The sequence below is a fragment of the Streptomyces sp. IMTB 2501 genome (assembly GCF_001953885.1).
Taxonomy (GTDB): Bacteria; Actinomycetota; Actinomycetes; order Streptomycetales; family Streptomycetaceae; genus Streptomyces.
In genome coordinates, this window is the sequence record NZ_MQUS01000015.1 from 1 (window position 1) to 228799 (window position 228799).

Annotated in this window: 209 protein-coding genes, 2 tRNA genes, 8 pseudogenes and 1 riboswitch (1 of these 220 cut by a window edge); of the genes and pseudogenes, 86 read left to right on the forward strand and 133 right to left on the reverse strand. The window is 70.7% G+C overall.

Annotated elements, in window-relative coordinates; all coding sequences use genetic code 11:
* Positions 1–64 precede the first annotated feature (64 nt).
* The gene (locus AV521_RS24805) at positions 65–1288 is read right to left on the reverse strand and encodes an NADP-dependent malic enzyme (RefSeq protein WP_076090839.1); all 1224 of its coding nucleotides are present in this window, start codon (positions 1286–1288) and stop codon (positions 65–67) included.
* Between the two features lie 568 nt (positions 1289–1856).
* Here AV521_RS24805 and AV521_RS24810 point away from each other — a divergent pair.
* Genes AV521_RS24810 through AV521_RS24820 form a run of 3 tightly spaced genes read left to right on the forward strand, consistent with a single transcriptional unit; the run spans position 1857 to position 4635 of the window.
* Positions 1857–2810 carry an ABC transporter substrate-binding protein gene (locus AV521_RS24810; protein ID WP_076090840.1) on the forward strand — a complete coding sequence of 318 codons (954 nt, stop codon included), beginning with the start codon at positions 1857–1859 and terminating at the stop codon, positions 2808–2810.
* A 47-nt stretch (positions 2811–2857) separates the two neighbouring features.
* Entirely contained in the window at positions 2858–3832 is a 975-nt protein-coding gene (locus tag AV521_RS24815; protein ID WP_076090841.1) for an amino acid ABC transporter permease, read from the forward strand.
* Positions 3833–3882: 50 nt separating this feature from the next.
* Positions 3883–4635: an amino acid ABC transporter ATP-binding protein gene (locus tag AV521_RS24820; protein ID WP_076091153.1), complete on the forward strand. Its 753-nt coding sequence runs from the start codon at positions 3883–3885 to the stop codon at positions 4633–4635.
* Positions 4636–4685: 50 nt separating this feature from the next.
* On the opposite strand, the gene AV521_RS24825 is transcribed toward AV521_RS24820, so the two are convergent.
* Entirely contained in the window at positions 4686–5444 is a 759-nt protein-coding gene (locus AV521_RS24825) for a trans-aconitate 2-methyltransferase (protein WP_076090842.1), read from the reverse strand.
* A 100-nt stretch (positions 5445–5544) separates the two neighbouring features.
* Here AV521_RS24825 and AV521_RS24830 point away from each other — a divergent pair, with 100 nt between their 5' ends.
* Positions 5545–6174 carry an ABATE domain-containing protein gene (locus tag AV521_RS24830; RefSeq protein WP_076090843.1) on the forward strand — a complete coding sequence of 210 codons (630 nt, stop codon included), beginning with the start codon at positions 5545–5547 and terminating at the stop codon, positions 6172–6174.
* On the opposite strand, the gene sodX is transcribed toward AV521_RS24830, so the two are convergent.
* Positions 6078–6512: a nickel-type superoxide dismutase maturation protease gene (gene sodX, locus AV521_RS24835; RefSeq protein ID WP_076091155.1), complete on the reverse strand. Its 435-nt coding sequence runs from the start codon at positions 6510–6512 to the stop codon at positions 6078–6080. The genes AV521_RS24830 and sodX overlap by 97 nt on opposite strands.
* A 145-nt stretch (positions 6513–6657) precedes the next feature.
* Here sodX and sodN point away from each other — a divergent pair, with 145 nt between their 5' ends.
* On the forward strand, positions 6658–7053 hold the full coding sequence (gene sodN, locus AV521_RS51065) for a superoxide dismutase, Ni (protein WP_004983535.1): 396 nt from the start codon (positions 6658–6660) through the stop codon (positions 7051–7053).
* 10 nt (positions 7054–7063) lie between these two features.
* On the opposite strand, the pseudogene AV521_RS52310 reads toward sodN, so the two are convergent.
* Positions 7064–7423, reverse strand: a pseudogene (locus tag AV521_RS52310) (tyrosine-type recombinase/integrase); the annotation flags it as partial.
* A gap of 130 nt (positions 7424–7553) precedes the next feature.
* On the opposite strand from AV521_RS52310, the pseudogene AV521_RS24850 reads away from it, so the two are divergent.
* Positions 7554–8150, forward strand: a pseudogene (locus AV521_RS24850) (mobilization protein); the annotation flags it as partial.
* 28 nt (positions 8151–8178) lie between these two features.
* Here the strand turns inward: AV521_RS24850 and AV521_RS24855 are convergent.
* The 4 genes from AV521_RS24855 to AV521_RS24870 form a co-directional block, all read right to left on the reverse strand.
* Positions 8179–9027 carry a hypothetical protein gene (locus AV521_RS24855; protein WP_076090844.1) on the reverse strand — a complete coding sequence of 283 codons (849 nt, stop codon included), beginning with the start codon at positions 9025–9027 and terminating at the stop codon, positions 8179–8181.
* On the reverse strand, positions 9024–9344 hold the full coding sequence (locus AV521_RS24860; RefSeq protein WP_076090845.1) for a PadR family transcriptional regulator: 321 nt from the start codon (positions 9342–9344) through the stop codon (positions 9024–9026). The genes AV521_RS24855 and AV521_RS24860 overlap by 4 nt, the downstream gene beginning before the upstream one ends.
* Before the next feature lie 706 nt (positions 9345–10050).
* Positions 10051–10275 (reverse strand): hypothetical protein, encoded by a 225-nt coding sequence (locus tag AV521_RS24865; RefSeq protein ID WP_076090846.1) that lies wholly within the window; start codon positions 10273–10275, stop codon positions 10051–10053.
* A 17-nt stretch (positions 10276–10292) separates the two neighbouring features.
* Positions 10293–11447, reverse strand: a complete 1155-nt coding sequence (locus tag AV521_RS24870) for an inorganic phosphate transporter (protein WP_076090847.1) — start codon at positions 11445–11447, stop codon at positions 10293–10295.
* A 139-nt stretch (positions 11448–11586) separates the two neighbouring features.
* Between AV521_RS24870 and AV521_RS24875 the strand changes: the two genes are divergently transcribed.
* The 3 genes from AV521_RS24875 (at position 11587) to AV521_RS24885 (ending at position 13294) form a co-directional block, all read left to right on the forward strand.
* The gene (locus tag AV521_RS24875) at positions 11587–11985 is read left to right on the forward strand and encodes a helix-turn-helix transcriptional regulator (RefSeq protein ID WP_076091157.1); all 399 of its coding nucleotides are present in this window, start codon (positions 11587–11589) and stop codon (positions 11983–11985) included.
* Between the two features lie 74 nt (positions 11986–12059).
* The gene (locus AV521_RS24880; protein WP_031163324.1) at positions 12060–12476 is read left to right on the forward strand and encodes a VOC family protein; all 417 of its coding nucleotides are present in this window, start codon (positions 12060–12062) and stop codon (positions 12474–12476) included.
* 71 nt (positions 12477–12547) lie between these two features.
* Entirely contained in the window at positions 12548–13294 is a 747-nt protein-coding gene (locus AV521_RS24885; protein WP_076090848.1) for a VOC family protein, read from the forward strand.
* A gap of 48 nt (positions 13295–13342) precedes the next feature.
* On the opposite strand, the gene AV521_RS24890 is transcribed toward AV521_RS24885, so the two are convergent.
* The 4 genes from AV521_RS24890 to AV521_RS24905 all read right to left on the reverse strand — a co-directional run bounded on the left by AV521_RS24890 (position 13343) and on the right by AV521_RS24905 (position 17198).
* A complete protein-coding gene (locus tag AV521_RS24890; RefSeq protein WP_076090849.1) occupies positions 13343–13675 on the reverse strand; it encodes a DUF952 domain-containing protein in 333 nt (110 codons plus the stop codon).
* Between the two features lie 41 nt (positions 13676–13716).
* Positions 13717–14301 carry a dihydrofolate reductase family protein gene (locus tag AV521_RS24895; RefSeq protein ID WP_076090850.1) on the reverse strand — a complete coding sequence of 195 codons (585 nt, stop codon included), beginning with the start codon at positions 14299–14301 and terminating at the stop codon, positions 13717–13719.
* A gap of 178 nt (positions 14302–14479) precedes the next feature.
* On the reverse strand, positions 14480–15679 hold the full coding sequence (locus AV521_RS24900; protein WP_076090851.1) for a family 2 encapsulin nanocompartment cargo protein polyprenyl transferase: 1200 nt from the start codon (positions 15677–15679) through the stop codon (positions 14480–14482).
* Positions 15680–15791: 112 nt separating this feature from the next.
* On the reverse strand, positions 15792–17198 hold the full coding sequence (locus AV521_RS24905; RefSeq protein WP_076090852.1) for a family 2B encapsulin nanocompartment shell protein: 1407 nt from the start codon (positions 17196–17198) through the stop codon (positions 15792–15794).
* Positions 17199–17401: 203 nt separating this feature from the next.
* Between AV521_RS24905 and AV521_RS24910 the strand changes: the two genes are divergently transcribed.
* Entirely contained in the window at positions 17402–18301 is a 900-nt protein-coding gene (locus tag AV521_RS24910) for a 1-aminocyclopropane-1-carboxylate deaminase/D-cysteine desulfhydrase (RefSeq protein ID WP_076090853.1), read from the forward strand.
* 203 nt (positions 18302–18504) lie between these two features.
* On the opposite strand, the gene AV521_RS24915 is transcribed toward AV521_RS24910, so the two are convergent.
* On the reverse strand, positions 18505–20100 hold the full coding sequence (locus AV521_RS24915) for a Na+/H+ antiporter (RefSeq protein ID WP_076090854.1): 1596 nt from the start codon (positions 20098–20100) through the stop codon (positions 18505–18507).
* Positions 20101–20161: 61 nt separating this feature from the next.
* Here AV521_RS24915 and AV521_RS24920 point away from each other — a divergent pair, with 61 nt between their 5' ends.
* The 3 genes from AV521_RS24920 to AV521_RS24930 all read left to right on the forward strand — a co-directional run bounded on the left by AV521_RS24920 (position 20162) and on the right by AV521_RS24930 (position 22320).
* A complete protein-coding gene (locus AV521_RS24920) occupies positions 20162–20425 on the forward strand; it encodes a UBP-type zinc finger domain-containing protein (protein ID WP_076090855.1) in 264 nt (87 codons plus the stop codon).
* A 348-nt stretch (positions 20426–20773) separates the two neighbouring features.
* The gene (locus tag AV521_RS24925) at positions 20774–21190 is read left to right on the forward strand and encodes an anti-sigma regulatory factor (protein ID WP_009190566.1); all 417 of its coding nucleotides are present in this window, start codon (positions 20774–20776) and stop codon (positions 21188–21190) included.
* A gap of 17 nt (positions 21191–21207) precedes the next feature.
* Positions 21208–22320 carry an RNA polymerase sigma factor SigF gene (locus tag AV521_RS24930; protein ID WP_179023366.1) on the forward strand — a complete coding sequence of 371 codons (1113 nt, stop codon included), beginning with the start codon at positions 21208–21210 and terminating at the stop codon, positions 22318–22320.
* A gap of 40 nt (positions 22321–22360) precedes the next feature.
* On the opposite strand, the gene AV521_RS24935 is transcribed toward AV521_RS24930, so the two are convergent.
* Entirely contained in the window at positions 22361–22810 is a 450-nt protein-coding gene (locus AV521_RS24935) for a hypothetical protein (RefSeq protein ID WP_076090856.1), read from the reverse strand.
* Positions 22811–22991: 181 nt separating this feature from the next.
* Between AV521_RS24935 and AV521_RS24940 the strand changes: the two genes are divergently transcribed.
* Together AV521_RS24940 and AV521_RS24945 are read left to right on the forward strand one after the other, a co-directional pair.
* On the forward strand, positions 22992–23960 hold the full coding sequence (locus tag AV521_RS24940) for a diacylglycerol kinase family protein (RefSeq protein WP_076090857.1): 969 nt from the start codon (positions 22992–22994) through the stop codon (positions 23958–23960).
* 332 nt (positions 23961–24292) lie between these two features.
* A complete protein-coding gene (locus AV521_RS24945) occupies positions 24293–24550 on the forward strand; it encodes a WhiB family transcriptional regulator (RefSeq protein ID WP_003992873.1) in 258 nt (85 codons plus the stop codon).
* Between the two features lie 245 nt (positions 24551–24795).
* Here AV521_RS24945 and AV521_RS24950 read toward each other — a convergent pair whose 3' ends face one another.
* Together AV521_RS24950 and AV521_RS24955 are read right to left on the reverse strand one after the other, a co-directional pair.
* On the reverse strand, positions 24796–26262 hold the full coding sequence (locus AV521_RS24950; RefSeq protein ID WP_076090858.1) for a sensor histidine kinase: 1467 nt from the start codon (positions 26260–26262) through the stop codon (positions 24796–24798).
* Positions 26263–26587: 325 nt separating this feature from the next.
* Positions 26588–27226: a TetR/AcrR family transcriptional regulator gene (locus tag AV521_RS24955; RefSeq protein ID WP_371917060.1), complete on the reverse strand. Its 639-nt coding sequence runs from the start codon at positions 27224–27226 to the stop codon at positions 26588–26590.
* An 87-nt stretch (positions 27227–27313) separates the two neighbouring features.
* On the opposite strand from AV521_RS24955, the gene AV521_RS24960 reads away from it, so the two are divergent.
* The 8 genes from AV521_RS24960 to AV521_RS24995 all read left to right on the forward strand — a co-directional run bounded on the left by AV521_RS24960 (position 27314) and on the right by AV521_RS24995 (position 36344).
* The gene (locus AV521_RS24960; protein WP_076090861.1) at positions 27314–28066 is read left to right on the forward strand and encodes an SDR family oxidoreductase; all 753 of its coding nucleotides are present in this window, start codon (positions 27314–27316) and stop codon (positions 28064–28066) included.
* A 113-nt stretch (positions 28067–28179) separates the two neighbouring features.
* Positions 28180–28965 carry a glucosamine-6-phosphate deaminase gene (gene nagB / locus AV521_RS24965; RefSeq protein WP_076090863.1) on the forward strand — a complete coding sequence of 262 codons (786 nt, stop codon included), beginning with the start codon at positions 28180–28182 and terminating at the stop codon, positions 28963–28965.
* 259 nt (positions 28966–29224) lie between these two features.
* A complete protein-coding gene (locus AV521_RS24970) occupies positions 29225–29989 on the forward strand; it encodes a GntR family transcriptional regulator (RefSeq protein ID WP_023546868.1) in 765 nt (254 codons plus the stop codon).
* A 151-nt stretch (positions 29990–30140) separates the two neighbouring features.
* Complete coding sequence (locus AV521_RS24975) at positions 30141–30404, forward strand: DUF3311 domain-containing protein (protein ID WP_076090865.1); 264 nt, start codon at positions 30141–30143, stop codon at positions 30402–30404.
* Positions 30401–32020: a monocarboxylate uptake permease MctP gene (gene mctP / locus AV521_RS24980; RefSeq protein WP_076090867.1), complete on the forward strand. Its 1620-nt coding sequence runs from the start codon at positions 30401–30403 to the stop codon at positions 32018–32020. The genes AV521_RS24975 and mctP overlap by 4 nt, the downstream gene beginning before the upstream one ends.
* 91 nt (positions 32021–32111) lie before the next feature.
* Complete coding sequence (locus tag AV521_RS24985) at positions 32112–32615, forward strand: GNAT family N-acetyltransferase (protein WP_076090869.1); 504 nt, start codon at positions 32112–32114, stop codon at positions 32613–32615.
* A gap of 39 nt (positions 32616–32654) precedes the next feature.
* Positions 32655–32812, forward strand: a riboswitch (cobalamin riboswitch).
* Between the two features lie 125 nt (positions 32813–32937).
* On the forward strand, positions 32938–35331 hold the full coding sequence (locus tag AV521_RS24990; protein WP_076090871.1) for a ribonucleoside-diphosphate reductase subunit alpha: 2394 nt from the start codon (positions 32938–32940) through the stop codon (positions 35329–35331).
* Positions 35331–36344, forward strand: coding sequence for a ribonucleotide-diphosphate reductase subunit beta (locus tag AV521_RS24995; RefSeq protein ID WP_076090873.1), 1014 nt, complete (start codon positions 35331–35333; stop codon positions 36342–36344). Before AV521_RS24990 ends, AV521_RS24995 begins: the two co-directional genes overlap by 1 nt.
* A 90-nt stretch (positions 36345–36434) precedes the next feature.
* On the opposite strand, the gene AV521_RS25000 is transcribed toward AV521_RS24995, so the two are convergent.
* The 10 genes from AV521_RS25000 to AV521_RS25045 form a co-directional block, all read right to left on the reverse strand.
* Positions 36435–37805: a cytochrome P450 gene (locus tag AV521_RS25000; protein WP_076090875.1), complete on the reverse strand. Its 1371-nt coding sequence runs from the start codon at positions 37803–37805 to the stop codon at positions 36435–36437.
* Positions 37802–38887 carry an epi-isozizaene synthase gene (gene cyc1 / locus AV521_RS25005; RefSeq protein WP_107481014.1) on the reverse strand — a complete coding sequence of 362 codons (1086 nt, stop codon included), beginning with the start codon at positions 38885–38887 and terminating at the stop codon, positions 37802–37804. The genes AV521_RS25000 and cyc1 overlap by 4 nt, the downstream gene beginning before the upstream one ends.
* A gap of 303 nt (positions 38888–39190) precedes the next feature.
* Positions 39191–39841: a peptide deformylase gene (gene def, locus AV521_RS25010; RefSeq protein WP_076090879.1), complete on the reverse strand. Its 651-nt coding sequence runs from the start codon at positions 39839–39841 to the stop codon at positions 39191–39193.
* A 126-nt stretch (positions 39842–39967) separates the two neighbouring features.
* On the reverse strand, positions 39968–40948 hold the full coding sequence (locus AV521_RS25015; RefSeq protein WP_076091163.1) for a hypothetical protein: 981 nt from the start codon (positions 40946–40948) through the stop codon (positions 39968–39970).
* Positions 40949–41048: 100 nt separating this feature from the next.
* On the reverse strand, positions 41049–42341 hold the full coding sequence (locus AV521_RS25020; RefSeq protein WP_076090881.1) for an HD-GYP domain-containing protein: 1293 nt from the start codon (positions 42339–42341) through the stop codon (positions 41049–41051).
* A complete protein-coding gene (locus tag AV521_RS25025; protein ID WP_076090883.1) occupies positions 42338–43636 on the reverse strand; it encodes an HD-GYP domain-containing protein in 1299 nt (432 codons plus the stop codon). Before AV521_RS25025 ends, AV521_RS25020 begins: the two co-directional genes overlap by 4 nt.
* A 117-nt stretch (positions 43637–43753) precedes the next feature.
* Positions 43754–44056 (reverse strand): mycothiol system anti-sigma-R factor, encoded by a 303-nt coding sequence (gene rsrA, locus AV521_RS25030; protein WP_076090885.1) that lies wholly within the window; start codon positions 44054–44056, stop codon positions 43754–43756.
* Complete coding sequence (sigR, locus tag AV521_RS25035; RefSeq protein WP_218639364.1) at positions 44053–44748, reverse strand: RNA polymerase sigma factor SigR; 696 nt, start codon at positions 44746–44748, stop codon at positions 44053–44055. Before sigR ends, rsrA begins: the two co-directional genes overlap by 4 nt.
* Positions 44749–45005: 257 nt before the next feature.
* Entirely contained in the window at positions 45006–45632 is a 627-nt protein-coding gene (locus AV521_RS25040; protein ID WP_107481002.1) for an alpha/beta family hydrolase, read from the reverse strand.
* 1 nt (position 45633) lies between these two features.
* On the reverse strand, positions 45634–46449 hold the full coding sequence (locus tag AV521_RS25045; RefSeq protein WP_076090891.1) for an SOS response-associated peptidase: 816 nt from the start codon (positions 46447–46449) through the stop codon (positions 45634–45636).
* 49 nt (positions 46450–46498) lie between these two features.
* Between AV521_RS25045 and AV521_RS25050 the strand changes: the two genes are divergently transcribed.
* The 5 genes from AV521_RS25050 to AV521_RS25070 all read left to right on the forward strand — a co-directional run bounded on the left by AV521_RS25050 (position 46499) and on the right by AV521_RS25070 (position 50769).
* Positions 46499–47221, forward strand: a complete 723-nt coding sequence (locus tag AV521_RS25050) for a M50 family metallopeptidase (RefSeq protein WP_076090893.1) — start codon at positions 46499–46501, stop codon at positions 47219–47221.
* A 103-nt stretch (positions 47222–47324) separates the two neighbouring features.
* On the forward strand, positions 47325–48641 hold the full coding sequence (gene aroA, locus AV521_RS25055) for a 3-phosphoshikimate 1-carboxyvinyltransferase (RefSeq protein WP_076090895.1): 1317 nt from the start codon (positions 47325–47327) through the stop codon (positions 48639–48641).
* Between the two features lie 9 nt (positions 48642–48650).
* Positions 48651–49661 (forward strand): ribosome small subunit-dependent GTPase A, encoded by a 1011-nt coding sequence (gene rsgA / locus AV521_RS25060; protein ID WP_076090897.1) that lies wholly within the window; start codon positions 48651–48653, stop codon positions 49659–49661.
* Between the two features lie 87 nt (positions 49662–49748).
* The gene (locus AV521_RS25065) at positions 49749–50072 is read left to right on the forward strand and encodes a multidrug efflux SMR transporter (protein WP_076090899.1); all 324 of its coding nucleotides are present in this window, start codon (positions 49749–49751) and stop codon (positions 50070–50072) included.
* Positions 50073–50151: 79 nt separating this feature from the next.
* On the forward strand, positions 50152–50769 hold the full coding sequence (locus tag AV521_RS25070) for an ABC transporter substrate-binding protein (RefSeq protein WP_079249394.1): 618 nt from the start codon (positions 50152–50154) through the stop codon (positions 50767–50769).
* 25 nt (positions 50770–50794) lie between these two features.
* Here the strand turns inward: AV521_RS25070 and AV521_RS25075 are convergent, their stop codons facing one another.
* Entirely contained in the window at positions 50795–51406 is a 612-nt protein-coding gene (locus tag AV521_RS25075) for a TetR/AcrR family transcriptional regulator (protein WP_179023368.1), read from the reverse strand.
* Positions 51407–51586: 180 nt separating this feature from the next.
* Here AV521_RS25075 and hisN point away from each other — a divergent pair, with 180 nt between their 5' ends.
* Together hisN and AV521_RS25085 are read left to right on the forward strand one after the other, a co-directional pair.
* Positions 51587–52387 (forward strand): histidinol-phosphatase, encoded by an 801-nt coding sequence (gene hisN / locus AV521_RS25080; protein WP_076091167.1) that lies wholly within the window; start codon positions 51587–51589, stop codon positions 52385–52387.
* 161 nt (positions 52388–52548) lie between these two features.
* Positions 52549–52944: a cyclic nucleotide-binding/CBS domain-containing protein gene (locus AV521_RS25085; protein ID WP_076090903.1), complete on the forward strand. Its 396-nt coding sequence runs from the start codon at positions 52549–52551 to the stop codon at positions 52942–52944.
* A 127-nt stretch (positions 52945–53071) separates the two neighbouring features.
* On the opposite strand, the gene AV521_RS25090 is transcribed toward AV521_RS25085, so the two are convergent.
* A complete protein-coding gene (locus AV521_RS25090; protein ID WP_076090905.1) occupies positions 53072–54541 on the reverse strand; it encodes a catalase in 1470 nt (489 codons plus the stop codon).
* A gap of 149 nt (positions 54542–54690) precedes the next feature.
* Here AV521_RS25090 and AV521_RS25095 point away from each other — a divergent pair, with 149 nt between their 5' ends.
* A complete protein-coding gene (locus AV521_RS25095; RefSeq protein WP_031224898.1) occupies positions 54691–55107 on the forward strand; it encodes a Fur family transcriptional regulator in 417 nt (138 codons plus the stop codon).
* A 125-nt stretch (positions 55108–55232) separates the two neighbouring features.
* Here the strand turns inward: AV521_RS25095 and AV521_RS25100 are convergent.
* The 4 genes from AV521_RS25100 to AV521_RS25115 form a co-directional block, all read right to left on the reverse strand.
* A tRNA-Met gene (locus tag AV521_RS25100) sits at positions 55233–55306 on the reverse strand.
* Between the two features lie 137 nt (positions 55307–55443).
* The gene (locus AV521_RS25105; protein ID WP_179023370.1) at positions 55444–57267 is read right to left on the reverse strand and encodes a tetratricopeptide repeat protein; all 1824 of its coding nucleotides are present in this window, start codon (positions 57265–57267) and stop codon (positions 55444–55446) included.
* A 204-nt stretch (positions 57268–57471) separates the two neighbouring features.
* Positions 57472–57545: transfer RNA gene (locus AV521_RS25110), tRNA-Met, on the reverse strand.
* Between the two features lie 41 nt (positions 57546–57586).
* Complete coding sequence (locus AV521_RS25115; protein WP_107481003.1) at positions 57587–60493, reverse strand: UPF0182 family protein; 2907 nt, start codon at positions 60491–60493, stop codon at positions 57587–57589.
* Between the two features lie 164 nt (positions 60494–60657).
* Between AV521_RS25115 and AV521_RS25120 the strand changes: the two genes are divergently transcribed.
* Positions 60658–61200, forward strand: a complete 543-nt coding sequence (locus AV521_RS25120; RefSeq protein ID WP_076090909.1) for a PPA1309 family protein — start codon at positions 60658–60660, stop codon at positions 61198–61200.
* Between the two features lie 306 nt (positions 61201–61506).
* Here AV521_RS25120 and AV521_RS25125 read toward each other — a convergent pair whose 3' ends face one another.
* The 4 genes from AV521_RS25125 to AV521_RS25135 form a co-directional block, all read right to left on the reverse strand.
* A complete protein-coding gene (locus tag AV521_RS25125) occupies positions 61507–62604 on the reverse strand; it encodes a PDZ domain-containing protein (RefSeq protein WP_076090911.1) in 1098 nt (365 codons plus the stop codon).
* A gap of 49 nt (positions 62605–62653) precedes the next feature.
* Positions 62654–62827 carry a hypothetical protein gene (locus AV521_RS49405; protein WP_179023372.1) on the reverse strand — a complete coding sequence of 58 codons (174 nt, stop codon included), beginning with the start codon at positions 62825–62827 and terminating at the stop codon, positions 62654–62656.
* Positions 62828–62955: 128 nt separating this feature from the next.
* A complete protein-coding gene (locus tag AV521_RS25130) occupies positions 62956–63417 on the reverse strand; it encodes a molybdenum cofactor biosynthesis protein MoaE (protein ID WP_076090913.1) in 462 nt (153 codons plus the stop codon).
* Positions 63418–63536: 119 nt separating this feature from the next.
* Complete coding sequence (locus tag AV521_RS25135) at positions 63537–64646, reverse strand: SDR family oxidoreductase (protein ID WP_076090915.1); 1110 nt, start codon at positions 64644–64646, stop codon at positions 63537–63539.
* Positions 64647–64837: 191 nt separating this feature from the next.
* Here AV521_RS25135 and AV521_RS25140 point away from each other — a divergent pair, with 191 nt between their 5' ends.
* Both AV521_RS25140 and AV521_RS25145 read left to right on the forward strand, forming a co-directional pair.
* The gene (locus AV521_RS25140; RefSeq protein ID WP_076090917.1) at positions 64838–66295 is read left to right on the forward strand and encodes a zinc-dependent metalloprotease; all 1458 of its coding nucleotides are present in this window, start codon (positions 64838–64840) and stop codon (positions 66293–66295) included.
* A complete protein-coding gene (locus AV521_RS25145) occupies positions 66292–66807 on the forward strand; it encodes an NUDIX hydrolase (RefSeq protein WP_076090919.1) in 516 nt (171 codons plus the stop codon). Before AV521_RS25140 ends, AV521_RS25145 begins: the two co-directional genes overlap by 4 nt.
* An 85-nt stretch (positions 66808–66892) precedes the next feature.
* Here AV521_RS25145 and AV521_RS25150 read toward each other — a convergent pair whose 3' ends face one another.
* The 4 genes from AV521_RS25150 to AV521_RS25165 form a co-directional block, all read right to left on the reverse strand.
* Positions 66893–67648 carry an AIM24 family protein gene (locus AV521_RS25150; RefSeq protein ID WP_076090921.1) on the reverse strand — a complete coding sequence of 252 codons (756 nt, stop codon included), beginning with the start codon at positions 67646–67648 and terminating at the stop codon, positions 66893–66895.
* Between the two features lie 17 nt (positions 67649–67665).
* Positions 67666–68346: an AIM24 family protein gene (locus AV521_RS25155; protein ID WP_076090923.1), complete on the reverse strand. Its 681-nt coding sequence runs from the start codon at positions 68344–68346 to the stop codon at positions 67666–67668.
* 11 nt (positions 68347–68357) lie between these two features.
* Complete coding sequence (locus AV521_RS25160) at positions 68358–70163, reverse strand: TerD family protein (RefSeq protein ID WP_076090925.1); 1806 nt, start codon at positions 70161–70163, stop codon at positions 68358–68360.
* 129 nt (positions 70164–70292) lie between these two features.
* Positions 70293–70889, reverse strand: a complete 597-nt coding sequence (locus tag AV521_RS25165) for a M48 family metallopeptidase (protein WP_076090927.1) — start codon at positions 70887–70889, stop codon at positions 70293–70295.
* 330 nt (positions 70890–71219) lie between these two features.
* On the opposite strand from AV521_RS25165, the gene AV521_RS25170 reads away from it, so the two are divergent.
* Positions 71220–72452: a TOMM precursor leader peptide-binding protein gene (locus tag AV521_RS25170; RefSeq protein WP_076090929.1), complete on the forward strand. Its 1233-nt coding sequence runs from the start codon at positions 71220–71222 to the stop codon at positions 72450–72452.
* On the forward strand, positions 72445–73815 hold the full coding sequence (locus tag AV521_RS25175) for an AarF/ABC1/UbiB kinase family protein (RefSeq protein ID WP_076090931.1): 1371 nt from the start codon (positions 72445–72447) through the stop codon (positions 73813–73815). The genes AV521_RS25170 and AV521_RS25175 overlap by 8 nt, the downstream gene beginning before the upstream one ends.
* A gap of 62 nt (positions 73816–73877) precedes the next feature.
* On the opposite strand, the gene AV521_RS48710 is transcribed toward AV521_RS25175, so the two are convergent.
* The 5 genes from AV521_RS48710 to AV521_RS25195 all read right to left on the reverse strand — a co-directional run bounded on the left by AV521_RS48710 (position 73878) and on the right by AV521_RS25195 (position 77855).
* Positions 73878–74090 carry a hypothetical protein gene (locus AV521_RS48710; RefSeq protein ID WP_143658644.1) on the reverse strand — a complete coding sequence of 71 codons (213 nt, stop codon included), beginning with the start codon at positions 74088–74090 and terminating at the stop codon, positions 73878–73880.
* A 138-nt stretch (positions 74091–74228) separates the two neighbouring features.
* Positions 74229–74552, reverse strand: coding sequence for a hypothetical protein (locus AV521_RS25180; RefSeq protein ID WP_076090933.1), 324 nt, complete (start codon positions 74550–74552; stop codon positions 74229–74231).
* Entirely contained in the window at positions 74549–74917 is a 369-nt protein-coding gene (locus AV521_RS25185) for a WhiB family transcriptional regulator (protein ID WP_023546912.1), read from the reverse strand. The genes AV521_RS25180 and AV521_RS25185 overlap by 4 nt, the downstream gene beginning before the upstream one ends.
* A 170-nt stretch (positions 74918–75087) precedes the next feature.
* Positions 75088–75408 carry a hypothetical protein gene (locus AV521_RS25190; protein ID WP_076090935.1) on the reverse strand — a complete coding sequence of 107 codons (321 nt, stop codon included), beginning with the start codon at positions 75406–75408 and terminating at the stop codon, positions 75088–75090.
* 164 nt (positions 75409–75572) lie between these two features.
* Positions 75573–77855, reverse strand: coding sequence for an ATP-dependent DNA helicase UvrD2 (locus AV521_RS25195; RefSeq protein WP_371917061.1), 2283 nt, complete (start codon positions 77853–77855; stop codon positions 75573–75575).
* A 126-nt stretch (positions 77856–77981) separates the two neighbouring features.
* Here AV521_RS25195 and AV521_RS25200 point away from each other — a divergent pair, with 126 nt between their 5' ends.
* Positions 77982–78224: a mycoredoxin gene (locus AV521_RS25200; RefSeq protein WP_076090937.1), complete on the forward strand. Its 243-nt coding sequence runs from the start codon at positions 77982–77984 to the stop codon at positions 78222–78224.
* A gap of 49 nt (positions 78225–78273) precedes the next feature.
* Here AV521_RS25200 and AV521_RS25205 read toward each other — a convergent pair whose 3' ends face one another.
* The 6 genes from AV521_RS25205 to AV521_RS25230 all read right to left on the reverse strand — a co-directional run bounded on the left by AV521_RS25205 (position 78274) and on the right by AV521_RS25230 (position 89182).
* A complete protein-coding gene (locus AV521_RS25205; protein WP_076090939.1) occupies positions 78274–78888 on the reverse strand; it encodes a bifunctional 2-polyprenyl-6-hydroxyphenol methylase/3-demethylubiquinol 3-O-methyltransferase UbiG in 615 nt (204 codons plus the stop codon).
* A gap of 10 nt (positions 78889–78898) precedes the next feature.
* A complete protein-coding gene (nudC, locus tag AV521_RS25210) occupies positions 78899–79843 on the reverse strand; it encodes an NAD(+) diphosphatase (protein WP_076090941.1) in 945 nt (314 codons plus the stop codon).
* Between the two features lie 72 nt (positions 79844–79915).
* Positions 79916–81319, reverse strand: a complete 1404-nt coding sequence (locus tag AV521_RS25215; RefSeq protein WP_076090943.1) for a dipeptidase — start codon at positions 81317–81319, stop codon at positions 79916–79918.
* Between the two features lie 53 nt (positions 81320–81372).
* Positions 81373–84936, reverse strand: a complete 3564-nt coding sequence (locus AV521_RS25220; protein WP_076090945.1) for an ATP-dependent DNA helicase — start codon at positions 84934–84936, stop codon at positions 81373–81375.
* Positions 84937–85051: 115 nt separating this feature from the next.
* Complete coding sequence (locus AV521_RS25225; RefSeq protein WP_076090947.1) at positions 85052–88429, reverse strand: ATP-dependent DNA helicase; 3378 nt, start codon at positions 88427–88429, stop codon at positions 85052–85054.
* Positions 88430–88795: 366 nt separating this feature from the next.
* Positions 88796–89182 carry an MGMT family protein gene (locus AV521_RS25230; protein ID WP_076090949.1) on the reverse strand — a complete coding sequence of 129 codons (387 nt, stop codon included), beginning with the start codon at positions 89180–89182 and terminating at the stop codon, positions 88796–88798.
* 186 nt (positions 89183–89368) lie between these two features.
* On the opposite strand from AV521_RS25230, the gene AV521_RS25235 reads away from it, so the two are divergent.
* Together AV521_RS25235 and AV521_RS25240 are read left to right on the forward strand one after the other, a co-directional pair.
* Positions 89369–92179, forward strand: a complete 2811-nt coding sequence (locus AV521_RS25235) for a lysylphosphatidylglycerol synthase domain-containing protein (RefSeq protein ID WP_076090951.1) — start codon at positions 89369–89371, stop codon at positions 92177–92179.
* 200 nt (positions 92180–92379) lie between these two features.
* Entirely contained in the window at positions 92380–93924 is a 1545-nt protein-coding gene (locus tag AV521_RS25240; RefSeq protein ID WP_076090953.1) for an alpha/beta hydrolase, read from the forward strand.
* A gap of 25 nt (positions 93925–93949) precedes the next feature.
* Here AV521_RS25240 and AV521_RS25245 read toward each other — a convergent pair whose 3' ends face one another.
* From AV521_RS25245 to AV521_RS25300, 13 genes are all read right to left on the reverse strand, one after another.
* Positions 93950–94609 carry an NADPH-dependent FMN reductase gene (locus AV521_RS25245; protein ID WP_076090955.1) on the reverse strand — a complete coding sequence of 220 codons (660 nt, stop codon included), beginning with the start codon at positions 94607–94609 and terminating at the stop codon, positions 93950–93952.
* Between the two features lie 223 nt (positions 94610–94832).
* Entirely contained in the window at positions 94833–96011 is a 1179-nt protein-coding gene (gene moeZ, locus AV521_RS25250; RefSeq protein ID WP_076090957.1) for an adenylyltransferase/sulfurtransferase MoeZ, read from the reverse strand.
* 63 nt (positions 96012–96074) lie between these two features.
* Positions 96075–96824, reverse strand: a complete 750-nt coding sequence (locus tag AV521_RS25255) for a spherulation-specific family 4 protein (RefSeq protein WP_076090959.1) — start codon at positions 96822–96824, stop codon at positions 96075–96077.
* Positions 96812–97771: an NAD(P)-dependent oxidoreductase gene (locus AV521_RS25260; RefSeq protein ID WP_076090961.1), complete on the reverse strand. Its 960-nt coding sequence runs from the start codon at positions 97769–97771 to the stop codon at positions 96812–96814. Before AV521_RS25260 ends, AV521_RS25255 begins: the two co-directional genes overlap by 13 nt.
* Before the next feature lie 529 nt (positions 97772–98300).
* A complete protein-coding gene (locus AV521_RS25265; protein ID WP_305965187.1) occupies positions 98301–99854 on the reverse strand; it encodes a hypothetical protein in 1554 nt (517 codons plus the stop codon).
* Entirely contained in the window at positions 99854–101560 is a 1707-nt protein-coding gene (locus AV521_RS25270; RefSeq protein ID WP_076090963.1) for a DUF3492 domain-containing protein, read from the reverse strand. The genes AV521_RS25265 and AV521_RS25270 overlap by 1 nt, the downstream gene beginning before the upstream one ends.
* Positions 101561–101761: 201 nt before the next feature.
* The gene (locus AV521_RS25275; RefSeq protein ID WP_076090965.1) at positions 101762–103354 is read right to left on the reverse strand and encodes an ABC transporter ATP-binding protein; all 1593 of its coding nucleotides are present in this window, start codon (positions 103352–103354) and stop codon (positions 101762–101764) included.
* On the reverse strand, positions 103351–104349 hold the full coding sequence (locus AV521_RS25280; protein ID WP_076090967.1) for an ABC transporter permease: 999 nt from the start codon (positions 104347–104349) through the stop codon (positions 103351–103353). Before AV521_RS25280 ends, AV521_RS25275 begins: the two co-directional genes overlap by 4 nt.
* A complete protein-coding gene (locus AV521_RS25285) occupies positions 104346–105356 on the reverse strand; it encodes an ABC transporter permease (RefSeq protein WP_076090969.1) in 1011 nt (336 codons plus the stop codon). Before AV521_RS25285 ends, AV521_RS25280 begins: the two co-directional genes overlap by 4 nt.
* A gap of 4 nt (positions 105357–105360) precedes the next feature.
* Positions 105361–107079, reverse strand: coding sequence for an ABC transporter substrate-binding protein (locus AV521_RS25290; protein WP_076090971.1), 1719 nt, complete (start codon positions 107077–107079; stop codon positions 105361–105363).
* Between the two features lie 193 nt (positions 107080–107272).
* Positions 107273–107368 (reverse strand): Ms4533A family Cys-rich leader peptide, encoded by a 96-nt coding sequence (locus AV521_RS52755; RefSeq protein WP_371917062.1) that lies wholly within the window; start codon positions 107366–107368, stop codon positions 107273–107275.
* Positions 107369–107424: 56 nt separating this feature from the next.
* On the reverse strand, positions 107425–108945 hold the full coding sequence (locus AV521_RS25295) for a DUF3152 domain-containing protein (protein ID WP_076090973.1): 1521 nt from the start codon (positions 108943–108945) through the stop codon (positions 107425–107427).
* 7 nt (positions 108946–108952) lie between these two features.
* A complete protein-coding gene (locus tag AV521_RS25300; protein WP_107481006.1) occupies positions 108953–109957 on the reverse strand; it encodes an alpha/beta fold hydrolase in 1005 nt (334 codons plus the stop codon).
* Between the two features lie 255 nt (positions 109958–110212).
* On the opposite strand from AV521_RS25300, the gene AV521_RS25305 reads away from it, so the two are divergent.
* From AV521_RS25305 to AV521_RS25320, 4 genes are all read left to right on the forward strand, one after another.
* A complete protein-coding gene (locus tag AV521_RS25305; RefSeq protein ID WP_076090975.1) occupies positions 110213–110434 on the forward strand; it encodes a hypothetical protein in 222 nt (73 codons plus the stop codon).
* A gap of 157 nt (positions 110435–110591) precedes the next feature.
* Entirely contained in the window at positions 110592–111233 is a 642-nt protein-coding gene (locus AV521_RS25310) for a TetR/AcrR family transcriptional regulator (RefSeq protein WP_076090977.1), read from the forward strand.
* A gap of 144 nt (positions 111234–111377) precedes the next feature.
* Positions 111378–111605 carry a DUF3107 domain-containing protein gene (locus tag AV521_RS25315; protein ID WP_076090979.1) on the forward strand — a complete coding sequence of 76 codons (228 nt, stop codon included), beginning with the start codon at positions 111378–111380 and terminating at the stop codon, positions 111603–111605.
* 205 nt (positions 111606–111810) lie between these two features.
* Positions 111811–112080: a hypothetical protein gene (locus AV521_RS25320; protein ID WP_076091177.1), complete on the forward strand. Its 270-nt coding sequence runs from the start codon at positions 111811–111813 to the stop codon at positions 112078–112080.
* Between the two features lie 104 nt (positions 112081–112184).
* On the opposite strand, the gene AV521_RS25325 is transcribed toward AV521_RS25320, so the two are convergent.
* Positions 112185–112931 carry a ferritin-like fold-containing protein gene (locus AV521_RS25325; protein WP_076090981.1) on the reverse strand — a complete coding sequence of 249 codons (747 nt, stop codon included), beginning with the start codon at positions 112929–112931 and terminating at the stop codon, positions 112185–112187.
* A gap of 493 nt (positions 112932–113424) precedes the next feature.
* Here AV521_RS25325 and AV521_RS25330 point away from each other — a divergent pair, with 493 nt between their 5' ends.
* Both AV521_RS25330 and AV521_RS25340 read left to right on the forward strand, forming a co-directional pair.
* Complete coding sequence (locus AV521_RS25330; RefSeq protein ID WP_371917064.1) at positions 113425–115902, forward strand: DEAD/DEAH box helicase; 2478 nt, start codon at positions 113425–113427, stop codon at positions 115900–115902.
* A gap of 179 nt (positions 115903–116081) precedes the next feature.
* Positions 116082–116963, forward strand: coding sequence for an alpha/beta fold hydrolase (locus AV521_RS25340; RefSeq protein ID WP_079249395.1), 882 nt, complete (start codon positions 116082–116084; stop codon positions 116961–116963).
* On the opposite strand, the gene AV521_RS25345 is transcribed toward AV521_RS25340, so the two are convergent.
* On the reverse strand, positions 116960–117865 hold the full coding sequence (locus AV521_RS25345) for an NYN domain-containing protein (protein ID WP_107481008.1): 906 nt from the start codon (positions 117863–117865) through the stop codon (positions 116960–116962). The genes AV521_RS25340 and AV521_RS25345 overlap by 4 nt on opposite strands.
* Positions 117866–118073: 208 nt before the next feature.
* Between AV521_RS25345 and AV521_RS49410 the strand changes: the two genes are divergently transcribed.
* Positions 118074–118226: a hypothetical protein gene (locus AV521_RS49410; RefSeq protein WP_179023374.1), complete on the forward strand. Its 153-nt coding sequence runs from the start codon at positions 118074–118076 to the stop codon at positions 118224–118226.
* Positions 118227–118281: 55 nt separating this feature from the next.
* Here AV521_RS49410 and AV521_RS25350 read toward each other — a convergent pair whose 3' ends face one another.
* From AV521_RS25350 to AV521_RS25360, 3 genes are all read right to left on the reverse strand, one after another.
* On the reverse strand, positions 118282–118887 hold the full coding sequence (locus AV521_RS25350) for a MarC family protein (RefSeq protein WP_076090989.1): 606 nt from the start codon (positions 118885–118887) through the stop codon (positions 118282–118284).
* Between the two features lie 59 nt (positions 118888–118946).
* Positions 118947–119804, reverse strand: a complete 858-nt coding sequence (locus tag AV521_RS25355) for a PHP domain-containing protein (protein ID WP_076090991.1) — start codon at positions 119802–119804, stop codon at positions 118947–118949.
* Between the two features lie 213 nt (positions 119805–120017).
* Entirely contained in the window at positions 120018–120659 is a 642-nt protein-coding gene (locus tag AV521_RS25360) for a DUF6758 family protein (protein WP_076090993.1), read from the reverse strand.
* Between the two features lie 129 nt (positions 120660–120788).
* Between AV521_RS25360 and AV521_RS49415 the strand changes: the two genes are divergently transcribed.
* The gene (locus AV521_RS49415; RefSeq protein ID WP_179023376.1) at positions 120789–120959 is read left to right on the forward strand and encodes a hypothetical protein; all 171 of its coding nucleotides are present in this window, start codon (positions 120789–120791) and stop codon (positions 120957–120959) included.
* A 76-nt stretch (positions 120960–121035) separates the two neighbouring features.
* Here the strand turns inward: AV521_RS49415 and AV521_RS25365 are convergent, their stop codons facing one another.
* Positions 121036–121620, reverse strand: coding sequence for a suppressor of fused domain protein (locus AV521_RS25365; protein WP_076090995.1), 585 nt, complete (start codon positions 121618–121620; stop codon positions 121036–121038).
* Positions 121621–122103: 483 nt separating this feature from the next.
* On the opposite strand from AV521_RS25365, the gene AV521_RS25370 reads away from it, so the two are divergent.
* Positions 122104–123228, forward strand: coding sequence for a magnesium and cobalt transport protein CorA (locus AV521_RS25370; protein ID WP_076090997.1), 1125 nt, complete (start codon positions 122104–122106; stop codon positions 123226–123228).
* Positions 123229–123252: 24 nt separating this feature from the next.
* On the forward strand, positions 123253–123768 hold the full coding sequence (locus AV521_RS25375; protein WP_076090999.1) for a hypothetical protein: 516 nt from the start codon (positions 123253–123255) through the stop codon (positions 123766–123768).
* 24 nt (positions 123769–123792) lie between these two features.
* On the opposite strand, the gene AV521_RS25380 is transcribed toward AV521_RS25375, so the two are convergent.
* Positions 123793–124536, reverse strand: coding sequence for a hypothetical protein (locus tag AV521_RS25380; RefSeq protein WP_179023378.1), 744 nt, complete (start codon positions 124534–124536; stop codon positions 123793–123795).
* Positions 124537–124774: 238 nt separating this feature from the next.
* Between AV521_RS25380 and AV521_RS25385 the strand changes: the two genes are divergently transcribed.
* The 3 genes from AV521_RS25385 to AV521_RS25395 are packed head-to-tail and all read left to right on the forward strand — an operon-like array spanning position 124775 to position 127827.
* Positions 124775–126064, forward strand: coding sequence for a magnesium transporter MgtE N-terminal domain-containing protein (locus tag AV521_RS25385; RefSeq protein ID WP_076091001.1), 1290 nt, complete (start codon positions 124775–124777; stop codon positions 126062–126064).
* Positions 126054–126650, forward strand: coding sequence for a DUF1003 domain-containing protein (locus AV521_RS25390; RefSeq protein WP_076091003.1), 597 nt, complete (start codon positions 126054–126056; stop codon positions 126648–126650). The genes AV521_RS25385 and AV521_RS25390 overlap by 11 nt, the downstream gene beginning before the upstream one ends.
* 43 nt (positions 126651–126693) lie before the next feature.
* Positions 126694–127827, forward strand: coding sequence for an Mrp/NBP35 family ATP-binding protein (locus AV521_RS25395; protein ID WP_076091005.1), 1134 nt, complete (start codon positions 126694–126696; stop codon positions 127825–127827).
* Positions 127828–127924: 97 nt separating this feature from the next.
* Here the strand turns inward: AV521_RS25395 and AV521_RS25400 are convergent, their stop codons facing one another.
* The 5 genes from AV521_RS25400 to sigE form a co-directional block, all read right to left on the reverse strand.
* Positions 127925–128590, reverse strand: coding sequence for a hypothetical protein (locus tag AV521_RS25400; protein WP_076091007.1), 666 nt, complete (start codon positions 128588–128590; stop codon positions 127925–127927).
* Between the two features lie 297 nt (positions 128591–128887).
* Positions 128888–129349 carry a sec-independent translocase gene (locus AV521_RS25405; protein WP_076091009.1) on the reverse strand — a complete coding sequence of 154 codons (462 nt, stop codon included), beginning with the start codon at positions 129347–129349 and terminating at the stop codon, positions 128888–128890.
* 86 nt (positions 129350–129435) lie between these two features.
* The gene (locus tag AV521_RS25410) at positions 129436–131265 is read right to left on the reverse strand and encodes a trypsin-like peptidase domain-containing protein (protein ID WP_371917063.1); all 1830 of its coding nucleotides are present in this window, start codon (positions 131263–131265) and stop codon (positions 129436–129438) included.
* A gap of 416 nt (positions 131266–131681) precedes the next feature.
* A complete protein-coding gene (locus AV521_RS25415; protein WP_079249396.1) occupies positions 131682–132737 on the reverse strand; it encodes an anti-sigma factor in 1056 nt (351 codons plus the stop codon).
* Positions 132734–133444, reverse strand: a complete 711-nt coding sequence (gene sigE, locus AV521_RS25420) for an RNA polymerase sigma factor SigE (RefSeq protein ID WP_023546960.1) — start codon at positions 133442–133444, stop codon at positions 132734–132736. The genes AV521_RS25415 and sigE overlap by 4 nt, the downstream gene beginning before the upstream one ends.
* A gap of 225 nt (positions 133445–133669) precedes the next feature.
* On the opposite strand from sigE, the gene AV521_RS25425 reads away from it, so the two are divergent.
* Positions 133670–134368: an O-methyltransferase gene (locus tag AV521_RS25425; RefSeq protein WP_076091011.1), complete on the forward strand. Its 699-nt coding sequence runs from the start codon at positions 133670–133672 to the stop codon at positions 134366–134368.
* A 99-nt stretch (positions 134369–134467) separates the two neighbouring features.
* Here AV521_RS25425 and AV521_RS25430 read toward each other — a convergent pair whose 3' ends face one another.
* Positions 134468–134635 carry a DUF3117 domain-containing protein gene (locus AV521_RS25430; RefSeq protein ID WP_004950282.1) on the reverse strand — a complete coding sequence of 56 codons (168 nt, stop codon included), beginning with the start codon at positions 134633–134635 and terminating at the stop codon, positions 134468–134470.
* 371 nt (positions 134636–135006) lie between these two features.
* Here AV521_RS25430 and AV521_RS25435 point away from each other — a divergent pair, with 371 nt between their 5' ends.
* Entirely contained in the window at positions 135007–135810 is an 804-nt protein-coding gene (locus tag AV521_RS25435) for an enoyl-CoA hydratase/isomerase family protein (protein ID WP_076091015.1), read from the forward strand.
* A gap of 127 nt (positions 135811–135937) precedes the next feature.
* Here AV521_RS25435 and AV521_RS51080 read toward each other — a convergent pair.
* The 3 genes and pseudogenes from AV521_RS51080 to AV521_RS25450 all read right to left on the reverse strand — a co-directional run.
* Positions 135938–136520: pseudogene (locus tag AV521_RS51080) on the reverse strand (GNAT family N-acetyltransferase); the annotation flags it as partial.
* 31 nt (positions 136521–136551) lie between these two features.
* Positions 136552–137142 carry a DNA-3-methyladenine glycosylase I gene (locus tag AV521_RS25445; RefSeq protein WP_076091017.1) on the reverse strand — a complete coding sequence of 197 codons (591 nt, stop codon included), beginning with the start codon at positions 137140–137142 and terminating at the stop codon, positions 136552–136554.
* The gene (locus tag AV521_RS25450; RefSeq protein ID WP_076091019.1) at positions 137139–137495 is read right to left on the reverse strand and encodes a DivIVA domain-containing protein; all 357 of its coding nucleotides are present in this window, start codon (positions 137493–137495) and stop codon (positions 137139–137141) included. The genes AV521_RS25445 and AV521_RS25450 overlap by 4 nt, the downstream gene beginning before the upstream one ends.
* A gap of 160 nt (positions 137496–137655) precedes the next feature.
* Between AV521_RS25450 and folP the strand changes: the two genes are divergently transcribed.
* A complete protein-coding gene (gene folP, locus AV521_RS25455; protein ID WP_076091021.1) occupies positions 137656–138516 on the forward strand; it encodes a dihydropteroate synthase in 861 nt (286 codons plus the stop codon).
* 193 nt (positions 138517–138709) lie between these two features.
* On the opposite strand, the gene AV521_RS25460 is transcribed toward folP, so the two are convergent.
* Together AV521_RS25460 and dapE are read right to left on the reverse strand one after the other, a co-directional pair.
* Positions 138710–139468 carry a TIGR00730 family Rossman fold protein gene (locus AV521_RS25460; RefSeq protein WP_076091023.1) on the reverse strand — a complete coding sequence of 253 codons (759 nt, stop codon included), beginning with the start codon at positions 139466–139468 and terminating at the stop codon, positions 138710–138712.
* A 104-nt stretch (positions 139469–139572) separates the two neighbouring features.
* Positions 139573–140652, reverse strand: a complete 1080-nt coding sequence (gene dapE / locus AV521_RS25465) for a succinyl-diaminopimelate desuccinylase (protein WP_076091025.1) — start codon at positions 140650–140652, stop codon at positions 139573–139575.
* Positions 140653–140749: 97 nt separating this feature from the next.
* On the opposite strand from dapE, the gene AV521_RS25470 reads away from it, so the two are divergent.
* Both AV521_RS25470 and AV521_RS25475 read left to right on the forward strand, forming a co-directional pair.
* Positions 140750–141739 carry a heavy metal transporter gene (locus AV521_RS25470; RefSeq protein WP_179023380.1) on the forward strand — a complete coding sequence of 330 codons (990 nt, stop codon included), beginning with the start codon at positions 140750–140752 and terminating at the stop codon, positions 141737–141739.
* 287 nt (positions 141740–142026) lie between these two features.
* On the forward strand, positions 142027–142443 hold the full coding sequence (locus AV521_RS25475) for an ATP-binding protein (protein WP_076091029.1): 417 nt from the start codon (positions 142027–142029) through the stop codon (positions 142441–142443).
* 98 nt (positions 142444–142541) lie between these two features.
* Here the strand turns inward: AV521_RS25475 and AV521_RS25480 are convergent, their stop codons facing one another.
* Both AV521_RS25480 and fdxA read right to left on the reverse strand, forming a co-directional pair.
* Positions 142542–143633, reverse strand: coding sequence for a bifunctional succinyldiaminopimelate transaminase/glutamate-prephenate aminotransferase (locus tag AV521_RS25480; RefSeq protein ID WP_076091031.1), 1092 nt, complete (start codon positions 143631–143633; stop codon positions 142542–142544).
* 125 nt (positions 143634–143758) lie between these two features.
* Positions 143759–144079: a ferredoxin gene (gene fdxA / locus AV521_RS25485; RefSeq protein WP_053758679.1), complete on the reverse strand. Its 321-nt coding sequence runs from the start codon at positions 144077–144079 to the stop codon at positions 143759–143761.
* A gap of 296 nt (positions 144080–144375) precedes the next feature.
* On the opposite strand from fdxA, the gene AV521_RS25490 reads away from it, so the two are divergent.
* Both AV521_RS25490 and AV521_RS25495 read left to right on the forward strand, forming a co-directional pair.
* Positions 144376–145368: a GNAT family N-acetyltransferase gene (locus AV521_RS25490; protein ID WP_079249397.1), complete on the forward strand. Its 993-nt coding sequence runs from the start codon at positions 144376–144378 to the stop codon at positions 145366–145368.
* A 28-nt stretch (positions 145369–145396) separates the two neighbouring features.
* Complete coding sequence (locus tag AV521_RS25495; RefSeq protein ID WP_076091033.1) at positions 145397–146263, forward strand: transglutaminase-like domain-containing protein; 867 nt, start codon at positions 145397–145399, stop codon at positions 146261–146263.
* A gap of 4 nt (positions 146264–146267) precedes the next feature.
* On the opposite strand, the gene AV521_RS25500 is transcribed toward AV521_RS25495, so the two are convergent.
* The 11 genes and pseudogenes from AV521_RS25500 to AV521_RS25540 all read right to left on the reverse strand — a co-directional run bounded on the left by AV521_RS25500 (position 146268) and on the right by AV521_RS25540 (position 155523).
* Positions 146268–146882 carry a response regulator transcription factor gene (locus tag AV521_RS25500; RefSeq protein WP_076091035.1) on the reverse strand — a complete coding sequence of 205 codons (615 nt, stop codon included), beginning with the start codon at positions 146880–146882 and terminating at the stop codon, positions 146268–146270.
* A complete protein-coding gene (locus tag AV521_RS25505; RefSeq protein WP_076091187.1) occupies positions 146879–148072 on the reverse strand; it encodes a sensor histidine kinase in 1194 nt (397 codons plus the stop codon). Before AV521_RS25505 ends, AV521_RS25500 begins: the two co-directional genes overlap by 4 nt.
* 5 nt (positions 148073–148077) lie before the next feature.
* Positions 148078–148818, reverse strand: a complete 741-nt coding sequence (locus AV521_RS25510; RefSeq protein WP_076091037.1) for an ABC transporter permease — start codon at positions 148816–148818, stop codon at positions 148078–148080.
* Positions 148815–149744, reverse strand: a complete 930-nt coding sequence (locus AV521_RS25515) for an ABC transporter ATP-binding protein (RefSeq protein WP_179023382.1) — start codon at positions 149742–149744, stop codon at positions 148815–148817. The genes AV521_RS25510 and AV521_RS25515 overlap by 4 nt, the downstream gene beginning before the upstream one ends.
* Positions 149745–149898: 154 nt before the next feature.
* Positions 149899–152241, reverse strand: a complete 2343-nt coding sequence (locus AV521_RS25520) for a hypothetical protein (protein WP_076091041.1) — start codon at positions 152239–152241, stop codon at positions 149899–149901.
* A 159-nt stretch (positions 152242–152400) separates the two neighbouring features.
* Positions 152401–152817, reverse strand: a complete 417-nt coding sequence (locus AV521_RS25525) for a DUF6113 family protein (protein WP_076091042.1) — start codon at positions 152815–152817, stop codon at positions 152401–152403.
* A complete protein-coding gene (gene mshB, locus AV521_RS25530; RefSeq protein WP_076091044.1) occupies positions 152814–153734 on the reverse strand; it encodes an N-acetyl-1-D-myo-inositol-2-amino-2-deoxy-alpha-D-glucopyranoside deacetylase in 921 nt (306 codons plus the stop codon). The genes AV521_RS25525 and mshB overlap by 4 nt, the downstream gene beginning before the upstream one ends.
* Positions 153735–153764: 30 nt before the next feature.
* Complete coding sequence (locus AV521_RS51085) at positions 153765–154388, reverse strand: MFS transporter (protein WP_143658645.1); 624 nt, start codon at positions 154386–154388, stop codon at positions 153765–153767.
* 214 nt (positions 154389–154602) lie between these two features.
* Positions 154603–154776 (reverse strand): annotated as a pseudogene (locus AV521_RS52760) (MFS transporter); the annotation flags it as partial.
* A gap of 20 nt (positions 154777–154796) precedes the next feature.
* Positions 154797–154946, reverse strand: a complete 150-nt coding sequence (locus AV521_RS49420) for a hypothetical protein (protein WP_179023384.1) — start codon at positions 154944–154946, stop codon at positions 154797–154799.
* 382 nt (positions 154947–155328) lie between these two features.
* Positions 155329–155523, reverse strand: a complete 195-nt coding sequence (locus AV521_RS25540) for a hypothetical protein (protein ID WP_076091048.1) — start codon at positions 155521–155523, stop codon at positions 155329–155331.
* A 164-nt stretch (positions 155524–155687) separates the two neighbouring features.
* On the opposite strand from AV521_RS25540, the gene AV521_RS25545 reads away from it, so the two are divergent.
* Positions 155688–157814: a prolyl oligopeptidase family serine peptidase gene (locus tag AV521_RS25545; RefSeq protein WP_076091050.1), complete on the forward strand. Its 2127-nt coding sequence runs from the start codon at positions 155688–155690 to the stop codon at positions 157812–157814.
* A gap of 142 nt (positions 157815–157956) precedes the next feature.
* Here the strand turns inward: AV521_RS25545 and AV521_RS25550 are convergent, their stop codons facing one another.
* From AV521_RS25550 to AV521_RS25570, 5 genes are all read right to left on the reverse strand, one after another.
* Positions 157957–159015, reverse strand: a complete 1059-nt coding sequence (locus tag AV521_RS25550) for an ABC transporter ATP-binding protein (protein ID WP_076091052.1) — start codon at positions 159013–159015, stop codon at positions 157957–157959.
* A complete protein-coding gene (locus AV521_RS25555; protein WP_076091054.1) occupies positions 159008–159982 on the reverse strand; it encodes an ABC transporter ATP-binding protein in 975 nt (324 codons plus the stop codon). The genes AV521_RS25550 and AV521_RS25555 overlap by 8 nt, the downstream gene beginning before the upstream one ends.
* 267 nt (positions 159983–160249) lie before the next feature.
* Positions 160250–161230, reverse strand: coding sequence for an ABC transporter permease (locus AV521_RS25560; protein WP_076091056.1), 981 nt, complete (start codon positions 161228–161230; stop codon positions 160250–160252).
* Positions 161223–162143 carry an ABC transporter permease gene (locus AV521_RS25565; protein ID WP_076091058.1) on the reverse strand — a complete coding sequence of 307 codons (921 nt, stop codon included), beginning with the start codon at positions 162141–162143 and terminating at the stop codon, positions 161223–161225. Before AV521_RS25565 ends, AV521_RS25560 begins: the two co-directional genes overlap by 8 nt.
* A gap of 5 nt (positions 162144–162148) precedes the next feature.
* The gene (locus tag AV521_RS25570; RefSeq protein ID WP_076091189.1) at positions 162149–163768 is read right to left on the reverse strand and encodes an ABC transporter substrate-binding protein; all 1620 of its coding nucleotides are present in this window, start codon (positions 163766–163768) and stop codon (positions 162149–162151) included.
* 466 nt (positions 163769–164234) lie between these two features.
* On the opposite strand from AV521_RS25570, the gene AV521_RS25575 reads away from it, so the two are divergent.
* The 5 genes and pseudogenes from AV521_RS25575 (at position 164235) to AV521_RS25595 (ending at position 170125) form a co-directional block, all read left to right on the forward strand.
* Positions 164235–165266, forward strand: coding sequence for an ABC transporter permease (locus AV521_RS25575; RefSeq protein WP_079249399.1), 1032 nt, complete (start codon positions 164235–164237; stop codon positions 165264–165266).
* A 74-nt stretch (positions 165267–165340) separates the two neighbouring features.
* Positions 165341–167125, forward strand: coding sequence for an ABC transporter substrate-binding protein (locus AV521_RS25580; protein ID WP_076091060.1), 1785 nt, complete (start codon positions 165341–165343; stop codon positions 167123–167125).
* Between the two features lie 81 nt (positions 167126–167206).
* Positions 167207–168187 carry an ABC transporter permease gene (locus AV521_RS25585; protein WP_076091062.1) on the forward strand — a complete coding sequence of 327 codons (981 nt, stop codon included), beginning with the start codon at positions 167207–167209 and terminating at the stop codon, positions 168185–168187.
* Between the two features lie 9 nt (positions 168188–168196).
* Positions 168197–169222, forward strand: a complete 1026-nt coding sequence (locus AV521_RS25590) for an ABC transporter ATP-binding protein (protein ID WP_107481011.1) — start codon at positions 168197–168199, stop codon at positions 169220–169222.
* Positions 169223–169248: 26 nt separating this feature from the next.
* Positions 169249–170125: pseudogene (locus tag AV521_RS25595) on the forward strand (ABC transporter ATP-binding protein).
* Between the two features lie 141 nt (positions 170126–170266).
* Here the strand turns inward: AV521_RS25595 and AV521_RS25600 are convergent.
* The 3 genes and pseudogenes from AV521_RS25600 to AV521_RS51095 all read right to left on the reverse strand — a co-directional run bounded on the left by AV521_RS25600 (position 170267) and on the right by AV521_RS51095 (position 171888).
* Positions 170267–170524: a hypothetical protein gene (locus AV521_RS25600; RefSeq protein WP_076091066.1), complete on the reverse strand. Its 258-nt coding sequence runs from the start codon at positions 170522–170524 to the stop codon at positions 170267–170269.
* 2 nt (positions 170525–170526) lie between these two features.
* Positions 170527–171483 carry a hypothetical protein gene (locus AV521_RS25605; protein ID WP_076091068.1) on the reverse strand — a complete coding sequence of 319 codons (957 nt, stop codon included), beginning with the start codon at positions 171481–171483 and terminating at the stop codon, positions 170527–170529.
* Positions 171484–171515: 32 nt separating this feature from the next.
* Positions 171516–171888 (reverse strand): annotated as a pseudogene (locus tag AV521_RS51095) (ATP-binding protein).
* 203 nt (positions 171889–172091) lie between these two features.
* Between AV521_RS51095 and AV521_RS25615 the strand changes: the two are divergent.
* From AV521_RS25615 to AV521_RS25640, 6 genes are all read left to right on the forward strand, one after another.
* On the forward strand, positions 172092–172943 hold the full coding sequence (locus AV521_RS25615; protein WP_076091070.1) for a helix-turn-helix transcriptional regulator: 852 nt from the start codon (positions 172092–172094) through the stop codon (positions 172941–172943).
* A gap of 7 nt (positions 172944–172950) precedes the next feature.
* Positions 172951–173142, forward strand: coding sequence for a DUF397 domain-containing protein (locus AV521_RS25620; RefSeq protein WP_076091072.1), 192 nt, complete (start codon positions 172951–172953; stop codon positions 173140–173142).
* 64 nt (positions 173143–173206) lie between these two features.
* Positions 173207–173971 (forward strand): trans-aconitate 2-methyltransferase, encoded by a 765-nt coding sequence (locus AV521_RS25625; RefSeq protein ID WP_076091074.1) that lies wholly within the window; start codon positions 173207–173209, stop codon positions 173969–173971.
* A 60-nt stretch (positions 173972–174031) separates the two neighbouring features.
* Positions 174032–174406: a hypothetical protein gene (locus tag AV521_RS25630; RefSeq protein ID WP_076091076.1), complete on the forward strand. Its 375-nt coding sequence runs from the start codon at positions 174032–174034 to the stop codon at positions 174404–174406.
* Positions 174407–174495: 89 nt separating this feature from the next.
* Positions 174496–174900 carry a nuclear transport factor 2 family protein gene (locus AV521_RS25635; RefSeq protein WP_076091078.1) on the forward strand — a complete coding sequence of 135 codons (405 nt, stop codon included), beginning with the start codon at positions 174496–174498 and terminating at the stop codon, positions 174898–174900.
* A gap of 55 nt (positions 174901–174955) precedes the next feature.
* Positions 174956–175219 carry a hypothetical protein gene (locus tag AV521_RS25640; RefSeq protein ID WP_143658646.1) on the forward strand — a complete coding sequence of 88 codons (264 nt, stop codon included), beginning with the start codon at positions 174956–174958 and terminating at the stop codon, positions 175217–175219.
* 24 nt (positions 175220–175243) lie between these two features.
* Here the strand turns inward: AV521_RS25640 and AV521_RS25645 are convergent.
* The 7 genes and pseudogenes from AV521_RS25645 to AV521_RS25675 form a co-directional block, all read right to left on the reverse strand.
* Positions 175244–176198 (reverse strand): annotated as a pseudogene (locus AV521_RS25645) (ABC transporter ATP-binding protein).
* Positions 176199–176209: 11 nt separating this feature from the next.
* Positions 176210–177274 carry an ABC transporter ATP-binding protein gene (locus tag AV521_RS25650; RefSeq protein ID WP_076091082.1) on the reverse strand — a complete coding sequence of 355 codons (1065 nt, stop codon included), beginning with the start codon at positions 177272–177274 and terminating at the stop codon, positions 176210–176212.
* Positions 177275–177293: 19 nt separating this feature from the next.
* Positions 177294–178274 carry an ABC transporter permease gene (locus tag AV521_RS25655; RefSeq protein ID WP_076091084.1) on the reverse strand — a complete coding sequence of 327 codons (981 nt, stop codon included), beginning with the start codon at positions 178272–178274 and terminating at the stop codon, positions 177294–177296.
* Positions 178275–178367: 93 nt separating this feature from the next.
* A complete protein-coding gene (locus tag AV521_RS25660; protein ID WP_076091193.1) occupies positions 178368–180176 on the reverse strand; it encodes an ABC transporter substrate-binding protein in 1809 nt (602 codons plus the stop codon).
* 59 nt (positions 180177–180235) lie between these two features.
* Positions 180236–181270, reverse strand: coding sequence for an ABC transporter permease (locus AV521_RS25665; protein WP_076091086.1), 1035 nt, complete (start codon positions 181268–181270; stop codon positions 180236–180238).
* 404 nt (positions 181271–181674) lie between these two features.
* Positions 181675–183582: a translational GTPase TypA gene (typA, locus tag AV521_RS25670; protein WP_076091089.1), complete on the reverse strand. Its 1908-nt coding sequence runs from the start codon at positions 183580–183582 to the stop codon at positions 181675–181677.
* A 153-nt stretch (positions 183583–183735) separates the two neighbouring features.
* Positions 183736–185901 (reverse strand): ABC transporter family substrate-binding protein, encoded by a 2166-nt coding sequence (locus AV521_RS25675; protein WP_076091091.1) that lies wholly within the window; start codon positions 185899–185901, stop codon positions 183736–183738.
* A 288-nt stretch (positions 185902–186189) separates the two neighbouring features.
* Here AV521_RS25675 and AV521_RS25680 point away from each other — a divergent pair, with 288 nt between their 5' ends.
* The 4 genes from AV521_RS25680 to AV521_RS25695 are packed head-to-tail and all read left to right on the forward strand — an operon-like array spanning position 186190 to position 190067.
* Positions 186190–186480, forward strand: a complete 291-nt coding sequence (locus tag AV521_RS25680) for a hypothetical protein (protein WP_076091195.1) — start codon at positions 186190–186192, stop codon at positions 186478–186480.
* 43 nt (positions 186481–186523) lie between these two features.
* Positions 186524–187345: a hypothetical protein gene (locus AV521_RS25685; protein ID WP_076091093.1), complete on the forward strand. Its 822-nt coding sequence runs from the start codon at positions 186524–186526 to the stop codon at positions 187343–187345.
* Positions 187346–187368: 23 nt separating this feature from the next.
* Positions 187369–189300, forward strand: a complete 1932-nt coding sequence (locus AV521_RS25690; protein ID WP_076091095.1) for a fumarate reductase/succinate dehydrogenase flavoprotein subunit — start codon at positions 187369–187371, stop codon at positions 189298–189300.
* Positions 189297–190067 carry a succinate dehydrogenase/fumarate reductase iron-sulfur subunit gene (locus tag AV521_RS25695; protein ID WP_076091097.1) on the forward strand — a complete coding sequence of 257 codons (771 nt, stop codon included), beginning with the start codon at positions 189297–189299 and terminating at the stop codon, positions 190065–190067. Before AV521_RS25690 ends, AV521_RS25695 begins: the two co-directional genes overlap by 4 nt.
* Positions 190068–190154: 87 nt before the next feature.
* Here the strand turns inward: AV521_RS25695 and AV521_RS25700 are convergent, their stop codons facing one another.
* Both AV521_RS25700 and AV521_RS25705 read right to left on the reverse strand, forming a co-directional pair.
* Positions 190155–190535, reverse strand: a complete 381-nt coding sequence (locus tag AV521_RS25700; protein ID WP_076091099.1) for a hypothetical protein — start codon at positions 190533–190535, stop codon at positions 190155–190157.
* Positions 190536–190563: 28 nt separating this feature from the next.
* The gene (locus AV521_RS25705) at positions 190564–191820 is read right to left on the reverse strand and encodes a hypothetical protein (RefSeq protein WP_256725676.1); all 1257 of its coding nucleotides are present in this window, start codon (positions 191818–191820) and stop codon (positions 190564–190566) included.
* A gap of 81 nt (positions 191821–191901) precedes the next feature.
* Between AV521_RS25705 and AV521_RS25710 the strand changes: the two genes are divergently transcribed.
* Entirely contained in the window at positions 191902–193473 is a 1572-nt protein-coding gene (locus tag AV521_RS25710) for a hypothetical protein (RefSeq protein ID WP_076091101.1), read from the forward strand.
* A gap of 259 nt (positions 193474–193732) precedes the next feature.
* Entirely contained in the window at positions 193733–194446 is a 714-nt protein-coding gene (locus AV521_RS25715) for an immunity 49 family protein (RefSeq protein ID WP_079249403.1), read from the forward strand.
* Between the two features lie 82 nt (positions 194447–194528).
* Here the strand turns inward: AV521_RS25715 and AV521_RS25720 are convergent, their stop codons facing one another.
* The 5 genes from AV521_RS25720 to AV521_RS25740 form a co-directional block, all read right to left on the reverse strand.
* Positions 194529–197117: a SpoIIE family protein phosphatase gene (locus AV521_RS25720; protein WP_076091105.1), complete on the reverse strand. Its 2589-nt coding sequence runs from the start codon at positions 197115–197117 to the stop codon at positions 194529–194531.
* A gap of 282 nt (positions 197118–197399) precedes the next feature.
* Complete coding sequence (locus AV521_RS25725; protein WP_107481012.1) at positions 197400–197831, reverse strand: ATP-binding protein; 432 nt, start codon at positions 197829–197831, stop codon at positions 197400–197402.
* A gap of 105 nt (positions 197832–197936) precedes the next feature.
* Positions 197937–198470, reverse strand: coding sequence for a (deoxy)nucleoside triphosphate pyrophosphohydrolase (locus AV521_RS25730; RefSeq protein WP_076091107.1), 534 nt, complete (start codon positions 198468–198470; stop codon positions 197937–197939).
* A gap of 256 nt (positions 198471–198726) precedes the next feature.
* On the reverse strand, positions 198727–198918 hold the full coding sequence (locus AV521_RS25735) for an SPOR domain-containing protein (protein ID WP_076091109.1): 192 nt from the start codon (positions 198916–198918) through the stop codon (positions 198727–198729).
* A gap of 547 nt (positions 198919–199465) precedes the next feature.
* Complete coding sequence (locus AV521_RS25740; protein WP_076091111.1) at positions 199466–200218, reverse strand: GntR family transcriptional regulator; 753 nt, start codon at positions 200216–200218, stop codon at positions 199466–199468.
* 443 nt (positions 200219–200661) lie between these two features.
* Between AV521_RS25740 and AV521_RS52765 the strand changes: the two genes are divergently transcribed.
* Positions 200662–201162, forward strand: coding sequence for a hypothetical protein (locus tag AV521_RS52765; protein ID WP_076091113.1), 501 nt, complete (start codon positions 200662–200664; stop codon positions 201160–201162).
* Positions 201159–202379, forward strand: coding sequence for a serpin family protein (locus AV521_RS25750; RefSeq protein WP_076091115.1), 1221 nt, complete (start codon positions 201159–201161; stop codon positions 202377–202379). The genes AV521_RS52765 and AV521_RS25750 overlap by 4 nt, the downstream gene beginning before the upstream one ends.
* On the opposite strand, the gene AV521_RS25755 is transcribed toward AV521_RS25750, so the two are convergent.
* The gene (locus AV521_RS25755; RefSeq protein WP_031224936.1) at positions 202342–202782 is read right to left on the reverse strand and encodes a MarR family winged helix-turn-helix transcriptional regulator; all 441 of its coding nucleotides are present in this window, start codon (positions 202780–202782) and stop codon (positions 202342–202344) included. The two genes, AV521_RS25750 and AV521_RS25755, sit on opposite strands and share 38 nt — an antisense overlap.
* 172 nt (positions 202783–202954) lie before the next feature.
* Between AV521_RS25755 and AV521_RS25760 the strand changes: the two genes are divergently transcribed.
* Positions 202955–203938, forward strand: a complete 984-nt coding sequence (locus AV521_RS25760; RefSeq protein ID WP_076091117.1) for an SMP-30/gluconolactonase/LRE family protein — start codon at positions 202955–202957, stop codon at positions 203936–203938.
* Between the two features lie 32 nt (positions 203939–203970).
* Here the strand turns inward: AV521_RS25760 and AV521_RS25765 are convergent, their stop codons facing one another.
* Together AV521_RS25765 and AV521_RS25770 are read right to left on the reverse strand one after the other, a co-directional pair.
* Positions 203971–205215, reverse strand: a complete 1245-nt coding sequence (locus AV521_RS25765) for a hypothetical protein (protein ID WP_076091119.1) — start codon at positions 205213–205215, stop codon at positions 203971–203973.
* Positions 205212–206396, reverse strand: a complete 1185-nt coding sequence (locus AV521_RS25770; protein WP_079249400.1) for a ThiF family adenylyltransferase — start codon at positions 206394–206396, stop codon at positions 205212–205214. The genes AV521_RS25765 and AV521_RS25770 overlap by 4 nt, the downstream gene beginning before the upstream one ends.
* A gap of 218 nt (positions 206397–206614) precedes the next feature.
* Between AV521_RS25770 and AV521_RS25775 the strand changes: the two genes are divergently transcribed.
* Positions 206615–207925 carry a M14 family zinc carboxypeptidase gene (locus AV521_RS25775; RefSeq protein WP_076091121.1) on the forward strand — a complete coding sequence of 437 codons (1311 nt, stop codon included), beginning with the start codon at positions 206615–206617 and terminating at the stop codon, positions 207923–207925.
* Between the two features lie 486 nt (positions 207926–208411).
* Here the strand turns inward: AV521_RS25775 and AV521_RS25780 are convergent, their stop codons facing one another.
* Positions 208412–208888, reverse strand: a complete 477-nt coding sequence (locus tag AV521_RS25780; RefSeq protein WP_076091123.1) for a hypothetical protein — start codon at positions 208886–208888, stop codon at positions 208412–208414.
* 1025 nt (positions 208889–209913) lie between these two features.
* Here AV521_RS25780 and AV521_RS52770 point away from each other — a divergent pair.
* The 3 genes and pseudogenes from AV521_RS52770 to AV521_RS25790 all read left to right on the forward strand — a co-directional run.
* A pseudogene (locus AV521_RS52770) lies at positions 209914–210081 on the forward strand (helix-turn-helix domain-containing protein); the annotation flags it as partial.
* Between the two features lie 63 nt (positions 210082–210144).
* A complete protein-coding gene (locus AV521_RS25785) occupies positions 210145–211248 on the forward strand; it encodes an ATPase (RefSeq protein WP_256725677.1) in 1104 nt (367 codons plus the stop codon).
* Between the two features lie 133 nt (positions 211249–211381).
* Entirely contained in the window at positions 211382–212464 is a 1083-nt protein-coding gene (locus AV521_RS25790; RefSeq protein ID WP_143658647.1) for an FkbM family methyltransferase, read from the forward strand.
* Between the two features lie 218 nt (positions 212465–212682).
* Here the strand turns inward: AV521_RS25790 and AV521_RS25795 are convergent, their stop codons facing one another.
* From AV521_RS25795 to AV521_RS25810, 4 genes are read right to left on the reverse strand one after another with little or no spacing between them, the layout of a single operon-like run.
* Positions 212683–213717, reverse strand: a complete 1035-nt coding sequence (locus AV521_RS25795; protein ID WP_256725678.1) for an HAD family hydrolase — start codon at positions 213715–213717, stop codon at positions 212683–212685.
* 36 nt (positions 213718–213753) lie between these two features.
* Positions 213754–214905: an acyl-CoA dehydrogenase family protein gene (locus AV521_RS25800; RefSeq protein ID WP_076091131.1), complete on the reverse strand. Its 1152-nt coding sequence runs from the start codon at positions 214903–214905 to the stop codon at positions 213754–213756.
* 7 nt (positions 214906–214912) lie between these two features.
* On the reverse strand, positions 214913–215173 hold the full coding sequence (locus tag AV521_RS25805; protein ID WP_179023386.1) for an acyl carrier protein: 261 nt from the start codon (positions 215171–215173) through the stop codon (positions 214913–214915).
* 30 nt (positions 215174–215203) lie between these two features.
* Positions 215204–216061 (reverse strand): 3-hydroxyacyl-CoA dehydrogenase family protein, encoded by an 858-nt coding sequence (locus AV521_RS25810; protein WP_076091135.1) that lies wholly within the window; start codon positions 216059–216061, stop codon positions 215204–215206.
* A 323-nt stretch (positions 216062–216384) separates the two neighbouring features.
* On the opposite strand from AV521_RS25810, the gene AV521_RS25815 reads away from it, so the two are divergent.
* Positions 216385–217704, forward strand: coding sequence for an MFS transporter (locus tag AV521_RS25815; protein WP_076091137.1), 1320 nt, complete (start codon positions 216385–216387; stop codon positions 217702–217704).
* Between the two features lie 72 nt (positions 217705–217776).
* Positions 217777–219015, forward strand: a complete 1239-nt coding sequence (locus AV521_RS25820) for a sensor histidine kinase (protein ID WP_076091139.1) — start codon at positions 217777–217779, stop codon at positions 219013–219015.
* 9 nt (positions 219016–219024) lie between these two features.
* On the opposite strand, the gene panD is transcribed toward AV521_RS25820, so the two are convergent.
* The 8 genes from panD to AV521_RS25860 all read right to left on the reverse strand — a co-directional run.
* Complete coding sequence (panD, locus tag AV521_RS25825) at positions 219025–219396, reverse strand: aspartate 1-decarboxylase (protein ID WP_076091141.1); 372 nt, start codon at positions 219394–219396, stop codon at positions 219025–219027.
* A gap of 68 nt (positions 219397–219464) precedes the next feature.
* Complete coding sequence (locus AV521_RS25830) at positions 219465–220724, reverse strand: beta-ketoacyl synthase (protein WP_076091201.1); 1260 nt, start codon at positions 220722–220724, stop codon at positions 219465–219467.
* 237 nt (positions 220725–220961) lie between these two features.
* Positions 220962–221654, reverse strand: a complete 693-nt coding sequence (locus AV521_RS25835; RefSeq protein ID WP_256725679.1) for a 4'-phosphopantetheinyl transferase — start codon at positions 221652–221654, stop codon at positions 220962–220964.
* Complete coding sequence (locus AV521_RS25840; RefSeq protein WP_076091143.1) at positions 221647–222891, reverse strand: cytochrome P450; 1245 nt, start codon at positions 222889–222891, stop codon at positions 221647–221649. Before AV521_RS25840 ends, AV521_RS25835 begins: the two co-directional genes overlap by 8 nt.
* A gap of 2 nt (positions 222892–222893) precedes the next feature.
* Positions 222894–223634, reverse strand: coding sequence for an SDR family NAD(P)-dependent oxidoreductase (locus tag AV521_RS25845; RefSeq protein ID WP_076091145.1), 741 nt, complete (start codon positions 223632–223634; stop codon positions 222894–222896).
* Positions 223635–223649: 15 nt separating this feature from the next.
* Entirely contained in the window at positions 223650–224672 is a 1023-nt protein-coding gene (gene gntD, locus AV521_RS25850) for a guanitoxin biosynthesis L-enduracididine beta-hydroxylase GntD (protein ID WP_076091147.1), read from the reverse strand.
* 43 nt (positions 224673–224715) lie between these two features.
* The gene (locus tag AV521_RS25855) at positions 224716–224952 is read right to left on the reverse strand and encodes an MbtH family protein (protein WP_076091149.1); all 237 of its coding nucleotides are present in this window, start codon (positions 224950–224952) and stop codon (positions 224716–224718) included.
* 95 nt (positions 224953–225047) lie between these two features.
* Positions 225048–228799, reverse strand: the 3' portion of a protein-coding gene (locus AV521_RS25860) for a non-ribosomal peptide synthetase (RefSeq protein WP_256725680.1). Its footprint extends 2455 nt past the window's final position; only the last 3752 of its 6207 coding nucleotides appear in the window; its start codon lies beyond the right edge, outside the window; it ends in the stop codon at positions 225048–225050.

Sequence of the window (228799 nt, forward strand, 5' to 3'; positions counted from 1 at the left end):
CCTGATCAACCGACCACGTGTTGCAACGACCACGCGAATTCGCCGCCGAACGGGGCCACTCGACTTACCGGCGTGCGACTCCCTCGGCCCGCGCGGCAGCCGCAACCGCCGCCGTGACGGCGGGAGCAACCCGCTCGTCGAACGGCGACGGAATCACGTAGTCGGCAGCGAGGTCGTCCCCGACCACGGCCGCCAGCGCCTCCGCCGCAGCGATCTTCATCCCCTCGGTGATCCGAGAGGCCCGCACCTGCAGCGCGCCCGCGAAGATGCCCGGGAACGCCAGCACGTTGTTGATCTGGTTCGGGAAGTCCGACCGCCCGGTGGCGACGACCGCCGCGTACTTGTGCGCGACGTCCGGGTGCACCTCGGGGTTCGGGTTGGCCATCGCGAACACGAAGGCGCCCTCCGCCATGGAGGCCACGGCCTCCTCCGGGACCGTACCGCCGGAGACGCCGATGAAGACGTCGGCGCCCGCGAGCGCGTCCTGCAGCGAGCCGGTGAGGCCAGCCTTGTTGGTGAAGCCCGCGAGCTCCCGCTTGACCGGGGTGAGGTCCTCCCGGTCGGCCGAGACGACGCCCTTGCGGTCCGTCACCGCCACGTCCCCGATGCCGGCTTCGATCAGCATCTTGGCGATGGCGACACCGGCCGCGCCGGCGCCCGAGATGACGGCCCGCAGCTGCCCGATCTCGCGTCCGCTGAGCCGCGCCGCGTTCCGCAGCGCCGCGAGCGACACGACGGCCGTACCGTGCTGGTCGTCATGGAAGACCGGGATGTCGAGGCGCTCCTGCAGCCGGCGCTCGATCTCGAAGCACCGGGGCGCCGAGATGTCCTCCAGGTTCACTCCGCCGAAGGACGGGGCAAGCCGGACGACGGTCTCGACGATCTCGTCCACGTCGGTGCAGTCGAGCGCGATCGGCACCGCGTCGACGCCGCCGAACTGCTTGAACAGGATCGCCTTGCCCTCCATCACGGGGAGGGAGGCCTCGGGACCGATGTCCCCGAGTCCGAGCACGGCCGTACCGTCGGTCACGACGGCGACCACCGACGACTTCCATGTGTAGTCGTTGACCAGCTCCGGCTGTTCCGCGATCGCGGTGCACACGCGCGCGACTCCGGGCGTGTACGCGAGGGAAAGGTCGTCCTTGTCGCGGACCGGCACGGTGGCCTGCACGGCCATCTTGCCGCCGCGGTGCAGCGCGAACACCGGATCGAAGGAATCCAGGGGCTCGGCCCCGCCGTCCTGATCCGTATTGCTGTCGCTGCGAGGATTGACGATCTCCGCTGCCACTTTGTTGTACCCCTTAGGTATGCATGGTTTGAGGGTCGACCACTCCTGGTGAGGGGTGGGCGGGCACCGTGCAAGGCCCGAATGCCGATACGTACGAGCACGTACGAGCACTTGCACGACGGGCGCGCCGCACACGCGCCCTGAGCCCCGGATGAGGGGTGTAAAGAACCTTCTTACCGGACGGACGGTGCCCACGACGAGTCCATTAGGTGCAAGGTCACATCTGAGAACCAGAAAGCCACAGAGAGGTGACGCGCGGCTGACAACCGCGCCGGGTGCCCGAAGACGCTGGTGCGCGGGCGTACGCGTCGCCCACATCGTGAGACGTGCCGTGGATTTTCCGGCCGGAAGGCTTGATTCCCGCAGATGGTTCGGCGGCGAAGGACCAAGGATGTACCGACCTGATGCGGTTCGGGGGTCACCCGTTATGCGATTTTGACACGACGACGCCCCTGAACGGCGTAGTCCGAATGGCAAGATGCCGTAAACCCACGAGGTCGCGACACCCGAAGGTGTGTGTTTCTCGTCGACCCCATCGGCACCTTTCTCATTCGCCGGAGGAACCACGATGACCGCAAGCTCCGCCCGTCGAACGACCGCAGCACGCTCCCGTCTGGCAGCGGCCGGTGCGATCGTGGTCGCGGGCGCCCTGCTGCTCACCGGCTGCGGTGACCAGACGAAGGACAAGAGCAAGGACTCCGGCAGCGTCGGCGGCGCCCCGCTGGCCGGCAAGCTCCCCAAGGACATCAGGGACAAGGGCAAGATCGAGGTCGGTTCGGACATCGCGTACGCCCCGGTGGAGTTCAAGGACTCCTCCGGCGGCGCGGTCGGTCTGGACCCGGACCTCGCCGCGGCACTGGGCAAGCAGCTCGGTGTGACGCTGGAGTTCCAGAACGGCACCTTCGACGCCCTGCTCACCGGTCTGCGCTCCGGCCGCTACGACATCGCGATGTCCGCGATGACGGACAACAAGAACCGCCAGCAGGGCGTCGACCCGGACACGGGCAAGAAGGTCGGCGAGGGCGTCGACTTCGTCGACTACCTGACCGCCGGTGTCTCGATCTACACCCGCAAGGGCGACACCCAGGGCATCAACGGCTGGTCGGACCTGTGCGGCAAGAAGATAGCCGTCGAGCGCGGCACCGTCTCGAACGACCTGGCCAAGGCGGAGGCCAAGAAGTGTCCGAGCGGCAAGAAGCTCATCATCGAGCCGTTCGACGACGACCAGCAGTCCCAGACCCGGCTGCGCTCGGGCGGTGTGGACGCCGCCTCCTCCGACTTCCCGGTCGCGGCGTACGCGGTGAAGACCTCCGGCGGCGGCAAGGACTTCCAGACCGTCGGCCAGCAGGTCGAGGCGGCCCCGTACGGCATCGCCGTGGCCAAGAAGGACACCCAGCTGCGTGACGCGCTGCAGGCGGCGATGAACGCGATCATCAAGAGCGGCGAGTACCAGAAGATCCTCGCGAAGTGGGGCGCCCAGGACGGCGCCGTCAAGGAGTCCGTGATCAACGGCGGCAAGTGACCCGCGGAAGCAGACCAAGCAGAAGCGGCCACCGAGAGGCAACACCCGTGACTGACACAGAGAAGACGCCCGGGGAGAACCCGGGGGAACACGCGGGGGAGAACCCCGGGGAGGGCCCCACTCCCCCGGCCGGCCCGGAGGCCATCAGGGCCATCCCGGTCCGGCACTACGGACGCTACGTCTCCGCCCTCGTCGCCATCGCGATCCTCGTCGCGATCATCTACGCCTTCAGCCAGGGCGACATCAACTGGCACGCCGTACCGGACTACTTCTTCGACCACCGGATCATGACCGGTGTCTACAAGACCCTCCTGCTGACGGTCCTGTCGATGCTGATCGGCATCGCCGGCGGCATCGTCCTCGCCGTCATGCGGCTGTCGAAGAACCCGGTGACCTCGTCGATCGCCTGGTTCTACATCTGGTTCTTCCGCGGCACCCCGGTCCTGGTCCAGCTGTTCCTGTGGTTCAACCTGGGCCTGGTCTTCCACTACATCAACCTGATGCCGATCTACAAGGACTACTGGTCGAACTTCATGACGCCGCTGCTGACGGCGTTGCTGGGCCTGGGTCTGAACGAGGCGGCGTACATGGCCGAGATCTGCCGTGCGGGCCTGCTCGCGGTGGACGAGGGCCAGACCGAGGCGGCCCACGCACTCGGCATGAGCCACGGCAAGACCCTGCGCCGGGTGATCATCCCGCAGGCGATGCGCGTGATCGTGCCGCCTACGGGCAACGAGGTCATCAACATGCTGAAGACGACCTCCCTCGTGGCGGCCGTCCAGTATCCCGAACTGTTCCGTTACGCCCAGGACATCGGCCAGAACTCCGGCGCCCCGGTGGAGATGTACTTCCTCGCCGCGGCCTGGTACCTGATCATGACCTCGGTGCTGAGCGTCGGCCAGTACTACATCGAGCGCTACTACGCCCGCGGTTCCAGCCGCCAACTGCCGCCGACCCCATGGCAGAAGGTGAGGGCCGGCATGTTCTCCCTGGGCCGGCCGAAGGGAGCGGTGAGCGCATGACCGACAAGCTGGGCAAGACGCAGGACACCCCGCCCGAGAGCTCGGTGCCGATGGTCAGGGCGCAGGGAGTCCACAAGTCCTTCGGCCATGTCGAGGTGCTCAAGGGCATCGACCTGGAGGTGAAGCCGGGCGAGGTGTTCTGCCTGATCGGCCCCTCCGGCTCCGGCAAGTCGACCTTCCTGCGGTGCATCAACCACCTGGAGAAGATCAACGCCGGCCGGCTGTACGTCGACGGCGAACTGGTCGGCTACCGGCAGAGGGGCGACAGGCTGTACGAGCTGAAGGACGGCGAGGTCGCGCGAAAGCGCCGGGACATCGGCATGGTCTTCCAGCGCTTCAACCTGTTCCCGCACATGACGGCTCTGGAGAACGTCATGGAGGCGCCGGTTCAGGTCAAGGGCGTGAGCAAGGCGCAGGCCCGTGAGCGGGCTGTGCAGCTGCTGGAGCGCGTGGGCCTGGCCGACCGGGCCGGGTACTACCCCTCGCAGCTCTCCGGCGGCCAGCAGCAGCGGGTGGCCATCGCCCGGGCGCTGGCGATGGACCCGAAGCTGATGCTGTTCGACGAGCCGACCTCGGCCCTGGACCCTGAGCTGGTCGGTGACGTCCTGGACGTCATGCGGGACCTCGCCCGGTCCGGCATGACCATGGTCGTCGTCACCCATGAGATGGGCTTCGCCCGCGAGGTGGGCGACAGCCTGGTGTTCATGGACGAGGGTGTGGTGGTCGAATCGGGCCATCCACGCGACGTCCTGACGAACCCGCGGCACGAGCGGACGCAGTCGTTCCTGTCGAAGGTTCTCTGACCGCGCATCCCCGCAGGGGCGGTACGGGCTTGACGTACCGCCCCTTTCGGCTACTTCACCGCGAGCAGCAGCGTGTCCGACGGCGAGCACCACACCGGCCGGGCCTCCCCGAACCCCTTCTCGCGCAGCACCCGCGCGTGCCACGCGGGCGAAGGCATGTCCCCGTCTGCGTGCTCGCCGTAGATCTCGAACCGCCGGGCGGTGGGCTCGGCGAGGACCGGGTCCTTGGCGGCGACCTGCCACCAGTCCGCCCAGTCCAGGGCACCGTCCCGCTTGGCCTGATCCATACGTGCGTGCCGCTGTGCCCGCTCTGCCGCGTTGATCCGGGGCGTGCTGTCGTCGATCATGTGGTCCGCGTTCATGAAGACACCGCCGTCGCGGACCAGCTCCGCGACCTGACCGTAGAGGGCCGCGAGGGGTTCGCTGTGCAGCCAGTGCAGGGCCGTGGCGGTCAGGACGGCGTCGTAGGAGTCGTACGGCAGCTTCGCTCGCCAGTCGGGGTCCTTGAGGTCGGCGGTGACGAAGGAGACGCGGTCGTCGCCCTCGAAGGTGCCGCGCGCGATGGCCAGCAGGGCCGGGTCGAGGTCGACACCGGTGCTGGTGGCCCGCGGGAAGCGCCTGAACAGCCGGTCGGTGATGCTGCCGGTGCCGCAGGCGAGGTCGAGGACGCGCGGCGCGGTCCCCACGAGCGCCTCGACCATGTCCAGCATGATCTCGAACCGCTGCTCGCGGTCCGGCATGTACCACTCCTGCTGCCGGTCCCAGCTCTCCTGCCAGGCCGCCCAGTCGGTTCCGGTGCTCGTGGTCATGGATCCCCGTCTCCCCTCGTGATGCGTAATACCCTGGAAGCACGACCGGCTGTTACCCGACCGCAGATACGACCATAAAGCGCCCCCGTAAGGACTACAAGTGGAACTGGCCTATTACTCGGATTACGCCGTACGTCTCGTCAACAGCGAGGAACCGGCCCGGGGCAAGGACTCGCTGACCTCAGTCGAGGCCGTCCGCGACCTGTTCGGCGCCAACTCCTCCGCGGCCCGGCGCACCACCGACGCCGATGTCACCCGCTTCCGCTCGGTACGGGCCAGGCTGCGCGCGGTCTTCGAAGCGGCCGACCAGGGCGACGAGACCCTGGCCGTGGACCTGCTGAACTCACTTCTGCTGGAGTTCCCGGTGTCGCCGCAGATCTCCGGCCACGACTACCGCGACGACGACGGCCGCCCGCTGTGGCACATGCACCTGGCCGACCACCCGTCGAACGCGACGGCCGGCTACGCGGCGATCGCGGCCATGGGCCTGGCCTTCCACCTCACCGAGTACGGCGTCGACCGCCTGGGCCTGTGCGAGGCCGCACCCTGCCGCAACGCCTACCTCGACACCTCCACCAACCGCTCCCGGCGCTACTGCTCCGACCGCTGCGCGACCCGCGCCAACGTGGCGGCCTACCGGGCCCGCAAGCGCCTGGAGGCCGACCGGTCCGGCAGCAGCGGCCTCGCCGCCGAGAGCGCCCAGCGCACCAGCGTGAGCGGCGAGCGCTGACGGGCGGGGAACGGCCGGTACCGAAAGCGGGCCTTGCCCAGCACCAGCTCGTCCGGCACGACCCCGTAGTCCGTGCTGTCGCCGCCCGCGTACGGGTTGTCCCCGAGCACCCACCAGCCGCCGTCGCGGCGCTCCACGGCTCGCTTGACGACCAACAGGTCCTGCTGGAACGGATGACGCAGGACCACGATGTCGCCCGGCCGGATCGTGGCACCGTACTGCAGGAGCAGCCGGTCCCCGTGCTGGAGCGTGGGCACCATGGACGGACCGGTCACCTCGGCCAGCCCGAACGGCGCCACGGCCCTCCCCCGCTCGGTCTCCCGCGACAGCTCCGGCATCCCCGGCACCTCCCCGGTCCGTTCCTCCACCAGTCTCAGTCTGACCCTGGACTTTTGTCCTAAGCCCTAGGGGGCGGCCGAGAAATCGCCTTCCTCAGGGAGTAATGTCGCACCTGAGAAGACGATCACGAGGAAGGAATGCTCCATGCTTTCCCGCCTGTTTGCCCCCAAGGTCAAGGTCAGCGCCCACTGCGACCTGCCCTGCGGCGTCTACGACCCGGCCCAGGCCCGCATTGAGGCGGAGTCGGTGAAGGCCGTCCAGGAGAAGATGGCCGGCAACGACGACCCCCACTTCCAGGCACGCGCCACCGTCATCAAGGAGCAGCGCGCGGAGCTCGCCAAGCACCACGTCTCCGTGCTCTGGAGCGACTACTTCAAGCCCCCGCACTTCGAGAAGTACCCGGAGCTGCACCAGCTGGTCAACGACACCCTGAAGGCCCTCTCGGCCGCCAAGGCGTCCACCGACCCGGCGACGGGCCAGAAGGCTCTGGACTACATCGCCCAGATCGACAAGATCTTCTGGGAGACCAAGAAGGCCTGATCTTTATTTGCGCCTTCTGACCTGCGATTTCCTTGATCGCAGGGTCTCCCTGTCCGCACCCGGTCCGCAGGCCGCCTAGCACGGCGTCCATGACGGACCGGGTGCGGTCTTCTTCGCCCGGCCACAGGTGGGCGTAGATCCGCAGCGTGATGACGGCAGGCGCATGGCCGAGAACGAACTGCACCTGCTTGACGCTCGCTCCGCCGACGATGAGGGCGGAGGCGAAGAAGTGGCGCAGGTCGTGGGTCACCCTGTGCGGCAGCTCGACGGGCTTGCGGCCCTCGCGCTCGGCCGCCTCGTTCTCCGCCGTTCGGAGCAGCGTGCGGGCGCAGTTCCACTCCGCCTTCCAGCGGCGGTAGTTGAGGGGCTCGTGGATGGCGCGCGAGCCATCAGGGTGGGCCTCGATGTACTCGGCAGTAGCGACCACCGCCCGATGGAGGCGGTCCTGGGCGTCACACAACGCATAGAACGCCTCGAGACTTGACCCGCGCCGCCCCCGCCCGCACCAGGCTGAACTGCATACGGCAGCCAAGGCGTTCGACCGGGCTCGCCGCTCGGCGATCCGGGCCGACCACCAAGCCTCCACAGAACTACGCCAAGCCGCCAAGGAACTTGCCTACACCCCCACCATTCCCGGCGGCCTCGCCGTCGCCCTCATCTTCACCGCCCTGCACCTGGCCCGCGCCGCCGCCAAGTGGCACGAACAGCGCGGCCACGAGCAGCAGGTGGCAGCGGCCGAAGAAGCCTTCCGCCACCTCCAGGAGAGCTACCGCCACACCGCCGAGCCCGTCCTGGCGGACCTCGCCCGGCGCACACCCCGTCCCGAGACCGTCCAGCGCTTCGAGGCCACCGCGCGCCACCTGCTGCTCGTGGCCGACGCCACCTGGCCGGCCTCGGCCACCACCCTCGCCCGCGCGGAATCCGCCGGCCACAACGCCCAGCGCCTCCTCGCGGAGGTGGCTGCCAGCCGAGAGCTCGACAGGGCCGAGCGCCCCGCCGAGGTCCTCAATTGGCGGGTCCGGGTTCCGGGACGCTGGCCGGAGCTGCCGTCATCTGGCTCCGTAGCCTCAGGCCAGCCACCTGATCAGGACCCGTAGCACGCCCTGGAGCGGGAGCGTCGCAGCGTCACTCACACGTCACATCAAGATCCACCGGATGCTCTCTGTGGAGCGCGGCCTTGGCTCCGCGACCGGAGCTGACCAGGGCCGCTGTAGAGGCGGCAACGGTGACGGCGAGTATCGGCATCGTGACCAGCTGAGCTGCCTCAGCGGTATTCATGACCAACGCCGCGACGCAGGCGATGCCTGTCGTCGTCACGGCGAACGCCACCGCAACCCCGGACAGGGCAAGCAGCCGCAAGACCTTGGCAGATGGCCGGCACCGGGTGACGACGACGGCAGGCGTCACCGCCACGGTGATGAGGAACGCTGCCGGCCCAAGCACACCCAAGGCCCCGACCCAGTAGGAGACCGGGTCGATGGAGGCGAACGCCAGGAGCACCGGCGCGATCAGCCACGTGGGCAGCGTCGGGACAAGAGCCACCAGCGGGCGCCACGCGGCCCAGTCGCCGGTTCTGGAGGTCTCCGCGAGGAGAGCGAGGGCGCCGGCCAGCAGGATGAGCCCAGCGCCGTACATGGCGTACTGCGCAACGTCGAGCAGCCGGCGCACCAGGTCCGGAGTCGGCAAGGGGTCCTCGGACAGGATGAAGTCCAGCATCGGCAGGGCATACAGTGCGGCGCACCAGGTGACCCAGGTGGTGGCGACACTTGCCTGCATGCGGCGGCGGCGCCGTTCGGCGGACTCATCGGGCATCACCGGGCGAAGCCATGCCCGCAGCGCGCCGACAAGGAGGTCTGCGACGATGCTCGGGCCGGCGCCGGTGTCCTCGACCAGTGCTTCAAGTTCGCAGCCGTAGCGCTCCCGAAACGAGGGAGGGTATGCCCGCAAGGCCACCCGGGCTGCCATGTTGATCACGCGTTTGCCACCCCCAGCCGGGTCAACCCGGTGCGTGCGAAACGGGCCATCGCCCGGAGTTTGTCGTCGAGCACGGTCTGGCCTTCCGCGGTGAGGCGGTAGGGCCGCCGACGCTCGTCCTCGTCCAGCGGCGCGACCAGGCCACGTTCCTCCAGCCGCGCGATGGCGGCATACAGCGTGCCCGGTCCCAGCCTGATGGACGTCTGTTCCTCGACGTCCTTGGTGATCGCGTAGCCGTGCTTGGGTCCGTCGGCCAGGCTGGCAAGGATCAACAGCGCGGGTTCGGCCCATCCGACGCGGTCCCGTTGACGCGGCATCAGGCACCTCCTTCATCCCTCCCGACTACTACGTTATACGATACTGCGTCGTACGTAGTACTAGTCCAGTGCGGCACGACCAGCCCACGACGACTCTCACAGCGCCCCGCCCTGCCAGGCACCGTCCTCGGACGATCAACTTCCATTCCCTGTCAGCGAGTTCTGCACGCACCACGATGAGCGCTCTGCCAGCTCCGGCCGGCGTCCCGGAACCCGGACCCCACGCCTTCCCGCTACCAGGAGACCAAGAAGGCCTGAGGCCTTCTCTCCCTTTGAAGGGGGCCGCCACGGCGAGGGCGGGTTGCCGACGGCCAGGTCTCCCGGTGTCGCGAGGGGGCGGAGTGTCTCCCGGGTGAGGGCCCCTTCTGACCGGTCGCGGACAGCGCGGCGGTGTACCGCCAGGCGTCCTGCTCCTTGTGCCGGCGCGCCTGTCCTCGGTCGTGGTGCCCGCGGGTGGCGGGTCCGGGCGGCGCATCATGACCCGGATGAAACCGATGACGGCCACCGCCAGGACCGGGGTCTCGCAGCCGGCGAAGGCCGGTAGACCGGCGCCGGGGCGGTGGGACGGCTCCGGCGAGCGTGGTGTTCCTCCCTCGCGCGTGCTCTACCCGTCATCTCAGGGAAGCTGTACCCACGATACGAAGCGGACCCGGTCGGTTTCCCGGCCGGGCCCCTCGGTGTCGGTGTGCGTCGTGCGTATGTGCCGTCAGTGGAACTGCGGCACGATCAGATGGATCCCGTACGCCACCACCGCCGCGCAGGCGAGGAAGCACAGGGCGGCCTGGGCTCGGCCCGCGGTGGCGGAACCGGAGCGGTCGGCTTCCGCCCGGGACAGGCCGAGGACACCGAAGGTGAAGACGACGACCACGGCGACCGTGGCACCGAGGCTGACCGCGGCGACCTTGCCGAGGGCGGACCAGTCGACATGCATGAGGGACTCCCGGAGGGTCAGGCGGCAGTGCCGACGTGCGGCGGGGCCGGAGTGCGGAGGGTGACCTCGTGGTGGTCGTTGACGTTGTCGGCGCGCACCGGGTTGCGGCGGGACGCGGCGACGATGACGGCGGCGAGGGCCAGGGCGACCAGCGCGATGACCGCCGTACCGACGTTGCCGCCGTGCTTGGCCACGCTCGCCGCGAGGCCGCCGGCCAGCGCGGCGGACGGCAGGGTGATCAGCCAGGCCAGCACCATCCGGCCGGCCACACCCCAGCGGACCTCCGCGAGACGGCGGCCGAGACCGGCGCCGAGGATGCTGCCCGAGGCGACCTGCGTGGTGGACAGCGCGAAGCCGAGGTGGGCGGAGGTGAGGATCACCGTCGTGGAGGCCGTCTCGGCGGCGAAGCCCTGCGGCGACTGGATCTCCGCCAGCCCCTTGCCCATGGTGCGGATGATCCGCCAGCCGCCCAGGTAGGTGCCGAGCCCGATGGCCAGACCGGCCGCGCCGATCACCCACACCGGCGGGCCCGCCTGGTGGTCCAGCGCGCCCGCCGAGATCAGCGTCAGCGTGATGACACCCATGGTCTTCTGGGCGTCATTGGTGCCGTGCGCCAGGGACACGAGGGACGCCGAGGCGATCTGGCCGAGGCGGAAGCCCTTGGTCACCGAGTCCTGACGGGCGCGGACGCTGAGCTTGTAGGCGAGGTAGGTGGCGACCAGGGCGGCGACGCCGGCCACCGCCGGAGAGGCCACGGCCGGGATCAGTACCTTGTCGACAACCTTGTCAAAGTGCACGCCGTGGGAGCCCGCACCGACCCAGACGGCACCGATCAGACCGCCGAAGAGGGCGTGGGAGGAACTGGAGGGCAGCCCGGCGAGCCAGGTCACCAGGTTCCACAGGATCGCCCCGACCAGTCCGGCGAAGATCATCGCCGGACTGACCAGTGTGTCGTCCACGATCCCGCCCGAGATCGTCTTGGCCACCTCGGTGGACAGAAAGGCACCGACGATATTGAGGATTCCGCTGACCAGAACCGCGGTGCGCGGCTTGAGCGCGCCGGTGGCGATGGAGGTCGCCATCGCGTTCGCGGTGTCGTGGAACCCGTTCGTGAAGTCGAACGCCAGTGCCGTGGCGATGACGACCGCCACGAGGAACGTGATGTGGTCCATTCCCCAAGGCAAGCAAGGGCAGGCCAATGTGCGGCGAACTGGATGCGAACGCAGCGTCGAAGACGGGGGACTCTGTTGTGCATTCCTGTGCGGAAACGTGCCATCCCGCGATGTCAGTGGCCTGTGCCACGCTGTGCAGATGAGCCTGGACGACCTCAGACGGCTGCGGCGCGTGCGTGACCGCATGGACCGCGAGTACGCCGAGCCGCTCGACATGACCGAGCTGGCGCGCGGCGCCCATATGTCGCCGGGTCATTTCCAGCGCAGCTTCCGCAAGGCCTTCGGCGAGACGCCGTACAGCTATCTGATGACCCGCAGGATCGAGCGGGCCAAGGCGCTGCTGCGCCGGGGCGACCTCACCGTCACCGAGGTCTGTCTCGCCGTGGGCTGTACGTCACTCGGCTCCTTCAGCTCCCGCTTCACCGAGCTGGTCGGCGAGACGCCGAGCGCCTACCGGGCGCGCGACCACGAGGAGAGCGCCGTGATCCCGTCCTGCGTGGCCCGTACGTTCACCCGCCCGCGCCGCCGGCCGTACTGACCCGGTCCGCCCCCGACCGCACAGGCGTGCCCGAGTCGCGCGCGTCCCGGCCCGGATGGGCCTAGCGTGACTGCATGGACGTGAAACTCAAGCAGTGCTTCATCGCGGTGGACGACCATGACAAGGCCCTCGCCTTCTACCGCGACGTGCTCGGCCTGGAGGTCCGCAATGACGTGGGCTTCGAGGGCATGCGCTGGGTGACCCTGGGCTCACCGCTCCAGCCGGACGTCGAGATCGTGCTGGAGCCGCCCGGCGCGAACCCGGACGCCTCCCCCGCCGACCGGCAGGCGATGGCCGAACTGCTCGCCAAGGGCATGCTCCGGGGTGTCATCTTCACGACCGAGGACTGCGACGCGCTGTACGAGCGGGTGCGGGAGTCCGGCGGCGATGTGCTCCAGGAGCCGACGGACCAGCCGTACGGGGTGCGCGACTGCGCCTTCCGGGATCCGGCGGGCAACCAGCTCCGCTTCCTCCAGCGCCCCGCGGAGTGACCGGCCGGCGGAATGAGCGGCCGGCGTGAATTCCCCGGGCCCGCCAGGGAATTCACGCCTACACTCCCCGCATGATCATTCGCTGGACGTACGCCTTCGTCGACCGGCCCGCCGGCCGGCTGCCCGAGGCCCGCGCCTTCTGGACGGCCGTCACCGGCACCCACGCGTCCGAACCCCGCGGTGAACAGGGCGAGTTCCTGACCCTGCTGCCCGAGGAGGCCGCCGGTGCGGACGCCTGCGTGAAGCTCCAGGGCGTCACCGAAGGCGACGGCGGCGCCCATCTCGACCTCTGCGTCGAGGACGTGAGGGAGATGGCCGAGAGGGCCCGGGAGCTCGGAGCGGAGCTGGTGGCGGACCATGGCGACTGGGTCGTACTGCGTTCTCCGGCGGGGCAGTTGTTCTGTGCCGTGCCCTGGCGCGGGGAGACGGTACGACCGCCGGTGGTGGCGGGCAGCCGGCTGGACCAGGTCTGCCTCGACATCCCGCCGTCCCGGTACGCCGCCGAGTCGGACTTCTGGGCCACCCTCACCGGCTGGGAGCGGCTGAAGGGGTCCCGTCCGGAGTTCGAGGTGCTGAAGCCGCCGGCGGGACTGCCCGTCCGGATCCTGCTCCAGCGGCTCGACGACGAGCGCCCCGCCTCCGCGCATCCGGACCTCGCCTGCGCCGACATCACCGCCGTCGGCGCCCGGCACGAGCGGTACGGGGCCGTCCCGGTACACCACGGCCCGCACTGGACGGTGATGCGCGACCCGGCCGACGGCATCTACTGCCTGACCGGCCGGGACCCGGAGACGGGCGGTCTGCCCGCCGGTCGGTGAACGGCCTGCGCTCAGGCCCACAGGACAGCCGACGCACAGGCGCACCGGTCACCCCCAGGACTCCACCTCCACCACGGCGTCGGCCGGCAGCGGCCCGTACACATGCGGGAACTCCTCCCCGCCCGGCTCCATGGCCTCGTACTTCACCGGCGCGCCGACCAGGGCCGGGTCCACGACCAGGACGACCAGCTCGTCCGGGCCGTCGTAGTCGCCGTAGAGGAACGCGGCGATGCGCGGGAGCTGTTCGCGGGTGGAGAAGTGGATGAAGCCCTCCTCCTGGAGGGTGCGGCCTCGGGTCGACACCTCGTAGGCGCCGCGCTCGCGGGCCGCCTCCCACAGGGAGCGTTCGGTGATGTGGAAGATGCGGGGCAGTTTCGGCATGCGCCCACGGTACGGCGTCCGGTACCGCGTCGGCGGTGGGCTCAGCGCTGCCTCGTGTACGTCCGCACCAGCACGCCGTTGGTGAAGGTGCGCACCCCGTCGAGGGTGAACTCCTTGATGTCGAGGCCGGTGCCGAACATGGGCATGCCCGTGCCGTAGACGAGCGGGTAGGCCTTGATGACGAGTTCGTCTATCTCGTCCAGCAGTTGTCCGGCGAGGCGCGAGCCGCCGCACAGATAGATGTCCAGGCCCCCCTCCTCCGCCTTCAGCGCGCGGACCCGGCCGAGCAGGTCGTCGGCGATGATCTCGACGTGCGGGTCGGGGGACGGAGCCAGGCTGCGGGAGGCGACGTACTCGCGCAGATGGGCGTAGGGGCTGGTGATGCCCTCCTTGAGGGCCAGCTCGTAGCTGGCCCGGCCCTGGATGACGGTGTCGAACCGTTTGTTCTCCAGGTGGTCGAGGCCGAGCTGCCTGCGGCCATGGGTGGACAGGGTCTCCGGGAACTCCGTCTTGAGGAAGTCGAGGTACTCCTCGTTCATGAAGCGGAACATCGCCGAGGCGTCGCCCTGCTCGTCGCCTATGAAGCCGTCGAGCGAGCAGGCGATGAAGTAACTGAGCTTGCGCAAACCGGTCTCTTTTCAGCAGGAGTTGGTACGGTCAGGGCGACCAACCACTCCATTTGTAGTACTCCATCCGTAGTGGTTGCAAGGCGTTTCGGAGATCCGCCAGAAGTGGGAGAAGCGGTTCCGGACAGGCACGAGCGGCCGGTCCCGCACACGGTGGGATGTGCGGGACTCGCTTCGCTCAGCTGCTGCGCCTGGTGACGAACTCGGCGAGCGCCAGCAGACCGCCCGCCGCCTCGGGCACGGGGACCGCGCGGGACAGCTCCTGCACGGCGCGGGCCATCCGGTCGGCCGCCTCGGCCTGCGCCCAGTCCCGCCCGCCGGCCCGCTCCACGGCCACTGCCGTACGCACGATGCTCTCGGCGTCACCGGAGACGTACGGCTCGCCGTACAGCTCGGCGAGTTCGGCCGCCGCCGCCGTGCCGGAGGACAGGGCCGCCACCACGGGCAGCGACTTCTTGCGGGCCGCGAGATCCGCGCCGGCCGGCTTCCCGGTGCGCCGCGGGTCGCCCCATATGCCGATGACGTCGTCGATCAGCTGGAAGGCGAGCCCGGCCTGGCGGCCGAAGCCGTCCAGTGCCGCCACGTCCTCGCCGTCGGCGCCCGCGTACAGCGCGCCGAGGGCGCAGGCGCAGCCCAGCAGCGCGCCGGTCTTCGCCTCCGCCATGGCGAGCACCTCGTCGAGGCCGACCTCGTGCGGGGCGCGCCGCTCCATGGCCGTGTCGGTGTGCTGGCCGGCGCACAGCTCCACGACACAGTCCGCGAGCCGGGCCGCCGCCGGACCGGACGCCGGGTGCGGGTCCTCGGCGAGCAGCCGCAGGGCCAGCGCCTGCAGGGCGTCACCGGCGAGGATCGCGTCGGCGGTGCCGAACACGGTCCAGGCCGTGGGCCGGTGCCGACGGGAGTCGTCCCGGTCCATCACGTCGTCGTGCAACAGCGTGAAGTTGTGGATCAGTTCGACCGCCACCGCCGCCCGGACCGCCGCCGTACGGGCCGCCGGTCCGCCGAGGGCGGTGGCCGCCGCGAGGACGAGCGCGGGCCGGATCGCCTTGCCGGCGTTGCCCCGCGCCGCGGTGCCGTCCGCGTGCTGCCAGCCGAAGTGGTAGAGCGCGATCCTGCGCATGGACCCGGGCAGCGACTCCAGGGCCGCGCGCAGCTCCGGGTCGACCAGGGTCCGGGTGCGCTCCAGCAGCGCCACCGCCTCCTGTCCTTCGAGACGCGCCTCGGGATGGGGTTCCGGATGCGGTTCGGGATGTCGCTCGGGCTGTCCCTCGATCGGGCCGGCATCGGTGTCGCCGGTCCTCCCCCGCCGTTCCCCCGCCGTGCCGGGGTGCGGCACGGCGGGGGAACGCTGTTCGGTCTCCGTCATGAACTCGGCCATGTCTCCCCCTCGCCAGGTCCGCGGACACCGGCGTCGCCGGCCCGGCCGGACGCATATTCCGAGGGTCTACCCTCGCCGACGAGCGGGGACACGGCCGCGAAGTGCGGAAACGTCACCTCCACCGGCCGATCTCGACGTTCTCCAGAACGCCGAGCGCGTCGGGCACCAGCACGGCGGCCGAGTAGTAGGCCGTCACCAGGTACTTGATGATCGCCTGTTCGTTGATGCCCATGAAACGGACGGACAGGCTGGGCTCGATCTCGTCCGGGATGCCGGACTGCCTCAGGCCGATGACCCCCTGGTCCTGCTCGCCGGTACGCATGGCGATGATCGAGGTCGTGCGCTCCGGGGTGACCGGGATCTTGTTACAGGGGTAGATCGGCACTCCGCGCCAGGTCGGGATGCGGTTGCCGCCGATCTCGACGGTCTCCGGGACCAGCCCTCGCTTGTTCAGCTCGCGCCCGAAGGCCGCGATCGCGCGCGGGTGGGCCAGGAACAGCTTGGTGCTGCGCCGGCGGCTGAGCAGCTCGTCCATGTCGTCCGGGCTGGGCACGCCGTCGTGCGGCTGGATCCGCTGGTCGTACTCGCAGTTGTTCAGCAGGCCGAAGTCGCGGTTGTTGATCAGCTCGTGCTCCTGGCGCTCCTTGAGCGCCTCGACCGTGAGCCTGAGCTGCTGCTCGGTCTGGTTCATCGGCTGGTTGTACAGGTCGGCCACGCGCGTGTGGATGCGCAGCACGGTCTGGGCGATGCTGAGCTCGTACTCACGGGGCCGGGGCTCGTAGTCCACGAAGGTGTGCGGGATGTCGGGCTCGCCGGAGTGACCGGCCGCCAGCTCGACCTCTTTCTCGCCGTACTTGTTGGTCGGCTGCTCCGGGGCCGAGCGGAGCTGCTCCAGGTGTTCGCGCAGGGTGTCCGCGCGCTCGGCGACCTGCTCGAAGTCCTGGCGGCTGAGGATCAGCACGGTGGCCGCGGTGGCCGCGCGGGCGGTGAACTCCCAGATGGCGTCAGGGTCCAGCAGTGCCTGTTCGCCGAAGTAGGCGCCGTCGGCGAGGACTCCGAGGACGGCGTCGTCGCCGTAGGGGCCGGTGCCGATCTTCTCGACCCTGCCGTGCGCCAGCAGGTACACCTCGCCCGTCTGGTTGCCGAAGTCGGCGATCACCTCGCCGGGCGCGAAGTCACGCTGCCGGCAGCGGCGGGCCAGCTCCGTCAGCACCGCCTCGTCCTCGTACGAGCGCAGGGCCGGCAGCTCCCCGAGTTCGGCGGGGATGACCTCGACCTGGTCCCCGGTCTTCACGAAGGTGATGCGACCGTCGCCGACGGTGTACGCCAGTCGCCTGTTGACCCGGTATGTACCGCCGTGCACGTCGACCCACGGGAGTGTGCGCAGCAGCCAGCGGGAGCTGATCTCCTGCATCTGTGGAACGGACTTGGTTGTGGTGGCCAGGTTCCGCGCTGCCGCCGTCCCGAGGGACTGCTGCGGCTTGCCCTGATCCGTGCGGACCTCTTCGCCTACCGACATAGAGAATTGCCTCCCAGGTATTCCCGGTGCCGAATCGCAGGGGGCACCGGTCTCGGCACCCGAGCCTTCCATCACGGTTCGTGGTCGCGCCATTACCCAAATGAGCGGGAATAGATCATCGGATTACCGGGCACAAAGAAGGACCCCGGCCAATCCCCGCAGCGCGCTCGGCCGCATGCCCCGCACCGGGTGACAATGAAGCGGTGACCAGCCCCGTTCCTCTCGTTCCCCGACTCCCTTCTCCGCTCCAAGCGGTCAGGGACGACCGGTTCGAGCGGTACGGTCTGCGGCTGCTCCTCAAGCGCGACGACCTGATCCACCCCCACCTCATCGGCAACAAATGGCGCAAGCTCGTGCCGAACATCGAGGCGGCGAAGGGCCGGCCACTGGTCACCTTCGGCGGGGCCTACTCCAATCACCTGCGCGCCACCGCCGCCGCGGGCCGCCTTCTCCGGCTCCCGACGGTCGGCGTGGTCCGCGGCGAGGAGCTGGCCGACCGTCCGCTCAACCCCTCCCTGGCCCGGTGCGCGTCGGACGGCATGAGGCTGCACTTCATCGACAGGTCGACGTACCGACGCAAGACCGAGCCAGAGACCCTGGCCGCCATCCTGCGCGCGGCCGGGGCCGAGGAGGCGTACGTCGTGCCCGAGGGCGGCAGCAACAGCGAGGCCGTACGCGGCTGCCGGGCGCTGGGCGAGGAACTGCGCGGCCGCGCCGGCATCGTCGCGGTCGCCTGCGGCACCGGCGGCACGCTCGCGGGGCTGGCCGCCGGGCTGGCGGCAGGACAGCGGGCGCTCGGCGTACCGGTACTCAGGGGCGGCTTCCTGGAACGTGACATACAGGCACTGCAGGAACGTGCCTTCGGCGGCCGTACCGGCTCCTGGTCCCTGGACGAACGCTTCCACTTCGACGGTTACGCCCGTACGACACCTGAACTGCACGCATTCGCCCAGGACTTCGAGGACCGCCACGGGCTGCCCGTCGAGCGTCTCTATGTCGCCAAGTTGCTCTACGGACTTGTCGCCCTGGCGGACGAGGGCGCCTTCCCGCGCGGGACGACGATCGCCGCCGTCGTCACCGGGCGCCCGTTCCCGGAGAGTTAGGGCCTGTCCGGCGGATCCTGTCCCAGACCCGGGGGCCGGCACGCCCTCCCCCACTGCCTCAAGGGCGTGGGGGCACCCCCAGCCGCGTTGCCGTCGGCCCCCGACTCCCTCCTGCGCCTTGCAACCGGACGCACCGGCCCCACACCGGCATCGGCGGCCAAAACACCAGCCAGCCGCATCACCAACCTGTCCGAACACCACACCTAGCCCGCCTCCCGATAGGCCGCCGCCTCCTCCAGGTCCAGGCGTCTGAGGAGCGCGCGCAGCATCTCGTCGTCGATGTAGCGGTGGTCGCGGAGCCTGACGAAGACCTCGCGTTCGGCGCTGATCATCTCGCGGGAGAGGCGGCGGTAGGTGTCGTCGACGGACTCGCCGGTGACGGGGTTGGTCTGGCCGAGGCGCTCCCAGACGGCGTTGCGGCGGCGCTCCAGGACCGTGCGCAGGCGGTCGGCGAGCGGCGGGGGCAGGGCGTTGCGCTCGTCGGAGAGAAGGTCGTCCAGGCGGCTCTCGGCGGCCCGTGAGGCCTGCGCCTGGGCGTTGGCCTCGGCGAGCGTCTCGGCCTGCGGATCGCGGCCGGGGAAGCGCATCAGGCGGATCAGCGGCGCGAGCGTCAGGCCCTGCAGCACGAGGGTGCCGATCACCGTGGTGAAGGTCAGGAAGAGGATCAGGTTCCGCTGCGGGAAGGGGGCGCCGCCGTGCACCGTGAGCGGGATCGAGAACGCGATGGCCAGGGACACCACCCCGCGCATGGCGGCCCACCCCGTCACGACCGGCGCCCGCCAGGTGACGTCCTCCTCGCGCTCCCTGATCCGGCGGAAGAGCGCGCGGGGCAGGAAGGTCGCCGGGAACACCCACGCGAAGCGGGCCGCCACGACCACGACGAAGACCGCGATCGCGTACCAGGCGGCGTCGCCCCCCTCGTACGCGCCCAACCCCTTGAGGACGGTCGGCAGTTGCAGGCCGATCAGCGCGAACACCGCCGATTCCAGCAGGAAGGCGACCATCCGCCACACCGCGTCCTCCTGGAGCCGGGTGGCGAAGTCGACCTCCCACGCGCGGTGCCCGAGATACACCGCGACCACGACGACCGCGAGGACGCCGGAGCCGTGGAACTGCTCGGCCACGCCGTAGGCGACGAACGGGATCAGCAGCGAGAGGGTGTTCTGCAGCAGCGCCTCCTTCAGACGGGTGCGCAGCCAGTGGATCGGCACCATGAGCACGAGTCCGACGAGCACCCCGCCGACCGCGGCCCGCAGGAACTCCTCGATGCCTCCCGCCCAGGTGGCGCCCTCGCCGACGGCCGCGGCGAGGGCCACCTTGTAGGCGGTGATCGCGGTGGCGTCGTTCAGCAGGGACTCGCCCTGGAGGATGGTGGTGATCCAGGACGGCAGGCCGACCCGGCGCGCGATCGCCGCGGCCGCGACCGCGTCCGTCGGCGCGACCACCGCGCCCAGCACCAGCGCGGCGGGCAGCGGCAGCCCCGGTACGACGAGATAGGCGGCCCAGCCGACGACGAAGGTCGCGAAGAGCACGTACCCGATCGACAGCAGCCCCACGGGCCGCATCTGGGCCCGCAGATCGAGGTACGAGCTCTCGGTGCCCTCCTTGTAGAGCAGCGGGGGCAGCACCAGCGGCAGGACGATGTCCGGGTCCAGCGTGTAGTGCGGGATCCCGGGGACGTATGAGACGGCCAGGCCGACCGCGACCAGCAGCAGGGGTGCCGGCACCGGGGTGCGCCGGGCGATTCCCGCGAACCCCGCGCTGCCCGCCACCAGCAACAGCAGCGGCATCACGTCCATGATCCTCGCCCACCCTCGTTTTCCGCGCGGCCACCCGCACACCCGTCGTAATCTGGCAATCATGAAACAGTGCACGCACGCCGACGCGCTGCCGCACCCGGAACCGGACCCGCTCGACGTGACCTGCCCGGAGTGCCTGCGGAACGGCACGCACCCGGTGCAGCTGCGGCTGTGTCTCAGCTGCGGCCACGTCGGCTGTTGCGACTCCTCTCCGGGGAGGCACGCGACGCAGCACCACGAGACGTCCGGTCATCCGGTGATGCGGTCCTTCGAGCCCGGCGAGGAGTGGCGGTGGTGCTTCGTGGACCACGTTCTCGTTGTCTGAGCCGTCGTCCGGTTTCCCGCCCGAGCGGATCTCGTCGCGCGGATTCCGGCATGGTCACATTCCCGTCCGACCGGGTTCTCGTGTGACACTGCATGCGGCGGCGGCCGCACGACGGTTCGAGCGTCTGACGTCTGGGTACGTCAACCCGGCGCGCGCTCTTCCCATTTGGGCCCGCAAACCCTCTAGACACGGAGCGTATACGCAGCTTTACTGTGAGTGACGCCAGGGGGGTTGGGGTCCCGGGACAGGAACGTTCGGAGCGCGATAGCGTCACCGCCGAACCACGTACGCGTTACCCCGGGGGGCGACCCTCGGCCCCGTAAAGCTTGTACCACCATGGAGGTGAGGGTGTCCCAGATCGCAGGCGAGCCCGCGGCGAATCAGGACTTCGTGGAAGTCCGGCTGCCGGCCGCGGGTGCCTACCTGTCGGTGCTGCGGACGGCCACGGCCGGTCTCGCGGCCCGCTTGGACTTCACCCTGGACGAGATCGAGGACCTGCGCATCGCCGTGGACGAGGCCTGCGCGATCCTGCTCCAACAGGCCGTGCCCGGCTCCGTGCTCAGCTGTGTCTTCCGGCTCGTCGACGACTCGCTGGAGGTCACGGTCTCGGCGCCGACCACGGACGGTCACGCCCCGTCGCGGGACACCTTCGCCTGGACCGTGCTGTCGGCCCTCGCGGGCAAGGTCTCGTCCGCCGTCGACGAGGACAAGACCGTGTCGATCAGCCTCTACAAACAGCGCGGCGCGGGCCCCGGCCCGGCGTGAGGAACGGGGACGGTCCGGTGCGGGACGAAGAGCGCGGCACACGCGAGCTGCCGGCCGGGGACGGGGGTGCCCCCTGGTCGAGCGCGGGCGAGATCTCCGGGGAAGCCCCTCGGGACGGTTCCCGGCGCATGGCGGACGGCATCGACGGCATCCCCGAGCAGGCCAGGCCGCACCCGGTGGACGACTCCGCGGGTGCCGGAGGTGACGGCGCGGTGCAGGTCGTACAGCCGGAGGAACCCGGCGGCGCCGGACCCACCGTCCGCGCGGGGGCCAGGGCTCGGGGAAGGGCTACGGGCGGGACGATGAGCGAGCACGAGCGAAACGCCGAGGACGAGGCGCTGGGCGCGGAGGCCGTGCAGGCCGCACAGCACGCACCCCAGGACCGCAGCGGTGCGCGGGCGCTGTTCGTCGAGCTGCGCAAGCTGAACGCCGGCAGCGCGGAGTACGCGGAGCTGCGCAATCAGCTGGTCCGTATGCACCTGCCGCTCGTGGAGCACCTGGCGCGCCGGTTCCGTAACCGCGGCGAGCCGCTGGACGACCTGACGCAGGTCGCCACGATCGGCCTGATCAAGTCCGTGGACCGGTTCGACCCGGAGCGCGGTGTGGAGTTCTCCACGTACGCCACCCCGACCGTGGTCGGTGAGATCAAGCGGCACTTCCGCGACAAGGGCTGGGCGGTCCGGGTGCCGCGCCGGCTGCAGGAGCTGCGGCTCGCGCTGACCACGGCGACGGCCGAGCTGTCCCAGCTGCACGGCCGCTCCCCCACGGTCCACGAGCTGGCCGAGAAGCTCGCGATCTCCGAGGAGGAGGTCCTGGAGGGCCTGGAGTCCGCCAACGCGTACTCCACGCTGTCCCTGGACGTCCCCGACACCGACGACGAGTCGCCTGCGGTCGCCGACACCCTCGGCGCGGAGGACGAGGCGCTGGAGGGCGTGGAGTACCGGGAGTCGTTGAAGCCGCTGCTGGAGGATCTCCCGCCGCGGGAGAAGCGGATTCTGCTGCTGCGCTTCTTCGGGAACATGACCCAGTCGCAGATCGCGCAGGAGGTCGGCATCTCCCAGATGCACGTCTCCCGGCTGCTGGCCCGCACGCTGGCCCAACTGCGGGAGAAGCTCCTCGTCGAGGAGTAGGCCGAGGAGTGAGCGGAGCGGACGAGTAGAGCGCCTGGGTCTACTCGGCGCGGCCCGGCCCCTTGATACCGAGGGCCCGGGTCGTCTCACCGTTGACGAGCAGCACGAGCGCCGCCACGGCCACGACGGCCAGGGCGATCCCGGCCGGGATGGCCATGCTGTCGGCCTTGAGCAGGCTGTAGGCGATCGGCAGCGCCATGAGCTGGGTGATCACCGCGGGGCCCCGGCTCCAGCTGCGCCGCAGCAGCAGTCCGCGCGCGGCGAGCAGCGGCAGCAGCGCGAGCACGACCAGCGTGATGCCCAGAGTCAGGGCCTGCTGCCGGCCGTCCGGCTCACCGGTGAGCCCGAGGACGAACACCCACAGTCCGCCGGCCACCAGCGCGAGGCCTTCCAGGGCGGCCAGCAGGGCGGCATACGTCAGCCGCCGAGGGCGTGGCCCGTCGGCTGGGGCTGCTTCGGCTTCCGGGGTCGGGGTCTGCTCACTGCTCACCCCAGCAGGGTAGCCGTCGGGCCCCGATGGCCACCGGCGGGTGCGCGCGGTGCCGCGAAACGGGCCCGCGCCCGAAATCCGGCCCGCGGACCAACGCCGTACCGAGGCTCGCGCCCCCGCCTCTTACCGGATCCCTACCTCGGTGTAGGCCGGGTACCGCCGGGTAGGTACGCTGCCATCCATGCGTGCACTTCTCGTGGTCAATCCGGCGGCTACCACCACCAGCGCACGCAGGCGTGACGTCCTGATCCACGCACTCGCCAGCGAGATGAAGCTGGAGGCTGTCACCACCGAGTACCGCGGCCACGCACGCGACCTCGGCCGGCAGGCGGCGGACAGCGACGACATCGACCTCGTGGTGGCCCTCGGCGGCGACGGCACGGTCAACGAGGTCGTCAACGGCCTCCTGCACGCCGGCCCCGACCCGGATCGGCTGCCCGGCTTCGCCGTGGTCCCCGGCGGCTCCACCAACGTCTTCGCCCGCGCCCTCGGCCTGCCCAACGACCCGGTGGAGGCCACCGGCGCCCTGCTGGACGCACTGCGCGAGGGCAGCGAGCGGTTCGTCGGCCTCGGCCTGACCTCGGGCACGCCCGGCACCGAGGACGAGGCGGTCCCGGACCGCTGGTTCACCTTCAACGCCGGACTCGGCTTCGACGCGGGCGTCGTCGGCCGGGTCGAGCAGCAGCGCGAGCGCGGCAAGAGGTCGACACACGGGTTGTACGTACGACAGGTGATCCGGCAGTTCCTCGCCGAGCCGAACCGCCGGCACGGCTCGATCACACTGGAGCAGCCTGGCGAGGACCCGATCACCGATCTTGTGGTCGCCATAATCTCGAACACGTCCCCTTGGACGTATTTCGGCAATCGCCCCATGTACACGTCGCCTAAGGCCTCGTTCGACACAGGCGTCGACATCCTGGGTCTGCGCCGCCTGTCGACGGCCGCGGTTGCCCGGTATGGCACCCAGTTGCTCACTTCGTCCCCCGAGCGCGGACCCCATGGCAGGCATGTGGTCTCGCTGCACGACATGGACCAGTTCACCTTGCATTCGAAGGCGCCCCTCCCCTTGCAGATGGACGGTGACCACCTCGGGCTGCGCAGGAGCGTGACGTTCACAGGCGTACGCCGTGCACTGCGTGTGATTGTGTGAGCGGAAGACCCCAAAGTCCTTTCACTCGAACGTTTAGGCCAGGATCCACCCCATGGAAGTACGGCTGTGACCTAGTCGACACCGAGGAATCAAAAAAAACTTTCCTGAAGGGGTTGTATCCGCCGCTGAGGTTTGCGAGTCTCTACGTGGCGATCGGGACGGCCCGCAACACCGGCCTCCACTGATCACCAGAACCCCTCTTCGAACCAAGGACCACGCCGGGGAAGACTCGGCGGTCGGCCCTTCACTTGTTGAGGGATTCGTGAAAGCGTTCACATTCACAAGCAACCTGTACGTAATACGTTCAGAGAAACCAAGGAGAGGTAGCAGCCATGGACTGGCGTCACAACGCCGTTTGCCGCGAGGAAGACCCCGAGCTCTTCTTCCCCATCGGCAACACCGGTCCTGCGCTGCTGCAGATCGAGGAAGCCAAGGCCGTCTGCCGTCGCTGCCCGGTGATCGAGCAGTGTCTGCAGTGGGCGCTCGAGTCCGGTCAGGACTCCGGCGTCTGGGGTGGTCTCAGCGAGGACGAGCGCCGCGCCATGAAGCGCCGCGCCGCCCGCAACCGGGCCCGTCAGGCCTCCGCCTGACATACCCCACCCCTGCTGACAGCCTGAGCTTGGCGGCGCGTGCAGCACGCACGCATCTCCCGCCCCCGAGCCGCAGCGCGCAGTATCCCCCGATGCCGCTAGCGATTTAGCAGAGCAGCAACGAGCACGAGCCTCGGACCAATGACGGTCCGAGGCTTTTTGCTGTCCGCGCCGGCCCAGCGCGCCACTCGGGCCCCGCTCACCAGCGGGCCGTTGCCAACCCCTGCTCACCAAGGGGCCGTTGACTACTTCTGCGCCCGCACCGGAATGTCGAGGATCACCCGGGTCCCCCGCTCCGGCGCCGGGACCATGTCGAAGGAACCGCCCAACTCGCCCTCCACCAGGGTGCGCACGATCTGCAGGCCGAGGTTGCCCGAGCGGTGCGGGTCGAAGCCCTCGGGCAGGCCGACCCCGTCGTCCTGGACGGTGACGAGGAGGCGCGCCTCCTTGGTGGTGCCGCCACGGACCGCGGAGACCTCGACCGTGCCGGTGTCGCCCTCGCGGAACCCGTGCTCCAGGGCGTTCTGCAAGATCTCGGTGAGGACCATCGACAGCGGGGTGGCGACCTCGGCGTCGAGTATCCCGAAGCGGCCGGTGCGTCGGCCGGTCACCTTGCCGGGCGAGATCTCGGCGACCATCGCCAGCACGCGGTCGGCGATGTCGTCGAACTCCACGCGCTCGTCCAGGTTCTGAGACAGCGTCTCATGGACGATGGCGATCGAGCCGACCCGGCGGACGGCCTCCTCCAGAGCCTCCCGGCCGCGCTCGGACTCGATGCGCCGGGCCTGCAGCCGCAGCAGCGCGGCGACCGTCTGGAGGTTGTTCTTCACCCGGTGGTGGATCTCCCGGATGGTCGCGTCCTTGGTGATCAACTCGCGCTCGCGGCGCCGCAGTTCGGTGACGTCCCGGCACAGCACCAAGGAACCGATCCGGGTGCCCTTGGGCTTGAGCGGGATCGCCCGGAACTGGATCGCCCCGTCATTGCCCTCGATCTCGAACTCGCGCGGCGCCCAGCCACTGGCCAGCTTGACGAGCGCCTCGTCCACCGGGCCGCGGGTCGGGGCCAGCTCGGCGGTGGTCTGGCCGAGGTGCTGGCCGACCAGGTCGGCGGCGAGGCCGAGCCGGTGGTAGGCGGACAGCGCGTTCGGGGAGGCGTACTGGACGATGCCGTCGGCGTCCAGCCGGATCAGGCCGTCGCCGACACGCGGCGAGGCGTCCATGTCGACCTGCTGGTCAGGGAAGGGGAACGATCCTGCAGCGATCATCTGGGCCAGGTCCGAGGCGCTCTGGAGATAGGTCAGCTCCAGCCGGCTCGGGGTGCGGACGGTGAGCAGATTGGTGTTGCGGGCGATGACGCCGAGGACACGGCCCTCGCGTCGTACGGGGATGGACTCGACCCGTACGGGGACCTCTTCGCGCCACTCCGGGTCACCCTCGCGCACGATCCGGCCCTCGTCCAGCGCCGCGTCCAGCATGGGCCGGCGGCCGCGCGGGACGAGGTGGCCGACCATGTCGTCCTGGTAGGAGGTGGGGCCGGTGTTGGGGCGCATCTGGGCGACCGAGACGTACCGCGTGCCGTCGCGGGTGGGGACCCACAGGACCAGGTCGGCGAAGGAGAGGTCGGAGAGCAGCTGCCACTCCGAGACCAGCAGATGGAGCCACTCGAGATCGGAGTCGTCGAGGGCGGTGTGCTGGCGGACCAGCTCGTTCATGGAGGGCACGATGCGAGCGTACCCGCGGGCCTCGGATGGCCGAAAAAACACCCGCGGGCCGCGGCGCCTGGAAGGGACCCTCAACCCTCCCGGCACCGCAGCCCGGAGCATCATCGGCCGTGGGGTGTGCGGTCCCGGTCGGCCGAAGGTCGAGGATCCGGGGCAGTCAGGGCAGAGAGCTCCGGTTCCTCGATCCGCCTTCCTGTGCGGGGAAGACGGAGGTTTCTTCACTTTGATTGTGGACTAGACCACAAGGATGTGTCCATGCTCTTGTCGGCATGCACGACTCGTGGCACCCGATGCCACGCAGCCTAGCCCGCCTCGGTCAGCAGCGGGGCCAGATGGCCATGGCAATTTCCGCGAGTGCCTCCAGTTCCCCCCGGCTCGCTCCGTCGCGCGCCTGCTGGGACATGCCCTGGATCATGGCGCCGGTGTGCCGGGCGAGGACGGCGGCGTCGGTGCCGGCGGGGAGCAGTCCGGCTGCGATGTCCGCCCGGACGCGGGACGCGAGGGCGGCCATGTTCGCGTTGCGCCGCTCGCGGAGCAGCTGCTCCACCTCGGGGCTGGTGCAGTTGGTGGCGGCGTGCACGACCAGGCAGCCGTACGGGTGCTCGGGGTCGGTGTACTCGGCGGCCGCCTCGCGCAGCATGCGCTCGACGGCGGCGCGAGCAGTGGGCTCCTCGGCGATCGCCCGGTCCCCGAAGGCGCCATGGGTGTCGCTGTAGACCCGGACGACCTCCTCGAACAGGGTCCGCTTGTCACCGAAGGCCGCGTAGAGACTCGGAGCCCCGATGCCCATGATCCGGGTGAGGTCGGAGACCGAGGTGGCCTCGTAGCCGTGCTCCCAGAAGGCCATGAGTGCCTTCTCCAGGGCGGTGGCCCGGTCGAAGGAGCGCGGCCGACCGCGGCCCTTCACCGTCCTGACCTGCTCTTCCCTCTGCGCCTGTCCCACCATGGAGTGCATTTTATAGCGGTCCCTAGAGAATTGTCAGCGGGATGCGGTACGGTCTTTTTGTAGCGACTGCTAGACAAATCTGGAGGGGCGGGAGACATGGGCGTGCTCACGGGGAAGACGGCGCTGGTCACGGGGGCGAGCCGGGGCATCGGGCGGGGGATCACCGAGCGGCTCGGGCGGGACGGTGCGCGGATCGCGGTGCACTACGGCAGCGACGAGACGGCCGCGAAGGAGACGGTCGCGGCGATCGAGTCGGCCGGCGGCTCGGCGTTCGCGATCGGGGTGCGGCTGGGCGTGCCGGGGGACGCCGGGCGACTGTGGGAGGAGTTCGACCGGCACGCGGACGGCCTGGACATCCTCGTGCACAACGCGGGCATCGGCACATCACGGCCGTTCACGGAGATCCAAGAAGAGGAGTACGACCGGCTCTTCGCGGTGAATGTGAAGGCGCCCTTCTTCCTCACCCGGCTCGGGGCGGAGCGGCTGCGCGACGGCGGGCGCGTGGTGAACATATCGTCGGGGCTCGCGCGGGCCGCCGCGATGCCCCGGCTGATCGCGTACGCGATGACGAAGGCCGCGCTGGACGTCTTCACCCGGGACCTGTCCAAGGAGCTCGGCCCCCGCGGGATCACGGTCAACTCCGTGGCGCCCGGCATCGTGGACACCGACGTCAACGCCGCGTGGCTGCGCGCGAGCGAGGAGGCATGGCAGGGTGCGGCGGCACTCTCGGCGCTGGGCCGGGTGGGCACACCGGCGGACATCGCCGACGTGGTGGCGTTCCTGGTCTCGGAGGACGGGCACTGGGTGACGGGCCACTGGCTGGACGCGACGGGAGGCTCCCTCACCTGAGGCTTTCCCTGACCTTCCCCGTCCATTTCCTGGGCCGCAGAACACCCCTTCTGTTAGATTGGTCTAAACCACATACAGACGCACAGAGCCCACTTCAGAACGGCAGGCCCAGCGTGGAAGTTGTCATCGTTCCGGACGCCGCGGCGGGCGGCGAGCTGATCGCCGAGGCCATGGCCCAGCTGCTGCGACGCAAGCCCGACGCCGTGCTCGGCGTGGCCACCGGCTCCACCCCGCTGCCCATCTACCAGGCGCTGACCGCGAAGGTGCGCTCCGGCGCCGCCGACACCGCGCGGGCCCGCATAGCCCAGCTCGACGAGTATGTGGGGCTGCCCGCCGACCACCCCGAGTCCTACCGCTCGGTGCTGCGCCGCGAGGTGCTGGAGCCGCTCGGTATCGGCATGGACTCCTTCCTCGGCCCCGACGGCACCGCCGAGGACGTCCAGGCGGCGTGCGAGGCGTACGACCGTGCGCTCGCCGAGGCCGGCGGGGTGGACCTCCAGTTGCTCGGCATCGGCACGGACGGACACATCGGCTTCAACGAGCCCTGCTCGTCCCTCGCCTCGCGCACCCGGATCAAGACGCTGACCGAGCAGACCCGTGTCGACAACGCCCGCTTCTTCGACGGCGACATCGACCAGGTGCCGCACCACGTCATCACCCAGGGCATCGGCACCATCCTGGAGGCCCGGCACCTGGTGCTGCTGGCGACGGGCGAGGGCAAGGCGGACGCGGTCGCCGCGACCGTCGAGGGGCCGGTCGCTGCCGTCTGCCCGGCCTCCGCACTCCAGCTGCACCGCCACGCCACGGTGGTCGTCGACGAGGCAGCCGCATCCAAGCTGAAGCTGGCGGACTACTTCAGGCACACCTACGCCAACAAGCCGGAGTGGCAGGGGATCTAGGCGGGACCGACGGGGCCGACGGGCGGGCCGGCCGGGACCGGCGCGGGGTTCGACAGGGGGCTGGTGGCGGACCCTGTCCGGTCGTCCGGGCGTGCGCCCTGGGCGCCCGATGGACTAGACCAGGAGCGGGTGCGACGGTATATAGAGGGGATCACGGAGCGTGCGGGTGGACTCCTGACCCCCGAACCCGTGCCACGATGTGAGCCGTGGCCGATGCCAGGTCGGTCGATTTCGGCATCCGGAGCCGGGAAGGCAGAGCATGAGCACCGACGTCAGCAGTGCGGAGAACGAGGCCGGGACGACCGTCCGTACGGCGCGCGTGCCCAAGTACTACCGCCTGAAGAAGCACCTGCTCGACATGACGGAGACGCAGGCTCCGGGCACGCCGGTCCCGCCCGAGCGCACGCTGGCCGCAGAGTTCGACACCTCCCGCACCACCGTCCGCCAGGCCCTTCAGGAGCTGGTCGTGGAGGGCCGGCTCGAGCGCATCCAGGGCAAGGGCACGTTCGTCGCCAAGCCCAAGGTCTCCCAGGCGCTCCAGCTCACCTCCTACACCGAGGACATGCGCGCCCAGGGTCTGGAGCCGACCTCGCAGCTGCTGGACATCGGCTACATCACGGCCGACGACCGGCTCGCCGGGCTGCTCGACATCAGCGCCGGCGGACGCGTGCTCCGCATCGAGAGGCTGCGCATGGCCAACGGCGAGCCGATGGCCATCGAGACCACGCATCTGAGCGCCAAGCGCTTCCCGGCGCTGCGCCGCTCCCTGGTGAAGTACACATCCCTCTACACCGCCCTCGCCGAGGTCTACGACGTCCACCTCGCCGAGGCCGAGGAGACCATCGAGACCTCGCTGGCCACCCCGCGCGAGGCGGGCCTGCTCGGCACCGACGTGGGCCTGCCGATGCTGATGCTCTCCCGTCACTCCCTGGACCGCGAGGGCAAGCCGGTGGAGTGGGTGCGGTCCGTGTACCGGGGGGACCGCTACAAGTTCGTGGCGCGCCTCAAGCGGCCCGCGGAGTAGGGCCCCTCAACGCCCTTGCGGAGCACGGCCGGTGGATGTTCGCTGAATCGATATACCGATATGCGGACGAGGGCTTCCACTGTGACGACACCGTCACCTAGATTGCCTGCGCATTACACAGGTGATCAGCGAGGGGACGGAGAGCCGTGGCATGTCCGATACGCCTGAAGTGAGACCACCGGTCGTCACACCGGTCCGGGTGATCATCGCCCTGTGTCTGGTCGCGCCTTTCGCAGCGATGCTCTGGGTCGGCTCCTACGCCAAGAAGGACCCCGCGTTCATCGGGATCCCGTTCTTCTACTGGTACCAGATGCTCTGGGTGCTGATCTCCACCGCGCTCACCATGACCGCGTACAAGCTGTGGCAGCGCGACCAGCGCGCCCGCACGGCCCAGAAGGGCGGTGCGGCGAAGTGAAGAACGGCGTCAACGGCGTCGCGCTCGGCGTCTTCATCTTCTTCTTCCTGGCCGTCACGGTCATGGGCTTCCTCGCCGCACGCTGGCGCAGGGCCGAGAACGAGCACTCCCTGGACGAATGGGGCCTGGGCGGACGGTCGTTCGGCACCTGGATCACCTGGTTCCTGCTCGGCGGCGACCTGTACACGGCGTACACCTTCGTCGCCGTACCGGCGGCGGTGTACGCGGCGGGCGCGTCCGGCTTCTTCGCGGTGCCGTACACGATCCTGGTCTACCCGCTGATCTTCACGTTCCTGCCCCGCCTGTGGTCGGTGTCCCACAAGCACGGCTATGTGACGACCTCGGACTTCGTGCGCGGCCGCTTCGGCTCCAAGGGCCTGTCGCTGGCGGTGGCGCTGACCGGCATCCTGGCGACGATGCCGTACATCGCGCTCCAGCTCGTCGGCATCCAGGCGGTGCTGGACGTGATGGGCGTCGGCGGGGACAGCAGCACCAACTGGTTCGTACGCGACCTGCCGCTGCTCATCGCCTTCGGCGTGCTGGCGGCGTACACCTACTCCTCCGGACTGCGCGCCCCCGCGCTGATCGCGTTCGTCAAGGACGCGCTGATCTACATCGTCATCACGGTGGCGATCATCTACATCCCGATCAAGCTGGGCGGCTTCGACGACATCTTCGCCAAGGCCGGCCATGCGTTCAGCCAGGTCAGTCCGAAGACGGGCAAGCCACGCGGCGCGCTTGCGCCCCCGGCGGCGGGCCAGTGGACCTACGCCACCCTGGCCCTCGGCTCGGCCCTGGCCCTGTTCATGTACCCGCACTCGATCACCGCGACCCTCTCCTCCAAGAGCCGTGAGGTGATCCGCCGCAACACCACCATTCTGCCGCTGTACTCTCTGATGCTCGGCCTGCTGGCCCTGCTGGGCTTCATGGCGATCGCGGCCGGGGTCAAGGTCACCAACGGCCAGCTGGCGATCCCGCAGCTGTTCGAGGACATGTTCCCGTCCTGGTTCGCGGGCGTGGCGTTCGCGGCGATCGGCATCGGCGCGCTCGTACCGGCGGCGATCATGTCGATCGCGGCGGCGAACCTCTTCACCCGCAACATCTACAAGGACTTCATCAAGCCGGACGCCACGCCGAAGCAGGAGGCCCAGGTCTCCAAGCTCGTCTCGCTGCTGGTGAAGGTCGGCGCGCTGGTCTTCGTCCTCACCATGGACAAGACCGTCGCCATCAACTTCCAGCTGCTCGGCGGCATCTGGATCCTGCAGACCTTCCCGGCCCTGGTCGGCGGCCTGTTCACCCGCTGGTTCCACCGCTGGGCCCTGCTCGCCGGCTGGGCGGTCGGCATGATCTACGGCACGGTCGCCGCGTACGGTGTCGCCTCCCCGACTCAGAAGCACTTCGGCGGTTCGGCGAAGGAGATCCCCGGCATCGGCGAGATCGGCTACATCGGCCTCACGGCCTTCGTCCTCAACGTCGCCGTGGCCGTGGTCCTCACCGTCGCCCTCAAGGCCGTGAAGGCCCCTGAGGGCATCGACGAGACCAAGCCGGAGGACTACACGGCGGACGCGGGAGAACCCGGCGTGCAGAAGGAGCTGACGCCCACCGCAACGGCCTGAGTGGCGCGGGGCCGTATCAACCCGCCACAGCCCGCAGCGGGCCGCCGAGAACAGCCACCATCGGCGGCCCGCTGTCGTACACACTCACACCATGGACATGCAGATCCGCCCCGCCGATCCGGCCGAATACGACGCCCTGGGAGAGATCACCGCCCGGGCCTACCTCCAGGACGGCCTCCTGGACTTCGGCGAGAGCGACACGTACCTCGGTGAACTCCGGGACGTGGCCAAGAGAGCCGCCGCCGCGGAGGTCCTGGTGGCCGTACGCAACGGAGTGCTCGGCGGCGTCACCTTCGTCCCCTCCCCCGGCCCCATGGCCGACATCGCGCGCCCCGGGGAGGCGGAGATCCGTATGCTGGCCGTGGCCGGCGCCGCCCGTGGCCGGGGGGCCGGCGAGGCTCTCGTACGGGCGTGCATCGACCGCGCACGGGCCACCGAGGGCTGTCGGGCCGTCGTCCTGTCGACCCAGCACACCATGCACGCGGCCCATCGCATCTACGAACGGCTCGGCTTCGCTCGTACTCCCGAGCGGGACTGGAATCCGCTGCCCGAGCGGCTCGACATCACTCTGCTCACCTATGAGTTGACGCTCTGAGACCGGCGCGACACAACATCTGGGGGTGCCACGACAGCCCGGCACTAGATGTATGCTCGTCCTCGCTGTCGTCGCAGGGGAATCCGGTGCGAATCCGGAACTGTCCCGCAACGGTGTACTTGTGCATGTCTGCCCCCAAAGCAGAGCGCATCGCACAGGAGTCAGTCCGAGGACCTGCCGGCAGCGCACCCGGCCGTCCGGTCCGGGTGCCCCAAGACGTCCGGGCCTCGTGGAATGGGCCGGTGGACGCGACGCCGTGTGCGCTCGTGGCTGCCCCCCTGCCCTCCGCAAGGCCCCCGTGCCGAGCGAGGGAGAGCCCCACGTGACCATCGCGCCAGCAGATCCGGCTTCAGCCCGCGAAGTCAGCGAGCTGGAGACCGACGGTCCCGGTACCGCGCTGCTGCGGACCCTGACCGAGCTGACCGCCGACCTCCCCGACGCCGACCCAGGCCGGGTCGCCGCCGCCGCGCTGCGCGGCCGGTCCGCTCGTGGCGCCTCCGAAATCGCTGCGGAGCTGCGCGAACTGGCCACCGAGGCCGCCGCCGGGCTCATCTCCGAGGACCCCGCCTACTCCAGGCTGGCCGCCCGGCTGCTGACCCTCTCCATCCGCGCCGAGGCCGCCTCGCAGGGCGTGACGTCCTTCACCGAGTCCGTCGCCGTCGGCCACCGCGAGGGCCTGATCGCCGACCGCACCGCGGAGTTCGCGCGGCTGCATGCCGAACGCCTCGACGCCCTGGTCGACCGGGCGGCCGACGACCGCTTCGGCTACTTCGGTCTGCGCACCCTGCACAGCCGCTATCTTCTGCGGCACCCCCTCACCCGCAAGGTCATCGAGACGCCCCAGCACTTCATGCTGCGGGTGGCGAGCGGCCTGGCCGAGGACGACACCCCTCGCTCCGTCGACGAAGTCGCCGCGCTCTACGGGCTCATGAGCCGCCTCGACTACCTCCCGTCCTCCCCCACGCTCTTCAACTCCGGCACCCGGCACCCGCAGATGTCGTCCTGCTATCTCCTCGACTCCCCGCTGGACGAGCTGGACTCCATCTACGACCGCTACCACCAGGTGGCCCGGCTCTCGAAACACGCCGGCGGCATCGGGCTGTCGTACTCCCGGATCCGCAGCCGCGGTTCGCTGATCCGCGGCACCAACGGGCACTCCAACGGCATCGTCCCGTTCCTGAAGACCCTGGACGCCTCGGTGGCCGCGGTGAACCAGGGCGGCCGGCGCAAGGGCGCGGCCGCGGTCTACCTGGAGACCTGGCACTCCGACATCGAGGAGTTCCTGGAGCTGCGGGACAACACCGGTGAGGACGCCCGCCGTACGCACAACCTGAACCTCGCGCACTGGATCCCGGACGAGTTCATGCGCCGGGTGAACGCCGACGCGCAGTGGTCCCTCTTCTCCCCCGCCGACGTGCCGGAGCTGGTGGACCTGTGGGGCGAGGAGTTCGACGCCGCCTACCGCAAGGCCGAGGCGGCAGGCCTGGCGAAGAAGACCATGCCGGCCCGTGAGCTGTACGGCCGGATGATGCGCACCCTCGCGCAGACCGGCAACGGCTGGATGACCTTCAAGGACGCCGCCAACCGCACCGCCAACCAGACGGCCCTGCCGGGTCATGTGGTCCACTCCTCCAACCTCTGCACGGAGATCCTGGAGGTCACGGACGACGGCGAGACGGCGGTCTGCAACCTGGGGTCCGTCAATCTGGGTGCCTTTGTCGACACAGCGACTGGTGACCTCGACTGGGAGCGGCTGGACGAGACCGTCCGCACCGCCGTGACCTTCCTCGACCGCGTGGTCGACATCAACTTCTACCCGACCGAACAGGCGGGTCGGTCGAACGCCAAGTGGCGTCCCGTCGGCCTCGGCGCGATGGGGCTGCAGGACGTCTTCTTCAAGCTGCGCCTGCCCTTCGACTCGCCGGAGGCCAAGGCCCTGTCCACGCGGATCGCCGAGCGGATCATGCTCGCCGCGTACGAGGCCTCCACCGACCTCGCCGAGCGGAGCGGCCCGTTGCCGGCCTGGGAGAAGACCCGTACGGCCCAGGGTGTGCTGCACCCCGACCACTACGGCGTCGAGCTGACCTGGCCCGAGCGCTGGGAGGCGCTGCGCCGGCGGATCGCCGCAACAGGCCTGCGCAACTCGCTGCTGCTCGCCATCGCCCCGACGGCGACCATCGCCTCCATCGCGGGCGTGTACGAGTGCATCGAGCCGCAGGTGTCGAACCTGTTCAAGCGCGAGACGCTGTCCGGTGAGTTCCTGCAGGTCAACTCGTACCTGGTGCAGGACCTGAAGAACCTCGGCGTGTGGGACGCGCGGACCCGGGAGGCGCTGCGCGAGTCCAACGGCTCGGTGCAGGACTTCGTCTGGATCCCCGAGGACGTGCGCGCGCTGTACCGCACGGCGTGGGAGATCCCGCAGCGCGGCCTGATCGACATGGCCGCGGCCCGCACCCCGTTCCTGGACCAGGCGCAGTCCCTGAACCTGTTCCTGGAGACGCCGACCATCGGCAAGCTCTCCTCGATGTACGCGTACGCCTGGAAGTCGGGCCTGAAGACGACGTACTACCTGCGCTCCCGCCCGGCGACCCGGATCGCCCGCGCCGCCCAGGCACAGGCGCGGACCCCCGTCCCCATCCCCGTCCAGCAGGTCGCCGACCCCGAGGCGATCGCCTGCTCCCTGGAAAACCCCGAGTCCTGCGAGGCCTGCCAATAATGACCACCCGTAACACCAACCTGCTCGACCCGGGCTTCGAACTGACCCTGCGCCCCATGCGCTACCCGGACTTCTACGAGCGCTACCGGGACGCGATCAAGAACACCTGGACCGTGGAGGAGGTCGACCTCCACTCGGACGTCGCCGACCTCGCGAAGCTGACCCCGGCCGAGCAGCATCTGATCGGCCGGCTGGTGGCCTTCTTCGCGACGGGCGACTCGATCGTCGCGAACAACCTGGTCCTGACCCTGTACAAGCACATCAACTCCCCCGAGGCGCGGCTGTACCTCAGCCGTCAGCTCTTCGAGGAGGCCGTGCACGTCCAGTTCTATCTGACGCTGCTGGACACCTACCTGCCCGATCCGGAGGACCGGGCGGCGGCCTTCGCGGCCGTCGAGAACATCCCCTCCATCCGCGAGAAGGCCGAGTTCTGCTTCAAGTGGATCGACTCGGTGGAGAAGCTCGACCGGCTGGAGACGAAGGCCGACCGCCGTCGCTTCCTGCTCAACCTGATCTGCTTCGCCGCGTGCATCGAGGGCCTGTTCTTCTACGGTGCGTTCGCGTACGTCTACTGGTTCCGCAGCCGGGGTCTGCTGCACGGTCTCGCCACCGGCACCAACTGGGTGTTCCGTGACGAGACGATGCACATGTCCTTCGCCTTCGACGTGGTCGACACCGTCCGCAAGGAGGAGCCGGACCTCTTCGACGACGAGCTCCAGCAGCAGGTCGTCGACATGCTCAAGGAGGCGGTCGAGGCCGAGCTGCAGTTCGCCCGCGACCTGTGCGGCGACGGCCTGCCGGGCATGAACACCGAGTCGATGCGGCAGTACCTGCAGTGCGTCGCCGACCAGCGGCTCACCCGCCTCGGCTTCGCCCCGGTGTACGGCTCGCAGAACCCGTTCTCCTTCATGGAGCTGCAGGGCGTTCAGGAGCTGACGAACTTCTTCGAGCGCCGCCCGTCGGCGTACCAGGTCGCGGTCGAGGGCACGGTCGACCTGGACGAGGACTTCTGAGTCGGCCTGCCCCTCGGCACCACCCCGCACGCCTACCGGCGCGCGTTCCGGGGCCCGCGGGCCGCCTGAGCGCACGCCGGTAACAGGTGATCACCAGGGCATCGCCCGCAGTCGCAGGTCGTGCGGGCGGAGGGTGATGCCCACCCTGGTCGTGTCGTTCGACCCGCTCACCTGCTCGAAGCGGTACTTCGCCGAGATCGCCGCGGTGATCAGGCTCAGCTGGGTCATCGAGAAGTGGTCGCTGGGGCACTTGCGGTTGCCGACGCTGAAGGGGCTCATGGCGTACTTCGGTACGTCCTTGACCCGCTCCGGCAGCCACCGGTCGGGGTCGAAGTCGAGGTGGCGGTCGTACGAGTGGGCGTCGCGCTGGATCGCGTACGGGCTGTAGACGATGTCCGCCCCGGCCGGAATGCGATACCCGCCGAGTTCGGTGTCGGTGACCGCGCGCCGCGTCAATATCCATACGGCGGGCCTGAGCCGCATGGCCTCGACGACGACATTGTTGGTGTGCGTGAGTGTGCGGACGTGCTCGAATCCGACCGGTCGGCCGCCGGTCACGGATTCGACCTCGGTCCGTACCTTCTCGGCGTGTTCCGGGTGTTCCGCGAGCACCTGCAGCAGCCACATGATCGTGGAGGCGACTGTTTCGCTGCCGGGGGTGAGTATCGCGACGACCTGGTCGTGGATCTCCTGTTCCCCGATGGGGTCGCCATTGTCGTCCTTCGCCTCCAGCAATGCCGTCAGCAAATCGTCCGGCTTTTGACCAGATGCCCTCCGCTCGGCGACGATCTCGTCGACCAGCAGATGCAAATCGGCCAGGGCCCGGTTGAATTCGCGGTTGGCCGGGAACGGCAGCCGGTACAGCGGCCCGAGCGGGACGACCATGCGCCGGTACATGCCCCGGAAGACGGCGGCGAGGTCGATGCTGAGCCGCTCGGCGCGCTCGTCCATGTAGTCGCCGCGCAGCAGGCAGCGGGCGGCGATACGGACGGCGACCCGGAAGGACTCGGAGGTGCAGTCGATGGTCTCGCCGGGCCGCCAGCGCTCGGTCAGCGCATGCGCCTCCTCCTGCATGACCGGTCCGTAGTCGGGGATGGCGTCCAGCCGGAACGCGGGCTGGATGGTGCGGCGCTGGCGTCGGTGGCGGGGCCCGTTGGCGGTGGCCACGCCCTCCTTGCCGAGCAGCCCCTCCAGGGACTCCCACAGGGGTCCGTCGATCTTGAAGTCGGGACTGAGCGCGAGCGCGCCGGTGAGCGCCGGAGTGGTGACGGCGTACACCGTCTTGGGGCCGAGCTTGAGGCGTACCACGTCGCCGTGCTCACGGAGCCGGGACATGAAGGCGAGCGGGTCGCGGACCAGTTTCAGGCCGTGCCCGAGACCCGGCACGGCCCCGCCGGCCAGGGGCGGTTCGCGCAGTTCGGTGGTCTCGGAGGTCCGGGGCTGCGCAGACTCGACGGTCATTTCTCACCTGCCGCTTCGTTCGTGACGTACGGGGGCGTGGACCGGTCGTCCCAGGTGTCGACCATGTACCGGCCGGACTCGTGGTGGAACCAGTACACGGAGCTGAACCAGTTGCGCATATTGCCGACACAGGAGCGCACCGCGGCGCTCAATTCCTTTCCGCGGACCGTGCCGTCGGCGAGTTGGTCGGCGAACCGCAGGGCGATCTGCTCGGCTTCGAGGAATTCGCTGATGCATTCCTCGACGCGCCGCCTTACTTCGTCCACCGCTTCCTCGAGACTCAACCCCTCATGGGTGATGAGACTGATTCCGAGATTGTGGACCTCGTCGCCCGCTATTTCCTTCGGCAGCGAGCAGAGATCGTTGTACCAGGCGGCGAATTCCTGGCTGAGCAGCGCCGGCCGGCGATAGGCCGGGTTTTCCCGTATGGCGTCCGGGAGTTCGCAACCCGCGGTTGGTTCGAGCAGGTCCGTCCATATCCAGTGCGCGAAGGTGTGCCGGCGCAGGGCGAGATATTCCTCGACACCGGGGATGTATCCCGTGGTGCGGTTGCGGAACTCGCGGTCGTACGCCTCGACCACGGTGTGGAAGTGCCGGGCGAACCGCTGGTTCCAGGTGCGCGGCAGGAAGCCGTACAGTCGCAGCACGCTGTCCGCGAAGCCCGCGACCAGCGGATCCGGGTGGTGCAGATGGTGCCGGGGCGCGTCGAGGGCCGCGTGCAGGCGGTACCTCAGGCGCCGCCAGTCTCCGGCCCGGCCGTGGACCCTGTCCCGGTCGTGACGGTCGTCCCAGACGAAGAACCACGCGCTGTAGTCGGCGATGGCCTGGAGGACCTCCTCGGGGGCGCCGAGGTAGTAGCCGGCCATCAGGTCCGTGTAGCAAAGTCCATCGGCATATTCATGCACCTTGTCCGCCGGCATGAACCGTTTTTCCAGCAGCCAGCGTCGTGTCATCTGCTGGAGCCGCGGCCAATACGGATGCAGTTGCCGCGGAAAGGCGGACTCGATCACCGGAAGTGCCAGTGAGGGTGGTACTACGACCGCCGTTGGCGTCGCGGTGGTGCTGTGTGGGAAAGCTTGCACGGACAAACCCCTCTCAGCCGCCTGGAGCGCACACCCCTCCGGTGTGCCGGGCGTGCGCCGTTGCGTATCCCCGCCCTTACCATTCAGCACCACAACTGACCGCCATGGGAACGGATTTGCTTCACTCACTACCCCAAGGTGCCGAGAATCTCCCCCCACATGACCGATTAGGGATCACAACAAGCACAGAAGGGGCCGGTTGTACGGCGCACGGACGCACACACGGACGAGCGGGGCGTGGCCGTACGAAGGGCGCCCGACCGGGAGTGATCCCCGTCGGGCGCCCAGGCAGGCCGGTGCCGGCTAGTCGTTCGCGACCACGGGATAACGTGGCTCGTTCTCGTCCATCTGCCGCAGCGCGTCCTTGCGGTCCCGCTTGGACAGCCGGTCGATGTACAGGTAGCCGTAGAGGTGGTCGGTCTCGTGCTGCAAACACCGTGCGAAGTAACCGGTGCCGCGGACCTTGATCGGGTTGCCCTGTTCGTCCTGGCCGGTGACCTCGGCGTGGTCGGGACGGGCGAGCGGAGCGTAGGCCGTCGGCACGGAGAGGCAGCCCTCGTTGCTGTCGTCCAGGCGGCGCTTGTCGGCCGGCAGGTCGACCAGCTTCGGGTTGCACACCACACCCACGTGCCGGACGCCCTCGTCGTCCATGCAGTCGTAGACGAAGACCTTCAGGTCGACACCGATCTGGTTGGCGGCGAGGCCCACACCCTCGGCGGTGCGCTGGCTGGCGAACATGTCGGCAGCCAGCTGCCGCAGCTCCTCGCCGAACTCGGTGACGTCCTTGCACTCCTTGTGCAGCACCGGGTTGCCGACGACCGTGATGGGCCGCGAGGTCCCGTGCTCCCGCCATGCCTTCTCGCGCTCCTCGCAGTCCTCCGTGTCGACGACATAGCCCTCGTCGTCGACGGGGAGCACGCCCGCGTGCTGCTGATCGGTGTCCTGCTGCGCCATGACCGACGTACGCCTTCCTGCACAAAAACTGGGAGTGAATGCTGATACAGGGTACGTGGGCGCGCCCCCAGGGGGCGCGGGGAACTGCACGACCAGCCACAACGGACTCGCAGTGGGGAGAACGCCTCAGCACACCTCTTCGAGATCCCGCCAGTCACGCGAGTCCGGGCTGTCAGCCACCCAGCCGTCCAGCAACCCACGAACCAGCGAGGCCGGCGCGGCCACCCCGCACTCCCGCTCCGGCACCCACAACTGCCCGTCCGTCCGATGACCGAGCGGCCCCGGATGACCGGGCTCACTGTGGTCGTGCGGGTCCAGGTGAACCCCTTCGCCCTCGTCCGACGGCATCCGCGACTCCGAGCACATCCGGCACAGCAGCCGCACCGAGGAGGACCAGTCCTCCGCGGCGAACCCCGCGTCCGCGGCCAACTGCTCCAGCGCGTCCCGGTCCGCCTCCGTGGCCGCCTCCAGCAGGACCACCCAGGTCGGCACGGGCGAGGGCGCCCACAGCTCGATCTCGTCGAAGACCGGATAGGCATGGCCGGCGGACGTGGTGCGCTCGCCGTGCGGGACACCGTCGTGCAGCACGACCTCGCCCCAGCGCCGCCCGGACGAGGGAAGCGGGATGGACAGTACCTCGATCCGCGCCGGGTCCAGCCTGCGGCCCCAGACGACCTCGGCCTCACCCTCCGGGGAGAGCCGTACGGCCGCACTGCCCAGCTCCATGCCGACCGGTTCCGCGGCCACGGTGGCGCCGCCGGGCACCTTCAGCCCGTACGCCTGCCAGGCGCGGCGGGCCAGCGGCCAGTCCTGCAGGGCGGTGGCGGCGATGCCGACGTTCCACCAGTCGGGCGCCCCGGTCTCCCGGTCGAGCAGCGCGACCGCGCGGAGCCCGGCCGCACGGGCCTGCTCCCAGTCGTGCCGGAACTTGTGCAGCAGGGCGAGGTTGAACCAGGACTCCGACAGCCAGGGCTCCAGGTCGGCGGCCCGTGTCAGCAGCTCGCCCGCGTCCTCGTACCGGCCGTCGCCGATCAGCGTGAACGCGCGGTCGGTGGCCTGCCGCCAGGAGGCGGAGGGCCGGTGCCGTCCCTTGCCGAAGATCCTCACGATTCCCGCCTGCCAGTTCCAGTTCCGCACAATGGGCTGGCTTGTGCCCCCGGACACCCTCTCCCTCGCATCCAACCACGTACGGCGGGAAAGGCGCTCATTACCCATGGGTTACCCAGCGGCGGGCGGGGTCAGACAGTGCCGTACCTCTCCCGTCGTCGTCCACCGGCGCGCGCTGGAGCCAGGCCCGCGGCCGGGCCAGCACCCGGGCGAGGGACTCCACCACCTCGGGAGCGTAGTCACCGGCGGTGCCGAGGCGCAGTTCCTCCAGCGCCCGCAGGGGGCCCTCGGGTCCGGCGTCCCGGCTCTTCTCCTCATAGGCGTTCACGGCCCGGATGATCCGCGCGGCGACCGGCTGTTCGCGGTAGGGGTCCGCCTGCCGTTCCACCATCACGGCGACGGCCGCGGCCACCCCGGTCTGCCGGACGACGGCCCCGCCGAGCAGCGCGATGCGCCGCTGTTCCCCGGCGGGCAGTTCGGCGGTGGCGCCGGCCGGGACCGGGTCGAGCAGGCTGAGCTGGCCGATGTCGTGCATGAGGGCCGCGTACTCCAGAACGGTCAGGTCGCCCTCGGTCAGAGCGAGATCCCGGCCGACGGCGAGGCTGAGCGCGGCGACCCGGCGGGCGTGCCCGGCAGGGGTGCACCCGGCGATCTCGGTGGCGCGGGCCAGGGAGGCGATGGTCTGCCGGTAGGTGGCGCGGACGGCCGCGTACCGGCGCACGGACAACTGGGTGAGCAGCAGGGGCAGACAGAACACGGGCAGCGCCCACAGCCCGACGACGGCGACCGCGAGCGCCATCACCGCGCCGGTCGCGCAGACGGCGGATCCGATGCCCAGCAGCCCGCGCAGTTCCTCGCGCAGCAGCGGGCCGAAGGGCCAGTGGGTGCGGGAGCGGGCGAGGGCGGCGGCCAGGACGGCGTCGCACAGGGCGGTGAGACCGAGCAGGGTGACCAGGAGCAGGGCGTAGGCGGGGCCGTTCCAGGCGGCGAACAGGCCCCTGTTGTAAAGGGGTTGGAAGCAGACGGCGGTGAATCCGACGATGAGCACGCGGCGGGCCAGATGGTCGAGGGTGGGGGTGCGCCCGGACCAGATGTGCGGTACGGCGCCGAGCAGGGCGGCGGCGAGGACGACGGCGACGACCTGCGCAGGGCCGGCTTGCGTGGGCCGCCCGGCGTCCGCTCCGAGCAGGGCGTACGACAGTGAGCCGGCGGTGCCGAGGGGCGCGGCCTGCCGTACCTGGGCGCCGCTCCACCGGGTCAGCTCGCCGACCGCTATGAGCACCCCGAAGGCGAGCGCGACGCCCCGGTCGTCGAGGCCGGTCCACAGGGTGACGGCGAGGGAGCCGGCCGCGGTGAGGGCGGCGGCGCCGTGGACGATCCGCAGGGCGGTCACCGGGGTGCCCCGGAGACCGGCTGCCGGCCCCGCAGCTCGTACGGCGTCTCGTCGGCGGTGACCGTGGGATGCCAGCCGTAGCGGCCCAGCGCGCGGGCGAGCGCGCCGACCATCCGGGGGTCGAACTGCGTGCCCGCGCAGCGCTCCAGCTCGGCGACGGCCGCCTCGACGGGCCGGGCCCTGCGGTAGGAGCGGGTGGAGGTCATGGCGTCGAAGGCGTCGGCGACGGCGACGACCCGGGCGCACTCGGGGATCTGGGTGGCGACGAGGCCGTACGGGTAGCCGGTGCCGTCGAGGCGTTCGTGGTGGTGCAGGATCGCGGCGCGGGCCTCGCCGAGGAAGGAGATCCCGCGGACCATCTCATGGCCGTACTCGGGGTGCAGTTCGATGATCCGGCGTTCCTCGGGGGTGAGCGGGCCGTCCTTGCGCAGCAGCCGGGTGGGGACGCCGAGCTTGCCGACGTCGTGCAGGATGCCGGCGAAGCGCAGCACCTCGACGCGGTCGTCGTCCATGCCGAGTTCGCGGGCGATCATCACGGAGGCCTGTCCGACGCGTTCGCTGTGGCCGCGGGTGTAGCCGTCCTTGATGTCGACGGCCTGCACGAGGGCGCGGATGGTGGCCTGGTGGGCGGCGCGTTCGCGGTGGTACTGGGCGAAGATCCACCAGGACACGCACATCGGCAGCAGCACGAGCAGGGCCGCGACCGGGCCGTACGGGCTGCGCCACAGCACGGCCATCATCAGCCCGGCGAGTCCGTGCACCGCGACCGGCGCGAGCGAGCGGGACAGCAGCCCGCGCCAGGCCCGGTGCAGCGGGACACCCAGGGCGACCGCGCGGATACCGCCGTCGAGGACGGTGAGGATCAGACAGAAGGCGAGGACGGCCGCGCCGACGGGCAGCAGCGCGTACGGGAAGTGACAGTCGACGACGGCGTTCCGGCCGCCGAGCGCCCAGTGCACCTGGGCGGCTCCCCACACGGCGAGCGCGGGCCGCGCGGCCCGCCACACGCGCCGCTGCGGCGCGGGCCGGTTCGCGACCGGGGTGAGCAGGGCCGCGGGCAGCGGGACGAGCGCGGCGGCCGGCGGGGGCAGCAGGAACGCCCCGGCGAGCAGGACGGGGTAGAAGGTCCCGCCGAAGCGGCGGCGTACGACGTGCTCGCAGCCGGCGTAGAGCGCGGAGAGCAGGCCGAGCGCCCACCAAGGGGCGCGGATCGTCGGCAGCGGCAACAGGCAGAGCAGCGCCAGCAGGGCGACGGCGACCACATAGCCGCGCGCCCGCGCCGAAACCGCCTCCATCGCCCGCCCTCCCCGACCATGCCTGTCCGGGCTCGGAGCCTAGGGCGGGAATCGGGGGTGCAGGGCTTATGACCTGAGGATTAGCACGTTCGGGTGACGGGAGCGGTGACCCGGTGCTCAGCCGTCCTGCGGGGTGGCGGTGATGTCGTGCTCCGGCACGGTCTGGCCGGAGCGGATCAGATCGATGCGCCCCATGACCTTGGCGCGCAGGTCCGCGGGCACGTCGTCATGCCCGCAGCACCGCTTGACCAGCTTCTTCACGGCCTGCTCCAGGCCGTACTTCTCCAGGCACGGAGAGCATTCCTCGAAGTGGTGCCGGAACTTGTCCCGGTCGACGTCCGGCATCTCGCTGTCGAGGAACTCGTACAGGTGGTCGAGGACCTCACTGCAGTCCGTCTCGTGCGGCTCTCCGCAGCTCATGAGCCCGAGCCTTTCGCTTCGTTCGACTCTCCGGCGCCCGCCGGGACCAGCCCGCGGTCACGGGCGTAGTCCTCCAGCATGCCGCGCAGCTGACGGCGGCCTCGGTGCAGCCGGGACATCACCGTACCGATGGGAGTCCCCATGATGTCCGCGATCTCCTTGTACGCAAAGCCCTCTACGTCCGCGAGATAGACGGCGATGCGGAACTCCTCGGGGATCGCCTGCAGCGCTGCCTTGACGTCCGAGTCGGGCAGGTGGTCGAGCGCCTGCGACTCGGCGGAGCGCAGACCCGTCGACATGTGCGACTCGGCGCGGGCGAGCTGCCAGTCCTCGATCTCCTCCGCGGCGGAGCGCTGGGGCTCACGCTGCTTCTTGCGGTAGGAGTTGATGAAGGTGTTGGTGAGGATCCGGTACAGCCAAGCCTTGAGGTTGGTGCCCTCGCGGAACTGGTGGAAGGACGCGTACGCCTTCGCGTAGGTCTCCTGCACCAGATCCTCGGCGTCGGCCGGGTTGCGCGTCATGCGCAGCGCGGCCGAGTACATCTGGTCGAGGAATTCGAGCGCGTCCCGCTCGAAGCGCGCACTGCGCTCCGCGGTCGACTCGGCTGACGCCTCCGCGCTCACACCCTGGCCCTCGGGCTGCTCCGCCTGGCCGTTGTCGGTCCCTGCGTCGGTACCGGTGACCGGACCCACCTCCTCAAGATCCCGGGCAGGACCGAGACCGGTCCCACTCGATTCGGAGGATAGAACACGACCCGTGCCTGCCGCCGCTCGAATAGGAGCAGTCTTGGCCGCGTGGAGCACCGTCCAGTCCAGGTCAGTGCTGCTGCTGCGGGCCGGGCAGATGGTCGAACCCATGCGGCGGACTTCCTTCCTCTACGACGTCGGTGCCGAGGCCTCAGCACTTCTGTCCGCCACAACAGTGGTCCGGCGCGGGGCATTCCCGGCCGTCACCCGAGTGACGCGAGCCACTCCGCGACGCTTTCGGTGATGATCTCCAGGGCCCGCTCCTGGGTGATCCCGGCCCGCTTGGGGACCGCGAAGCCATGATCCCCGTACGCCACCTCGACCAGTTCGTACGAGCCCTTGGGGAATTCCCCCGGCTTCCCGAAGGGATCGTTGCCGCCCTGCACGACCAGCGTGGGCACCCCGGCCCCGAGCAGTTCCTCGGCGCGGGACTTCTCCGGCTTGCCCGGCGGGTGCAGCGGGAAGCTCAGCGCGAGCACGGCGTGCGCGCCCAGCTCGGCCGCCGTTCGGCAGGCGACCCGGGCCCCGGCGCTCCGCCCGCCGGAGACCACGGGCAGCTCCATCCCGGCCAGCGCGGGCCAGATACCGCGCCACCCGGCGTCCAGGGTCTTCGGCGCGGGCGCGACCTTCTTGCCCGCGACCCGCCAGGGCTGCTCGACGAGGGCGACGGTGACGCCGTGCGCGGGCAGCGCGTGGGCGAGCGCCTGGAGGTCACGGGCCTCGACGCCCCCGCCGGCGCCGTGGCTCACGGCGAGGACCAGCCCGGCGTCCCGTGCCCGGTGCCAGGTGATGCGTGCGGTTCCCGCGTCGGTCTCGACAATCTCGATCACGCTAGAAGAGTGTGCCCTCTTCCGGAGCCGCAAGCTCCTTCAGCAGCTCCGGACCGTTGTTGCGGACGTTGCTGACGGCGGTGGAGACCGGGTAGGCGCGCATCAGACCGGGCGGGGGCGGGGCCAGCAGCTCGCGCAGGTCGTCGGGGTCGGTGCGGCCCGGGTCGAGCCAGGCGTCCCAGCGGTCCGGGGTGAGCATCAGCGGCATCCGGGGGTGGATGTCGGCCAGGGCGTTCGGCCCCTCGGCGGGGGCCACGGCCAGCGGCGTCCGCTCGGCCTCCGTGGTGATCACCGAGCAGGTGACCCACCAGGCCTGCGGATGGTCGTCGGGCAGGGTCCGGTCTCGCCAGAACTCGTACAGACCGGCCATCGCGAACACCGAGCCGTCGGCCGGCAGCACGAAGTACGGCTGCTTGCGCGGCCGCTTCTTCTTGCCCTCGACCTCCAGCTCGCGCTCGTCCTTGGCGGTGACCCACTCGTAGTAGCCGTCGGCGGGCACGATGCAGCGCCGGGCGGCGAAGGCACGCCGGTAGGAGGGCTTCTCGTGCACCGTCTCGGCGCGCGCGTTGATCATCCGGGCGCCGCCCTCGGGCGTCTTGGCCCAGGACGGCACCAGTCCCCACTTCAGCTTGCGCAGCTGGCGAACCGGACGCGGGGAGTCCGCGTCTTTCACGGGACGGTCGAGGACGGCGTAGACCTCTTTGGTCGGCGCCACGTTGTAGTCCGGCTCCAGGGTCTCCTCGGGCTCCCACTTCTCGACCTCGAAGACTGCTGCGAGATCCTCGGGCCTACGACTCGATGCATACCGTCCGCACATACATGCCACACTGCCAGACTCCGCACGACCACAGGGAGCCACTCGGAACATGGACAGCCTCGCCGCCCTCGCGCTGCCCGACCTCTGGGACCGGCTCACCGGTACCCAGCCCGGCCCCGCCCTGTGGGTGGTGCTCGCCACCCTGGCCGCCGCGCTCGCCGTCGTCGTGCCGCACGGCCTGTGGCGGATATCGCGCAACGCGATCACCATCGCGCACGAGGGCGGCCACGGGCTGATCGCGCTGCTCACCGGCCGGCAGCTCACCGGTATCCGGCTGCACTCCGACACCAGCGGCCTCACGGTCAGCCGGGGCAAGCCGTACGGACTGGGCATGATCCTGACGGCCGCCGCCGGATACACGGCGCCCTCGCTGCTGGGCCTCGGCGGCGCCGCACTGCTGGCCGCGGGCCGCATCACACTGCTGCTGTGGGCGGCGACGGCGCTGCTCGTGGTGATGCTGGTGATGATCCGCAACGCGTACGGCGTGCTGACCGTGGTGCTGGCCGGGGGTGCCTTCCTGCTGGTGTCCTGGCTGACGGGGCCCCAGGTGCAGGCGGCGTTCGCGTACGCGGTGGTGTGGTTCCTGCTGTTCGGCGGGGTACGGCCGCCGTTCGAGCTGCAGCTGAAGCGGTCACGGGGTGGCGCCGGGGACTCGGACGCGGACCAGCTGTCGCGGCTCACCCACGTACCGGCGGGTCTGTGGCTGTTCCTGTTCCACGCGGTGACCCTGTCCTCGCTGATCGGCGGGGGGCGCTGGCTGCTGGCGGTGTGAGGGCCGACGGGCGCCGGGCTCCCTGCCCATGCCGCGTTTTCGTCGGGATTTCGGCGCTTTTGATCGAGATCTCCGGTCGTCCCCAGCCACTAAAGTGGGGCGCATGACCGTTAACCCCGCACACTCCGCCCTCTGGCCCGCCCCGCACGCGAGCGGAGCCGTCGACGCGACGGTCCACGTGCCCGGGTCCAAGTCGGTCACCAACCGCGCGCTGGTGTTGGCCGCCCTCGCCTCCGAGCCCGGCTGGCTGCGCCGCCCGCTGCGCTCCCGCGACACCCTGCTGATGGCCGGTGCCCTCAGGGCCATGGGCGTGGAGATCGAGGAGGGGGTCGGCCCCGACGGCACCGGCGAGGCCTGGCGGGTGCTGCCGACGGGCCTGCACGGGCCGGCCACGGTCGACGTCGGTAACGCCGGCACGGTGATGCGCTTCCTGCCGCCGGTGGCCGCGCTGGCCGACGGCCCCATCCGGTTCGACGGCGACCCGCGGTCGTACGAGCGCCCCCTGCACGGCGTGATCGACGCGCTGCGGCAGCTCGGCGCCCGGATCGACGACGACGGCCGGGGCGCGCTGCCGCTGACCGTGCACGGCGGCGGGGCCCTGGACGGCGGCCCGGTGTCGGTCGACGCGTCCTCGTCCTCCCAGTTCGTGTCGGCGCTGCTGCTGTCCGGCCCGCGCTTCAACCAGGGCGTCGAGGTCCGGCACACGGGCGCGACCCTGCCCTCCCTGCCGCACATCCGGATGACCGTCGACATGCTGCGCGCGGTCGGCGCCCAGGTGGACACCCCGGAGTCGGGCGGCGAGCCGAACGTGTGGCGGGTGACGCCGGGCGCGCTGCTCGGCCGGGACCTGACGATCGAGCCGGACCTGTCCAACGCCCAGCCGTTCCTGGCGGCGGCCCTGGTCACCGGCGGCAAGGTGCTGATCCCGGACTGGCCGGAGCGCACCACCCAGCCGGGCGACCGGCTGCGGGAGATCTTCACGGAGATGGGCGGCTCCTGCGAACTCACCGAGTTCGGGCTGGTGTTCACCGGTTCGGGCGCCGTCCACGGCATCGACGTGGACCTGGGCGACGTCGGCGAGCTGACCCCCGGCATCGCGGCCGTCGCGGCCCTCGCCGGGTCCCCCTCGACCCTGCGGGGCGTGGCGCATCTGCGGCTGCACGAGACGGACCGGCTGGCCGCGCTCACCAAGGAGATCAACGAACTGGGCGGTGACGTCACCGAGACCGCCGACGGCCTGCACATCCGCCCGCGCCGGCTGCACGGCGGCGTCTTCCACACCTACGAGGACCACCGCATGGCGACCGCCGGCGCGATCATCGGCCTGGCGGTCGAGGGCGTGCAGATCGAGAACGTGGCGACGACGGCGAAGACCCTGCCGGACTTCCCCGAGCTGTGGACCGGGATGCTCGGGCAGTAGGGACACGCCATGCGCCGCTACGGCAAGCACACCGACGAGGACGACATCCGCAGCCGTCCCAACCGCAAGGGCAACCGGCCGCGTACGAACATCCGGCCCAAGCACGAGGACGCGGCCGAGGGCATGGTCCTCACGGTCGACCGGGGCCGGCTGACCTGCCTGGTCGAGGACCGGACCGTGATGGCGATGAAGGCCCGCGAGCTGGGCCGCAAGGCGGCGGTGGTCGGGGACCGGGTGGCCCTGGTCGGCGATCTGACCGGCAAGAAGGACACGCTGGCCCGGATCGTCCGGATCGAGGAGCGCGCCTCGCTGCTGCGCCGTACCGCCGACGACGACGATCCGTACGAGCGGGTGGTGGTGGCGAACGCGGACCAGCTGGCGATCGTCACCGCCCTGGCCGATCCGGAACCCCGCCCCCGTCTGATCGACCGCTGTCTGGTCGCCGCCTACGACGGCGGCCTGGAGCCGCTGCTGGTGATGACCAAGTCGGACCTGGCCCCGCCGGACAAGCTGCTGGAGCTGTACGGCGACCTGGACATCCCGTACGTCGTCACCAGCCGCGACGAGCTGGAGAACGGGGACGCGGCGGACCGGGTGCGCCGGCACCTGGACGGCCGGATCACCGCGTTCGTGGGCCACTCGGGCGTCGGCAAGACGACGCTGGTGAACGCGCTGGTCCCGGAGGACCGACGGCGTACGACCGGGCATGTCAACGCGGTGACGGGCCGCGGCCGGCACACCACGACCTCGGCGCTCGCGCTGCCGCTCACGGTGATGGACGGCTGGGTCATCGACACCCCGGGCGTCCGCTCCTTCGGCCTCGCGCACATCGACCCGTCCCGGGTCATCCACGCGTTTCCGGATCTGGAGCCGGGCACGGAGGGCTGCCCGCGCGCGTGCAGTCACGACGAGCCGGACTGCGCGCTGGACGCGTGGGTCGAACAGGGGCATGCGGACCCTGCCCGGCTGTACTCGCTGCGCCGGCTGCTGGCCACGCGGGAACGCAAGGAGGGCGACTGAGCGCCTCCTCGTTGTTTGCCGGGGGTCCGGCCCGGTAAGTGCATAATCGCACCGAGCCGGAGATCCGGATCAACGGGAGGACAGCACATGGCGTGGCTGCTGGTCATCGTGGCCGGGATTCTGGAGACTGGTTTCGCCGTGTGCCTCAAGCTCTCGCACGGGTTCACCCGGCTCTGGCCGACGATCGCCTTCGCGTCGTTCGCCCTCGGCAGCTTCGGCCTGCTGACCCTGTCCCTGAAGAAACTCGACGTCGGCCCCGCGTACGCGGTGTGGACCGGCATCGGTGCCGCCGGCACCGCGATCTACGGCATGGTCTTCCTCGGCGACCTGGTCTCCACCCTGAAGATCATCTCCATCAGCCTGGTCATCGTCGGGGTGATCGGCCTCCAGCTGTCGGGGTCGACGCACTAGGCAGGAGCCGCAGCGCCGGCAAGCGGCCCGTCCCCCGCCCGGCTACAGCACCTCGCGCACCCTCGGAAAGTGCCAGGCGATCCAGCACGCCATCGACCGCAAAGGCATCGACGAGGCCTTCGCCAAGGACCTCTCCTTCGAACTGAAGCCCCTCGGCAACCACTTCTTCATGCCCAACCAGAAGGGCCACCGGGACACCTCCGGCGGATACGCCGACTACGTCCTCGGCTCCGGCGGCAACGCCGCCCGGACCGACCAGGCCGAGCTGGTGCAGCAGCAGCTCGCGCAGGCCGGGGTGAAGGTCGAGCTGAAGAAGGTGCCGGCGAACGACTACTTCAACCAGTGCGTGAACCGCGGCAACTTCGACCTGACCAGCTTCCGCAACGTCGACGCCGTCTCCCCGTCCATGCTCACCCCGGTCTTCGTCCGGCCCAAGGACGGCAACCTCTTCCAGAACTTCGGGTCGGTCGGCTCCCCGGAGACCGACGCGCTGCTGAAGAAGGCGGGCGAGACCACCGACCCGGCCTCGGCGACCGCCCTCTGCAACCAGGCCGACGCCGAGATCTGGCGCCTCGCCCACTCCATCGAGCTCTACCAGCGTCCCCAGATCCTCGCGGTCCGCCACGGCCTGGCCAACTACGGCGCACTGGGCCTGGCGGACATCGACTGCACGAAGGCGGGCTGGCTGAAGAAGTAGGCAGAAGGCGGGGGCGCCGGACGGATCACACCGCCTCGCGGGGGACGACCGCCCGGACCATCTCCGCCATGCCGCCGCCCTCCGCCGGCGGTGCCGCGACGCAGGACAGGGCGAGGCGTACGACCATTTCGCAGGGGCGGGTCAGCTCGGCGGTGTCGGCACAGGTGGCGGTGGGGCCCGTCAGGACGGCGACCGCGCGGTCCCGCACGATCCGTACGAAGTCGCGGGGCGTCGGCAGCGGCCCGTCCGCGCGGCGCTGCGCCGGAACCGAGGAGGCGGACGGCACGGCGGCGAGCGGCGGGGCGGGGAGCCGTTCGCTCCAGCAGCCGGTGAGCATGGCCCGTATCAGCGCGTTCTCCCGGGCGGCGGAGCTGGTCCACTCGACCACGGCCGTGAGCCGTTCCCGTGGCTCGCCCGGACCGGCGAGCGCCCGCTCGACCCCGGCCAGATAGCCGTCGGCCTCCCGCCGCACCAGCGCCCGGGCCAGCCCGTCCTTGCTGCCGAACTCGTTGTACAGAGTCTGCCGGGACACTCCGGCCGCCGCGGCCACGTCGACCATCCGCACCGCGGACCACGGCCGGCGCGCCAGGGCCGTATAGGCGGCGTCCAGCAGGGACTCCCGGGCAGCAGGCATCATCGCCTCCCTGGGCAGAGCGACTCTGCGCCCAGATTTGACGCGCCGGTATGCACTGTCAAGGGTTTCCGTACCCCGATCACACGTATCTTTACGCCGCCAGCAGCAGCGCACGACACCAGTCAGCGCGCCACCCCCGCCCCTAGTGGCTCCGGCACCCGCCCGACAGATACCGTGCCCTACATGCCGGACTACCTCGACGACCTGCGCCTCGCCCACGTCCTCGCGGACGCCGCGGACGCCACCACCATGGCCCGCTTCAAGGCCCTCGACCTGAAGGTCGAGACGAAGCCGGACATGACCCCGGTGAGCGAAGCGGACAAGGCAGCGGAGGAACTCATCCGCGGCCAGCTCCAGCGCGCCCGCCCGAGGGACGCGATCCTCGGCGAGGAGTACGGCGTCGAGGGCACCGGTCCCCGCCGCTGGGTGATCGACCCCATCGACGGCACCAAGAACTACGTCCGCGGCGTTCCCGTCTGGGCGACGCTCATCTCCCTGATGGAGGCGGGCGAGGACGGCTTCCAGCCCGTCGTGGGCCTCGTCTCCGCCCCCGCCCTGGGCCGCCGCTGGTGGGCCGCGAAGGGGTACGGCGCGTTCACCGGCCGCAGCCTGACCTCGGCGAACCGCGTCCATGTCTCCAGCGTCGGCAAGCTCACGGACGCCTCCTTCGCGTACTCCTCCCTCTCCGGCTGGGAGGAACAGGGCCGTCTGGGCGGCTTCCTCGACCTCACCCGCGAGGTGTGGCGCACGCGCGCGTACGGCGACTTCTGGCCGTACATGATGGTCGCCGAGGGATCCGTGGACATCTGCGCGGAGCCGGAGCTGTCGCTCTGGGACATGGCGGCCAACGCGATCATCGTCACGGAGGCGGGCGGCACCTTCACCGGCATCGACGGCCGCCCTGGCCCGCACAGCGGCAACGCGGCGGCGTCCAACGGCCTGCTGCACGACGAGTTGCTGGGGTATCTCAACCCGCGTCACTGAGCGATACACCGAGCAACGCGCGTAACCCTGGCACGCCCTCAACTCACCACGCGCGCCCTCTTGTTGACTCGTCCTTTACCTGGCAATCTGAATCCACCCCCACTTGTGAACTTGTGAATCCAGGAACTTGCTCCGTGGATTCCTAGGAGGTGGCCCCACCCATGCTCGTACGTGACGCCATGAGCACGGTGATCCTCACCGTCGGTCCCGCCCACACCCTCCGCCAGGCAGCCGCCCTGATGTCCGCCCGCCGTATCGGCGCCGCCGTCGTCCTCGACCCGGACGCCGGCGGCATCGGCATCCTCACCGAACGCGACATCCTCAACTCCATCGGCCTGGGCCAGAACCCGGACACCGAACGCACCCACGCCCACACCACCACCGACGTCGTCTTCGCCGCCCCCACCTGGACCCTGGAGCAGGCCGCCCGCGCCATGGCCCACGGCGGCTTCCGGCACCTGGTCGTCCTCGACCGCGGCGAGGTCGCCGGCATCGTCTCGGTCCGCGACATCATCCGCTGCTGGGCCCCGTCCCGCGAACCGGCGCCGGCGCTCTGAGCAGGCGGAACGGGCCGGACCCCGAGCACCGTGGGATCCGGCCCGCCCTGGGGACGCCCCCAGGAACCTGAGGCACTGGAGGAGGCACGGGCAGTGCCGCCGACCGGTGCCGGACAGTGACGCCTGCTCAGCCGCGCAGCGCCTGCACCGCCGCCTCCAGCCGCTTGCCGAAGTCGGCGTCGGCCTTGCGGAAGTTGCCGATCGCCCGCTCGACGATGTCCTCGCGCGAGACCGGCGCGATCGCACCCGCGAGGCCCGCGACCAGCCGCTCCTTCTCCTCCTCCGGCATAAGCCGGTACAGGTTGCCCGCCTGCACGAAGTCGTCGTCCTCGGCGTGCACCGGGGTGGTGTGGCCGCCCGTGCGTCCGTCGACGGAGGTGGACTGCCACAGCGGCCGGCCGGTCTGCTGAGGCCCGCCGAAGCTGTTCGGCTCGTAGTTCTTCGCACCGCCGTGCCGGCCGTCGTAGAGGAAGCCGTCCCGCGAGTTCGTCCGCGCCTCGGTGGCGTGCGGACGGTTCACCGGCAGGTGGTCGGCGTTGATGCCGACGCGGTAGCGGTGCGCGTCGCCGTACGCGAAAAGACGCCCCTGGAGCATCTTGTCGGGCGAAGGGCCGATGCCGGGCACGAAGTGTGCGGGCGAGAAGATCGACTGCTCGACCTCGGCGAAGATGTTCCGCGGGTTGCGGTTGAGCTCCAGCTTGCCGATCTCGATGGGCGGGTAGTCCTCGTGCGGCCACACCTTGGTGAGGTCGAACGGGTTGAAGCGGTAGGTCGCCGCGTCGGCCGCCGGCATGATCTGCACCTGCACCGTCCAGCTCGGAAACTCACCGCGCTCGATGGCCTGCCGCAGATCCCGCTGATGGGAGTCGGGGTCCTCGCCGGCGATCCGGGTGGCCTCGGCCTGGGTGAGGTTCTTGATCCCCTGGTCGGTCTTGAAGTGGTACTTGACCCAGAAGACCTCGCCGGCCTCGTTGCTCCACTGGTAGGTGTGCGAGCCGTAGCCGTTCATGTGCCGGTACGACGCCGGGATGCCGCGGTCGCCGAACAGCCAGGTCACCTGGTGGGTCGACTCGGGACTGAGCCCCCAGAAGTCCCATACGTTGTCGGCCTCCTGGCTGCCGCTGTACGGGTCGCGCTTCTGGGTGTGGATGAAGTCCGGGAACTTGATCGCGTCCCGGATGAAGAACACCGGAGTGTTGTTGCCGACGAGGTCGTAGTTGCCCTCCTCGGTGTAGAACTTCAGCGCGAAGCCCCGTGGGTCACGGACGGCGTCCGCCGCGCCGAGGTTGCCGGCCACCGTCGAGAAGCGCAGAAAGACCTCGGTCTCCTTGCCGGCCTCGGAGAGGAAGGCGGCACGCGTGTACGGCGTGACGTCGGCGGTCACCGTGAAAGTGCCGTAGGCGCCGGCGCCACGGGCGTGCACGACCCGCTCCGGGATGCGTTCCCGGTTGAAGTGGGCGAGCTTCTCCAGCAGCAGCTGGTCCTGGACGAGGACCGGCCCGCCGACGCCCGCCGTCTCGCTGTTCTGGTTGTCGGCGACCGGAGCACCGGCCTCCGTGGTGAGCGGTCCCTGCGTCACGTGCGCCTCCTGCGTCATTACTGACTAGTCCTGTCCCAGTCCTGTCCCAGCCCTGTCCTGCGACTAAAGCCGTTTTCAATCCTACATTGGACTAGATCTAAGTCAAACAAGGATCCAATATCACACCTATTCCCGTCCTGGTCCCCCTTGCTGTTAGGCTGGTGGACATGAGCGACCTTCTGGAACGGCTGCGTGGACGCGGATGGCGGATGACCGCGCAGCGGCGCGTCGTGGCCGAGGTTCTCGACGGCGAACACGTCCATCTGACGGCCGACGAGGTTCACGCGCGGGCTGTCGCGAAGCTGCCCGAGATCTCCCGGGCGACCGTCTACAACACGCTGGGTGAGCTGGTCTCGCTCGGCGAGGTCCTGGAAGTGGCGACGGACAAACGGGCCAAGCGCTACGACCCGAACGCACACCGACCGCACCACCACCTGGTCTGCGCCCGCTGCGGAGCGATCCGCGACGTCCACCCGACGGGCAACCCGCTCGCCGACCTCCCCGACACGGAGCGCTTCGGCTTCACGGTGTCGGACGTCGAGGTCACATACCGGGGGCTGTGCCCGGACTGCGCAGGTGCGTGAGCCGTAACCGGGAGGGGGCGCGAGCCCCCTCTTTTTTAATGCCCTGACACCTGTTCTCATGCCCTGACACCTGGAAACGACCGAGGGCCGGAATCCATGTCTGGACTCCGGCCCTCGGCCTTCAGTAGCGGGGACAGGATTTGAACCTGCGACCTCTGGGTTATGAGCCCAGCGAGCTACCGAGCTGCTCCACCCCGCGTCGGTGAACACGACATTACGCGAGGGAAGTGGGCGGAGGCAAATCAGTTGCCCGGGACGTGGCCGGGGTCACTTGTTCCCAGGTGAGGCGGGTGGGCGGATGGGAAAATCCGCTGAAGCCCGGCGCAGCGTCGTGCGTCACGCCGACAGCTCCTCCCGCAGAGCGTCCCGCAGCCTCCCCGCCCGCTCCGACACCTCCGCCGGTCCCAGCGCGACCGCCCGGTCCGCCCACCGCTGCCCCTCCGCCAGCTCTCCCCGACGCGCGTAGACAAGGGCCAGCCGCAGCGCCGCCCGCCCGTGCCCGGCGTCAGCCGCCCGCGTCCACCACACCGCCGCCTCCGGCTCGCTGCCCTCCCGCGCCAGCAGCAGCCCGAGGTTGAAGGCACCGTTGCGCGACCCCGCCTCCGCTGCCTCCCGGTACCACCGCGCCGCCTCGACCACGTCCCCCCGTGCCGCCGCGAGCATGCCGACCCGCACCTGCGCCCGCCGGTGCCCCTGCGTGGCCGCGCGCTCGTACCACTCCTCGCACTCGGTCTTCTCGTGAACGACCTCGCCCAGCTCATGCGCGGGCTCCGGCGGCCGACGCGCGTCGAGCAGCGCCGCGAGCCGGTACGCCGCCTCCGCACTGCCGCCGCCCGCCGCGCACCGCAGATGCCGCTCTGCCTCCTGCTCCTCACCCTCGCGCAGCCGGGCGATCCCGACCTGGAGCGCGGCCTCGGTGTGCCCGGCCGCGGCCGCCCGCTCGTACCAGCGCAGTGCCGTCTCCGCGCCGTGTTCCGTGCCCCGCCCGGCGTAGAGGATCCCCAGGTTGAACGCGGCGTCCACGCTGCCTGCCTCGGCCGCCTTGGAGAACCACGGCTCGGCGCCGACCGCGTCGCCGGCCTGCAGCAGCAGGATGGCGAGCGCGTTCGCGGCCTCCCGGTGCCCGGCGTAGGCGGCGCGCCGGTACCACTGCTCGGCCTGCGCGGTGCGCCCCTGCTCGGCGCAGAGCAGCCCGAGGTTGTACGCGCCGTTGTCGTCGCCGGCGTCCAGCGCCGCCCGGTACCAGCGCTCGGCGGTCTGTGTCTCACCGCGCTCGGCGTGCAGCGCGCCGAGCGCGTTGGCCGCGTTGCCGTCGCCGTCCTGGGCGGCGCGCAGCCACCACACGGCCGCGCTCTCGGTGTCCCCGGCGTCGCGCAGCAGGAAGCCCAGCGCGCAGGCGGCCCGGGCTTCGCCGTCCTTGGCCGAGGTCAGATACCAGCGCCCGGCCTCCTTCAGCTCGCCCCGCTTCTCCAGGATCGCGCCGAGGTGCAGCGCGGCGCGCCGGTGGCCGCGCGCGGCGGCCTGCCGGTACCACTGCTCGGCCTCGGCGACAGCGTTGTCAGCCCCGGTCTCGTCCTCGGGTCCGGCCGCCGGACGGTCGAGCGCGCGCGCCAGCCGGTAGGCCGCCTCGCGGTGTCCGCGCTCGGCCGCCGCCCGCATCCAGTGCTCGGCGCCGACGTCCCCGCGGTGCTCCAGCAGATCGGCGAGTGCGTAGGCGCCCAGGGCATGGCCCTGCTCGGCGGACTGGCGCAGCCAGTACTCGGCGGCCGGTTCGTCCCCGCGCTCGCGGTGGTAGCGGCCCAGCGCGTGCGCGGCGGCGGCCGAGCCGGCGACGGAGGCGATGCGCCACCAGCCGGCGGCCTCCTCGGGGTAGCCGCGCTGGTGCAGCAGGACACCGAGGTTGTTGGCGGCGGCCCGGTCACCGGCCGCGGTGGCGGCCCGCAGATGGGGTTCGGCTCCGTCGAGGTCGCCACGCCGCAGCAGTATGGCGCCGAGGACACTCGCCGCCTCGGCGTCGCCGCTCTGCGCGGCGAGGGCAAGGCGCACCTCTTCCGCGGCGTCCACCATGTCGGTCAACTCGTCGCGGGTCGGCTCCTCAACGGAAGGCTGCACAAATCGCCCTGACTCGAACAGAGTTGCCTTGTCCCCCATAACGTCCATCGTCGCACCACCTGCAACCTGGGTACACCCGGTATACCGCAGCCTGTGAGGTCACTTCAGCGTTTTGTCGACATGCCCACAGGGAGACAAGTCAAACACACACCCCTCAACTCCCCACGGCGGCGCGGCCGTCCCTCCCCTCAGTACATGAGTTCGCACACCACGAAGGCCCGGATCCCTTGGGATCCGGGCCTTCGTTCGCAGTAGCGGGGACAGGATTTGAACCTGCGACCTCTGGGTTATGAGCCCAGCGAGCTACCGAGCTGCTCCACCCCGCGCCGTTGCCTGGTAACCGTACCACGGCGCGGAGCGGACTTGATCAGCTCTTCTTACCGTTCCCGTTCTTGCCGCTGGTGGACTGGCCGGCCTTGGCCTCCGCGTCCTGCGCCCGCTTCAGCGCGGCCTTCAGATCCTTCTGGGCCTTGTCGTACGCGGTCCAGTCCGGCCCGTTCGGCCCCTGCAGGGCCTTCTGGCCGGTGTCGAACGCCTTCTGGGCGTCGTTCAGGGCCTGTTGGACGGTCGGATTGGTCGACGTGGGCGGATTGGTGGTGCCGGTGTCCGGTGGTGTGGTGGTCGAACCCGCCGTACCGAAGACCTTGTCCAGAGCCTCGCCGAGCGTGTTCTCGAACGCGGTCTTGCCCTCATAGGTGACCAACACCTTGCGCAGCAGCGGGTACTTCAGCCCGCCACCACGCACGTACACCGGCTCCACATAGAGCAGTCCTCCGTCCAGCGGCACGGTCAGCAGGTTGCCGTACTCGATATCGGAGTCGCCGCCCTTGAGGAGCTTGATCGCGGCGGCGATGTCCTGTTCGGAGTTGAACTGGCTCTGTACCTGTTTCGGCCCGTCGACCGTCGTACTGGTCGGCAGCTTCAGGATTCTGATCTTGCCGTAGTCGCTGCTGCCGGCCTCGGCGTCGACCGTCATGAACGCGCTCAGGTTGTCCCGGCCGTTGGGCGTGAACGTCGTCGACAGCGAGAACGCCTGCCGGCTCTGGTCGGGCATCTTCATACTCAGGTAGTACGGCGGCACCGCACTGCCCGACTTGTTCGTCGGGTCGTCCGGCACCTGCCACACCTCGCTGCCGGTGAGGAACGTCTGCGCGTCCGTCACGTGGTACCGGGTGAGCAGCTCGCGCTGGACCTTGAACAGGTCCTGCGGGTAGCGCAGATGGGACATCAGGTCCGGGGAGATGGCGTTCTTCGGCTGCACCGTGCCCGGGAACGCCTTCATCCAGGTCTTCAGCACCGGGTCCTTGGTGTCCCACTGGTACAGCTTGACCTCGCCGGTGTACGCGTCGACGGTCGCCTTCACCGAGTTGCGGATGTAGTTGACCTGGTTCTGCTGGGCCACCACGGTGCGGTTGTTGTTCGTGGCGGTCAGCGAGTCGGCCGTCGTGTCCCCGAGGGTCGTACGGGACGAGTACGGGTAGCCGTTCGACGTCGTGTACGCGTCGACGATCCACTGGATACGGCCGTTCACGACCGCCGGGTAGGCGTCGCCGTCGATGGTCAGCCAGGGGGCGACCGCCTCGACGCGCTCCTTGGGCGTGCGGTTGTACAGGATCCGCGAGCCCTTGCCGACCGCGCCCGAGTAGAGGATCTGCGGCTCGTTGAACACCACCGCGTACGCGGCCCGGTTGATCGGGTTGTCGAGGTTGACCCCGCTCCTGCCGGTGTAGCTGGTGGTCTTCTCGCCGTTGTTGTCGGAGTAGTCGATCTCTTTCTGGGGACCGCCGACGATCGAGTACGTGGTCGTCTTCTCGCCGTAGTAGATCGCCTGCTGGTACGCACCGAGGTCGCCCGTGGAGGGCATGTCGGACTCGGTGAAGACGGGCTGGCCCTGGGGGTCGGCCTCGGTACCCTTGGCGGCGACCGCGCCGTAGCCGTGCGTGTAGCGGAAGTGGTCGTTGATCCAGTTGTTCTTCGGGATGCCGTCCAGGTTCAGCTCGCGCAGCCCGATGACCGTGTCCTGGTCCTTGCCGTCCTTCGTGCGGTACCGGTCGACGTCCAGGTTGGTCGGGAAGCCGTAGTAGTTCTTCATCTGCTGCAGCTGCTGGAACGTCGGCGAGACGATGTTCGGGTCCATGATCCGGATGCTCGCCGCGTCGTTCGCGCCGTCGCGCAGCGTGGTCTTGTCCTTCGTCGTGGACTGACCGGAGTACTCGGAGACCTTGGCGTCGTCGATGCCGTACGCCTCACGGGTCGCCTTGAGGTTCTTCTGGACGTACGGGGCTTCCTTGGCCTGCTCGTTGGGCTGGACCTGGAACTTCTGCACGATCGCCGGGTACAGCCCGCCGATCAGGATCGCCGAGAGGACCATCAGGCCGAAGCCGATGACCGGCAGCTGCCAGGTGCGCCGCCACAGCGTGGCGAAGAAGAGCAGGGCGCAGATGACGGCGATGCAGAACAGGATCGTCTTCGCCGGCAGATAGGCGTTGGCGTCGACGTAGCGCAGGCCGGTCCATTCACCGGTCGCCTTGAAGTCGCTGGACTTGACGGCCAGGCCGTACCGGTCGAGCCAGTAGGCGACCGCCTTCAGGGCGACGAAGACGCCGAGCAGCACCGACAGGTGCCCGGTCGCCGCGGCGGTGGCCCGCGCGCCGGGGCTGGTGACGCGCAGCCCGCCGTACAGATAGTGCGTGAGCGCGGCGGCGATCAGGCACAGGATGGCGGCGGCGAAGCCGAAGCCGAGCAGAAAGCGGTACCAGGGCAGATCGAAGGCGTAGAAGGAGATGTCCAGGTGGAACTGGGGGTCCTTCTGGTGGAAGGGCACGCCGTTGACCCACATCAGCCAGGTCCGCCACTGGCCTGCCGCCGAGGCACCGGCGATCAGACCGACGAGCGCGGTGACGGCGAACAGCAGCCACCTCTTGTACGGCGCGACGCCCATCCGGTAGCGGTCGAGGCTCTGCTGCTCCATGGACATGGCGCTCAGCGGGGGCCGCAGCCGGTGCGCGAGCCAGATGTTGACCCCCACCGCGACCGCCATCAGCAGACCGAAGACGGAGAAGAGGCCGATCTTGGTCCACAGCGTGGTCGTGAACACTGACGAGTAGTGCACCGACCGGTACCACAGCCAGTCCGTCCAGAAGCCCGCGAACATGGTGAACGCCATGCCGAGGACGGCCAGGACGCCCAGTGTCATGAGCAGGGCCCGGGCCCGCCGGGACGGGCGGCCCGCTCTGATCCGCGGCCCCGTCGGGCCTCCGCCGCGGTCCGGCATCTGGAAAGCCAAGGTGCGCACCTCGAAGTTCGCTGTCGATCCGTCAGGCCCTCGTGTTCGCGGACCCTCCGTGGCCCCCCGTGATCGCGGGCCAACACATATGCAACTTACTCACGCTGCACTCGGTTCCCGATTCCGGCGGTGAACGAGGCAGGATTGTGACCATGTCCAACACTCCCATGGCAGCGAGCCCGCTCACCCGGGCCGTACTCGAGATCGACGAGTACGTCTCCGGCCTCGGCTGGGACCAGCCCGCCCGCCTCTTCGCCCTTGTCGACACCGCACGGCTGCGGACCCAGGAACCCGCGCTCGCGGCTCAGCTGGGCCTGGAGGACGCGTCCGAGTCCGCCGGTCTCACCCCTATCGAGCAGGACGAGCTCCCGTCCGGCAAGCCGCTGGACGAGTTCCTCGGCACCATCGCCTGGCCCGACGCGGTGGCCGGCTGCGCGCTGTCGGTGGAACGCCTGATGCTGCCGCCGTCCGCCGAGGCGCAGGTCCCGCAGAACCTGAGCCAGGCCAGGCTGGCCACGTGGGTGGCCGAGCACCCGGAGCGCCAGGAGGTGCGCATGACGGTCGCGGTGCTGCGCGACGGCGGCCGCGAGTCGGCGGTGCGGCTGCGCGAGAAGGACTCCCCGACGGAGGTCCTGACCGGCCCTGACCTGGTACCGGGCCTGGCGGAGGCCCTGGCGGCGACCTTCGCGGACTAGGGGGTTTCGTTTGGATCAGGTCGGATCGGGCCGCGGCGTCCGGGGCGGTGCATCGCAAGGCGGAGGATCACCCGCGTACTGGGCGTACTCGGGTGATCCGACAACGCAGCGAGGTGCTCGTGCCGGGCGCCGGGGACCCGGGCTGATCCAGCGGACCCGGGCTGATCCAAACGAAACCCCCCAGCCCCCGCCGGTCCCGTGACGTCCCCGTCACGCCCCCGGTGACCTCGCTTCCGGCGTCCTTCCCGGTACGACGACGGGGGCGCCCCTGCCTCGCGGGGTGCCCCCGGCCGTGTCAGGGACCGCTCAGCCCTTGGTGGTGCACTGGGGCAGCGCCGAGGTGTTCCCGCTGCGGATGTCCTTCAGCGCGTCCAGCGCGTCCCCCATCGTCTTGACCTTCACCAGCGTGAGCCCGCTCGGGGTGTCCTTGGCGGCGGCCGCGCAGTTGTCGGCGGGCGTCAGGAAGTACTGGGCGCCCTTCTCACGTGCGCCGACGGTCTTCATCTCGATGCCGCCGATCGGCCCGACGGTGCCGTTGTCGTCGATGGTGCCGGTGCCGGCGATGAACTTGCCGCCGGTCAGACTGCCCGGGGTCAGCTTGTCGTAGATACCGAGGGCGAACATCAGACCGGCGCTCGGCCCGCCGACGTCGGCCAGCTTGATGTCGATGTTGAACGGGAAGGTGTGGTCGGTCCCGGCGGAGATCCCGACGATGGCGCGCTTGGCGCCGCTGTCGTCGGAGGTGGTCGTGGTGATGGCGACGTCCTGGGTCTTCGTCGCCGTCCTGTGCGCCTTCTCGGCGGCGGCCTGCTCCTTGGCGGGGACGACCGTGAAGACGACGTTCTGACCGGGCTTGTGCCTGGTGACGAACTTGGCGACGTCCGCGGGCTGCTTCACGGCCGTGCCGTCGACAGCCTTGATCACGTCACCGGCGTGCAGCTTGCCCTCGGCCGGCGAGCCCTTGACCACGGTGGAGACGATCACCCAGGACTTCACCGGGACACCCAGCTGCTTCAGGGCCGCGACCTTGGCGCTCTCCTGGGACTGGCTGAACTCCTCGGCGTTCTGCTGCGAGGACTGCTGCTCCGTCGTGCCGTTCGGGTAGAGCGTGTCGTGCGGGACGACCTTGGTGTCGTGGTCCAGCCAGCCGTAGATCGCTTCCACCAGGTTCATCCGGAAGTCCGCACTGGTCACCCGGACGGTCGTCATGTTCAGGTTGCCGTCGGTCGGGTACGTCTTGTGCCCGGTGATCTGCAGCACCGGCGCGCCGTCGTGGTTCCCCAGCGTGTTCACGGTCGGGCCGGGGGACATCTCCGCGTAGGGCACGGGGATGAGCACTCCGGCGCACAGGAGCGCGATCAGCATCAGGGTGGAGGCGAGCATCGTCGCGGTGCGGCGTGGCATGCAACGACAGTACGGGACGCCTCTGTCAGCGCACCGTCAGGGCACCCCGTCAAGCGCCGTCGGCACCCGTGTGGGACTTCTCCATGGCCTCACGGAACCGGGCATAGCCGTCCAGCTCGGGGCCGTCGCCGCGCACTCTGCGGGTTCTACCGGCCCAACTGCCCCACAGGCCGCCACCGATCGCGGCCACAAGCGGAATCAGCAGCCAGACAAGCGCCCCCATGCCGACCTCCCAACGCTGTGAGCGTCCGCAACTGACTGATCAGCAGATTAACCATCCGCACCGACAACGCTCACGCCGGGGGGCCGGTTACGCAACCGGAGGTTCGGGAGTGCTCCGGGTGACGGACCTCAGCAGGCCCCGACCCACTCCTCCGTGCCGTCGGAGAACTTCTGGTGCTTCCAGATCGGGACCTCGTGCTTGAGGTCGTCGATCAGCTTGCGGCAGGCGTCGAAGGCCTCGGCCCGATGCGGACATGCCACGCCCACGACCACGGCGAGATCCCCGACCCGCAGGTCTCCGACCCGGTGCACGGCGGCCAGCGCCCGCACCGGGTACTCGGCCACGACCTTCTCGGCGATGCGTCGCATCTCGGCCTCGGCACTGGGGTGGCAGGAGTACCCGAGGGCGTCCACGTCCGCTCCCCCGTCGTGGTTCCGCACGGTCCCCACGAAGAGCGCGATGCCGCCGGCCGCGGCGTCCCCGACCGCCTGGAACACCTCGTCCACGGAGAGCGCGGTCTGCCGGACCCCGATCAGCTTGATGGGATCCTGCGCCGCCTGCTCGCCGGGGTGCTCGTTCACCTGTGCCATACCTCCATCGTGCCGCACGCCTGTGACACCGGGGAATACGAGATTCACCAGGCACGCGCGTGGAGCGTTTTGGAGGCTCGTACGACGTCGCCGCGCCGGCGAGCGATCCCACCCCGCCCTCACACGCGCCGCCGGGCCTTCCGGGCCCGCCGTACGACGGCGGCGGCGCCCAGCAGAGCGACCGTCGCCCCGGCGGCACCCGCGGCCGTGGCGTCCTTGCGGCCGAGCCGCCGCCCGGCGACCGTGTGCCGCCCGGAAACCTCCTCCAGCAGCTCCGCGAGCACCTCCTCGTTGGTCCACCGCGGCCGCCACCCGGCGTCGTGCAGCCGGCTCCCGCTGACCACCCAGGGATACATCGTGTACGCCAGATCGCCGGCCGGAGACGGCGTGAGCCCGATCCGGTGCAGCCGTGCCGCCGCGCCCAGCGCGACCGCCGAGGGCAGCTCCATCCGCCGGATCCCGCTGAGCTCCTCGACCTCCTCCTGTTCCAGCCACCCGTCGCAGCCCACGGCCAGTTCCCCGTCGACCTTCTCCAGGACGGCGTACTCCAGCGCACTGCACAGGTCCTCGACGTGGCAGAACTGCCACGCGGGCCGCGATCCGGCGACGACGAGCAGCCGCGGCGACTCGAAATACCGGGTCAGCGCGGTGTCCGTGCCGCCGACCAGCACGGCGGGCCGTACGACGGTGACGTTCAGCCCCGGATGCGCCCGCGGCGCCCGGCGCGCCAGCCGCTCGATCTCCAGCAGGTCCCCGACCCCGGTGGCCTCGGCGGTCGCACGCAGCTCGGCGTCCTCCGAAAGGGGCAGCTCGTTGTCCGGCAGCGCGCCGTAGACCATCGCGGAAGTGCACAGTACGACCCGGTGCACGCCGGCCGCCGCGGCGGCCGTGAGGACGGTCTGGGTCCCCCGGACGTTGTAAGCGGTGCGAGCCGCCGGATCGGTCTCCAGGTCCAGGTCGAGCGCGAGGTGGACGACCACGTCGGCGCCCCGCAGCTTGTCCGCGATGGCGGGGTCGCGCACGTCAAGGATGTGCCACGTGGCGGCCGCGCACTCCCCGCGCCGCTCGTCGATGGCGACGACCTGCTTGATCTCCTCGGAGGCGGCGAGCCGCTCGGTGAGCAGGGCGCCGACCCCGCCGGCGGCGCCGGTGACCGCGACGACGGGTCCGCGCACGGAGGAGGTTGAGGGGTTTCGCGCTGCGCGAACCTGTGGATCTGGGGAACTCACCGGGCGTCTCCAGCGGTTGTCTTCAATACGAGCGCGAGTGACGCGTACGTACCAGGTGCATCCATCCTGCCGCAGGCCTGCTGTGGGCGAAGCACTGAGGCCCGATCGGGTCCGGGTGTCTACGCTGGGTGGTGTTGTCGGGCAGCCGCGCCGCCGGAGAGAACCGGCGGCCTTACCAGCCGAGGAATCCCGTGAGTGACACCCCATTCGGTTTCGGCCTTCCGCCGGAGGAGCCGGAGGACGGCGACGAGGGCAAGAAGAAGGACCAGCAGAGCGGTGGTGGGCAGGGACCGGCCAACCCGTTCGGCTTCGGCGGCCTGCCTGGAGCCGGGGGCTTTGGCGGCCCCGGCGCCGACAATCCGCTCGCAGCCATGTTCGGTTCCCTGAACCCCACCGACCTGGGCGCCGCGTTCCAGCAGCTGGGCCAGATGCTCTCCTACGAGGGCGGTCCGGTGAACTGGGACATGGCCAAGCAGATCGCCCGCCAGACGGTCGCCCAGGGCACTCCGGACGGCACGAAGGACGCCAGCGTCGGCCCGGCCGAGCGCAAGGCGGTCGAGGAGGCCGTCCGCCTGGCCGACCTGTGGCTGGACGACGCGACGTCCCTGCCGTCGGGCTCCGCCTCGGCGGTGGCCTGGTCCCGCGCGGAGTGGGTCGAGGCGACCCTGCCCGCCTGGCAGGAGCTGGTCGACCCGGTCGCCGAGCGGGTCGGCGCGGCCATGGGCGACGTCCTGCCGGAGGAGATGCAGGCCATGGCGGGCCCGCTGATCGGCATGATGCGCTCGATGGGCGGCGCCATGTTCGGCACGCAGATCGGGCAGGCCGTCGGCGTGCTCGCCGGTGAGGTCGTCGGCTCCACGGACATCGGTCTGCCGCTCGGCCCGGCCGGCAAGGCCGCGCTGCTCCCGGCCAACGTGGAGGCCTTCGGCAAGGACCTCGGCGTTCCGCAGGAGGAGGTGCGGCTGTACCTGGCCCTGCGCGAGGCGGCCCACCAGCGCCTGTTCGCGCATGTGCCGTGGCTGCGCTCGCACCTGTTCGGCGCGGTCGACGGGTACGCGCGCGGGATCAAGGTCGACACGGCCAAGCTGGAGGACGTGGTCGGCCAGTTCGACCCGCAGAACCCCGAGCAGCTGCAGGACGCGCTCCAGCAGGGCATGTTCCAGCCGGAGGACACGCCCGAGCAGAAGGCCGCCCTGGCCCGTCTGGAGACCGCTCTGGCGCTCGTCGAGGGCTGGGTGGACGCGGTGGTCCACGCGGCCGCGAAGCCGCGTCTGGCGTCCGCCGACGCGCTGCGCGAGACCCTGCGGCGCCGCCGTGCCACGGGCGGTCCCGCGGAGCAGACGTTCGCCACGCTGATCGGTCTGGAGCTGCGCCCGCGCCGGCTGCGCGACGCCTCCCGTCTGTGGGCCTCGCTCACGGACGCGCGCGGTGTCGACGGCCGGGACGGCCTGTGGGCCCACCCGGACATGCTGCCGACGGCCGGCGACCTGGACGACCCGGACGGCTTCGTCCACCGCGAGCAGCTGGACTTCTCCGAGCTGGACAAGATGCTCGGCGAGGCGGCGGGCGGTGCTGCGGGCAAGCCCGACCCGCACAAGCCGGACCTGCACAAGAAGGACGACGACGCCAAGGACGACGACGCCGAGTGAGCCTGTACGACAACGCGGTCCTCGTACTGAAGGGGTACGAGGACCAGGAAGACCTGCGCCGGACGTACCTGGACCATCTGGCGGCCCACCCGGACGGCATGTGGAAGGCCTGCGAGGACGGTCACATCACGGCGAGCGCTCTGGTGATCGACCCGGCGCACGGGCGGGTGCTGCTGACCCTCCACAAGAAGTTGCGGATGTGGCTGCAGATGGGCGGCCACTGCGAGCCGGCCGACGCCACACTGGCGGAGGCCGCGCTGCGTGAGGCGACGGAGGAGTCGGGCATCGCGGAGCTGAGCCTGCTGCCCGCTGGGCCGGTGCGCCTGGACCGCCATCACACACCCTGCGCCTGGCACCTGGACGTGCAGTACGCCGCTGTCGCGCCGCCCGGCGCCATGGAGGCGATCAGCGACGAATCACTCGACCTGCGCTGGTTCGCCTACGACGAGGTGGCCGACGTGGCGGACGAGTCGGTCGTACGACTGCTGGACGCGACCCGCGCGAGACTGTGAACGTGCGGGGAGCTGTGAACGGGTAAGGGGCGGCCGCCTGGACGGTCGCCCCTTACGTTTGTTCTCCGGACTCAGTATCCGGGACTCAGCTCCAGACGTTCCCCTGGTTCTGCCCCCGTGCTCCGTGCTGCCCCATGCCGAACTGGGCGGCGAGGCCCTGCCCGATCACCGCGTTCTGCGGCGGCAGCAGCTCACTGGGCTGGACGAGCGCGAACCCGGACCCCATGAAGCTCAGCTCCCAGCCCTCACCGGTGTTCCCGCGCCGGCGCCACACCCCGGAGGAGTGCGTCTGGGCCTGCATCTGCACGCGCAGCCCGGTGGACCAGGCGACGATCGCGTCGGCGTCGCAGTTGACGTACCTGTCGGGCGTGACCTGCATCAGCAGCGGCGCGCCGGAGGTCATCAGGGCGACCCGGCCGCGCCCGGTGATGTTCAGCTGGTACTTCCCGGAGCCGGCGATGCCGTAGAGGCTGTCGACGGCGATGACCTCATAGTGCAGCGAGGAGTCCATGGCGAGGACGTAGGAGCTGTCGACGGTCAGCCCGTCCTGCTCGACGTCCATGATGTGCACGTGCTGGGCGAGGTTGGCGAGATACACCGTGCCCTGTCCGTGACAGCGCATCAGGTCCAGGCCCTCACCGGTGTACGCCTGCGCGCGTGCCTGGTTGTTGCTGCGGTACTCGGCGTCGAACTCGACCAGGCCCTGGTAGGCGACCATGCTGCCCTTGCGGGCGAGGATGTCGTCGTGGCCCTCCAGGGTGACGCGGAGCAGCTGCGAGTTCTGCAGGCTCCAACGCTCCTGCGTCTGGAGGTCGTTGTGCGCGAAAAGCGGGCTCTGCATGACTTTCTGGCTCCCCCTCAGCCCCGGATCCGGATGCGGTCGGTGCTGTCCTCGCTGGGCTGGACGACGACGATGCCCTGGCCGGAGAAGGCCATCTGGTAGGCCTCACCGCTGCCCCGGCCGATCAGCGACTGCGCCTTGAAGCTGCGCTTGCCCTTCACCTTCAGGTTCGGCGACCAGGCGACGAGCGCGTCCGGGTCGACATACGTCTCGTCCTCGCCACCGCCGCAGTCCACGACGATCGGCTCGCCCCGGGAGGTCAGGGCCACCCAGCCCTGCCCGGAGATCCTGGTGTTCCACAGGCCCTGCCCGGCGAACTTGGCGAGCCCCTTCACGCGCTCGACGCCCCAGCTGAGGTGGGCGTCGAAGGCGAGCAGGTTGGTGGCGTTGACGGAGATGCCGTCGCCGTTGAGGTTGATCACGACGACGTTCGCGCCGTAGTCGGCGAGGTAGAGCAGACCGTCGCCGCTGCACTTCATCAGCGGGGCGCCCTCGCCGGTGATCCAGTCGCGGGCGATCTGGCGGACGGCCGGCGGATTGGGCTCGTACTGGACGAAGCCTTCGTAGGCGACCATCGAGCCCACGCGCGCGAGGAGGTCGTTTCCGGTCTGCATGGCGACCTTCAGCATGTGCTTGCCGTGGTTCTCCATGCGGGCGGTGACAGGTGCGGGGGCGTAGCCCGCGAGCGGCTGGTTCATGACGGGCTCCCTCAGACCTCGTACGGCTGGACGACGATGAAGTTGCCGGGCGCGCCCCGGAACTGGAGGTTGACGCTCTCGCCGGTGTCGCCCGGGTAGGCGTTGCGGCGCATGCGGACCTGGCTGGAGACGATCACCTGGGAGGCGGCCGACCACGCGACGACGGCGTTGCAGTCGGCGAAGGTGGTCGGCGTGACCGGCAGGACCACGGGCGTGCCGTGGGTCTTGACGACGATCGTGCCGGTGCCCTGGAACTGCATGGTGAACAGCGCGCCACCGGGGATGCCGTGGCCCTCGATGCGGCGGACCTCGTACTGCAGGCTCTCGTCGAAGGCGAGGACGTTCTCCGCGGACACGCAGATCGCGTCGCCTTGCAACTCGACGGGGTGCAGGTGGGTGGAGTTCTCGGCGAGGAACACCTGGCCGTTGCCGGTGCAGCGCATCAGCTGCATCTCCTGGCCGGTCGCGTGGCCCACGATCCGCCCGGCGAACCCGGCGCCCTTGTAGGCGAAGTCGACCTTGCCCTGGTAGAGCACCATGCTGCCCTGCCGGGCCAGCACGGGCTGCCCGCCGATGCCGAGGTCGACACGGATGAGCTTCTTGTTCTGCTGCGTCCAGCGCTGCCCGGTCGGTGTCTCCTTGTACATCTGCAGCGCGGCCGACACACCGGCACCGCCCTGCGGGGCGCCCTGCGGTGCTCCGTAGCCGGCGGGCTGCCGGCCGGGGACCTGGCCGTAACCGGGCGGCATGGGCGCCGTCGGGTGGGCGCCGTAGGGGGGCGGCTGCTGGCCGTAGCCCGGGGGCATCGGAGCGGTCGGCTGACCGCCGTAGGGCTGCTGCTGGGGCGGCTGACCGTAGGGCTGCTGCGGTGGCTGACCGTAGGGCTGCTGCGGTGGCTGACCGTAGGGCTGCTGCGGTGGCTGTCCGTAGGGCGCGGGGGCCGGGGCGGGCGGATGGACGGTGCCGCCTGCGGGCGGGGCCAGGGGGGCGATGACCGTCGGCGCGGCGTGCACGTTCGACGCGGGTGCCGGTGCCGGGGGCGGGGTCTGACCGGGCGGGATCTGACCGGGCGGTGTGAAGCCCCGCGCAGGCGTGCCGCCGACGGGCTGTGCGAAGCCCTGGGCGGCTGCGGGCTGTAGCGCCTGGGCGGGCGCAGGGGCCGGGGCGGGCACGGGAGCCGGGAGGGGTGCGGCCGGGGCTGCGAACGCGGGCGGAGCCGTGGCCTGGGCGGGCGGGGCGAAGCCGGGAGCGGCGTCGGGCTGCGGTTGCTGCGGGGCGGCGGGGGCCTCCTCCAGTACCTCGCCGCCGAAGTTCTTCAGCAGCGCCTCCAGGCCGCCGTCGAAGCCCTGTCCGACGGCGGCGAACCGCCACACGTCCTTGAAGTAGATGTCACCGAGCATCACGGCCCGCTCGGTGGAGAACTCCGCGCCGTTGAAGGAGTATCGCGCGACCTCCTCGCCGCCCGCCACGATGCGCAGATAGCCGGGGGCGATCTGCGCCATCTGCCCGGCGCCGTCGATGGTCGCGGTGAAGGACAACTTGCGGATGTGCGACGGGATCCGGTCCAGGGTGACCCGGAACGACTCCGTGTCGCCCGCCTGGGCACCCAGCAACTGCAGGGATTCCTCGGGCGACTTCGGCTGGTTGAAGAAGACGAAGTACCGGTCGTCCGAGAGGCGCTCGTCGGCGTCCAGCCCGAAGCAGCTGATGTCGAAGGTCAGCCCGGGGGCGGAGATCTGCACGCCTACGTACAGATCCGTGCCCGCCGTGAGGTCACTGATCCTGGCCTTGTGGCCGCGTTGGAATTCCCTGGCCATGCGTTACGACCGTCCCCCATCCCGAATGCGAGTGCGTCGCGCCAGGCTAACGGCTCGATCCGACATCGGACGCAGCCGGTACAGACCCGGTACACAACCGCGCCCGGAGGCGGACGGACGGCGTCCGGCTCACTCCCCGCGGGCCCCCGGCAGATGGGGCAGCCGTTCCGCGGCGACGACCCCTTCGAGATACCCGCGGGCCCGCTCGGTACGCGGGTATGCCTCCAACAGCCGCCAGAAGCCGGGCCCGTGACCGGGGACCAGCAGATGGGCCAGCTCGTGGCAGAGGACGTAGTCGACGACGTACTCGGGCATCCCCTGCAGCCGGTGCGAGAGCCGGATGCTGCCCTCGGCCGGAGTACACGAACCCCAGCGGGTGTTCTGGTTGGTGACCCAGCGCACGGAGGCGGGGCGCGCCCGGCCGTCGAAGTACTGCTCCGACAGCCGCTCGGCACGCTCGGCCAGCTCGGCGTCGCCGAGCACTCGCTTGCTCTCCTGGGCAGCGAGTTTGTCGAGCATGACGGTGATCCAGCGCTGCTCCTCCGCCTTCGACATCCTGGCGGGGATCAGTACGACGGTGCGATCGCCCTCGCGGTACGCGGAGACCGTCCGGCGGCGCCGGGAACTCCTGCGGACCTCGATCGCGCTCGCCCCCGAGCCGCCGGGCGGCTGGCTCGTCGTGCTGCGCTGTGGCTTTCCGGCGCGGTGCAGTGGGTCGGCGGGCACGCCCCGACGTTACCCGTTGGGCATGGCCAAAGTCCCGGCTCCGGAACGGTTCGATGCCGATCCCCCACCATGCGTTTGATTCCTATGATTCCTACGACTGATCGGCACATCCGGTTTACAGGGCTCCGATCAACCGGCTGACGCGGCTCATCTTGGCCGATTTAGCAGGGTTCGTCCGGCCAACTTATATGACAAACACCCCTAGCCTGTGGATAACTCTCGGCGCCGGACCGGCGGGCACGGCATGCTGGCAGGCGTCGGCGGAGCACGACCGGCTCCGCCGGCGACGAGATGTTCCGGGGATGCCTTCAACGGATACGGGGGACAGTCATGCATCCGGTGATGAAGCCCGCGCTGCGGCGCGGCTGGCGTGATCGCGACACCGTGCAGTTCGGGATGACCCCGGCGCACGCGCTGACGCTCGGACCGATGGCCCCGGCGACGAGCGGCTTCCTGGATCTGCTCAACGGCACGCGCGGACTGCCGCTGCTGCGTGAGGAGGGCCGCCGCATGGACCTGCCGGCCGGCCAGGTCGACACCCTGCTGGAGCGGCTGACCCGGGCGGGCCTGGTCGACGACGCGCGCGGCGGCGGACCAGCCGCGGACGCGCTGCGCGCGAAGGAACACGTCCTGCGGCGGCTGCGCCCTGATCTCGCCGCGCTGTCCCTGACCACGGCCGAGCCGGGCGGCGCTCTCGCCCGGCTCGCGGCCCGGCGGGCGCTGCGCGTGCGGGTGCGCGGCGCGGGGCGGGTCGGCGCCGCGCTGGCATCGGTGCTGTCGGGCGCCGGAGTCGGCGAGGTCGACGTGCGCGACGTGGGACGCGTGGAGCCGTGGGACGTGGCGCCGGGCGGACTGCCGGCCGAGTCGATCGGCGAGCGCCGGGACGCGGCGGCCCGGGACGCCGTGCGCCGCGCGGCCCCCGACCGCCCACCGCGCCACGCCCACTCACCCGGATCCGGCGCCCGGGACGCCGGGCTCTCCCTGGTGATCCTCACCCCCCGGGACGACGTGACCGTGCACGCGCCCGATCCCGCCGACGCCGAGCCGCTCATGGCCTCCGGAACGCCGCACCTGTACGCCGGTGTCGTGGAGGGCACCGGCGTCGTGGGCCCGCTCGTCCTGCCGGGCGAGTCGGGATGCGCCGGCTGTCTGCATCTCGACCGCGGGGACAGGGACCCGGCCTGGCCGCGGCTCACCGCCCAGTGGCGATGCCCCAGGGCACGCCGGGTCGGGGCCTGCGATCTGACACTGGCCACGGCGGTCGCCGGCCTGGCCGCGGCACATGCACTGGCCTTCCTCGACGGGCAGTCGCCGTCCAGCGCGGGCACCCGTTGGGAGGTGTCCATGCCCGGACTGGACTGGCATGGCCAACCGGTCCGGCCGCATCCGGCATGCGGATGCGGGGCGGCGGAGAGAGGTGAAGCACCGGCGGAGAAAGCCAAACCGGAGCGCTCCTCAACCGACGGCGGACCGCGCGAGACAATGGCGGTGCAACGGCCGTCGGCGGAGCGACGCAAGGCAGGCGCGGCACGGCCGACTGGGACTTGGAGGGCGCATGTCTGATCTTCCCCGGAAGGCGGTCACCCGTACCGCCAAGCTCGCCGCGCTCCCGCTCGGCTTCGCCGGCCGGGCGACCTGGGGGCTGGGCAAGCGGATCGTGGGCGAGTCCGCGGAGATCGTCGGCCGGGAGCTGCAACAGCGCACGGCGGAGCAGCTGTTCAAGGTGCTCGGCGAGCTGAAGGGCGGTGCGATGAAGTTCGGGCAGGCTCTGTCCGTCTTCGAGTCCGCGCTGCCGGAGGAGGTCGCCGGGCCCTACCGCGCGGCCCTCACCAAGCTCCAGGAGGCGGCGCCGCCGATGCCGACCCGCACGGTGCACGCGGTGCTCGGGGAGCGGCTGGGTCCGGACTGGCACGATCTGTTCGAGGAGTTCGAGGACAAGCCGGCCGCCGCGGCCTCGATCGGGCAGGTGCACCGGGCCGTGTGGCACGACGGCCGCGAGGTGGCGGTCAAGGTGCAGTACCCGGGCGCCGGCGACGCCCTGCTCTCCGACCTGGGCCAACTGAGCCGCTTTGCCCGCCTGTTGGGGCCGCTGATTCCCGGCATGGACATCAAGCCGCTCATCGCCGAGCTGAAGGACCGCGTCTCCGAGGAACTGGACTACGGGCTGGAGGCGCAGGCCCAGTCCGCGCACGCGGAGGAGTTCACGGACGACCCGGACGTGGTGGTCCCGGCGGTGGTGCACCAGTGCGAGCAGGTTCTGGTGACCGAGTGGATCGACGGCATCCCGTTGTCGGAGGTGATCTCGGACGGCACCCAGGAGCAGCGCGACCGCGCCGGTCAGCTGCTGGCCCGGTTCCTCTTCTCGGGCCCGGCCCGCACCGGCCTGCTGCACGCCGACCCGCATCCCGGCAACTTCCGGCTGCTGCCCGGCGGCCCGGACGGCGAGTACGACTGGCGCCTGGGGGTCCTGGACTTCGGCACGGTCGACCGGCTGCCCGGCGGACTGCCGCTGCCGATCGGCGCCTCCCTTCGCATGACCCTGGACGGCGCAGCCGAGACGGTCTACGAACTCCTCTGCGAGGAAGGGTTCGTGAAGGAGTCCATAGAGCTGGACCCGGACGCGGTACTCGACTACCTGCTGCCGATCATCGAACCGGCCCGGGTCGACGCGTTCACCTTCACCCGCACCTGGATGCGCAACCAGGCCACGCGCATCGCCGACCCCCGCTCCCCCGCCTACCACCTGGGCAAACGCCTCAACCTGCCCCCGGCCTACCTCCTGATCCACCGGGTGACCCTGAGCACGATCGGCGTCCTGTGCCAACTGGGGGCCACGGTGCGGCTCCGCGAGGAACTGGAGGAGTGGCTACCGGGCTTCGTGCCGGGGGACGAGCCGACAGAGGAGGAGACGGCAGCGGAGGCGTGATCCGGCGTGCCTTGAAAGTGGGGAGGGGGCGGGGGGAGGGGGGAGGGCCCCGGGGAAGGGGCTCACCACCACGCCGAGTCCAGCCGGCCCTCGATCGCGCGGAGGTTCTCGCGGGAGCAGGTGTCGCAGAAGTACTGGCGGGCGCCGTTCTCCACGGAGCAGGTCCAGGTGACCGGCTGCGGTTCGTCGGCGGGGGTGCCGCAGCGGGCGCACACGGGCACGGGGCGCTCCGCGGTGGAGCCGCCCTGATCACTTCCTCCGGGAAGACTCGTCACCCGGTGACGATAACTCCGCCGGCGCAGGATCGCCGTGCGCAACGCACCGCGGGGACCGGTCCGTTCGGCTGGACCGGCCCCCGCGCAGAAGGCTTCGCCTCCCCGGGCCGGGAGGCCACCGCTTCTCAGGTGTGATCGTTACTGCATGACCGCCATGGCGAGCGCGCGGCGGGCGCGCAGCGAGGCGCGCTCGGCCCGGCGCTGCATCCGCTCGGCGACCGCCAGGCGCACGGCCCGGCGTTCCCTCGCCGCGTCATGGAGTCGCTCGTGCATATGCGCACGAGCCAGGGCTTCTTGCATGAGTTGCATCTCTCGGGTCCTGTTCTGGCGCGCTTCGGTCGCGCCGGTGGTGGTGAAGTCTGTGGTCGCGGAGCCGGCGGGCTCGCTGGTGGACGGCTTCATCGGGGCCTGCTTCTTGGGATCGTGCGTGAGGGGGCGGTCGATCGTTCCTGCGGTGTTCATGCCGTGACCGGGTTCTTCCGCGGGCGGCCACGCGGCCGCTTCCGGGCGACGACGACACCCTGGACGAACAGCTCGCCACCCCAGACGCCCCAGGGCTCACGCCGCTCCTTGGCCCCGGCGAGACAGGCCTCGATCAGCGGGCAGGTGCGGCACAGGGACTTGGCGTACTCGACGTCCGCCGGCGACTCGGCGAAGAAGACCTCCGGGTCGTAGGAGCGGCAGGGGACGGGTACGCCGAGGTTCTCGATGGCGTCGTCGAGCGCGGTGAGCGCGGTGAGGGGGGTCAAGGTGGAGTCCTCCGTGAGGCCGGGCGGGGGGATCGTCTGTGAAGGCGGTACGGACGGGGCGTGCGCTTCGAGTTGCACGGTTGGTCTTCCTCGTCTGGTCGGTCCGGCCGGTTGACCGGGTGTCGGCTTGGTACCGGGTTCTTTCTGTCCCGAGGCCCCTTCGCTCCGTTGTCCCCGTTCGGGGCAAACAGAAGGGCCGCGGATCCCGGATGGGGTTCCGCGGCCCTGAAGGCGCCGGCCTGATCGGATCAGGCTGGATCACTCCAGGGTTTTGGCCCACGGAAGGCCCACATCAGGTGGTGCTGCGTCGTCTGCTTCCGGAATCCGGCACCGGCCGCCGCAAAGGCATAGGCCTGCGCCTGTGCCGCTACCGCTTCCAGTGCCTTGGTCGGTCGCTCATTGCGCTCACGGACGGGGCGGCCCGCGAGAGCGAGGGAGGACGCCGGACGGACGGCACGGATGCCGGACAGACCGGTGCCCTGGTGGGAGGCGCCGAGCATGCACAGGGAGACGGTCGAGCGATCGGTCAGTTTGGCCGTGCTGATGGTGCTGGTGTTGATGCTGATCACTGGACTCGCCTCCTCTCGGCGTCTTGGGGACTGGGGTGAACCAGTCCGTTCGGATATGCAAGTACAACACGGAGTTGGGCCTTTGGAGAAGGCCGCCGCTTCCGTGCCTAGAACCTATGGGGATTGCTGGGGCATGCGCAAACTATTTTTTCGACGAGTTCGTATCAGTCGTCGTCATCGGCTTCCCCAACCTCGTGACCTGCGCAGATGGCTAGAACGTCGGTTCCGTAGCTGCGCAGCTTGCGGCTGAGGACGCCGGGGATGCGGGAGAGCTCGGCGGGGCTCTCCGGGCGTGCCTCGGCGATGGCCATCAGGGTGCGGTCGGTGAAGACGCAGAAGTCGGGCTGTCCGCTGCGCTCGGCCTGGATCGCCCGCCACTCCCGCAGTCGTTCGTAGAGCCCTTCGTCCATGTCCGAAGGGCAGTCCTCGCAGCGCATCAGCTTCATCTCGCCCGCGTCGGTGAGTGTGCGGCCGCAGACCCGGCAGCGGGCGGGCGTGCGCTGGGCGCGCCGGGGAACGGCGGTGGCGCTGCCCCCGGCGGTCCCGCGCTCGACGCCTGCGGTGGCGACGCTGCCGGTGGGGCCGACGGTGGCGGTGGTGCCTGGACGCAGTCCGTCGAGGAAGCGGCTCGGCCGGCGGCTGGGGCGGCCGCCCGGTGAGCGGGACAGGGCCCAGGAAACCTGGAGCCGTTGCCGCGCGCGGGTGACGCCGACGTAGAGGAGCCGGCGCTCCTCCTCGATCTGCTCGTCGGTCTTGGCGTAGGTGATGGGCAGCATGCCCTCGGCGATGCCGACGACGAAGACGACGTCCCACTCCAGGCCCTTGGCTGCGTGCAGGGAAGCGAGGGTGACGCCCTGGACGGTCGGGGCGTGCTGGGCGTTCGCCCGCTCGTCGAGTTCCGCCACGAAGTCGCCGAGGGTGGCGGCGGGCCTGGCGGCGGCGAGGTCTTGGGCGAGGTTGACCAGGGCGGCGAGGGACTGCCAGCGCTCTCTGACGGCGCCGGAACCGGCCGGGGGTTCAGCGGTCCAGCCCTCCCCGGAGAGCACGGCTCGCACCTGGGAGGGCAGGTCCACGGCCTCGTCCAGCAGCGAGTCGTTGCCGCCGAAGCGGGCCGCTCCGCGCAGGGCGATGCCGGCCTTGCGTACCTCGGGCCGGTCGAAGAAGCGCTCGGCGCCGCGCAGCTGGTAGGGGACGCCGGCGTCGGCGAGGGCCTGCTCGTAGGTCTCGGACTGGGCGTTCGTACGGAACAGGACGGCGATCTCGGCGGCCGGGACGCCCGCGTCGATCAGCTCGCGGATCCGGCGGGCGGCGCCTTCGGCCTCGGCGGGCTCGTCGGTGTACTCGGTGTAGGACGGCTCGGGGCCGGGGGCGCGTTGGGAGACCAGTTCCAGCCGGTGGTCGGCGGCGCGGCCGCGGGCCTGGGCGAGCAGGCCGTTGGCGAGGCGGACCACCTGGGGGGTGGAGCGGTAGTCACGGACGAGTTTGACGACGGTGGCGCCGGGGTGCCGGGCGCGGAAGTCGAGGAGATGGTCGGGTGTTGCTCCCGTGAACGAGTAGATGGTCTGGCTGGCGTCGCCGACGACGCACAGGCTGTCGCGGTCGCCGAGCCACAGCTCCAGCAGCCGCTGCTGCAGGGGGCTGACGTCCTGGTACTCGTCGACGACGAAGTGCTGGTACTGCGCGCGGACCTGTTCGGCGATGTCGTGCCGGTCCTGCAGGATGGCGACGGTGAGCAGCAGGACGTCTTCGAAGTCGATCACCGAGCGGTCGCGTTTGAGGTCTTCGTAGGCCGCGTAGAGGTGGGCGATCTCTGTCGGGTCGCGTGGGGCCTCGCGGCCGGCCTTCGCAGCCGCGTACGCGTAGTCGGCGGGGATGGTCTGGGTGACCTTGGACCATTCGATCTCGGCGGTGACGTCCCGCAGCTCGCCCCGGTCGAGCCGGGTCCCCAGGCTTGCGGCCGCGTCGGCGACGAGCTGGATCTTGCGGTCGACGAGGCGGGGCATGCCGCCACCGATCGCTTTCGGCCAGAAGTACTGCAGCTGGCGCAGGGCGGCGGAGTGGAAGGTGCGGGCCTGGACGCCGTGGGCGCCGAGCTGGCGCAGCCGGCCGCGCATCTCTCCGGCGGCGCGGTTGGTGAAGGTGACGGCGAGCACGCTGGACGGCTGGAGGATGCCCGCGAGCACTCCGTAGGCGATGCGGTGCGTGATCGCCCGGGTCTTGCCCGTGCCCGCTCCCGCCAGGACGCACACCGGGCCGTGCAGGGCGGTGGCGACCGCGCGCTGCTCGGGGTCGAGCCCTTCGAGCACCGCGTCGGCCCCGGTCGGCACAGCCGCGTACGGGGAACCGCCGGAGCCCTGCGGGAAGAGGGTGGAGTGCGTTGCTGCTGTCACACCGCCATGCTGCCAGGTCGCCCGGGACTGCCGTGGCGGTTGTCCACAGGCGGGCACCGATAGTCGTATGAATGCGGCAGGTGTCACAGCCGCCTGTGGATACCCCGGGCGGGAATGGCGGACGGTTCGCGTACGTTGCTTCCTCGGACGACCTTTCCGAGCTGCCTGAGGAGCGCGAGAGACATGCAGGGCACTGTGACGATGTACAGCACGACTTGGTGCGGCTACTGCCGGCGGCTGAAGAGCCAGCTGGACCGGGAGGGCATCGGCTACACCGAGATCAACATCGAGCAGGACCCCGAGTCCGCCGCCTTCGTCGAGAAGGCGAACGGCGGAAACCAGACGGTCCCGACCGTGCTCTTCCCGGACGGCTCGACGCTGACGAACCCCTCGCTGGCCCAGGTGAAGCAGAAGATCGGCGTGTGATCGCTCCGCGGGTTTCCGCGGTGGCCCCGGCAGGGCGGCCTCTGAAGGATCAGGGGCCGCCCCGCTGTGTCTTGTCCCACACCAGGGTGTAGCGCCAGAGCAGTCGGCGGCGGAATCGGCAGCCCGGCAGCAGCAGGCGGGCGGCCGTGCGGACCTCGCTCCAGTGCATCGTGGAGTCCTCGACGGGCATGCCGGCCGGTCCGCGCTTGCCGCCGCGCAAGCGCCGGTGCAGCAGGCTCGCGGGCACCCCGCAGCCACTGATCACCCAGTCCAGCGGGGTGTGGTTGTACGCCATCCCCACGACGACCAGCCGTCCGCCGGGCGCGACGAGCCGGGTCAGGCCGGTGATCGCGTCCGCGAAGGGGGCGTGATGCACGACGGCGACCGCGCTGACGAGGTCGTAGGCCTCCTCCGGGAGCGCGGTGCCGTCTAGATAGTCGGCCGCCACGAAGGTGACGTTCCCGGGCTGTCGTGCGCGGGCCTGGAGGATCATCTCCGGTGAGCGGTCCACGCCTGTGACCGTCGCCGCTCTGGTCGCGAGCTTGCGGGCGAGGAGGCCGTCGCCGCAGCCGACGTCCAGGGCCGTGCGGCAGCCGTCGGGTACGGCGGCCAGCACGGCCCGGTGGTAGTGGACGTTGTGGTTCCAGTACGGGTCGCCCTCCACCCGGGCCGCCTCAGACGAAGCTGCGCGTCGGCAGCGGCTTGCCGTACCACATCTCGATCAGGCGGGCGGCGATCGAGATGCCGTAGGGCGGCAGCACCTCGCCGGACTCGAAGGCCTCGTGGAGTTCCTGGCGGGAGAACCAGCGGGCCTCGTGGATCTCGTCGCCGTCGACGTCGATCTCGGTGGAGGTGGCGCGGGCGGTGAAGCCGAGCATCAGGCTGGACGGGAACGGCCAGGGCTGGCTGGCCACGTACTCCACGGGGCCGACGGTCACGCCGACCTCTTCGGACACCTCGCGGCGCACCGCCTGCTCGATGGACTCGCCGGGTTCGACGAAGCCGGCGAGCGTGGAGAAGCGCCCCTCGGGCCAGTGGACCTGGCGGCCGAGCAGGATGCGGTCGTCGGCGTCGGTCACCGCCATGATCACGGCCGGGTCGGTGCGCGGGTAGTGCTCGGCGCCGCAGGCCGGGCAGCGGCGGATGTGGCCGGCGGCGGCGATGACCGTGCGCTCGCCGCAGCGGGAGCAGAAGCGGTGGGTGCGCTGCCAGTTCTCCAGGCCGACCGCGTGCACCATGAGGCCGGCGTCGCGCGGTGAGAGCAGCAGGCCGGCCTCCCGCAGCCCGGCGGGGCGTGCGGACTGGTCGATACGGCCGGGCAGCGAGTCCTTCTGGAGCGCGAAGTAGCTGACGCCCTCGTCGTCGGTGCCGAGGAAGTAGCGGTGTGCTTCGGTGAGCGGGGCCTCGAAGGACGGCGTCATGACGAGTTCGGTCCGGCCGTCCGGTGTCTCGTCGATGAGCACCTGGCCGCCGGAGACCACGAAGCACCGGGTCGTGGGGTGGCTCCACGCCGCCGCGAGCCAGGCCTCGTCGAGCCGGTGATGGGCGGCCCGGTCGATGCCGCTCGGGGCGGTCAGTGAGATGGGTCGATCGGCTGTGTCGTCGGTCCAGGTGGTCACGGGTGCTTCCAACTCCCCCAGTGCAGCGGTTGGTTCGGCGGGCGGTTCGGCGGGACGTACGGCGCGGTCCGGTCAGGGCGTGGGACGCCAGTGCTCGGCCAGGTCACCCCACAGGTAGGCGCTGGTCTCGACGCCCTTGAGGAGGAGGTCGAGCTCGACCTTTTCGTCGGGGGCGTGCCAGCCGTCGGAGGGGACGGAGATGCCCAGGAAGAGCACGGGTGCGCCGAGGACTTCCTGGAGATCGGCGGCGGGTCCGGAGCCGCCCTCGCGGGTGAAGCGGATCGGTTTCTCGAAGGCGCGGCCCATGGCGCGGGCCACGGACTGCAGCGCGGGGTGGTCGAGCGGGGTCAGGCACGGGCGCGTGGCCGCGCCGAAGCTGATCTCGTGCCGGATCCCGGCGGGCAGCTGCGTCTCGGCCCAGGCACGGACGGCCTTCTCGATGTGGTCGGGCTCCTGGCCCGCGACCATCCGGAAGGACAGCTTCACCATGGCCGAGGACGGGATGACCGTCTTGCTGCCCGGGCCCTGGTAGCCACCGCCGATGCCGTTGACCTCGGCGGTCGGGCGGGCCCAGACGCGTTCGAGGGTGCTGTATCCGGCCTCTCCGTGGGGGGCGCGGGACTTGGCGGTGCGCAGCCAGCGCGCCTCGTCGAAGGGCAGCTCGGCGAACAGCTCGCGCTCGCGGTCGGTCAGCTCCACGATGCCGTCGTAGAAGCCGGGGATCGCCACGCGCGCGTGCTCGTCGTGCAGGGCGGCGACCAGGCGGGCGGCCGCGGTGGCCGGGTTGGGTACGGCGCCGCCGAAGGAGCCGGAGTGAATGTCCTGGTCGGGGCCGTACAGCCGGATCTCGCACTCGGCGAGGCCGCGCATGCCGGTGCAGACGGTCGGGGTGTCCTCGGACCACATGCCGGTGTCGGAGACGATCACGGCGTCGGCGGCGAGCCGTGCGGCGTGTTCCTCGACCAGGGCCCGGAAGTGCGGGGAGCCGGACTCCTCCTCGCCCTCGATCAGCAGCTTCAGGTTGACGGCGGGGGTGGTGCGGCCGGCGGCGGCGAGGTGGGCGCGGACGCCGAGTGTGTGGAAGAACACCTGGCCCTTGTCGTCGGCCGCCCCGCGCGCGTAGAGGCGATTTCCGCGGACGACCGGCTCGAAGGGGTCGCTTTCCCAGCCGTCCTCGCGGGCGGCGGGCTGCACGTCGTGATGGCCGTAGACGAGGACGGTGGGTGCCTCGGGGTCGGCGGAGGGCCACTCGGCGAAGACGGCCGGGGCGCCCGGGGTCTGCCAGACCTCGGTGGTCGGGAAGCCGGTCTCCTTGAGCTTGGTGGCGAGCCAGTCGGCGCTGCGGCGTACATCGGGTGCGTGGTCGGGCTGGGCCGACACGGAGGGGATGCGCAGCCATTCCGCGAGGTCGTCGAGGAAGGCGGCGCGGTGCTGCTCGATGTACGTGCGGACGGCGCTGTCCGGGGTCTGGCTCATGCTCACGAGCCTATCGGCCCGCACCGACAACCTCGGCGGGCGGTTCGTCACACTCAGGATGTCTGGTGTGCCACTCCGGCGCCCTCCGTTGCGGCGTCCGCCGTGAGGAGCCGCTCCAGGGCGGCCCGGTCCGGCAGTTCGGGCGGTCGTACGACCTCGCCGCTGCGGACGTACAGGAAGGTGGCCGTGACCGACTCGGGCGGCACGCCCTGCTGCTCGGCCCAGGCCAGCCGGTACACGGCGAGCTGGAGCGGGTCGGCGGTGCGGGTGCGGCTGGTCTTCCAGTCGACGATCTCGTACGTCGCCTCGTCGCCGTCGCCGTGCTTGTAGACGGCGTCGATACGGCCCCGTACGACGCGGCCGGCGAGGGTGAGCTGGAAGGGGGCCTCGACCCGGTAGGGGGTGCGCCGGGCGTACTCGCTGCGTTCGAAGGCTTCCTTCAGGGCCTCCAGGTCGTGTTCGTCGGCGATCTCGGCGTCGCTGCCGGGCAGCTCGTCCGGTTCCAGCAGGGGCAGTGTCAGTTCCTCGAAGCGGGCTTCCACCCACGCGTGGAATCGGGTGCCCCGGCGCGCGGCCGGTTGCGGGGGGCGTGGCATGGGGCGTGCGAGTTCCTGCGCGAGCCCGTCCGGGTCCTCGGCCAGGCGCATCAGCTGGGTCGCGGTCAGCGTGACGGGCAGCGGGACGTCGGTGACGGCCTGCCGGGCGCGCAGCAGCTCTCCGGTGAGCGCGTCCAGATCACGGTCCCAGGAGGCGATGGTGCGGGCCTCCTCGGGGGTGAGACCGGTGGAATGCCGCGGCTGGGCGGGGCCGGGGTGGTGCTGCGGGGCGGGTGCCTGGTGCGGAACCGTGGGCCGGGCGGCGCTCCAGGCGTCCCGGTCGCTCCATGTGTCCCGGTCGGCGGGGGCGTCCGGGGCAGCGGGGGCGTCCGGGGCGAGGGCGTCCGCGTCGTAGGGCGGTTCCTCGTCACCGAAGGGGTCCTCGTCGTACGGGACGTCCGCGCCGTGCTCGTCGTACGGCTCGTCGCCGTAGGGGTCGTCGTCCGGGGGCGGGGGCCAGTCCGGGTCGTCCAGGGCGGCGGGGTCGTGGGCGGCCGGTGGGCGGCCGGTGGCCTGGGCGGCGAGGGTGTCCAGGTGGGCGAGGACGGTCTCGGCGGCCGCACGGCGGCGGGCCAGGGCGGCGGCGTCCAGCGGGAGCGGCCACACCTGGTCGGCGGCGGCCGTGTGCAGGGCGGGGTTCTCGTCGTCCTCGGCGGGTTCCTCGGCCCATGCCTCGATCTCGCCGTGTCCGGCGGCGCAGTGGTCGTACAGAGCCCGGAGGAAGTCGGAGGGGCCGCGTGGCTTCTTCTGGCTGGGCCCCCACCAGTGGCCGGAGCCGAGCAGCAGGGAGCGGGGGCGGGTGAAGGTGACGTAGCCGAGGCGCAGCTCCTCGGTGTGCTGGTGGTCCTTCATGGCCTCGTGGAAGGCCTTCATGCCGCGTGCGTCCCAGCTGTCGGCGTCGGGCAGCGTGTCGGTGTCGCCGCGCAGGGCGTGCGGCACCACCTTGGCCTGCGCCGTCCACTTCTCGCGGCCCTGTGCGCTGGGGAACGTGCCCTTGACCAGTCCGGGTACGGCCACGACGTCCCATTCCAGGCCCTTGGACTTGTGGGCGGTGAGCACCTTGACGGTGTTCTCGCCGCCGGGCAGGGCGTTGTCGAGGCCCTTCTCGTACTGCGCGGCGGTGCGCAGGAAGCCGAGGAAGGCGAGCAGGGTGGCCTCGCCGTCGCTCGCCGCGAAGGAGGCGGCGACGTCCAGGAAGTTGGAGAGGGTCTCGCGACGGCGGGCGGCCAGGGCGTGCGGGGACGCCGACAGCTCCACCTCCAGGCCGGTGACGGCGAGGACGCGGTGCAGGACGTCCATCAGCGGGTCGGAAAGCGAGCGGCGCAGGTCGCGCAGTTCGGTGGCCAGGCGTGCGAAGCGTACGCGCGCGTCCGCTGAGAACGGCAGCCCGTCGTCGTCCTCCTCGCCGTCCATGGGTGTTTCGAGGAAGGTGTCGAGGGCGTCCGCGAGCGATATCACCTCGGCCGGGTCGATGCCTTCGACGGCCGCGGCGAGCCGGCGGTCCGGGTCATCGGTGTCGTCCACGCGCGCGTGGGCGACCAGCAGGCGGGCGCGGCGGCCCAGCAGGGCGAGGTCGCGGGGGCCGATGCGCCAGCGCGGGCCGGTCAGCAGCCGCACCAGGGAGGCGTTCGCGCCGGGATCCTGGAGCACCTCGCAGACGGCGACGAGGTCGGCGACCTCGGGCAGGTGCAGCAGCCCGGACAGGCCGACCACCTCGACGGGGATGTCCCGGGCGACGAGGGCGCCCTGGATCTCGGCGAAGTCGGTCGCCGTACGGCACAGTACGGCGATCTCGCCGGGGGCCGTGCCTGTGTGCACGAGGTGGGCGAGGGAGTCGGCGATCCAGTCGATCTCCTCGGCGTGGGTGGGCAGCAGGGCGCAGCGGACCGTGCCGTCCCGCTCGGCGCCGGGGGCGGGGCGCAGGGCCTCCACGCCCGCGTGCAGGGCGCGCAGCGGCTCGGCGAGGCCGTTGGCGAGGTCGAGGAGGCGGCCGCCGCTGCGGCGGTTCTCGCTGAGCGCCTGCCGGGTGGCCCGGCGGCCGTCGGAGTGCGCGAAGTGCGCGGGGAAGTCGTCCAGGTTGGCGACGGAGGCGCCGCGCCAGCCGTAGATGGCCTGGCAGGGGTCGCCGACGGCGGTCACCGGATGGCCCGTGCCTTCGCCGAACAGGCCTGCCAGCAGGACGCGTTGGGCCACGGAGGTGTCCTGGTACTCGTCCAGGAGCACCACGCGGAAGTCCTCGCGCAGCAGCCGGCCCACCTCGGGGATGCGGGCGAGCCGGGCGGACAGGGCGATCTGGTCGCCGAAGTCGAGCAGGTCGCGCTCGCGCTTGGCGGTCCGGTAGCGCCGGACGAGGCCGGCCAGTTCGCGGCGGGCAGTGGCCGTCTCGGGGACCTTGCGCAGGTCGGCGTTGGTGAGTTTGGCGCTCTGGAGGGTGCGCAGCAGGTCCGCGTCCCAGGCGCGCAGTTCCTCGGGGGTGACGAGGTGTTCGGCGAGTTCGGAGTCGAGGGCGAGCAGATCGCTGACGAGGTCGGCGAAGGAGCGGGTCAGCGCGGGGTAGGGGCCGGGGGCTTCGCGCAGTACGCGCGCGGCCAGCTGGTAGCGGGTGGCGTCGGCGAGCAGCCGGGAGGTGGGCTCCAGGCCGAGGCGCAGGCCGTGGTCGGTGAGGAGGCGGCCGGCGAAGGCGTGGTACGTGGAGATGACCGGCTCGCCGGGCGGGTTGTCCGGGTCGATGGCATCGGGGTCGGTGACACCGGCCTTGATCAGCGCCTTGCGGACGCGTTCGGCCAGTTCACCGGCGGCCTTGTTGGTGAAGGTCAGGCCCAGGACCTGCTCGGGGGCGACCTGGCCGGTGCCGACCAGCCAGACCACGCGGGCGGCCATCACGGTGGTCTTGCCCGATCCGGCTCCGGCCACGATCACCTGCGGGGCGGGCGGCGCGATGATGCAGGCCGTCTGCTCCGGGGTGAACGGGATGCCGAGGAGCTCTTTGAGCTGCTCGGGGTCGGTGATGCGGGCGGGCATGTCGAAAAGGCTAGTGGCGAGCACTGACAGTCCAGTGCGGGCCGACCACCCGGGGAGGAAGAAGCGCAGGTCAGCACATGTGGTGCCATGCGTCACTCCCGCATCTGACGATGGCTCACTCGACCACGTGCCGGCCCTCGGGCCGGGCGCTGCACGAGGCGCGGAACGCGCAGTGCGTGCAGTGCTGGCCGGTGTTCGGTGCGAACCGTTCGTCGAGGACCTTGCCGGCGGCGGCGGCCAGCAGCTCGCCGACCCACTCCCCCGACAGCGGCTCCTGGTTCTGTGTCCTGGGCAGACTGTCGCCGCCGTCGCGCTGGGCGGCGCCCTGTCTGAGGTGCACCAGTTCCGCGCCGCCGGGTTCGGGGCGTATGCCGTCGAAGGCGTCGTCGACGGCGCCTTCGTGGACGGCCAGCTGGTAGACGGCGAGCTGGGGGTGGCGGGCCACCTCGGCGGCGCTGGGCGCCTGTTTGCCGGTCTTGAAGTCGACCACGTAGGCGCGGCCCTCGCCATCCGCCTCCACGCGGTCCATCTGACCGCGGATGCGGACCTGGTAGTCGCCCGCCTCCAGGGTGACGTCGAAGTCCTGCTCGCTCGCCACCGGGGTGCGCCCCGTGCGGTCCAGCACATGCCAGTTCAGGAAGCGTTCGAGCGCCACGCGCGCGTTGTCCTTCTCCTGCTGCGACTTCCAGGGCGCGTCGAAGGCGAGCGCGTTCCACACCGAGTCCAGCCGCTCCATCAGGACGTCGAGGTCGGCCGGGGTACGGCCGGAGGCGACCTCGTCGGCGAGGACGTGGACGACGTTGCCGAAGCCCTGCGCGGTCGTGGCCGGGGCGTCGGCCTTCACCTCGCGGCCGAGGAACCACTGGAGCGCACAGGTGTTGGCGAGCTGGTCGAGGGCGCTGCCGGAGAGCACGACCGGATGGTCGCGGTGGCGCAGCGGCACCTTGCTCTCGGTCGGGTCGTACATGCCCCACCAGCGGTAGGGGTGCGCGGACGGCACCAGTGGGCGGCCGTCCTCGTCGGCGAGGGCGGCGAGCCGGGCCAGCCGGCGGGCGGCGGCCTCGCGCAGGGCGGCGGACACGCGCGGGTCGACCGTGGTGGCGCGCAGCTCGGCGACAAGCGCGGCCACGGACAGCGGGCGGCGGGGGCGGCCGGTGACGTCCCGGGGTTCGACGCCGAGTTCGGTGAGGAAGCGGGACGGCTGGTCGCCGTCGTCGGCCGGCGCCTTCACGGCGGTCACGACGAGGCGTTCACGCGCGCGCGTGGCGGCGACGTAGAACAGGCGGCGCTCCTCGGCCAGCAGCGCCCCCGGAGTGAGCGGTTCGGCGAGTCCGTCCCGGCCGATGCGGTCGGCCTCCAGGAGGGAGCCGCGGCGGCGCAGGTCGGGCCACAGGCCCTCCTGGACGCCGGCGACGACGACCAGCCGCCACTGAAGGCCCTTGGCGCGGTGCGCGGTCATCAGGCGGACGGCGTCCGGGCGTACCGCGCGGCCCGTGAGCGTGTCGGCGGCGATGTCCTCGGCCTCGATCTCCTCCAGGAAGTTCAGGGCGCCACGGCCTCCGGTGCGCTCCTCCGCGCGCGCGGCGGTGGCGAACAGCGCGCACACGGCGTCCAGGTCCCGGTCGGCGTTGCGGCCGGCCGCGCCGCCGCGCCGGGCGGCGCGCTCCAGACGCATGGGCCACGGCGTGCCCTCCCACAGCTCCCACAGCGCCTCCTCGGCCGTACCGCCGTCGGCCAGGCGCCGGCGGGCCCTGCCGAGCAGCGCGCCGAGGCGCTGCGCCCCGCGCGCGTACGCGGGATCGTGTACGGCCAGACGCTCGGGTTCGGCGAGCGCCTGTGTCAGCAGTACGTCGGAGGGGGGCGGCAGCGGGTTACCCGCAGTCCGCTCCTCCTCGCGCAGGGCACGCCCGAGGCGGCGCAGATCGGCCGGGTCCATGCCGGCGAGGGGGGAGGCGAGCAGGGTGAGCGCGGTCTCGGTGTCGAGCCAGGAGGTGGGGGCCGGGGTCTGCTCGGCACTGTCTTCAGCGACGACTGCGGCTCCCTGCGCCCGGGCTGCTGCGGCTTCGGCTTCCTCGGCCCCTGCTGCTGTGGCTTCGGCTTCCTCGGCCCCGGCCTCCTCGGCTTCGGCGTCGTCCGCCGGTGCGGGCGGTTCGCCCTCTGTGGTGGGTCCGCTCGGGTTCTCCGCGTGTCGCCCGGCCTCCGCCGTGGCCACCGCGCGCAACGCCGTCAGCAGCGGGGCCACCGCCGGTTCGTGGCGCAGAGGCAGGTCGTCGCCGTCGATGTCCACGGGGACGCCGGCCGCGGTCAGGGCGCGGCGGAGGGTGGGCAGGGTGCGGGATCCGGCCCGGACCAGGACGGCCATGTCGCTCCAGGCGACGCCGTCCTCCAGGTGCGCGCGGCGCAGGATGTCCGCGATGTTGTCCAGTTCTGTACCAGCCGTCGGGTACGTGTAGACCTCGACGCGGCCCCCGTCCCGTACGGCGGCCGGCTCGCGGTGGGCGCGGACCCTGTCGGCGGGCAGTCGGGGCAGCGGCATGCGCTGGGTGATCAGGCGGGTGGCGGCCAGCAGGGCGGCGCCGGAGCGGCGGGCGGTACGCAGCACCTCGACGGGGGCGGGGCGGCCGTCCGCGCGCGAGAAGGCCGCCGGGAAGTCGAGGATGCCGTTCACGTCGGCGCCCCGGAAGGCGTAGATCGACTGGTCCGGATCGCCGAAGGCGACCAGGGTTCGTCCGCCGCCGGCCAGCGCGTGCAGGAGCCGTACCTGGGCGGGGTCGGTGTCCTGGTACTCGTCGACGTACACGGCGTCGTACCGGGCGGCGAGCCGTGCGGCGGTCTCGGGGCGGCGGGCGAGCAGGACCGCGCGGTGGACCAGTTCCGCGTAGTCGATCACACCCTGCAGGTCGAGCACGTCCAGGTACTCGGCGAGGAACGCCGCGGCGGCACGCCAGTCGGGGCGGCCGATACGGCGGGCGAAGGCGTCCAGCGCGTCGGGGCCGAGGCCCAGCTCGCGGCCGCGGGCGAGGACCGCGCGGACCTCGTCGGCGAAGCCGCGCGTGGTCAGGCAGGCGCGCAGTTCGTCGGGCCAGCGCACATGGGTCAGCCCGAGCCGCTCCAGCTCGGGCTGACCGGCGAGCAGCCCGCGGACGGCGACGTCCTGCTCGGGGCCGGAGAGCAGACGCAGCGGCTCGGCGAACACGCCGCTGTCCTGGTGGGCGCGCACCAGGGCGTAGCAGTACGAGTGGAACGTGGTGGCCCGGGGCGCGCGGGCGGCGCCGATGCGCAGGGCCATGCGGTCGCGCAGGTCGACGGCGGCCTTGCGGCTGAACGTCAGCACCAGGATGCGCTCGGGGTCGGCGCCCTCGGCGATCCGCGCGGCCACGGACTCGACGAGCGTGGTGGTCTTGCCGGTGCCGGGACCGGCGAGGACGAGGAGGGGGCCGCTCCGGTGGTCAACCACGGTGCGCTGTGCCGCGTCCAGAGGAGGGGGGGCCATGGCGGCCGGCGGGGTACGGACCAGTCGGTAAGCGCCACGGCCCCCCTGCNNNNCCCCCCCTGCCGCACCGGGGGGTGCGGCAGGCGTCCTGTGGAGGAAGAGGAGCTCACGTGGTTGGCCGGTCCTGTGGTTGTGCTGGTGGGCGGGCGGTCACGCGTGCGTGACGGTGGCCGCGGGGTGAGGGGGACACGTGCAGGCGACGCTACGCCGCCCCGCCGGACGGAAGCAGGGCTTCCGCTTCTTCTCTCGCGGCGCTCGCGCCACGCGCGTCCCACACCCCACGAACGTACGTCATGCCACGGACGTCCCCCATGTCACCCATACGGGCTACGGGCTCCCTCCGAAGGCATCCGATGGCGGAAGCTTTCAGGTGTGACCATCCGCGCCCGCCCCGCCGTCCCAACGGGCCCGCCGCATGTCGAGTCGCGGCAGATGCCCCTCGGCGCTCCGGGCCGCCTCCTTCAGCGGTGTGCCCTCCGCGCGGTAGTGGTCGAGCGCGCTCAGCTCGTGGCCGGGCAGCAGCGCCCCGTCGGCTCGTACGACCCGCCACCACGGGACGGCGCCGCCGTAGAGCGACATCACCCGGCCGACCTGGCGCGGTCCCCCTTCCTGGAGCCACTCGGCGACATCGCCGTACGTCATGACCCGCCCCGGCGGAATCCGCTCCGCGACGTCGAGGACCCGCTCGGCGTACTCCGGCAGCGCGTCCGCGTACTCCTCGCGGGTGTCCTCGGCAGGGCTCGGCTCGCTCATTCGTCCCATCCTGCCGCACCCCACCGACATCGCGGCGCGGGCCGCGGGGTACGGCCCTCTCGCCCCGGGACGGCGCTTCCGGCAGACTGTGCGCCCGCGCATCCGCACCCTGATGCCCGCGTGTGCCGGTGGGGCATGCCACCATCGTGCGGGCGGTGACTGGTGATACGAGACCAAGAAGAGACCATGAATCAGCAGGGCGTGCATCCCGAGAGCGGGGCGGGCACCCCTGACGCCGCCGCGCGCCCCGACACCGCCGGCGGGGCGTCCAAGGGCGAGGGCACGCGCGCGCGTGAGCAGGGCAACGACGTGCGCGCGCGTGAGAACGACCACCACGAGAGCGAGGGGGCGCACGTCCCGGAGAACACGCCCCCCGACCACGGTCCGGGCGCAGACGACGATCCGCACGCCGAGGCCGTGGAGGGCGACGAACCGCTGCTCCCCGCGCGCGTGCACCGCCCCTCCGACCTCATGCGGCTCCTGGTGGGCCTGCTCGCCATCGTGGTGCTGCTCGCGATCGCCGCGTTCGCGCACGGCACCACCTCGGGCCTCGAACAGGACATCAACAAGGGCACCGGACAGGCCCCCGACCTGCTCATCAAGATCGCGGGTCTGGCCTCCAGCATCGCGATCCTGCTGGTGCCGGTCGCCTTCGCGATCGAGCGGCTGATCAAACGGGACGGGCTGCGCATCGCCGACGGCGTCCTCGCGGCCGTCCTCGCCCACGGAGTGACCCTGGCGACCGACCTGTGGGTCGCGCGGGCCGCACCGGACTCGATCCAGCAGGCGCTCACCCAGCCCTCGCCGGGCGACATCCACGCCCTGACCGACCCCGTGCACGGCTATCTGGCCCCCGTCATCGCCTATATGACGGCCGTCGGCATGTCCCGCAGACCCAGATGGCGCGCGGTGCTGTGGATGGTGCTGCTGCTCGACGCGTTCTCGATGCTGGTCACGGGCTACACCACCCCGTTCTCGATCATCCTGACGGTGCTGATCGGCTGGACGATCGCCTACGGCACGCTGTACGCCGTCGGCTCCCCCAACGTCCGCCCCACCGGGCAGACGCTGATGGCGGGCCTCAGGCACGTCGGCTTCCACCCCGTCAGCGCGGCCCGCGAGGAGGCCGCGGAGTCGGAGAACGGCGACCGCGGCCGACGCTACTTCGTCACCCTGGAGGACGGCCCGCCGCTGGATGTCACGGTCGTGGACCGGGAACAGCAGGCCCAGGGCTTCTTCTACCGCGCGTGGCGCAATCTCACCCTGCGCGGTTTCGCCACCCGCTCCAGCCTGCAGTCGCTGCGCCAGGCGCTGGAACAGGAGGCGCTGCTGGCGTACGCGGCGATCGCGGCCGGCGCCAACGCGCCCAAGCTGATCGCCACCTCCGAACTCGGCCCCGACGCCGTCATGCTCGTCTACGAGCACTCCGGCGGGCGCATGCTGGACTCGCTGGCCGACACGGAGATCACCGACGAGCTGCTGCGGAACACCTGGCACCAGGTGCAGGCGCTGCAGTCACGGCGCATCGCGCACCGCAGGCTCGCAGGTGACGCGATTCTGGTGGATCGTTCCGGCAGGGTGATCCTCACGGAGTTGCGCGGTGGCGAGATCGCGGCCGGTGAGCTGCTGCTGCGCATGGATGTGGCGCAGCTCGTCACGACGCTCGGTCTGCGGGTGGGCGCCGAGCGGGCGGTGGCCTCGGCGGTCGGCGTGCTCGGCCCCGACGCGGTCGCCGACTGCCTTCCGATGCTGCAGCCGATCGCGCTCACGCGCTCCACGCGCGCGACGCTGCGCCGGCTGGCCCGGGAGCGCGCCCAGCGCGAACGGGAAGCGGTGCTGGAAGCGTCCCGGCAGGCCAAGCAGGCCCGCCTGGAGGAGGCCGCGGAGACCAGCGAGCCCGCACTCGAGAATTCCGGCAAGAAGACGGTCCGCGCCGAGCAGCGTGCGGAGCGGCGGGCCATGGACGAAGCCCTCGACGAGGCCCGCGAGGAGGATCTGCTCACCCAGATCCGGCACGAGGTGCTGCGGATCAGGCCGCAGGCGCCCGTGGAGCCGGCCCGCCTGGAACGGGTGCGGCCGCGCACGCTCATCAGCTTCATCGCGGGTGCCATCGGCGGGTACTACCTGCTGACGCAGCTCACCCACATCGAGTTCGGCACGCTGTTCGCGCAGGCCCAGTGGGGCTGGGTGCTCGCCGCGGTGGCGTTCTCCGCGCTCAGCTATGTCGCCGCGGCGATGGCGCTGCTGGGCTTCGTGCCGGAGCGGGTGCCGTTCCTGCGGACGGCGGCGGCGCAGGTCGCCGGGTCCTTCGTGAAGATCGTGGCGCCTGCCGCGGTCGGTGGTGTCGCCCTCAACACGCGCTTCCTGCAGCGCGCCGGCGTGCGCGCCGGGCTCGCGGTGGCGAGCGTCGGCGCATCGCAGTTGTTCGGGCTCGGCTGCCACATCCTGATGCTGCTGTCCTTCGGCTATCTGACCGGCACGGAGAAGACGCCGTCGCTGTCGCCGTCCCGGACTGTCATCGCGGGTCTGCTGACGGTGGCGGTGCTGGTGCTCGTGGTGACCTCGGTACCGTTCCTGCGGAAATTCGTCGTCACGCGCGTGCGGTCGCTTTTCGCCGGTGTCGTACCGCGCATGCTCGATGTGCTGCAGCGGCCGCAGAAGCTCGTCACCGGCATCGGCGGCATGCTTCTGCTGACGGCCTGCTTCGTGATGTGCCTGGACGCCTCCGTCCGGGCTTTCGGCAACGGCACCGCCTCGCTCAGCATCGCCAGCGTCGCCGTCGTCTTCCTGGCCGGCAACGCGCTCGGGTCCGCGGCGCCCACCCCGGGCGGCGTGGGCGCGGTGGAGGCGAGCCTCACGCTCGGCCTGATCGCCTTCGGCCTCCCCAAGGAGGTCGCCGCTCCGGCCGTGCTGCTGTACCGCCTGCTGACGCTGTGGCTGCCGGTGCTCCCGGGCTGGCTGGCCTTCAACCACCTCACCCGCAAGGGAGCTCTGTAGGCAGGGGAGCCCCATGGGCGGGGGCGCGCCTGGTCATGGCAGGTGTGCACGTCTCCTCATGGCAGAAGTGCGCACCCCGTCGTGGCAGAAGTGCGCACCCCGACGCGGCAGAGGTGCGCCCCTGGTCATGACGGCAGTGCGCGTACCTCGTACGGCTCGTGCCCCGCGCGCACCGGCGTGCACGCCCCCAGGATGGGGACATGGCGAATCCCTCCCGGCTGCGCGCCGCCGCCCTGACCACCTCTGCCCTGCTGCTGTCCGCCCTGCTGGCCGGATGCGGCGACGGCGCCAAGGGCGGCGATCTCTCGGCACAGCAGCTGGACTGGAAGGACTGCCCTGCTCCGTCCGAGGCGGAGGGCGGCGGCACCGCCCCCTCCCCGCTGCCGGGCGGCGGCACCTGGCAGTGCGCCACCATGCAGGCACCGCTGGACTGGAGCAAACCGAAGGGCGACACCATCGGCATCGCCCTGATCCGCGCCAGGGCCAGCGGCCCCGCGAGCAAGCGGATCGGCTCGCTGGTGTTCAACTTCGGCGGGCCCGGCGGCAGCGGTGTCAGCACGCTGCCCGCGTTCGGCGAGGACTACGCCGCCCTGCGCGCCCGCTACGACCTGGTCAGCTTCGACCCGCGCGGGGTCGGCCGCAGCGCGCCGGTGAAGTGCGAGAGCGACGCCCAGCTGGACACGTACTTCCAGCAGGACTCGACGCCCGACAACGGTGCCGAGCGCACCGCGCTGGTGAACCGCACCAAGCAGTTCAACGCGGCCTGTGAGAAGAACTCCCGGCAGATCCTCCCGCACGTGGCGACCACGGACGCGGCCCGCGACATGGACCTGATGCGCCAGGTCCTCGGCGACGACAAGCTGCACTACTTCGGCATCTCCTACGGCACCGAACTCGGCGGTGTGTACGCCCACTTGTTCCCCAGGAACGTCGGCCGGGCCGTGCTCGACGCCGTCGTCGACCCCACGCAGAACCCCGAAGAGAGCGCGCTGGGACAGGCCAAGGGCTTCCAGCTCGCGCTCGACAACTTCGCCCAGGACTGCACCTCGAAGACCTCGGAGTGCCCGATCGGCAACACCGCGCAGGATGTGAAGGACCGCATCGCGAAACTCCTGAACGACCTGGAGCAGAAGCCGATCCCGGGCATCCCGCCGCGTCAGCTCACCCAGACCGCCGCGACCAACGGCATCGCACAGTCCCTTTACTCCAAGGATTTCTGGGAGTACCTCACCGAGGGCCTGCAGCAGGCGTACGAGGGCGACGGCAAGATCCTGATGCTGCTGTCCGACTCGATGAACGGCCGCAGCGAGAACGGCGAGTACAGCAACATCACCGCGGCGAACACCGCCATCAACTGCGCCGACGAGAAACCGCGGTACACCGCCGACGACATCCAGCAGAAGCTGCCGGAGTTCCGCGCCGCCTCCCCGCTGTTCGGGGACTACCTGGCCTGGGGCATGGTCAGTTGCACCGACTGGGCCGTACCGGGCGCCGCCGATCACCCCGACGTCAGCGCACCCGGTTCGGCGCCCATCCTCGTCGTCGGCAACACCGGTGACCCGGCCACCCCGTACGAGGGCGCGAAGAAGATGGTCGAGGCTCTCGGCAAGGGCGTCGCCGTCGAGCTGACGTACAAGGGCCAGGGGCACGGCGCGTACGACAGCAAGGACAAGTGCGTACAGAGCGCGGTGAACGCCTACCTGCTGGACGGCAAGGAACCGCAGACCGGCACGGTCTGCTCCTGAGGCGCACGGGAGCCCGGGTACGGCGTCACTTCTCGGCCCGCTGGGTGATGGCCGCCTCGGTACGGTCTCCCAGGAACTCGTACCAACGGCGTTCGAGGCAGACGTAGCGCACGTCCGCTTCGACGAGGCTGAGGAAACCCGACACGGTCTCGCTGAGACGTTGTTGCAGCCCCGGATCGGCCAGCGTTCCGTCTTCGGCGAAGGCCTGGTAGCTGTTGGCCACGCTGAACATGTCCGGGTAGACACGGGTGCCCAGGTGTTCCAGGGGAATGCGCAGAGCCCACAACCCGCGGTTGCCGCCGACCAGCGACGGCGAGGCGGAGACGAGCAGCGCGTGCTTGGTCTTGAACGGCTGCGGCCTGACACGCGAGACCCAGTCGATCGCGTTCTTCAGCACTCCCGGCACGGAGGCGTTGTACTCCGGCGAGGAAATGACGAGGGCGTCGCTCTGCTCAAGCCGGTCGCGCAGGGCGAGGGCGCCGTGCGGCAGCCCTTCGCCGGCCTCCATGTCACCGTCGTACAAGGGCATGTCGAAGTCGCGCATGCCGGCGAGGTCGACGGCGGCACCGGTGTCGGAGATGAGCCGGGCCACGAGGGAGGCGAGACGGGCGTTGGTCGAATCGGCCCGCAGGGCCGCGCCGAAGACCAGGAACCGCAGCGGGCCGGGAAGCGAGTCCGTGGGCATGGGTCCGTCCTTCCGTCGCGGGCAAGCGCCTCCTGGAGGGCGCCCCACCAACCAGTGTGGTTCCCCGACGGACGTCACGCGACAGGGGAGGACCGCAGCTGTGCCGCCCTGTGACCGTCCGCGACCAGCCGACGCCAACCCACAACAACGACAGAAGCCCACGGCATCCGAACCGGTCACAGCCGTGGGCTTCTTCTGTCCCGCAGGTCGGCGGGACTGTTGATCAGTAGACCGGCTTGTGCGGTTCGATCTGGTTGACCCAGCCGATGACGCCGCCGCCCACGTGGACGGCGTCGGCGAAGCCCGCGGACTTCAGGACGGCGAGGACTTCCGCACTGCGGACACCCGTCTTGCAATGCAGGACGATCTTCTTGTCCTGCGGGAGGGTCTGCAGGGCGGCGCCCATGAGGAACTCGTTCTTCGGGATCAGCTTGGCGCCCGGGATGGAGACGATCTCGTACTCGTTCGGCTCGCGGACGTCGATGATCTCGATGTTCTGGCCGTCGTCGATCCACTCCTTGAGCTGCTTCGGAGTGATCGTCGAGCCGAGGGCGGCCTCCTGGGCCTCCTCCGACACGACGCCGCAGAAGGCCTCGTAGTCGATGAGTTCGGTGACCGTCGGGTTCTCGCCGCAGACCGCGCAGTTCGGGTCCTTGCGGACCTTGACCTGGCGGTACTGCATCTCCAGGGCGTCGTAGATCATCAGGCGGCCGACCAGCGGCTCACCGATGCCCGCGAGGAGCTTGATGGCCTCGTTGACCTGGATGGAGCCGATGGACGCGCACAGCACGCCCAGGACGCCGCCCTCGGCGCAGGAGGGGACCATGCCGGGGGGCGGGGGCTCCGGGTAGAGGCAGCGGTAGCAGGGGCCGTGCTCGGACCAGAAGACGGACGCCTGACCGTCGAAGCGGTAGATCGAACCCCACACGTACGGCTTGTTCAGCAGCACGCAGGCGTCGTTGACCAGGTACCGGGTCGCGAAGTTGTCCGTGCCGTCGACGATCAGGTCGTACTGGCTGAAGATGTCCATCACGTTCTCGGCTTCGAGCCGCTCCTCGTGAAGGACCACGTTCACGTACGGGTTGATGCCCTTGACGGTGTCACGGGCGGACTCCGCCTTGGACCGGCCGATGTCGGACTGACTGTGGATGATCTGGCGCTGCAGGTTCGACTCGTCGACCTCGTCGAACTCCACGATGCCGAGGGTGCCCACGCCCGCGGCGGCCAGGTACATCAGCGCCGGCGAGCCCAGGCCGCCGGCGCCCACACAGAGCACCTTGGCGTTCTTCAGCCGCTTCTGCCCGTCCATCCCGACGTCGGGGATGATCAGGTGGCGGGAGTACCTGCGGACCTCGTCTACGGTGAGCTCAGCAGCTGGCTCGACCAGGGGTGGCAGCGACACGGGGACTCCGTTGATCGGTCAATCACTACAGTTGTTCTCCTCGTAACACTGCCACGGCCTTCTTCATTCCGAGACACCTGTTCCGATACGCGAGACGATTTCGTCCCAGTAGCCGGGCATCGTCTCCCAGGGGTCGGCGCGGCCGCGGCGGTCCGTGCGGTCGGTGAAGTAGATCGTCGCCGCTCCCTGCCAGCGTGCGATGCGCAGCGCCTCCTCCAGGTGGCCACGGGGCACGCTGTGCACGAAGTGGCAGAAGCGGTCGGGCGGATAGTCGGCGGTCCACTCGGCGACCTGCGACCAGCGGTAGTCGGACCAGGCGCCCGAGAAGGTCACCAGCTGGTCGGCGTGCTCCGCGTACCCGGGGTACGGGTGGCAGCCGTGGCCGAGGACCATGTGGGCGGTGTCACTGATCGCCCGGAGGGTGGTGACCGCACGGCGGACCTCGGGGAGCGCGGTGCGGTCGGTGGGGCAGCGGTCCAGCAGGAAGCCGTCGACCCGGTACCAGTCGAGGTGGCGGTGGGCGTCGGAGAGCAGGTCGCCGAAGGCGCGGGCGCCGTGGGTGAGGTCCAGGTGGCCGAGGACCCGGACACCCGTGCCGCGCAGCCGGCCCGCGGCTTCCAGGCAGTGCGGGTCCGGGCGGCTGCCGGGGCCCCCGGCGACGTTGAGGACCACCCAGTTCAACGGGGTGCCCGGGCGGGCGAGTTCGGCCCACTGGGCGGGGGCGACGAGCGGATGGGCGTAGCCGGGGATGCCGAGGGCGGTGCGCAGGCCGGTGCTCGTGGTGCCTGCTGTGGTGCTGGTCAGATGCGGCATGCCGCCTCCATCCAGATGTCGGCCAGGGATTCTTCGAGGTTGATGCGGGGCCGCCAGCCGAGCCGGTCGCGCGCGGTGCGCACATCGGCCTGCTGCCAGCTGCCGCAGCCGTCCGGGTACGGGTACGCCACCGGGGCCGCGTGGTCGGAGTCGGCGCGGGGGTGGCCGATGGCGCCGCGCAGCGGGCCGGGCGGGGCGTCGAGCTCGTGGAGGGCACCGCCGTACCCGGCCACGCGCGCGAGGACGGCGGCGGCGTCGCGGAGACGGACGGAGCGGCCGGAGCCGATGTTGATGACGCCCTGGGCGGCGGAGAGCGACGCGGCGTGCACGGCACGGGCGACATCGCGTACGTCGACGAAGTCGCGCTGGACGCCGAGGCCGCCGAGTTTGAGTTCGCCGTCGCCGGACTGCATGGCCCGCCGCATGGCCTCGGCGAGCCGGCCCAGCGGGGAGCCGGCCGGGGTGCCGGGCCCCGCCGGTGAGAAGACGCGCAGCACGACGGCGTCCAGGCCGGAGCCGAGGACCAGTTCGGTCGCGGCGAGCTTGCTGACGCCGTACGGGCCGCCGGGGCGCGGTACGGCGTCCTCGGCGGTGGAGGAACCGGGCTGGCTCGGCCCGTACTCGGCGCTGCATCCGATCTGCACCAGGCGGGCGCCGCAGCCGCTGCGGCGCAGAGCCTCGCAGACGGTGGCGACGGCCACGGTGTTGTGCCGGGTGAGCTCGCGGGCGCCGCCGCGGATGGCGCCCGCGCAGTTGATCACGACCCCGGGGTGCACCGCGTCGAGGAAGCGGGTGAGTGCGCCGGGGCTGCCGGTGGCGAGGTCGAAGCGGACGTCGGCGTCGTCGCCGCGGCCGAGCGCGGTCAGCTGGACGGCCGGGTCGGCGAGCAGGCGGTCGGCGACGAAGCGGCCGATGTATCCGTTGGCTCCGATCAGCAGAACCCTCATCGGGCGGCTCCCGGGGTGTGGGCACTGGCGTGACGGGCGGGGCCGGTGTGGCTGACAGGTTCCATGTGACTGGCGGGACCAGTGTGACGGGCAGCGGCGGCACGACTGATGCGGCCGCTGTGACTGACAGGACCCACGTGGCTGGCGTGATCGGTGTGACTGGCACGGGCTGCGGGACTGATGGGGCCGCTGTGCCTGGCGGGGCCCACGGGTGCGGTGGGCCAAAGGGCCCCGGTGGGCCAGGAGGCCCCGGTGGGCGAAGAGGCCCCAGTGGGCCAAGAGGCCCCGGTGGGCCAGGAGGGTGCGGTGGGTCCGCCCGCTCTCACGGTGCCGGCGGATCCGGTGAGTCCCCGGACTCCGGCTCCGGCGGTCCCGGCGGCTCCTGCGCCCACGGCTGCGGCAGCTGCGGACGAGCCGGGGGCTCCGGGGGCTCCGGACGCTCCGGGTCGGGAGGTGGTCATCTGGCTTTCTCCTTCAAAAGGGGTGGTGCGACCGCCTCCGGCGGTGGTTCGGGCCGGTGGCGGAAGGTTCACTCGGGGGCTCCCGTGGGCGCGTGTGCCGAGGCCTGGGTGAGGGTGCGGCCGGCGTGGACCAGCAGGGCCAGCGCCGCGACCCCACAGGCGAGGGCCGGAACGGCGGCCACGCCCCAGGCGCTCACGAGGGTCTGTACGGGGGCCGACAGGACCGCGCAGCCGGGCAGCCTCGCGGCCAGTGGCAGGGCGACGGACAGCGCCTCCGTGGCCGCCGCGGCGCCGAGCACCACGGCCGGGGCGTGCCGGTGGTGGTGCACGGTGAGCAGGCGGGCGAGCAGGAGCAGCGCGCCCAGGGCGAGGGACTGCGGGTAGGCCGCGGGCTCGTGCAGGACGGCGCCGCACACCAGGAGCAGTGCGGCGAGCGCGCCCAGGAACAGGGCGAAGGTGCCGAACAGCAACGGTTTGGCGGCGGCCGTGAAGTCCCCGAGGCCCCGGCTGCCGGCGAGCCTGCGTCGCGCGCCCGCGGCGAGCAGATGGGCGCACCAGGCGGCCGGGGCGCAGGCCAGCGTCAGGGCCAGGACGGGCGCGGTGGCGATGGGCCAGGGGCCGTCCGGGGCGCCGGTCGGCAGGGTGTCGGGGCCACCCGTCACGGCGGCCCTGAGGAGACCGTCGCCGAGGAGGGCGTACGCGAGAAGCCAGAGGGTCCACGCGCGCGTGCCGTTCGCCGTGCGCCACGCGTGTGTGCCGGTGCCGGCCGGGCCGGCCGGGCCGGCCAGGGGACCACGGCGCAGCGCGGCACGCACGGCGAGGGCGACGGCGAGGACGCCCGCGAGGGCGACCAGGAGGCGGGGGTGGCCCTGGGTGAGGCGGAGTCCGGCCAGGGTGGCCGCGCCGAGGGCGCCGGGCAGGAGGGTGAGCAGGATCCAGTCCGCGCGGACACGGGGTGCGGGGAGGGGCTCGGTGCTGGGGCCTTGCTCGCCGCCCCGTGGCACGCGCGCGTACAGCTCCTCGGCGAGCGAGAAGACGTCGCGGTGGCGGAAGCGGGCGGCGGTCCGGTCGGTGACGCCCTGCGCCTCCAGCCCGGCGGCGATCTCCAAGGGGTCCACGGCCCGCTCGCACAGGTCGCGGTGCTGGTGCAGCAGCGCCTTCACAGGGTCGCCGGCTCCCCGCCGGGGTGCGGCGACGCGCCGCTTGCCCGACTCCGGACCACCCGAACACCCGTTGCCGGACAGCGAGTTGAGCGAACCCGGATCCTCCGGTTCCGCCCGGGTCAGGACGCTCGCCGCAAGCGGTACGGGGCCGGGCCGGTCAGCGACATCGGCGGGGCCACCCGCACCGGGCACGGAGCCGGACGGCACGGAAGAGCCCGCGCGACCCGACGGGGTCTCGCCGGACCAGGCCTCCTCACCACCCCAGTCGCCACCCCGGTCTCCCTCGCCCCACTCGCCCGGCCGCGGGTCCCAGGGTTCTGCTCCCCGGGGCGCCCCGGGCCGGTCCAGCCCGCCCGGCGCACCAGCCGCGCGCTCCGTGTCACCGGAAGCACCCGGCACGGCGGCCGGACCCGAGCCTTCCGGCTCCCCCGGCACCTTCCATCCGCTCAGCCCGCTCATCACGCCCCCTCCGCAGCCGCCAGCGGTGTCGCGCGTACCGGTGCGGCCGTGGCCCAGCCGGGAACGGTCCGGGGCAGGACGCCCGCCGTGGGGCCGGTCCAGCGGCCGGAGACGTGGGACTCGGCGGGGACGGCGAACGGCAGAGGTGCGCCGGCCTCGTCGAGGACGACCCGGCGGACCGGACAGTGCGAGACGATCTCCAGGTAAATGTCGTGAAATGCTGCGATGTTCTGCTCGACGGTGAACAGTTCGAGCGCGCGGGCGCGCGCGGCGGCACCCAGGCGCTCACGGCGCTCGGGGTCGCGCAGCAGCGCCACACACGCCTCCGCGAGCGCCCTCGGATTGCGCGGGGGCACGACGAGGCCGGTGCCCCCGATGACCTCCACCACCGCGCCGACGTCGGTGGAGACCGTGGCCCGGCCGCAGAGCATGGCCTCGATGAGGCCGATCGGGAAGCCCTCGACCACGCTGGACAGCACGACGACCGCTCCGGCGGCGTACGCGTCGGGCAGTGTGGGAGCCTCCGGGCCGCCGATCTCCTCGAAGGAGACCGGGTTGTCGCCGACGGCGTGCACGCCCTCCGCCTCGTCCGGGAAGAGCTGTGCGGCGAGCGCCCGGCAGTGGCCGAGGTAGGCCGCTCCCTCGGGTCCCGAGGGCGCGCCGACGATCCTGAGCCGCGCGTTGGGCTCCTCCTTGCGGACCTCGGCGAAGGCGTGCAGCAGCGAGATGAGGTCCTTGGCGGGTTCGATGCGCCCGACCCAGATCAGCGTGTCCGGTTCGGCGCGGTCCGGGGCCTCGCCGACCTCCGCGAAGCGGGCGGCGTCCATGCCCGGGTGGACGGTGCGGATCCGGGCCCGGTCGGCACCGCACCGTTCCTGCCAGCGGCGGGCGTGGGCGTTGCCGGGGGTGAGGATCTCGGCCTGCCGGTAGACCTCCGCGGCGAGCCGGCCCTGGAAGGCGCCGAGCAGCGCGCGTACGGCGGGGGCGGCTGTGTCGGGGCCGAGGGCCAGATAGTGCGAGCGGAGCGGTACGCCGTACTCGGTGACGAGCAGCGGCACGTCGGAGAAGTGGCGGGCGAGCAGCCCGGGCAGGGCGGCGGACCCTCCGGCGGCGGCGTGGCAGAGGTCGGCCGCGCCGAGGCCGTCGTCGCCGTACCAGTCGAGCGAGAGGGGGCGCAGGGCGCGTTCGAGGTGCGCGGTGACGGTGAGCAGATCGGGTACGCGCGCCTCGTGCGCCGTGCGCAGCGCGCCGGGGGCGCGGCAAGCGCGTTCGAGGGCGTGCACGGCGGCGTCCGAGCGCAGGGCGCCGACGAGTCCGCCGTACTCGCGGGCGAGTTCCGCGAGTCCGTACAGCGCGCTGCCGAAACGGTCCGGCAGATCGGCGGCCGCACCCTCGGAGGCGGCGTCGGCCCCGGTCCCGGCGCAGATCGCCCCGACGAGTTCGCCGTAGCACTCGGTGAAGCGCCGGCGCGCGCGCCGCCCGTGAGCGACCCCGTCGTCCTCGGACTTCCACAGCGGCGCCGTACGTACCCGGTCGACGTGCGGCGGCAGCGGGACCCAGCCGTCCTCCTCCTGGCGCCGGCTGCGGCTGAGCGCGTAGATGTCGAACTCGTGCTGCTCCAGCCCGCGTACGAGCCGGTCGCACCAGAGTCCGGCGTCACCGCTCACATAAGGGTAGCCACCCTCCGTAAGCAGTCCGATGCGCACGTGTGCACCCCCGATCTCCCGTCTGGGGAGCCGCCGTTGTCCCGGCGGCTCGCAGCGGGACGAACGTAAGGGGACAAGGCGGTGGTGCGACGGACGGTTGTCCGTCGCACCACCAAAAGGGGTGAACGGTCGTAACTTTCGCGTGCGGGTCGCGTTCGGCCGCGCTAGGGCTTCACACTGCGATCGACCAAGCACAAAACGTTACGCCACGGCCGGCTCCCGACGAGCCGCACGCCGCTGGGCCGCCAGCTCCGGATCGAGTGCGGGTACGGCGGCCAGGAGCTGCCTGGTGTACGGCTCGCGTGGGCTGTCGTACACCTCGTCGGCCGGCCCGTACTCGACGATCCGGCCCCGGCGCATCACGGCGACCCGGTCGCTGACCTGCCGTACGACGGCGAGGTCATGGGCGATGAAGACCAGCGCCAGGCCGAGTTCCCGCTGGAGTTCGCCCAGCAGCTCGACCACCTGGGCCTGCGTGGTCACGTCGAGCGCGGAGACCGGCTCGTCACAGACGATGACGCGCGGTTCGGCGGCGAGGGCCCGGGCGATGCCGATGCGCTGGCGCTGGCCACCGCTGAACTCGTGCGGGTAGCGGTCGTAGTGCGCCCTGTCGAGCCCCACGCGCTCCAGCAGTTCCATGACGCGCCCCCGGATGCGCCGCTCGTCTCGTTCTCCCCGCGCGCGGAGCGGGTCGGCGATGGACTCGCCCACGCTGCGGCGGGGGTTGAGGGAGGAGACGGGGTCCTGGAAGACCATCTGGACGGCCGGGTTCACGCCGGTGTGCGGGCGGCCCGCGTAGCGGATCGCGCCGGCCGTCGGCTCCAGCAGGCCGACCAGCATCCGGCCGAGCGTGGTCTTGCCGCTGCCGCTCTCGCCGACCACGCCGAGGGTCTCGCCCCGGCGGACGGTCAGCGAGACGTCGTCCACGGCCGCGAACGCCCGCTTGCCGCGCCCGAACTCGCGCCGCAGTCCGGTGGCCTCCAGCACAGCCTCGTCGGCGGCCCGCGAGCCGGTGCGGCGTGCGTCCACGCGCGGGACTGCGTCGAGGAGTTCGCGGGTGTACGCCTCGGCGGGCGCGGCGAGGACCGTGCCGACGGGGCCGTGCTCGACGGCCCTGCCGTGCCGCATCACGAGGAGGTCGTCCACGCTCTCGGCGGCGACGCCCACGTCGTGCGTGACGAGCAGCAGGCCCATCCCGGTCTCCTCGCGCAGCGTGTGCAGCAGGTCGAGGATCTGCGCCTGGACGGTGACGTCGAGGGCGGTGGTCGGCTCGTCGGCGATCAGCAGGTCCGGCTCGCAGGCGAGCGCCATGGCGATGAGGGCGCGCTGGCGCATTCCGCCGCTGAACTCGTGCGGCCGGGACCGGGAGCGCCGTACCGCGTCCGGAATTCCAACCCGCTCCAGCACCTCCACGGCACGCGCGTGTGCGGTACGACGCGACACGCGCGTGTGCACGCGATAGACCTCGGCGATCTGGTCGCCGATCGCGTAGTACGGGTCGAGCGAGGACAGCGGGTCCTGGAAGACCATGGCTGCCTTCGCACCGCGCAGCCGCCGCAGTTCCTCGTCCTGAGCGGCCTGTACGTCCGTGCCGGCCACGTGGACCGAGCCGGTGACCCGGGCCCCCGTGTCCCGGTGCAGGCCCAGCAGGGCGCCCGCGACCGTGGACTTGCCGGAGCCGGACTCGCCGACGAGGGCCAGCGCGGCGCCCTCGGCCAGGCTGAAGGAGAGTCCGTCCACGGCCCGCAGGGAGCCGAACTCGACCGTCAGGTCGGTGACTTCGACCAGGCTCATACGAGCACCACCCGTCGGTCGGCCACCGCGTACAGGACGTCCGCGACGGCGTTGGCGAGGACCACGAAGAAGCCGATGACCAGGACCATGCCGACGACCACCGGCAGATCGACGACCTTCACCGCGTGCACCAGCTCCTGGCCGATGCCGGGCAGGCCGAACAGGGTCTCGGTGAGGACGGCACCACCGACGGCGGAGCCGACATTGTTGGCGTTCAGAGCGATGACGGGCGCCATGGCGCCGCGCAGGGCGTGCCGGCCGACGATGGAGCGCTCCCCGGCGCCGTACGCGCGGAAGGTGCGGATGTGGTCCTCCGCCAGGGTCTCCAGCATGGCGGCCCTGGTGAGGCGGGCGAAGGCGGCGGCCTCGATCAGCGCGAGGGAGAGCCAGGGCAGCAGCAGGTTCCAGGCCCACTGCTCGGGATCGTCCGTGAAGTTCACGTACTCCGGGAAGGGCAGCAGCTGGAGTTCGCCGCAGACGACGATCATCAGGACGAGGCCGATGACGAAGACGGGCGTGGCCGTGCCCGCGAGGGTGACGGCGGTCAGCACCCGCTCGGAGACCCGGCCGCGCCGCCACGCGGACAGGACACCGGTGCCGACGCCGAGGACCAGCCACAGCACCATGGCGCCGAGGACGAGCGACAGGCTGACGGGCAGCTTGGTCAGGATGATGTCCAGGACCTGCTGGTCGGTCTGGTACGACTGCCCCAGGCAGGGTGCCGTGCAGTGCTCCACCGAGGTGCCCGTGGAGAAGTCCTGGCCGACGAAGAGGCCCTGCAGGAAGTGCCAGTAGCGCAGGTACAGCGGGTCGCCCAGTTTCAGCTGTGCGGCGACCTGGTGCACCTGTTCCGGAGAGCAGCGCGGGCCGCAGGTGATCTGGGCGACGTTGCCGGGGGTGGCGTAGAAGACGACGTAGACGATCACCGAGATGGCGAGCAGGGTGACCACCGTGCCCACGGCCCGGCGCAGCAGGAATCCACCGAAGCCGCTCATGCGGTTCCCTCCTTCTCGCTCGCTGCGGGCTCCCTGCGACCGGTGCCGACGCGCAGGCGCGAGGCGGCGCGCGGGTCGAGGGCGGTGCGCACGCCGTCACCCAGGACGGTGAGGGCGAGGACGGTGACGAACAGAGCGCCGGCCGGCAGCAGCAGGTACTGCGGCGCGGCCTGGTACCAGACGTCGGCGGCGGTGAGCATCTGCCCCCAGGAGGGGGTCGGAGGCTTCACGCCCACGCCGAGGAAGGACAGGGCCGCCTCCACCGTGATGTTCGTGGGCACGAGCAGCGCCGCATAGGTGATGACGGGTGCGGCGAGTCCGGGCAGCAGTTCCCGGCGGGCGATCCGCCAGGCGCCCCAGCCGCTCAGGCGGGCCGCGGAGACGTAGTCGAGCCCCTTCAAGGAGAGGGTCTGGGCCCGCACGATCTTCGCGACGGTGCCCCAGGCGATCAGGCCGATGACGAGGGTGACCAGGACCGGCCGCGGAAAGCCGGCGGGCACGATGGCCAGCAGTGCCAGCGACATGATCATCAACGGCATCGAGACGATGATGTCCGTGGCCCTGCTCAACAGTTGATCAACCCATCGGTTGCCGAGCGCGGAGGCCACACCGACGGCGACACCGATGGCGACCTGCACCACCGTCGCCGCCAGGGCCACCCCCAGTGACACCCGCGCCCCGTAGACCAGCCGGGCGAACATGTCGCGTCCGGTCTGCGGTTCGACTCCCAGCCAGTGGTCGGCGCCGATGCCGCCGAAGGAGCCGACGGGCACGCCCCCGCGCGCGGAGTCGATCAGGGAGGGGTGGTACGTGGTGGGGTCCTGGCCCTCCAGCGCGGTGAGCAGCGGCGCGGCGAGCGCGACAAGGACGAGCAGCGCGACGACGGCCGCGGCGACCAGGGCGGCGCGCTGCGCACGCAGCCGCCGCCAGAACTGACGTGCCCCCGAGACCGCCGGGACGGAGGTGTCCGCCCCGGCGGTCTCGACGGCGACAAGTGCCTCGCTCACGGCGTCACTTCACCGCGACCTGGGAGATGTCCAGCACGCCGGTCCAGTCGCTGATGACGATGTTCTTGACGTCCGAGCCGTACAGACGCTTGTAGACCGGGTGGAACAGCGGCACGACGAGGGCTTTCTCGCCGATCTTCTTGTCCAGTGCACCCCATCGCTTGGCGGCCGCGTCAAGGTCGGTCAATTTGTTGATCGCGTCAATCTCGTCATTGACCGACTTGTCATTGAGCAGGCCCGTGTTGAAGTTGGCTCCATCCTTGACGATCTGCCGGCCGTCGAAGATCGGGGCCAGGAAGGGGCCGCCGGAGGGCCAGTCGGCACCCCAGTGCGCGAGGAAGAAACCGGGCTCGGTCTTCACGCTGTGGATCTTGTCCTTGTAGTCGTTCAGTTCCAGGCCCTGCAGCTTGACCGCGATGCCGGCCTTCTTGAGCGCGTCCTGGACGGCGGTCGCGATCTCCGGGCTGGTCTCGAAGTCCCTGGCGTTGGAGTGGGTCAGCGTGATGGTGAGCCCGCTCTTGTAACCGGCCTGGGCGAGCAGCTCCCTGGCCTTGGCCGGGTTGCCGGAGGCGCCGGCCGTGAACGGGTCGTACGGCGTGTAGCCGAAGGACTTCTGGTTGGGCAGGAAGGTGGTCGCGGACTCCGCGAGCGCGCTGCCGCCGGCCGCGTTGACCACCGAGGACCGGTCGACGGCGTACGCGATCGCCTCCCGCACCTTCGGATTGTCGAACGGCTTCACGGTCGGGTTGAACGCGATGTAGTTCGTGTAGCCGAAGTGGCCGGTTCCCACGCGCGCGGCGAGTGCCTTGTCCCCGCTGACCTTGGCGAGTTCCGCCGGTCCGAGGTTGGTGTCCGTGGTGACCGCGGCCGCGTCCGCACCCTGGGAGGCGGACAGCCGCTGGTTGATCACGGAGGAGTCGAGGCCGGAACGGACGTCGATGGTGTCCGGGTACGCCTTGCGCTCGGCGTCGGTGGCCGCCGACCAGTACGTGTTGCGCGCGAGGAGCACGTGCTCGCCGTCGTTCTCGTTCTTGACGACCTTGTACGGGCCGGACGAGATCGGGTGCTCCTCGTACTTGGTGCCGTTGTCCTTGCTCTTGGGCACCGGCGAGAACTGCGTCTGGGTGGCGAGGAACGGGAACTCGCCCTCGGGCTTGTTCAGATGGAAGACGATGGTCCGGGCATCCGGCGTCTCGATCGCCGAGAGCCCCTTCTTGTCCTTGTACGGCCCCTGGTAGTCGGCGGCGCCGACCAGCCAGTCACGCAGGTACGGCGCGCCGCCGGACAGCTCGGGGGCGAAGGAGCGCTCGATGCCGTACTTGATGTCGGCCGAGGTGATCGGCGTACCGTCCTCGTACTTGAGGCCCTTCTTCAAGGTGTACGTCCATACGGTCGCGTCCTTGGCGGGGCGTCCGGTGTCGGTGGCGAGGTCGGGGACGACCTTGGAACCGGCCGCGCCGTTCTCGCGGTTGCGCGTGGTGAGGGTGCGGAAGACCAGCGAAGGGACGTTTCCGCCGCCGGAGGTGTAGAGGCGGGCCGGGTCGAAGTCGGTCTGCGGCTCGGAGTTCAGCACCGTCAGGGTGCCGCCCTTGTGGGGCGTGGAGTCGCCACCGGAGCCCTTGGCATCGTTGTCCTTCGGGCCGCAGGCGGCGGCGCCCGCTGCCACGACCAGGCTGACGGATGCCGCTGCCACGCGGCGCGCTATGACGGACGGTTGACGCATCGGAATGACGACCTCTCGGGGAAATGATCGGGGCCCTGATCAAGGGCTTCTCGAAGAATGAGACGTGTGGACGAGGAGTGAGACGACTGCGAGCAGACGTCGGCCCCGACGCCGGGTCGCCGAAAAATCCGTGACCACGGTCACGGACGGAGAAATGAGGAAAGGTCGCGACGCGAACGCCGGGGAGGCGGCGTCAGCGACAGTGCACGTCGGACACGCAGAGCGCGGTCACGCCGATGAGCGCCAGCTCGATGGCTGCGCTCTCACGGACGGCATGACTGGACCACATGCGCAGAAATATGAACGAACATACGCCTCATGTCAATGTGACGTGAGCGGCGCCTGTCAACTCCCCGGATACGGCCAGGGATTGGGCAGACAGTGGATTCCGTCATGGTCGAGGAACTTGGTCTGCTGCTGCATGACGGGAGCGAGTTCGCCGTTCTTCTGGCAGCTCACATGGCCGTACCCGAGCCGGTGGCCGATCTCATGATTGATCAACATCTGCCGGTAGGGGTGGATTTCGTCCCCGTATGTCCTGCTTCCCTGGGCCCACCTGTATGCATTGATCATCACTCGGTCGGTGGAGGCGGAGTCGCAGGAGACGTTGTCCTCCGTGGTGTCCAGCCCGGACTTGGCGCACCACTGGGCGGTCGTACCGGGGCTCGCCAGGGTGATCACGAAGTCGGGCTTGCCGGAGGAGATCCGCTCGAAGGTACGGGCGCCACCGTGGGCCCAACTACGGTCGTCGTTCAGGGTCTTCTGCACGGCCTCGGCGAACAGCTCACCGTCCAGGCCCATGCCCTGCTCGACGTCCACGCGATAGGTGTACTTCCGCCCGGTGCCGGGCGCCTTGGCGAAACCGGGCACCGCGTCGAACTTCCCGGAGCCCTTCAGCGTGGCGCTGAGCGGGTACTTCCGGTCCATCTTCTGCTCGTACGACAGCGTGACCGTGCCGGGCGAGGCGGACGGGGTCCGGCCGCCCTCGGCACGCGCGTCACCTGCCTGGTCGGGCGCGGACCGCGACTGCGTACCGCTGTGGTCCTGCGACTTGGCCACCTGTCCGGCGACGATCACCGCGAGCACGGTGGTGACGGCGGCCGCGGCGATACCCGTGAGGGTCCTGCCGCGAGGCGCTCCCTGGGGGGTGGTTCCGTCGTCTCGCGACTGCGGGTGCGCCTCGGTTGCTCGCGCGGTTCCCCGCGCCCCTTCCGGGGCGCGTGCCTCCGGCGCTTCGGCCGGGTGCTCCTCGGCGGGGCGAGACGCCCCCTTGCGGGGTGCGAAGACGTCGATGTCCTCGTCGGCTCCGGCCGCGCCACCGCGCCCGTCGGCGAAGGCGTCGAGATACTCCTGCCGAGGCCCGGCTCCCCGCCCTGCCCCCGGCCCCGGCCCCGCCGGGCGCTGCCGCGGAAGTACGGCACCGGGCCCGGCCGCCCCCGCGAACTCACCCCAGCCACCACCGGCTTCCCGCTGCTGCGGGTGTCCACCACGAGCGCCAGCACCCCCAGGAAAACGGGGCACACCGCGCGCGGGGGTGCCGTCGGGAAACCTCGGGACCCCCTGCGCGGGGGTGCCGTCGGGGAATCGGGGCACACCGTGCGCCGGAGTCCCGTCGGGAAGCCTCGGAACACCATGGGCCGGCGTGCCGCCCATCGTCGCCTGTCGCTGGCCCGGCAGCAGCGGCTGCCCGCCTCGCGGCCCAGCAGCACCGTAAGGCCCTGCCCCATACGGCACCCCGGATGCGCCCCCTTGCCCCGGAACGTTCCTGCCGGCGCTCGGGCGGGTGTCCTGCTGGGGTGTGCGGTCGGCGGTTATGTCCGCGGAGTCGTCCTTGGGGGCCGGGCCCCGCCGGCTGTGGCGTCCCACGCGGGCCTCAGCTCCCCGCGCCCGGAACGGTGACGGCGTCCTCGGCGTCCGTGCCCGACTGCCCGGTGTCCACGAGGAGTTCGCGGAACGCCGTGGCCACCACGTCCGGGTACTCCATCATCGCCACATGCCCGGCGTCCGGCAGGGACAGCAGGCGGGAGTCACGGAAGGAGCGGGCGGCACGGCCGGACATGCGGAAGCCGACGAGCTGGTCGCGGCCGCCGTAGACGAGCAGGGTCGGAGCGAGCACGCGCTCGGCCTGGCGCCACAGCCCGTGCTGCCCGCCGAGCGTGTACGCGTTGACGATCCCGCGCGCGGAGCGGGCCATCGCGTCCCAGAAGTACGGCAGCTGCAGCCGCCGCTCCAGCTCCTCCACGGCGTCCTGGAACGCCTCGGGCGACACCCGCGACGGGTCGCCGTAGCAGAGCGCCATGACCCCGCGCACCCGCTGCTCGGCCGTCCACTCCTTGGTGAGCCGGGTGAACAGGGCCGCGACCCCGGGCACGCCGAGCAGCGCGGTCGGCGCCGCGGCGCGCTGGATGCGCAGCTCCGGCAGAGCGGGCGACACCAGGGTGAGCGTACGGACGAGGTCGGGTCGTACGGCGGCCACGCGCGTGGTGACCGCGCCGCCGAGCGAGTTGCCGAGCAGGTGGACCGGGCCGCGGTCGGCCGCGTCGAGATAGCGGATCACCGCGCGCGCGTGCCCGGTGACGGAGTAGTTCCCGTCGTCCGGGGGCGGCGAGTCACCGAAGCCGGGCAGGTCGAGCGCCTCGCTGTCGACGACGCCGTCCAGCTGGGCCATCAGCGTCGACCAGTTCTGCGAGGAGCCGCCGAGCCCGTGGACGTACAGCGCGGGCGGGAGGCCTTCGCGCGCGGGACGGCGGGAACGGATCGACAGGGTGACCCCGGGCAGCCCCACGGACCGCAGCCGCTCGCCCTCGCCGATCCGGACGGGCGCCACTTTCGGAAGCACACTGGCGGCCGGCACGGACGGTGACTCGGTCGAAGACATGCGGCAATGTTACGAGGTGATCACGCCGGGGTTCGTGTGTTCGCGGTCACAGAGTGAACCGAGAGTGACAGGCGAACCGGACGAGTGTGAGCGGAACGTACGCGATCGGTGAACACCGGTGTTCATCGGTGAACAAGGGCAGCGAACGGACGAGACGGCATGGCGCACGGGAGGGGTGTCTCCTAGGCTCGTACCGAGGGCACCCGTATGTGGCCCCTGCTGCTTCCAGGGACGTTAGTAGGAAGGGAGCCCACCATGGCCTATCCCACAGAGCCGGACGGGACCGAGGACGATCTGGAGACCGACCCGGCCGAGATCGACGTCGAGGCACCCGAGGGGGACGCCGCCGAGCAGCACGCCGAACTCACACCGGAGCATGACGACCCGCTGACAGGCGTGGACCCGGACCGTGCGAATGTGGCCGATCTGGTCGAACAGGCGCGTGTCGTCTCACTCGACGAGGACGACTACCGCTGACCCCGACGCGGTCCCGCGGCCGCACCCGGAGCCCGGTGCCGCTTTCGCCACCGTCCGGTACGTGAAATTCTGCGCTCGCACCGCGCACACCACGGTTACCGAAAAGTACGATGGCCGCGCGGCTGACACCGCGATATGGACGACTTTGGGAGGCGGCGTGACAGCCATCGAGCAAACTGAGGCGGCACGCCCGCGTGGCACCCGTCTGCCGCGCCGAGCCCGACGGAACCAGCTGCTGGGCGCGGCCCAGGAGGTTTTCGTCGCGCAGGGCTATCACGCCGCGGCGATGGACGACATCGCCGAGCGGGCCGGCGTGAGCAAGCCGGTGCTCTACCAGCACTTCCCCGGCAAGCTCGACCTGTATCTGGCCCTGCTGGACCAGCACTGCGAGTCGCTGATCCAGTCCGTGCGGGGCGCGCTGGCCTCGACGACCGACAACAAACAGCGTGTCCGGGCCACGATGGACGCCTATTTCGCGTACGTCGAGGACGACGGCGGCGCGTTCCGGCTGGTCTTCGAGTCGGACCTGACGAACGAGCCCGCGGTCCGCGAGCGCGTCGACAAGGTCACGAACGACTGCGCCGAGGCGATCTGCGAGGTCATCGCCGAGGACACCGGCCTGTCGCGCGCGGAGTCGATGCTGCTGGCCTCCGGCCTCGGCGGTCTGGCCCAGGTGGTGGCCCGCTCCTGGCTGCACAGCGACCGCAGCGTGCCGCGCGACCAGGCGGTGCAGCTGCTGACCTCGCTGGCCTGGCGGGGCATCGCCGGCTTCCCGCTGCACGGCACCGAACACCACTGAGCACCGCTGACGGCTGTTTGTTCCCGCATCCTGTTCGCTGACGGCGTTCCGGCCCGCAGCGTGTACGTCCCCTCACCGGACTAATGTGTGCTGGGTACGGCGCGGAAGATCGCGCACATCACTGACCGTCGGAGGGACAAAGCCGTGGAGGTCAAGATCGGCGTGCAGCACGCGCCCCGCGAGATCGTTCTGGAGAGCGGTCAGAGCGTCGAGGAGGTCGAGCGCCTGGTGTCCGAGGCGCTGGCCGGCAAGACGCAGTTGCTGAGCCTTGAGGACGAGAAGGGCCGCAAGGTCCTGGTGCCGACCGACCGCCTGGCGTACGTGGAGATCGGCGAGCCGACCGTGCGCAAGGTGGGGTTCGGCGCGCTGTAGGCCGACGGAGTGAAAAGGGCCCGGTGACTGTGTGCCACCGGGCCCTTTCACGTGGGGCGTGACCACGGTCTTCCGTAGGCTTCTGCACGGTCTGTGCTCACAGTTGGAACACGAGTTCTCCACAGCGGAGGGTTGTACTCCGCAGGTCACGGGTATGACGGGCTACGACCGTATCTGGCCGGACCGGCCGTGGGAGGGACCCGACATGATCCTGGAAGCACTCGGATCCGCAGTGCTCGGTCTGATCCTCGCCGGGGCGGCGGTGTACCGCCTGTCGCACCGCCTTCCGGCCCGCCCGCTGGTCCTCTCGACAGGTGTGGCCGGTGCCCTCTTCGGCGACTTCGTCACCCACACCGCACTCGGCCCCGGCGCCGCCTGGCTGAGCCTCCTGGGCGCCGCGATCATCTCGGCAGCGTCCCTGTCCCTCCTCCTGCGCCCGTCAGCGGGCCTGCGCCGACGATCAGCGACGGCGTAGCACCGGCACTTTTGCGGCGGGCCCCCAGGGGCGCGGGGAACTGCGCGACAGGCCGCAACAGACCCGCAGCCGCGCGACTCCCCGCAGCCACCCCCCACTGGGAGCTACGCCGCCAAGCCCAGCGCAGCCATCCGCTTGGTGTGCGCCTCGGTGATCCGCGAGAACATCCTCCCGACCTCGGCAAGATCGAACCCGTCGGCCACCCCGCCCACGAGCATCGTGGACAGCGCGTCCCGGTCGGCGACCACCCGCTGGGACTGCGACAGCGCCTCTCCCATCAGCCGCCGCGCCCACAGCGCCAGCCGGCCGCCCACGCGCGGGTCGGCGTCGATGGCGGCCCGCACCTTCTCCACCGCGAACTCGGCGTGCCCGGTGTCGTCGAGAACGGCGAGAACCAGTTCCCGGGTGTCGGAGTCGAGCCGGGCCGCGACCTCCCGGTAGAAGTCGCTCGCGATCGAGTCGCCGACGTACGCCTTGACCAGGCCCTCCAGCCAGTCCGAGGGCGCGGTCTGCCGGTGGAAGCCGTCGAGCGCGGCGACGAACGGGTCCATGGCGGCCGTCGGCTCCTCGCCGATCTCGGTCAGCCGGTCCCGCAGCCGCTCGAAGTGGTGGAACTCGGCCGAGGCCATCTTCGCCAGCTCCGCCTTGTCCGCGAGGGTCGGCGCGAGCTTCGCGTCCTCCGCGAGCCGCTCGAACGCCGCCAGCTCCCCGTACGCGAGCGCGCCGAGCAGGTCCACGACGGCGGCACGGTAATGCGGGTCGGCGGAGGCCCGCGCCCAGTCCTGGGCGGCGACGCCCGTGGGCGCTGCGGAGTCCTTCTCAGGCTTGTCAGAGCTAGTCATGAGGCGCACAATAGTCCGCTCGCGTGACCCCGGAAGGCCCTGGTGGATCAGTGTGACCACCATGACGTGACCAAATCGGCCATCGCATGTGCGTGAATCCGGGGTATGGTGGTAATGCGCCTGCCAGAGTGCGTCGACGGTGTTCGACGTCTCCCGACAGGGCGCACGCATGAGGATGCCCGGTCGGTGGCCCGATCGGCTCCGACCCGACAGCCCTCCCTGGCCGTACGACACAGTGCGTACGACGACCGGAGGAACCCTCAGCGGTACGAGCGCTAGAGCGTCGGCAGAGGTCCCGTGCTTTACGGCTTGCCCCAGTGGTTCGCCCGTACGGCAGCCGACGTCCCCGGCACGGTCCGTCATGACCCCCGCGCTCGCCTCGCACCGCGCACACAGAAGAGGCATGACCCTGACTACGACGTTTCGAGAACTCGGAATCCTCCCCGAGACCGCCGAGGCCCTGGAGGCCGTCGGCATCATCAACCCCTTCCCCATCCAGGAGATGACGCTCCCCGTCGCCCTGTCCGGCACGGATGTCATCGGCCAGGCCAAGACCGGCACCGGCAAGACCCTCGGCTTCGGTCTGCCGCTCCTGGAGCGCGTGACCGTCCCCGCCGACGTGGAGGCCGGACGCGCCGCCCCCGAGGCCCTCACGGACGCCCCGCAGGCCCTCGTCGTCGTCCCCACGCGCGAGCTGTGCACCCAGGTCACCAACGACCTGCTGACGGCCGGCAAGGTCCGTAACGTGCGTGTGACCGCGATCTACGGCGGCCGGGCCTACGAGCCGCAGGTGGAAGCCCTGAAGAAGGGCGTCGACGTGGTCGTCGGCACCCCGGGCCGCCTGCTCGACCTCGCGGGCCAGAAGAAGCTGAGCCTGAAGCACGTCAAGTGCCTGGTCCTCGACGAGGCCGACGAGATGCTCGACCTGGGCTTCCTGCCCGACGTCGAGAAGATCATCGACATGCTGCCGGTCAAGCGCCAGACCATGCTGTTCTCGGCGACCATGCCGGGCGCGGTCATCGGCCTCGCGCGCCGCTACATGTCCCGGCCCACGCACATCCGCGCCACCGCGCCGGACGACGAGGGCGCGACGGTCGCGAACATCAAGCAGTTCGTCTACCGCGCGCACAACATGGACAAGCCGGAGATGGTCGCCCGCATCCTGCAGGCCGAGGGCCGCGGACTGGCGATGATCTTCTGCCGTACGAAGCGTACGGCTGCCGACATCGCCGAGCAGCTGCAGCGCCGCGGGTTCGCCTCCGGCGCGGTCCACGGCGACCTCGGCCAGGGCGCCCGCGAGCAGGCGCTGCGCGCCTTCCGCAATGGCAAGGTCGACGTCCTGGTCTGCACCGACGTGGCCGCGCGCGGCATCGACGTCGAGGGCGTGACTCACGTCATCAACTACCAGTCCCCAGAGGACGAGAAGACGTACCTGCACCGGGTCGGCCGTACGGGCCGCGCGGGCGCCAAGGGTACGGCGATCACGTTCGTCGACTGGGACGACATCCCGCGCTGGCAGCTGATCAACAAGGCGCTGGAGCTGGACTTCAACGACCCGGTGGAGACGTACTCGTCGTCCCCGCACCTGTTCTCCGACCTCGGCATCCCCGCGGGCACCAAGGGCACCCTGCCGCGCTCGGAGCGAACGCGCGCGGGTCTGCAGGCGGAGGAGCTGGAGGACCTCGGCGAGACCGGTGGCCGCGGTGCGCGCGGTCGCGGTGGCCAGGGTGGGCGCGGTGGCCGCGCCGAGTCCGGTGCCGCCCCGGCCGAGCGCGAGCGTCCGTCCCGTACGCCGCGCCGACGCCGACGCACGCGCGGTGGCACTCCGCTGGACGCCACCACCGACGCCCCGGCCGCCACGACCGCTCCGGCACCGGCGGCCGAGTCCGGCCCGGCGGAGGAGTCCTCGACGGCGCCCCGCACCCTGCGCCGCCGTCGCCGTACGCGCAGCGGGGTGTCGGCACAGCAGGTGCCGGCCCCCGAGACCACCGAGGCCGCTGCCGCTGCCGTAGAGACGGTGGACACGGTGGAGGCCCCGGTCGCGCTGGACACCCCGGAGCCGCGCCGCCGCCGCACCCGCAAGTCGGCGGAGCCGACGGTGACGGCGCCCGTGGCCGAGGCCGTGGCTGAGCCTGTGGCCGAGACGATCGTGACGGTGACGGAGACCGTGACGGCGTCCGACACCGCGACAGTGGAGGCACCGGAGGCGAAGCCGCGCCGCCGCACGCGCAAGACGACGGCACCCGCCGCGGAAACGGCCGTGGCGACGGCCGAGAACGCGGACGAGGCCGCCCCCGCGCCCAAGCCGCGCCGCACGCGCAAGGCCGCGGCAGCCGCCGAGGCCGCGGTGGACACGGCCGAAGCCACGGAAGCCAAGCCCCGCCGCACCCGCAAGACCGCAGCGGCCGCGGCGACCACCGAAGCCCCGGAAACCGAAGCGAAGCCGCGCCGTACCCGCAAGACCGCGGCAGCCGCCGAGGCCGCCGCGGACACGGCCGAGACCACGGAAGCCAAGCCCCGCCGCACCCGGAAGACGGCTGCCGGCGCCGCTGTGGACACCGCCGAGGGCGCGGAGGCCAAGCCGCGCCGCACGCGGAAGACGGCCGCGGCTGCCGAGGCCCCGGAGGCCGAGGCCAAGCCCCGCCGTACCCGCAAGACGGCCGCCGCCGCGCCGGAGCCGACCGAGGCCCCCGAAGCCGAGGCCAAGCCCCGCCGCACCCGCAAGACCGCAGCGGCCGCGGCGACCACCGAAGCCCCGGAAGCCGAGGCGAAGCCCCGTCGTACCCGGAAGACGGCCGCTGCCGTCGCCGAGGTGGACGGTGCCGCCGAGGTCGCCGCGCCCAAGGTGCGGCGAACCCGTAAGGCCGTCGCCGCGGCGGCCGGTGCGGAGATCCCGGCGCAGGCCACCGAGGAGCCGGAGGCCAAGCCGCGGCGCCGTAGCCGCAAGGCCGCGGCGGCCGTCGAGGTCACCGAAGGCTGATCCGGCACCCCGTCACCGACGGCCCGGCCCACTCCCAGTGGGCCGGGCCGTCGCACGTCCGGCCCACGATCGGGCCGGCAGCACGCGGAGGGCCCGACACGGCCCGCGTCCCCGCCGCGCCCACCGCGACCGCCCGGGCCGCCTCCCTGCCGTCCTCCGCCGCCCGATAACCTCTCCCCATGAGCAGGCCCGCCACCTTTGTCCCGCCGCCCGGTGCCCGTGCGTACTCCTTGCGGAGCGCGCGTGGGGAGTTCGCCGTCATCGACTCTCCCGTGGCCGACGGGGTCGAGGCGCGGGGCGTCGCGCTGTTGCTGCCGGGGTTCACCGGGAGCAAGGAGGACTTCAATCCGCTGCATGTGCCGCTCGCGCGGCGCGGGTACCGGACCGTGGCGGTCGACGGACGCGGGCAGTACGAGTCGGACGGGCCCGCGACCGACGAATCCGCCTACGCGCAGCATGAGTTGGCGCGGGACGTGCTGGCGCAGGCCGAGGCGCTCGGGGAGCCGGTGCATCTGCTGGGCCACTCCCTCGGCGGGCAGATCTCGCGCGCTGCCGTACTGCTCGACCACGCGCCCTTTCGCTCGCTGACCCTCATGGCCTCCGGACCCGGGCAGATCTCGGAGCCCCAGCAGCAGCGCGTGAAGCTGCTGCAGGACGCGCTGGCGGTGATGAGCATGGCGGAGGTGTGGGACGCGATGCGGGCGATGGAGACGCCCGAGGAGACCGAGACGGCGGCGCTCGACGGCGGTCTCGACGACCGGGACGACCTACGGCGCCGCTGGCTGGGCACCAAGCCCGCCCAGCTCCTGGCCACCGGACGCCAGTTGTGCACGGAACCGGACCGCGTCGCGGAACTGGCCGCCGTACCGCTGCCGTTCCACGTCCTGTCGGGCGCGCGTGACGACACCTGGCCGTTGTCCCTGCTGGACGACATGGCGGTACGACTGACCGCACGGCGGACGGTGATCGAGGACGCCGTGCACTCCCCCAACACCGACCAGCCCCTGCCCACGGCCCGCGCGATCGCCGACTTCTGGGACCAAGCCACCGCGGAGCGCTAGTACTGACCCTGCAAGTGCCCCCAGAAGCCGTCCCTGAGGGCTCGGCGGAGGTCCGCCTGGCCGCGCAGGGAGTACTGGAGCAGGCCCTCGGCCTCGACCAGCAGGTCCTGGTCGACGGAGCCGGGGAGGTAGGGGTGGCCGGGCAGGAGGTCGGCCAGGGCCTCGCGGCCCCGGGCGGCCAGCCATTTCGCCGCGATCTGGGCGCCGACGAAGCGGACGTCCTCGCGGGTGGGACGGGTGCCGGTGGCGGCCTCGTAGGCGGCGGACGTGCGGCGGGAGACGTACGGCTTGAAGAAGTCGAGGTCGAGGGTGCGCTGGCTGTCGACCTCCCAGAGCAGCGGCTCCGCCTGGTTACGGCCGTCGGGGGCCTCGATGCCCCAGAGGTGGACCCGGGCGCCGTACCCCTGCGCCGCCTCGACCGCCGAGACCAGGTCCTCGTCGCCGCCGAGGAGTGCCGCGTCGCTGATGGCGCGATGGCGGGCCAGGGACTCCAGGTCGGAGCGGATCAGTGAATCGACGCCCTTCTGCTGGTTGTTGGCGTTGAGGTTGCCCAGGCGGACCTTGACGTCGGGCAGTTCGGCGATGGTCTGCTGCTCGGCGGTGTGGATGCGACGGCGGGCGCCGTCGTACCAGTAGACGCGCAGCAGACGGCTGTCCGCGAAGACCGAGCGGGCCCGGTCGATGAGGGCCTCGATCAGCCCCTCGGCGTCGAGGTCGAAGGCCCGCCGGTCCTCGGTCCCGGCGACCAGCCGGCCGGCGGCCGCGTACAGATACCCCGCGTCGACGAAGATCGCGTGGGTGGAGGGCGTCTTCGCCACCTCGGCGAGCATGCGTTCCAGCAGCTCGTTCGTGCGGTCGATGCGGGCGCCCAGGGCCGCCAGGTCGTCGTTCATCACCTCCATTGTCCCGGTGGTCACACTGCGGACACAACTGGTCCCGGTCGGTCCCGCCCAAGGTGCCGACCGGTCGGTAATTAGACGTTCGAAAAATTTCTTTAGCGTAGGGAATGTTTGTAACGTGCAGCGCGTTGACTCAGTACGACGCCACAGAGACGAGGTGTCACACCAAGTAGTTCTCCGCAGGAGGATGACCAGACGAAGGGAGAAGCCCTTGCGCTTCGAAATCATGCGACTCGACGAGACCGACGGCACCGCCGTGGACAGCACCGTCGTGGACGCCGCCTCCGTCAACCGGATCGTTCAGCAGGCCGCCGCCATCGGACAGCGCCTGTGGATCCGCCCGGCCGAGACCAAGGCCTCGTAACGCTCACGCGTAGCGCGCCACTCAAGCTTTCCGGGGGAGCCGAGCCGACTGGGGCTCAGCTCCCCCGGATCACCTGAGTGATCCCGTTGATGATCTGCTGCACGGCGATCGCGGAGAGCATCATGCCCGCGAGCCGCGTCACCAGCACCACACCGCCGTCCTTGATGACCCGGATGATCAGCAGCGAGTAACGCATCACCAGCCACAGCACGACATGGATCGCGAGGATCGCGGACCACACCGAGATCTGCGCGGACACGCTGCCGGCCTTCTGCACGGCCAGGATCACGGACACGATCGCACCGGGCCCGGCCAGCAGCGGCATGCCCAGGGGGACGAGCGCGACGTTCACATCCTTGGTCTGCTTGGGCTCATCGGTCTTGCCGGTGAGCAGGTCCAGCGCGATCAGCAGAAGCAGCAGACCGCCCGAGATCATCAGCGCGGGGACGGAGACGTGCAGATAGTCGAGGATCCGGTGCCCCAGGACGCCGAACGTGGCGATGACGCCGCCCGCCACGCACACGGCCTGGAAGGCCATGCGCCGCTGCACCTTGGCCGGACGGCCGGCGGTGAGGGCGAGGAAGATCGGGGTGATCCCGGGGGGATCCATGATGACGAAAAGGGTCAGGAACAGAGAGCCGAAGACGGCGACGTCGAACATGGTTGTTCAGCAGGCCTTGCAGGAAGAGGTGGGTACGGGCTGGGTGAGGCGGTCCGGCCTCAGGCTCCGCCGGTGCCCGGGACGGGGAACGCCCCGGTGGCCCGCCGCGTGATCTCCCCGTACACCTCGGGGTCGGTCGTGTACGCGCCCAGGGACACGGTCTTGCGGCTGCCGTGGTAGTCCGAGGAGCCCGTGACCAGCAGATCCAGTTCCTTGGCCAGGCCCCGCAGCCGGTCGCGCGCGTCGGCGTCGTGATCCATGTGATCGACCTCGATGCCGTCCAGGCCGGCCTCGGCCATCTCCGCGATCCGGGACTCCGGGACCGTACGACCGCGCTTGGCGGCGGCCGGGTGCGCGAACACGCAGACTCCGCCCGCGCTCTTGACCAGCCGGATCGCCTCGAAGGGGTCGGTCTCGTGTTTCTCCACGTAGGCCCGGCCGCCGTCGGCCAGCCAGTCCTCGGTGAACGCGTCGCTCACGGTCGGTACGACGCCCAGCTCGACCAGCGCGGTCGCGACATGCGGACGCCCCACGGAACCGCCGGCGGCTATCCGCTCGACCTGCTCCCAGGTGACCGGCACGTCCAGCGCGTTCAGCTTGGCGATCATGGCCTGGGCCCGCGGCACCCGGTCGTCCCGGACCAGCTCGCGCTCGGCGAGCAGAGCGGGCTCCTCGGGGTCGAAGAGGTAGGCCAGCAGATGCATGGAGACGCCGTCGACACGGCAGGACAGCTCGGCGCCGGTGACCAGCGTGAGCCCCTCGGGCAGCGCGGCGATCGCCTCGGCATACCCACGGGTGGTGTCGTGATCGGTCAGCGCTACGACGTCCAGCCCGGCGGCGGCAGCATTGCGCACCAGCTCGGCGGGGGTGTCCGTACCGTCGGAGGCCGTGGAGTGACAGTGCAGATCGATGCGCACGCGAACTCCAGACGGTGGCGACACGGAAGGGGACACCTAAGGATAGCGGTGTTTCCCACCCTCCTTGTCACACCCGAACCCACTGAGCACCCCCTACCGCAACCCGCCCAGGGGCGCGAGGCCGTAGGTGATACGCGGCTCCGCCGCGTGGGCGCGGGCAGCCGGAACGAACCCGCGGCCGCCGACACGACGGAACCCGGCACCCCGCGGGCGCTACGGCCGAAGCAAGCGCGGCGACAACGCCCCGCACGGCACCAGATCCAGCTCCGCCCCGGCGTCCCGCAGATCCGTCAGGACCAGCTCGTCATACATGAGCAGGCCCGACTGCTCGGGCCACATCACCGCCCAGAGCCACATCCCGAGCGCCTCGCCGGCGAAGACCGCACGGTCGTCGGGGGTGCGGTAGACATGCCAGAGCGGGGTCGGGCGGCCGGCGGCGAGGACCTTGGCCTGGGGCGGCTTCTCGATGTTCATGTACGGCCCCGGGTCGGGTCCGTCGATGCCCGCGTACCGCGCGCCGAGGCCGACGCCGAGTTCCTCGGCGACCAGGATGAGTTCACCGGGGCCGCCGAGCGGGCCGGGCCCGGAGCAGGCGACGGCGGTCGCACGGCCACCGCTGCGGTCGTCGCCCGCGTAGGCCACTCCCGTGAAGAGCCAGCCGACCGGCAGCGGCCAGGGCATCCACACCGGTACGTGGGTGCGGTGCACCACGGCACCGAGGGCTTCGACGCTGGGCGGGATCACGGCCTGCAGCGGATACACCGTGCCGTGCACGTCGCACTGCCACGAATCGGCGAAGAGACCGGGCGCCCTGACCCGGCCACCGCACCTCGGGCAACTGGGTTCGCCCCTCATAGGGCTCCACGGTCCTACCCCTGCTCGTCCACGTCAAGGACGATCACCCGTCCGGACGGAACCCCCGACCGCGCCGAAGCGCATGCACATTGCACCTATTGGCCGAACCGGCTCATTCGGGGAGAACGCATGGATCTTCCGGGACAGCCCAAGGCGGTCGGGGCCACGGCCGGCGGCCGCCGTCGCGATGCCGCCGGCCGGCTCGTGGCCGCCGTACGGCGCAGGGCCCTCACACACGACATGGAGGGGCTGGAGTCGAAGCACGCCGCCGAGGACCGCGTCGGCGCCCTTGCCAACTGACCGATCGCGGCCGGGGTTTGGTGAGCTTGCTCACGTCCGTGCTCGCCCGGCGCTCGCCCCGCGGTCAGTCCAGCGGTCAGTCCAGCGGGACGGACTTGCGGGCGGGATCCCTCAGGTCCGTTCCGTTCGCGAGCCAGCGCTCCTGGAGGGCCTGGGCGCCGTGCACCCGCTTCCAGGCGGCCTCGTTCGGGGTCATCGGCAGCAGCGGCAGGAACCGTACGGGCTCCATCGGGTCGTCCAGCTCCAGGTCCTCGACCAGGCCGCCGGGCTCGCCCACCAGGACCGAGCTGAAGGGTGCGCCGGGCCACAGCGGGTCACCTACGTCCAAGGAGGCGCCGGGTGTCACGATCAGGCCCTCCACCTGCGGGGAAGCGGCCAGTACGGCGAGCGGACGGAGCACCTTGTCGGTGTCGGCGAGGCCCGCGCGGACGGACAGGACCAGCTCGGCACGGGGACCCTTGACCGGGTCGGCGAGCACCGCGGTGGGGTCCGCCATGGGGTGCGCGGACATGCCGAGGGTGGCGTACCGCAGGACGTCCCCCTCCTGGAACCGGAGCACCTCGATGCGGTCCGTGCCGAGGAAGGTGACGGCGGCGCGCGCGTCCGGTGCGCCCAGCGCGGTGGTCAACCGTGCCTCGACCAGAGGAAGAACATCAACCATGCCGCGAGCATAGAACTCGTCAGGTGCGGGCAAAGCGGCGCCTTGACAGTTCGGGCGACTGCTACGCTGAGCCGGTGGTTCGGGGCGGCACGCCTGGCGTGCTTGTCAAGTCCCGACACGAGGGACTCCCTTACGAGGGACCGGCCGGAGGAGGTGGGGCTGTCATGGATCGAAGTCGACCGTGCAGTACCACTCGCTCTTCCGCCCGCTGATCCAGCTCACTGGCTGCTCTGGCCGACTGCCGCCTCTCCGTGCGTATCGCCCATCGGAAGAGCACTTCTTTTCGCTTTGCCAGATCCGTCTGATCGCTCGATCTGCCTGATCTGAATCAGTTCCGCATCAGTAGCGAAGTCGCCACCGCGACGGAGCGGTGCTCCCCGCTTTGTGGACGTGCCGAACCTCCGCAGTCAGGACGTCCCCATTCCGGGTGGTTCCACCCGTTGCCGTGCGGTCTTTCGTTGCCTGTCGCGAAGGAGCCTGCCCATGTCGATGATCCGCGATCTGCGCGCCGCGGTCCGTCCGTCCCGTGTCTCGCTGCGCAAGAACGCGAGCACGGCGTCGTACGACACCACCCGTGACCCCGGCACGCCCTCGGCCGTCGTGGACTGCGCCGTCTACCGCGACGGCACCCGCGTCCAGCGCGACAAGCCGCTCAGCCCGCACGAGGCGATGCGGCTGGTGCGCCGGGACGGCGGCTTCGTGTGGATCGGGTTGCACGAGCCGACCGAGGCCGAATTCGCCGGTATCGCCAGCGAGTTCGGGCTGCACCCGCTGGCCGTGGAGGACGCGGTGCAGGCCCACCAGCGGCCCAAGCTGGAGCGGTACGACGACTCGCTCTTCACCGTCTTCAAGACCATCCACTACGTCGAGCACGACCGGCTCACCGCCAACAGTGAGGTCGTCGAGACCGGCGAGGTGATGTGCTTCACCGGCCGGGACTTCTTCATCACCGTCCGGCACGGCGGCCAGGGCTCCCTCAGGGCCCTCAGGTACAGGCTGCAGGACGACCCGGAGCTGCTGGCCAAGGGCCCCTCGGCGGTGCTGCACGCCATCGCCGACCATGTCGTGGACGGCTACATCGCGGTCGCCGACGCGGTGCAGGACGACATCGACGACGTGGAGACCGAGGTCTTCTCGCCGGGCCGCAAGGGCGGAGTGTCCCGTGGTGTGGACTCGGCGCGGATCTACCAACTCAAGCGTGAGGTGCTGGAGTTCAAGCGCGCGGTGGCACCGCTGCTGCGCCCGATGCAGTTGCTGAGCGAGCGGCCGATGCGGCTGGTCGACCCGGACATCCAGAAGTACTTCCGGGACGTCGCCGACCACCTCGCCCGGGTCCAGGAGCAGGTGCTGGGATTCGACGAACTCCTCAACTCCATCCTCCAGGCCAACCTCGCGCAGGCGTCCGTCGCGCAGAACGAGGACATGCGCAAGATCACCGCCTGGGCCGCGATCATCGCCGTACCGACGATGGTGACCGGTGTGTACGGCATGAACTTCGACCACATGCCGGAGCTGCACTGGAAATACGGCTACCCGCTCGTCCTGAGCCTCACCATCGCCATGTGCGTCGGCATCCACCGGGTGCTCAAGCGCAACGGCTGGCTGTGAGCAGGCGCTGGATAGGCTGGGCACATGACGAGCGAGCTGCTGGGGCGGGCCCTCATCGAGGAGGCCGCGAAGAAGTCCGGCCTCATCTGGGTCAGGGGCGCGGGCACCTCGGCCGCGCGTGCGCTGTGGCACGTGTGGCACGAGGGCGCGGTGTGCCTGGTCGGGGACGGCCCCGGTGAGCAGCCGCTGGAGGGGCTGGTCGACGGGGGCACCGCCGAGGTGACCGTGCGCAGCAAGGACAAGGGCGGCCGGCTGGTGACGTTCCCTACGGCCGTGTCCGAGCTGCCCGCCGGTTCGGCCGAGTGGGAGGCGGCCGTCGCCGAGCTGAAGGGCAAGCGCCTGAACGCCCCCGACGGCGAACAGATGCCGGCCCGCTGGGCACGCGAATGCCGGGTGCTGCGCCTGGCTCCGGCGGGGTCCGCGGTTCCGTTGCCTGACGGCAGCCTGGCTCAGGCTCCGGTCGCGACTGCTGCGACCACCCGCAGACCGGTGCCTGCGGGCCTGCCGAAGCTGCTGGTGAAGCGCCGGAAGGCTCGGTAACTCCGGGGGCGGAGAAACGTACCGCTACGACGCCGGCAGCTGCTTGCCGTAGTCGACGGTCTCGTCCTTCGCGGGCTGGGCCACGGCGAAGTCCTTGCCCCAGTCGGAGAAGCTGAGCGTGCCTGCTCCGCCGGCACGGACCAGGCGGAGCGGATACGGGGTGCCCTCCAGGGAGACGTCGAGGCTGCCGCCGGAGCCCTTGTCGCCGGTGATGCGGATGGTGCGGGTACCCGCGTCGTCGTGATGGCCGTCCGTCGCCAACGTGCCATGCAGTGAGAGCAGTCCCTCAAGGAGGACGTCCTTGTCCGTGAAGCCGCTGAACTTCTTGTACGCGGGATCGCCCTGCGGCACCTTCACGTACTTGCCGTTCAATGTGCCGGATGCGTCGGCGCCCTGGCCGCCGGCCTGGTTCCAGAAGTCCGCGTCGGCCTTCAGGTACAGCTGCTCGCCGACCCGCAGCAGCTTGAAGGTCGCCCCCTTCGAGGTCACCGAGCCGGTCCCGCCGTCGGCCTTGAGCTGCATGTCCAGCTGGTACGTACGGCCGCTGGTGACCACGGTCCCGGACAGCCGTACCGCCGACGCCGACGAGGCCGCCGCCTGTGTCTTCGCCTGGATCTTGTCGGCCGGCAGCTTGCCCACGCCGTTGGTGCCCGCGTCCGGATCACCGCCCCCGCACGCCGTCAGCACCGCCACCCCGGTCATGGCCAGTGCGCACAGGGCGGTCGCCCGCGCGGCCCGGCGGGTACGGCCCTGGGGAATCGCAGTCACAGAGAGCGCTGCCTTTCTGAGGGTTCCTGAGCGGCGTACGGCAGCGTACCGGTGCCCCGGCCGCCCGGCGGAGTCAGTCCGTCCGGACCGCCCACCAGGGCGTATCCGACCGGTAAGGGCTAGCCTGAAGCGCACCCGAGCGAGCAAATCCGAGCAATTCACCGATCTATTTACAAAGAAAGCGGAACACCCCAGAAAGGGGCGATTCCCAGGTCACGTCAGCAGAGGAAGCACAGCCATGGCAGCCGGCGCCCCCCGGATCTTCGTCTCGCACCTCGCCGGGGTCCCCGCCTTCGACCCGAGCGGCGACCAGGTGGGCCGTGTGCGCGATCTGGTCGTGATGCTGCGCGTGGGCCGCAGACCCCCGCGACTGCTCGGGCTGGTCGTCGAGCTGGCCACCCGGCGCCGTATCTTCCTGCCCATGACCCGGGTCACCGGTGTCGAGTCCGGACAGGTCATCACCACCGGCGTGATGAACGTCCGGCGCTTCGAGCAGCGGCCCACCGAGCGGCTGGTCTTCGGGGAGCTGCTGGACCGGCGCGTGAAGCTGGTGGAGACCGGCGAGGAGGTCACCGTCCTCGACGTGTCCGTGCAGCAGCTGCCCGCCCGCCGGGACTGGGAGGTCGACCGCGTCTTCCTCCGCAAGGGGAAGAAGGCGACCGCCTTCCGGCGGGCCAGGGGTGAGACGCTGACCGCCGACTGGTCCGCCGTCACCGGGTTCTCCCTGGAGGAACACGGACAGGGGGCCGAGAGCCTGCTCGCCACCTTCGAGCAGTTGCGCCCCGCCGACCTCGCCAACGTCCTGCACCACCTCTCCGCCAAGCGGCGCGCCGAGGTCGCCGCCGCGCTCGACGACGACCGCCTGGCCGACGTACTTGAGGAACTCCCCGAGGACGACCAGATCGAGATCCTCGGCAAGCTGAAGGAGGAGCGCGCGGCGGACGTCCTGGAGGCCATGGACCCCGACGACGCGGCCGACCTGCTGTCCGAGCTGCCCGAGGACGACAAGGAGCGGCTGCTGAGCCTGATGCAGCCGGCCGACGCGGCCGACATGCGCCGCCTGATGTCGTACGAGGAGCACACGGCCGGCGGCCTGATGACCACCGAGCCGATCGTGCTGCGCCCGGACGCCACGGTCGCCGACGCGCTCGCAAGGGTCCGCAACCCCGACCTCTCCCCCGCGCTCGCCGCCCAGGTCTATGTCTGCCGCCCGCCCGACGAGACCCCGACCGGCAAGTACCTGGGCACGGTCCACTTCCAGCGGCTGCTGCGCGATCCCCCGTACACCCTGGTCAGCTCCCTCGTGGACGAGGATCTGCAAACGCTGGCCCCGGACGCCGCCCTCCCCGTCATCGCCGGGTTCTTCGCCACGTACGACATGGTGGCCGCGCCCGTGGTGGACGAGGCCGGGTCGCTGCTGGGCGCGGTGACCGTGGACGACGTGCTGGACCACATGCTGCCGGAGGACTGGCGGGAGAACGAGTTCCACCTGGACGAAGGAGAGGGGGCGACCGCTCATGGCTCCTGAGCGCACCCGCGAGCGCACACCGGCGGGCGCCACGGCCGCCACCCGGTCCCGCACGCCCCGGCTGGACCAGCCGAGCCCGCCCCGCCCCAGGGTCCTGCCCGAGTGGGACCCGGAGGCCTTCGGCCGACTGTCGGAGCACGTCGCGCGCTTCCTGGGCACCGGGCGGTTCCTGGGGGGAATGTCCGTCATTCTGGTCACATGGGTGATCTGGAACACGAGCGCACCGGCCTATCTGCGGTTCGACCCGTATCCGTTCATCTTCATGAACCTGGCCCTGTCCCTCCAGGCGGCCTACGCTGCCCCGCTGATCCTGCTCGCGCAGAACCGGCAGGACGACCGCGACCGGGTCAATCTGGAGCAGGACCGCAAGCAGAACGAGCGGTCCATCGCCGACACCGAGTACCTGACCCGGGAGATCGCCGCGCTGCGCATGGGCCTCGGCGAGGTCGCGACCCGCGACTGGATCCGCTCGGAGCTGCAGGACCTGGTCAAGGAGCTGGAGGACCGACGGCGTCACGACGGGCATGTCGTATTCCCGGCGGAACGGTCAGAACGGTCTCCGCGACGTGACACAGACGACCGCTGAGGGGCATCCCGAAGGCCCCTCTCGGCGCCGTACCATCGTGCTTATGGCTACGGAAGACGCGGTGCGCGAGGCACTGGCGACGGTGAACGACCCCGAGATCAACCGACCCATCACCGAACTGGGGATGGTCAAATCGGTGGAGATCGGGGAGGACGGCGCGGTCGCGGTCACCGTGTACCTGACGGTCTCCGGCTGCCCCATGCGCGACACCATCACCCAGCGCGTCACCGAGGCGGTCTCCCGGGTCGAGGGCGTCACCCGCGTCGACGTCACGCTGGACGTGATGAGCGACGAGCAGCGCAAGGAGCTGGCGACCGCCCTGCGCGGCGGCCAGGCGGAGCGCGAGGTCCCCTTCGCCAAGCCCGGCAGCCTGACCCGGGTCTACGCGGTCGCCTCCGGCAAGGGCGGTGTCGGCAAGTCCTCGGTGACGGTGAACCTGGCGGCAGCCATGGCCGCCGACGGCCTCAAGGTGGGCGTCGTCGACGCCGACATCTACGGCCACAGCGTGCCGCGCATGCTGGGCGCGGACGGCCGTCCCACCCAGGTCGAGAACATGATCATGCCGCCGTCGGCGAACGGCGTGAAGGTCATCTCCATCGGCATGTTCACCCCGGGCAACGCCCCGGTGGTCTGGCGCGGCCCGATGCTCCACCGCGCTCTCCAGCAGTTCCTGGCGGACGTGTACTGGGGCGACCTGGACGTTCTGCTGCTGGACCTCCCGCCCGGCACCGGTGACATCGCGATCTCCGTGGCCCAGCTGGTCCCGAACGCCGAGATCCTGGTCGTGACCACGCCCCAGCAGGCGGCGGCCGAGGTCGCCGAGCGCGCCGGTTCCATCGCCGTCCAGACCCACCAGAAGATCGTCGGCGTGGTCGAGAACATGTCCGGCCTGCCCTGCCCGCACTGCGGCGAGATGGTCGACGTCTTCGGCACGGGCGGCGGCCAGCAGGTCGCCGACGGCCTCACCCGCACCACGGGTACGACGGTCCCGGTCCTCGGCAACATCCCGATCGACGTCCGCCTCCGCGAGGGCGGCGACGAGGGCAAGCCGGTGGTCCTGACCGACCCCGACTCCCCGGCGGGCAGCGCGCTGAGGGCTATCGCCGGGAAGCTGGGGGGACGGCAGCGGGGTCTTTCGGGCCTGTCGCTGGGGATCACCCCGAAGAACAAGTTCTGAGAACTCTTCAGCGGAGGACTCTTCAGCAGAGGACTCTTCAGCAGAGGGCGACCGGTCCTACGGCGAAGGGGCGCCGAAACGAATCAGCGCCTCTTCATCATGCGTAAGCGGCGATGTCCTTCACCACGGCGAACCCAAGCCCGTACGCGCTCATGCCGCGCCCGTACGCCCCCAGGTGCACCCCGGCCTCCGTCGTACCGGCGAGCACCCACCCGAACTCGGACTCCCGGTAGTAGAAGGAAGCCGCGACCCCGTCCACGGGAAGGGACAGCTTGGACCACTCCGGCCCCTCCAGATCGTCGGCCAGGGCCCACGCCGTCTCCGTCTGCTGTTCCAGCCAGTCGTCCCGCAGCGTGTGGTCCATCTGCCCGGGCCAGGTGAGCGTCAGCAGCCCCACCCCGGCCAGCCACGCGGCCGAGGAGACCGAGGTGGCCTCCAGCAGCCCCGTACCGTCGGCGCTCCTCCGCGACGGCTGCGCGGCGACGGTCACGACCACCGCGAACTTCTCCCGCGGCTCCCCGGCGGAGCCGGCCTCGCCCCGTACGGAGGGCTCGTCCCCGTGCCCGATCGAACCGTGCTCGACGGCGCCGTCGGCCGCCGTACCGACCTGCATCAGCCAGCGCTGCCCGGTGAACGCCTCGTCGAGGCCGTACCACGGGAAGGGCGCCTGCAGGTAACCGTCGATCGTACGCCGGGCGGAGGGCAGCTGCTGCCCATCCACCGCGGCCGGGGCCTGCGCGCCCACCCGACTCGTCGTCTCCATCTGCTCGGACGCCTCCTCGCTCTCGTCGGACCGGGGTGGCCCGCCCCCCTTCGGGCGTAGTCGTCCGGTCCGCACAACAACTCGGCAGCATATCCACACCGGTGAGAGCCTCAGGGCAGGCGCTGGATGCGTGAGTCGTATGAACGGCCTGTTCGGGCCGTGTGCGACGGGCCCGTGCTATGAAATGCCTCACGTGCGCGGCATACGCCCATGTGAGCGTGTCGGCGCCGACCGGGTGCAGGCAGGGCTCAGGGGGCGTACAGCATCACGTGCGGAGCAGATGGCGCGCGTACGGAATCAGGTGGCGTCGGCGTCGAACGGCGGTCGCTCGTCCTTGCCCAGCTCCTCGGGCTTCTTGGTCATGTCCACGCGCCCCGAGGAGGCGGAACCCGAGGACGAGGAACCCGAGGACGCGGCGGACGCGGACGCCTCGCTTTCGCGAACGTTGACGGCGTCGGTGACCTCGGCCATCTCCTGCTTCAGGTCGAATCCGTTGCGGATCTCCTTCAGCCCCAGGTCGTCGTTGTCCAGCTGCTTGCGGATGAACGTCTTGGGGTTGAGGTCCTCGAACTCGAAGTCCTTGAATTCCGGGCCCAGTTCGCTACGGATGTCCTGCTTGGCGCTCTCCGAGAACTCGCGGATCTTCCGGATCGTGCGCGTCACGTCCTGGATGACCTTCGGGAGCTTGTCCGGACCGAAGACGAGCACGGCGATCACCACGATCGTCAGCAGCTCCAGTGGCCCTATGTCATTGAACACCTGACGCTCCCATTGCGATGTCCTCGGTCGCTCAACGGTACCCGGCGTTCCTGTCCGATCGGTACCGTCCCGAGGTGAGACTTGTGTCAGTTCTGTTCCGCCGCGCCCAGCCGGAGCGTGACCTGCTGGTCGGTGCCACCGCGCCGTAGGGTCAGCCGCAGTGAGTCGCCGGGCCGGTGGGTGCGGATCTTGACGATCAGCTCCTCGGCCGTGTGCACGGGCTGCCCGTCGACGTCGGTGATGACATCGCCCGCCTTGAGTCCGGCCCGCTCACCGGGGCCGCCCCGGGCCACGGCGGGGCCGCCGTTCGCGCTCTTGCTGTCGATACGGGCGCCGTCGCCGGTGTACGACATGTCGAGGGTGACGCCGATCACGGGGTGGGTCGCGTGGCCGTCGTTGATCAGTTCCTCGGCGACGCGCTTGGCCTGGTTCACCGGGATGGCGAAGCCGAGACCGATGGAACCGGCCTCGCTGCCGTCCGAGCCGGAGCCGCCGTCGGCGGAGCGGATGGCGGAGTTGATGCCGATCACCTGGGCCCGGGAGTCGAGCAGAGGACCGCCGGAGTTGCCGGGGTTGATGGGCGCGTCGGTCTGCAACGCGTCGACGTAGCTGACGTCGCTCCCGTCGCCCTTGTCCCCGCCGGACGTGATCGGCCGCTCCTTGGCGCTGATGATGCCGGAGGTGACGGTGTTGGCGAGGTCGAAGGGGGCGCCGATGGCGACGACGGGGTCACCGACCCGGACGTCGTCGGAGTTGCCGAGGGGCAGCGGGGTGAGCCCGTCGACACCGTTGACCTGGACGACGGCGAGGTCGTAACCGCTGTCGTGACCCACCACCGTGGCCTTGACGGTGTCACCGCTGCTGAAGGTCACCGTTATCCCGCCGTCCGATCCGGCGGGCGCGACGACATGGTTGTTCGTGAGGATGTGCCCCTGGGCGTCGAGCACGAAGCCCGTACCGGTGTCCTCCTGATCGGTCCCGGTGACATGCAGGGTCACGACACTGGGCAGGGCCCGGGCGGCTATCCCGGCCACACTGTCCGGCGCCCGCCCGGCAGGCACACGCCCTGCCTGCGGCAGCCGAACATCGCCGCCCAGCCCCTCCCGCTCGACATAGGCCCCGACGACCCCACCGATACCCGCGGAAACAAGGGCGATCACCAGACTCCACACCACCACGAACCGCCGCGCCCGCCGGCCACGCCGCACATCCGCCGCCAGCCCCTCACCCCCGCTCTGCTGCAACGCCCCTGCCTGCTCCACGGGCGAACCAGCGGCCCAGGGGTCATAACGCCGCGACGAATCCCCTGCCGACTCCGGCGATGACGGTGCGCCCAGGGGGGCGGGACCGACGGCGGTGGGGGCGCCGGGGGCTGCCATGGGTCCGCCGGGGGCGGGGGCGTGCGGCCCGGGTACGGGCGCGGGAGCTCCCGGTGCGGGGGCGGGAACCCTAGGTGCCGAGGCCACGGGTCCCGGCCCCGGGGGAGCCGTGGGGGCGGGCATGGGCGTGCCCTGGGCCGGGGTGGCCGCCGGGTGCTGTACGGGCGGTGCGGGGGCCCAGGGACCCGGCTCGCCGTACGGCGGAGTGCTGTAGGGATCGGGGTCGTGCAAGGGCTTCGGCCGCTCGGTGGGGGCCGCCCAGGCCGTTTCTCCGGGCTCGGACGGCACACCGGCCGCTGCGCTCTCGGCCGCCTCGGCCCCACCCGTCGGCCCCGACACCGGCTTGGCCAGCTCGAAGTCCCCGTCGCTCATGGCCTCGGCCTCCATGGCCTCGGCCTCGCTCACCGCGGCACTCTCCGCCTCAGCGCTCCTGGGCCCGGCCGTCTCCACCTCGGGCGGCCGCACGGGCTCGGCCCCAGGTACCGGACGCGCCAACTCGAAGTCTGCCGACCCGGGATCCACCGACTCGGAATCCATCGGCTCGGATACCTCCCGCCCGGAGCCAGTCCGCTCGAAATCCGTCGCCTGCGAACCCGTCGGCTCGAAGTCCGCCGGCCCGGAATCCACCGGCCCGGAATCCGTCCTCTCGGATTCCGTCGGCTCAGCCGTCGACGGCTCGACACCGCTGGGCATTCCTCCCCGCCCGGCGCTCACCTGCTCCGCGGCGTCGGTCCGGTCGGCCGGTGCCGGCGTCACCCCCGCCGCTCCCTCCGGCCCCTCCGGTTCTTCCCCCGGTGGGACACGGTTGCCCTTGCTCATGCTCTCCCCACAGCTGGCCGTGGTCGCGCGGTTCTGCGGCGGCCACGGAGCGTCGAATGCGCCCCCGGGGCATCGCCGCGGGAACTGCCCTCACAGGATTCAACCAGGTTCGCGGGCCGTGGCGAAGTGGCCGGTCAGGGCGTCTGGTGGGGTACGGAGGCAGACGATGAGGGAGTGGGGGTGGCGGGGTCGGGGACGGGGGCGGTCAGCAGGCCGGAGCCGGTCACTCCGGGGAACGTGGACCAGGCGTTGAGGGGGTAGACCACGGTGTCGTCGAGCGGGCGTATCAGCGGGGAGACGGCGGCCGCGCCGGCCATGACCGGTGTGGTGAGGCCACGCATGGCATTGCGCTGGGCCTGATCCTGATGCGTGCCGGGGGACGGCAGTCCTGGTACCAGCGGTGCGGACATCGACGTCGGGACGGCCAGTGTCTGTCCGAGCTGGGTGCCGCCCTGGGCGAGCAGCGGCCCCACCACGCGACGGCGCTGGCCGTCGGGTGTGGCGGCGGTGCCCGCGCCCGTGCCGGCCGAGCGCGCCGGGATCACGTTGCTGCCGGTGCCGCTGCCGCCGCGGGCGTCCGCGCTGGTGTCACCGGGGATGGCGGTCGCCATGCTGCCCAGGGCGACCGCAGCCAGCGACACGGCTCCGGCGGCGGCCACGGCGAACCGCAGCCCGCGCGAGGCGGAGCGACCGTCGTCCGGGCGGCCGACGGGGTGGATGCGGAAGCCGCGCTCCTCGGCGGCGGGGACGGGGCTCTCCGGGCCGTGCGGGCCGGCGGGGACGTACCCGAACGCGAAGCGGTCGCCTCGCCTCACCCCGAAGACGCCGAAGACACCGAAGGCGCCGGAGGCACCGGCGGCCGTTGCCGTCTCGTCGTCGGAGCTGTGTCCGAAGGGTCCGCCCCCGGGCGGTGACATGCCGTCGCCGTCCAGGTCGCCTCCTCCGGGCAGGCCCTGGAGGCGGGCCAGCAGACTCTCCGAGGGCGGCGGCGGGGCCGTCTCCGCGAACACGTTCTTCAGTCGGCGCTGGGCGTCCGCCTCCGCCTTGCACCGGGCACAGGTGGCCAGGTGCGCGAGGACCCGCTCACGCGACTCATGACCGAGCTCTCCGTCCACCAGGGCGGAGAGCCGGTCTCCCAGGTGCTGCTCTGCGAGGTGCGCCTCCGCAGGTTTCGGCCGTGATCCACTCACGCGGTCGCGCCCCCTCCCCCCAGAGCGGGGACACGGGTCAGGAAGGAGCGCCGCTCGGCCGCGCGCGCCTCCGGGGACCGGTGTGCGAGGGCCTTGCGGAGCTGGGAGCGGCCACGGTGGATACGGGAGCGGACCGTGCCGAGCTTCACGCCGAGGGTCGCGGCGATCTCCTCGTACGACAGACCCTCGATGTCGCACAGGACGACGGCGGCGCGGAACTCGGGCGCGAGGGTGTCCAGGGCCTGCTGGACGTCGGCGTCGAAGTGCGCGTCGTTGAAGAGCTGCTGCGGGGTGGGCTCGCGGCTGGCCAGGCGCTCGGCCGCGTCCTCGCCGAGGGCGTCGAAGCGGATGCGCTGCTTGCGCCGGACCATGTCCAGGAAGAGGTTCGTGGTGATGCGGTGCAGCCAGCCCTCGAAGGTGCCCGGCGAGTACGTCGACAGGGAGCGGAAGACACGGACGAAGACCTCCTGGGTGAGGTCCTCGGCGTCGTGCTGGTTTCCGGTCAGGCGGTAGGCGAGGCGGTAGACCCGGGCACTGTGGGTGCTGACGATCTCCTCCCACGTGGGCGGAGTCCACGCCTGCCCGTCCGCGTCGGTGGAGAAGGTCGCGGTCTGGGCCTCGCCTGCGGCGAGACCGGCGTGGTGGTCAGCAGCGGTGTCGGTCACGGATTTCGGCCTGCCCGCCGACCCGAGGAAGCGCCGCAGCACTCCACCCCGATCCCCGGGCGCAGCCGCACCTCCCCTGTCGGCTCTGGTGGTGTCCAGTGGAGCCCCTACCATAGCCACCTCGCCCGTTAGCTCCGGATAAGCGGTTTTACGAGAATTTGATACACGCTGATACGGCTGCGTCAGCAGTTGCTCGGCGTCCTGATCCACCTCTTACCCCCCGTCGCGCATCCGGGCACCGTCTCATCCCACTAAACGTCCGGTCCCATCTGCGGGTTCCCGACGGCAACGGATACAGTCACGCCCAGGCATTCACGGGGACAGGAGAGGGTCATTACCGGCAACCGGCAGACGAGCTGGGCGTTCGCCGACGCCTTTGTCGCCGAGGACGAAGCGCTGCGCTGGGCCCGTGACCGGGCCCGCGAGGCAGGGCTGCGCTCGGTGTCGCCCGGCACGGGCGCCGCGCTGCGACTGCTCGCCGCCTCCGTGGACGCGAAGGCCGTCGCGGAGATCGGCACCGGCTGCGGGGTGTCCGGAATCCATCTGCTGCACGGCATGCGCCCGGACGGGGTGCTCACCACGGTCGATCCGGAGCCGGAACACCAGCAGTTCGCCCGGCAGGCCTTCCGCGCCTGCGGTTTCGCCAGCAACCGGGCCCGCTTCATCCCGGGCCGCGCCCTTGACGTCCTGCCCCGGCTCGCGGACGCCGGCTACGACCTCGTCTTCTGCGACGGGGACCGGGTGGAGTACCTGGACTATCTCGCTGAATCGTTGCGCCTGCTGCGGCCCGGCGGCCTGGTGGTCTTCGAGGGCGTCTTCGCGAACGGCCGTACCGTCGATTCGGGGCCGCAGCCCACGGAGGTGCTGCGGCTGCGGGAACTGCTGCGCGCGGTGCGCGAGAGCCAGGAGCTGGTGCCGTCGCTGCTGCCGGTGGGCGACGGCCTGCTGTGCGCCGTCAAACGCTGACCGGACTGCCGCGGGGCGGCCCGCCACGGGGCGGATACGCGACCGCCCCGGCACGTCGTACGATGCCGGGGCAGCCGTGAGGACTGGATCGCTGACGCGTCAGACGACGACGTTCTTCAAGGCGTCGGCGAGCGCCGCGGCCTCGTCAGGGGTCAGCTCGACGACGAGTCGACCGCCGCCTTCGAGCGGAACGCGCATGACGATGCCCCGCCCCTCCTTGGTCACCTCGAGCGGGCCATCACCCGTCCGCGGCTTCATGGCCGCCATGCTCGTTCCCCTTCCTGAAACCAGCTCATCGTCTGCCGAGAGCCCTCGGAGGGCATCCGCGGTTCCGGAACGGACACGCGACACCGGCATCGAACACATTGCTTCCCGGCCATTATCCCGCATGGCAGGACCCGATGACCAACATCAGTCGGCATCGCTTGGGCAACGCGCGCGAGCAAAACCACCCAATTCGGGGATGTGGCTGCGATACTTCGCCACCGCACGGACATCCACCGGCCGACACCGCTCCGTTTTTCTTTGACGCAGGTCACACGTCGGGTCCGGCCCTTGGAAAGCGATCTCCGCCATGCTGTCCTTCGTACAGGGACGTACCGAGCGGTACGTCATCCCGACCCCGGAGGGGATGCGCCATGGCCGACACCGTGCTCTACGAGGTGAGCGACGGACTCGCGACGATCACGCTGAACCGCCCCGAAGCGATGAACGCGCTGAACATCGCGACCAAGGTCGCCCTCCGCGAGGCGGCGGAATCCGCGGCCGGGGACACCGCCGTACGGGCGATCCTGCTGACCGCGGCCGGGGACCGGGCGTTCTGCGTGGGCCAGGACCTCAAGGAGCACATCGGGCTCCTCGCGGCGGACCGTGAGACCGGGTCCGGGCAGACCATGTCCACGGTCAAGGAGCACTACAACCCGATCGTGCGGGCGCTGGCCGGAGCGCCGAAGCCGGTGCTCGCCGCGGTGAACGGCGTCGCGGCCGGGGCCGGCTTCGGCTTCGCGCTCGCCGCGGACTACCGGCTGGTCGCCGACACGGCCGCGTTCAACACCTCCTTCGCGGGCGTGGCGCTGACCGCCGACTCCGGCATCTCCTGGACGCTGCCCCGGGTGATCGGCCCGAGCCGTGCGGCCGACCTGCTGCTCTTCCCGCGCAGCATCAGCGCCCAGGACGCGCTGGAGCTGGGCATCGCCAACCGGGTCGTACCCGCCGCCGAGTTGCGCGCCGAGGCCGAGAAGACGGCGCGGGCCCTGGCCGAGGGGCCGACGGTGGCGTACGCGGCGATCAAGGAGGCGGTGGCCCACGGGCTCACGCACTCCCTCGCCGAGACCCTGGAGAAGGAGGACGAGCTGCAGGCCCGGGCCGGCCAGTCCGAGGACCACGCAATCGCGGTGCAGGCGTTCGTGAACAAGGAGAAGCCGAAGTACCTGGGCCGCTGACCCCGCCGACCGGCTGGTCCCAGTGCCCCAACAGGCGACGTTCGCCCTGTCTCGACGCCCGCACGCCCTCTCGACGCACCGGACGCCGCTCCTTGACGGGCAGACGTCGCCTGCCGGGGGACTGGGGCGCGATGAGCAGGGCCTTCGCGCCCACCGGCCGGTATCCGGCCGCCTGGAAGGCGCGCACTCCCCAGAGGGGGCACCCCCATCGGGCGTTGCCGGCGGCCTGTTGCGACCAGACCCACTCCCCCGCGGGAACGCGGTGGCGGGTGGCCGTGGCCGGGGCGCGGTCCAGGCCCCGGTGCCGGGCGTCCTCGTCGACCTCGGCCGCCGTCTCCCAGCGGCCCGCCACACCCCGGCCGAGGACGACGACCCCGCCGCCCGTCGCCCGGACGCGGACGTCGTCCCGGCGCCGCCGCGCACTGTGCGCGCGGACGGTCCGGGCCGGCCGGCTCCCGCAGCTCCAGCGGCGGCGGGCCGGGCAGGGCGGGGGCCACGGTGAGCAGGTCCATGGTGTCGGCCGACCGGCCCGTGCGGGCCAGGAACGCGGCCAGGAAGCGGGGGTTCATCGCGGCCGCCGGCTCGTCGCGGTCCAGGGACGCGAGCGTGCTCCGCACCCCGTGCCGGTCCTCGTCCGTGAAGACCACGGAGTGTGCGGTGAACGCGATCACTCGGGCGTCGCGGTGGCTCGGCCGTGGCACCACGGTCGTATGCCGGCCAGAGCAGCGGGGGCCATGGCGGTCAGGAACCGGCGGTTCTCGCCACGCACGCCTCCAGGTGGTCGTTGACCAGGCCGCACGCCTGCATCAGGGCGTACGCGGTCGTCGGGCCGACGAATCTGAGGCCCCGTTTCTTCAGGGTCTTGGACAGGGCTGTGGACTCCGGGGTCACAGCCGGGATGTCGGCGAGGGTCTTCGGGACCGGACGGGTGGCCGGGTCGGGCGCGTGGGACCAGACCAGCTCGTCCAAGTCGCCCTCCGCCCAGTCGGCGAGCACGCGCGCGTTGGCGAGCGTGGCATCGATCTTGGCGCGGTTGCGGATTATGCCCGGGTCCGCCAGCAGGCGCTCGCGGTCCTCGTCGCTGAACGCGGCGATCTTCTCGATGCGGAAGCCGGCGAAGGCCGACCGGAAACCCGGGCGGCGGCGCAGGATCGTGATCCAGGACAGGCCGGACTGGAAGGCCTCCAGGCTGATCCGCTCGAAGAGGGCGTCGTCGCCATGGACCGGGCGGCCCCACTCCTCGTCGTGGTACGACACATAGTCCTCGGTCGACAGGGCCCAGGGGCAGCGCAGGGCGCCGTCGGGCCCGGCGAGGGCGGCTCCGTCGCTCATCGCTGGTCCTCGGGGTGATCGGGCTTCGCCATGTGGACGTGTGCCGCCGCGGCTCTGGCTCCGGCCAGCGCCGACTCCAGGTCCGCGATCCGGGCGTCCCGCTCGGCCAGTTCGGCGCCGAGCCGGCCGAGGGCGTCGTCGACGTCCGCCATGCGGTAGCCGCGCGGGGCGACCGGGAAGCGCAGGCTCTCCACGTCCGACCGGTCCACCGGGCGGTCCGGGGGCAGCGGGTCCTGCAGCCGCTCCGGCGCCACCTCGGGCAGCGGGGCGCTGCCGCCACCGCCCACCACGGCAAGAGTCACCGCGGCGACCACGACGGCCAGCGCGACGACCAGGAACAAGAACATCACCATCGCCAGGGGTCCCCACGCTCTCTGCCGGACGCACTACCGGACGTCGAAATGTATCCGTTGAATCTCTTGACTCTTTCAGGGTCCGATCGTGCCATGCCGGTCTGACACTAACGGTCTCAGGCGCCCCTACCACGGGACGCACAGGGAGGGGTCACAGCGGATGCTCAGGCTGCGCAGACGGGAATTCGGACCCCAGGAGCCGGTGATCATGGCGATCGTGAACCGGACTCCGGACTCCTTCTACGACCAGGGCGCCACGTTCCTCGACCAGCCCGCCCTCGCGCGGGTGGAGCAGGCGGTGGCCGAAGGTGCCTCGATCATCGACATCGGCGGGGTGAAGGCCGGGCCGGGCGAGGAGGTCACGGCCGCGGAGGAGGCGCGGCGGACGGTCCGCTTCGTGGCGGAGGTACGGCGGCGCTACCCGGACGTGATCATCAGCGTGGACACCTGGCGGGCCTCGGTCGGCGCGGCGGTGTGCGACGCGGGGGCGGATCTGCTGAACGACGCGTGGGGCGGCGTCGACCCGGGGCTCGCGCAGGTCGCGGCGCGGTACGGGGTGGGGCTGGTGTGCACGCACGCGGGGGGTGCACGGCCGCGGACGCGTCCGCACCGGGTGACGTACGACGACGTCATGGCCGACATTCTCGACGTGACCCTGGGGCTGGCCGAGCGGGCGGTGTCGCTCGGGGTGCGGCGGGAGTCGGTGCTGATCGATCCCGGGCACGACTTCGGGAAGAGCACGCGGCACAGTCTGGAGGCGACGCGGCGGCTGGGCGAGATGGTCGCCACGGGGTGGCCGGTGCTGGTGTCGTTGTCCAACAAGGACTTCGTGGGCGAGACCTTGGACCGGCCGGTGAAGGAACGTCTGATCGGTACGTTGGCGACGACCGCGGTGTCGGCGTGGCTCGGGGCGCGGGTGTACCGCGTGCACGAGGTCGCCGAGACGCGCCAGGTACTGGAGATGGTCGCGTCGATAGCCGGCCACCGGTTCCCTGCGGTGGCCCGGCGGGGTCTGGCCTGACCATCAGGGGGCTCCGCCCCCGGCCCCCGTTTCCCCACCCGGCCACTCGTCCCGGTCGGCCGAGAGGCCGAGGTGGAGAGGCCGAGGTGGAAAGGCTGGGGTGGGTGTGGGCGGGGTGGGTGTGGGCGGGGTGGGTGGGAAACGGACGGCCGGGGCGGTGCCGGGTGTCCGAGTGCGGTGGCCGGGCTCCGCGCTAGCGGGCCGCTTCCTTCGAGACCAGGGCCACCGCCTCGTCGACCTCGTCTGTCACGTGGAAGAGGAGGAGGTCCTTCTCGGCGGCCTTGCCCTGGGCGACCAGCGTGTTCTTGAGCCAGTCCACCAGGCCGCCCCAGTACTCGCTGCCGAAGAGGACGATCGGGAAGCGGGTGACCTTCTGGGTCTGGACCAGGGTCAGCGCCTCGAAGAACTCGTCGAGCGTGCCGAGGCCGCCGGGCAGGACCACGAACCCCTGCGCGTACTTGACGAACATCATCTTGCGGACGAAGAAGTAGCGGAAGTTGAGGCCGATGTCGACGTAGGGGTTCAGGCCCTGCTCGAAGGGCAGTTCGATGCCAAGGCCGACCGAGACGCCGCCCGCCTCGCACGCGCCCCTGTTGGCCGCCTCCATCGCCCCGGGCCCACCGCCCGTGATCACCGCCCAGCCCGCCTCGACCAGCCCGCGCCCGAGCCGCACCCCCGCGTCGTACTCCGGTGAGTCCGCCGGCGTGCGGGCCGAGCCGAACACGCTGATGGCAGGCGGGAGTTCGGCCAGCGTACCGAAGCCCTCGATGAACTCCGACTGGATGCGGAGCACGCGCCAGGGGTCGGTGTGGACCCAGTCCGTGGGGCCGCCCGCGTCCAGCAGCCGCTGGTCGGTCGTACTCGCCGTCACCTGTCCCCGCCGCCGCAGGACCGGTCCGAGCCGCTGCTCGTCCGGCGGCACCTTCTTCCCCTCAGGGTTACCGGTAGCCATGTGCGCTCCCTCCGATTGCGGGTAGTTCCACCTCAGCGTAGATCCACGCGGGTTACGGAGGGGGGACATGCGCATGTCCCCCATGCGTGCGCCATGCGGGATCCTTACGCCGTCAGCCAGTCCCGCAGCCGTTCCTCGCCCGCGAGGATCTTCGCCGTCTCCACCCGCTCGTCGCGCTTGTGGGCCAAGTGCGGGTTGCCGGGGCCGTAGTTGACCGCGGGGACGCCGAGCGCGGAGAAGCGGGAGACGTCCGTCCAGCCGTACTTCGGCTTGGGGGTGCCGCCCACCGCCTCGATGAAGGCCACCGCGGCCGGGTGCGAGAGGCCGGGCAGCGCACCGGGGCTGTGGTCGTCGACCACGAACTCCGTCACGCCGCAGTCCGCGAACACCTCGCGGACGTGCGCGATCGCCTCCTCCTCCGTGCGGTCGGGGGCGTAGCGGAAGTTGACCTTGACCACGCACTCGTCGGGGATGACGTTGCCGGCCACCCCGCCGCTGATGCCGACCGCGTTCAGGCCCTCGCGGTACTCCAGGCCGTCGATCAGCGGCCAGCGCGGTTCGTAGGACGCCAGGCGGGCCAGGATGGGGGCAGCCGCGTGGATGGCGTTGGAGCCCATCCAGCCGCGCGCCGAGTGGGCCCGCTCGCCCTTCGTCTTCAGCAGCACCCGCAGGGTGCCCTGGCAGCCGCCCTCGACCTCGCCGTCGGAGGGCTCCAGCAGGACCGCGAAGTCGCCGCGCAGCCACTCGGGATGGGCCTCGGCGACGTGCTTGAGGCCGTTGAGCTCGGCGGCGACCTCCTCGTTGTCGTAGAAGACGAAGGTCAGGTCGCGGTTGGGAGCGGGGACCGTGGCCGCGATGCGCAGCTGCACCGCGACGCCCGCCTTCATGTCGCAGGTGCCACAGCCCCACAGCACGCCGTCCTCGTCCAGGCGCGAGGGCACGTTGTCCGCGATCGGGACGGTGTCGATGTGGCCGGCCAGGATCACGCGCTCGGTGTGGCCCAGGTTCGTGCGGGCGATCACGTTGTTGCCGTAGCGGTCGACCGTCAGGTGCGGCAGAGCGCGCAGGGCGGTCTCGATCGCGTCCGCGAGCGGCTTCTCGGTGCCGCTCTCGGAGGGGAAGTCCACGAGCTGCGCGGTGAGCGCCGCGGCATCGAGCGTGAGGTCAAGCGAGGTGTCGGCCATGGCGTCGACCCTAGCGCGCCGGCTCCCGGAGCCGTGGGTAAGCGCTGTCCCGGTGACCCCCGGTGAGGGCCGGGCGGGCCTCCAGTACCTTGGACGGGTGTCAGAGCCCCCCACCCGTCCCAAGCGTCGCGGCCGCCTCTTTCGTTTCAGTGCGGCCCTGTTGGTCCTGTGCGGTGTCGCCGCGTATCTCGTGGTGCAGTACGTCACCGGAGGCGGCGGAGCGCGCGGCTGCAAGGTGGTGTCGTCCTCGGGCGACGGGACGTCGTACGAGTTCACGCCGGAGCAGGCGGGGAACGCGGCGACGATCGCGGCCGTGGGCACCGGGCGCGGGATGCCCGAGCGGGCGGTGACGATCGCGCTGGCGACCGCCCTGCAGGAGTCGGGGCTGCGCAACATCGAGCACGGTGACCGGGATTCGCTGGGCCTGTTCCAGCAGCGGCCCTCGCAGGGCTGGGGCACCGGCCAGCAGATCATGGACCCGGCGTACGCGGCCGGCATCTTCTACGCGCACCTCGCCAAGGTGCCCGACTACGCCGATCTGCCGCTGACCGAGGCGGCCCAGCAGGTCCAGCGCAGTGGCTACCCGGAGGCGTACGCCAAGCACGAGCCGGACGCCACGCTGCTGGCGGCGGCGCTGACCGGCCGCGCGGCGGCCACGCTGACCTGCGACGGGCGCCAGGAGCCCACGGACTCGGCGACGGGACCGGACGCGGTACGGGCCGCGCTGGTACGGGACTTCGGGCGGGACGCGCTGCAGGAGACCGGTGCGGAGGTGGGCGGGACGCCCGTGCCGTCGCCGTCTCCGTCGCCGAGCGTGACCGCGACCGCGCAGGGGCGGACCGTGACCGTGCCGGTGCCCCAGGGCACGAAGGTCGACGCCATCGGACGCGGCGAGCGGGAGCGCGGCTGGCAGCTGGCGCAGTGGGCCGTGGCCAACTCCTCGACGCTGCACATCCAGCGGGTGTCGTACGCGGGCCGGGAATGGGCGGCCGGGAGCGGCGGCGGCCAGTGGAAGCCGACCGCGGCGGACGGGGCAGCCGGTGCGGAGAGCTCCGCGGGGACCGTCCGGATCGTGACCGGACAGTAGTACGAGATCCCACTCCGACGGGTGATGCGGCGCCGGTTCGGCGCACTGTCCGCGCGGGACGCGCGCCGTCTCCCGAATCCCTTGGAAAACAAGGGCCGTAAGGATTCTGCGGGATTTCCGGGAGACGTTCTTTGCCCGTTTTTATCCCCACCTGATAATGCGATGCGTTATCCATTCTTTACCTGGGGCGTCCGCAACCTTCGCGGGTTTCGAGCGGTAGTCACGGCGTCCGAGCCCGGAGCCGGGTCCGGACACAGACACCGTTCTCTCCCGTCGAATGGAGCATCATGTCCCTCCCTCTGACCCGCCGGATCGCCCGTGCCGCGCTGCTCGTCGCAGCGGGAGCGGCAGCCGGGGTCGGTGCGGCCGGCTCCGCCGGTGCGGCCACGAACCTGCCGGTGGCGACCCCGAACACGGGTGGCCTGACCGCCCCGGACACGGCGAACGTCGGCAGCACCGTCGGCGATGCGGCGCAGAACGCCACCACTGTCGCGGCCAACACGGGCGGCACGGCGGCCGGGAAGACCCTGCCGGGCGTGACCAGGGCCAGCAGCAACACCCTGAAGAAGACGATGCCGGTGGCGGAGAACGCCGCGGGGCAGACGGCCGGGACGGCGGGGAGCGTCGTCGGGGACGCCGCGAAGACCGGGGTGCCGCAGCTGCCGTCGGTGCCGGGCGGGGCGCTGTCGTCGCCGCTCAGCTGAGCGCCGCTCGCCTGAACGGCCGACTCTGACCGCCGACGGGGCCCAGGGAGTTCCCTGGGCCCCGTCGCCGTTTGTTCCTCCGTCGGCAGCCGTAGCCGTTACAGGCGGGACACCGCTGCCTGGACTCGTTCGTCCGTTGCCGTCAGCGCCACCCGTACGAACTGTTCGCCCGCCTCGCCGTAGAAGTCACCCGGGGCGACGAGGATGCCGAGGTCGGCGAGGTGGGCGACCGTGGTCCAGCAGGACTCGTCGCGGGTGGCCCAGAGGTAGAGGCTCGCCTCGCTGTGCTCGATGCGGAAGCCGTGGCCGAGCAGGGCCGCCCGCAGGGCCTCGCGGCGGGCGGCGTAGCGCTCGCGCTGGACGCGCACGTGCTCGTCGTCGCCCAGGGCCGCCACGACGGCCGCCTGCGTGGGCGCCGAGGTCATCATGCCGCCGTGCTTGCGGATCTCCAGCAGCGGGCCGAGAACGGCCGGGTCGCCGGCGATGAAGGCCGCGCGGTAGCCCGCCAGGTTGGAGCGCTTGGAGAGGGAGTGGACGGCGACGATGCCGTCGTGGGAGCCACCGTTGACGTCGGGGTGCAGGACCGAGACCGGGTCGGCCTCCCAGCCCAGTTCCAGGTAGCACTCGTCGGAGAAGAGCAGGACGCCGTGGGCGCGGGCCCAGGCGACGATGTCCGTCAGCTCCTGCTTCGACAGCACCTTGCCGGTGGGGTTGGACGGGGAGTTCAGCCAGAGGAGCTTCAGGCCTGCCGGGTCGAGGTCGCGCGGGTCGTCGTAGACCTCGTAGTCGGCGCGGGCCAGGCGGGCGCCGACCTCGTACGTCGGGTAGGCGAGGCGCGGGTAGGCGACCTTGTCGCCGGGGCCGAGGCCCAGCTGGGTCGGCAGCCAGGCCACCAGTTCCTTGGAGCCGACGACCGGCAGGACATGCCGGTGGGTGACCTCGCGGGCGCCCAGGCGGCGCTCCAGCCAGCCGGTGATCGCGTCGCGCAGCGCCGGGGTGCCCCAGACGGTCGGGTAGCCCGGGGAGTCGGCCGCGTCGATCAGGGCCTTCTGGATCAGCTCGGGCACGGGGTCGACCGGGGTGCCCACGGACAGGTCGACGATCCCGTCGGGGTGCGCGGCGGCCGTCTTCTTGTACGGCTCCAGCTTGTCCCAGGGGAAGGTGGGGAGCCGTTCGGAGACTGCGGACACGGGAATCAGGCTCACTTTCGTACGGTGCGGCAAACGCCTCGGTCCCGTGCGGCGGTGATCGGGGTGATCGGGCCGTACGGGACCGAGGCGGCGCGTTCGCGGGCGGCCGCTTGGCGCTTAGACGGTCACTCGCCCTGCGGCGGCAGCGCGGCGATGAAGGGGTGGTCGCGTTCGATCAGCCCCAGCTTGCTGGCACCGCCGGGCGAGCCCAGCTCGTCGAAGAACTCGACGTTCGCCTTGTAGTAGTCCTTCCACTCCTCCGGAGTGTCGTCCTCGTAGAAGATCGCCTCGACCGGGCAGACCGGCTCACAGGCACCACAGTCGACGCATTCGTCCGGGTGGATGTACAAGGACCGGGAGCCCTCGTAAATGCAGTCGACCGGGCACTCCTCGATGCACGCCTTGTCCTTGACGTCGACACAAGGCTGCGCGATGACGTAGGTCACGCTGTCGTTCCTCCTCGATAGGGCGCTGGCGGGCCTCCTCAGGCTCCGCCGCCTGGCGCGCGGGAGCGCGGCGTCGTCGATGCCCGCCCCTAGTATCTCCGTTCCGGGGCATGATCCGTACAGGAGGGGTGAACTGACCAGTGGAAATATCGGCGGCAGGACGGCTGGAAGTCCGGATCACCCCGGCTGACGTGGGAAAACGAGTCTCCGTACGGCGCTTGAGCGAACCTGGAACGGGACAGCAGAAGTTCACCGACACGGTGGGTGTTCTCACATCATGGGATGATGGCGTGCTCATGATCACACGACGGGACGGGCGAAGTGTCCGGATCGCCGAGTCTGCCCTGGTCGCGGGCAAGGTGGTACCGGCCGCTCCGGCACGCCGCCGGGGGCCCGCCGCCTCGTACGAGGAACTCGCGCGGGTCTCCTCGCGCGGCTGGCCGCCGCTGGAGACCGAGCGGCTCGGGGAGTGGGAGCTGCGGGCGGCCGGCGGGTTCACCCGGCGGGCCAACAGTGTGCTGCCGCTCGGCGACCCCGGTCTTCCCCTCGACGCGGCCCTTGCGGCCGTACGACGCTGGTACGGCGAGCGTGGTCTGCCCGCCTACGTCCAGACGGCCACCGGAGCCGAGGGCACACAGGAGCTGCTGTGCGCGGAGCTGGAGCGGCGCGGCTGGGTGCGGGAGGTGACCGCCGAGGTGTGGACCGGTGCTCTGGCGCCGGTCGCGGACCGGGCCGAGGGCGCGGGTGTGGTGCTGTCCCGGCGGGCGGACGAGGCCTGGCTCGCCCGGTACCAGCGCAAGGGAGTGAGCGAGGTGGCCCTGCGAGTGCTGGGCGGGGGCCCGTCGGTGTGGTTCGCGACCGTACCGGGGGCGGAGGGTGAGCCTCCGGCGGCGATCGGGCGGTGTGTCGTGGACGGCCGGTGGGCCGGGTTCGCCGCGGTCGAGGTGGATCCCGGGCTGCGCCGGCAGGGCCTCGCCACGGAGGTGCTGGCCGCGCTGGCCCGCCGGGCGCTGGACGAGGGCGCGTCGGCGGCCTGGCTGCAGGTCGAGACGGACAACGAGGGCGCCCGCGGCCTGTACGCCCGCCTGGGCTTCGCCCCGCACCACAACTACCACCACTACCGGGCACCGGACGCGGCGGGATCCGACGATCAGGACCGCGGGACGGGCGCGGCCACGGGCGCACGAGGCCGCCGAAGCCGCACCGCCCCACCCGCCGACCGCCGGGACCCGGCAGTTGCCGAGGCCGAAGCCGGGGAGCCGGACGGCCCGGGCGCGGCCGGGTCGTAGAACCGTCGTGGAAGGGCATGAGCCTCGCATGCGTCACCCGTATCTGCCGCCGCCGTATCCGCCCCCGCCGGAGCGGTCGGCCGAGCTGTGCCGAAGGTTCGCCGAGGAGGCCCGGTCGGAGCGGCCGGATCTGTCGGCGCTGTGCCTGCTGATCGGCGCCGTGGCGGACGGCTCGCTGGACGAGGCCGGGATCGATGCCGCGCAGCTGGAGCTGGACCGGCTCGCGGGCGAGCTGCCGTACCGGCCGGGCGGGCCGCAGGCATGGGCGGAGGCCGTACGACGGCTGCTCGGGGCGCGCTACGACTTCCACGGCACGCCCGGCGACTATCAGCGGCTGGAGTCCTCCCTGCTGCACGAGGTGCTGCGGCGCCGGCGCGGGCTGCCGATCCTGCTGTCGGTGGTGTGGCTGGAGGTCGCACGTCGGGCGGGCGCGCCGGTGTACGGGGTCGCGCTGCCGGGGCACTTCGTGGTGGGCTTCGGCGCGGCCGAGGAGCAGGTGCTGGCCGATCCGTTCGCCGGGGGGCGGGTGCTGACCGGGACCGATACGGAGATGTTCGTGGTGGGGGCCACGGGGGCGCCGCTGGACGCCTCGATGCTGGAGCCCGCGGCGCCGCTGGAGGTCGTCCAGCGGATCCTGAACAACATCCGCGCGTGGGCCGCCGCCCGGCCCGAGCGCTCGGACGTCGCCCTGCGAGCCGTGGAGCTTGCGCTGCTGATCCCCTCGCATCCGGCCCGGCTCCGCTACGAGCGCGGGCAACTGCTCGTGCAGCGGGGCGAGTTCATGTCGGGTGCGGAGGAACTGGACACCTATGCCGATCTGATCGAGGTCATCGACGAATCGGCCGCGCGGAAGGTACGGGAACAGGCCCGTACCGCGCGGGCCATGCTCAACTGACCTCTCAGAGCCACCCCTTCTCCCGCGCGATCCGCACCGCCTCCGCCCGGTTGCGCACCGCGAGCTTCTGGATCGCCGTGGAGAGGTAGTTGCGGACCGTGCCCTGGGAGAGGTGGAGGGCCTTGGCCAGCTCGGCGTTGGTGGAACCGTCGGCCGCCGCGCGGAGCACCTCGCGTTCGCGCTCCGTCAGCGGATTCGCGCCCTCGGCGAGCGCGGCGGCGGCGAGCGTGGGGTCGATGACCCGCTCACCGGAGAGCACCTTGCGGATCGCCTCGGCGAGCTGGGCGGCCGGGGCGTCCTTGACGAGGAAGGCGTCGGCGCCGGCCTCCATCGCGCTGCGCAGATAGCCGGGGCGGCCGAAGGTGGTCAGGACGACCAGTTTGACCTGCGGAAACTCCCGGTGGACCCGGGCGGCCGCCTCGATGCCGGTGCAGCCGGGCATCTCGATGTCGAGCAGTGCCACGTCCACGCCGTGCGCGTCGACGGCCGCCAGTACCTGGTCCCCGCGCGCGACCTGGGCGACGACCTCGATGTCGTCCTCCAGGCCGAGCAGGGCGGCCAGGGCCTCGCGGACCATCGACTGGTCCTCGGCGAGAAGGACCTTGATCGTGCTCGTCATGCCCCGGATCCTACGTCCCCCGACAGGGGCGCCGGGACGCGGGCGACCAGCCGGAAACCGTGCTTGATCCGGCCCGCCTCCAGGGTGCCGCCGGCCTTCTCCAGCCGCTCCGTGAGGCCGGTCAGACCGTTGCCGGGACCGCTGCCGCTGCCGCCGGATCCGTTGTCCTCGACGGAGAGTTCGAGCATCGGGCCGTCCAGGGTCTGCCGGTGCGTGACCTGGACGAGGCACTTGTCGGCGCCGCTGTGCCGTACCACGTTGGTGACGGCCTCGCGCAGCGCCCAGGCGAGCGCGGACTCGGCCTCCTCGGGGACGCCGGTGAGGTCGGGCTCGGCGGGCACCTCGGCGGTGACGCCGACGGCGGTCAGGGCGACCTGGGCGCCGGCGAGTTCGGCTACCAGGCGCGGGCGGCGGTAGCCGGTGACGGCCTCCCGGACGTCGACCAGGGCCTGCCGGCTGACCTGCTCGATGTCGGCGATCTGCTGGGCCGCCTTGTCGGGATGGTCGGGCAGCATCCGGCCGGCCAGCTCGCTCTTCAGCGTGATCAGCGAGAGCGAGTGCCCGAGCAGGTCGTGCAGGTCACGGGCGAGCCGCAGCCGCTCCTCGTTGGCCGCGAGATGGGCCACGGTGGCCCGGGCCTTGCGCAACTCGACGGTCGTGCGGACGAGTTGGCCGACGCCGACCATCGCGAACCCGATGAGCCCGACGAGCAGCAGACTGTCGTTCCACCCCGACAGGCCGACGTGCAGTCCGACGAGGAACATCACCACGGCCGTCGCCGGGATCGCCCCGCACGCGGCCCGGACCGGCAGGGTCGCCCCGCAGGCCACCGAGAGGTAGATGAAGAGCCCGAGCCAGGGGGTGCCGAGGCTGTAGGCCAGTACGGGGGCGAGGACGCCGAGGACCGACAGCAGCGAGATGACGATCCGCGGCGTGAAGGGGCGGCCCATGTTCCGGAAGACCAGTGTCAGATAGGCCACGACGAAGGCGGTGAGGCCGAGCGCGCCGGCCACGGTGGCGCCCAGGGTGTGACGGCCCGAGGTCAGGTCCTGGACCGGCGAGCTGAGGAAGATCAGCCAGATGCCGATCCACAGCGTCTTGACCATGACCTCGCGCCGGTTGGTCGGGCCCTGGCCGATCCGCACCTGCAGCTCCGGCCGTGTCTCACAGGCCTGCGGGTCTTCCGTCATCGCGCTCACGCCTTCAGCGTGTCCTTCCGGTACAGCCAGGCCGCGCCGCCCGCGAAGAGGACGAAGTAGACGGCGAGGACGGCGACGTCCGTGGCGCTCGGGGCCTGGCTCTGTTCGATCGCCCGTCCCAGAGCAGCGTACGCGTGGGTGGGCAGCCACTTCGCGATGTCCTGGAGGATCTTCGGGAAGGTGGTGGACGGCATCCACAGGCCGCCGAGGATCGACAGACCGAAGTAGACGATCATCGTGATCGGGCGGACCGCGTCACCGGAGGCGAGGTAGCCGAGGGCGACGCCCAGCGCGGCGAAGACGAGGCTGCCGGCCCAGATGACCCCGGTGAGGGCGAGCCACTGCCAGGTGTCCAGGTGGACGTGCTTGATCACCGCGGCGACGAGGAACACCACGATGATCGACGGCAGGCTCACCACGGCGGCACTGGCGGTCTTGGCGAGGACATAGCCGCGCCCGGGCAGCGGGGTCAGCCGCAGCTGCCGTACCCAGCCGTTCTCGCGCTCCTTGGCGATGCGCTCGCTGTTGCCCATGAGGACGGCGGTCAGGGCGCCGAAGGAGGCCATGGAGACCATCAGGTAGGTGGCGACGGTCAGGCCGGTGCCGTCGACCTTCTGGTTCGAGCCGGAGCTGCTGGAGAAGATCAGGTAGATGAACGAGGGGTAGAGCACCGAGAAGAACAGGAACTTCTTGTTGCGCAGGACCCGGGCCAGTTCGAGCTTGATCAGGGCGTTCATGACTGCTTGGCCTCCTCGGCCTCCGTGATGGCGACGAAGGCCTGCTCCAGACCGAGGCCGGCGACTTCGAGGTTGCGGGGGTAGACACCGAGGCCGTACAGGGCGTGGACGGTGGCGTCGGCGTCGGACGACTGGATGCGCACGGTCTGGCCCGAAACGTCTATGGAGGTCAGGAACGGCAGGGCGCGCAGGGCGGCCTCGTCGATGGCGCCCTCCAGGTCGAAGGAGACCCTGCGGGCGCCCGCCTTGGCCTTGATCTCGGCGGCGGTGCCGTCGGCGAGGAGCCGGCCGCGGTGCAGCACCAGGACCCGGTCGGCGATGGCGTCGGCCTCTTCGAGGTAGTGGGTGGCGAACAGGACCGTACGGCCCTGGTCGGCCTGCTCGCGCATGGTGGCCCAGAAGGCCTGGCGGGCGGAGACGTCCATGCCGGTGGTCGGCTCGTCCAGGATGATCAGGTCGCTGTCGCCGGCGGTGGCGAGGGCGAAGCGGACGCGCTGGGCCTGGCCGCCGGAGAGCTTGTTGACCTTGCGGTCGGCGATCTGCGCGATGCCCGCACGGGCCATGACGTCGGCGGGCTTGTACGGCTTCGGGTGCAGTGAGCAGGCCAGCTTCACCAGCTCGGTGACGGTGACCTCGTCCATCAGGCCGCCGCTCTGCAGCATGGCGCCGACCCGCCCGGCGACGATCGCCTCGCGCGGGGTGCCGCCGAAGAGGCTCACCGTGCCGTTGTCGGGGTGCTTGAGGCCGAGGAGCAGGTCGAGGGTGGTGGACTTGCCGGCCCCGTTCGGGCCGAGCAGGGCGACGGTCTCGCCGGGATGCAGGCGGAGCGAGATCCCGTCGACGGCCCGCACGCTGCCATAGGTCTTGGTCACCTGGTCGAAGCCGACCACCGGGGTGGTGGTGGCCGGTGCCGCAGTCGTTGTCATGCTGACCATGCTCCCGGCGAGAGCGGGGTGCCGGGCAGTGTCGGGGGTCCATAGTGCCGGATGACAGATGTCATGCGGATCGGGTGACAGGCACGACGAAGGGGGACGCCCGCTGAACGGCGGACGCCCCCCTTTTTTCTCGTCTACGGCCCGGCTAGCTCGGGTTCGTGGAGATGACCGCGACCCGGTTGGTCCTGCTGATCAGGGCCTGGCGGAGGGCGATGTAGACCTCCTGCGGGGTGACCGGCGTCTTCTTGCCGTTGCCGCGGGTGATCAGTACGCCGTCGAAGGTCCCTCCGTAGAGCTGCTTCAGGGCGTTCAGGTCGGGTTTGTCGACCAGCTTGCCGTCCGCGGTGGGCACCACCTTGAGGAACTTCCAGAGCGATTTCTCCGGGCTCATCACCACCACATGCCCGGCGCCCGCCGACACCGTCACCTTGCCCGACATCGCCGGCTCCGCGAACTTCTTCATCTCCTCGTCGACCGCCGCATTCGACACCGTCGGCTGCTTGGTGGCCGTCGGGACGGTGACCGGGGTCGCCGTGCCCGTCTCCACCAGCTGGCGGTAGGCCTGTTCGACCGCGCCGGTGGACTGGCCCGCGTCGATCGCCTTGCCCGCCTTGCCGTAGACGGCGACGGCCTGGCCGGGCTTGAAGTCGATGCCGCCCTCGACGACCGAGCCGGAGCCGGAACCGCCGCCCGCCTGCTGGAGGGCCGCCTGGAGCTTCTCCTCGTCCACCGGCATGTCGGGCTCGATCACACGCTTCTGCCCGAAGAGGGAGCCGATGACGGAGACCGGGTTGTAGTCGCTGGTCGCGGCCTTGCTCACGGTGGCCTGGAAGTCGAACTGCAGGCCGGCGTTCTCCGGGGTGAGGGTGACCGTCCTGCCGCCGACGGAGAGCTTCAGCGGCGTGTTCACCCGGCCGCCGAAGGCGTCGTCGAGCTTCTTGACGGCGTCGTCACGGGTGCCGCCGCCGATGTCCACGCCGAGGACCGTGGTGCCCTTGGGGACGTCGGTGTGGTTCATCAGCAGCCCGGCGCCGTAAGCGCCGCCCGCGACGACGACCACGCCGACGCCCAGCAGCACCAGCTTGCTGCGGCCCTTCTTCTTCGGCTTGGCCTGCGCCTTGGGCGTGGCGGCCGACTTCGGCTCGGACGGGGTCCGCGCGTCGGGGCCGTCGGCGGAGCCGCTGCCGAACGGGGAAGTGCCCGCGCCGGGGACGACCGGGATGCCGCTGGTGACGGTGTGTCCGGAGACGTTGTCGGGGCGGAAGGCGGGCGTGCCCGGTTCGGGGGCCGGCTTCTGCGGGGTGAGGATCGCGGTGTCGTCACTGAGCCCGCCGCCGGGGCCGAGACCGGTGGGACCGCTGCCGGGACCGGCGCCGGGAGCGCCGGGGCCGCCGTAACCGCCCGTGCCGGGCAGGCCGGTGAAGGGGTCGGCGGACGACGGGACGAGGGGGCCGTCGCCGGTGACCGGGCCGCTGGTGGGTCCGGCCGGCCCCTGCGGGCCGCTGGGACCGCCCTGGCCGTGCGGGCCGTTGAAGCCGCTGGGACCACCGGGACCGCCCAGACCGCCGAGGCCGTTCGCGCCGCTACCGGCGAAGCCGTTCTGCCCGTTCGGGCCCGGGGCGCCCGGGGCGCCGGGACCGCTCGCACCCGCCGTGCCCGCGCCGCCGAAGCCTTCCTGCCCGGCGTTCTCCGAGAAGTACGGCAGGTCGTCACGGCTCGGTTCGCCGCCGGACGCGCCGGGGCGGGAGCCGCCGCCCAGCGGGCCCGCGGCCAGTGCCTCGGTCACGTCGAAGGAGCCGGTGCCGCCGCCGTGCCCGGGGGCGACGGGGCCGCCGGTGGCGCCGGGCAGGCCCTTGCCGTTCGTGGTGCCGGAGCGGGAGGCGCCCGGGACGCTCATGGAGCCGACCACACCGCCGGGACGGCCACCGCCGGGGCGTGCGCCGGTGCCACCAGAGGTACCGGATGCTCCCGGACCACCCGTACGGGTGCCCGGCGCACCGGTGGCGGGGGTGGAACCGCCGGAACCGCCCGTGCCGCCGGAGGCACCGGAACCGCCGGGCGTTCCCGCGCCGTTCGTGCCACCACCGCCCGGACCGCCCTTGCCGCCGCCGGACTTGCGGGGCGCGAACCAGTCGCTGGTCTTCTCCTCGGCCTGGGCCGCGGCCTCGGCGGGCGCCTCAGCGGCGGCCGTGCGGTCGGGCGCGGGCCGCGGGTCGGCGGCGGGCGCCTCGTCCCCGGCACCGTCGGAGCCCCCGACGGGCTTGCGCACGACGACCGGCGGGATGGGCCGGGACCCGGGGATGTTGATCCGGATCCGGGTCGTCAGCGTGGTCTCGGTCTTCTTCTCCTCCGGCCGCGCAGCCGAACGGCCCGCGTCCGTACCGTCGTCGGAAGCCATGGGGGTCCCGTACGGCGGCGTGCCGGAGGGGTATGCGGCTCCGCCGCGCCCGTTGGGCCCGGAGGACGGAGTGTCAGTTTCACGACTCAAGGCAGGTTCTCCCAGTTGGCTCCACCGCCCGTTACGACCTGACTGCTCGGGCGGCTCGGCGGCGCGCACCACCATACTGGCCACTTCTGGCGCTTATCCCAGGGCCGCCGAGGAAACCCACACCGGACTCGCACGCGCGCCGCGCCGCGAAGTGGTACGTCACTTGCCAAGTCGGGCAAGGCCGTCACGAGGTTGCCGCCCGGCACCAACGGTGGCACAGATCACAGCGAGCGCCATACCGCCGAGCAGAAAGAGATAGGAGCTGCCTCCGGCGGCGAACAGGAAGTCGCCTTCCGGACGCGAGGTGGTGAGCAGGATGACGGCGACGATCCAGCCCACCACGGGTGCGACCGCCCCGCCCCGGCCGCCGGTGGCGTACGACCCGCCGAGGAACAGCCCGGCCGCGCCCGCGAGGGCGAGCAGCAGCCCACCGGGGAACCAGGCGGCCTGGACCAGGGTCCCGGCGAGGCCGACGACGGCACCGAGCAGGAAGAGCCCGACATAAGCGACAACCCGTGCGGCCGAGGGCCGTTGCAGTGGCTGGGCGAGCGGCGAGCCCGGTCCGGTGTTGCTCATGAGGTCTCCTCGACGCCGATACCGATACCGACACCGGGGCCTGAACCGACGCCGAGTCCGTGCCCGAGTCCGAGGCCGACTCCGGCGAACAGGTCGGTCTCCCCGGGCTCGGCCGTGCCCCGCACCAACTCGTAGTATTCGGTGGTGAACAGCGGCTGGGCCAGTTCGTTGGAGAGCGCGAAGTACGGCTCGGCCACGTCGATCTGGGTGGCGTGGGCGCGCATCGCGGCGGCCTTGGCTGCGGCGAAGGCGGCGCCGTCGACAGCCGTGGTGATCCGCTCGTCGTCCACCACGCCGGGTACGTCGGCCACGGACGCGCTCTTGTCGAACGGCAGCGCGGGCAGGTCGTCCTGGAGGCGGGCGAAGGCGTCCTCGGCGACGGAGCGCGGGACGCGGTTCCAGTAGACCTTGTCGATCCGGTGCCCTCGCCGGTCCGCCAGTTCGACGGCGCGCATGGCGACGCGGTGGGCCTGGATGTGGTCCGGGTGGCCGTAGCCCCCGTGGTCGTCGTAGGTGACGAGGACCTGGGGGCGGACCTCCAGGATCACCTCGGCGAGGTGACCGGCGGCCTGGTCCACATCGGCCTGCCAGAAGCACCCGGGGTCGTCATTGTCCGGAATGCCCATCATCCCGGAGTCCCCGTACCGGCCCGCCCCGCCGAGCAGCCGGGCGTCGCCCACGCCCAGCGCGCGCACGGCCATGGCCAGCTCGCCGCGCCGGTGGGCGCCCAGCGCGGGCCCCGTCAGATGCCGCAGCCCGGGCGGGATGACCTCGCCCCGCTCGCCGAGTGTGCAGGTGACCAGGGTCACGTGCGCACCCTCGGCCGCATACCTGGCCATCGTGGCGCCGTTGTTGATCGACTCGTCGTCCGGGTGGGCGTGCACCAGCAGCAGACGCCGATCGGGCAGTTCCGTCATGGGACCCACCCTACGAGGCCGCTGCGCTCTCTACGCCACGGCTCGCGTCCTCGCGGCGCGGCACATCGGTTCGGACCAGCGGCCAGGCGAGCAGGGCCGCGAGCAGGACACCGACGGCCACGCACCAGAGGCGGCGGGGCGGGCGACGGCGGAGAACAGCGCCGAGCTGATCGCTCCGCCCAGGTGCTGGGTCGTGACAAGGGCTGCCGAGGCTCCGCCGGAGTGCCGCGTGGCGACGGCGTCGGTGGCGAGGGAGAAGACCGGCATGAAGGCGATGCCGAGCCCGAATCCGATGACGAACATGGCGGGCAGGGAGGTCGCGGGGCCCGCGTCCGGCGCTCCGCCGGCCAGGAGCATGAGCCCGAGAGCCGTCGTCACCAGGCCCGTCACGGTCAGGACGCGGGGCGTGGCGCGGTGCAGCAGGCGCGCGGAGACCTGGGTGGCACTGAGGAGCACTGCGACGAACAGGAGCAGGAGGGCCGTTCCGAGGGCCATCGGGGCGTGGTGGTGCATGGCCCGCAGGACCATGGACAGGTACCAGCCGACACGACTGCGGTCCCGCACGATGTACGTCGGCGGCAGCGGGCCCGATGTCCTCGTCCGCCACCGCAGGAAGGCGATGAGCGCGGGCGAGCCGCCGACGAGCAGGGTCACGATCAGGGGGTCGGTCCAGCCGGCCCTCGTGACCTGGCCCAGACCGTAGGTGAGCCCGGCGACTGCGGCGAAGCCGGGCGTCGTGCACCAGGGTGACCGTGCCGACCGGGGCGAGCACGGCCGGGGGAACGGCGGCGAACAGGCGGATGCGCCGGCTCGGCGTCTCCAGCAGCCATGCGTTCGGCAGCGTCATGGGTGCCGCACCGCCGACGCCGACCGCGGCATGGACACCGAACGCCCTGCGGCGCTCGCGCGGATCGGTGAAGCCGGTGCTCACCAGGGCGAGCGCGGACGGTGTGACCAGCGTGGCCGAGACGCCCTGCAGGGCGCGGGCGGAGATCATCGAGCCGGTACCGGCGGCCGCAGCGGCGAGCAGGGCGGCCGGCACGCATCCGACCAGACCGGTGATCAGTGTCCGTCTGGGCCCGATACGGTCCGCGAGCTGCCCCCGAACAGCAGCAGCCCGCCGAAGAAGAAGCCGTGGACGACCGGCAACGAGCCGGTGCCCCCCGCTGCGGCCGCCAGGTGCAGTTCCCGGTGGATGAACGGCCGTGCCATCCCCAGGTCGCTTCGCACAGCACCGTCAGCTGCGCCAGCACCAGCGAATGGACCGAGTGCTCGGGCAGCGGCCCGAAGTCCTTGGCGACCACGGAGTGCGGGTCGGGTCCGGGAATGCACCGGGTCGCCACCCAGGGGACGGCGGCCTCCAGGTCGGCGTCGAGCACGGCCGCCGTCCAACTCCCGCCCACCCGCAGCGCGGCGGCCGCTTCCCGGGCGAACCGCCTGCGGAACTCGTCGTGTCCGGCATGGTCGGCCCGTACGACCTTCACGGCCACGGTACGGCCGCCCTCGTCGCGCCCGAGACAGACCAGGGCCTCTCCGGACTTGGCGACGCCGGCGCGGAACTTGACGCCCCTGGCAAAGAACTCGGCGCTCTGGCTCAGAACTTGATGCTGCTGATCATGCTCGCGACGTTCGTCGTGAGTTGACTGATCGTGGGCGCGATGGTCGAGGAGGCGAGATAGAAGCCGAGCAGAACGCAGATGACGGCATGACCGCCCTTCAACCCCGACTTCTTGATCAGCAGGAAGACGATGATCGCCAGCAGCACCACCGCCGAAATCGAGAGTGCCACGGCGGCTCACCTCCAAAGATCGCCAGATCTAGATCAGTAGAGCAAATCCATGCAGACGCCAGCAGGTTCATACCCACACAGCGGTAGTGATCATAACTATCCGTGCTCGCGCATCGCGCGGCGCACGGCCGCACAAGGGGGCGCATGGCCAATATGGTCGGGGTATGACGACCGAGTCTGACTCCTTCCCCCGCCGGCACGCCCGGACCCAGCGGTTCACGCTCGGCGCGCCGCGTGCGTTCACCGTGGCGCCCGACGGTTCGCGTGTCGCGTTCCTGCGCTCCGCCTCCGGCACCGACCGCGCCAACTCACTCTGGATCATGGACCTTCCGGAGGGCGCGGAACGCCTGGCGGCCGACCCGGGCACCCTGCTCGGCGGCGCCAGTGAAGAACTCTCGACCGAGGAGCGGGCGCGCCGGGAACGCAGCCGCGAGGGGGGTGCCGGCATCGTCGGCTATGCCACCGACACGACCCTGGAGTTGGCGTCTTTCGCCTTGTCAGGGCGGCTTTTCATGGCCGAGCTGCGAGCCGGCACGACACGTGAACTCAGGGTCCCGGGACCGGCGATCGACCCGCGTCCCGCCCCCGACGGCCGGCACATCGCGTACGTGGCGCGGGGTGCGCTGCGGGTCGTGGGCGCCGAGGGCGAGGACGACCGGGCGCTCGCCGAGCCGGAGTCGGAGCAGGTCACCTATGGCCTGGCCGAGTTCGTGGCGGCCGAGGAGATGGGGCGTGCGCGCGGCTTCTGGTGGGCGCCGGACGGGCGCCGGCTGCTCGTGGCGCGCGTGGACGACACGCCGGTACGGCGGTGGTGGATCGCGGACCCGGCCCACCCGGAGCGTGAGCCACTCAACATCGCGTACCCGGCGGCGGGCACGCCGAACGCGGACGTACGACTGTTCGTCGTCGGCCTCGACGGGGAGCGCAGCGAGGTGGCGTGGGACCGGTCCCGCTATCCGTATCTGGCCCATGTGCACTGGTCAGCGGCGGGTGCGCCGCTGTTGCTGGTGCAGGCGCGGGACCAGCGCAGCCAGCTGTTCCTGGCGGTGGACCCGGAGACGGGGGCCACCCGGATGGTGCACGCGGATGAAGATCCAATTTGGCTTGAATTGTTCGCTGGAGTGCCCTGCTGGAGCCCCTCGGGGCAGCTTGTCCGCATCGCGGACGAGGGCGGCGCCCGGGTGCTGGCGGTCGGTGAACGGCCTTTGACCAGCGGCCAGTTGCACCTGCGCGCGGTACTGGACGTGGGTCCGGAGGACGTTCTGGTTTCCGCCTCTGCGGGTGAGGAGGCTCAGGAGCCGGAGATTGGCGAAGTTCATGTGTACCGCGTGAACGAACTGGGCGTGGAGCGCGTGTCGCAGGAGCCGGGCGTGCACACGGCGGTACGGGCCGGCGGCGTGACGGTCCTCGTCTCCGCGACGCCGGACCGCCCGGGCACCCGGGCCCAGGTGCTGCGTGACGGAAAACCGACGGCAACTGTCCGGTCGTACGCGGAAGACCCCGGTTTGTCCCCGCGGGTGACGCTCACCCAAGGGGGCGCACGCCGAATTCCGTGCGCCGTGCTTATGCCACGCGACTACCACGGCGACACTCCCCTGCCGGTCCTCATGGACCCCTACGGCGGCCCGCACGGCCAGCGCGTGCTCGCCGCGCACAACCCCCACCTCACCTCGCAGTGGTTCGCCGACCAGGGGTTCGCGGTGATCGTGGCCGACGGTCGGGGCACGCCGGGACGCTCACCGGCCTGGGAGAAGTCGATCCGGGACGAGGTGGCCGCCACCGTACTGCAGGACCAGGTGGACGCGCTGCACGCGCTCGCCGAGGAGTTCCCGCTGGACCTCGGCCGGGTGGCGATCCGCGGGTGGTCCTTCGGCGGTTATCTGGCGGCGCTGGCCGTGCTGCGCCGCCCGGACGCCTTCCACACGGCGGTCGTCGGCGCCCCGGTCACCGATCTGCGGCTGTACGACACCCACTACCAGGAGCGCTATCTCGGCCTCCCGGACGAGCAGCCGGAGGTCTACCGCCGCAACTCGCTGATCGACGACGCGGGCCTGGTCGAACCGGCGGAGCCGCACCGCCCGATGATGATCATCCACGGGCTGGCGGACGACAACGTCGTCGTCGCGCACTCCCTGCGGCTGTCCTCCGCGCTGCTCGCCGCAGGCCGCCCGCACGAGGTGCTGCCGCTGTCCGGGGTGACGCACATGACCCCGCAGGAGACCGTCGCGGAGAACCTGCTGCGGCTGCAGCTGGACTTCCTGCGGCGTTCGCTGCCGGACGGGGACAAATGACCGTCAACTGCGTTAACAAGCAGGCAACTTTGCCGAAGCGGCACCGATATACGGACGCGGGAGGCTGATCAGCGTACGGCCGTGCGGGTGCCGTGAACGGGCCGGGACGCGCCATGTCGTCCCGGCCCGTTGCCGTACGCTCCTACTCTCCCTCCGGCGGGACCGCCCCCGGCGCGGAGCGCCTGATCAACACGGCCTCCTCGGCGAAGTGACAGGCCGAGTCATGGGCCGCGGGCCCGGACGTGCCCCGGAACACGGCCGGGACCGCCAGGGCCGGGACCTCCACGACGCACCGCTCCTGCGCCTTCCAGCAGCGGGTGCGGAAGCGGCAGCCGGAGGGGATGTTCGTCGGGGACGGCACGTCTCCGCTCAGGATGATCCGCTCGCGGCGTTCGCGCGCCTCGGGGTCCGGGACCGGGACCGCGGAGAGCAGCGCCTGGGTGTAGGGGTGGGTGGGGTGGTCGTAGATCTCGGGCTCCCGGCCGATCTCCACGATCCGGCCCAGGTACATGACGCCCACCCGGTCGGAGATGTGCCGGACGATGGACAGGTCGTGCGCGATGAAGACGTACGACAGGTCGAACTCCGACTGCAGCCGGTCCAGCAGGTTGATCACCTGGGCCTGGACCGAGACGTCCAGCGCGGACACCGGCTCGTCGGCGACGATCACCTCCGGGCGCAGCGCCAGTCCGCGGGCGATACCGATGCGCTGGCGCTGCCCGCCGGAGAACTGGTGCGGGTAGCGGTTGACGTACTCCGGGTTGAGGCCGACCACGTCCAGCAGTTCCTGGACCCTGCGGCGGCGGTCGCCCTTGGGCGCGACCTCGGGGTGGATGTCGTACGGCTCCCCGATGATGTCCCCGACCGTCATCCGGGGGTTGAGGGAGGTGTACGGGTCCTGGAAGACCATCTGGATGTTGCGGCGTACGGTTTTCAGGGCACGGCCGGACAGGCGGGTGATGTCCTCGCCCTTGAACCTGATGGAGCCGGCCGTCGGGCGCTCCAGATTGCAGAGCATCTTGGCGACCGTCGACTTGCCGCAGCCCGACTCGCCCACGATGCCGAGGGTCTCGCCCTTGCCGAGCGTGAAGTCGACGCCGTCGACGGCCTTCACCGCGCCGATCTGCTTCTTGAACAGGATGCCCCGGGTCAGCGGATAGTGCTTGACGAGCCCGGTCACTTCGAGGATCGGCTCAGCCATGCAGGCACTCCCTCCAGAAGTGGCAGGCGCTGCCGCGCGCGTCGGAGACCTCGTAGAGCGGGGGCTCGTCGGTGCGGCAGACGTCCTGGGCCATCGGGCAGCGCGGGTGGAAGGAGCAGCCGGGCGGGATGTCCATCAGGTTCGGCGGCAAGCCCTTGATGGCGTACAGCTCCTGTCCCTTCTGGTCCAGGCGCGGGATGGAGTCCAGCAGGCCGCGGGTGTAGGGGTGGGCGGGCGCCTTGTAGATGTCGCGGACGGGCGCCGACTCGACGATCTTCCCGGCGTACATCACGGCGATCCGGTCGGCCACGTCCGCCACGACCCCCAGATCATGGGTGATGAGGATCAGCCCCATGTGGTACTCGCGCTGCAACTCCGCGAGCAGGTCCATGACCTGGGCCTGCACGGTGACGTCCAGGGCGGTGGTGGGCTCGTCGGCGATGACGAGCGCCGGTTCCAGGGCCAGCGCCATGGCGATCATGATGCGCTGGCGCATACCGCCGGAGAACTGGTGCGGATAGTCCCGCACCCGCTGGGCGGCGGCCGGGATGCGCACCCGCTCCATCAGCTCGACGGCCTTGCCCCGCGCGTCCCTCGCCGACATCCCGCGGTGCACGACGAACATCTCGCCCAGCTGATCCCCCACGGAGATGACGGGGTTGAGGGCCGACAGGGCGTCCTGGAAGATCATCGCCATCCCGGCGCCCCGGATCTTCCGCCGCTCCTCTTCCCTCAGCTTCAGCAGATCCCGCCCCTGGAACAGGATCTGTCCCCCGGTGATCCTGCCCGGCGGCATGTCGAGAATCCCCATCACGGCCTGCGCGGTGACGGACTTCCCCGATCCCGACTCCCCCAGCACGGCCAGCGTCTCCCCCGCGTCGACCTCGTAACTCACCCCGTTGACGGCATGCGCGATCCCGTCCCGCGTCCGGAACTCCACCCGCAGCTCCCGCACTTCGAGCAGCACGACCCCATCACCTCACCCTCGGACCGACGGCACCGCGGACCCACGTCGACGGCATACCGGAAGCAGACCGGCGACCGGCAGCGCACTCCCCAGGGGGAGGCGGGACGGTGATCGCCGACGCACCGGAAGGGCACCGCGACAGAGCGCGCACCGCCACGGGCCTCTCCCGCCCGGCCGCCCCTCCGCACCCTCGCCGGCCCGCACCACTCCTCCCCCCGGACCGGAAACTCCCCACCAGCACCACGCACTTCCAGCAGCACCGCCCCATCACCTCAGCTTCGGATCGAGAGCGTCACGGACCGCGTCGCCGAGCATGATGAAGGCCAGCACCGTGACGGCCAGCGCGCCCGAGGGCCACAGGAGGGCGTGGGGGGCGTTGCGGACGTAGGGGGACGCGGCGGAGATGTCGATGCCCCAGGAGACACTGGGCGGCTTGAGGCCGACGCCGAGATACGACAAGGTCGCCTCCAGCGCGATGTACGTGCCCAGCGCGATGGTCGCCACCACGATCACGGGCGCTACGGCGTTCGGGGCGATGTGGCGCAGCAGGATGCGGGAGTCGGAGGCGCCGAGGGCGCGGGCGGCCTGGACGTAGTCGTTCTGTTTGGCGGTGATGACCGAGCCGCGCGCGATACGCGAGATCTGCGGCCAGCCGAGCAGCACCATGAACCCGATGACCGGCCAGACGGTGTTGCTGGTGACCACCGACAGGAGGACGAGACCGCCGAGGACCACCGGGATCGCGAAGAAGATGTCGGTGACCCGGGACAGGATCGAGTCCCAGACGCCGCCGAAGTAGCCCGCCAGGGCCCCCAGTGCCGACCCGACGACGGCCACCCCGAGCGTCGCCAGCCCGCCGACCGTGACGGACGTACGGGCGCCGTACACCGTGCGCGTGTAGACGTTGCAGCCCTGACCGTCGTAGCCGAAGGGCGCGCCGGGGCCCGCGCCGTCCTGGGCCTTGGCGAGGTCGCACTTCAGGGGGCTGCCGATGGCGATCGCCGCGGGCCACAGGGAGATGAAGACAAGGAAGAGGATGACCAGCGCGGAGACGAGGAACACCGGGTTGCGCCGCAGGTCCCGCCACGCGTCCGACCAGAGGCTGCGAGGCCTGCCCGCCGGGCCGGTGCCCTGCGGTCCTCCGGGAGTGCGCTCCAGGGTCGCCGCCTCGCTCGCGCCCAGGTCCATCGCCCCGCCCATACCGGTCCCGGCGATCGCCCCCTCGGGCTCGTGCGGCTGCTCAGGCATAGCGGATCCTCGGGTCGAGTACGGCGTACAGGAGGTCGACGAGGAGGTTGGCGACGAGGAAGACAAGGACGAGGACGGTCACGAAGCCGACGACCGTCTGGGTGTTCTGGCGCAGGATGCCCTGGTAGAGCTGGAAGCCCACGCCGTGGATGTTGAAGATCCGCTCGGTGACGATCGCACCGCCCATCAGCGCGCCGATGTCGGCGCCGATGAACGTGACCACCGGGATCAGCGAGTTGCGCAGCAGGTGCCGGACGATCACCCGGTGCCGGGGCAGGCCCTTGGCGACCGCCGTCCGTACGTAGTCGGACCGCTTGTTCTCCGCGATCGAGGTGCGGGTCAGCCGGGTGACATAGGCGAGGGAGACGGAGGCGAGGACCAGGCCGGGCACGATCAGCTCGTAGAAACTGCCGTAGCGGACGGACGGGCTGATCCACTGCCACTTGATGCCGAGCAGCAGCTGGAGCAGCAGACCGGTGACGAAGGTGGGCACGGAGATCACCACCAGGGTGCCCAGCAGCACCCCGGTGTCGATGGGCCGACCGCGCCTGAGGCCTGTCAGCACGCCCAGCGTCACGCCGATGACGATCTCGAAGAGGATGGCGACGATCGTCAGCCGGATGGTGACGGGGAACGCCGATCCCATCAGCTCGGTGACCTTCTGACCGTTGAAGGCGGTGCCGAAGTCGCCGGTGAAGAGGTTGCCCATATAGGTCGCGTACTGCTGCCAGAGCGGCTTGTCCAAGCCGAACTCCCGCTTCAGCTGGGCGGCCGTCGCCGGGTCGCAGGCCCGCTCGCCGCACAGGCCCGCGATGGGGTCACCCATCACGTTCACCATCAGGAAGATCAGCAGCGTCGACCCGAGGAACACCGGGATCATCTGCAGCAGCCGCCGTGCGACATAGCGCGCCATGCCGCTCAGCCCACCTTGATCTCGTTGTAGACCGGCACGCTGAACGGGTTGAGCGCCACGCGGGAGAGCCGGGCGGAGTAGCCGGCGCTGCCGTTCTGGTACCAGAGCGGGATGGCGGCCATGTTGTCGCGGACGACCTCCTCGGCCTGCTGGAAGAGCCGGACGGCGGTGGCCCGGTCCGTCTCGGCGTTGGCCCGGTCGACGAGCCGGTCGAACTGCCGGTCGGACCACAGGCCGTCGTTGGAGGAGGCGCCCGTGTAGTACAGCGGCTGCAGGAAGTTCTGGATCAACGGGTAGTCCATCTGCCAGCCGGCCCGGAAGGGACCGGACATCTTGTGCCCCGTGGTCTGGTTGCGGAAGTCGGCGAAGGTGCCGATCGGGTTGCCGACGCAGGCCTTGTCGTTGTCGAGCGCGTTGTTGACGGAGTTGCACACGGCGTCCACCCACTGTTTGTGCGACCCCGTGTCCGCGTTGTAGGTGATCTTCAGCTGGCCGCCGGGGATCCCGCCGCCCTCCTGGATGAGCTTCTTGGCCTGGGCGGGGTCGTAGTCGCAGGCGTGGCCGCACAGTCCGGCCTGATAGCCGCCGGCCGCGCCGAGGACCGGGGAGGTCCAGTCGGTGGCCGGGGTGCGGGTGCCCCGGAAGATGGTCTCGGTGATCTGCTTGCGGTTGATCGCCATGGACAGGCCCGTGCGGACCTCGCGCGCCCCGGGGGTGTTCCACTTCGGGTCGTAGTACGGGAAGGCCAGGGTCTGCAGGATGCCGGCCGGGGTGTTGATGTAGCGGCCGTTCAGGTCGGTGTGGACGTTCTTGAGCTGGGTGGCGGGCACGTCGTCGACCAGGTCGAGGTTGCCGGCCAGCACATCGGTGTAGGCGGTGTTGCTGTCGGTGTACACCAGCAGGGTCACGCCGACGTTCCGGGCCGGGTCGGGGCCGGGGTAGGCGTCCCACTTCTTCAGGGACATGGCGGAGCCCTTGGTGTACGACGCGATCTGGTAAGGCCCGTTGCCGACCGGTTTGCTCACCCAGGCCGCGTGGTCGGTGTAGAAGGCGCGCGGCAGGGGTGCGTAGGCGGCGTACCCGAGGGTGTCGGGGAAGCTGGAGAACTTCTGGTTGAGCCGGACGGTGAACGTCCGGGGGCCGGTGACCGTGAGCCCGGACAAGGTGTCGGCGGTCTGCGGGCCGCTGTCCGGGTGGACCTTGTCGTAGCCCTCGATGTAGCCGAAGAAGTACGCGTTCTTCTGGTTGTGCTTCAGGCCGGCCCCGTAGTTCCAGGCGTCCACGAAGGAGTGGGCGGTGACCGGTTCTCCGTTGCTGAACTTCCAGCCGGCCTTGAGGGTGACCGTGAAGTTCCGCGAGTCCGGGGTGTCGATGCGCTCGGCGAGCATGTTCTGGGCCTTGCCCGTCCGCGGGTCGTACTTCTTCAGGCCCCGGAAGATCATGTCGAGCACCTTGCCGCCCTGCACCTCATTGGTGTTGGCCGGCTCCAGCGGGTTCTGCGGGTCGCCCCAGGAGGAGGTCAGCACCCCGGCGCCGCCGAAGCCGCCGCCACCTCCGCAGGCGGTGGCCAGCAGCCCCGCGGCGATCACACAGGCGGCCCCTCGGGCGTGTGTGCGTCCCCGCATGGCGGCCTCCTCCGCGATCACAGAACCGATACCGGCCAATATCGACTCATGTGCCGTGTATCGCATGCCCGCCGCCGGATTGAGCAGCCTTTAGAGGGACACGTCATCCGAATGCAGGCAACCGACGAGGGCCACCCAGACGATCCTCTGCACACCGCGCAACAGATCTTCGTGTAACGATGCCGAAACGTTGGATTGCGACGTGCCGATGTACGCATTTCGGCACACTGCCGTCCGCATATCGAACTCATTGCCCGATTGGTCCAGTTGGCCCGATGTGAAGCACGGATTGATTACAGCGTGCTACCCGCGTAGCTACGGAACAGTCAAGGCCGAGTAAAGAACGTAAATAGGCAACCAAGGGGACCGAGAATTTATTGACCTTGAATGAATTGCGTTGAAAAAGTCCGGCGTAGCCCGTAGGGGAGCGCCCTGCGGAGCCTTGACCCACAAGGCACGGAGCATCATGACCACCCCCGCATCCCCTTCCCCGGCCGCCGCACTTGAGGTGACCGACGAAGACAGCGCCGCATCGGCGAAGCCCGGCACCCCCAAGGGCACCGAGAGCCGCTCCCCGGGACGGCTGGCCTGGACCCGCTTCAAGCGGGACCGGGCGGGCGTCATTTCCGCCTTCGTTGTGGTCTTCTTCTTCGTAGTGGGCATCGCCGCGCCGCTGATCGCCAAGCTCTACGGCAAGGACCCGTACACCACGTACGGCATGAACACCCCGGGCCTGCTCAACCAGTTCAACTACCCGGTCAAGCCCAACGGCGGCATCAGCTCCGACTTCTGGTTCGGCATCGAACCGCAGCTCGGTCGGGACGTCTTCACCTTCCTGCTCTACGGCATCCGCAACTCGCTGCTGATCGCCACCGTCGCCGCCCTGCTGACGACCCTGCTCGGCGTCGTCATCGGCATCACCGCCGGCTACCTGGGCGGCAAGACGGACTATTTCGTCGGCCGGATCATCGACATCCTGCTGGCGTTCCCGCAGACCCTGTTCTTCATCGCCTTCTGGCCGGTGGTCATCGCGATCTTCGTCTCGCCCGAGGACAACACCCCGGTCTGGCTGACCGTCACCAGCCTCATCCTCGTGATGACGGCCTTCGGCTGGGCCTCCATCGCGCGTCTGCTGCGCGGCGAGGTACTCGCCCTGCGCGAGCGGGAGTTCGTGGAGGCGGCCAAGATCACCGGCGCCTCCCCGGCCCGGATCATCTTCAAGGAACTGCTGCCCAACCTGTGGACCCCGATCCTCATCCAGGCAACGCTCCTCCTGCCGACCTACGTCACCACTGAAGCCGCTCTCGCCTTCCTCGGCGTCGGCCTCTCGGACCCCACCCCCGACTGGGGCGTGATGATCCAGAACGGCGCCAAGGTCTACCAGGACGACATCACCTTCATGGTCTTCCCGGGCCTGGCCATGGTGATCTTCGTCGTCGCCTTCAACCTCCTCGGCGACTCGGTCCGCGACGCACTGGACCCGAAGACCAAGCGCTGAGTACCGCCCCGGCCGAGCGACGGGGCCCGGCCGGGCCCAAGCACCTCTTGTCCTCCACTACGAACGGGTCAGCCATGTCTCTCTCCCGCAGAAACTTCGTCATCGCCACCACTGTCGCGGCCGCGGGCTCGACGCTGCTGTCCGCGTGCAGCAGCGGCGGCGGGGGCGGGGGCGGCAACAACCCGACCGACGGTGCCACCTCCTACACCGCTGCCAAGGTCACCATCGGCACCAAGGCCGACTCGACCGGCCCGGCCCCGGAGATCCCCGGTGCGAAGAAGGGCGGCACGATCTACGGCCTGTCGCCGCAGGACTTCTCCCACCTGGACCCGCAGCGCATCTACTACGCGTACAACTCCACGGCCGCGCTGCTCCTGCACCGCACCCTGACCGGTTACAAGACCGACTCCGCGGGACACCAGACGCTGGTCGGCGACCTCGCCACCGACACCGGCACCGCCTCCAAAGACAACAAGACCTGGACCTTCACGCTGAAGGAGGGTCTGAAGTGGGAGGACGGCAGCGAGCTGACCGTCGAGGACGTGCGCCACGGCATCGAGCGCCTGTGGGCCCCGTTCATCACCGAGTCCGCCACCTACGTCCAGATGGCGCTGACCGGCAAGGGCGCCAAGTGGCGTGACGCCTACGAGGGTCCCTACAAGGGCAAGCACCTCGACGCGATCGAAACCGACAAGGCCAAGCGGACCATCACCTTCCACCTGGCCGAGCCCAAGCCGGACTTCAACTTCACCCTGGGGATGCACTCGTACGCGGCCACCTCGCCGAAGCTGGACACCAAGGAGAAGTACGACAAGCAGCCGGCCGCCTGCGGTCCGTACAAGATCAAGGCCCACACGACCGACAAGTCGATGGTCCTGGTCCGCAACAAGAACTGGGACCCGGCGACCGACTCGATCCGCAACGCCTACCCGGACAGCTTCGAGTTCACCTTCGGCATCACGATCCTCGACTCCACGGACCGCTTCATCGCGGACCAGGGCAACGACCAGTACGCGGTGTCGATCTACAAGGAAGTCCCGGCCGAGCGCATCCAGAAGGTGCTCACCGACCCGCAGCTGAAGGCGCGCAGCTTCAACGGCCTGCTCACCGGCATCTACTACTACGCGATCAACACCAAGCGCGTCACCGACCTGAAGGTCCGCCAGGCCCTGAACCACGCCTGGCCGCTGCAGCAGATCCGGCAGATCTACGGCGGCCCCACCGCCGGCGACTTCGCGACCTCGATCATGAGCCCTGACCTCATCGGGTACGAGAAGTACGACCTCTACGGCAAGACCGCCAAGCCGCAGGGCGATCCGGAGAAGTCCAAGGCGCTCCTGAAGGAGGCCGGCAAGCTGGGCATGAAGATCGTCTACGCGTTCCCGAACGACCCGACCTACATGAAGACCAAGGTCGTCATCGAGAACGCGCTGAAGGAGGCCGGCTTCACCCCGGTCATCAAGCCGGTCGACCAGACCACGTACTACGACCAGATCCAGCAGATCAACAACAGCTACGACGTGATGTGGTTCGGCTGGTCCCCGGACTGGCCGACCGCCTTCACCGTGATCCAGCCGCTGTTCGACGGCGCCGCCATCGGCAACGGCCAGAACAACATCTCGCAGACCAACATCAGCTGGATCAACGACGGGATCAAGAAGAACGCGGTGATCTCCGACCAGCAGCAGGCCGGCAAGGCCTGGGCCGCGCTGGACAAGCGGATCATGCAGGAGGTCGCGCCGATCATCCCCGAGACCTTCCAGCGCCGCTACTACCTGCACGGCTCCAAGGTCGGCGGCGCCCAGATGGACCCGCAGTTCGCCTCGACCCTGCTGTACAAGACCTTCGTGAAGGCCTGACGTACGACCCCTGGCGGGGCGGCCCCGGTGCCGCCCCGCCCTCTCACCCCCTACGGCATCCGTCAGGAAAACCCAACTGCCATGCTCCGCTTCCTCATCCGCCGGACCCTCGGCGCCGCTGTGATCCTGCTGATCATCAGCGCCCTGGTGTTCGTCCTGTTCTACGCCGCTCCGCGCGACCCCGCCCGCATCGCGTGCGGCAAGGTCTGCACGCCCGAGACCCTGGCCCTGGTGAAGAAGAACCTGGGGATCGACCACTCGCTCCCCGTGCAGTACTGGGACTGGCTCAAGGGCCTGTTCGTGGGGCGTGACTACACCTCGTACGGGCACTGCGACGCGCCGTGCCTCGGCTACTCGTTCCAGAACCGTGAGCCGGTCCTCGCCACCATCGAGGACCGCTTCCCGACCACGCTCTCCCTGGCTCTCGGCAGCTCCGTGGTCTTCCTGATCTTCGGTGTCGGCACGGGCATGCTGGCCGCCGTCAAGCAGGGCAAGGCTCTCGACAAGGTCGCCAGCTCGGCCTCGCTGATCGCGTCCTCGATGCAGATCTTCGTCGTCGGTGTCTTCGCCACGTACATCCTCGTGGACCAGTGGCACCTGCTGGACCGTGCCAACTACACGCCGTTCACCGACGACCCGGGCAAGTGGTTCGGCGGTCTGCTGGTGCCGTGGCTGGTGCTGTCGCTGATCTTCACCGCCAACTACACCCGTATGACGCGCTCCCAGATGGTCGAGTCGCTCAGCGAGGACTACGTCCGCACGGCCCGCGCCAAGGGCCTCTCCCGCAAGACGGTGTTCTTCCGCTTCGCCTGGCGCGGCGCTATGGGCCCGATCATCACCATCTTCGGTCTCGACCTCGGCACGCTGCTCGGCGGCGCGATCATCACCGAGCAGACCTTCAGCCTCCAGGGCATCGGCGCGCTCTCGGTGAAGGCCGTCGGCACCAACGACCTGCCGGTGCTGCTCGGCGTCGTTCTGGTGGCCGCGGCCGCGATCGTCGTCTTCAACATCATCGTCGACGCCGTGTACGCCCTCATCGACCCGCGCGTGCGCCTCGCCTAAGGAGAGATCATGAGCACCCCCTTCCTCTCCCTGCGCGATCTGCGGGTCCACTTCTCCACCGAGGACGGCATCGTCAAGGCCGTCGACGGGCTGTCGTTCGACCTGGAGAAGGGCAAGACCCTCGGTATCGTCGGTGAGTCCGGCTCCGGCAAGTCCGTCACCAACATGGCGATCCTGGGCCTGCACGACCCACGGAACACCACGATGGACGGCGAGATCCTGCTCGACGGCAAGGAGCTGATCAGCGCCTCCGAGTCCGAGCTGGAGAAGCTGCGCGGCAACAAGATGTCCATGATCTTCCAGGACGCGCTGGCCTCGCTCTCGCCGTACCACACCATCGGCGCGCAGATCGCCGAGACGTACCGCAAGCACACCGGCGTCTCCAAGAAGGAGGCCCGGGCCCGCGCGATCGAGATGCTGCGGCGCGTCGGCATCCCCCAGCCCGACACCCGCGTGGACGACTACCCGCACCAGTTCTCCGGCGGTATGCGCCAGCGCGCGATGATCGCCATGGCGCTGGTCTGCGACCCCGAGCTGCTGATCGCCGACGAGCCGACGACGGCCCTCGACGTGACGGTCCAGGCCCAGATCATGGACCTGCTGAAGGACCTCCAGCAGGAGTTCGGCACGGCGATCATCTTCATCACCCACGACCTCGGCGTCATCGCCGACATCGCGGACGACGTACTGGTGATGTACGGCGGCCGGTGCGTGGAGCGCGGCACCAAGAAGCAGGTGCTGAGCAGCCCGGACCACCCCTACACCCTGGGCCTGCTGAACTCCATGCCGAGCCTGGACGGCCCGGTCGACGTGCCGCTCTCCCCCATCCCCGGCGCCCCGCCCTCCCTCCTCAACCCGCCGTCCGGCTGCCGCTTCCACCCGCGCTGCGCGTTCACCGAGAAGGTCGCCGACGGACTGTGCTCGGCCGACCGCCCGAAGCTCGAGGTGACCGACGGCCGCGGCTCCGCCTGCCACCTCACCCCCGACCAGAAGCAGGAACTCTTCGCCGACTTCGCCGCAACCCGGCACAACTGACGGAAACCAGACGGGACTTCACGACCATGAGCAACACGAACCCCCTCCTGGACGTCTCCGGGCTGACGAAGCACTTCCCGATCAAGGGTGGCTTCCCCATCCGCCGTACGGTCGGCGCGGTGCAGGCGGTCGACGGGCTGGACTTCCAGGTGGCCGAGGGCGAGAGCCTGGGCCTCGTCGGCGAGTCGGGCTGCGGCAAGTCCACCACGGGCCGGCTGATCACCCGCCTCCTGGAGCCGACCGGCGGCAAGATCACCTACCGCGGCCAGGACATCACGCACGCGGGCCGCAGGGATCTGGCGCCGATCCGCTCCGAGATCCAGATGATCTTCCAGGACCCGTACGCCTCGCTGAACCCGCGGCAGACGGTCGGCAAGATCATCTCGGGCCCGATGGAGATCAACGACATCAACCCCGAGGGCGGCCGCGAGAAGCGCGTCCGCGAACTCCTGGAGATCGTCGGCCTCAANNCAGCAGGAACTGGGCATCGCGTTCGTCTTCATCGCCCACGACCTGGCGATCGTCCGCCACTTCTCACAGCGCGTGGCCGTGATGTACCTCGGAAAGATCGTCGAGATCGCCGACCGCGACGACTTGTACGGCAACCCGCGCCACCCCTACACCCGGGCCCTGCTCTCCGCCGTGCCCGAGGCGACGGTGGACGCGGAGCCGCGCGAGCGCATCCGCCTGGCCGGCGACGTCCCGTCCCCGATCAACCCGCCCTCCGGCTGCCGCTTCCGCACCCGCTGCTGGAAGGCGACGGAGAAGTGCGCGACGGAGGCCCCGCCGCTGGTGCAGGCGGAGGGCAACAAGCCCGGCCACCTGACGGCGTGCCACTACCCCGAGACGGCGGAGACGGTCCCGGCCCCCCGTCTCGCCGAGGACCCCGAGGCGGCGGCCTGACACACCCCTTTTCCGTCAGCCGCCCCTCGCGGAACGGACTTTCACCGGCCCATTGACCCGAGCCCCTGATCGTCCGCTTCCAGGGAACGAAGGCCCGCGTCTTCCCGGACGCGGGCCTTCGGCGTGGACGGGTCAGCCCGCTCACTCCGCGGCGAACAGCTCCGCAGCGTCCGTGGCGTGTACGGCTCGCTGGGCCCAGACCTCCAGCTGGGCAAGGTCCGTACAGGCGGTGACTCGCCCGCGGGTCCCATCTGCCACCGGGATTCCCCGCCACTCCAGGATGCGCAGGATCATCTCCCTACGACCCTCGATACGGCCCTCTTCCCTGCCCTCTTCCCCGCCTTCCGCGCGCACCTGCTCCGCCAAGGGGTGTCGCCAGAAGTACTGGATCGCCATCATCGTCACTCCGCGTCGAACAGCTCCGCAGCGTCCGTGGCGTGTACGGCTCGCTGGGCCCAGATCTCCAGCTGGGCGAGGTCCGTGCACGCCGCCACCCGCTTGCGGTCGGCGTCAAGTACCGGGATGCGGCGCCATTCCAGAATGTGGAGCACCATCTCGGCCTTGGCCTCGGCCCGGCCCTGCTCCCGGCCCTGCTCCCGGCCCTCTTCCCGGCCCAGTTCGAAGCCCTGTTCGAGGCCTTGTTCCAGGCCTTGATCTCGGCCTTCCTGCCGCACTTGCTCGGCCAGCGGGTGTCGCCAGAAGTACTGGATCGCCGTCATCAGGTCCCTCCACATCTGCTTCGCCTGGGGGTCGGCCAGGCAGGAGTCGACAAACTGCACGAAGACTGCGGCACTGTCGGGGTCGATGGTCCGCAGGGCGGCGGCCAGGGATTCCAGTATGGCCGGAGCCTGCGGTCCACGCCCGTGTGTCATGGCCGAGAGCACCGCAAGAGGGACGTCCCGCTCGGCCTGCCGCTCGTCCGCGATCACCGGCACGTTGTGCGGACCCAGCACGAGAGGCCGTACGATCAGCGAGGGCCGCCCCCGGAACCCGAACTGGATCGGACGCTCCGCCCACCGCGCCGTAGCGCTGCTCTGGGTGATGACGATGAGCACCGGATCACAGCGGTACCTCTCATACAAGTACGACAGGTAGTACGGCCAGCTGCCCCGTTTCCGCTCGTCCTTCTTCCCCTGCGACTCCACCACCAGCAGGTACGTGCCCTCGTCCGTCTCCGCCCGCAGCAGCGTGTCCACGCGGCGCTCGACCGGTTCGATCTCGGTGAGGTCCACGTTCAGCGCGGCGATCTCCCGAGGCTCGGGGAACGGCACGTGCAGGACCTTCTGTAACGCCTTCGTCAGCAGTGTCGGATCCTTCTGGAAGATCCGGTGCAGCGCCTCATGCGACGAGCCGACCATCAGCTCTCCTTTCCATCGCGGTGATCAACGAGCTACGCCGCCGCAAGTTCGCACCAGATGTACTTCCCCCGGTCCCCGAATCGCGCCGTAGGCTGCCACCCCCAGTACTGCGCACACGCCTTCACCAGCCCCAGCCCCCGCCCGTCCTCCAGCTCCGCCACCTGCTCCAACGGACGCGGGGGATCCGGCGGAGCGGGATCGGTGTCCCACGCCCCGAGCCGCCGGACCCTTCGTATGCCGCACGGCATTGGACACCAGCTCAGCCGCCAGCAACTCCGCCGTGTCCACGATCCCGATCAACCCATGCAGGGTCAGAATCAGGCGCAGGGTGCGGCGGCACACCGTGACGGCTCTGAGGTCGTTGGGGACGTAGAGCGTGCAGTCCCAGGCTTCGTTTTCGGGCATGCGTCATCAACTCCGGTCGATGAGTGGGGATTTGGCGCGCGGTGGCAATGCCGCAGCCGTCATGGCAGGACAGCGCGGTGCGCTTCCGCTGCGTGGGCGATACATCACCGACGGTAAGGCTTACTGTTAATGCATCGCAAGCTGGTCGCGTAATCTGACGCCCGAACGAGTCGAGTTCACGGACGTGTTGAGAGGATCCGCCAATGGCATTGAGAGCCGAGCCGACGGCACGTCAGATGCGCCTGGCGACAGAGTTGCGCAGGCTCCGTGACGCGGCAGGCCTCAGCGCACGGGAGGCGGCGAGACTGCTCGGAGTGAGCCCTCCCCACATCAGCCAGATCGAGGCCGGCTTCACGGGTGTGAGCGAGAACCGGCTACGTCGCCTCGCCGCCAACTACGCCTGCTCTGACCCCGAACTCATCGAGGCTCTGGTGGCCATGGCCACGGACCGCACGCGAGGCTGGTGGGAGGAGTACCGGGGCCGCCTGTCTACGCCGTTCCTGGACCTGTCCGAGCTGGAGCACCACGCCAGCTACCGGTGGGACGTGGACTTCCTGCACATCCCAGGTCTTCTCCAGACCGAGGAGTACGCCCGAGGACTCTTCTCGTACGTAAACCCGGATCACCCCAAAAGCGAGCTGGAGCTGTGGGCCGAACACCGGATGAGGCGCAAGGTCGTCATCCAGCGTGCCGACCCGATTCCGTACGAGGCCCTGGTCCACGAAGCGGCGCTGCGCATCAGAGTCCGCGACCGTGCCGCAGCGCGGGCTCAACTCGCTCATGTACTGGAACTCTCCGAACGCGACCACATCACCGTGCGCGTCATCCCCTTCGACCTGGACGACTTCGGCGGAGCCGGAAGCGCCATGGTGTACGCGGGTGGTCCGGTGCCCAAGCTGGACACAGTGGTACGCGACGGCCCCCACATGACTGGATTCATTGACGCCGAAGCCCAACTCAGTCGCTTCCGCGCACTCTTCCGTAGGCTGGAAGCGGTGTCGCTCAAACCCGGACGTTCACGCGACTTCATCCACGGACTGGCGAAGGAACTGTGAGGCACTCATGGCCACCCGCGACCACTGGCGCAAGTCGTCCTATTCCGGCGGCGGCGAGGGCAACGCCTGCGTGGAGGTCTCCATCCGCCCCGCCCACATAGCAGTCCGCGACTCCAAGGCCCCGGCAAGAGCCACCCTCACCTTCCCCCCCACCACCTTCACCCCCTTCATCAATGCTCTGAAAAAGCACCGGAGTTGAGAGACGCTCAAGAAGTGCACCGGAACCTGACACACCGTTCAACATCGTGTGTCAGACTGCCGCGGTGGTAGATCATTCGTTCACCGATCTCGCGCTCGCCGCGCTCTATGACCACCTCAACCCCTGGGGACCGGGTGACGACTTCTACCTCGGTCTGGTGCGGGAGGCCCGCTCGGTGCTGGACATCGGCTGCGGCACCGGGCGGTTGCTGCGGCGGGCCCGGGCCGAGGGGCACCAGGGACGGCTGATGGGTCTGGATCCGGCCCCGGCCATGCTCGTACAGGCGCGGCGGGCCCGGCCGGACGTCGAGTGGGTGCTCGGTGACACCCGAGTGCGGCGCTGGGATGGGGAGTTCGACCTCGTCGTCATGACCGGGCACGCGTTCCAGGAACTGGTCGGCGACGAGGAGATCCGGTCGTGTCTGCGCGCGGTCCGTGCGGCCCTCGGCGCCGACGGACGGTTCGTCTTCGAGAGCCGCAATCCGGCCGCCCGTGCCTGGGAGCGCTGGACGCCCGAGCGGATCTACGAGATCACCGCCGATGACGGCACTCCGGTACGGGTGTGGCACGAGGTCCAACAGCCCCTCACCGGGGGCCGGGTGCGCTTCACGGAGACCTACGCCGGCGCCCCCTGGCCGACCCCACGGGTCTGCCACAGCGTCCTGCGCTTCCTGGATCCGGAGTCCCTCACGGCCTTCCTGGCCGAGGCCGGGCTGGCCGTCGTCGAACAGTACGGGGACTGGGGCCGGAGCCCGCTCACCCCCGCCAGCCCCGAGATCATCACCGTGGCCCGACGAGCCCAGCCGGGTTCTGCCCGGCGGATCATGTGACCACTGGGCTGCGACGACGGAACGCTTAACCGACGTAACCGAGGCACCGCCCTAACCGACGTGCCCGAGAGTCGCGCCCGGCCTGCGGATCCGGCCCAGGCGAACGACTACGACCACTTCGCCGAGGCGTACTCGGCGGAGACCGAGAACAACCTCGTGAACGCGTACTACGCGCGGCCCGCGATGTTGGCCCTCGCCGGAGACGTGGCCGGCCGCCGGATCCTGGACGCCGGCTGCGGCTCAGGCCCCCTGTCCGCCGCACTGCGCGACCGCGGTGCCTTCACCACCGCCGGCTTCCGCCTTGCCGTCATCAGCGAGCCGCGGCCCGACCCGGCCGCCCGTGAACTGTTTCCCGACGGCTTCCGCGACCTTTCGACCAAGCCCAACTTCCTGTTCTTCGTCGTCGAGGTACCGCAGTCGGCTGCCGGGTGGTGAGAGCACCCCGATACGGGTGCTCTCCGCGGGGACGATCCGCATAGGCTCGTCGGGGAATTGACGACAGTCGGTGGAGAAACCGGGGAGCCATGTCCACGAACAGCGCCGCTCTGACCATCGCGACCATCGCCGAACGCTTCCTCACCGCCTTCCAGGCCCGGGACTGGGAGGCGCTGCGGGGTCTGCTGGCGGACGACATCGCCTGGACCATGCCGGGAACGGGCACGATCTCCGGCACCGTCCACGGCGCCGAAGCGGTCGTGGACCGGGCTCGGCACATCGCGGGCAGGGGACTGCACACCGAGCTGCTGCATGTCCTCGTCGGCGCGCACGGTGCCGCCCTCTCACTCCACAACACGGCAACCGCCCCTGACGGCCGTCGTCTCGACGAGTACCTCGCGACCGTGCTGACCACGCGCCACGGACGCATCACCGCCATCGACAGCTATCTCTCGGACGTCGACGGCATGAGTTCCTTCTTCACCGCGCCCTGAGACCAAGCCCGGATTGATCTCAGGGCGCCGGAGTCTCGGGTTCTAAGATCGAACCATGCACATTCGTCCAGTAGATCCCAGGGATATGACTTGGGAGCAGGACCATGCCGTCTACCGCGTCTACTTCTGGGACACGGCCAGTAATCAGTCGCACGAATATCAAGTGTCAGAGGCCGATGTCGACGAAGTGCTGGACTGGACACGTCGCGAAGCGGAGTCGCAGGGATGGACGTACACGGTCTATGCGCAGGTCAGTGACGAGGGACGGCCGGGGCTCGTGCGGCTCTGTGGTGTGATGGGTGATCCCTTTGCCGCATGAGGCGAACAGCTCAGGGCCATACGCCTAGTCCGTCCCCTCCTCCTCCAACGCCACCAACGCCGGATCCAGCACGATGTCCTCGTCCCGTGCCTCGATCGTCGGTTCCTCCGGGAAGTGGCAGGCCGTCAGATGGCCCTCGTGGTTGCCGGAGAGGCGGATCAGCGGTGGTTCCTCTGTCGCGCACTTGTCCTGGGCCTTCCAGCAACGCGTGCGGAAGCGGCAGCCGGAGGGCGGGGAGATGGGTGAGGGGACGTCGCCGGCCAGGCGGATGCGCTCGCGGCCACCCGTGTCCTCCTCCGTGAGGTTCACCTCGGGGACCGCGGACAGCAGGGCGTGGGTGTACGGGTGGCGCGGGCGGGTGTAGATGGAGTCTCGGTCGCCGACCTCGATGATCTTGCCGAGGTACATCACCGCGACCCGATGGGAGAAGTGCCGTACAACGGCGAGGTCGTGGGCGATGAAGACGAACGCGATGCCCAGTTCCTGCTGNNTTGAGGCCGACGATCTCCAGGAGTTCGCGGACGCGCTTCTCGCGCCCGCCCTCGGGCTCGATCCCGTTGATCTCCATCGGACCCGAGATGATCTTGCCGACCGTCTGCCGCGGGTTCAGCGACGAGTACGGATCCTGGAAGATCATCTGGATCTCGGAGCGGATCGGCGCCAGATCCTTGCGCGTGGCATGGCTGATGTCCTGGCCCCGGTACGAGATCGACCCGGACGTGGGCTCCAGCAGCCGCGTGATCAGCCGGCCCGTCGTCGACTTGCCGCAGCCCGACTCACCGACCAGGCCGAAACTCTCCCCGGCGTGCACCGTCAGGTCGATGCCGTCCACGGCCTGCACCGCGCCGATCGTCCGGCGGATCGGGAAGCCGCCCTTGACGGGGAAGTGCTTGGTCAGGCCCGAGACCTGCAACAGCGGCTCGCCGTCCGCGCCGCTGTTCTTCCCGCGCGGGGCTGTGAGGACGTTCTCCTCTGTCATGACAATGTCTCCTAGCCCAGCCGGGGCTTGATCTCTTCGATGAAGATGGTCCGCTTCTGGTCCTCCGTCAGATGGCACGCGGAGGCCCGGTCCGGCGTCAGCGGCGGGCGCTCGCGTACGCAGCGGCCGGTGCCCTCGACCCGGTCCTGGAAGGTGCAGCGGGGATGGAAGCGGCAGCCGGACGGCGGGGTGAGCAGCGAGGGCGGGGTGCCGGGGATCGGGGACAGCTGGGCGCCGAGGTCGGAGTCCAGGCGTGGCATCGAGTTCAGCAGGCCCCAGGTGTAGGGATGGCGGGGCGAGCGCAGCACTTCGTCGACCGTGCCCCGTTCCACCGCGCCGCCCGCGTACATCACCATGATGTCGTCGGCCATGTCGGCGATCACCCCCAGGTCGTGGGTGATGAAGATGATGCCCGATCCGAACTCCTGTTGCAGGTCCTTGAGCAGATCGAGAATCTGCGCCTGGACCGTCACGTCCAGCGCCGTCGTCGGCTCGTCGGCGATGAGCAGGTCGGGGTCGCAGACCAGCGCCATGGCGATCATCGCGCGCTGGCGCATACCGCCGGAGAACTGGTGCGGATAGTCCTTCGCCCGCTCGCGGGGGTTCGGGATGCCCACCTTGCCGAGCATCTCCACGGCCCGCTCCCAGGCGGCCTTCTTGGAGGCGCCGTTGTGCTTCATGTACGGCTCGGCGATCTGCCGGCCCACCGTGTAGTACGGGGAGAGCGCGGTGAGCGGGTCCTGGAAGATCATGGCGACCTTGTTGCCGCGCAGTCTTTCGAGTTCGGACTCGCGCGCTGTCGTCAACTCCCGCCCGTCCAGCAGGATTTCACCCTCGACCGTGGTGAACATGGGGTTGTGCAGGCCGAGGATGGTCAGGTTGGTCACCGACTTGCCCGAGCCGGACTCGCCCACGATGCCGAGCGTCCGGCCGCGTTCGAGGTCGAAGGAGAGTCCGTCCACGGCCCCTACGACGCCGTCCTCGGTCTTGAAGCTGACGTGCAGGTCCCGCACGGAGAGCAGGGGGCCGGAGCCGGCCGGGGCCGGGGCTCCGGCTTCCTTGGTCAGAGTGGTCACGACAGTCTCCTCATGCGGCCTAGGACAGCCGCACGCGCGGGTCGATGAAGGCGTACGCGGCGTCGACGACGATGTTGAACAGCAGGATCATGCTGGCGGAGAAGAGCATCACGCCGAGCAGCAGCGGCAGGTCGCTGAAGAAGACGGACTGGACGGCGAGGTTGCCGAGCCCCGGCAGGCCGAAGGTGTACTCGGTGATGATGGCGCCGCCGAACAGCGAGCCGAGGTCGATGCCGAAGATGGTGACGATCGGGATCAGCGAACCGCGCCAGGCGTAGCGGAAGAAGACGTAGGCCCGGGACATGCCCTTGGCGCGGGCGGTGCGGACGTGTTCCTCCTGGAGCTGTTCGATCATCGAGGAGCGCGCCATACGGGTGTACTGCGCGGCGAAGATCGTCGAGAGGACCACCCAGGGGATGATCAGGCCGGTGAACCAGGAGACGGGGTCGTGGGTGATCTCGTTGTAGGCGGGCTTGTCGAACCAATGGGTCTGGTAGACGAGGATCGCCAGGGCCAGCGGGCCGAGGAAGTAGATCTGCAGCGAGCTGATGACCATGGCGCCCGCGGTGGCCGTCTTGTCGATCAGCGTGCCGCGCCGCCAGGCGGCGAGCAGCCCGGTGCCGAGGCCGACGAGCAGGAAGCACACGGCCGCGCCCAGTGTGAGCGAGACGGTAGTGGGCAGGCGGTCCATCAGCGTGGCCCAGACCTGCTCGTTGGTGTGGTACGAGTAGCCGAAGCAGGGGGCGGGGCACGGTCCCTGGGCGAACTGGCTGCTGCCCACGACGAGGTTGTGCAGGAAGATCCAGTACTGCTCGGTGATGGGTTTGTCCAGGCCGAGCACATGGTGGATGTTCGCGATGCTGTCCGGGTTGCAGGTCTTGCCGCACATCAGCAGCGCCGGATCCCGGGGCACCCCGAAGAACAGCACGAACGTGACAACGCTCAGCAGGAAGAGAATGACGACGGCACCGATGAACCGGCGCACGAGGAAGCGCAGCATGACAGGGCAGCTCTCAGACGTCGGCGGCCCGGGCGGTACCCGGCGCGCCGCTTCCGCTGTCGCGGGGGCGCGCCGGGTGCCGGACGGGGACGGTTACTTGATGAAGAGGCGACGCGGGTCGACGCCGCCGATCACGTCGTCGTAGACCATGCCGCCGACCTTGGAACCGGCGATCTGGCTCTGCTTGTAGTACGCGGTCGGGACGACGTTGACGCTGTCCTTCACGATGTACTCGTCGAGCTTCTCCCACTCGGCCGCCGACTTGACCGGGTCGGTGATCTTGTTGATCCGGTCGATCTCGCTGTTGATCTTCGGGTCGTTGACCTGGGAGTAGTTCTGCGCGCCGTCGGCGATCACCCGGCCGTCGTACAGCGGCGGGATCACGGTCGAGGAGGACGGCCAGTCGGCACCCCACGCGGTGTGGAAGATGTCGTAGTTGTTGTTGAGCTTGGAGACCTGGTCGTAGTAGGTCTCGGCCGGGATCTCCTGGCGCTGGACGTTGAAGCCGGCCTTCTGTAGGCCCGCCGCCATCGCGGTGGAGTACTGCTGGCCTTCGGGGGTGTTGATGTAGCCGAAGGTCAGCTTCATGCCCAGCTTGCCGGCCTTCTGCAGCAGCGCCTTGGCCTTGGCCGGGTCACCGGCGGGGTTCTTCTTCTTGCCCCACGGGTCGAAGGAGGGGTCGTAGCCGGAGACGGTCGGGGAGATCAGGCCGCCCGCGACCTCCATCGCGTCGGTGCCGCCGTAGGCCCGCACGAACGGGGTGATCGGCAGCGCGTAGGCGATGGCCTCGCGGACCGTCTTGTCCTTCATGGCCGGGTGGCTCATGTTGATGTTCATCTGGCCGACGTACGGCTGGTAGCCCGAGACCGTGCGGGACTTCATCTTCGGGTCCTTGAGGACCCGGGACAGGTTGCCCGCGTCGACCTGGTTGTTGAAGCTGATGCCGGTCTGGTCGGCGCCGCTGTCGGCGAGCAGGGACTTGGTGGAGGTCTCGAACTGCTGGTTGAACGTGATGTTGAACTGGTCCACGTACTGGTGCCGGATCGGGTCCGTCTTCGGGTCCCAGTTGGTGTTCTTGACGAGCACCATCGACTTGCCGGACTTGAACGACTGGATCTTGTACGGGCCGGTCACCAACGGTGCCTTGTCGTACTTCTCCTTGGTGTCGCCCTTTTCCGAGACCACCGAGTAGCCGGCCATGGCCAGCGCGTAGGGCAGGTCGGGGTGCGCGGTCTTGAAGTGGAAGACGATCGTCTTCTCGTCCGGGGTCTGCAGGACGGAGTCGGGCAGGTGCTTGCCCTTGTACGGCCCGTCCGGCAGCAGCTTGCGGTAGGTGGCGCCGGAGGTGTCCGCGAGCCACTGCTGGATGTAGGTGGGGCCCTGGTTGATGAACGACGCGAAGAGCCGCTCGAAGGTGTGGCGTATGTCCGTGGACGTGATCGGAGTGCCGTCCGCGAACTTGATGCCGTCCTTGAGCGTGTACTTCCAGGTCTTGCCGCCGTCGGTGGTGGTGCCGGAGTCGGTGGCGAGGTCGCCGACCACCTCGTGCTGGTGGCCGTCGTCGCTCGTGGCCTTGTAGCCGGTCAGACCTCTGTGCAGCAGCTGTGCGACGGACATCATGTCGGAGACGTAGATCTGGCCCGGGTCCAGGTGCGCGTACGAGTCCCGCTGCAGCACCTCCATCGCGCCGCCGGACTTGGCGCCGGGCACGGGCGCCGCCGGACCGGTGGAGTCGGCCGTGCCGCCGAACTTGATGGACGCCTGCTGGCGCTTGGCGTCCTGCTGGTCCTTCTTGCCGTTGGTGCCGGAGTCGCTGCCGCCCTTGCTGCAGCCGGTGAGCACGAGTGCTCCGGCCGCAAGCACGGAGAGTGCGCCGTATGCGTGGCGTCCGCCCCTACTCATCACGAAGATACCCACCCATCTGTGAAAGTGACGATCCGTGTGGTTGACGTGGTGCCAGGTCAGCGCGCGGTCTTGGGATCGAAGGCGTCTCTGACCGAGTCCCCGAGCAGGTTGAACGCGACGACGAAGATGATCATCGAGACGCCGGGGAAGAACATGTAGGTGATGTCGTTCTGCATCACCAGTTCGGTGGACGCCTTGGAGAACATCTGCCCCCAGTCCGGCGTCGGTTCGACGATGCCGACACCCAGGAAGGACAGACCGGCCTCGGCCGTCACGAAACCGGGCAGCAGGTACGTCGACTGCACCAGCAGCGGCGTGACGACGTTCGGCAGGATCTCCTTGCGGATGATCCGCCACGACGAGGCACCGCTGACCCGGGCCGCCTCGATGAACTCCCGTTCCCGCAGGGCGAGTGCGGTGCCGCGCAGGATACGGCCGAGCCCCATCCAGCCCAGGAACCACTGGACGATGATCAGGGCCACCACCCGGACATAGGTGGGGGTCTCGTCACGGGGGCTGACGAACAGGGAGACCACGACCGGCATGCTCGCGATGAAGAACAGCTGCGCCGGGAAGGCGAGCAGGAAGTCGATGACCCGGCCGATGAAGTAGTCGGTCCTGCCGCCGACATAGCCGGCGGTGACGCCGAGCAGGATGCCGGTCACGACGACGGCGACGGTGACGGCGACGGAGATCATCAGCGAGGTGCGGATGCCGTAGATCAGCTTGGTGAAGACGTCGTAGCCGTTGCCGGGTTCGAGGCCGAACCAGAAGTCGCCGCTGATACCGCCGTTGGGCTGTACCGGCACACCGGCGCTGTCGAAGAGCTCCGGACGTTCGTCCGCGTACACCGTGTACGGGTTCTTGCCGTACAGCTTGGCGATCAGCGGGGCGAGCAGTCCGATCAGGAAGAAGAAGCCCACGACGTAGGCCGAGATCACGCCCGTGCGGTCGCGCTTGAAGCGCAGCCACATCAGCTGGCCGGGAGACCGGCCCGCGAGCTTGACGGCTTCGCTCTTCGTCTCCGGCCCTGGTTCGCCGTCGACGTCGACCGAAGTCCCGCCGCCCTCAATGTCGATAGGACTTGTCACGGTTCGTCCGTTTCAAGGTATGAGTGACTCCACGCGTTCACCAACAAGAGAGGGATTCCGTCTTCCCTCCGACACCCCTGACGGAGGGTCAGACACCCCCTGGTGCTCGTGAGTCGGCGCACTGTCCCCACAGTGCGAGACCCATTGACCCGAGCGCTTCGCGGCTAACTATCTGCCATGGGTCCACCACCGACCACTGCCGGTAGATCTCAATTCAGTCACGGATCGCCGCTAGACCTTCCAAAATCTGGACAAACTGTTCGACGGAAGAAGGCACGAAACGGACTTGTTACATGGGTATCGGGCAGCGATCTCCGCATGCCGGACATAGGGCGCCAGAAAATGGGTTGCAAAAAGCCCGGGTGCCCCCACGATGGGGGCACCCGGGCTCAACTGCGGGTGGATCAGCCGTGCTTGGCGCGGCTCGCGGCGCGCGCCCGCTCCCGCTGGTCGAGGTTGACCTTGCGGATGCGAACGGCTTCCGGGGTCACCTCGACGCACTCGTCGTCGCGGCAGAACTCCAGCGACTGCTCAAGGGACAGCTTGCGCGGCGGCACGATCGACTCGGCCACATCGGCCGTCGAGGACCGCATGTTGGTGAGCTTCTTCTCCTTGGTGATGTTGACGTCCATGTCGTCGGCGCGGGAGTTCTCACCGACGATCATGCCCTCGTACACCTCGGTGCCCGGCTCCACGAACAGCACGCCGCGCTCCTGGAGGTTTGTCATCGCGAACGCGGTGACGGCACCGGAGCGGTCGGCGACCAGCGAACCGTTGTTGCGGGTCTGCAGGGTGCCGAACCAGGGCTCGTGGCCCTCGTGGATGGAGTGGCCGATGCCCGTGCCGCGGGTCTGGGTCAGGAACTCGGTCCGGAAACCGATCAGGCCACGGGACGGCACGACGAACTCCATGCGCACCCAGCCCGAGCCGTGGTTGGACATGTTGTCCATACGGCCCTTGCGGACACCCATGAGCTGCGTGACGGCGCCCATGTGCTCCTCGGGCACGTCGATCGTCATGCGCTCGACCGGCTCGTAGACCTTGCCGTCGACGTCCTTGGTGACGACCTGCGGCTTGCCGACGGTCAGCTCGTAGCCCTCCCGGCGCATGGTCTCGACCAGGATGGCGAGCGCCAGCTCACCACGGCCCTGCACCTCCCAGGCGTCCGGACGCTCGGTCTCCAGCACGCGCAGCGAGACGTTACCGATCAGCTCGCGGTCCAGGCGGTCCTTGACCTGGCGGGCGGTGACCTTGCGGTCCTTCACGGCCGACTTCGCGTCGGCGCCCTTGCCGGTGCCGCCCCGGCCGACCAGCGGCGAGGTGTTCGTACCGATGACCATGGAGATCGCCGGCTCGTCCACCGTGATCAGCGGCAGCGGGATCGGGTTCTCGGGGTCCGCGAGCGTCTCGCCGATCATGATGTCGGGGATACCCGCGACGGCGCAGATGTCACCCGGGCCGGCCTTCTCGGCGGGCTTGCGGGTGAGGGCCTCGGTCATCATCAGCTCGGAGATGCGCACGTTGCTGACGGAGCCGTCGCGCTTGATCCAGGCGACCGTCTGGCCCTTGCGCAGCTCGCCCTGCTCGACGCGGAGCAGCGCGATACGGCCGAGGAAGTTGTCGGCGTCGAGGTTGGTGACGTGCGCCTGGAGCGGGGCCTCCTCCTCGTACGTCGGGGCCGGGATGTGCTCCAGGATCGTGGAGAAGAACGGCTCCAGGCTGTCGCTGTCGGCCGGGACCGTGCCGTCGTCCGGCTTGGTCAGCGAGGCGATGCCGTCACGGCCGCAGGCGTAGACGATCGGGAACTCGATCTGCTCCTCGTCCGCGTCCAGGTCCAGGAAGAGGTCGTAGGTCTCGTTGACGACCTCGTCGATGCGGGAGTCCGGGCGGTCCGTCTTGTTGATGCACAGGATGACGGGCAGGCGCTGCTGGAGCGCCTTGCGCAGCACGAACCGGGTCTGCGGCAGCGGGCCCTCGGAGGCGTCGACGAGCAGCACCACACCGTCCACCATCGACAGACCGCGCTCGACCTCGCCACCGAAGTCGGCGTGGCCCGGGGTGTCGATGATGTTGATGGTGATCGGGTCCCCGCCGTCCTTCGGGTGGTATTTCACCGCCGTGTTCTTGGCGAGGATCGTGATGCCCTTCTCACGCTCCAGGTCGTTCGAGTCCATGACCCGGTCGTCGACCTGGTCGAGCTGGTGGGCGGCGAACGCGCCGGCCTGCTTCAGCATGCCGTCGACGATGGTGGTCTTGCCGTGGTCGACGTGAGCGACGATGGCTACGTTGCGGATGTCGTGGCGCGTGGCCATAAGGTTGCCGTACTCCCGGAGTGTGAGGAAAGCCTGCGCGTACGTCTGCGTTACGCGGGCCCTGCCGGGCTTGACATGCCACGGCCTCACCCCATGTTACGTGGCCCCGAGGGAGTCGGCCTTCCGAGGGTCACGTGCTGATCTCCATGGAGATCAGTTCTTGGGACTCGGGGAGATCCTCGCCCCCTTCTTCAGAAAGCCCATGTCCTCATACACGGGCGTCTGGAACCCGAACGCCCCCACGTTGACAAGATTCTTCCGCACGGCCACCAGCTGAGGCCGCTGATACAGCGGGATGGACCCCGCCGCGGCCCAGATCCTCGCGTCGGCCTTGCGGATCAGCGAGACCGCCTCGCCCTCGTCCAGCGTCGCCGCGGCCTCGTCGAAGAGCTGGTCGACCTGGTCGGTCCCCACCCGTGTGTAGTTCTGCTCGACGTTCACCGAGCCGTCGGCGGCCGGCACCGGCTTGGCGTAGACCGGGCGGTCGTCCGTCGCCGGGAACGCGGAGGACGGCCACGAGTACAGCGCGAGGTCGTAGTCGCCGGAGGCGATATGGTCCTTGAAGTAGCTCTCGTCCGGGACCTTGGTGATCGTCGTCCGGATGCCGAGCCGCTCCAGCATGGCCGAGATCCGCTCGGCGACCGAGTTCAGCGTCTCGGAGCCGGCGCCGGACGGGAGCACGAAGCGCAGCGCGAGCGCCTTGCCGTCCTTGGCGAGCGGGGCCGCCGGCGCGGCAGCCGCTGCCGTGCCCTTGGGGGCGTACGCACCGGGTACGCCCCCGTTCCTGCCCTCCTGCGCCAGGTGCCGGTCACCCCCGTCGCCGTGGCCCCCGCTCTTGCCGTCGCCGTTCTTGCCGTCCTCGCCGACGATGTACTCGCCGTCCCTGCCGCCGTCGGACTTCTCCTCACCGTCGGCCTTGTCCCCCTTGTCCCCCTTGTCTCCCATATCCCCCTTGCCGCTCTCGGCGCCGGCGGCCTTCTCGCCCTTCCTGGCCTCCTTGACCGGGCCGCCCGGCACCCAGCCGGCGTCGGCGAGCAGCGCCTGCGCCTCCTTGGTGTCCTGGCCGCCGACCGCGCCGCTGTCGTCGGCGTAGGCGGCCTGCCCGGACAGCGCGAGATGGCTGCCGACCGGGACGGCGGGCAGACCCAGCGGGGTGAGCACCAGACGGGCCAGTTCCCCGCGGTCCAGGGCGCGGGCGACGGCGCGGCGGACGCGCGCGTCGGCGAGGGGGCCCTCGGAGCCGTTGAGGGCGAGCTGGGTGTAGGCGGGCTCCAGCGATCTGCGGACCTCGACGTCGCGCAGTGCCAGCTGCTCGTCCAGGTACTCGGCGATGGCCTTGTGCAGCTTGCTCTCGCCGGCCCTGGCCGCGTCGGCGCCGAAGTCGTGCGCGAGCGCCCAGGCGCGCAACTTCTTCACGGAGGTCCGGCCGGAGCCCTGCAGCGGGTTCGCGGTGCCGTGGGCGGCGAGCCCGATCCGCTGGGCGTCGGCGGGATCGACGTCGGCGACGTCCACGCTGCCGTCGGCGAGCGCCTCGGCCCGCTTGTCCCGGGGTACGGCGTGCAGCACGATCTGGGACAGCTTGGCGGATCTGCCCCACCAGCGCGGGTTGCGGGTGAGGACGACGTCCTTGCTCGCGGTGTCGACCTTGTCCACCGTGAACGGTCCGGCGGTGACCTTCAGCCTGCGGCGGGCCTCGTCGTTGAAGGCGCCCGGGGTGCCCATGACCTCCTTCGGGTACAGCGGTGAGAACAGCGACTTCCAGTCGGCGTAGGGGCGGGCGAAGGTGACCCGGACCTGGAGGTCGCTGGCGCCGCGCTCGATCTTCTCGATGCGGTCGTAGCCGGCGTTGCGGGCGGTCCAGTAGGCGCTGTTCCTGCCGGACAGGGCGCGCCACTGGGCGAGGAAGTCCGCGGCCCCGATCTCCCGGCCGTCGCTCCAGACGGCCTGCTGGTTCAGCTTGTACAGCACGACCTGGCGCGGCTCGGTCTCGATGACCTTGGCCGACTCCAGGTAGTCGGGGTTGGGTACCGGCCGGCCGCCGGCGTCCAGCCGGAACAGGGAGGGCAGTACGGCCTGGGCGATGCGGTTGGTGCCGGTGTCGGCGTCGGCCTGGAAGGCGTTGAGAGTCTCGGGGACGGCGTCGACGGCCCACTTCAGGCTGGAGCCGTCGGCGACCAGGTCCCGGGCGACCGGGGCGATGTCCTGACCGGCGAGCGGCTTGCCGGCCTCGTCCTCGTCCGAACCGCATCCGGCGAGGAACGGCACGGCCAGCACGCCCGCGGTTACCAAGGCGGTGACGCTCCGTCGACCGTGGGACATCTCTGCTACCTCCGGGAAGCCGCGAGCGTTATGATCACGTTTGGCGGTATATGGAGCTGATCAGATCTATGCGGCCCACTGAAGAGGAAAGGATCCAGCAACAGCGGGCGACACGGCGACCACGCGCGGTAACCTCACCCGTGTGGCGCAACACACCCCGTGATGCACCGATACGCCTCCGCCAATCGGTGCACATGCCTTCACAGAGGCAGGTGTGACGCGCAACACTCCAAGGCGCATGAACGTCGCCGTCCAGGGCCCGCCGGACCCATGGAAGTGAGGCAGGACATGTCCGTGCACGACGACATCACCTCGGTCCAGCGCTCTCTCGACGATCTGTACCGGTCGCTGGGACGTCTGGAGCACCAACTCGGCAGCGGCGGCCTGGAGATGCGCCGGGTCCGGCTGGACGCCGACCATCTGCGCGAGAGCGTGGCGCTGCTGCGGGAAGCGTCCGACACCCAGAAGACCCCGCGCCGCCCGGACCTCGTCACCATCTCCGACACGCCGTACGACACCAGCCTGTGGGTGGGCTCGGACGACGAGGGTCTGGGCGCCCGCGACCGCCACGCCCCCTGATCCCCGAGCCATGGACCCTGAGCCATAGAAGCGGAGCCCCGCCTTGGCCACTGGTACGGAACCCCAACAGAACAGCGGCGGCGTACGGACCGGTACGCGCGCCGCGATCACCGCCCCGCATCTGCGGACCGACCGCTGGTGGCTGGCGCCCGCCGTCACCGCGGCCGGTCTGTTCGCCTTCGTCGTGTACTCGACCTGGCGGGCCTTCGCCAACACGCACTACTACGCGGCGCCGTACGTCTCGCCGTTCTACTCGCCGTGCCTGGCGCAGAACTGCCGGACGATGCGCGCCGGCCCGAACGCCGACCTCTTCGGGAGCTGGTGGGGCATCTCCCCCGCCATCATCATCCTGATCTTCCCGCTCGGCTTCCGGCTGACCTGCTACTACTACCGCAAGGCCTACTACCGCAGCTTCTGGGCGTCCCCGCCCGCCTGCGCGGTGGCCGAGCCGCACCGGAAGTACACCGGTGAGACCCGCTTCCCGCTGATCCTGCAGAACGTCCACCGGTACTTCTTCTACGCCGCCCTGCTGGTCGCCGGTGTGCTGACCTACGACACGGTCCTGTCCTTCCGCGACACCCACTACCGGTGGGGCCACATGGGACTGGGCACCCTCGTCTTCCTGGTCAACATCGTGCTGATCTGGGCGTACACCCTGTCCTGCCACTCCTGCCGGCACATCGTCGGCGGCAAGCTCAAACACTTCTCGAAGCACCCGGTGCGCTACCGGGCGTGGCAGTTCGTCGGCAGGCTCAACGCCCGCCATATGCAGCTGGCGTGGGCGTCGCTGCTGAGCGTGGCACTCGCGGACTTCTACGTCTATCTCGTCGCGTCCGGGGTCTTCGCCGACCCGCGCTTCTTCTAGAGACCCAGTGAGGATCTGAGCCGATGTCCGTGGTCGACCGCCAGGAGTGGGACGTCGTCGTGGTCGGTGCCGGTGGCGCCGGGCTGCGCGCCGCGATCGAGGCGCGCGAGCGGGGCGCCCGTACGGCGGTGATCTGCAAGTCGCTGTTCGGCAAGGCGCACACCGTGATGGCCGAGGGCGGCATCGCCGCGGCCATGGCCAACGTCAACGAGCACGACAACTGGCAGGTTCATTTCCGCGACACCCTGCGCGGCGGCAAGTTCCTCAACCAGTGGCGGATGGCCGAGCTGCACGCGCAGGAGGCTCCGGACCGGGTGTGGGAACTGGAGACCTGGGGCGCGCTGTTCGACCGCACGAAGGACGGCCGGATCTCCCAGCGCAACTTCGGCGGCCACGAGTATCCGCGCCTCGCCCACGTCGGTGACCGTACGGGCCTGGAGCTGATCCGTACGCTGCAGCAGAAGATCGTCGCCCTGCAGCAGGAGGACTTCAAGGAGACCGGGGACTACGAGTCCCGACTGAAGGTCTTCCAGGAGTGCACGGTCACAAGGATCCTGAAGAACGGCGATCGTGTCTCCGGGGTCTTCGCCTACGAGCGCGAGACCGGCCGCTTCTTCGTCCTGGAGGCGCCGTCGGTCGTGGTCGCGACCGGTGGCATCGGCAAGTCCTTCAAGGTCACCTCGAACTCCTGGGAGTACACCGGCGACGGTCACGCGCTGGCGCTGCTGGCCGGCGCGCAGCTGCTGAACATGGAGTTCGTGCAGTTCCACCCGACGGGCATGGTCTGGCCGCCGTCGGTGAAGGGCATCCTGGTCACCGAGTCGGTGCGCGGCGACGGCGGGGTGCTCAGGAACTCCGAGGGCAAGCGGTTCATGTTCGACTACATCCCGGACGTGTTCAAGGAGAAGTACGCCGAGTCGGAGGAGGAGGGCGACCGCTGGTACGAGGACCCGGACCACAACCGGCGCCCGCCCGAGCTGCTCCCGCGTGACGAGGTCGCCCGCGCCATCAACTCCGAGGTGAAGGCGGGCCGGGGCTCGCCGCACGGCGGGGTCTTCCTGGACGTGTCGACACGTATGCCGGCCGAGGTGATCCGGCGCCGGCTGCCCTCCATGTACCACCAGTTCAAGGAGCTGGCGGACGTCGACATCACGGCGGAGGCCATGGAGGTCGGGCCGACCTGTCACTACGTGATGGGCGGCATCGCGGTCGAGTCCGACACGGCGGCGGCGCGCGGCGTGCCGGGCCTGTTCGCGGCCGGTGAGGTCGCGGGCGGCATGCACGGCTCCAACCGGCTCGGCGGCAACTCCCTCTCGGACCTGCTGGTGTTCGGCCGCCGCGCGGGCTGGCACGCGGCCCAGTACGCCCAGGCGCACCAGCGCCCGCCGGTGGACGACGCCCAGGTCGACGCGGCGTCCGCGGAGGCCCTGCGGCCCTTCTCGGCGGAGGCGGGCCGGGAGGGCGAGGCGGGCCCGCCGGAGAATCCGTACACCCTGCACCAGGAACTCCAGCAGACCATGAACGACCTGGTCGGCATCATCCGCCGAGAGGGCGAGATGGAGCAGGCCCTGCACAAGCTCGGTGACCTGCGGGTACGCGCCCGGCGGGCCGGCGTCGAGGGCCACCGCCAGTTCAACCCGGGCTGGCACCTCGCCCTCGACCTGCGGAACATGCTGCTGGTCAGCGAGTGCGTGGCCCGCGCGGCACTGGAACGCACCGAGTCGCGCGGCGGTCACACCCGCGAGGACCATCCGACGATGGACCGCGCCTGGCGCAATGTGAACCTGCTCTGCGCGCTCGCCGACCCCACCGGCGGCCTCGCGGCGACCGACCCCGGCCGCGGCCAGATCCGCCTCACCCGCGAGAACACCGACCCCATCCGCCCGGACCTGCTCGCCCTCTTCGAGAAGGAGGAGCTGGTCAAGTACCTCGCCGAAGAGGAGCTGTACGAGTGAGCAGCTACGAGGCCCGCTTCAAGGTGTGGCGGGGTGATGTGCAGGGCGGTGGCCTCGATGACTTCACGGTCGAGGTCCACGACGGCGAAGTGGTCCTGGACATCGTCCACCGCCTCCAGGCCACCCAGGCGCCCGACCTGGCCGTGCGCTGGAACTGCAAGGCAGGCAAGTGCGGTTCGTGCTCGGCGGAGATCAACGGCCGCCCGCGCCTGATGTGCATGACCCGTATGTCGGTGTTCACCCGCGAGGAGACGATCACGATCACCCCTCTGCGCACCTTCCCGGTGATCCGCGATCTGGTGACCGATGTCGGCTTCAACTACCAGAAGGCCAGGGAGGTCCCGTCCTTCGTGCCGCCCGCCGGTGCCGGTCCCGGCGAGTACCGGATGATGCAGGAGGACGTGGACCGCTCGCAGGAGTTCCGCAAGTGCATCGAGTGCTTCCTGTGCCAGGACACCTGCCATGTGGTGCGCGACCACGAGGAGAACAAGACGGCGTTCGCGGGCCCGCGTTTCCTGATGCGGATCGCGGAACTGGACATGCACCCGTTGGACGCGGCAGCGGAATCCGGCCTGGACCGCAGAGGCACGGCCCAGGACGAACACGGCCTCGGCTACTGCAACATCACCAAGTGCTGCACGGAGGTCTGCCCCGAGGGCATCAAGATCACCGACAATGCCCTGATCCCCATGAAGGAACGCGCGGTGGACCGCAAGTACGACCCGCTGGTGTGGCTGGGCTCGAAGATCAGGAGGCGGACGCCGTAGCACCGTGGAACAGGTGCATGGCGTCTTCCAACCGCTCCCGGGAGGCGGCAACGCGCGGATCGCCGTAAGCGGTACCGCCGTTGCCGATCACCGCGACCTTGCCGTGAGCGGCGGAGCGGCAGGCGCGCAGGGCCCGCAGGGTTCGGAGAGTTCCCGCAGCGCCGGTCCGGCCCCCTTCGGGTCCCGGCGCAGGGCGTCCTCCAGACTGCCGCCGGGCAGGTCCTCGACGACGGCCGCGGCTGCCTCGGGGCCCACGTGGAGCAGGCGCCCGGTGCGGACGCCAGCGGCTGTGAGACGGTCGTGGGCCGGGGTGAACAGGTCGGCTCCGCCGGCGCGTGAGAAGGAATCGCGGGGATCGGCGTCGGGCAGGTCCCCGTAGTCCTCGTCCGGCGACCAGACGTAGGCGATCGCGGCACGGGCGAGTGGTTGGAGGTCGGCGACGGGCCGGGGCTGTCGGTTCCCGGTCACCGGCCCCGGTCTTCCGCTTCGGCCCCGCTCAGTGAACCCAGTTTTCCCGGTAGGCGCGCCAGTCGGCCTCCGTCGCCGCGAAGTCGACGTACAGCGCGACACCGAAGCGGACGCGATCGGCGTCGGTGCGGGACAGACCGAGGCGGACACCGCGTACGGCGGCCGGGACGGTCTCCCCGCGGGCCCAGTGGCCGAAACGGTTCTCGTGGTAGAAGGGCAGGCCCATGAGCAGGTCGGTGGTGTCGGGGGTGACCTCCAGGGCGAGGCTCGTCTGCTGGGCCACGTAACCGCCGTAGAGACTCGGCAACGGCTGCATGGTGTCGTACGACATGACGGCGATCTGGTCCACACGGCGGGCCACCTGCCCGAAGAAGGACTGCGACCACCACTTGGGGTGACCGGTGGTCGTGCCCCAGAAGGAGTGGAACGCGGGCAGCGGGTCGATCTGGTGGGCGGCGACGGAGAGGACGGCGTGCCGGGCGTGGGTGAGGGCGCGCAGGTCGTCGAGGAGGGCGAGGTAGTCGCGGTCGCCGGAGTGCAGCGGCTCCAGGTCGACGTGCACGCCGTCGAAACCGGCGGCGAGGACGCGGCGGGTGGAGACGAGGATCGCGGCACGGGTCCCGGCGCGCTCCAGGCGCAGCCCGTCCGGGCCCTCGGTGGCCAGCTTGTCGCCGAGCCAGGCCTGGACCCGGACGCCGGGCGCCGCGCGGTGCAGGGCCGATGTCAGCCGGCGGGCCTTCGGGTAGGCGGAGTCGGGAAGCGTGCCGTCGTGCTCCAGCGGGCCCGAGTGGACGTACAGGTCGCGGATGCCGGTGTCTTTCAGCCGGCGGACCAGGGCTTGGACGTCCTGGTCCGTCTTACGGCCGTCTACCCAGGCGTGGCCGAGCCAGAGGGCGTCCTGGTGGCGGGTGGTGGTGCCGGGTTCCGGGGTGCCGGTGTAGTTGATGCGGAGGGCGGTTTCGGCGGTGAGGAGGGGGACGAGCAGGAGGGTGAGGGTGGTGAGGGCGAGACGGAGGGGGCGACGCGCGCGGGGGGATCGGCCGGAGCGGCGGGCAGGGCGGATACCGAGGGCTTGGCGGGCGCGACCGGTGCGGGGGGCTTGGCGGGCGCGGTGGATCCGGAGCACGAGTGGGCCGGCCGTCCCGGATCGGGCGCCCCTGCGATCACCGTCCTCCTCACCTGTCCCTCCCGTCTCGCCCTCACCCACCTCTCCGCCGTCCACTCCGCCCTCGTCCACTCCTCCGCCCTCGCACATCCCTCTGCCGTCCACTCCTCGGGTGTCCATTTCTGACCGCCTGCCCTTCTCGTCCCCCACCCGTATCCGTCCCGCTCGCGAAGGTGTCTACCTGCCCATACGCTCCGAAATGTGACGTCCTCCCTGATTCGGGGCCGGCCCCGGCGCGCCACGGCGCACATACGGGTGCGGGTGGCGCGGGCCGTGCTGGGCGCCGTGGCCGGGGCCGGGTGGCTGGTGCTGCCGGTGATGACGGTCGGTGCGGGAGATCCGGTTCCGGCGGCGCCCGCGGGCACGGTCGCGAGTGCCGCCACGCCGCAGCAGGGCGGGACGTCCACGGCCGACCTCGTGCTGCCGCTCGTCGCGGGGGTGGCGGCCGTGGTGCTCGCCGGATACGGCTACCTGCGCCGCACCCGCCGTGCCCGTACCCGCACGACCCCCGGAACCGTCTCCGCCGCCCCGCCGGCCCCCACCCCGGCCGACTCCGAGCGCCAGGCCCGGGCGGCGCTGGTCATGGCCGACGACTGCGTACGGACGAGCCGGGAGGAACTCTCCTTCGCCCAGGGGAGGTTCACGGACGCCGAGACCGAGCCCTTCGTCCATGCCCTGCGGGCCGCCGAGACGGAACTGACGGCCGCGTGCGCGATCTGGCGGCGGTACGAGGAGGGGGTGCCGCAGGACGCCGCCGCGCGTCGGCAGGCGCTGGTCGGCGTGGTCGGCCGGTGCGCGGAGGCGGGACGCCGGCTGGACGCGGAGGCCGCCGCGCTGGACGTGTTGCGGGAGTTGGAGGGGCCGGGGCTGGCCGGGGCGCTGGAGACGGCCGAGGGACGGTTCCGGGCTCTGACGGCACGCACGGTGACCGCCGAGGACACCCTGACGGCGCTGCACGACCACGGCACGCCCGCGGCCACCGCGCCCGTCACCGGGTACGTCGAACAGGCCAAGGACCGCCTGGTGTTCGCCACCGTCCGGCTCAACGAGGCCCGCCAGGCGGCCGAGGCGGGTACCGGCGAACGGGCAGCCGGGCAACTGCGCGCCGCAGAGGGAGCGGTGGCCCAGGCCGAGGTCCTGGTGTCCGGGGTGGAACGACTCGCGAGGGAACTGCGGGAGGCGGCGCGACTGGTGCCGGCCGCGCTGACCGGCGCCGAGTCGGTGCTCGCGGCGGCCCGGCACGGGGGCGCCCACAAGCCTCTGACCAACGGTGAACTGCGTGCCCGGCTGGCCCACGCGGACGGCGTCCTGGCGGCCGTACGGGAGGAACTGACGGCGGGCCCGTACGACCCGCTGGACGCCCTGCGCCGGATCGCGCGGGCTGTGGAGCGACTGGAGACGGGCCACTTCGGCGCGCCGGCCGCCGCGGCACTGCTCGTGGCGCGGAGTTCCGTCGCCGGGGCGGACGGGTTCGTCACGACGCACCGGGGCGCCGTGGGCCCGGAGGCACGGGCCCTCCTCGCGCAGGCGGAACGGGAACTGGGCGCGGGCCGCGCCGACCGCGCCGACTCCCTGGCCCGCGAGGCCCGGGACCTGGCCGAAAGGGACGTGCGAGCCCACGGCAACCCCTTCGCTGGCACCGCCGGAACCGAGCCGGGGCTGGCCGGTGCGGTCCTGGGCGGCGTACTGCTGGCAGAACGACAGGACGGAGGCCCCCCGACAAGCTTCGGCGGCCCCACCACACGGGCACGCCGCGCCGCAGAGCACTCCTGACCCCCCGTAAGTACGTTTGCATTATGGCCGGATCTCGGTGCAGGTCTGCCCGATAAGCGATGCGGACGTACAGGGGGCGGCGAGCGTGATCAAGCCGGAGGAGATTCCGCAGTTCACGGGTGATCTGNNGCTGAAGAAGGATGCCGGGCAGATCCGTTCCACGGGTGCGGATGGAACACTTCAAGATCTAGTCCGAGGGGAGCAAGTGGTCACCCGCATCCCCCGCCATGAGTTCCGCACAGACAACGCGGAGGAACTCATGACGCCGATCGTCAAGAGCACGAAGGACGGTGAGTTTCCGACCTGGGAAGCCTGGGTCACCGCCATGCAGGTCGGCTGTGGGCTCTTCGCCGCCGGTACGGCCACCGAGGGCCCCGTGGCCTGCCGTGTCGGCAGCTCGGGCGAGGTGAAGCACCTTCCTGCCACCGGTCCCCAGGACTATCTCCACGCTGGTAACTGGCTCACCTCCTTCTACCTGGCGGTGATCTGCCGCGACAACGACCGGGTCAACCAGCTGGCCCAGGTGCCCGTCTCCTTCCTGCGTGCGTCCGGCGCGGAGTTCGACGAGTACGTCTACGCCTGGGTGGAAACCCTGCAGAACCTCTGGTTCGGGCGGCAGGAGACCTGGGACACCCTGACCATCGCCATCAACGGCACAGCCCCCGAGGCCGCCCAGATCGCCGGCCCGGAACTCATGCTGAAGATCCTGTATCCGCCGCTCGAACTCTGCCACCGCTATCTGCGCCGGGAGACCGAACAGTTCAACGCGTCCCTGGTGGACGCCCTCACCTGGCACAAGGAGTACTGGACAGCGAACGAGGCCCGCTCCCTCAGCGGCGAAGGCCTGGTCGCCCTCGCTCCGCTCGCCATCGCGTGCATGGCCTACGACGCCGATATGCCGATCGACGTCGAGTCCGAGTACATCCCGAGGGCCCTACTGCGGCGGTCCTGGGTCGGCGAGTACCAGACCTGAGTCGCGCGCTGGGCGGGCTCCATCGATCTGAGCGACGCCCAGCGCATCGCGCGCCAGGCACGCCATGGCCGAGGGGCTCGTGTCAGAACAGACTGAGCAACGCCTCCGCCGGATCGGTGAGTCCCGTCTCGCCCCCCGGCAGCGGCAACTCGAACCACACCGTCTTTCCGCGAGGCGTCCGGCGGGAGCCCCAGGCCGCGCTGAGCAGGCCGACGAGTTGGAGGCCGCGGCCGCCCTCGTCGGTGTCGCGGGCGCGGCGGCGCCTGGGCTGGACGAACCCGGAGTCCCAGACCTCGCAGACCAGGGTGCGGTCAAGGAGGAGCCGTAGGCGGATCTCGCCCTCGCCGTATCGAAGCGCGTTCGTGACCAGTTCGCTGACCAGGAGTTCCGTCGTGTCGACCAGGGGCTCCAGGTCCCAGCTCACCAGCTGTGCCCGGGCGTACTCACGGGCCCGGCCCACACTGCGTGGCTCGCGTGGGAGCGTCCAGTCGCCGACGGAGTCGGCCGGCAGGCCCTGCACCCGGGCCATGAGCAGCGCGATGTCGTCCTCGCCGTGGTGGGTGTCGAGGGTGTTGAGGACGTGGTCGCAGACGTCCTCCAGAGGACTGGAGGGGTCCGTGAGGGCGCCTACGAAGGCCTGCAGGCCCTCGTCCAGGGGGTGGTCGCGGGACTCGACCAGGCCGTCCGTGTAGAGGGCCAGCAACGCGCCCTCGGGGAGTTCCACCTCGACCTCCTCGAAGGGCTCACCGCCCACGCCCAGCGGCATGCCGGGCGGCACGTCCAGCATCAGGGCCGGCTCACCGGGCTCGACCAGGACCGGCGGCAGATGGCCCGCGTTGGCGAACGTACAGCGTCTGGTGACGGAGTCGTACACCGCGTACACGCAGGTCGCCAGGTAGACCTCGGAGAGGTCGGCGTCGCGGGGCTGGCGGGCCGTGCGCGTGGCCTGCTGGACGCCACCCGGGGTGCCGAGGCCGCGTGCGATCTCGTCCAGTGCGGAGAGAACCTCGGCCGGTTCGAGATCGAGGAGGGCCAACGTCCGTACCGCCGTACGGAGTTCACCCATGGCCACCGCCGCGCGCAGGCCTCGGCCCATCACGTCGCCCACCACCAGCGCCGTACGGTGGCCGGGGAGTTCGATGACGTCGAACCAGTCGCCGCCGACCTCGGTGGCCGCGTTGCCGGGGAGGTAACGGCAGGCGATGTCCAGGCCGGAGGCCTCGGGGTCGCCCGGCGGCAGGAGTGACCGTTGCAGGATCAGGGCGCGTTCGTGTTCCCGGCGGTACAGGCGCGCGTTGTCGATGCACACGGCCGCGCGTGCGGCCAGCTCCACCGCGAGGTCCCGGTCGCGGTCGCCGAACGGCTCGCTGCCCTTGGTGCGGGCGAAGCGGGCGAGGCCGACGACGGTGTCGTGGGCGACCATCGGAACCGCCAGCGTGGACTGTACGAGGCTCCCGTCCTCGGCGGGGACGTGTTGCGGGCGGGCGGTGCGCAGGGCGTCCGCGCAGGGTGAGTTGAAGGGGAAGTGGTGGACCGCGCCGACCGCGACGGGGTCGGCGGAGCCGGTGAAGGGCACGTCCGAGACGGCGCTCGCGAAGGCGACGCGGCGCAGTTCGGCACTGCCGTCGGTGAGGCCGGGCGGGGTCTCGTCGCCGGTGAGCAGTCCCTGGTAGAGGTCGACGGTGGCGAGGTCGCAGAAGCCGGGGACGACGACGTCGAGGAGTTCCCGGGCGGTGGTCTCCAGGTCGAGGGAGTTCCCTATGCGGGCGCCGGCCTCGTTGAGCAGGGCGAGGTTGCGGCGGGCGTTCGCGGCCTCGCGGGCGGCGGCCCGGCGGGCGGTGATGTCGGTGCCGAGCCAGGCGATGCCGATGGGGCGCCCGGTGCCGCCGTGTACCCGGTAGAGGTTGACGGACCAGTGCCGGCGTTCCTCGGAGCCGGGGACATGGCCCGTGACATGCATGTCGGTGATGGACTGGCCGGACTCCAGCACCCGCCGCAGGGTGGCCGAAACCCGTTCGGCCTCGCCGCGCGGCAGATAGTCGTGCACGCCGTTGCCCCGGTGGTCGTCCGGGGTGCCGCCGAAGATGGAGGCGAACCGCTCGTTGGCCCGACGGACCCTCAGATCGATGTCGATCAGCAGGAATCCGAACGGCGACTGGCCGAAGATGGCCTGCGAGGCGGCCAGGTCGGTCTCGATGCTGCGCAGGGTACGGACGTCCACGACGATGCAGACGGCGGCCTTGTCCCCCTCGGCGGTCCGGGTGGGCATGACATAGACCTCGGCCAGGCCCTCCTCACCGCGCGTGCCGTCGGCCCTGTCCGGCATCCGGAAGGGCACGACCCCGGTCCACTCCCGCCCGTCGAGGATTTCGGCCATCTTGCGCTGGCCGCGCTCGCGCAGGTCGGGGTCGATGAAGGCCTCTATCGGGTCCATGCCTACGGCGCGTGCGGCGGGGACGCCGAAGAGCTGCTCGGCGCGCAGGCTCCACTGGTCGACCAGCCCGCCGGGGCTGATGGAGAAGGACGCGACCTTGATGTAGTCGTAGATCGAACCGGGCGGACTGCTCTGCCACATGGCGTCACCGGTTGCCGCGGCGGCCTCCGCGGCCTGGTTCCTCGCGCCGTCCGACGGGTCCTCGGACTCCGTGGCCTTCGCTGGTATCTCGCTCACGCGAACCGTCCCCTCCAGCTCACCGCGTCCGGCACCGGTCACCGGAGGCGGCTGCCCGCAGTATCCAGCACTACGGCGCCGCACGACACGGTGTTCACGATCACAGCTCGGTCCAGATGATTTCAGGACCGTTCCGTGACAACACTTCCACTCTTCTAACCAGGGAACACGCCCTCGAATCACGTACTCCGAAGTCGGCCGCGCGCCCGGGGCGCACGGTGGACTCGCCAACGCCCGCTGTACACCCCCTGCTCCCCTGGTGCTCCCGCGTATGCTCCCGGCTCACCCCGGCACCGCCAGTTCGAACCAGACGGTCTTTCCGCTCGCGCCGGGCCGGGTGCCCCAGCGGCGCGAGGAGCCGGCGACCAGTTGCAGACCGCGCCCGCTCTCGTCCTCGTCGCGGGCAACACGCTCGCGCGGCGGGTCGGGCAGCGGATCGGAGACCTCCACCAGCAGGGTGTCGGCCAGCCCGACGGGGCGTACGAGCCGTACGCCGATGGGCCCGGTGGCGTGCCGCAACGAGTTGGTGACCAGCTCACTGACCAGCAACGCGGCCAGGTCGGCGAGGCAGTCGAGGTCCCAGCCGTGCAGTTGCCCGCGGACCGCGGCGCGTGCGGTGCGTACGGCGCCCGGTTCCGCGGGGAAGCTCCACTCGGCGCAGTCGCCATCGGTGTCGATCACGCCGATCACTCCCAGGCCAACGAGCCCACCCATGTCCGGTTTCGTGGGGTTAGTGGGCACATACCCGATATCCCGGGGGCAGTACCGTGCGGGAGGGCGCACAGTGGCACGAATGGCTCCGCCGGTTCCGCCGTGCGCCTAAGAGGTCGGGTGGTTCGGTCGGCGTGCGGGTGCGGGTTCGATGTGGCCGGTCGCGCCCCGCGGCGGAGCCGCAGATCCATTCAGCCCCGCGCTCCTCGCGGGGCTTCGCCCCGCCTCCGATCGGGCGGCCACCTCCTCGACCGCCGGGACATCCTGGTCGAGCCAGGCCACCTCCCAGATCTGGTCCGGGGTCAGCCAGCGCAGCTCGTCATGGTCCTGGAGAGGACGGGGCGGAGGCGAGCCGGGACGCAGACGGGCGGTCCATACCTGTAGGACGTACGGCTCCCGCAGCGGCCACTGGCCGGGTACGCGCTCGACGGGTTCGGCGTCGACGCCGAGCTCCTCGCGCAGTTCGCGCACCAGGGCGTCCACGGGCCGCTCGCCCGGCTCGACCTTGCCGCCGGGCAGCTCCCAGCGTCCGGCGAGGTCGGCGGGAGCGCTGCGGCGCGCGGCGAGCAGCCGGTCGCCGTCGAGCAGGGCGGCTCCGACCACCACGATCCGGTCCGCCTCGGGTGTCATCCGGTCCGTCATGGGCGTCATGGGGCGGAGCCTACGGGAGGGTGCGCTGGGACCTGTCCTGCGGATCAGGTCGCAGGGAATCGACGGCGCCTCATCAGCGCAGGTGAGCGGGGCCGGTGCGTCCAGCTGCAAGGCGGAGCAGGGAGTCGGCGCGGAGCATCGGGGACCGACGACAACGCGGCCGGGGGTGTCCCCACGCCCTTGAGGCAGTGCGGGAGGGCGTGCCGGCCCCCGCGCCTGCGGCAGGATCCGTCGGACAGGTCCTGGGTCAGTTGCGGCCGCCGTCCCCGTTCTGACCGATGCGCTCGACCCAGTAGAGCTGTTTGTGACCGCGGTCGTCGAGGCTGTCGGCGATCTTCTGGGCCTCGGCGCGGGTCGCGTACCGCCCGACGCGGTAGCGATTGCCGTTGTCGTCCTGCCGTATGACGATCCAGGGCAGGGAGACCGTCCCCTCACTCATGGCCCCCACCGCCCGCGTCGCTCCTTCTCGCATCGCCCCGCCCTCCCCCACGCTCGGCCGGGCTGACCCGAGGGGACCCCCGCCCCGTCCCGGGCCTCGGTCGCGCCCCGCCTAAGGAAACCGCAATCCGCATATGCCCGAGCGTACGCCCAACCTTTACGCAGCGAATACGCCTTTTCACAAAGAGGTACGCAACCAGCCAGAACACCGGGGGCGCACGGGAGTGAACGCGCCGTCGTGAGCGCCGCCGTCCCGAGTCGGAGGCATACCCGAGTGACCCGTGGTCACCTGGGAAAACGGCCGGATTGCAGCGGCCGACCGGCCCTCGGCGAAGGTCACGCGACCGGGGCGTGCGGGTCAGGGCGCGCCAGGGTGTGCGCTACCTCACTCGGAGAGGCGCACGCACCGACGCGAAGGCTCCGGCGCCACTCCACCGGCAGGCTCGCCTCCCTGCGCCGAGAGGCCCGGCCACCCTTCACCGGCAAGCCCGGCCCCACCTCACCGACAGACCGGCCTCGCGAGAAGCCGCACGCCCCGGGCCCGGCCGTCACTTCACCGGCAAGTGGTACGCCACCCGGTACCGGTCGGCCGGAATGACGACGTCCGCCGTCTCCACCGGGCGCCCCGAGGCGTAGTACGTGCGTTGGACGACCACGACCACATGGCCGGGAACCCCGCCGAGCACATGCAGTTCCTCGGCCAGACCGGGACGGGCCCCGACCTCCTCGGTGACGTTGTCCACGATGACGTCGATGGCACGCATGCGCTCGACCACGCCCATGCCGCCGAGCGGCCCCTCCTCGGGCAGCATCACGGGAGTGCGGCCGGTGACGGCGAGGGGCTCCCAGGACGTGGAGAGCATCATCGGCTCGCCGGCCTCCCGGAAGAGGTACTTGGTGCGCATGACCCGGTCGCCGGCCTGGATCGCCAGCCGGTCGGCGATGGCGGCCCCGGCCTCGGCCTGCTCGCTGCTCGACTCCCAGGTGCCGCGCACCGCGGCGTCGGCCTGCTCCTGCCGGAAGGGCGTGGCACCGCCGGCCGGGCGGTACCCGGAGCGGGCCACCCGCCGGGGCACGGGCCGCTCGCGCACATACGTCCCGGAGCCCGAACGGCCCTCGACCAGCCCCTCGGCCATCAGCACCTTGCGCGCCTCCAGCGCGACCGTGTCCGAGACTCCGTACTCCTCGCGGATGCGGGCCTGGGAGGGCAGCCGGGTGTGGGGCGGCAGTGAACCGTCGACGATCTTCTTGCGGAGATCACCCGCGACACGCAGGTACGCCGGCTGCTCACCGAAAGTCACTGGCCGCTCCCATCAGGTTGTACAGACAGCAACAGCGTGGCAACCGTGGGTTGTGCCATGCAAGCAAAGGCCAGAGAATCACTCGATGTGATGACAAGGGATGTGAGAGGGCTTTACCCAGGCACTTTCTCCCCCGTACAGGTCCGCTCACACCTGGCGTGGGGCGGCTGAAGGGGCTGTGGCCCTGCGGCCATGGCGGGTACGGCCACAACGCCCGTGATCCGTCCGGCTGTTGGGGCGCGGCGGTGGCGCGTACGGGCTCCGCGGGTGCGGGCGGGGGTGGCTGAAACGGCGCTTCTGGCTGGTGGGAGCCGGGGGCGGCCGCAGGGACCCCGGTACCGTGCTCCTTGGCCGGGCGGCGGCGACGCGGCACCGGTGAACGGCCGGTGGCCCGGCCGACGTACGACTGGGCACAGGGCGAGCGGGGCTGAAGCGAGGGCGGAATGAGGGCGGGGACCCTGACCGGGGGCAGGGCGGGCGGCGACGCCGTCACCGGGGGCCGGGCGTGCGCCGAGGTCGTCCGGGCGGTGAACGGGCTCGCCAGGCGATGGGCGGCGGCCGCGCACGGCGGCACGGTCTTCCCGGCGGCCGGGGTCTGGCCCCTGCCGGCCTTCCTGGCCGACGGCGCGACGGGCCCGGCGCGGGCGGAGCCGAGCGAGGCCCTCGGCCTGCCTGCGGATCAGGCGGCGCGCGCGGCCCGGGAGCTGCTCGGCGCGCCGGCCGCCGCCGTCGCGATGTCCGGGGCGGTCGGGGTCGGCGCGCCGCCGCAGCCGCGGTACGTCACGACACGGATCGACGCCGCCTTCGACCGCCCCTTCGGCTTCCTCGCGCCGCACCGGCACTCACGGCTGGTGCCGGCGGCGGGGTGGGTGACGGATCCGCTGCCGTACCCCGCGGATCCGTACGTAGTGACCGGCAAGGCCGCGCAGGAGGACGACGAGTGAGCAAGGTGACCGCCGAGACGGTCCGTCAGGTGAACGGGCTGTCGGCCCGCTGGGCGCAGGCCCTGCCCGAGGGCACGGTGTTCTCGGCGCCCGGGGTCTGGCCCCTGCTGGGCCTCCTGGCCGACGGCGCGACGGGCCCGGCGCGCTCGGAGCTGGCCGGGGCGCTGGGTGTGCCGGCCGGGCAAGCGGCCGGTGCGGCACGGGAGTTGCTGGTGGCGCTCGCCTCGGTGTCCGGCCTGGACGCGGCGCTCGGCCTGTGGACGTACCAGGGGCTGGCGCTGCGCGAGGAGTGGCGGGCCGGGCTGCCGGCCGGGACGTACGGGGTGTTCGGGGACGACCTCGTCACCGCGCAGGAGCGGCTGGACGCCTGGGCGGCCGAGCGGACCGGCGGGCTGGTCGAGCGCATGCCGGTGACGCTGACCCGGGACGCGCGGATGGTGCTGGCAAGCGCCCTCGCGCTGCGCACGACCTGGCGGCAGCCCTTCGACGAGCAACCGCTCAGGCCGGACGCCGGCCCCTGGCAGGGCCGCACCCTGCGTGGGCTGCACCGGCGCAGCCCACGGCCGGACCGGGTGGGCGTGACGGGCACGCCGGACGGTTTCGTCACGGCGCTGACGGTGCCCGGCGACAACGGCGTCGATGTCCATCTGGTGCTCGGCGAGGAGCACATGACGCCGGGGCAGGTGCTGAACGCCGGCGTGCGGATCGTGGAGCGGGCGCTGCCGCTCACCGGGGGCGGTGCGCTGCCGCACGGGCATGTGGGGCCGGGTCTGTATGTGGAGCAGCAGCCGGCCATAGAGCCGACGTCACTGACGCTGGACGTGCGGACGGTGGCGTACGAGGTGCGCGCCGATCACGATCTGCTCGCCCTGGCCGGGCTGTTCGGGCTCACGGCGGCCGCCGACACCCACCACGCCCACTTCCCCGGCGTCAGTGACTACCCGCTCGCGATCGGCCAGGCCCGCCAGTCGGCGCTGGCCCAGTTCGGTCCGCTGGGGTTCCGGGCGGCGGCGGTGACGGCCGTGATGGCGGTGCCGGGCAGCGCGCCGCCGCAGTACCGCTACGAGTCGACGGTCGTACGGGCCGTCTTCGACCGCCCCTTCGGCTTTCTCGCCGTCGACCGCGAGTCCCGGCTGGTGCTGGTGGCGGGCTGGGTGACGGATCCGGCGCCGGAGCCGGTCATGAGCTTCCCGGGCGCTGTTCCTCCAGGACTCTGACACAGCGGGCGATCAGCCCGGTCAGGGCGTCCCGCTCCGCCTCGGTGAACTCCGCGGCGAGGGCTCGCTCGACGCGTACGGCGGAGGTGTCGGCCGCGGTGAGGACGGCGCGGCCCTCGTCGGTGAGGCGGGTCTCCAGGACGTTCTTGTGCCACTCGTGGGGGCTGCGGGTGATCAGATCCCGGTCCTGGAGGTTCTTCAGGACCGTGTTCATGGTCGGCGGGGTGACCCCGCACAGCCGGGCCAGGGCGGCCGCGGAGATGCCCGGGTTGTCGTCGAGGTGGAGCAGTGCGGCGTACTGGGCGACGGTCAGGCCCGCGGGCTTCAGGACCGCCGCCTTGGTCGCGTTGAGGGCCTGCTCGGCCCGCTTGAGGTGGGAGCCGAGGCGCTCGGACGCGGGCATGGAGGTCACCGGACCACATTAATGCCTTGGCGAGGATGAACACCTTGGTGAGGATGAACCCCCTGCTGATGATTAATGCCCTCCTGATGATTAATCCACTGGCGATGATTAGAGTACTAACATAGCTTGGCATCCGTCATGCAATGAGCAGCCGAACCGAGAGGCACCTGTCGTGTCCCGTTCGATCCACCGCCGTACCTTCCTGACCGGCGCCGCCGCCGCGGCCGTCGCCGTCGCCGCACCCCGGGCGGCCGCGGCCACCGGCCCCCGCATCTCGACCGCCTTCACCCTCCCCGACGACCGCGCCTACCCCGAGGGCATCGCCCTCGACCCCCGCACGGGCGACGCGTACGTCGGCTCCTACACGACCGGCGCGATCTACCGCGCCGCCGCCGGCAGCCACACCGCCGAGGTCTTCCTGCCGGCCGGCACGGACGGCCGTACGACGGCCAACGGCCTGAAGGCCGACCGGGCGGGCCGGCTCTGGGTCATCGACCACACCACCGGGGTCGATGTGTACGACCTGCGCGACCGCTCCCTGCTGGCCCGTTTCGAGGTACCGGCGGGCGACCCACGCTTCCTGAACGACCTCGTGATCACCGCGGACGGCACCGCGTACGTCACCGACAGCGTGCGTCCGGTGGTCTACCGGATCACCCCGGCCGACCTGGCCCGCGCGCACGGCGGCCGGGCGCCGCTGATCGCGCGGTACGACCTGAGCGGGGCCGTCCCCTCGCACGGGCCGGACGCCTACACCCTGAACGGCATCGCCGCCGACGCCACCGGACGCCGGCTGTTCGTGGTCGACATGACCGGCGGCGGCCTGTACCGGGTCGACGTGACCGACGGCACGGTACGCCAAGTCACCCTGCACGGCGGTGACTTGCTGCACGGCGACGGCCTTGGCCTGTCCCACCGCACCCTGTGGGCCGCCCACAACGCGAGCAACACCCTGACCCGCTGGCACCTCTCCCCCGACGGCGCCGAGGCCCACCTGAGCCGCACCCTGACCGACCCCGCCCTCCAGATCCCCACCACCCTGGCCCACACCCCGCGCGGCCTGCTCGTCGTCCGCTCCCAGTTCGACAAGGGCGGCCCGATGGGCCAGGGCACACCGACGACACCGTTCACGGTGGTGCGGGTGACGGGGATGTGACCGGTCGACCCTCGTCCCACTTCACCGAGTTGTCACGTCCAGCCCGCGGATCCGTGTGATGCGCGGTTGCGCCACCGGGTGACGGCCCACAGGACATTGACGCCGCCCAGGGTGATCAGGACTGCCGCCGAGTCGGCATTGCCCGCAAGGCCGTGCCCCGGGCCCAGTCCCCGCGCCGCGCGGATCAGCAGGGTGACGTCGACGGGAAGTGTGACGACGGCCATGAACGCCAGGCACGCCACCGTGCCGACCACGAGGACGACGCTGTAGAGGCGAACGGCCCGGCGCTCGTGCGGGGGCAGCCGGGAGCTCGGGTCATCGGCCCCGGTGGTCCGGCCGGGGCACAGCGGTCGCACCGCCCGCCGGAACACGTACCGCGCGTGGGCGAGACCGTCGCCGTACAGGTTCCGGCAAGCGGTGACGTCCTGGAGGACGAAGTACAGGTCCGTGCGCGTGAACACCATGAGCTGGAAGGGCAACGGCATCAGGGCCAGCAGCAGGGCCGCGGACAGCAGCCGGTGGGCCGTCGTACCGGGGCCCGTCAGGGCGAGGGTCAGGACCAGGGACGATGCGACGGACAGGTTGAGGGCGATGCCGGCCAGGTAGGCCGTCAGCCGATGGCGGCGGGGTGCGAGCTCGATGCCGCTGATGTCCGTCTGCATGACGAGGAACTGCAGCCGGGTGCCCAGCCGCATCCTCCCCGGCACGCCCGCGGCGCGCGCGGTGACCAGGTGCGCCAGCTCATGGGCCAGCACCAGCGCCCACCCGGCTGCCGCCCCGGTGAGCAGGACCAGGCTGCCGTGCGGGCTCCACAGCAGGTCGCGATAGCCCGGCAGCAGGCCGGGACGGCGGATCAGGACGACGACGGCAGCCGCCAGCAGCGCTCCGACGAGCACGGCAAGCGCCGGGTGCAGGGCGAACCGGACATGGTGGGGGCGCAACCATGGCAGGGACGCGCGCGGCGGTTCGGCGTCCGTGATCGGGCACTCCCCGATCCGCGCCACGAACCCCAGAGCGGCCAGATCCCTGACGAAGTCCGTGATCTCGAACTCCTCGCCGGTCTCGTCACGCAGCGTCTCCGCCGTGCGGGCCACGCTCAGCCCCTCGCCCAGGAGTTCCACCGCCCGGGCCCCGGCCTCCGGCATGGCGACGAAGGTCCGGGTGACGATCCGGCCCACGATCCACTCGTCCCCGTCACGCCGCACCGCCAGCTCATGCAGCAGGACGCGGTCCGACGGTTCGATTCGGGGAAGGCCCTCCGCCGCGGTGTCCGTCACGAGGGATCCCCGGGTCCCCGGTGCGCGGCCGGTTCCGCCCGGCAGGCGGGGCAGTCGGGGCGCCGGTCCGAGCGCTGCTCGATCGTGTCGCCGGGCACCATGAGATTGAGGCCGAACCGGTATCCGGGGTCGACCGGAGGGACACCGCACAGCAGCGTGATGGCGGCATGGGCGAGCAGACCGCCGGACAGGCCCGCGGTCACGGCGTTGACCGGATTCCACGGCATCCGCGGCGAGGCGACATCCTCGTGCTGGCCGGGCGCGAGCCGCAGATCGCGCCGCTCGGCCTCCGCGCTGCGCAGGCACTCCCAGCAGGCACCCCGGCCCGGCGTGAAGACCCCGACACTCACCAGCGGACCCCGGTAACCGGCTTCGGCCCACGACGTGCCGGTGGCCAGGCAGACCCGGTTGGCCCAGCTGCGGATGACCGCGGGGCGGTCGGCGGCCAGCAGCAGTACGTCGTACCGCGACCCGCCGCCGGAGCCGTCGCAAACGCCGGAAAGCAGCTCTTCGAGGTCCGCCGGCCCGCGTACCTCGCGGCGCTCGCCGGTGACCGTCGTGTCCGAGTTCAGGGCGTGCAACGCCGTCAGCGCCGCGTCGATCTTGGGCGTACCGAGGTCGCGCTCGCGAAAGAGGGTCTGCCGGTTGAGGTTGGACAGCTCGACGACATCCGGGTCGACGCAGTGCAGCCGCCCCACTCCGGAGGCCACCAGGTCCCGTGCGGCGGCGCCGCCGGTACCGCCGACGCCGATCAACAGGACCCGGGCACGGCGCAGCCGCAGCTGCGGCTCCCAGGAACTCTCCCTCGGCCGGAGATCCATCCAGCGCAGCAGGGTCATGCCCCTGCTGTACCGCTCCCGTTCCCGCTCGGACAGCTCCGCCGGCACGGCGGCACCGGCATCCTCCACGAACCCGGCCATGGTCAGATCCGTCATCGCCTGGACGATGTCCGGGGCCGGCAGCCGTGATCCCGGATGGCGGCGGGACACCTCGGCGACGATCTCCTCGGCGTTCCGCGTGCCGTCCATGGCCTCGACCAGCGTCCACACCCAGCCGTCGGGATCCCTGACCTCGGCACCGATGCCGTGGACGACGCTCCCGAGCCGCACATGGCCGTCAACGGTTCGATAGGCCCGGTGCTCCGGCTTGATCCGAGGCCGCCGCATCGCGGGAACCGTCATCTTCGCGCCAATCTCCTCAGCCCAACTCCCCGAATGACAATGGTCATTGACAAGAGTCGTCCGCTGAGCGAACGCTGGCAAGAGCACATCAACCACGCACGCCACAGCCCCACCGGGAGGACACGGCATGCCGAACAAGATCGAGATCCGTCCGCTGGACAAGAAGGAGACCACCAGCGACAGCGGCGGCAACGGCGGCGCCTGACCACACACGGACGATGAACCGGTACCCCACGGTCGCGGAAGTCACCGAGTCGGCACGGCAGTTGGTCTCCCGGTTCCCCGGAGCAGGCCGCCTGCACCGGATCGGGACGTCCCGGGCGGGCCGCCCGGTCCTGATGCTGTCCGTGGGACACGGGCCGCGTCACATCCTGGTGGTCGCCCGGCCGCACCCCGACGAGCCGGTCGGCGCCGCGACCGCCCTCGCGCTGGCGGAGCAAGTGGCACACGGCGACCGGCTGTCCGCGGCGACAGACCCCGCCATCGTCACCTGGGACATCATTCTGTGCCTGGACCCGGACGGCGCCGCGCTGAGTGAGGGAATCGAAGAGGCGACGGCCGGGCCCGGCCACACCCTGGCAGGCTATTTCCGCACCGCCTACCGCCCGGTCGCGGCGGAACAGCCGGAGTGGGCACCGATCGAATCGCGGCAGCTCCCGGAGAGCCGGACGCTGTTCCGTGTGATCGACGAACTGCGTCCGATTCTCCAGTGCTCCCTGCACGGCGTCGAAGCGGGCGGCAGCTGGGTCCAGCTGACCCGCGACCTCCCCGGGCTCGCCGTACCGTTCCGTACGTCCGCCACGGAACTCGGCATTCCGGTCCAGCACGGCACGTTCGACGCCCTGTACTGGGAGAACCCCAGCCCCGGGGTCTACGTCCTGCCACCGCCGGACAGCACCGGCCGCCTGGCGGCCGGGTCCGAGAACATCGGGTTGTCCACCTGGTGCGCACCTCTGCGGTACGGCGGTGTCACGGCGATCGTCGAAGTCCCCATGTGGGCAACCGACATGGCCGACGATCCGTCCCCGCACCCGGAAGCCGCTCCCGCACTGCGCGAACTGGCCGGGCTGGTACGGGAGGGAGGACGGCAGGTGACGGCCGTCCTCGACAAGGCCCGCGCATTCCTGCCACCGGCCCAGGACAGCCCGCCCAGACGCGTGCTGGAGTGGATGGCCGGCGGTCTGTACGACCTGGTCGCCGACTCCTGGGAACCGCTCGCCCGGCAGGCGGCCGCCGCAGTACACCCCGGCGATCCGCGCCGGTTGACGACGGCCCAGGTCTGCGCCCTGGACATCGTGGCCCGCCGCCAACCGCTCCGCGCGGCAGGTCTTCTGCTACGGCTGCTGAGGACGGCGGACGACCCCGCCGCCCCCGCTCTGCACCGCGACCTGGACGAACTCTTCACCGCGTGGTGCACGGACTTCGAGAAGGCCCTGCGGCTGCGCTGGGTGCCGGTGCCCCGTCAAGTGCAACACCAGTCACGCACGGTCGTGGCAACCGCCGAGACCGCACTGACGGCCCTGCGGTGAACCCGACACCGGTCCGGCACCGCTGCACGTTGAAGCGGAACGTGATCGAGATCGGCGGCCACAGCGGTGCGCCTTCGAGCCGATCTGCCAGCGAATGCGGATCACATCGTTGCGCAGCCCCACAGGAAAGCCGGAGCCTCGCCAACCCCCAGTGCAGCAATCGCACTTCTTCGACCGCAGGGATCCCGTCCTCGTGCCGGTGACGTCATCGGGAATGTTGTCGGCCAGGTCGCCCCGGGCCTCTTCCTCGGCTTCCGTGTCCTGCCACTCGGCGGCACCGGTACGTTCGGCAGCGCCTCGTCGTGATCGTCCAGTTCACCGACGACCTACCGCTCGCGCAACTTCCCCTGCTCTCCGCTCCGTTCGGGCCGGGCCGCCCGCTTTCGGACGCCGATCACCCCGCCGCGATCACGACTGCGGCCACTCTACGGCGGCCGGGCAGCCGGGGCCTTGGCGCAGGTGGTCCGCACGCGGGGCGGCCGGGGTTCAGAGGGCGGCCGCCCGGCGGCGCACCACTGCGGCCTGGATGCCGAGGGTGACGGCCAAGTAGAGGTAGATCGTGGAGAATCCGAGCACGCCGGCCTTGGCCGAGTGGTCGATCCACGCGTCCATGCCGAAGTGCACGGCCATCGAGACCAGCCACAGAACCACGGTGATCACCGTGCCCTTGCAGAGGGCCTCACCGGCCGGGTCACGCCACACCTGCATGGTCAGCGCCCGTACGGCCCCGAAGGCGGCGGCGACCACGAAGCTCAGGCAGACGAGGGTCAGGGTGGTGGCGGACAGCGGGTGATGGGTCGTCACCGACTTCACCCCGAACGCCATGGCGGCCACGCCGAGCACCGCGAGCACTCCGAGCAGGACGATCGGCGCGGACTTGCGCATCGGACGCGCGCGCAGCTGCCGGGTTATGAGCAGCGCCAGGATGACGAGCCCGATCAGAGCGCTGGTGGTGTTGTTCACGCGCGGAACCTCCTTGGGTTTTTTTCTTTCGCGTCCGGCCGCAGACCCGCTGTGCGCAAAGCCGCGACGGCGAGGAGCAGGTTATCCAATAAGACAGCGATCTCGCCTACTCATCCTTGTCAAACAGGGTTTTTTCCAGCCCTGGATCCAGACCTTCTCCACCTCGGGGTGGAGAGGACCTCGGGCCGGAAGGCTTCTCCACCCGGAGGTGGAGAAGATCATCTCCACCCCGGGGCGGAGGCGCGACCACACTGCATTCCCATAACCTCGAAGGGCCGCGGTTCACGCGGTGAAGGGCGGGAAGAAACGTCCGAACAGTGGCGCACCATCAGAGGACGAATGAGTGCGTCGGCCGTTTCCCGCCTTCGAACCGGGTCGCCCGTACCCCCGTCGGGCGGCCCGGTTACGAGCCGGTAACCCCGGATTGCGCTTCCGGAAAGTAAGATCGGCGACAAGCCTGGGCCAACGTCACGCAAAACCGATGCGGTCGACCACCCCGGGGCCGGCCTCGACAGAAGTCGACGTGACCTGGGGAAATCGCTTTCCTATCACCCAGAGTCATGAGGCGACTACGGGGTTCCGCTTGCTGCGCGATCACGTGCGCCTTAGCCTGTCCCCTGGTCCCGGCGTCGGGCGATCCCCGCGCCGCCAATGACTAACTGGGGGAATCATGCGCACGGTCGGCATTTTCACGACCTTTTGCGGGCGGTCTAGCCGCAACACCGAGCAGTCGCTCTTCTGATCGTCGGTCCTTCACGCAGCCATAGGCGACCGGCCAGGCAATCGGAACCGCCTCGTCCTCGGCGGTTGACCGACTCCTTGCCCCATGCCGTGCAAACCGGCATCTATGCCCCAGCCGCTCTGACCAGCCGGCTATCGGGGAAATCGGCCCATCAGTCTGCCGTCGGCGGATTAATTTCTCGCCGTACGGAACATTGACGACGCCGCTTACCCCTCCAGAAGAAACGTTGCGTTGAACCGGAAAACCGCACATTCCGGCTAGACCACGAAACGGGGAACAGCAGATGGAAATAAATAGACTCCATGTTGTCATCGCGACAGAGCGCAGAGCCGCCGGCTGGAGTCAAGAGGCACTGGCAGAGCGCTCCGGAGTCAGTGTCAGAACCATTCGCAACCTGGAGCTGGGTACCAACAAAAACCCGCGACGAGCGACCGTCGAACTGATTCTCAAAGCCCTGCAGTCAGCACCCCGCCCGCTGTCGTCGCTGTCTCTTTCCATCCCTTCCCATGCCCCCATGATGGCTCACCGTGCCGTGTTCAGTGGCGCCGACGTGCCCGTCGGGGAGTTCGACAGCGCCTCCAGCACCGGTCCGTGGCTGGGCATCCGTCCCCGAACCGACGTCCTGGTGGGCCGGCAGGCCGACATGCGACACGTGTGCGCCGCGGTGAAGAGCAGTCGCCTGCTCGTGCTGACCGGCCCCGGCGGTGTGGGCAAGACCCGCCTGGCGCTTGCCTCGGCAGCCCAGTTGCAGCGGATGTACCGCGACGGCGTCGCCGTGGTCGAGCTGGGCTCGCTGCTGCCCGAACGGGACCGCGAACGCGAGGCGTTGGCTGCGGTGACCGAGGCGGTGGAGACCCGCATGCCGTGCTCGTCGGCCCCGCAGACGACGGAGTTCCGCATGCTCCTCGTCATCGACAATGCCGAGCACGTCCTCAAGGCCGTGACCGAGGTGTCACAGCGACTGCTGCACGAGCATCCGGGTCTGGACATCATCGTGACCTCCCGCCGGCCGCTCGCGCTGATGTCCGCGACCTCCTGGGAGGTGGCCCCGCTCCCCGTGGACAGCCCGTCCGGCACCGGGCATTCGCCCGCGATGGAACTCTTCCTGATCCGTGCGCACACCAGCGTCCCCACCCTCGACATCACCGACCGCCTCCCCGCCGTGACAACGTTGTGCACGCGGCTGGACGGAATGCCGCTGGCCATCGAGGTGGCCGCGCACCGCTTAAGGTCGGTGTCGCTGAACACGCTTCTCCGAGACGCTCCCCTCCTGCCGATCCTCGACCAGATCAGCCTGGGCAGCCTCTCTCATCATCGCCCCCTGTCGAGCGCCGCCAAGTGGAGCTACGACCTTCTGAGCCCCTCCCAACGCGCCCTGCTGCACCATCTGGCCCGCATCCAGAACCCGTTCACCATCGAGGACGTGACCGGTTTCGACCCCAGTGTCGACGACAGCCCGGCCGGCAACATCAAAGTGCTGGCCGAACTCGTCGACAACTCCGTCGTCCAGGTGCGCCGGGGCCGCGAGTACGTCTACCGCATACCCACGTTGATCCGTGAGTATGTCAACGGTTATGTCAGCGACCTGGGCAGCAGGCCCGTCGCGATGACGGTCTGAGCACAGCGCCCCGTCTCGCGGATCCGCGGCACATGAACCTGCCGTTCAGTTGCCGCTCCGCTGCCTGGAGGACGTCCCTCGGCGGCCCGAGTATGAGGTTCCACCCCTACTGGACCGCCGAATGGAACACACGATGAGCCCACAGGACGACGTCCGTGCCGCCGTGCTCGAACACCCTGCGGTGAAGGGGGCCGCGGTCCGCGTCGACGACGCGGGCCCCCGGCCCCGTACCGTCTGCTACGTGGTGCCCAACGAGTCCGGCCCCCGCTCCTTCGACCTGGACCAGGTCCAGGGTGTCAACCCGCACGAAACCCAGTACCTGTACGACGAGATCTTCGTCCAACGCTCCTACATGCGGGGCGGGGTGACGTTGCGCGAGGACGCCGTCGTGTTCGACGTCGGTGCCAACATCGGCATGTTCTCGCTGTTCGTGCTGGAGAACTGTCCGAGCGCCACGCTCTACGCCTTCGAGCCGCTGGCTCCGGTGTACCGCCTTCTGGAGCGCAACGCCGCGTCGGCCGGCGACCGCGTTCACGTCTTCCGGCACGGTCTGGCCGACCGGGAGGCCGATGTCAGCTTCGCGTTCTATCCCGGCAACTCCTGGATGTCGGGCCTGCGGGACTACTCCGACCCGCAGGCCGAGGCGGACGTCATGAAGACGTACCTGCTCAACGAGCGCAGCAAGGGTATGGCCAAGGCCCGGGACGAACTCATCGACCACTTCGACGAATACGCCCCCGCCCTCTTCCGGACCACGGAGGAGCCGGCCCGGCTCAGGCGGCTGTCCGAGGTCATCGACGAGAACGGGGTCGAGCGGATCGACCTGCTCAAGGTCGACGTCCAGCGGGCCGAACTGGACGTCCTGCACGGCCTGGAGGAGCGGCACTGGCCGCTGGTGCAGCAGATCGCCATGGAGGTCCACGACAGCACGGGCTCGGAGACCGAGGGACGTCTGACTGAGGTGGTCTCACTCCTGGAGAAGCACGGGTTCACGACCTGGGCGATCCAGGACGAACTCCTCACCGGAACGGACCGGCACACTCTGACGGCGATCCGGCCCGAGTACGCCGGCGATCCGCGTCCGGTGATCGCCGATCACCTGCGCAACGGGGGTGCCGCGCGCCAGGAGGCGGAGCTGCTCGACTGGCTGCGCGGCCGGCTGCCCGGGCACCTGCTGCCGGACGCGGTGGTGATGGTCGACAGCCTGCCGCTGTAGAGCCGCGGGAGAGATCGGGGCGGACGGCCGGGGCGACCCGGACGGCCGTCCAGCGGCATGTGTGCGGCCGGCTCGGGGCACGGGAGCACACGCGGCGGAGCGGAGACGCCCTCGGTCACGCACCGGGGCATGACACGGCGCGGTGGTACGGACGGCGGACGCCGCCGGCACCACCGCGCCGAGGTCTCCGGGCCGGCCCGGACACGGGCCGGATCCGGCTATATGTCGGAGACGAGCTGCAGATAGTCAGGCACCTGGGGAACCGTGTCGGAGCGGTATTCGAAGACGGTGCGGTCCTCGGACTCGGAGGCCACCCCGAAGCCCGCGAACCGATAGGTGATCAGCATGGCGCGGTTCCGCCCGCTCGGGACGAATTCCCCCCGCAGCGTCACGCCGTTGTCCTTGGCGGAGGCGGCCAGCCGGCCCAGGAGCACCGCGCCGACACCGCGGGACATCACGCGGCAGGAGATCAGCATCAGCTTGAGGGTCCACACCTGCGCGGTCCGCTCGACCAGCATCACGCCGATGGTGCCGTAGTCACCGAAGCGGTCGGACAGCTCGGCCACCAGCAGGTCGTGATCGGGCGAGGTGCGAAACGCCTCCAGCTCGGAGGCGTCGTAGGTGTAACCCGTCGCGTTGAGCTGGTTGGTGCGCACGGTCAGCTCCTCGGCCCGGCGCAGATCACCCGGTCCGGCGTGACGCAGTACCAGGCGCAGGTCGAGCGTGGCGAGGAACCCCTCGGCGGGACCGGCGAACGACTCCTCCGCCTGGGTCCGCCTCAACTGGGCCTGGTACATCGAACGCCGGCGCCCGGCCTCCGGGGTCGGGTTGCGCGGCGTCAGGTCGGCTCGCTCCGCGAGCGCCGCGGCCTCTGCCGCGTCGACGGTGCGCACTTGGCGCAGCACATCACCGACCTCCGCGCGTTCGAACGCGTCGTCGTCGACGAACAGGAACGTGTCCAGGCCGATGTTGAGTTCCTCGGCGATCCGGGAGACCGACGCCGACTTGGCATTCCAGCCGATCTGCGGCGCGAGGAAGTACTCGTCGAGGCCGGCCTCCTTGAGCCGGGCCATGGCCACCGCCTCGTCGTTGCGGCTGGCGATCGACTGGAGGATGCCGCGGGAGTCGAGCAGTCTGATCACGTCCGCCACGTCCTCGCGCAGCACGACCTGCGGGTCCTCCAGGAGCACCCCCTTCCACAGGGTGTTGTCCAGGTCCCAGACCACGCACTTGACCATGGGACGCTCTGCCACGTCTTCGTCGGCGTTCCGCATTGCTCCGCCCTTTCCTCAGTACGTCTTCGGCGAGGCCGCGCCGTACGACTCGACGTCCGCGTGTCCGAAACGGCCGATGAGGCCTTCGCACACCTCGGTGCTGCCTTCGATGATCTCCATGACCTTGGCGTCCCGGTAATACCGGTTCACCGGGTGGTCGGGGGTGCATCCGGCGGCTCCGTGAACCTGCACCGCGTCGTGTGCCGCCTCCGCGGCGGCCGTCGCCGCGAAGTACTTGGCCTTGGTCGCCGCCATGGCCGCGTCCGCGTGGCGCTCCCAGATCAGCTCACCGGCCTGGAAGGTCAGCAGCCGCCCGGCCTCGTAGTGCACGGTCATGCGCGTGAGCAGGCGCTGGACGAGCTGGTGCTCCATGAGTCCGCGTTCGGCGGCGTGGTCCCGGCTCTCGGCCAGGCAGCCACCCACGATGCCCACGCTGCCGCTGGCCACGCTGTAGCGCCCCAGGGTCAGTGCCGCCGTGGTGATGAACGGGTGGGCGCGTCCGGGTCCTGCGAGCAGGTTCGCCCTCGGCACGCGGCATCCCGTGAAGTTCAGCTCGGCGAGCATCGCACCCCTGGTGCCGAGCATTCCGGCGAGCGGTACGACGTCGAGACCCGGGGTGTCCCGTTCGACGAGGAAGGCGGTGAGCCCCTCGTCGGCGCGGGCGAACACGAGGAAGACGTCGGCGATGGCACCGAAGCTGATCCAGCACTTGGTGCCGTCGAGCCGATACCCGTCGCCGTCGGACGTGGCACTCGTGGTGAGCGCTGCCACGTCGCTGCCGGCGTCCGGCTCGCTCAGGGCGAACGCACCGATCGCCCTGCCCGCCGTCAGCATCGGCAGCCAGGTGCGGCGTTGGGTGTCGTCGCCCCACCGCTCCACGGTGTGCGCCACCATGTCATGCACCGTCAGCAGACTGCGGGTGCTGGAGCAGGCCCGGCCCACCTCCTCGTGCAGCAGCCCGTAGCCGAGGTGGTCCAGGCCGCGCCCTCCGTGGGCCGGGGAGATCAACGAGGCCAGGAATCCGGCTTCCGCGAGGCGGTCGATCAGGGAGCGCTCCACCCGCTCCTCGTGGTCGTGCCGGGCGGCCGCCGGTGCGACCTCCGAGGCGGCGAACGCGTGGAACTCGGAACGCAGCGCCCGCTGTTCCATGGTGAGTGTCAGTCGCACAGGTGCCTCATCCGACCGCGGAGGCGGTCTTGCCGGCGACGTAGCCGGTGATGGCGTCGACTGAGCAGAAGTTGCGGAGGTCCAGCTCGTCCGTCTCGACCACGACGTCGAACTGCCGCTCCACGTAGGTCACCAGCTGCACGGCGAACAGCGAGTTGACCAGCCCCACGGCGAAGATGTTCTCCTCGTCGGGCACCTGCCGGCCGAGGTGTCCGGCCAGGTACTGCCGGACCTCTTCGCGGATGCTGTCCGGCTGCTCGGTAGTCACAATCGTCCGTCCTTAAGTCGATCTCGGTCGCTACTGCTCGTAGGTGTGGAAGCCACGTCCCGATTTGCGCCCCAGGTATCCGGCGTCGACCAGCTGCCGCAGCAGCGGGCACGGCCGGTACTTGCTGTCGCCGAACCGCTCGTGGAGGACCTCGATGCTGCGCAGGATGGTGTCCAGGCCGATGAGGTCGGCCGTTTCGAGCATCCCCATCCGGTGGCCGAAGCAGGTGGTGAAGATCCGGTCCACCGACGCGGCGTCGGCGACTCCCTCGTACACCAGGTACGCCGCCTCGTTGACGGCGAGCATCATGACCCGGTTGGAGACGAAGCCCGGGGAGTCGTTGACGACGATGCCTTCCTTGCCCATGCCGGACAGCAGCCGTAGTGCCGTCTCCACGGTGGCGTCGGAGGTGTGCACCGCCCGAATGACCTCGACCACGGGCTTGAGGGGCACCGGGTTCATGAAGTGCATGCCGAGGACGCGGTCGGGCCGGCGGGTCTGCGCGCCGATCCGGGTGATGGGTACGCAGGAGGTGTTCGCGGCGAACACCGTGTCCGCGGGGCACACGGAGTCGAGGATCCGGTACACCTCGCTCTTGACGTCCCAGTCCTCGACCACGTTCTCCACCACGAACTCCGCCGCCTTCAGCTCGGCGTGGTCGGTCGTGGGACGGATCCGCTCCAGCACTGTGTCGACCGGCTCGTGCGCGCCCGCCGACTGTGCCCCGAGCATGCGGGCGAACCGCAGGTCGCGTCTGATCTGCGCAAGGGCGTCACCGAGGGCTGCCTCGGCGATGTCCACCAGTACGACGTCGTGTCCGGTCATGGCCAGACTCTGCGCGAGCCCGCGTCCGATGGTCCCCGCGCCGACCACACCGACGGTCCTCATGTCTCTTCACACTCCTCGTGGATCCCGCCCCCAGGAAGGGGGATGGGGAGGGCCGACCCGGCCTTGGGCGTCACACGCGGGGCGGTCCGGACCCGCCGGTCGCTGGTCCGGTATGGGGCCCCGGTCAGGCGGGGCCCCACGCTCCCGCGCCAGTGCCTCGCTCTCGGCCCGCAGGGCCCCGAGGCACTCTCAGGCCGGAATCCTGTCAGCGGGCCCCGGCTCGCTCCAGGCAACAATGCGGCAACTGGACCGGCGCCCGATCCTCTCGGTGATGCCGGTTCGTTGCCTGGCCTGCGCGATCCGGGCCGGGCAGCATCGCCGGCATGGCACAGCTGGAGCACCGACCGCCCGCGGACAGCCCCCCGTCGCTGTGGCAGAACCGGGACTACATGGTCTGGTGGGCCGGAACCGGACTGTCGACGCTGGGCAGCAGTGTCTCCTCCATCGCCTTTCCGCTCTACGCCCTCTACGCCACCGGCTCCGCGGCCCAGGCGGGGAGCATCAGCGCCGCCAACCTGATCGGCTCCGTCACGATGACGCTGGTCGGGGGCGTGCTCACCGACCGGGTGTCCCGGCGGGCCATCATGATCTGCGGACCGCTGGCCCAGACCGTCGCACTGGCGGTGGTGGCCTGGCTGGTGTACCGCGGTGACGCCCCGCTGCTGCCGTTGGTGGGCTGCGCGTTGTTCAGCGGCCTGGCCTCCGGCCTGACCATGGGAGCGGCGACTCCGGCCCTGCGCCGTATCGTTCCCCGGGAGCAGGTGGGAGCGGCCACCGCGCAGGGTATGGGACGGGACCTGGTCGCCCAGCTCATCGGGTCGCCGCTGGGCGGGTTGCTGTTCGCCACGGCCCGCTGGCTGCCGTTCCTCGGGGACGCGGTGTCGTACGTGTGCGCCGCGCTGGGCGTCGCACTCGTACGCAGGCCGCTGGGTCCGGACCGCTCCGAAACCGGCCGCCAGGGCCTGTTCGGCGGCCTGGCCGCAGGCGTGCGGATGGTGCGGCACCATCCCTACCTGCGCTTCACCGTGGTGTGGGGTGCCTTCCTCAACGCGGTCACACAGGGCTTCCTGCTGCTGCTCATCGCCCTGGTCAAGTACCGCGGCGGCGGCCCGACCGCAGTGGGGATGGTGAACGCGGCGGCACTCGTGGGCGGCGTCGTCGGCGCGGTCGTCACACCGCGGATCATGAGAAGACTCCGGGCGAAGACCGTTCTCGTCGTCGCCATGTGGCTCTTCGTCGAGTCCTTCGCCGCCGTGGCCGCGGTCCCCCGCCCCTGGCAGATCGGCGCCGTCCTGCTGGTCGCCATGGTGGCGACCGTCCCCCTCAACGTGGTGCTGGAGTCCTACGAAGCCCGGCTGGTACCGGACGAGTTCAGCGGACGGGTGGCGGCCGTGACCCGCTTCGGGATGCAGTGCCTGCAGTGGACGGGTCCGCTGGTCGGCGGCTGCTGCGCCGACCTGTTCGGCGTGCCCGGCGCCGTCCTGTCGCTGATGATCGCGATGCTAGCCTTGGCGCTGGTCCTTCACAGGAGCCGGTCGGTCGGCGTGCTGGACATCCCCCTTGAGGACGTCGTGGAACTCACCGGGCACGCCGATGGCGAGGCCCGCGACGCCGGGACCGCGTCCAGCGGGACACACGGGTAGGCACTCCGCCCCTCCAGAAGGACGGCAGGACGGCGTCTGTCGCCGGCTGCCAGAGGGAAGGACAACGGAGAGATGCCGGACACGCCCACGACGCGACGACATGTATGGACGGACTGGCCCGCGCCCGACGCGGTCCACCGGTCCTCCAGCACCCATGTCCGGCGGGTCGGGAGATGGGTGCGGGCGGTGCTGCTGGCGCTCGTTCTGGTGGTCGCCGTCGTCAAGGTCCCCGGTGGGTCCGCTGCCCCGCTGCGCCGGGTGGCGTTGTCCGGGCTGATCGTGCTGATGCTGGCCACGTCCGTGGTCGCGCGCCGGATGGCCCTGCAGCGGCGGCTGTCACCGGTGGCGTGCGCGCTGGCCGTACTGGCGGCGTGCGTGGCCGGAGCCCAGCTGCTGGGTTCGGAGCTGCTGGCACTTGGGCTGCTGTGCGTGCCCATCGTGTCGATGACGCACCTGGCGCCCGTGTGGCTGGCCGTCGCCTACACGGGCGCCGCCGACGCCGCGCTGGTGCTCGCCGAGGCAGGCCGGGGCTGGCACGTCTTCTCGCTGCTCGCCGGGGCGTGCCTGCTCATCGGCTACCTGAGCCGGCAGGACCGCGAGGCGCGGGCTGTCGTGTGGCGTCTGCTCGCCCAGGAGCGGGCGGCGCGCGCGGCCGAGCAGATCGCGCGCGACGCGCAGGCGGAGTCCGCGGCGCTGAACGAACGCGCCCGGATCGCCCGCGAGATCCACGACGTGCTGGCGCACAGCCTGTCCGCGCAGCTGATGCATCTGGAGACGGCTCGGCTGCTGCTGCAGCGCGGGGCCGACGCCGAGAAGGTGACGGAACTCGTGGTGAACGCACGCCAGATGGCGCAGGAGGGGCTGGTCGAGACCCGGCAGGCGCTGTCCGCCCTGCGTGGCGAACAGATGCCGATCGCCTCGACACTGGCCGACATGGGCGGCGAACTCGGGGCCGAGGTCTGCGTGGAGGGCGAACCCCGTCCGCTCGGCGGGGAGGCGTCGCACGCCGTACGCCGAGTGGCCCAGGAGGCCCTCACCAACATCCGCAAGTACGCCCGGGGACACGTGGTGACGATCCGCCTGGAGTACGGGCGGGACACCGTTCGGCTGGAGATCGTGGACCGCGCACCCGGGCCTGACCGGTCCCGCGACGCCACGACCGACACCCCAACGCCGGTGGCCGGGGCCGCCGTGAGCGGCTCCGGCTACGGCTTGCGGGGCATGCGCGAACGCGCCGAGATCCTCGGCGGCTCGCTCGACGCCGGCCCCACCGGGGAGGGGTTCCGGGTCCTGCTGGAACTGCCCGTGTGACGGACGGGATCAGACGGAGGGGTCGCTCCCCACACTGACGATCCCGTTCTCGCCGTTGACGAACACCACACGCGGTTCGAGCTTGGCCGCCTCCTCGTCCTCCACGGACGCGTAGGCGATGATGATGACGATGTCCCCGGGCTGGATCAGCCGGGCGGCGGCCCCGTTGATGCAGACGACACCCGAGTCGCGCTCGCCCTCGATGACATAGGTCTCCAGCCGCGCACCGTTGTTGACATCCACGATGTGGACCAGTTCGCCGACGAGAAGGTCGGCCTCCTCCATGAGGACCGGATCCAAGGTGAGCGAGCCCACGTAGTTGAGGTCGGCCTGGGTGACCGTGGCCCGGTGGATCTTGGACTTCATCATGGTCCGGCGCATCGTTTTCCTCGTTTCTCGGTATGTCGGAACTCTTGGTATGGGGAACAGAAAGGTCTGGGGAACCGGGATCAGGAGGCGGCGCGGAAGGCCAGGACGACGTTGTGCCCGCCGAATCCCGAGGAGTTGCTGACGGCGGCGACCGGTCCCGCGGGCAGCGCGCGGGGCACGTCCCGGACTACGTCCAGTTCCACGGCGTCGTCCGGGTCCTCGACGTTGATCGTCGGAGGGGCGAGGCGGTGGTGCACGGTCAGGACGCTGGAGACCGCGGCCAGCGCGCCGGAGGCTCCGATCAGGTGGCCGGTCATGGACTTGATCGCGGACACCGGGGTGGCCCGCGGGCCGAACACCGATGAGATGGCCCGGCTCTCCACCAGATCCCCGCCCGGCGTGGAGGTGGCGTGCGCGTTCACGTGCGCCACGTCCGACGCGCGCAGGCCGGCGTCGTCGAGTGCCCTGCGCAGGGCACGGGTCATCGACCGCCCACTGGGCTCCTGACGAGCGATGTGGTGGGCGTCGGCGCTCACGCCCGCACCGGCCAGCTCACCGTAGACACGGGCGCCGCGTGCCCGCGCGTGCCGCATCGACTCCAGGACCAGCACGGCCGCGCCCTCGGCGATCACGAAGCCGTCGCGTTTCTTGTCGAACGGCCGGGAGGCGCGGTGCGGCTCGTCGTTCTGGCACGACAGGGCGGTCATGCTGGCAAAGCCCGCGATGGTCAGCGGGTTGATGATCGCCTCGGCACCACCGACGACGACCACGTCGGCGCGTCCCCAGCGGATCAGGTCCAGACCGGCCGCGACCGCCTCCGCTCCGGCCGCACACGCGCTGGTCGGTGCGTGCACGGCGGCCTGCGCCCCGATCGCCATACTGACCTGTGCCGCCGGGCTGTTGGCCATCAGCATGGGCAGAGCGAACGGCGAGACGTTGCGCGCGCCACGGCTGTTGAGGACGTCGTAGTTGTGCAGCAGGGTGGACAACCCGCCCAGCCCGCTGCCCACGACGACCCCGACCCGGTCGCCGGGCGGTGCCCCGTCGGTGCCGGCGGGGCCGGTGAACCCCGCGTCCGCCCATGCCTCGCGCAGGGCGATGAGCGCGAACTGACTGGAGCGGTCCAGCCGCCTTGCATCGACCCGGCTGAACATCCCGGCCGGCTCCACCGCGGCTCTGGCCGCGATGCGCACCGGCAGTCCGGCGGCCCAGTCGTCGTCCAGCGCCCGTACGGCGCTGCGTCCGTCCAGCAGGCCGGACCAGGTAGTGCCCACATCCCCGCCGAGTGGGCTGATGGCACCCAGACCGGTGATGGCGACACTCTCGGAGGGTGTGGGCATGAGCATGTCCCTTTCGCGTCAGGTGGCCCGAGCGGGGAAGAAGGCCGGCGTTCCGTCGGATGGACGCATGGCGGCTGATGTCCGGCAGGTTCCGGCGGCAGCCCGGTGGGGCGGACACCGGTGGCGGCGCGGTCGCATCATGCCTGTGGCGGGTTGCCACACTCCAGGCAAGAGTCCGGCAACTCGCGCCGCTCCACAGGCAGTGTCGGTGCCGGCCGGTCCGCGGCCGGCACCCGCTCACGCGGGTACGACGACGGCGGCCAGCAGGTAGCCCCGCTGTACCGCCCAGCGGCCGTCGCAGCGGGCGACCGGGTTGCCGCCTCGCACGGGGAGGGGATCGCCGAGGCCGGCGGTGAAGGTGCCGTCCGTGCGCAGCGTGATGTCGCTGTCCGTGAAGCCGACCGAGTGCCCGGTCAGCACGTGGAGTGCCTTGAAGACGCTCTCCTTGGCACAGAACATCAGCCGGTCCCAGTGCACGTGCGGCGCCTGGTGCCGCAACAGCCGCGCCCGGTTCCGCTCCGCCGGCGAGGTGATCCGGTCCGCGACGAGCGGCGGCAGCGCCTGGTGCGGCTCGGCGTCGATGCCCAGCGCCGAGGCATCCTGCAGCCGGGCCACCGCGCTGGCCCGGTAACCGGCGCAGTGCGTCATGCTGCCGGTCACTCCGGTCGGCCAGCGCGGCGCTCCGCCGGGTCCGGGCACCAGCGGGACAGCGGGAACGCCGAGCTGTGCCAGCGCACGGCGGGCGCAGACGCGTACGGTGCTGAACTCAAGGCGCCGCTCGTCCACCACTGCGGCCACCGCGGCCTTCTCCTCGGGAAAGAGCCCGGTGCCGTCGTCGAGGTCTTCGTACGTCTCCTGGACCGCCACCTGGGCGGGCACGAGGCCGGCCAGTCCCCCGGCCCACCCTGCGGGCGCCGCGGTGTCAGGCACCGGTGAAGGCGGGGTCCGGGGTGAACGACACCGGAAGGGTGGCGAGTCCGCTGAGGAAGTTGGCGTAGATCCGTCGCGGCTCGCCGGTCAGCCGCATACCGGTGGCCATGGCGCGCAACCCGCTGAACACGGCGTTCAGTTCCGCCCGTGCCAGGTAGGCACCGATGCAGAAGTGGGGGCCGTGGGCGAACGTGAGGTGCTTGTTCGGTGTCCTCGCCAGATCGAACCGGTCGGGGTCGGGGAACTGCCGTTCGTCACGGTTGGCCGATGCGTTCCAGACGGTGACGATGTCGCCGGCCTCGATGAACTCCCCGCCCAGGAAGCAGTCCTCGGTCGCGGTGCGGCCCGAGTGCAGGCTGGGCGTGGTGTAGCGCAGCACCTCCTCGATGGCGGTCTCCACGCTGACCTGCCGACTCTTGAGGGCCTGCCACTGCTCGGGGTTGCGCATGAGTTCGAGCAGGCCGCCGATCATGGCGAACCGGGTCGTCTCGTTGCCGCCCATGATGATGCTGTAACAGTTGAAGATGATCTCCTCATGGCTCAGCGGGCGTCCGCCGACGTCGCTGGTGACCAGCAGGCTCACCACATCGTCGTAGGGCTTGGCGCGGCGTGACTCGGCCAGCTCCGAGAAGTAGAGCAGCAGTTCGTTCTTCGCGCTCCAGGTGCCCTCTTCCGTGGGGGCGCCGTCGGAGGAGGCGAGGGCGGACGGGGTGAGCGACAGGATGTGGGCGCGGTCGGACTGTGGCACCCCCAGCAGGTCGCAGATGGCCGCGAGCGGGATGTTGGCGGCGACGTCGCTGGCGAAGTCGGCCTCGTCCTTGGCGACGGCGTCCGCGATGAGCTTCCAGGTGGCCGTGCGCAGGCTGTCGACGATGACCTCCAGCGCACGGGGGGTGAAGGGCTTGTTGAGTACGGAGCGCAGCGCCGTGTGATGGGCTCCGTCGGTGACGGCCAGCATCCGGCCGCCGGCGGAGTCACCGCCCGCCAGGAGGGTGTCGAGGACGTTGCCCCGCTCGGACGAGAACAGCCGGCTGTCCTTGTAGACGGTCGCCACGTCGTCGTAGCGGGTGATCACCCAGAAGCCGTCGCCGCGCCGGGTCGCGGGATGGCGGTGGACCGGCGCCGTGTCGCGCAGATGCCGCCACACCTCGGTCAGGTCGTACTCGGCGTGCAGTCGCGGATCGGCGAGATCGACGCCGTCCAGGGCGCCGGGATCGAGCAGTGGGCGGTTGATCATGTTCAGCTCCTGGTGTCGGGGAAGAAGGCCGTGGTCGCACCGGCCGTCTCGCCCCCGTCGATCACGAACTCCTGGCCGGTCACGAACGCCGCCGCGTCCGAGGCGAGGAAGAAAAAGGCCTCGGCGATCTCCTCGGGAGCGGCATGGCGGCGGGCCGGGATCCGCTCGTTCACCGCTGCCAGCATCTCGTCGGTGTACTCGGCCCGTTGCATGGGCGTGAGCACCGCTCCCGGCGTCACGCAGGCGGTACGCACCCGGGGGCTCAGTTCCATGGCGAACGTCTGGCACAGCGACACGACACCGGCCTTGGTCGCGTTGTAGTCGGCGTACAGCGGGTATCCCCGCGAGCCGTTGACCGACGCCGTGGCCAGCAGGACCCCGTGGCCCTGACGGACCATGTACTCGGCGGCGTGGCGCCACAGGCCCAGCACACCGAGAAGGTTCACGTCGACGATCCGCCGCACGTCCTCCTCGGTGAGGTCCAGCACCCCGCGCCGCTTGCTGATGCCGGCGTTGGCCACGACGACGTCCAGCCGTCCTCGTTCACCGTGCACCCGGGCCAGGGCGTCACGCACCGCGCCCCAGTCGGCCACGTCGGTCTCGATCCACCGCCGGTCGGGGCCGTCGGCCTCCTCCGGCGGCATCACGTCCAGGTTCACCACGTAGTCGCCGGAGCCGAGGAACCGCTCGGCCGTCGCCTTCCCGATACCACTGGACGCACCGGAGACAACGATTGTTCGCATGTCGGGAACTCCCCCTCAGAGCAGGACGCGGTGGCTGTCGCTCTCACGGCTGACGAGCCCCCGGCGCAGATTGCGGGTGACCGTCAGTCGCTTCAGCCAGCGATCCGTGCCGTCGTACCGCGCGCGGAATGCCCTGCGGCCGTGCACCGCCAGGTAGTTGTCGAGCACCAGCAGCGTGCCCGGGCCGACCACCACGTCCTGCTGCACGCTCTCCAGTCCGGCCATGAGCCGGTCCAGGGCCTGCTCGGCCGCGCCGTCCTCCCCGGCGATACGCATGAACGGCCGGTCGATGCGCAGGTAGGGGTTGAGCCGGTCGCCGAACAGTACGGCGGTGGCCTCCGGTTGCTGCTGCATCCGGCGCATCTTGGCCAGTGCCCGGTGATTCGGGTCGCGTGCCTCGAGCTGCCTCAGGTGTTCGTCGTCGGGCAGGATGTAGAACCGCGGCTCGGCCAGGATCCGCCGGTCCTCGTCGCTCAGCTCCAGATCACGCACCGACGCCATGATCGTGGGTACCTGGTCGTCGTTGCGCAGCCCGAACAGGAGCAGGTAGTCGCACCGGTCGGGGTGGAACCCGTCCTCGGTGTGGAACTCCAGCAGTGCCTCGCTGCCGTACCCGCTCTGGCACTCCTCGTCCCCCTGGATGGGCAGGAGGTTCTGGATGATCCGCCCCGACTGCAGTGTCGCCCAGGCGAACGGCTCACCCAGCGCCATGCCGCACAGCGCCACGAAGATCTCCTGGTCCCGTGTCGACTTGGCGCCGATCGCGGCCTCCCAGTGCGAGGGCGTGGGGCCGATGGCGGTCTCGTCGACCGGGAAGCCGTGCACCAGGGCGCACGCCGAGCGCTCGGAGCGGCGGAAGCCGTCCAGGAACGAGCGTAGGCCCGGCGGCAGTTGGTGGCCGGAGTCCCAGAACCGGTCGTAGAACTCCGGGTCAGCCGGGTCGCCACCGGAGTCCCTCAGCCTCTCGACGGATTCCATGAGCGCGGCGGCCTCGTCACCGCCGAGTGAGTACTCGACGGGTATGTCGAGTCTGGGCATCTTTCACACACCTCATAGCGATGGGATGGATACGGCGGCCCGTTCAGTGGGACGCAACCGCGTCCGCCTGCTCCTGTTCCATGGCCCGCACCAGGCTCTTGGGCCTCATGTCGGTCCAGTTCTCGTTGATGTAGTCGAGGCAGGACTGGCGGTCGCCCTCGGGACGGACGATCTCCCAGCCGGCGGGTACCTCCACGAAGGCCGGCCACAGGGAGTGCTGGCCCTCGTCGTTGACCAGGACCAGGTAGGTGCCGTCCGCACGCTCGAAGGGGTTGTCCATGGCTGTGCTCTCCTGTCAGTGGGAACTGATTGGTGTCTGTGGGGAACGTGTTCGTGAGGGGGTTCGACGCGGCGCGCGGTTGGGCGCCGGCCTGCTCAGCAGGCGTCGGGTCCGGCGGACCGCGGACCGGCGAGGGCCGCCAGGTGCCGGGCGATCCGGCTGGCGGTGCGGTGCTGGAAGATCGCCCGTACGGCGATGTCGATACCGAACTCCGCGCGGATACGGCCCGCCAGGCGCAGCGAGGTGAGCGAGTCGGCGCCGGCCGCGAAGAGGTCGTCGTCGGCTTCGAGACGCTCCAGGTGGAGCACCTCCGCCGCGATCGAGCACAGCCGTTCGACGGCGGGGACCCGCGGTTCGAGGAACCGTGCGGTCAGTGCCGTCCGATCGGTGGCCAGCTCCCTCAGCAGGGAGCCGAGCCGCTCGGCGATCCACTCGGCGGTGGCCGCGTCCAGCACTTCCGGACGGTGGCTGATCTCAAGGTACAGCCGGTCTCCCGGCACCGCCATCAGCTTCAGAGGGTAGTGGTAGGCGTCCCGTCCGGTGAAGCCCGTCAGACGCAGTCTGGCACCCGGTACCGCGGGGAGCGCGGCATCCGCCGGGTAGTTCTCGAAGACCAGGGACGTGTCGAACAGGGCGTCCATGCCGACCAGGCGGTGGATGTCGGTGAGCCCCAGGTGGTGGTGGCCGCTCAGCTCCGCCTGCTCCTCCTGGATTCTGCCCAGCAGCGCGCCCACCGGCTCGCGCGGGTCCAGCCGGACCCGGACGGGGACGGTGTTGATGAGCAGCCCGACCATGTCCTCCACGTCGGGCAGCTCGGGCGGCCGTACGGAGACGGTGGCGCCGAAGACCACGTCGTCCCGGCCGGTCAGGGTGCTCAGCAGCAGTGCCCAGGCACCCTGGACCAGGGTGTTGAGGGTGACGCCGTGGGCGCCTGCGGTCGCCGTGAGTTGTGCGGTCAGCTCTTCCGGCAGCTCGGTGACCACGCGCTGCGGCAGGTCGGGGACGGCCGCCGCCTCCGTGCCCGGCACGACGAGCGTGGGCTCCTTCAGGTCCGCGAGCGCCTCACGCCAGGCGGCCTCGGTCGCGTCGCGGTCCCGTTCGGCGAGCCACCGCAGGTAGCCGTGCGTCTCGGGGACGGGTGCCAGCCGGCCGGGGTCACCGTGGTGGGCGTAGAGCGTGAAGAGATCACGCATGATCAGGGGGGTCGACCAGCCGTCGGTGAGGATGTGGTGGCTGGTGAAGACCAGACGGTAGCGGGTGTCCTGGAGCCGCACCAGGGTGAAGCGCAGCAGGGGCGCGGTCGCCAGGTCGAAGCGGCGGGCCCGGTCCGTGGCCAGCAGCCGGTCCAGCTCGGCCTGGCTCGCCGCCGGATCCGGTCCCCGCAGGTCCACCTCCGTGAAGGGGACGGTGACCGAACGGGCGATCAGCTGGACCGGCTCCCCGCCGTCCCGCTGCACGAACGCCGCGCGCAGCACCGGGTGACGCTCGACGAGTTGCCGGCAGGCGGTGCGCAGCAGGTCGAGCTTGAGTTCGCCCTCCAGCTCGAAGACCAGTTGGACGTTGTACACGTCGACGCCCTGGGTGTCGTAGCAGGCGTGGAAGAGCAGCCCTTCCTGCAGCGGCGTCAGCGGCAGTACGTCGGTCAGCCCCTGGTCTCCCTGGCGCGCGTGGAGACGGTCCAGCTCGGCCTGGTCGAGATCGACCAGCGCGACGTCGGACGGGGCGAGCGCGCCCGCCACCGGGTGTGTGGAGTGCTCCACGAGCGCGCGCAGTGCGGCGAACCACGCCTGCGCGAGCGCATCCACCTCCTGGAGCGTCAGCAGTTCGGCCGCCCACGTCCAGGTGGCGACCAGGCTGGGACCACCGGGACGGTCCTCGGTCGCCGCGTTGACCTCCACGGTGTGCGCGAGCGGCATGCTGTCCTCGGCGGCGGGCACCGACGCGTCGGGCTCCACGGCCACCGCCCAGTCGTCGTCCCCGGAGGCGGCGAACCGGCCCAGGTAGTTGAAGCCGATCTGCGGTCCCCGGAAGCCGACCAGCTCAGCGGCGGTCCGCTCGTTGAGATGGCGGAGCATGCCGTAGCCGATGCCGTGGTCCGGTATGGCACGCAGCTGTTCCTTGACGCGGCGCAGCGCCCGGGCGAGCAGCGGTCCCGGATCGGCGGCTGCGGTCCAGTCGTCGGTTTGCGGATCGAGGTACGCCGGGAACAGTGTGGTCAGCCAGCCGACGGTGCGAGACAAGTCCGCTCCGGGGCCTATCTCCTCGCGGCCGTGCCCCTCCAGGTCCACCAGGACGCCGGAGCCCGCGGACACGCCCCGGGCACGGCGCCAGGCGGAGACGGCGAGGGCCAGCGCGGTCAGCAGCACCTCGTTGATGTCGCCGCGGTAGGCCGTCGGCACGCTCGTCAACAGCGGCTCGGTGTACTCGGGCGGCAGGGACAGGGTGAGGCTGCGGCTGGTGCCGTGCTGGTCCCGTGCCGGATCCAACGGGCGCTGGGTCAGCAGCGGGTCGTCGCCGCCGAGCATCTGCCGCCACAGCGGCAGTTCCGCCGTGCGCTCCTGTCGGACGGATTCCTCGGCCAGTCGTGCGCCCCAGGTGCGCAGCGGGGTGGGTACCGGGTCGAGGGCGGGCTTCTCGCCCCGTGCGAGGGCCGCCCAGGCGGCCTCCAGGTCCGGCAGGAGGATCCGCCAGGACACCCCGTCCACGGCGAGATGGTGGATGACGAGCAGCAGACGGCCCTGGCGTTCGGGTCCGGCGTCGAACCACACCACGCGCATCACGTCGCCGGTGCGGGGGTTGAGAGCGTCGCGCGCTTCGGCGGAGTGCCGGCTGATGCCCTCGCGCATCCGGGTGCCGTCGAACGAGGAGACATCGACCCGGTAGACGAAATCGTCCGCCGAGGCCACTCCTGTCGGTCCGACCTCCTGTCGCCAGCCGCCCGCGTCGTCGACCAGCAGGCGCATGCGCAGTGCGCTGTGCCGGTCCAGCAGCGCCCGGACGGCGGCCTTCAACCGGTCGAGGCCCAGTCCGGCGGGCACCCGCAGCAGCACCGACTGGTTGAACCGGTCGACGGGGCCGCCGAGTTCCCGCAGCCAGTGGGTGATCGGCGTGGGGAGCACCTCGCCGACTCCGGAGTCCTCGGCCGGCGCGGGTGCCGCCGGCTGCTCGGCACCGGCCACCTGGGCCAGCGCGGAGACGGTCTTGTACCGGAACACGTCCTTGGGCGTGAGCACGAGCCCCGCCTTGCGGGCCCGGGCCACCAGCTGGATGGACATGATGGAGTCGCCGCCGAGGTCGAAGAAGCCGTCGTCGACGCCGAACTCCTCGACACCGACGACCTCGGCGAACAGCGCGTGCAGAACGCGTTCGCGTTCGTCGCGGGGCTCGCGCACGGCGGACCTGGCGACGGCCGCCTCCGGTGCCGGAAGGGCCCGGCGGTCCAGCTTGCCGTGGTGTGTCAGCGGCAGTTCGGACAGTACGACGAAGTCCGTGGGAACCATGTACGCGGGCAGTTCCGCGGCGGCGCGGGCACGCAGTTCCGCCACGTCGACGGTGCAGGCGGCGACGGGCAGCAGATAGGCGACGAGCCGCCGGGAGCCGGGAACGTCCTCGCGTACCACCACGGTGGCGTGCGCGACCGAGGGATGGGCGCCGAGGACGGCTTCGATCTCGCCCGGCTCGATGCGGTAGCCGCGGACCTTCACCTGGTCGTCGGTCCGCCCGCCGTAGACCAGGTCACCGCTCGGCGTCCACCAGGCGATGTCACCGGTGCGGTACATACGGGTGCCGGGTGCGCCGAACGGGTCGGCCACGAAGCGCTGCGCCGACAGTCCCGGGCGGCTCAGAT

Coding starts and splice junctions, on each gene's coding strand:
- AV521_RS24810 (WP_076090840.1), top strand. CDS start 1,857: ATGACCGCAAGCTCCGCCCGTCGAACGACCGCAGCACGCTCCCGTCTG.
- AV521_RS24820 (WP_076091153.1), top strand. CDS start 3,883: ATGGTCAGGGCGCAGGGAGTCCACAAGTCCTTCGGCCATGTCGAGGTG.
- AV521_RS24825 (WP_076090842.1), bottom strand. CDS start 5,444: ATGACCACGAGCACCGGAACCGACTGGGCGGCCTGGCAGGAGAGCTGG.
- sodX (WP_076091155.1), bottom strand. CDS start 6,512: ATGCCGGAGCTGTCGCGGGAGACCGAGCGGGGGAGGGCCGTGGCGCCG.
- sodN (WP_004983535.1), top strand. CDS start 6,658: ATGCTTTCCCGCCTGTTTGCCCCCAAGGTCAAGGTCAGCGCCCACTGC.
- AV521_RS24860 (WP_076090845.1), bottom strand. CDS start 9,344: ATGCCGCGTCAACGGGACCGCGTCGGATGGGCCGAACCCGCGCTGTTG.
- AV521_RS24865 (WP_076090846.1), bottom strand. CDS start 10,275: ATGCATGTCGACTGGTCCGCCCTCGGCAAGGTCGCCGCGGTCAGCCTC.
- AV521_RS24870 (WP_076090847.1), bottom strand. CDS start 11,447: ATGGACCACATCACGTTCCTCGTGGCGGTCGTCATCGCCACGGCACTG.
- AV521_RS24875 (WP_076091157.1), top strand. CDS start 11,587: ATGAGCCTGGACGACCTCAGACGGCTGCGGCGCGTGCGTGACCGCATG.
- AV521_RS24880 (WP_031163324.1), top strand. CDS start 12,060: ATGGACGTGAAACTCAAGCAGTGCTTCATCGCGGTGGACGACCATGAC.
- AV521_RS24885 (WP_076090848.1), top strand. CDS start 12,548: ATGATCATTCGCTGGACGTACGCCTTCGTCGACCGGCCCGCCGGCCGG.
- AV521_RS24890 (WP_076090849.1), bottom strand. CDS start 13,675: ATGCCGAAACTGCCCCGCATCTTCCACATCACCGAACGCTCCCTGTGG.
- AV521_RS24900 (WP_076090851.1), bottom strand. CDS start 15,679: ATGGCCGAGTTCATGACGGAGACCGAACAGCGTTCCCCCGCCGTGCCG.
- AV521_RS24905 (WP_076090852.1), bottom strand. CDS start 17,198: ATGTCGGTAGGCGAAGAGGTCCGCACGGATCAGGGCAAGCCGCAGCAG.
- AV521_RS24915 (WP_076090854.1), bottom strand. CDS start 20,100: ATGGACGTGATGCCGCTGCTGTTGCTGGTGGCGGGCAGCGCGGGGTTC.
- AV521_RS24920 (WP_076090855.1), top strand. CDS start 20,162: ATGAAACAGTGCACGCACGCCGACGCGCTGCCGCACCCGGAACCGGAC.
- AV521_RS24940 (WP_076090857.1), top strand. CDS start 22,992: ATGCGTGCACTTCTCGTGGTCAATCCGGCGGCTACCACCACCAGCGCA.
- AV521_RS24945 (WP_003992873.1), top strand. CDS start 24,293: ATGGACTGGCGTCACAACGCCGTTTGCCGCGAGGAAGACCCCGAGCTC.
- AV521_RS24950 (WP_076090858.1), bottom strand. CDS start 26,262: ATGAACGAGCTGGTCCGCCAGCACACCGCCCTCGACGACTCCGATCTC.
- AV521_RS24955 (WP_371917060.1), bottom strand. CDS start 27,226: ATGCACTCCATGGTGGGACAGGCGCAGAGGGAAGAGCAGGTCAGGACG.
- AV521_RS24960 (WP_076090861.1), top strand. CDS start 27,314: ATGGGCGTGCTCACGGGGAAGACGGCGCTGGTCACGGGGGCGAGCCGG.
- AV521_RS24970 (WP_023546868.1), top strand. CDS start 29,225: ATGAGCACCGACGTCAGCAGTGCGGAGAACGAGGCCGGGACGACCGTC.
- AV521_RS24975 (WP_076090865.1), top strand. CDS start 30,141: ATGTCCGATACGCCTGAAGTGAGACCACCGGTCGTCACACCGGTCCGG.
- AV521_RS24985 (WP_076090869.1), top strand. CDS start 32,112: ATGGACATGCAGATCCGCCCCGCCGATCCGGCCGAATACGACGCCCTG.
- AV521_RS24995 (WP_076090873.1), top strand. CDS start 35,331: ATGACCACCCGTAACACCAACCTGCTCGACCCGGGCTTCGAACTGACC.
- AV521_RS25000 (WP_076090875.1), bottom strand. CDS start 37,805: ATGACCGTCGAGTCTGCGCAGCCCCGGACCTCCGAGACCACCGAACTG.
- def (WP_076090879.1), bottom strand. CDS start 39,841: ATGGCGCAGCAGGACACCGATCAGCAGCACGCGGGCGTGCTCCCCGTC.
- AV521_RS25025 (WP_076090883.1), bottom strand. CDS start 43,636: ATGGAGGCGGTTTCGGCGCGGGCGCGCGGCTATGTGGTCGCCGTCGCC.
- rsrA (WP_076090885.1), bottom strand. CDS start 44,056: ATGAGCTGCGGAGAGCCGCACGAGACGGACTGCAGTGAGGTCCTCGAC.
- AV521_RS25045 (WP_076090891.1), bottom strand. CDS start 46,449: ATGTGCGGACGGTATGCATCGAGTCGTAGGCCCGAGGATCTCGCAGCA.
- AV521_RS25050 (WP_076090893.1), top strand. CDS start 46,499: ATGGACAGCCTCGCCGCCCTCGCGCTGCCCGACCTCTGGGACCGGCTC.
- aroA (WP_076090895.1), top strand. CDS start 47,325: ATGACCGTTAACCCCGCACACTCCGCCCTCTGGCCCGCCCCGCACGCG.
- rsgA (WP_076090897.1), top strand. CDS start 48,651: ATGCGCCGCTACGGCAAGCACACCGACGAGGACGACATCCGCAGCCGT.
- AV521_RS25065 (WP_076090899.1), top strand. CDS start 49,749: ATGGCGTGGCTGCTGGTCATCGTGGCCGGGATTCTGGAGACTGGTTTC.
- AV521_RS25075 (WP_179023368.1), bottom strand. CDS start 51,406: ATGATGCCTGCTGCCCGGGAGTCCCTGCTGGACGCCGCCTATACGGCC.
- hisN (WP_076091167.1), top strand. CDS start 51,587: ATGCCGGACTACCTCGACGACCTGCGCCTCGCCCACGTCCTCGCGGAC.
- AV521_RS25085 (WP_076090903.1), top strand. CDS start 52,549: ATGCTCGTACGTGACGCCATGAGCACGGTGATCCTCACCGTCGGTCCC.
- AV521_RS25090 (WP_076090905.1), bottom strand. CDS start 54,541: ATGACGCAGGAGGCGCACGTGACGCAGGGACCGCTCACCACGGAGGCC.
- AV521_RS25095 (WP_031224898.1), top strand. CDS start 54,691: ATGAGCGACCTTCTGGAACGGCTGCGTGGACGCGGATGGCGGATGACC.
- AV521_RS25105 (WP_179023370.1), bottom strand. CDS start 57,267: ATGGACGTTATGGGGGACAAGGCAACTCTGTTCGAGTCAGGGCGATTT.
- AV521_RS25115 (WP_107481003.1), bottom strand. CDS start 60,493: ATGCCGGACCGCGGCGGAGGCCCGACGGGGCCGCGGATCAGAGCGGGC.
- AV521_RS25120 (WP_076090909.1), top strand. CDS start 60,658: ATGTCCAACACTCCCATGGCAGCGAGCCCGCTCACCCGGGCCGTACTC.
- AV521_RS25125 (WP_076090911.1), bottom strand. CDS start 62,604: ATGCCACGCCGCACCGCGACGATGCTCGCCTCCACCCTGATGCTGATC.
- AV521_RS49405 (WP_179023372.1), bottom strand. CDS start 62,827: ATGGGGGCGCTTGTCTGGCTGCTGATTCCGCTTGTGGCCGCGATCGGT.
- AV521_RS25130 (WP_076090913.1), bottom strand. CDS start 63,417: ATGGCACAGGTGAACGAGCACCCCGGCGAGCAGGCGGCGCAGGATCCC.
- AV521_RS25150 (WP_076090921.1), bottom strand. CDS start 67,648: ATGCAGAGCCCGCTTTTCGCGCACAACGACCTCCAGACGCAGGAGCGT.
- AV521_RS25155 (WP_076090923.1), bottom strand. CDS start 68,346: ATGAACCAGCCGCTCGCGGGCTACGCCCCCGCACCTGTCACCGCCCGC.
- AV521_RS25160 (WP_076090925.1), bottom strand. CDS start 70,163: ATGGCCAGGGAATTCCAACGCGGCCACAAGGCCAGGATCAGTGACCTC.
- AV521_RS25170 (WP_076090929.1), top strand. CDS start 71,220: ATGCATCCGGTGATGAAGCCCGCGCTGCGGCGCGGCTGGCGTGATCGC.
- AV521_RS25175 (WP_076090931.1), top strand. CDS start 72,445: ATGTCTGATCTTCCCCGGAAGGCGGTCACCCGTACCGCCAAGCTCGCC.
- AV521_RS25180 (WP_076090933.1), bottom strand. CDS start 74,552: ATGAACACCGCAGGAACGATCGACCGCCCCCTCACGCACGATCCCAAG.
- AV521_RS25200 (WP_076090937.1), top strand. CDS start 77,982: ATGCAGGGCACTGTGACGATGTACAGCACGACTTGGTGCGGCTACTGC.
- AV521_RS25215 (WP_076090943.1), bottom strand. CDS start 81,319: ATGAGCCAGACCCCGGACAGCGCCGTCCGCACGTACATCGAGCAGCAC.
- AV521_RS25220 (WP_076090945.1), bottom strand. CDS start 84,936: ATGCCCGCCCGCATCACCGACCCCGAGCAGCTCAAAGAGCTCCTCGGC.
- AV521_RS25225 (WP_076090947.1), bottom strand. CDS start 88,429: ATGGCCCCCCCTCCTCTGGACGCGGCACAGCGCACCGTGGTTGACCAC.
- AV521_RS25230 (WP_076090949.1), bottom strand. CDS start 89,182: ATGAGCGAGCCGAGCCCTGCCGAGGACACCCGCGAGGAGTACGCGGAC.
- AV521_RS25235 (WP_076090951.1), top strand. CDS start 89,369: ATGAATCAGCAGGGCGTGCATCCCGAGAGCGGGGCGGGCACCCCTGAC.
- AV521_RS25240 (WP_076090953.1), top strand. CDS start 92,380: ATGGCGAATCCCTCCCGGCTGCGCGCCGCCGCCCTGACCACCTCTGCC.
- AV521_RS25245 (WP_076090955.1), bottom strand. CDS start 94,609: ATGCCCACGGACTCGCTTCCCGGCCCGCTGCGGTTCCTGGTCTTCGGC.
- AV521_RS25255 (WP_076090959.1), bottom strand. CDS start 96,824: ATGCCGCATCTGACCAGCACCACAGCAGGCACCACGAGCACCGGCCTG.
- AV521_RS25260 (WP_076090961.1), bottom strand. CDS start 97,771: ATGAGGGTTCTGCTGATCGGAGCCAACGGATACATCGGCCGCTTCGTC.
- AV521_RS25265 (WP_305965187.1), bottom strand. CDS start 99,854: ATGAGCGGGCTGAGCGGATGGAAGGTGCCGGGGGAGCCGGAAGGCTCG.
- AV521_RS25275 (WP_076090965.1), bottom strand. CDS start 103,354: ATGAGCCTGGTCGAAGTCACCGACCTGACGGTCGAGTTCGGCTCCCTG.
- AV521_RS25280 (WP_076090967.1), bottom strand. CDS start 104,349: ATGAGCGGCTTCGGTGGATTCCTGCTGCGCCGGGCCGTGGGCACGGTG.
- AV521_RS25290 (WP_076090971.1), bottom strand. CDS start 107,079: ATGCGTCAACCGTCCGTCATAGCGCGCCGCGTGGCAGCGGCATCCGTC.
- AV521_RS52755 (WP_371917062.1), bottom strand. CDS start 107,368: ATGTGGTCCAGTCATGCCGTCCGTGAGAGCGCAGCCATCGAGCTGGCG.
- AV521_RS25300 (WP_107481006.1), bottom strand. CDS start 109,957: ATGTCTTCGACCGAGTCACCGTCCGTGCCGGCCGCCAGTGTGCTTCCG.
- AV521_RS25305 (WP_076090975.1), top strand. CDS start 110,213: ATGGCCTATCCCACAGAGCCGGACGGGACCGAGGACGATCTGGAGACC.
- AV521_RS25320 (WP_076091177.1), top strand. CDS start 111,811: ATGATCCTGGAAGCACTCGGATCCGCAGTGCTCGGTCTGATCCTCGCC.
- AV521_RS25330 (WP_371917064.1), top strand. CDS start 113,425: ATGACGCTCCCCGTCGCCCTGTCCGGCACGGATGTCATCGGCCAGGCC.
- AV521_RS25340 (WP_079249395.1), top strand. CDS start 116,082: ATGAGCAGGCCCGCCACCTTTGTCCCGCCGCCCGGTGCCCGTGCGTAC.
- AV521_RS25345 (WP_107481008.1), bottom strand. CDS start 117,865: ATGGAGGTGATGAACGACGACCTGGCGGCCCTGGGCGCCCGCATCGAC.
- AV521_RS25350 (WP_076090989.1), bottom strand. CDS start 118,887: ATGTTCGACGTCGCCGTCTTCGGCTCTCTGTTCCTGACCCTTTTCGTC.
- AV521_RS25360 (WP_076090993.1), bottom strand. CDS start 120,659: ATGAGGGGCGAACCCAGTTGCCCGAGGTGCGGTGGCCGGGTCAGGGCG.
- AV521_RS49415 (WP_179023376.1), top strand. CDS start 120,789: ATGGATCTTCCGGGACAGCCCAAGGCGGTCGGGGCCACGGCCGGCGGC.
- AV521_RS25365 (WP_076090995.1), bottom strand. CDS start 121,620: ATGGTTGATGTTCTTCCTCTGGTCGAGGCACGGTTGACCACCGCGCTG.
- AV521_RS25370 (WP_076090997.1), top strand. CDS start 122,104: ATGTCGATGATCCGCGATCTGCGCGCCGCGGTCCGTCCGTCCCGTGTC.
- AV521_RS25375 (WP_076090999.1), top strand. CDS start 123,253: ATGACGAGCGAGCTGCTGGGGCGGGCCCTCATCGAGGAGGCCGCGAAG.
- AV521_RS25385 (WP_076091001.1), top strand. CDS start 124,775: ATGGCAGCCGGCGCCCCCCGGATCTTCGTCTCGCACCTCGCCGGGGTC.
- AV521_RS25390 (WP_076091003.1), top strand. CDS start 126,054: ATGGCTCCTGAGCGCACCCGCGAGCGCACACCGGCGGGCGCCACGGCC.
- AV521_RS25395 (WP_076091005.1), top strand. CDS start 126,694: ATGGCTACGGAAGACGCGGTGCGCGAGGCACTGGCGACGGTGAACGAC.
- AV521_RS25400 (WP_076091007.1), bottom strand. CDS start 128,590: ATGGAGACGACGAGTCGGGTGGGCGCGCAGGCCCCGGCCGCGGTGGAT.
- AV521_RS25410 (WP_371917063.1), bottom strand. CDS start 131,265: ATGGATTCCGAGTCGGTGGATCCCGGGTCGGCAGACTTCGAGTTGGCG.
- AV521_RS25430 (WP_004950282.1), bottom strand. CDS start 134,635: ATGGCGGCCATGAAGCCGCGGACGGGTGATGGCCCGCTCGAGGTGACC.
- AV521_RS25435 (WP_076091015.1), top strand. CDS start 135,007: ATGGCCGACACCGTGCTCTACGAGGTGAGCGACGGACTCGCGACGATC.
- AV521_RS25445 (WP_076091017.1), bottom strand. CDS start 137,142: ATGAGCGACGGAGCCGCCCTCGCCGGGCCCGACGGCGCCCTGCGCTGC.
- AV521_RS25450 (WP_076091019.1), bottom strand. CDS start 137,495: ATGGTGATGTTCTTGTTCCTGGTCGTCGCGCTGGCCGTCGTGGTCGCC.
- folP (WP_076091021.1), top strand. CDS start 137,656: ATGCTCAGGCTGCGCAGACGGGAATTCGGACCCCAGGAGCCGGTGATC.
- AV521_RS25460 (WP_076091023.1), bottom strand. CDS start 139,468: ATGGCTACCGGTAACCCTGAGGGGAAGAAGGTGCCGCCGGACGAGCAG.
- dapE (WP_076091025.1), bottom strand. CDS start 140,652: ATGGCCGACACCTCGCTTGACCTCACGCTCGATGCCGCGGCGCTCACC.
- AV521_RS25475 (WP_076091029.1), top strand. CDS start 142,027: ATGTCCCTCCCTCTGACCCGCCGGATCGCCCGTGCCGCGCTGCTCGTC.
- AV521_RS25490 (WP_079249397.1), top strand. CDS start 144,376: ATGATCACACGACGGGACGGGCGAAGTGTCCGGATCGCCGAGTCTGCC.
- AV521_RS25495 (WP_076091033.1), top strand. CDS start 145,397: ATGCGTCACCCGTATCTGCCGCCGCCGTATCCGCCCCCGCCGGAGCGG.
- AV521_RS25500 (WP_076091035.1), bottom strand. CDS start 146,882: ATGACGAGCACGATCAAGGTCCTTCTCGCCGAGGACCAGTCGATGGTC.
- AV521_RS25505 (WP_076091187.1), bottom strand. CDS start 148,072: ATGACGGAAGACCCGCAGGCCTGTGAGACACGGCCGGAGCTGCAGGTG.
- AV521_RS25510 (WP_076091037.1), bottom strand. CDS start 148,818: ATGAACGCCCTGATCAAGCTCGAACTGGCCCGGGTCCTGCGCAACAAG.
- AV521_RS25515 (WP_179023382.1), bottom strand. CDS start 149,744: ATGACAACGACTGCGGCACCGGCCACCACCACCCCGGTGGTCGGCTTC.
- AV521_RS25525 (WP_076091042.1), bottom strand. CDS start 152,817: ATGAGCAACACCGGACCGGGCTCGCCGCTCGCCCAGCCACTGCAACGG.
- mshB (WP_076091044.1), bottom strand. CDS start 153,734: ATGACGGAACTGCCCGATCGGCGTCTGCTGCTGGTGCACGCCCACCCG.
- AV521_RS49420 (WP_179023384.1), bottom strand. CDS start 154,946: ATGGCACGGCCGTTCATCCACCGGGAACTGCACCTGGCGGCCGCAGCG.
- AV521_RS25545 (WP_076091050.1), top strand. CDS start 155,688: ATGACGACCGAGTCTGACTCCTTCCCCCGCCGGCACGCCCGGACCCAG.
- AV521_RS25550 (WP_076091052.1), bottom strand. CDS start 159,015: ATGGCTGAGCCGATCCTCGAAGTGACCGGGCTCGTCAAGCACTATCCG.
- AV521_RS25560 (WP_076091056.1), bottom strand. CDS start 161,230: ATGCCTGAGCAGCCGCACGAGCCCGAGGGGGCGATCGCCGGGACCGGT.
- AV521_RS25565 (WP_076091058.1), bottom strand. CDS start 162,143: ATGGCGCGCTATGTCGCACGGCGGCTGCTGCAGATGATCCCGGTGTTC.
- AV521_RS25570 (WP_076091189.1), bottom strand. CDS start 163,768: ATGCGGGGACGCACACACGCCCGAGGGGCCGCCTGTGTGATCGCCGCG.
- AV521_RS25575 (WP_079249399.1), top strand. CDS start 164,235: ATGACCACCCCCGCATCCCCTTCCCCGGCCGCCGCACTTGAGGTGACC.
- AV521_RS25580 (WP_076091060.1), top strand. CDS start 165,341: ATGTCTCTCTCCCGCAGAAACTTCGTCATCGCCACCACTGTCGCGGCC.
- AV521_RS25585 (WP_076091062.1), top strand. CDS start 167,207: ATGCTCCGCTTCCTCATCCGCCGGACCCTCGGCGCCGCTGTGATCCTG.
- AV521_RS25590 (WP_107481011.1), top strand. CDS start 168,197: ATGAGCACCCCCTTCCTCTCCCTGCGCGATCTGCGGGTCCACTTCTCC.
- AV521_RS25600 (WP_076091066.1), bottom strand. CDS start 170,524: ATGATGGCGATCCAGTACTTCTGGCGACACCCCTTGGCGGAGCAGGTG.
- AV521_RS25605 (WP_076091068.1), bottom strand. CDS start 171,483: ATGGTCGGCTCGTCGCATGAGGCGCTGCACCGGATCTTCCAGAAGGAT.
- AV521_RS25615 (WP_076091070.1), top strand. CDS start 172,092: ATGGCATTGAGAGCCGAGCCGACGGCACGTCAGATGCGCCTGGCGACA.
- AV521_RS25620 (WP_076091072.1), top strand. CDS start 172,951: ATGGCCACCCGCGACCACTGGCGCAAGTCGTCCTATTCCGGCGGCGGC.
- AV521_RS25635 (WP_076091078.1), top strand. CDS start 174,496: ATGTCCACGAACAGCGCCGCTCTGACCATCGCGACCATCGCCGAACGC.
- AV521_RS25640 (WP_143658646.1), top strand. CDS start 174,956: ATGCACATTCGTCCAGTAGATCCCAGGGATATGACTTGGGAGCAGGAC.
- AV521_RS25655 (WP_076091084.1), bottom strand. CDS start 178,274: ATGCTGCGCTTCCTCGTGCGCCGGTTCATCGGTGCCGTCGTCATTCTC.
- AV521_RS25660 (WP_076091193.1), bottom strand. CDS start 180,176: ATGAGTAGGGGCGGACGCCACGCATACGGCGCACTCTCCGTGCTTGCG.
- typA (WP_076091089.1), bottom strand. CDS start 183,582: ATGGCCACGCGCCACGACATCCGCAACGTAGCCATCGTCGCTCACGTC.
- AV521_RS25675 (WP_076091091.1), bottom strand. CDS start 185,901: ATGTCCCACGGTCGACGGAGCGTCACCGCCTTGGTAACCGCGGGCGTG.
- AV521_RS25680 (WP_076091195.1), top strand. CDS start 186,190: ATGTCCGTGCACGACGACATCACCTCGGTCCAGCGCTCTCTCGACGAT.
- AV521_RS25690 (WP_076091095.1), top strand. CDS start 187,369: ATGTCCGTGGTCGACCGCCAGGAGTGGGACGTCGTCGTGGTCGGTGCC.
- AV521_RS25705 (WP_256725676.1), bottom strand. CDS start 191,820: ATGGACACCCGAGGAGTGGACGGCAGAGGGATGTGCGAGGGCGGAGGA.
- AV521_RS25715 (WP_079249403.1), top strand. CDS start 193,733: ATGACGCCGATCGTCAAGAGCACGAAGGACGGTGAGTTTCCGACCTGG.
- AV521_RS25725 (WP_107481012.1), bottom strand. CDS start 197,831: ATGGGTGGGCTCGTTGGCCTGGGAGTGATCGGCGTGATCGACACCGAT.
- AV521_RS25730 (WP_076091107.1), bottom strand. CDS start 198,470: ATGACGGACCGGATGACACCCGAGGCGGACCGGATCGTGGTGGTCGGA.
- AV521_RS25735 (WP_076091109.1), bottom strand. CDS start 198,918: ATGAGTGAGGGGACGGTCTCCCTGCCCTGGATCGTCATACGGCAGGAC.
- AV521_RS52765 (WP_076091113.1), top strand. CDS start 200,662: ATGAGGGCGGGGACCCTGACCGGGGGCAGGGCGGGCGGCGACGCCGTC.
- AV521_RS25755 (WP_031224936.1), bottom strand. CDS start 202,782: ATGCCCGCGTCCGAGCGCCTCGGCTCCCACCTCAAGCGGGCCGAGCAG.
- AV521_RS25770 (WP_079249400.1), bottom strand. CDS start 206,396: ATGACGGTTCCCGCGATGCGGCGGCCTCGGATCAAGCCGGAGCACCGG.
- AV521_RS25775 (WP_076091121.1), top strand. CDS start 206,615: ATGAACCGGTACCCCACGGTCGCGGAAGTCACCGAGTCGGCACGGCAG.
- AV521_RS25785 (WP_256725677.1), top strand. CDS start 210,145: ATGATGGCTCACCGTGCCGTGTTCAGTGGCGCCGACGTGCCCGTCGGG.
- AV521_RS25790 (WP_143658647.1), top strand. CDS start 211,382: ATGAGCCCACAGGACGACGTCCGTGCCGCCGTGCTCGAACACCCTGCG.
- AV521_RS25810 (WP_076091135.1), bottom strand. CDS start 216,061: ATGAGGACCGTCGGTGTGGTCGGCGCGGGGACCATCGGACGCGGGCTC.
- AV521_RS25815 (WP_076091137.1), top strand. CDS start 216,385: ATGGCACAGCTGGAGCACCGACCGCCCGCGGACAGCCCCCCGTCGCTG.
- AV521_RS25820 (WP_076091139.1), top strand. CDS start 217,777: ATGCCGGACACGCCCACGACGCGACGACATGTATGGACGGACTGGCCC.
- panD (WP_076091141.1), bottom strand. CDS start 219,396: ATGCGCCGGACCATGATGAAGTCCAAGATCCACCGGGCCACGGTCACC.
- AV521_RS25830 (WP_076091201.1), bottom strand. CDS start 220,724: ATGCCCACACCCTCCGAGAGTGTCGCCATCACCGGTCTGGGTGCCATC.
- AV521_RS25840 (WP_076091143.1), bottom strand. CDS start 222,891: ATGATCAACCGCCCACTGCTCGATCCCGGCGCCCTGGACGGCGTCGAT.
- AV521_RS25845 (WP_076091145.1), bottom strand. CDS start 223,634: ATGCGAACAATCGTTGTCTCCGGTGCGTCCAGTGGTATCGGGAAGGCG.
- gntD (WP_076091147.1), bottom strand. CDS start 224,672: ATGCCCAGACTCGACATACCCGTCGAGTACTCACTCGGCGGTGACGAG.
- AV521_RS25855 (WP_076091149.1), bottom strand. CDS start 224,952: ATGGACAACCCCTTCGAGCGTGCGGACGGCACCTACCTGGTCCTGGTC.